We start from the raw sequence: 230,686 nt of genomic DNA, 5'->3' as shown, positions 1-230,686 counted from the left end.
TTGTAGCACAGCGCAGTGCTTTTAGAGAATAAAGTGCTTAGCCATTCATTTTTTCATCTAATAAATCAACGTCTGCGGTATCACCGATAACTAATAAATTGTCGTTTTCTCGAACAATTTCAGAAGCATCTGGCGAAGCAATTACTTCTGTTTTCGAGCGGCGAATCGCTACCACAGTTAAACCAAATCGTTGACGGAAATTTAATTCTGCTAAGGTTTTATTGTAAAATTTAGGATTGGTGACCCGAACCTCAGCTAATGAAAATTCGCTAGATAATTCAATATAATCTAAAATATTGCGTGAAACAAGTTTGTGAGCAATTCGAATACCCATATCCCGCTCTGGGTGAACGACCATGTCTGCCCCAATTTTATCTAAGACACGGGCATGATATTCATTGACTGCTTTGGCCAAGACATTGGGAACCCCCATCTCTTTAACCATTAGTGTCACTAAAATACTCGCTTGAATATCTTCACCAATTGCCACCACTACGTGATCAAAATTCCGAATTCCTAAAGAACGCAACGTCATTTCATCTTGGGCGTTAGCCACCACTGCATGCGTTGCAATATTCATATATTCATTGACACGGTCTTCACTGCTGTCAATGGCCAAAACTTCTTGACCAGCTTCCACCAAAGTTTGGCATATGCTGCCGCCAAAACGTCCTAAACCAATAATTGCAAAATTTTGTTTCATTTCTTCTGACCGCTCCTGTCTGTTCGTTAAAATTAGTATAACAAATCCATAAATAAATTCCTAGAAGGATTTCCTAGAATTTATTTATGGATTTATCTGATATTTATTTGGCTAAACCATGTTGAAAAGCATAAATCGCCGCTTGGGTCCGATCATCCACATCTAGTTTTGCTAAAATGTTTGAAACATGTGTTTTAACTGTTTTCAAAGTGATAAAGAGTTCATCAGCTATTTCTTGATTACTTTTACCTTGTGCAATCAACATTAAAATTTCGTGTTCCCGGTTTGTCAAATCTTCGTGCAACACCGGCTCTTGTTTTTTTGTTAACCGTTCCATCATCTTATGTGTCACTTCAGGTTCCAACACACGCTCTCCGCGATAAGTCGCCCGAATTGCATCAGCAATCTCATGTGCTGTTGATGTTTTTAATAGGTAGCCCGCTGCACCAGCTTCAATCGCCGGATACACTTTTTCATCATCAATAAAACTCGTCACAATAATAATCTTGGCTTCTGGCCAATCTTTCAAGATCGCTTTTGTTGAATCAATGCCGTCCATTTCTTCCATTACCAAATCCATCAAAATAACATCTGGACGTAGTTCCAATGCTTTTTCATAGCCAATCTTACCATTTTCTGCTTCGCCTACGACTTCTATATCCTCTTGAATAGATAAATATGATGAAACGCCTAAACGGACCATTTCATGGTCATCCACTAACATTACTTTGATCACTTGCAGTTTCCTCCTTTATGACAGGAACTTTAATTTCAACGCTGGTTCCCTGCCCTTTAAAACTAATAATTTTAACTGTACCGCCCATGCCGACAACACGTTCTCGAATATTATTTAAGCCATAACTACCGGCTTTATTACTTTGTTCCTTCATATCAAAGCCGACACCATCATCAACAATACGCAATAACACGTTTTTATCGACTTGGTGTAAGTATACCTCTAATTCCTTTGCTTTGGCATGTCTTAAGGTATTTGAAAGTAACTCCTGCACAATTCGGAAAAGATGATCCTCAATGCTGCTATTTAAATGAACATCTTCAACATCCCAAATCAATTCAATTTTAATTTTTGTTTGTAGTTCTTTCAGTAATTGTTCAATACCTTTACGCAAACTTTTTCCTTCTAGACTGATAGGACGCAAGTGCAATAGTAGCGCGCGCATTTCCGATTGGGAGGCATTAATGATTTCTGCCACCATGGCTAGTTGTTTACGATATGGTTCCGGGGTTTCTGTTCGTTGTGCTTGTTCATTTAATGCAGACAACATCATCATGGCTGCAAAAAGTTGTTGACTGACTGAATCATGCAACTCCCGCGCCAAACGATGCCGCTCGTTCTCTAAAATTTCTTCTTTTGTTTGCCCATCCATTAATTGCGGTCGACTGTTTAATAATTGCAATTCTTTAGACATCTCTAATAATTTATTTTTAATCGACCAAATATCTTGTTCGACTTCGGTTAGATAATGGTCTTGATTTTCACTGGTCGTTGGTTTGTTTAAGACTGGACTTTCATAATTACCGTTGGCCAATAACCGAAGTTTTTCTTCAATCCGTCCATATTGCCCTTTTTGAACCAATGAAATCAGTAAAAAGGTCAATAAGCCTATTAGTAAGGATATGAGAACAATGTGCACAATTAGTGGTAAATAAAAGACTTTTCTCTGAAGAAGCTCTAATAACCACCGGTTTTGTTTAATCGAATGAAAATATGAAAACAATGTAATTAAGATAACAATAAAGGTGCTAAGGGACGCATATAATGAAATCATGCGTCTTGAAATCCGATCGGTCATACACGGATCACCTCAACATCTCCTACTAAAGTGTTCGTCATAATTTTCAAACGACGAAGATTGGTATCATAATCATTGCTGTAAATTTTTAATGATTCGTTTTTCAATTGATATTTTTCTTCTTCAAAACGTACCGTTCCGTAAAAAGTTGAATGTTCTAACAAAATAGCTACACCTAACGGTACTAGAATTCGCGTGCGGCCAAAACCTTTACGAATAATAATAATATTGTCTTCTTTCGGTAGTAGCGTATTACCTAAATCAATAATGGTGTCCCCAGAGATTAAATCAATATTGATATCATCCCATTCATAGATATTGTTACCAATGCGTTCATTGGCAAACCAACGGCGTTTAAATCGTTTGCCATTTTTAGGTTCTTTTGCCGCCGTCTCCACCATAATCATTTGTTTTTTACGCCAAGGTGCTCGCTCAGCTATATCCACGCCTGAAATCTCAAAGCCTTTTAAGCCGATAAAGAGTACGCCAAAAATCAACATAAACCAAACAGCCGTGCTGTTCATTGCACCAATGACAATAAAAACAACGCCGAGGACGAATTGAAAGTTGTTAAAATGTGTTTTAGATGCTTTCCTGGAAACGTAGGCCACAAGTAAAACGCCAATTGTTAATAAAACAGCTAATCCAGGATTATGTACAATTTGCCATAACGCCAGAATAAAAAGTAATGCTTCTGCGACGATAAAAAAGCGCCAAGGGTTATTCATAGATTTGCCTCCTCCCTCTGTCATTTATTTTACTCGTTTATTTTATTTAATCATAGTGGTTTGCGCCTCAGGTTACCATAGGACTTTAGCCCTAAATGTCATAGATTGCGAAAGGACAGGCCTTGGAAGCTGCCTGCCCTACTCAATTATTTAGTTTGCTTCAACTTTTGTAATTTTAACTGTCATGTCGCCACCAGGTGTTGCAATAATCACTTGGTCGCCTAATTGTTTACCAATTAAGGCTTGCGCAATCGGTGAATCGTTAGAAATTTTACCAGAAAATGGATCGGCTTCGGCACTTCCTACGATTGTGTATTCCTCTTCTTCTCCATCAGGCAATTCTTGGAAAGTAACTGTTTTACCGATGGAAACTTCGTCTTGGTCCACGCCATCATTATCGATGATTTCTGCAAAACGAATCATATTTTCTAACGTTGTAATACGTCCTTCAACGAAAGCTTGTTCATCTTTAGCTGATTCATACTCTGAGTTCTCTGAAAGATCCCCAAAGCTACGAGCGATTTTAATACGCTCTACGATTTCTTTACGTTTAATTGTTTTTAATTCTTCTAGCTCTTGTTCTAATTTTTCTTTTCCTTCAAGAGTCATTGGATATACTTTTTCTACCATGTTAATTCTCCTTTTTCGCTTAACGATACGTAGTTCTTGGTTGGTTATTGAAAAAAATTCCGCTTTCAATCCACAAAAGAGTACCACGCTTTTTCTAAATTGTAAATATAATTATTGAATTTTTGTGATTTTGCTAAATTTTATTTATATAAATTTCTAGTTGCTACTCTTTCCCTCTGTTAAACAGATTACTTTTTGAGTATCTAAAAGCTTGGTGAATCATACAAAATTGATTCACCAAGCTCTTTTATGTTTTCATTTTATTCACTACTTGAATTATTGACATACTGATCTACTAATACTTGATGTTCTTCATATGTTTTTGAGAAGTAGACTTTTCCTGTAGAAATATCTGCTACAAAGTATAAATAGTCACTTGGTGTCGGATTCAAGACTGCTTTAATTGACTCCTCACTTGGGCTATCTAATGGTCCTGGTCCATAACCAGTATTTTTATACAAGTTATAAGACGAGTCCACTTCCAAGTCAGCATACGTTACAGTTTCTTTGTGTTCTCCTAGAGCATACAAAATAGAAATATCTGATTGGATCGGCATATCAGCAGCCAAGCGGTTAAAGAATACTTGCGCAATTTGTTTGCGGTCTGCTTCTTTGACTCCTTCTTTTTCAACCAGTGAAGCTAACGTTAAGACTTGCTGATTGGTTAAATTCTTTGCATGAATTGTCGGCGTATATTGTTCCATTACTGTGTTCATTTTAGCAATCATTTGTTCGACAAATTCAGGAAGTGTTGCTTTTTTGTAGTAATCATAAGTTGCCGGGAACAAATAGCCTTCTAAGCGATAACGAACACCTTCTGCAGTTGCAGCACTTTCAAGTAAATCAGGATACTTAGCCTTCATTTGATTGAAGAAGTCTTCGTTTTTCATTAATGCAATGAAATCTGCTTTCTTGAAATCTGTATTTTTTTCAATAGCTTCGCCAATTTTATCTATATCGTAGCCTTCAGGAATCGTTACTTTGCCATCTGCGATTTTAGTTGGTTCTGGCGTGCCACCTTCTTTTAGCATTTCACCAATTTCATCGAGTGTCATGCTTGGAGACATTTGATAATAGCCCGCTTGAAAATCTGTTAAGTTTTTAAATTTTACGTAGTAGTTAAAAACCATTCCGCTTTTAATGACGTTGCTTTCTTCTAAAACCGCAGCAATTTGCTTATTAGAAGATCCTTCTGGGATATGCACTTGAACAAGCTTCTTATTGTTCTTGTCTAGTGGTTGTAGCCCAGCATCTACATATTTATAAAAAGTAAACCCAAAGATTGCCATCATTAAAACCAATACAGAAACTACAATTAACACGATACGACCGACTAAACGATCTTCTTTTTTACGTGTTTGTTTTTTTGTATTTGTTGGCTTTTCGTCTGTTTCAATCGGGGTTGGCTCTTCGACTGTCTGTGTCGTCTTGTCTTTCCCACGTCTTCGAGCAACTCTAGAACCTGCACGTGTTTGTGTTGTGCGGCTCGCTGTTTCTTGTGATTCATCAGATGAAGGTTGGGGAGACCTATCATTTTTTTCAGAGGAATCAGGTTGATCGCCATCATTTCTACCTTTTAAAGACCCAGTTACTTGATCTCTAAGCGAAGATTTGGGATCTTGGTTATTTTGGTTATCATTAGCCAAAACTAACCCTCCTTACTATTCTATCGTTTATGACTGAAACTATTATACATGAAACCTCTTTAAAATTAAATGTTTTTAATAAAAAGACCGTCATTCCCCGATAAAAAATTCATCATTGACAACGGTTAAAGCCTATGATGGCGCTTTTCTATTGAAACGATAATAAATCTTAAAATCCTCCTAAATTTATCGAAAATCCATTTTCTATTAAGAATTTTGTAGCAAAATAGCACCTAAGTCTTTAGGCGATTGTACTAGGAATGTTGCTCCCGCCTCTTGTAATTCTGTTTCTTCACCAAATCCATACAAGACACCTATACTATCTAAGCCATTTTGTTGAGCACCAAGAATGTCATGATTACGATCACCAACCATGATAATCGCTTCTTTGGTTGGGTCTAATTGAGCTTCCGTTAATGCATACTGAATCACATCTGCTTTTTTAGAACGATGACCGTCCATACTCGCTCCATAGATGCCTGTAAAATAACGATCTAAATCAAAATGAGTAATAATCTTTTTAGCAAATTCTTCTGGCTTGGAAGTCGCAATGTATAACTTTGCTCCCGCTTCCTTTAACCTTGTTAACACTTCTGGAATCCCTGGATACACATGGTTTTCAAACATACCTTTTCTCTGATAATACGCTCGATAATGACCCACGGCTTGTTGCGCTGCTTCAGCTGAAGGCGCCATGTGCAAAAATGACTCATATAAAGGCGGCCCTATGAAAGAACGTAACGTCTCCTCGCTAGGAGCTGGCCAGCCTAATTGTTCTGTTGCGTACAAAATAGAACGCATAATGCCGCTACCAGAATCCGTAATTGTGCCATCTAAATCAAATAAAATCGTTTGATACATCTTCACTTCACTACTTTCTAGCATTTTTTGTCTAATTGATTCTTCAAAATAAGATACGCAAAAGAAGCACATTTTTCAGCGCTTCTCTGCCTTTTTATTTATTTTGCTGTAAACGTATCTGGTTTTTTATCTGATTGCTGCATTTCATAGGCAATGGCTTCAACGATTCGGCGGCTAGCTTGACCATCCCCATACGGATTTTGTGCATGCGCCATCGCGTGGTAAGCATCAGAATCAGTCAATAATGTTTTCGCCTCTTGATAGACTACTTGTTCGTCTGTACCAACCAATTTCAATGTTCCTGCCGCTACGCCTTCTGGACGTTCCGTTGTATCTCGTAAAACTAAAACTGGCACACCTAAGGAAGGAGCTTCTTCTTGCACACCGCCAGAATCAGTTAAAATTAAAGCACTTTTCGCTGCAAAATTTTGAAAATCTTTGACATCCAATGGTTCAATTAAATGCACACGAGCTAATTCACCTAAGTGTTCCGCTACTATTTCACGGACTTTGGGATTTTTGTGCATAGGGAAAATGACTTCAATTTCTGGATGTTCCATTACAAGTCGACGAACAGCTTTAAACACATTTGCCATTGGCAGGCCTAAATTTTCACGACGATGCATTGTGATTAGTACAATGCGTTGGTCTGTAGGGATTTTTTCCAATAAATCATTTTGATAGTGGGCATCAACGGTGTACGCCATCGCGTCAATCGCTGTATTGCCAGTCACATAAATATGTTCTTTTGGATGATTTTCTTTGATTAAATTGTCCTTACTTTGAGTGGTTGGGGCAAAATAAATATCAGTTAACACGTCTACCAGTTGACGATTCATTTCTTCCGGAAACGGAGAATATTTTTGCCAGGTCCGCAATCCTGCTTCCACATGTCCCACTGGAATCTGTTGATAAAAAGCAGCCAATGCAGCCGCAAATGACGTGGTTGTATCGCCATGAACCAAGACAATATCCGGCTGTTCTGTCACAAGAACCTCAGTTAATAAATTCAAAACACGACTTGTAATATCTGTTAAGGTTTGCCCATCTTTCATGATATTTAAATCATGATTCGGTGTAATTTGAAAATCTTCTAACACTTGATCCAACATTTGGCGATGTTGCGCTGTTACAACTACTACAGAGTCAAACCCTTGACTTTGCTCTTCTAAAACTTTGATTAAAGGGGCCATTTTGATTGCTTCTGGCCGTGTTCCAAAAACTGTCATTACTTTAATTTTCTTCATCATTTTCCTCCTAATTCTATGTTAGTTTCGGGTATTTTTGTTGGCGAAATTCTTCTGCTCGTTGAACATAATGTAAGGCGTTCGTATGATTACTGGCTATTTCTGCTGCCGTTAACGGACGGATAACCTTCGCAGGTCGACCAAATGCTAAAACATTTGGCGGGATAATTTTGCCTTCCGTCACTAAAGAGCCCGCACCAATCAGGCTGTTTTCTCCAATAATAGCATTATTCAGAATCGTTGACCCCATGCCAATCAATGCACCATCACCGATTTTACAACCGTGTAACATGCATTGATGGCCCACCGTTACATACTTGCCTACAATTGTCGGGGCATCTTCATCAACATGAATAATCGTGCCATCTTGAATATTACTACCTTCACCAATGGTAATTGTGTTACTGTCACCTCTTAAGACCGACTGAAACCAAATATTACTATCCTTTGCTAGTTGTACGTTTCCATAGACATCTGCACTAGCAGCAATAAAATATTCTTTTTTCAAACTCTGTCACCTCTTTTCATTAAGTATAGACAAGAATTCCTCACTTTCATAGTAAAAAAGACAAGAAAAGAGCGTGGGACAAAAATCACTTTGGATTTTTGCTCCACGCTCAAAAACTGATAAACGGCGGGAACAAAAGCAACTCCTTCGGAAATAAGCCGGAATTCTCCAAAAATTACAGAACAATTTTCGGAAATTCCTTCTTATTTCTCGGAGTTAAACGCTTCTGTCCCGACCTCTTTTTATTCCTCATAGTCGCCTTCTTCAGCAAATTGACTATTGTATAGTTTTTCATAGAAGCCACCTTGTTCCAGCAACTCATGATGCGTACCTTTTTCAATGATTTCTCCTTGTTTCATAACAAGAATTAAATCAGCTTCACGAATAGTTGATAGGCGGTGGGCAATAACGAAACTCGTTCGTCCTTCCATAACACGATCCATTGCTTTTTGAATTAAGGCTTCCAAGCGTGTATCGACTGAACTAGTCGCCTCATCTAAAATCAAAATTTTCGGATCAGAAATTACCGCTCGGGCAATGGTCAACAATTGTTTTTGACCAAGGGAAACGTTATCTCCCTCAGAATTGATTTCCATTTCATACCCGTCTGGCATTGTCCGAATGAAGTGATCCACATTGGCCGTTTTCGCTGCATCGACAACTTCATAATCCGTGGCATCCAACTTCCCAAAACGAATGTTATCTGCAATGGTACCTTTATACAACCAAGCATCTTGCAATACCATTCCAAATACAGATCGGACATCACTACGGTTCATTTTTTTCGTGTCAATACCATCAATTTTAATGGCGCCTTCTGTTACATCATAAAAACGCATCAGTAAGTTGATTAAGGTTGTTTTCCCAGCGCCAGTTGGTCCCACAATCGCAACCATTTGGCCCGCATCAACTTTAAAGTTCAAATTACGAATTAACGGTTTTTCTGGGTCATAACTAAAGCTGACATTTTCAAATTCAACAGAGCCTAAAATAGGTTCTGGTAAAGGAACATCTTGTTCGTTAAGTTCTTCTTCTGGTTCATCTAGGATTTCAAAAATCCGCATGGTCGAAGCTGAAGCGCTTTGTAAAGCTGCAGACAACTGCGTAATATTCCCCATTGGTTGGCTAATTTGCCAAATATATTGAATAAACGCTTGTAATTGCCCCACTACAATCACACCAGCAACCACATAGTAACTACCAAGGACAGCTACCCCGATATAGGTCCCATAAGCGGTCATTTGAACCAATGGCAACATTAATCCTGAGATAAAGGATGCCTTGAAACCAAAACCATTTAAACGGTGATTGACTTGTTTAAAACCTTCAAGAGTTTCTTTTTCCCGGCCATATAGTTTTAAGACACTGAACCCAGTCATATTTTCTTGAACATAACCATTTAAGTCTCCTAAAGAATTTTGCATTCCTTGGAAATATTTCTGGGAGATTTTAACAATTGTTCTTGAAATAATCAGCGACAACGGAATCATAATGACTGAAAAAATCGCCATCAACGGATTGATCAAGAACATCATCACTACCGCCATCACAATACCTAAGACTGCCGAAACGATATTAATAAAACTTTGTTGCATCGCATTGCTGACAGCGTCCACATCGTTCGTCACCCGTGACAAAATATTTCCTTGTTGGTTCTTATCAAAATAAGAAACTGGCAAACGATTGATTTTTTCTTCAATATCGCGACGTAAATCGCGCATGGATTGTTGAACGACATTCGTCATTAAAAAGCCTGACAAAAATTGTGCCACACAATAACCTGTTCCCACAACTAAAATCCAAATTAAACATTGGATTACATAATCAAAATTAATGGATTCGCCAGCCGCAATATTACGGCTAATTTCTGTCGTTGGTAATCCAGTCAAATAAGGCAACGCTGCATTAAAGGCAACGGTTAATATTGTAAATAAAATAACTAAATAAAACGTCACTCGGTACGGTTTAATATAGCGACCGATTCGTTTCATAGAAGAAAAGGCGTGTTTCATGCTAATTCCTCCTCTGACAATTGAGAAGCCGCAATATCATAGTAAATTGGACAAGTCTCAAGTAATTCACGATGTGTGCCAATTCCGACCACGTCGCCTTCGTTTAAAACAACAATGCGGTCCGCATGCATAATTGTTCCAACACGTTGTGCCACAATTAAAACAGTGGATTCTGTTGTTTCTTTTTTCAGACGCGCTCGTAAATTTGCATCTGTTTGATAATCTAACGCAGAAAAACTATCATCAAATATATAAATTTCCGGATTGCGAATAATCGCCCGTGCGATAGCTAAACGTTGTTTTTGACCACCAGAAAAGTTCGTGCCACCTTCTGAAAGAGGTTCATCATAGCCTTGCGGTTTTTGTGAAACAAATTCTGTTGCTTGAGCAATGTCAATTGCTCGTTCCATTTCTTCTAACGTCGCATCTTCCTTACCGTAGCGAAGATTATCAGCAATTGTACCAGTAAAAAGTAACGCTTTTTGTGGAATATAGCCAATCTTATTGCGTAATGCACTAAGTTGGTAATCTTTTACGTTCACTCCATCGATTAAAATTTCACCTTCTGATACATCATAAAACCGTGGAATCAATTGAATTAATGTTGATTTTCCACTACCTGTGCTCCCAATAAAGGCCACTGTTTCACCAGGTGATGCCTTAAAACTTACATTGCGGATAACTGGGCTTTCCGCATGTCCAGGATAGGCAAAGGTTACATTTTTAAACTCTAGATAGCCTTTAGTAGCTGTTTCTGTTACGCCTTCTTCTTCACGAATAGCTGGTTCCATATCTAAGGCTTCTTGAATCCGTGAAGCCGAAACCGCAGCCCGTGGATACATCATAAAGACACTGGCAAATAACATAAACGAGAACAGCGCATGAAAAATATATTCAATAAAAGCAATTAAATTCCCAACTTCTAAATCCCCATGGCTGATTTGAACAGTCCCGCTCCAAATGATTAAGACCATCACAATATTAAATAAGAAAAAGAACCCTGGTTGGGCTGCTGCCATTAAACGAAACAGACTTTTTGAACTTTTAGTGTAAGTTTCATTGACTTTATTAAAACGAGATTCTTCAAATTTTTCATTAACAAATGCGCGTATTACCCGCAATCCAGAAAGATTTTCTCTTAAAATCCCATTGATTCCATCTAAGTTCTTTTGTTGCTTTTTAGATAACGGTTCTGACAAACGAGCAATTCCGACAACTGCTAGCAGCAGAAAAGGCAAGGCACCTAAAACGTACATTCCTAACGACGGACTCGTTCGCATCACCATGTAAAGACTGGCAATAAACATCACTGGCGTCATAAAGCCAAGACGTAAAATATTTCCCATGAAGAGCATAATTTGGTATGCATCATTGGTAGTTCGCGTAATTAAGGAAGAAACCCCAATACTTTCATATTCACTGTGTGAGAAAGTTTGAATCTTTTCAAATAAATCATCACGAATATCACGAACAATGTTTGTTGTAATTCTGGCACCAAAGTACCCCAGCAAAATATTCATTGCGACACCAATAATCGTAATTACAACCATCCAAATCCCTTGCTGATAAATATAGTCCATATCTTTAGGAATAATTCCTTTGTCAATCATTCGTGCTAAAATGGTCGGCAAGCCTAATTCAATTAAAATAAAACCAAACACACAAATAAAATCAGCGAAAAGTAATTTCTTATAACGCATTGTGTAACGCCACATTAACTTCAATTAATCATCTCCTTCTTATCTTACTTTAAATTTTCTAGTACTCCCACTGTATCAAAAAGAAATCGGTAATACAAGCTGTCTGGCTAGAAAAAACAGCCTTTCTCTTTCTATCCTTTCTCTTTTAGATTTTCTAAAAAATAGATAATTTTAATGATTTACTTATACGATTAAAATTGCTACTTCCTTTTGATTGTGCCATAATTGGGAAAAACTGAAAGGACCCTTTGAATGAAAAAATTATTCTTCATTTTTCTCGGTTCCTGTACGTTTGCTTTAGGCACGTTAGGAATCTTTTTGCCGCTTTTACCCACCACTGGTTTTTATTTATTAACGGCCTTTTTTTGGATGCGTAGTTCAGATAAACTTTATAACAAATTTTTAGCTTCTTCTTATTATCAAAAATACATCCAAGAAGCCTTCTTTGAGAAAAAAATTACTCGTAAAGGCAAATGGAAACTATTTATTTCCATGTTTCTTTTATTTGCCATTCCGTGTTTAATTGTCCGAAATACGTTGATGACTACGACTTTAGCGATTGTTTATTTAGCTCACGTGATTGGCTTAAGTTGGTATTGGCGTCCTAAAAAAAAGGCACTCGAACTTGATCAAGAATAAGGCGAAACAAGAAGTTTGTTTTTTTTAAAAGTCCAGTGAGTGTTTCTATACTTCCTTATCATTCTATGATAAAATAAGCTTAATTGTTGTTATTCACAACACACGGGACGGTTGAAAAAGAACACATAAAATCAAATACCCAGAATGAAGCAAAGTCGAGGCTTCATTTCATCATTAACAGATGTTTTTGATGAGCATTCTTTTTTAGGTGATCAGCACCTCGTTTTGTTGTGTTTAATTTTCTGTCTTAAAATGAAAAAAACTATAAATTGCTACTATTAGTAGCTGAAGGAGAAATGAATCGATGATTTACAAAGTATACTATCAAGAAACAAAAATCAGAAACCCAAAAAGAGAAGACACAAAATCTCTTTACATGGAAGCCGATAGCGATGTAATCGTGCGCCAATTAGTTGAAGAAAATACCCCATACAATATTGAATACGTTCAATTATTAGACGAAAAACATCTTGCTTACGAGCAAGAACATGCGGACTTCACTCTAACGGAGTTTTAACATGAAAGTAAACATAAAAAATAACGAAACTGGCGTTTTTGCAATCGGTGGTTTAGGCGAAATTGGAAAAAACACATATGGGGTACAATTCCAAGATGAAATTATCATTATTGATGCTGGGATCAAATTCCCAGAAGATGATTTACTTGGGATTGACTATGTGATTCCAGATTATAGCTACATCGTTCAAAATTTGCATAAAGTCAAAGCACTCGTTATTACCCACGGTCACGAAGACCATATTGGTGGCGTTCCTTATCTTTTACGTCAAGCGAATATCCCAATCTATGCGGGACCACTAGCCTTGGCTTTAATTACCAACAAACTAGATGAACATGGTTTATTGCGAGAAGCGGAATTACACGAAATTAATGAAGATACGGTGATTCGTTTTAGAAAAACAGCGATTAGCTTTTTCCGGACGACTCACAGTATTCCTGATGCCTTGGGCGTTGTGGTTAAAACGCCTTCTGGTAACATTGTCGCAACAGGTGACTTTAAGTTTGACTTTACACCCGTTGGCGAGCCAGCCAACTTACACAGAATGGCGAAATTAGGTGAAGAAGGCGTCCTTTGTCTTCTTTCAGACAGTACCAATGCTGAAATACCCACCTTTACAAAATCCGAAAAAACAATTGGGACCTCTATTTTAAAAATCTTTGAAAAAATTGATGGTCGGATTATCTTTGCCAGTTTTGCTTCAAACATTTTCCGTTTACAACAAGCTGCTGATGCAGCCGTGAAAACCGGTCGCAAAATTGCTGTTTTTGGTCGTAGCATGGAAAATGCCATTGTCAATGGCGAACGCTTAGGCTACATCAAAGTGCCCAAAGGAACGTTTGTCGATGCGGCGGAACTGAATCAATTGCCAGCAAATGAAACAATGATTTTATGTACTGGCTCTCAAGGAGAACCTATGGCCGCGCTTAGTCGGATTGCTAACGGTACACATCGCCAAATTAGTATTCAACCAGGCGATACGGTTGTTTTCTCAAGTTCACCAATTCCTGGGAATACGACAAGCGTTAACCGTTTAATCAACTTATTATCTGAAGCCGGTGCGGAAGTTATCCACGGAAAAATCAATAATATCCATACTTCTGGTCACGGTGGACAAGAAGAGCAAAAATTAATGCTTCGCTTGATGAAGCCTAAATATTTCATGCCTGTTCATGGTGAATTTAGAATGTTAAAAATCCATGCTTCGCTCGCTCAAGATACAGGGGTTCCTGAAGAAAATTGCTTTATCATGGGCAACGGCGATGTCTTAGCTTTAACGGCTGATAGCGCACGTCCTGCTGGTCACTTCAATGCTAATGACGTGTACGTTGATGGAAATGGTGTCGGTGATATCGGGAATGTTGTTTTACGGGATCGTCGTATCTTATCTGAAGAAGGTTTAGTTTTAGCGGTAGCAACAGTTGATATTAAAAATAAAGAAATTATGGCTGGTCCAGACATTCTTTCCCGTGGTTTTGTCTACATGCGTGAGTCTGGTGATATGATTCATGAAGGCCAACGTCTTTTATTCAATGCTCTACGTGAAGCAATGAAAGATAAAAACTGTACCGAAGCAAAATTAGGCGAAGCCATGACGACCGCTTTACAGCCTTTCTTGTTTGAACAAACAGAACGTCATCCAATGATTCTGCCAATGATTATGACTGCCACAGTTAGTGATCAATAAAGCTCTCATTTAATAGAGAAGAAAAATGCTTGTCCATTTTTCTTCTCTATTTTTTCTAACAAAAAAACACCTAACATGCGTTAGGTGTTTTTGGATTATTTTTTATTAGTTTTTTTCTACGTTAACTGCTTGAGGGCCACGGTCTGAATCTTCAACATCGAAAGTCACTGCTTGACCTTCTTCTAAAGTTTTGAAACCATCACCTTGGATAGCTGAGAAGTGTACGAATACGTCGCTTCCGTCTTCGCGTGAGATAAACCCAAAACCTTTTTCTGCGTTAAACCATTTTACTGTTCCTTGTTCCATTCTTTTGTTCCTCCTCGTGCATTTGCACATAAATAGTCGTAACTTTGCTCGCTTCCAATAGAATATTTAAAAAAATTTAAAAAGTCTACATAATTCCAAACAAGATTACCCTTTCATTTTACACGTGATAAAATATTTTTGCAAGAATTGTCCTCATTCTGAAGCAAAAAAATTCTCTTCTCTCAAACTAATGTATCCGCTATCACCAACAATAATATGATCCAACAATTGAATCCCCATCATTTCGCCACATTCTTCCATTCGTTTGGTAAATTGAATATCTTGTGGAGACGGTGTCGGATTGCCAGATGGATGATTATGAGCTAATAGTATGCGAGCAGAAGAATATTTAACCGCTTCCCGAAAAATTTCGCGTGGATGAGCAATACTTTGATTCAGTGAACCTTTGAAAATCGTTTTCTGTTGGATAATGTCATTCTTGGTATTCAAGTAAATACAAATTAAATGTTCTTGTTGCAGCCCCTTCATCTCTTGGAGTAATCGTTGAGCGACTTGTTGACTGGACGTAACTTTGCCAAATTTGATTTGACTACTTTGATAAATTCGACACCCCAATTCAATGGCCGCACGTAATTCAATGGCTTTCACTTGTCCAATACCTTTAATAGCCATTAACTCGTTCAACGTGGCTTGCTGCAAATAAGAAAGTTGCTTAAACTGTTTTAATAGCGTTGCGGCAACAGTCATCACGTCTGCTTCTTTTGAGCCAGTTCGTAACAGAATCGCCAACAACTCTTGATTCGATAATGCTTTTTCTCCTATCGCTAAGAGCCGTTCTCGTGGTAAACAATCACTCGGCATCTCGCGAATAAACAGATCCGATACTTGCATAAAAAAAACCTCCTTTGCTAGTCATTAATAAACTACGCAAAGGAGTGTTGTTTTTATTATTTTAAATAATGTGGCGCTTGATGTAAACTCTCCAAGACATGTAATGTTTTCTCTTGGATAACTTCAGTTGGTTGCAATAAATCAGGTACCATGATCACTGGAATGCCCGCACTATGAGCCGCACTTACCCCATGAAATGAGTCTTCGAAAATCAAGGTTTTCGGGGCTTCTGTTCCTAAAAGTTGACGAGCTTTTTGAAAAATTTCTGGGTCCGGTTTTGCTCGTTTAACATCCTCTGCTGAAACGATCCCTACAAAACGATCCTGAATCCCAGCATGGCTTAATAACATTTCAATTGCTGGACGGACGTTACTTGAAGCAACTAATCGAGGAATTTTTTGATCATCTAAAAAGTCAAGGAATTCCACCACCCCTGGTTTTAAAGGGACGTTACCAGATCGAAACTCTTGCAGGGTATCCTCATAAGAACGGCGGATAAATTCTTCCACTGTGTCGTGACCATAGGACGTATAAATACGTCGGTAATTCTCTTGTACTTCTTCATCGGAAATCCCAACATAGTCTAAATAGACTTCTTTACTATATGGTAACCCCATTGCATCTGCTACTTTTTGAGTAGATGTATAGTAAATCAACTCCGTATCAAAAAGCAACCCATCCATATCAAAAATTACGCCATCAAATTTCTTCATCATTTCCTCCTATAGTTAAAAGTAATTCTCTTACTTGAGAAACAAAATATAATGAACCTGTTACTAATAATAAATCATCTGTCGACATTTTTTCTAAAATTTCGCCTAAGCCAAATTGCCATAAAGACACAATTTCTGTTAAATCGTCTTCATATTTTTCCATTTCTGTAAGTGCAATAGCTTTAGGATAATCGAAGCTAGTTAAGTAAAGATGCGCATTCGATACTTGCTTTAAGTCCTGAATCATCTCATCCACATCTTTAGTTGCTAAAGCTGAAAATAAAATATGAATCGTGTGTTGTGGAAACTCTTTGCGCAAGTTTTCAACTAAGCGTTTTACTGCGTGATCATTGTGGGCACCATCTAAAACAATCAACGGTTCATCACTAAGACGTTCCATTCGAGCTGGCCATTGCGCTTTAGCTAACCCTTGAGTAATGTCTCGTTCTTTAAACGGCAAATGTTGTAGTTGGCAATACTTGTCAAATAATTGAATAGCTACCGCCGCGTTTTCTACTTGGTGACGCCCCAACAAGGGAACTTTAATCTTTGTCAGTTTGCCCATTTCTCCATAGAAATTAAATATTTCCCCCCATTGTGTGTCAGGATGTAGATATTCCACTTGATACTCTTTGCCAAAACGAAAAATTGGACTCTGTTTTTCTTGTGCGACTTTTTCAATGACTGCTAGCGCATCAGCACAAATATTGCCTGTTACTACTGGGACTTTTTCTTTAATAATACCCGCTTTTTGATAGGCAATTTCAGCAATTGTTTCACCTAAAATTTCTGTGTGATCCTTCCCAATTGTCGTAATTCCCGTCAATATTGGCTTCACGACATTGGTGCTATCAAGTAATCCACCTAAGCCAACTTCAACAACTGCGATATCCACTTGTTCATTCACGAAATAGTCCAAGGCCATTCCTGTCAATGTTTCGAATTCTGTAATTCCAGCCACTTCAGTGATTTGGTCTAATTCTTTAATGATTGGTTGATACTTTTCCACATAGGTAATCAATTGTTCGTCTGAAATTGGTTGACCATTTATCGCAATTCTTTCATTAAATGATTCAATATAAGGAGAGGTAAAGGTTCCGACTTTCAAGCCCATTTCTTCTAATAGACAGCGTAAATATGTCACGGTTGAGCCTTTACCATTGGTTCCTGCGATATGAATCGTTGGCACTTTGTTTTCTGGATGATCAATTTTTTCTAATAACGCATTAATCCGATCCAAACCAGGTCTTGAGCCAAAGGGTAACCGGCTATGAATCCATTCAATGGCTTCTTCTATTGTTAATTGCATCTTGTCCAACTCCTTGTCTTCTTCTACATTATAACCAAGTTAGGTGACTTTTTCACTAATAACCAATTGAAACTTTTTCTTGAAAATTTTTTGCATTTTTCATAATTTTGCGTTATTAGCGGATACATTAATGAACTTATGGTAAACTAACATTCTGGATGGTTCGTTCCAGCCAGCCAATTAAAAACTATTTTTAGAGCGTTCAACACGCTTATTCATGATTTTTTTATAAAGGTGGACTTATTTTGATGAAAAACAAATCGAAGCTTTTATGGTTAGGAAGTTTTTTCTTGCCGTTTTTACTTCTATTGCTTGTATGGATGACATTACAACTTGCGCCTTTTGGTGACAACAACTTATTAGTTAGTGATTTAGGCACACAATACATGCCTTTCTTGAGTTTTTTAAAACGCTCTTTTCACGAGGGAATAACTACATTCTACTCTTTTTCCAATGAGATTGGTGAATCGATTGTTCCTTTGGCAGCCTATTACTTACTGAGCCCTTTTAATGTGTTGGCTTTCTTTTTTCCTTATGAACAATTACCTATAGCAATTTTATGGATTATTACCTTAAAACTTGCCTTGATGGGCACGACGATGTTTAGCTATTTAAAATACACCTATCAAAAAGTTGATGGCACCACGTTACTTTTTTCAACGTCCTATAGTTTCTGTGGCTTTGTCACCGTCTATAGCCAAAACTTTATGTGGTTGGATGCACTGATTCTATTCCCGCTTATCTTATTGGGACTCCAACGTTTATGGGATCAACGCAAATGGGGCTTATACAGTATCACCCTATTTTTAGCGATTGTGACGAATTACTACATGGGTTATATGATTTGTCTCTTTGCTGTTTTGTACAGTATCTATTGGTTCTTTAAAAAGAATACCCAAGCCCATGCTATTCGGCAATTTTTTAAACAAAGTCCGTTATTCATCCTCGTTTCTTTTTTAACAGGAACCGCAACTAGTTTTTTATTATTACCTGCAGCAGAAGGGATGCTCTATACAAAAAAAGCAGATTTTGATGTCTCGACGTTCTTTTTAACGCCTAAGTTCAACACTTCGTTCTTCTCGCAATTAGGCTTAGGTTCTATTAATTATGAGTTGCGTTTAGACCATTTACCAACCGTTTTTGCTGGATTATTTGTGACACTCCTCTGTGTTGCCTATTTTCAAACGAAACAAATTGCGTTAAAAGAAAGAATAGCTTCAGCAATTCTTTTATTCATTCTCTTTTTAAGCTTTTGGTTAGAAGCCTTTAACACTGTCTGGCACATGTTTCAAAGCCCAGCTGGGTTCCCTTACCGAAATGTCTTTATCTTTAGCTTTTTATTGATTGTCTTTGCCTATGAAGTTTGGCTTAAAAAAGTGACCATTCCTTGGTCCGCACCTATTATTTTTAGTCTGCTGTTAGTCATTGGCTACGGATCTTTGTATTATGGTCCACAAAAGAATCTCTTAATTTCGATCAATTATTTATGGCTAAGTTTACTTTTTATTTGGTTGATTTTCTTTTGCTTGCGTTTAGCACACAAAAAGGCCTTAAGAAACTATGTAGTCGTGGCTTTATTCTTACTGGTCAGCACAGAATTAACAACGAATTTCTGGATTTCTTTTAAACACATGCCCTTTGGTAGCCAAGCAACATTTGCCCAAGATTACCGAAAACACAGCCAATTAATCGATGAAAAAATGGCCTCAGCACCAGAACTTTATCGCATGAAACAAGTCATTCCTTCCAAAGAAACAGGGTTCCGTGAAATCAATAACGGCTACAACAATCCTTTACTTTATGGCTATGCTGGCGTTTCTAGCTATACTTCGACTTTAACTGCCACTACCCAAGACACATTAAGTGCGCTAGGTTTATATCGAAAAAATGATCGCCGGATTGCTTATGTGGATAATTCACAACTAACCAATTTACTTTTAAATGTGAAATATGACTTTTTACCAATTGAAAAACCTACGAGTGAAAAATTGCTAAAAACAGTTGGTTCCACGAAAATCATGGAAAATGATGAAGCAATCGGTATGGGCTTTTTGGCGCCAACCGCATTAACCAAGTTAAAATTAGCAAAAAATAATCCTTTAGATGCCCAAGAAGAACTCCTGCAAATGCTCGTGCCGACGGATAAACCTTACTTTAAAACAGCTTCGTTGATAAATGAACCTCATCATACCAACGAAACAATTGAAGCAACCTTTAAAGTGAATAGCACTGGCGACTTGCATCTTTATATTCCGAATTTAAAATGGAAAAAGGTTACACAATTGAAGGTAAACCAACAAGTTATCTCGACGCCAATTTATATTGCAACCAATCAGCTGTTCAATTTAGGGCATTTTGAAAAAGGAACTACCGTGACCCTGTCACTAACTGCTGAACAAGTGGTTGATTTAACTAATTGGCAGCTTCAAACTTTAGACCAAACAGCCTTTAATCTTGCGGTTGACAAATTACGCCAACAAGCTCTTCACGTGAATGCAACTAAAAAAGGCCATTTAAATGGCGCACTGAATGTACCTGGAAATGACACTCAGTTACTGTATACGTCCATTCCTTATGACCAAGATTGGCAAGTCAAATCGTCGCTACAAAAAGAACCATTAAAAACACAACGCATTCTAGGTGGCTTTTTAGCTGTTGAAGTCCCAGCTGGCAAACAGCAGTTAACCTTTGCCTATCATCCAAGAATGATTTATCTCGGCACTGCCGTCAGCGGAACGATTTTACTGGGAACGGCTGGTTATCTTGGGTTTAAAAAATACCGTCGAAAACGTCAGGAGGCCACTCATGACTAATCAGAAAAAATTTTTAAATGGACTCATTCGGTGGTTACCCCTAGTTGGACTGGTGCTTTTCTTCGGCTTAATTTTATGGGGATATTCCAGAGGAATTTTTCATTCTGTTGCTTCCTTGCAAGCTTTTATTAAACAGTTTGGTAACTATGCGGTTCTGTGTTTCATTCTTTTACAAATCGTCCAAGTGATTATTCCTATTCTACCTGGAGGAATCTCTTCTGTTGCAGGAATGTTGATGTTTGGCAATTTGCAAGGCCTTTTGTATAGCTATCTTGGGTTGATTATTGGTGAGTTTATTGGCTTTTTACTGGTTCGTTACTATGGACGTAGCTTTGTAAAAATAATCCTTTCACCCAATAAATACAAAAAATTTGAAGAGATTTTAGACAAAAATGAACACAATGTCAAAAAGCTCTTAATCTTTACTATGTTAGTCCCCTTCGCTCCAGATGATATTGTTTGTTTAGTGGCGGGAATTACAGATATATCTTTAAAGGAATTCATGAAAATTGTTCTTTTATTGAAATTCTGGTCTGTGGCTACTTACAGCTATTTAATGTTGTATTTGTTTCAATTATTTGGCAAATTATAACAAAAAGACAACAAAACCAAACGTTGGTTGTAGTGACCCCAAAAAGTTAGACTTTTTATAGAGTGGATTTTTCCACTCTATTTTTATGCAGTTTTTTGATTGAATTGTCGAAATTCTACTGGGCTTTTCCAGTTAAGTTTTTCCTTGATTCGGTGATGATTGTAATAATAAATGTAGTTCTCAATTGCTTCTCTCAATTCATTTTGACTTTGATAGATTTTTCCATAGTACACTTCTTGTTTTAGGATACTGAAGAAATTCTCCATAGGAGAATTATCTAAACAGGTTCCTTTTCGAGACATACTTTGAAAGATATTGTTGTCCTTTAATGCTTGTATATAGACATTCATTTGATAAGCCCAGCCTTGATCAGAGTGAAAGGTGCGCCGATAGGGACAATCATTTGTTTGAGAAATTGCTTCTTTCAGACCTCCCATAACTGTTTTACCATTTGGTTGAGTAGAAAGGCTATAGCTTAGAATTTCACTATTATACATATCCATAAATGGATCTAAGTATAGTTTTTTCTGACGAAAGATGCCTGCGTTATCTGCTTCAAAGTACTTAAATTCAGTTGTATCAGTTGTAATTTTTTGATGAGGAACAGAGGTTTTAAATCGGCGACGAATCAAATTTTTAGCGATTTTACCAACGGTTCCTTTATAGGAATTATATTTTCTTGATTTCTTAGTAAAAGCTTTGACTTGTAACTTTAACTTTTGTATTAATCGCTGGACTTTCTTTTTATTCACTTGAAATCCACGTCGTTTCAATTCTTGGGTCATCCTTCTATAGCCATAATGTTGATGCTTTTTACGAATCGCTTGAATTTCTTCTTCAATGATTTGTGTTGAAGCTGTTCTGTCGAGGCGTTTTTGCCAGTACATGTAAGTAGATTTTGGAAACCTTAGGGTTTCCAAAATATCTTTTAATCGAAAGTGTCTTCGGAGACTGTGAATGATTCGTGCGATTCGTTCATTTTTTGTTCGTCCTCTAAACGCAGTCTCCTCAATTCTTTTAAATAGGCATTCTCAATTTTTAACATTCTATTTTCTTTTTCTAGTTTCTCTACTTGAGATCGTTCACTTGGTAATGGTTGGGTTTCCTTTTGTTTCTTCTTAGGCATGGTAGGTGGACGTCCTTTCTGTTTAGAGAGTCCCTCTATACCAAACTTCTGATACGTTCTAAGCCAATTCGCAATCAATGATGGATTGTTCATTTTTAGAAGATTAGCTACTTCTTGATAGGACAACTCTGTTGTTAAATATAACTCTATCGCATCTAGCTTAAATTGAACAGAGTAATTCTTATTTTTTCGACTGCGAAGTAGGCCTTCTTCACCAAGTTCTTTATAGGCATTTATCCATTTGCTTATTTGAGAACTATCTTTAAACCCATACTTCTTTGCGAGAAACCTTAGACCTCCTTGACCAGATAAGTAGTCATGAACAAGTTTAAGTTTAAATTCAAAACTGTATTTTGCCATACAAAAAAACCTCCAAAAGTTAGATTTCTAGGTCTAACTTTTGGGGGTCGGCTCAGGTTTTGTTGTCTTTTCTTTTTTAGATTGAACGTAATTGGGCAATCCGTTCTTTGACAGCCTCTTGTTTTTCAAGGTAGTCTTTTTCTTTTGCACGTTCTGCTTCTACGACCTCATCTGGTGCATTTGACACAAAACGTTCATTTGAAAGTTTGCCTTGCACACGTTTGACTTCTTTTGTCCATTTGTCTAATTCTTTTTCTAAGCGAGCAATTTCTTCCTCGATATTAATCAACCCAGCTAATGGTAGGAATAGTTCTGCGCCTGTTAAAACAGCGGACATGGCTAATTCTGGCGCTTCTATTTCACGACTGATGACTAATTCCTCTGGGTTACAGAAGCGTTCCAAGTAGCTAGTATTAGCTGTTAAAAATTCTTCTACTTCTGTATCGTTTGTTTTAATTAACAAAGTAATTGGTTTAGAAAGTGGTGTATTCACTTCTGCTCGAATATTCCGAACCGAACGAATAACTTCCTTCAGAACTTCCATTCCTCGAGCTGCTGCTTCATCGTTAAATTCTTCATGAACAACTGGGTACTCTGCCACAACCAATGACTCACCTTGATGCGGAATTTTTTCCCAAATTTCTTCTGTTACAAATGGCATAATTGGATGCAATAAGCGTAAGATTTGATCCAATGTGTACACCAAGATGCTCCGTGTTGTTTGTTTAGCTGCTTCATTTTCTCCGTAAAGAATTTCTTTACTCATTTCAATATACCAATCACAGAAATCATCCCAGATGAAGTTGTATAATTGGCGACCTGCTTCACCGAATTCAAAGCGATCAAATAATTCTGTCACACGGGCGACTGTTTCGTTTAAGCGCGTTAAAATCCAACGATCAGCGACAGTCTTTTCACCACTAAAGTCAATATCTGCAGCAGTCATACCTTCTACATTCATAATAACGAAACGACTTGCATTCCAAATCTTATTGATAAAGTTCCAAGAAGCATCCATTTTTTCATAACTAAAACGAACATCTTGACCAGGTGCTGAACCATTTGATAAGAACCAACGTAACGCATCTGCGCCATATTTTTCGATGACATCCATTGGATCAATCCCATTCCCCAATGATTTACTCATTTTGCGTCCTTGCTCATCACGAATTAAGCCGTGAATTAAGACATTTTGGAAGGGACGTTCGCCTGTAAACTCTAAGCTTTGGAAAATCATACGACTTACCCAAAAGGCAATAATATCATAGCCAGTAACTAATGTGCTTGTTGGGAAGTAACGTTGATAATCTTCGCTTGCTTCGTCCGGCCAACCCATCGTTGAAAATGGCCATAATGCAGAACTAAACCATGTATCTAAGACATCACTATCTTGAACCCAGTTTTCACTGTCGGCTGGTGCTTCCATCCCAACATACATCTCGCCCGTTTCTTTGTGATACCAAGCAGGAATTTGATGGCCCCACCATAATTGTCGCGAAATAACCCAGTCATGAATATTTTCCATCCAACGTAAAAATGTTTGATTGAAGCGTGGTGGATAAAATTCAACAGCGTCTTCTGTTTTTTGATTTTCTATTGCTTTTTCAGCTAATGGTCCCATTTTTACAAACCATTGGGTCGATAAACGAGGTTCCACGACAACGCCTGTTCGTTCTGAATGGCCCACGCTGTGATTCATTGTTTCGATCTTAATTAAGCGACCTAATTCTTTCAAGTCAGAGACAATCGCTTTACGTGCAGCAAAACGATCCATTCCTTCATATTTTCCAGCCAGTTCATTCATCGTGCCGTCTTCGTTCATAACATTTACTCGAGGTAAGTCATGACGATTACCGACTTCAAAGTCATTTGGATCATGAGCAGGTGTGATTTTTACAACCCCTGTTCCAAATTCCATATCTACATAGTCATCTGCAATAATTGGAATTTCTTTATCGACTAATGGCAAGACAACTGTCTTACCAATAAGTTCTTGATACCGTTCATCTTCTGGATGGACCGCAATCGCCGTATCTCCCAACATTGTTTCAGGACGCGTTGTCGCAATTTCAACAACGCCAGAACCATCTGATAATGGGTAGCTCATGTGGTAAAAAGCTCCTTCAATATCTTTATGGATTACTTCGATATCAGACAATGCTGTTTTCGCTTTTGGATCCCAGTTAATGATATATTCACCACGGTAAATCAAATCTTTCTCGTAAAGAGAGACAAACACTTTACGAACGGCCTCAGATAGCCCTTCATCTAAAGTAAAACGTTCACGGCTGTAATCTAAAGAAAGGCCCATTTTTGCCCACTGTTCACGAATGTGAGAAGCATATTCTTCTTTCCATTCCCACACTTGATCAACAAATTTTTCACGACCTAAGTCGTAACGTGAAATTCCTTGTTGTGCTAGTTTCTCTTCTACTTTTGCTTGCGTGGCAATTCCGGCATGGTCCATTCCTGGTAGCCATAACGTATCAAAGCCTTGCATTCTTTTTTGGCGGATAATCATATCTTGTAATGTTGTATCCCAAGCATGCCCTAAGTGTAGTTTTCCTGTTACATTGGGTGGTGGAATAACAATTGAATAGGGCTTCGCTTTTTTGTCGCCACTTGGTTTAAATAAATCTTGATCTAGCCATTTTTGATAACGGCCAGCTTCGATTTCTGTCGGTTGATATTTCGTTGGTAAGTTTTTTTCTTCTGACATTTTTTCCCCTTCTTTCTTAAAATACGCGATTTGGAGCGGTAATTATTTTACAAATGAGTTTTTTTGGGCTAAACACTAAAATACGCCCTAAAATACTTTCGTATTTTAGGGCGTAGATTCATCTTATTTACGCGGTACCACCTAAATTGCATTTGAATTGAATTCATTCAAATGCCACTCATTCGTGAGATAACGTTCACGAAACGAATCGTTCTACTAACGTACTGTGTTCAAACCATTGACTCACAAGCTACCTTCTCACTGGTTGTGTAAAAGTCTTGCACCTGAACGACTTTTTCTCTAAAACGACGCCAATGATACTCCTCTTGTTCGCTGTCTTTGCTTCATTCTACAATGAAGCGCAAGCAAAGTCAATTTGTAATCTAGAGGGATTACACTTTTTTTGCAGCTTCTAACGCTTGTTGATAATCGGGTTCCGACGAAACTTCTGAGACGATTTCTTCATAAACTAACGTTCCTTCTGGGTCAATCACAAAAATAGCACGTGCTAAACGGCCCATTTCTGGAATATACAAACCATAAGCTGCACCAAATGAGTCTTCAGTATCATGAAGCATTTCCATTTCGACACCTTCAGCGGCACACCAATTTGCTTGTTCTTCAACTGTGTTATTGGAAATAGTGATAATCTGAACACCGTCTAATTTCGCCGCTTCTTGATTGAAACGTTTCGTTTGCAGTGAACAAACACGTGTGTCGATATCAGGAACCACACTAATTAAAACCGTTTTACCTTTATAATCTGCCAAGTTGATTTCTTGGTTGTTTAAATTTTTCAAAGAAAAGACGGGAGCTTTTGTGCCAACTTTAGGCTGCTCACCTGTCAATTCTAATACGTGCCCTTTTCTTGTAACATTCATTCTGAAATCCTCCTTTTCCACTTTCAATAATAAGTATAGTAGAGGATTTTTATGAAGACAATTTTATTGCTTTGGGCTATTTGCTAGTGAAAAAGTTTCATTAAAATAAATCAGTGTTTGCAGTTCCGTAGTTAAATCAATATACTGCACACTAACGTTGGCTGGCACACTGACACGGTCTGGCGCAAAATTTAAAATCGCAGTCACACCCGCTTGTACAATTTTGTCGATGGCTTTTTGGGCATGGTGACTTGGTACTGTAGAAATGGCTACCGTGACCCCTTCTTGTCGAACGAATGCTTCTAACTCAGACATATCATGAACTAATAATCCATTAATCGTGGTGCCAACTAAAGCTGAATCATTATCAAAAGCACAGACAATATTCAAATTCTCGTTGCGTCTAAAATTATTTTTTAATAATGCCTTGCCTAAATTGCCACAACCAATCAGAGCAATTCTTTTTTCTTCTTGCGTATTTAAAATATTACTAAATACCTCAATTAAATACGGCACATCGTAACCATAACCGCTTCGGCCCAGTTCACCAACGTGGGAAAAATCACGCCGAATCGTTGCAGAAGGAATCTGGATCATTTCACTAAACTCTCGTGATTTAATGCGTTTAACACCAGAATCCCCTAACATTTTTAAATAACGTAAATAAACCGGCAAACGTTTTGCCGTTGCTTTAGGCATTTTTTTCTCCATCCTCTGTCCTCCTTGTTACCTACTTCACATATTCAGTTTATCACGGTTCCCCTCTCCGAGCAACTTGTTTGTGAAATAAGTACAAAATAAATACAGTGACGGTCGCTTAGACGTCACTGTATTTATTGCTTATAGGAAATCTGCAAATTCGTCTTCTTGTTTATCTTTCGCTGTTTCTGCTGAAATCTCTGTAATTTTGAGTCCTTCTAAGGCCCGAGCCATTAAACCTTCCAAGTCTAAGCGCGCTTCATAATCTTGCGCTTTATCCAAACGAGGTCGTGTTTTCGGTTGCGGTGGCGCAAAAATTGTACAACAATCTTCGAAGGGTTGGATGGCTAATTCAAACGTGTCAATTTTTTCGGCAATTTCGATAATTTCTGTCTTATCCATTGAAACAACGGGTCGAATTATCGGTGTTGAGGTAACCTCATTAATTGCTACCATACTTTGAAGTGTTTGCGAAGCTACTTGTCCTAACGATTCACCATTAATAATGACTAAACCTTTCCGCATTTCACGAATTGCATCTGTTAAGCGTAACATTAAACGTCGTGTAATGGTCATTAAGTAGCCTTGGGGAACAACTCGTTTTATTTCTTCTTGAATTTCTGTAAAGGGCACTTCAATAAATTGAATAGTTCCTACATAAGGGACTAATTTTTCAGCTAAATCTTTAGCCTTTTGTAACGCTTGTTCACTTGTATAAGGCGGACTAGCAAAATGGACAGCTTCCACTTCCACGCCACGTTTCATAGCTAAATAACCAGCAACTGGTGAATCAATGCCTCCTGACAACATCAACATACCACGACCACTGGTGCCCACTGGCAATCCACCCGCACCGCGAATCGTTTCATAAGATAAATACGCCGCATCTTTACGAATTTCAATTCTTAAGTTAATATCAGGCTTTTTCATTTGTACTTGAATTTCCGGAATGGCTTCAATAACAGCCCCACCTAATTCTTGATTCAAGCCATTTGAATCAAGTTCAAATGAATGGTCCGAGCGTTTAGCAGTAATTTTAAACGTCTTACCTGGCGTATAAACTTCCCGAACAACCTCTTGAACCATTGCACGAATCGCTGGCATTTCTTTTTCAATACGAATACTTGGCGAAAAATTTTGAATCCCAAACACTTTACTTAGTTTCGGAATCACTTCTTCACTATCTTCCCCATTTAATAAAATATGCATTCTATCTCTATCTGCATGGATTTTCAATGCTGGAAAATCAGCTAACGCACGTTTCACATTTTGTGCTAACTGCATGATAAACGTTTTACGATTTTTTCCTTTAGTTGATAATTCGCCATAGCGAACCATAATTTCTGTATATTTCACTTTCTATTAATCCCTTTCTAAATCGCTTTAAAACAAAGCTTACAATTAGTTTTCATTATATTTGCTAACAATAAAGCTAACAATTACTATTCTAAATTTTTAAATCAGTTAATTTCTTAGAAACATCATTCATTCTTCCATTATAAAGGTGCCCATATTTTTCTAAAGTGGTTGTTATACGACTATGACCCAATCTTTCCTTAATAACCAGTGAATCTTCCTTAAGGGCAATTAACATAGAAGCATGAGAATGTCTTAAAGCGTGTATCTTAATCACTGGCACATCTGCTAAGTCACAAAGTTTTTTAAGCCAGCCATGCGTTGTAGACTTAGCCAATGTTCCACCATCTATAGAAAATATAAGGTTTATTTTTAAAGGAGATTGCTGTTCTCTCCATATTTCAAAAAGCCGTAGCGTTTCATCGTCAAGAGATACCGTTCTAATACTACTTTTTGTTTTTGGCGTTGTAGTTCTAAACTCTCTTTTATTTTTAACAAGCATCGTCTTATTAATATAAACAACTTTACTGTCAAAATCAACATCTTCCCAATTCAAAGCTAAGGCTTCACCTAGCCGAAGACCTGTCATGAATAAAAATCTAAAAAACATTTTTTTAAAGAACAATAAACTATCGCTTTCATCACTAAGCAGCATTACTTTTTGCATATCATCTATAGTCCAAATGTTAACTTCTTTCTCTTCAACTCGAACTCTACTTACTTTTTTTGATATATCTTCATCAATAAATCCAAAAATAAAAGCTCGCTCGAATACGGATTGAATATTACAAATGATTAAATTAATATACTCTGGAGATAAACTTTCACCTGTTTTAGTTTTATACTCACCAGATAAATAATTAATCAATTTTTGTAAATCAACCGTTTCAATAGCATTTATCTGTACCTCATTAAAGATAGATAAATGATTTTCAATTATACCTGTATTGGTCTTAAAAGTACCTTCCTTAACATGATTTTTGTACCAGCATTTATAATATTCTTCGTAAAAATTACCAAATGTAATCTTTTCACGTTTTTCTTGATAATCAATCATAAACTGATTATAAGCTTTTTTTGCCTCCTTTGCTGTCTTAAATCCACGCTTAAATTTTTGTATTCTTTTCCCTTTTAAATCAAAACCCAAACTTGCAACAAAATAATACTTACCTGTCTTTTTGTCTTTATAAACATTTGATGTCTTTGCCACCTTTATTAACCTCTATTCCTAAAATTTCTTCAACTACACTCACAGGAACACAAGAGATTTTCTTACCACTATAGAAGTGGCAACCTCTTTCTACTAGTAAAGCTTTGGCTTCACGAATAACACGTTGTGATTGGTATGGAGAAAATCCAAGGCTAATAATGTCTTTTTTTGTCACAGTACTTAACATTAATAATACCATCTCCTTCTATTTAATTACATAAAAAAAAGCAGTACTTAATTAGCACTACCCTATGTCAAATGTTCATTAAAATTGAATTTCTATTTAAATTTACCCGACTTGTAGATAACTTCATAGTTACCACTAGCTTTCATATCATCAAAAGTTACTTTGCTTTTTGTACTATCTAACTGCTTATCTTCATCATAATAATAAAAATACTCCAATGCACTAGGCTCATCTTTAACAGGAACCCAAATATCAGCCAAATAACGATTAGTGTCTTTATCTTTATACATCAAAAAACTAAAACTATCTTCTGAATACTCATCACCATATGCAGAATCTTTAATTATAGAGTCTTTAAATTCTTCACCTGTTTTATCTAATTTAGAACCACAGGCAGATATCATAAAAATTGCAACAACCATCAACACAATTGAAGCTGCCTTTTTCATTTTATCATCTCCTAACTTATATAAACGTAATACTATTAAATAAAGCAAAAAATTGTATATCAAAATTAATACTCTTGTTTCACTGAGTTATAGGTAATTTCTGCTATCTTATTCCCTTTCACTTTTGCCAGTAAAAGTACCCTTGTTTTTGTTCCGTTTTGTTCACAATCAAGCACGACTGCGTATTCCTTTTTATCATTTTGATATATTGAACTTACTTCACCTTTACTTTCCAATTTTGCACCAGTTTTCACATCAATACCATTTTTCTTTATACATTCAGCAGTCATTAATTTCTTCAATTTTTCGTTACGATCATTGATACTAGAAAAATTAGCATAAGCATTTCCAAAGTCCTCTACCAACTGGTAAGTGTTAGATACCTTTTCTTCCGTTGATTTATCCTTACTCTGTATAGACTTGGTACTACTTTTTTCAGTTACTTCACTTCTTTTCGTAGTATTTATATTATCAACTGGTTTCATAGTCACCAATTCAGTTGTTGACAAAGCCGCCGTTTCATGACCTTTGGTGTTTCCTCCACAAGCAGAAAATATTAATCCAACACCTAATACTAAAACTACTAAACTTAACTTTTTCATTTTCTACCTACTTTCTTTGAAATGCGTTGCACTTCTTTAATATACATAATCTTTGAAAAAATCCCCTCAGAAAATTTAACACGATACTCTTTATTATTCACAGCTAATAAAAAACTATCTTGGTACTTTTGAACTGCAAATTCATTTTTTCTACAGTTAAATTTCGAACAGATTTCTTTTATCTGACGATTAGTTAAACCACTTTTCTTACTCAAAGTCATTCATAATTCCTCCTATTTCCTTACTATGCTGGTCACATGTGGAAAATCTAATCCCCAAGTCCGAGAATACTTAGCAACAATTTGACCTTGTTCAGCGTTTTGCTCATAAGTAGTAAACTTGTTTTTACCTTCAACACTTGCCACTACACCAGTATGCCCATAAATACTAGTAGCCACACCACCTTGACCAAAATTAATGACATCTCCTGCTTTAATATCTGAATAATTTGGATTCTTTATGACTGTCCAACCAATTGAACTCCAAGGATAATCATTACCAATTTCACTCGCAAACATATGCCCCGTACCCATCATTTGTAGACCTCCTTGTTTTTCAACAAAAAAAGCAGATAAGCCATAACATTGACCACCATTAATAGTTTGTCCTAGTACTTTTTCTAAAATATCAATTTCTCCTCCACCAATATTGGCTGAACCCCCGCCCATGGAACCTGTAGAAAGTCGCTTATACCAATTATTAGCACTAGTTTTTCTTTTTGCTTGTTCTACAGGATCATCTTTTGTTCCAGCTCGTTCCCACAGCTTCAAAATATCTACCGCAAGTGTATTCACATCTTCTGATTTAGACATTCTTTTAAGTAAGTCACTATCAGAACCATCCTTATTCCACGCAAAATCCATTTGTAAAGCTACTGATTCCCATTCCTTTTTTTGACTTTTTGCAAAATTTAATAAATTAACTCTTCGTCCTGAATCCCATTGTCCTAATCCAATTCCATAACCGCCTAAACTAGCGTTATAAGCAATAGAAGGATTAAAAGCCAAATCACTTTGAATTCTAGCAGGATTTAATCCACTTTCATGTTCCATATTGCCAATCCAAGCGGAAGCAAACTGCAACGTTCCACCGTGTGACGTCACGTAGTTAGAAACTTCTAATGCTACTTTTTCCTGTGGTGTAGCAGGCTGAAACTGGGAAGAATCTCCGCTTTCACTAGAAGAAAATACACCTAAAAATAATAAAAAAGGAAGAATAAAGACAAAGCAACTAGCAATTAAAACCTTATTTGATTTCTTCATGGTCTCTCCTTTCAATAAAAAAGAAGACTGATAAACATTTCATCAGCCCTCTACAACCTCAACATTATATTCTTCCGTGTCCACACTTCCAAAAAATTGTTCCTCTGTTTGTTCTAAATTATTGAAGTTTTCTTCTGTTTGGTAAAATGAATAAACGTTATTTAATGAATCATTGTTGTTTGTGATTAATTCGCTATCCTCTCCACCATCAAAAAATGCACGTTCTTCACGAGCAAATGCCAGCTCATCGAAATTATCGACCCTAACATTCAAATTGTCTGCTATTTCTTGCTTATCAAGTTCTTGATTTAATACCTCTCTATCATTTTCACTTGATTCTACACTTGAATCTAAACTATCAAGTTCATTTTCAATAATTGGCTCTAACTCAATATTACTTTCATCAGCTAAAGAAGTATCAGAATCAGATACAGTTTCATCTAAGACCGGAACATCAATTTCTTCTAAAGAATTATCTGCTTCATCATCTGTTAAATCTTCAAAATTATCCACTTCATCAGTTAAAGCTTTATCTTCTATTTCTTCTAATTCCTCGTTATCAACATTAGTTGGCTCTTCTACTTCCACAATTTCTTCTTCGGTCAATAAATCATCTTTTAATGGTTGTTGTTCTTCTTGAGTATAACGATTCAACAATGAATTCAATCCTGTTTTAACACCAGCAAATTGCCCATTATCGTCAATAAAATGGTCTTGAGCTAAATTCAATGCCTTGTCATGCTTTGGCATTAAATGACTAGCACCATCAGCAGCCAACGCTAAATTTCCAGTGGAAGCACCTATTCCTGCTTTTACTGCTCCAACACCAATTTCACCTGTACGCTCAACCGTTTCTTTTGTTTTTTCATTCATTTTTGATTCAAAAGAAGGTTGTTGAACTTGACCATCAGAAAAGAATGATAATATTTTATACCTGCTTTTCCAAATTTTCCGATACAAAATAATTTTCACCAATGCAGTAACAATTAATGTGCCTAAAAGAAAAACACCACCAGACATCACCATTAATAAACTACTACTTACTTTATCCATCAATCCTAAAAACGCTTGGTCAATTAACTTATTGATCCAAAATAACACAGACAAAAATATACCGAAAACTACAGGTAAAAATAAAATGCCAATTAATGATTTAAAAAATTTAAACATCATCATTTGACACCGAGGGAAGAAAGACACCAACGCAATAATCGGAAAAACAAGAATGAGTAAATTAACAATGATTTGAATTACATTTAGCATAATATTAATATACGTGACAGGCACTGCTAAGACTGCTAAATTGACTAAACCCACACCAACGCCAAAAGCTTTTTCCATTGTTTTTGCTCCGTCCTGTGAGAAGTATGGATTATCTTTCTCATTATTTTTTATATAGGTACTTCTTTCATCCTCAAACTTTGCTTTTTCTTTTTTAGACAATTTAGGCTTTTCTAGTAGTTTACCTTCATCTAATTTCTTACCATTCTCCATTTTTCCATCTAGCGAACCACTATTCACAAAATTAAATGTTTGTTTTACTGTGGCATCAAAAATTGGACTTTGATATACTTCTCCATCTTTAAATCCTTCTGTTCCTAAATTAGCACTTGAAGTAAATGTACTTTGTACTCCTTTAGCAATTGCGTTAGTTGATTGAATCAAGAACATTGAGCCACTTGTTGTGCCCGTTGACGTTGATACAGAGCCAAACCAAAAACCAAACAAAACAACAACTGCTAAATAATGAAGGAATACTTTTGAAAAGCTTCTACGACTGGAAAAGAAATGATAAAGCAGATAATATGCACTAATAAGAATCGCTAATGCTAGTAAAGAACCACCTCTAAATCCCTTGCCACCAATGCCACTTAGAACATTTTTTGACATATTCAATACTGTTTCTCGTTTTCCTTCAAAGAAACTAGATTGGTTTAAGACGTTCTCACAAAAAAGGAAAAAAGAAACAAACATTCGTAAGATAAAGAATGGTATATCTACAAAGAACCAATTCACTACTTGCCATCCTTTATCCAACAAACCACCATCAACCGTATACGCACTATAACTGTCAATTAGATACTGCATATTCTCACTTCCTTCCTATGCAACAAAGCGGTTCTCCATTTTAGAAGCTTCTGTATCATCAACGGTTTTGAACAGTTCCAACCATTCTTCAAAAATAACATGAACAACAATTCGATTAGTCTGACCAAACATATCTTTCATTAAACACTGACCTTGAACCATATTTGAGACCCATTTCATGTTAATTTCGTTCACTGGTAAATTGAGATATTTCAAAACACCTTCTCGATTTTGAACTTCATCAAAACAAATCACTGTACCAAAACCAGTACCATCTTCACTATCATCCAAATCATTTGTTGATTGTGTAATCAATACTAAGAAATTATTAAACGAACGACCAATACGTTTCATTGATTTTAAAATCGCTTTACCTTCTAGCGAAGATTGAAAAATCCAAGATTCATCAAAGAACGTCACTGTTTCTTCTTTTGGATTTCTTGAACCAAACTTCGAACAAAACGTTCCTAAAGCAAACATCAATGTAACAGAAAGACGTTTATTTTCATCTAAATTTTCATTTTTATCAGTTGGTAAGTCTAAGTCCTCAATTTCTAAAATTGTTACTTTCTTATCGAATGATAGACCCTCAACATCACCATGAGAAAAAGCTAATTCTAAAACTGAACCTTTAACAGTCGACAAAATAAATCTACCCATATCTTTCACGTCAGAAATTTCACTTTCCACTAATCGCTCAATTACATGCCAAAACCCAACCTTTTTGCCTTCTTTCCGTTCCAAAACAACTTTCGCAATCGCTTCATTAATTTCTGTTTTTTGCTTTAAATTCCATGTTCCTTCGTATATATTGGTTAACATTGCTTTAGTTGTTGCAATCGCTTCTGTTTCATCAAATAAAACAATCGGGTCAAGCACGCCATGGTTTTTCGTATCACGTACATCTAAAGTGACGAAATTAAAGGACTTCACAAAATCAACATCTAAAGGATATTTCTTTTGATATTCAAGGGCATTGATTGTATACATAAATTGCTTTCGCATTTCTTTTTTTGGATCAATGTATAACACTCTGTCTTTTAAAAGTGCCATTTGCATAAATAAGGTTTTAGCCGTCACTGATTTTCCATTCCCAGTATCACCTGTAAGCGCCCAATGTGGGTTGTTTGTTTTCTTTCCATCAACCCCTTCTTTATTTGCTAATAGCATGTTCATAAAAATTAGATTTTTTGAACTAGAAATAATAGATTTTCTATCTTCTTTTTCTTCCAAAGTTGTATCCACTCGTCCAAGGTAAAAGCCTAACTTCGTACCTGCATGAAGTGAAGTAAAGAAATTCAACTCGGCAAACGATTCAATCGTTGACGTGTGTTGCCAACGAGAAGTCTGCATGCGGATAAAATTACCAAACAAAGTGGATTGAAATAAATAAGGATTATCAAACGTTGCTTTAATAAGTGGAATATCTAAACTATCAAAACGATTGATTAAATATTTTTTTCTTGCACGCATTTGTTTTTTCGTGCTACCACTAACAACAATCACTGCTTTCCAGTCAATAATATCCACACCATCATCAATTTTTTGGTCTAAATCGTCTAGTGATAATTGCCCTTCAACAATCTTTCGTTTTTGTTTAGAACCAGCTAAGTGTGCTTCCTGCATGATATTCTTAGTGCGGCTTCTTGCACGTGACGAACGCCCAGACAGTGCTAATTGCCCTTTACTTTCTGCAAAAGTCGCTTGAATCTTCACTTCGACTGGGAAAGGCATTTTTTGAACGACCTCTAAAAAATGATTACCATCAAGAAAAACACCTACATCTCCCATTGGAAGATAGGATATATAGCTTTCGCCATAATCACAATTCAAATGCAATCCCCCGCCAAATAATGGTTTAATTTTTGTTGCCATTAAATTATCTAAATTTTGACTAGAAAGAACATCTTGTCGCTCATGAGGAATATTTTTCAAGAATTGGTACGCTTGGTAATAATACAATTCATCTTCTGTTAATCGTTCAATTAACAATTCAGATAGATTTTGGTAAACCTCTAATTCTTGCTCTCGATAATCTTTTTCCCAATCTTCTGCTAGTTCTACATCAAAACCTAAGCCTTTGACAAACTTTTCCGATACGTTACTAATTGAGTTAGTAACGGTTTCTTTTAAATCAACAGCCAAGTCTTTTTTGATTAAAGGTACACCAATTACCCATGTATATTCGTAAACCATGCCCATTTCTTGTTCTAAAACCATTGCCGTTTTCATCAATTTATCTACGCCTACTTCATAATTATTAGAATCAATTAAAGAACGCATAGCACCCATTTTTCCTCGAATGTCGGCATTAACTGGCAAAAGGTTAATTTCAAATCCATCATTTGCTTTTAAACGATTTAACGCACGAGTAACTTTTCTTTTCGTTTTTAATTTCTTTTCAACATCAGTCAACATGACGGTTTCAGAGCGAACACGATAGTAAGCTATCGCTGTTTTTTCTTGTGTTAAAACAATATTTCCTTTCATATGATTCGTTAATGGATATTCTAGTTGCATATTCACACTCCTTTTTATTTTTTATCGTTTAAACGAAAACTCTTCTATTTCTTTTACTCGTTCGAAAGCTACAATTGGTCTACTATCTAACACATAATTTTTCACATAGACACAACCATCTTTTAAAAAACCAAAGCCTGTTTTTCCTTCGAATTCCTTTTCGGAATACCAACGAGCAACTTTATTCGGCACCAACACCATGATTAACAAATTTAAGTTAATTCCTAAAATTTGTGGTAATGGTACTTCTTTCCAAAACAAACCAGTTAACACAATCCCTAAAAATAGAATTAGGAGATAGGATAGGCTAACAGGTTGTGCAAATACCCACACCACTTGACCCTTAGGCGACTTAATAACTTGCATTGAATAAGGGGCTTTTAAGCCCCTTGAATAATCGTAATATTTCATATACTCACCTACATCTTAATTCCAACTAAACTTAATACCCATTTGACAACTGCAAAAATATTTTTTCCTTGATTCGTCGCAAAATCCTGTAAGATTAAGGCAATGACAATTACTGAACCAATTTTTGCCCATTCAGCACCTTTCCAGTGTTTTAGAATCAAAATAATTACACCAGCCGCCATAATTGTAATAAAACTTGTACTTAAAAAATTACTCAAATTTCCTGTATTCATTAGTCATTTCCTTCTTTCTCTGTAAAGTAATGTCTCATCGTATTAACAAAATAAGAATTCTCCGTTTTAGATAACCAAAGCGAAAAATCCTCTGTATGCGTTAATTTTGTTGTTTTATTTGAAAAAGTAACCGATACTTGAACCCCTGTTACGTCTTTCTGCTTTGTATCAAAAAATTTCATATCACCAGAATCTATTGAAACAAATGAGTCTTGACCTGCTGTCGTTGTTGGATTTTTCATTAACAACATTAATTCTTGTTTGTTCCCAACTGAATATTTTGTAAAAAACATCTTTAAAAATTTCTCTATAGATTGTTTTTCTTTCCCATCAACATCTATTGAATTTTCTGTCTGTTTTAGAGGTACTGTTTTTCCTTGTGGTAAACTACTTGCTACAAAATAAGGACGTCCTACAATTGAAAACAAATTGTCTTTTACTTGAATTGGTAAAACCATATTCTGTGTCACATTTTCAGTCTTTTTATCTTTCTCCCATTCATAACTCACATTTAGATAAACCAAATAACAATCTTCCATTTTCTCTATACGTGATAGAGACGTATTTTTAAACGTACGCAAGACATTCCCTTGTAGGTTTTCTGTTTCATCAACATCTTTTACATCTAGTGATAAATATTTAGATAATCGATCAATACGAGCCTTTTTCGCTTCATCACTTGCTTTCGAATTATAGTTCAAATACTCTTTCGCAAAATTTTCGGTATAAAAAGAGAGGGCTGAATAATCAAGCTCCTCTCTATCAACTTTATTCTTTTTTGATTGTTCGCTTAACGTATCCACTTTTGAATACAAATTGTCTACATTACTTGCCATCACATTGGCCCGAATCGCACCAACTCCTGACATCACCAGTAAAACACTAGCGCCAATTAACACAACCTGATTCGCTTTCTTTTGAGAAAAAGTTTTAACCTTTGGTATTTTTTCTTTCTTCTCTTTCTTTTTAATTTTCTTTAAATTCATATTCCCCTCCTATTCTTAATAAGCCCAAACAACTTTCAAACGTTTTTAAAAAAGTAGATTTAATCGCCTTTTCAACATAAACTCTCTCTCTAACATGCCCCTTATGTGTTTGAAAGCCTTCTTTATACAAATAAAAATAATACGAATTGTACATTTTATCCCCGTTAGGCTTTCTCAAATATTGACCTTCTGCCATCAAACTAGTTATACCGCCATGAAAAACGTATTGCGCAACAAATTCCTTCTTAAAAGGTACTTCATCAATAATAATCCCCATTTTAAGTAAAGAATTTTTATATTCTTCCATATAAACAATATCTGCTTCATCAATTGGCATTTCATCAACTATGAATCCATGCAAGCGAAGCATTTCAGGAACTGGTACATTTGAATACCTTTGGTAAAATTTACTATGCTCTCTAAAAATTGGCATAATATGTTGATTCATAAAATACAACTCCTTTCCATTTTTCTGTAATATTTATGGTATCTTTCCATAAATTCTCCCCTTAACTCTTCCAAGCCTTGGGTAACTGCTTGTTTAGAACGACTTATCATTAGTTCTTCATAACCCATAGGAAAATCATCATGTGCGATAAAATAATTAATAGCTATCTTCTTTTCTCGTCCTAAAATATAAGATAAATCATCGGATCGATACTTTTCTAATGGCATTTGCTGTTTGACCATTTGTACGTGTAGACCACAAAATTTTTCTTCACTAATCACATCATATTCCACTCGAAATAACTTTAAACGGTCAAGGAAATTTCTTTGAACAATCCTACCCAGTTCTTTTTCATCAGGCGGATACCCCTTCATTCGTTTATATGTTTCATAAAATAATACAGCGATTTTCTTTTCACATTCCAAGAGTTTTTCTTGTTTAGCTGTTATTTTTTCAGGATTATTGGATTTGAAAATTAATGACTTAAAATCAAACATGTACTGATTGACAAATTCTTCTTTTGACAATTCCCTTATTTTTTCAACCAACTTTTTCCCTCCTCTAAACTAATTCCGCAATCACAATAATTCTTCCTGTTGTTTTTGTGGCTTGGTCACAAGTTATTAAAGTTAATGTTGGCTTTCTTGTTAGATTCAACATAGTTGTATCAGTCATATCAACATGCTTTTGCTCTTTTACCTTATATGTGAACGAATGTCCTTCACGATCATTAAGTTTGACCAAATCTCCTACAGAAACTTTATTTAACGAGGTAAAAAGTAATCCTTCATATCCAGCATTGTGAGAAGCTAAAGCATAATTTCCTTTTCCCATCATTTGTTTTGATAAAACAGTACACGCTCCATAAAGCATATTGTCAAAACTATCACCCATTAAAATAGGCAATTTTAATTGAATAGAATCAATTTCAATAGACCCCAAAACAGAATCCGACACTTCATTAAAATTTACTTGGGCACTTTGAATCGTTTTAACAGACGGACGTTCGCCTTCGGTTAAAGAAATCACTGTTGGAATAGGTGTTTCTTCTTGTACTTCCGTACCAGTAATAACATCTACTTGATTACTTTGAACAGTTTCACTAGATTTTGTCTCTACATGTTTTTTTGGCTTTTCTGCTTCCTCTAAACCACTTGATACCATTGTATTTATAGCTTCTTTCACTTCTTCTTTTTGTTGGTTTTGAAAAAGAAGGAATGAAAAAAGAGCAATGAGAATAACTCCAATTGCTCCAACAAAATATTTGTTTTTTTCAATCCATTTTTTCATTAATTAGCCCTCTTTGCTATCTTTTTGTCGTTTCACTGCTACGACCACACCAATTAATGAAATTGCAATCACTGTAGCTACACCTGCACTTGTTCCAAAATCCATATTAGTATTTGGCAATACTTTTGGTTTTTCTTGTGGAGTTGTAACATTCACTTTGTTAGAATCTGTCGGTTCATCATTAATCACCAATTGTGCCAAGTTTGGAATCATAATATTCCCTTTATCATCAACATATTGCGAAAAGTCTGCGTCTTTCAATTTCCCTTTAATGTACACAAATAATTGTTTTTCTTTTAATTTGTTTGGTTCATTGGCAGTCCAAGAAACTTTTTGTGTTTTTTCATCAACACTAATTTTCCCCTGATCCGTAATATCTGTCCCATCTGAAAGAGTGACTTTCACTTCTTTATTCGCTTCCAATACATCTTCTAAATCATCTTGAATCACTAAAGATGTCATATCTTTGGTGTTTGGCACTTGTACATCTAATTTGAATGTCACTTCATCACCCACTTTGGTACTGGTCAAATCCACTTCTTTATCGCCTTCAAGGATTTTCTTAGCGATAGACGGGTCTTTTGGTGTGACAGTTGTATGCGTTTCATCAGTTGGCACTTCTTTGTTGTTTTGGATAATTTTTGCTTTATTTGGAATTTGTAGTTTGCCATCGACAAGGTACTTATCTAAGCTAACACCTTCACGGATTTTTGTTTGAAAATTGAACTTGTATTCATGATTGTAGAAATCCGCTGTTTTTAATACGTCTGCTTTTGCGACCATACGTACTAAATTACTTTCATGCTTCGCTTCAAATTTATTGGTAACGTCCTTTCCTGCTTCGTCCGTGACTTTCACATCAGACACACGTTCTAATTCAGGAACCAGCTCGTCTTGCATTTCGTAATTACTGTAGTAGAATTCTTTCATTTCATCAGGAACTTTATGTGTAATCGTATAGCTATATACTTCGCCTAACCCTTCTAAGGTATTCTTATCAACATTTGTTTCATCACTATCTGTCACTGTTTTAGTAGGAATCATTGGCGCTGTTCGAACTGGTTTTTTAGCACTATAACCAAAATAACTATACTGGTTATTATTTTTTGGCGGTAAAGGATACCCTAAATTCTTTTCACGTGTCGCGAAATCTTCACTGTACGTGAAATCAAATCGAGAACGATTAGAATACAAAAACGTAAAATCACCACGGTTATCGCCATCATCTAAGGGAATGTCATCAGAATCATAAAAAGTTTTTCCACCGTCTTTTTCTTCTTTATATTTAACAATTGTATCTTTCGTTGGTACGTACAATTTATCGATTGCTTTGTACGAATCTTTGTCAATCGTCATTCCTTGTAAATTATCAATATCAATCCATGAATAGTAGCCTGAAACTGGCTTTTCTTTGTCTGTGCCACGTTCTAGGTACGTCCATGTTTGTTTCACCCATGAGAAACCACCTTGGTAGGTTGCAATTGCGGATACATTGTTAAAAGCAACAATATTATTTGACACCATATTTTGTGCATTTTTATATTGTTCCCAATCTTGAATGGTAATTTTTAAATCAATTGGTGTCCCATCATCAGCTGTACCTACGTTGTTGTAACGAATCCACGATTGCCCTTTCTTCGTTTTCGTTACATCAAGACCGATTTTCCCGTCCCATTTTTGTGGAGGCATATTAACGTAAACATCATTCGTCCACCCACCACCACCTGTTTCAACCGTAGTGACACCTTTAATAAACTTTGCAATAAAACTATACTTTGAACCAGCTTCATCATCTGGTGTTACCACAGAAGCATTCGGCGCATTAATGATTGAGTTAGAGCTTACATTTGCACGTTGAAAAAAATCTGCTCTCACTGTTTGTGGAACTTGTCCGCCTTCTTGCCCTTGAACCATCATTGGTATTGCCATGCCTGCTAAAATGATTGTTGTTGCTAATCCTTGAATAATCGTTGTTTTCTTCAAAATATTTCCTCTTTTCATTATTATTTTTTTGTATAAAAAATAGCCACAGAATAATTTCTATCGCTTCATCACAGATTCATTCAATTAAATATATTAAGGTGCACGTTCTGTTTTCAACAAAACACCTAGCATTTGAAAAATTTAAAGCATCTCTTTTACTTTACCTTCCACAATTTCTCCTTCAAACCATTCTGCAAAGTCTTGTTTAAATCCATCTACACTATACACTTCTTGTAAACCAACTTCTTCTCCATCCGTTGGATCTAAATAAGTTGGTTTATCCTTTGGTCTAGCGTAAACCCCAATCCATCTTTCAAAATCACCTTCAAATGGACTGTCAACAATATACCCTTTCTTTTCTAACAATACTCGAGCTTGTTGTTTTAATTCTTCACTGTTTTTAGGTTCAAAATATTTATATTTCTCTTTAAAACTAGAAAATTCTGAAAGCTCTTTATCATATATTTTTTTTACACTAAAAAATTCTTCCCAAATTGCTTTCTCTTTAACCGTCATTAATTCTTCATAAGCTACATAAGTATAACTATATCTTGAAATTTCTTTTAAAAGTTCTTCATTAGATTCTAAAAGCTTTTCAAAGACTGTTTTTAAATAAGGAATAATCAATTCTCCTTGTTTATCTAATTGAATTATTTTTTCTTTTGTTTTTTGTATGTCATTTCTAGTTTGTTTCATTTTCCCAGTAATAGTAATTGCTACTTTAGTGTTTTGTTTAATACATTCTCTGCCCATATACATAAACTCCTTTCAACTACAATATTATCTATTAATAAAGAATCAGCATCAGAACGTTTTCTAAATTCTTCATCAACATTATTTAGCTTTTTTCTCTTTCTCATCGAATAGAGTGAAAAAATAAATATCTCAAAATTAAGTACTACTAAAACAAAAGTAATTAGCAATAAATCAATTGTATCCATATATCCCCCCTTAATCTTTAAAATGGATATGCTTCTTCTAAATCAAATTCTTGTTCCATATAAGACCGAACACTATTATTTTGATTAGTATTAAACAATAAATCTTTCGCATCAACACACACCATTTCAATAATTTCCTCGTGTTTCTCCTTTAGTTCTGCTAAATCGATACGTTCCATCAGCTCATTTGTTCCTAACAGATTATCAATCTCTTTAATCATCTTTAATGAAGGGGCTAAATAATTTGATAACCACCGAAGTGTTTTTTCAATAGACGGTTTTTCACCTTGAATAGATAATTTTAAACCTTCCAATTTATCAACAACATCATACCAAGATTTACAATAGACCTTCATATCATCTTCAATGTCATATACAGTCAAAGATTGATTAATAATTTCTTTCACTAACCAGTCTAACGACTCACCGCTTGATAGAAAATATTCTACAAACAAAAACGCCTTTTCATCTGAAAGGCGAATTTCATATCGATTTTTAATTTCATATTTTTCTCTTGCTTCCTCAACACTTACACTTTCTTTTCTTGCTAACTCGTAATCTTTTTGGTAAAAGTTAAAATATAATGGCGATTGACGACTGCCAAAATAAAGAGACAAACCTTTATTTACCATTTTTTTATTTTCATAAGCAAAGCCCCCACTAAAATCAAAATTCTTAAATGTAGTATCTACAAGCCCTTGCTCCATTTTTTCTTTCAAAACATATAAATCAAAATTTTCTTGTCCTTTCACAATCAATTCATCAAGAGCAATATCAATTCGTGTAATTTTTGTATCTACCAAAATACCTTGACCGAAAATATCGTCATCATAAAGAGAGCGAAAAAATTCTGTCCACGATCTATTGTTATCCTCTTCAAAAATTTCTTCTAGTTGTCGACAACCTTCACCAGACAAGTCCAACATAATTCCCATATTAACGTTTTCTGGATTCCGAAAAATCCGAATAGAGCTATATGAAAATGTTTCTGTATAATGATAAAACCCTCTAGGTTCATAAGTAAACCAGTTCATATCCATGTGCAACAACTTCTCAATAACTGTCCGAACATCTAATGTTTTAAATCGTATTCTTAAAAAGTCAATTTTTGCTTCTACCGAAGCGTGCCCACCATCTAAGTTCAACACATCAATAATCTTTTGTTCTAACTCTTTAGAAATAACACGTTTTCCAGATTCTATTTTTGAAATTAACGAACGCTCAATTCCTAATTTACTTGCCAATTCTTGCTGTTTTAATTTTAGCTCTTTTCTATACCGCTTTAAATCAACACCTCTCACTGCTTTAAACCTACTTCCAAAAAATGTGACAACTTTAGTCGAAAAATGTGACAAAATTATAATCGCTCAATCCCTTGTGGGACATAGCGTTTAAGTAACTTTTTTATATGGTATATTAAATTCTACCCCCATGTTATAAAACGGGGGTAGAAACTTTCGAGGTGGGACAAGCCCACCTCACGACTAGAAGTATTTGGGATATACATTGCTACTTTTGTTAACGATAGAATAGTGGCGGGCGCCTTAAGGCGCCGCCCCTATTCTATCTACAAAGTACGCAACAATCCCTAGCAACTTCTAGCCTAATTTTATGTCGTGCATTTTACTATTAGCTAACATATACAATAAATAAGTCGCTATTTGAAGAAAAAAAAGAATCTTACTAAACAAGTATTTCTCAAAATTCTTCAAAGTCTGTAATCAACTAGTCAGTTACTTCATTAACTTTCTCAAGATAAAAGATAATCCAAACCATAAAAAAATACTTATTACTATTGTAATTATCCATCCAGAAGCATTATGTTCCAATGGTAAAGGCATATTCATACCAAAAAAACCCGTAATAATAGTGGGTATTGTTAATAAAACTGAAAGAACAGTTAAGACTCGCATAGTATCATTTAAATTATTATTAAGAACATTATTGTACGTCCCCGACAATTGACGTAATATTTCAGATGATATTTGTGTCATCTCCACTACTTGCTTAGCCTCAATTAAAACATCTTCTAACTCTTCTTTCTCGCTTTCAGTAAATTTATTACGAAAAGAGTGTGTTGTAATTTGTTCAAGTAATAATACATTCTGTTTTGAAGCTGAAACGAAAAAAACTATACCTGTTTCTAAATCAGATAATAAAAGTAAATTTTTTTTGCTTGTTTTTTCTCTTAGCTTTGTATTTACATTTTTACGTTGTGTATTCATTTCTTCAATGTAAGGGAAAAATTTATCTGTGATAACAAATAAAGTATTGAATAAAAATTCAAAAATAGAACTATCTTCATTTTGTTCTAAATACTTTTCCATCTCCAAAGTAATATATTCATTTTGTTCTTTTGTAATAGTAATAAAAGTATTGTTTTTAACAATAAAAGTTATGGGTGTAGTTTCATAATGATTATCCGTTTTTGATTTATTTGGAACATTATAAATTAATACTAATAAATCTGAATGTTTGTCATATTCTAACCGTGCCCTTTCGTTTACATCAAGAGTATAATTAATGACCTCTAGATTGATATCATAGTCAGAATATATTTTTTCTAATTCATCATTATCATTAGAATTTAAATGTATCCAAACATTCTCCTTGAATTTGATGTTTCTCATTCTTTACATCTCCTAATAGTGTATAATTGATTTCTTAATATATTCTACTATATAAAATATATTTTAATACACTAAAATGATAAACGTATTCAAACTATTCGTTTAACATCTCCATTCTTAGTTCTAAAATCTTCAATCGTTTCTTAATTTCAGCATTTTCCTTCAAAACTTCTTTAACATATTCAACCAATTCTTTTACTGTCGCTTGATTTTCATTGAACTCTTCTTTGGTCAATGAAATAGTTTCTTTTCTCTTTTTCCCTTCTTCTGACATAAATATTTCTGTAATTGCTACATCTAATGGAACATTATTATTTCTTAACTCAATAAGTTTAGAAAAAGATTCCACCTCATTAGAATTGAAAACTTTAAACGAATAGATATGACCTTTAGAATTTTTCGCATATTTCCTTTCAAATTTTTTATCTGTTAATCTCTCTATTTTATTCGCCCAGTTTTTTAATGTTTTTAGTGCAATTTTATTTTCAAGTTGTAAAATCACTTCCTCAAACGAAAACATACCTAACACCTACTTACCAAGCATTTCTTTCCAAGCAGAATCCATATGCTCCTTAAATCTTGTTTCTAAATACTTATCAACTTCTTGTGATGTTGAGAATTTCTTTTCCTCAACTGGTCTATCTTCATCATAAAAAGCTTCTGCATCTAAAATAGAAGTCACTAAAGACTTATAATCAAGCAATCTATTATCATCTGAAATTCCTTCTTTTTCTGCTCTTCGCTCAACTTCTTTAATTATTTTTTGTTCCTTCTCTTTTAAATAACTTAGCATTTGTCCTTGCGATTTAAATTTCACTTTCTTTTTCCTCCTTTTTATTCAAAGCAAAGGTTACTTCTTCAACAATCTTAATTCCCTTATTTTCCATAAATTTTTCAAACTCAACAGGATCAGTTAATTTTTTTATTCGTTTTCCATTAGAAAATCGAACTAATTTTGCATAGCTTTCTGATCGTTCATAGAGAATATCACGAATACGTGTATCTAAATCAGGCTTTTTATATCTTTTCTTGACTTCAACATATACTCGTTCTCTAACGCGTTTGATTATTTCGCTAGAATCCAATAAAAAGCTCCTTTCTTACTATTCAAATTTTCCACTTAACTTTTCTAGCTTTGCCTGTTTTGCTTCAAGTTCCTCATCAATTTCTGCAAGAGCTTCTATGTCCACATGTTTAGATATTTTTTGTGATACTTCTTCTTGCACTTCTTTTGGCACATCTTCATATCCTATTTCTTTAGAAATCTTGATAAATTCCTCAATGAAGTCAAAATCTTGTGGTACTTGTGGACTATAAAATTCTCTTGCTACTGAGCCACCTTGGGCAACATACCCGCGACCATAGACTTTTTGACCGTCGATTTTTTCAACATATTTAAAGTTTTTGTTTTTGTTTTCATCGCCGAAAATCATCAAAATACCTGTTTCTGATAAACGGCCAACCGACATTCGAAACATAAATTGGTCTCTTAATGCCGTTTTGATAAATTCACCATCTGGACGTTGCATTGCAACAATAAAGAAAATCCCTGCTTGACGAGCTTTTAAAATAAGTTGGGTTAAATATTCATCTACATCACCATCAGTCGCATAGTCATTCGCTAATTCTGCTTTAAATGCAGCAAATTCATCTACGACAATAAATTTTGGTTTCAATCCATAATAGGCATAATTTTTACCCATTTTAAATTTTGGACTCTCGTTGATAGTTTTGAATCGATCTTCCATTTCCTGTACTGAGCTTTTAATACAATTGACAATATCCGTCTTTCCTGTAAAAACTTTTCCTTCAAATAAAGGCAATCTACCTAGTGCCATTAAATCCGAATTTTTTGGGTCGCAAATTTCTATTTCACCAACACGACACAAAGCATAGATTAAAGAAAGAATGGTAAAAGTTTTACCACCACCTGTCCCTCCTCCAATCAACATATGTGGGTCTTTGTCGAAATACCAATACAAACCTTTCATCAACTGGACTTTACCTTTATCTGCCTGCATATCTCTAATGGAAATACGTTTACTATACACATTAGTTGCTAACTCATACATTACAAATCCTTTTTCACTAGTCTGACTTAAATTATCTGCATGAAAAGCTGTTTCTAAAAAACCACCAATGGTTTCAAATTTTTCCTGAAATTTATTACCTGCCGTTTCAAAAGAAATCAAGACACTATTTTTTCCAGGCTTATAGTAAATTTTTGGAAACTTAATTTTTTCTTTTGTTTTACCATCACTACTTTTCACTTGCTTCTTCGTATAATACCCATTGTCGATAATCATACGCGCTAATACTTGCCGTTGTTCTACTTTAGAAAAATATCCTGAATTGATAATCGAAACTTTAACAAATAATGTAATAATCACGATTGAACCTACAGAAAAACCTACAATGATTAGTACTGGTAAAGTGTATACTTTCCAATCAGATGGGTTTGAAAAATATAAAGGATACATCCATTTATAACCTACAAAATAGCTTAAACAAGCAAAAATTGGCATAAAAAAGAACACTCGGTAGAGTGCCAACAAATTTCTTGAAGAATAACGAATTCTTTTACCTCTATATCTAAATATTTTTTTTATCATAAATTTTCTTCCTAACAATCATTACGAAATTTTATATTTGATTTTTAAGTTTATCCGATATTTTTTATGTTATCATATCAACTGTATAAAAAAGTTTCATCCTTTAACTATATAAAAATTTTTTAATAAATAAAAAAGAACTACTTCTTAATAAATAGTAACTACAATCACACGATGAACTATTAATGTGCAAACCAAATCCTAGTTAAATTTATTTCAAAGTAATTCTCTAATTAAAGTATGCTTTTTTACTAATTGTTATGATAAATATTTTTTTATTTTAACCTATTATTTTTTTCTCAAAATTAATACAGAAAAAGTAATTAACAATATACCTGTAAAAAAATAGTATAAATCATTATCATCTTGTCCCGTACTAGGAAGTTTTAATTTATCCTTTGAAGTATCATTAGATGCTGACCCATTACTATTATTGCTCAAAAACTTATGGTCGCTGATGCTTTCTTCAGTTTCACTTGGCACTGTTTCACTTGGTACTGTTTCACTTGGCGCTGTTTCACTTGGTGCTGTTTCACTTGGTGCTGTTTCATTTGGTGCTGTTTCACTTGGTACTGTTTCACTTGGTACTGTTTCACTTGGTACTGTTTCACTTGGCACTGTTTCACTTGGCACTGTTTCACTTGGCACTGTTTCACTTGGCACTGTTTCACTTGGTACTGTTTCACTTGGCACTGTTTCACTTGGTGCTGTTTCACTTGGTGCTGTTTCACTTGGCACTGTTTCACTTGGTGCTGTTTCACTTGGTGCTGTTTCACTTGGTGCTGTTTCACTTGGCACTGTTTCACTTGGCGCTGTTTCACTTGGTGCTGTTTCATTTGGTGCTGTTTCACTTGGTACTGTTTCACTTGGTACTGTTTCACTTGGTACTGTTTCACTTGGCACTGTTTCACTTGGCACTGTTTCACTTGGTACTGTTTCACTTGGTACTGTTTCACTTGGTACTGTTTCACTTGGTACTGTTTCACTTGGTACTGTTTCACTTGGTACTGTTTCACTTGGTACTGTTTCACTTGGTACTGTTTCACTTGGTACTGTTTCACTTGGTACTGTTTCACTTGGTACTGTTTCACTTGGTACTGTTTCACTTGGTACTGTTTCACTTGGTACTGTTTCACTTGGTACTGTTTCACTTGGTATTTTTGAATACACATAAGTAACTATTTGATCATTAGGAGTAAACTTACCATCAGTAGTCCCTTCTATTTGTTTTAGAACATAACCATTTATATCTTTTTCCTTCGTAGAAAAATCTATCCCTATATCATTTTGAAATAAGATTTCCTCTGACAATGGAACACCTAACTCATCTACATATTTAGCAATTACTCTTCCCTGAGCTATAGTATAGGTAAAAACAATATTCTTAAGTTGTTGTAAATTTGTAAAGTAGCCAGTAGAAGCCACTATAGCAAAAGACATATATGATTCATCTCCTAAAAAAGAAGAGATATCCATACTCCAGTTAACATTGTCATAACTAATATTCATTGTTTTTGTAGCTCCAATATATTCTATAGAAAAAGGCAAGAATTCATTGTTCTGGGGATTTTTTATGATTTTGGATCCATCTTCAACTGTAGTAGCAACTCCATTTCTACCATCAACAAAAGCTCCAAAAGATTTATTGTTATATTTTGATGGATCCTTAGAATATTCAGATGTACTTTCAGAATTATAATAAGTGTCTAGCTTAAAGCCAAAAGCACCTTCTACATTTCCAATACCCATACCGTTACCAGGTGCTCCAACCACATTTGTATCTCCAGGATGAAACATAAACCCTATACCATCGGCTCCACCTTTAGACATTGACTTATTACCTAGATTCACATAACCTTCAAATTTAAAATTCTGTGACATATCTACTTTGGTTTTTAAAGTTACATTACCACTCTGACTACGATTATCAGGAGTTAATGTCTGAATCCAACTATTTTCATCATATTCAAAATTAGCAGCTGATCCATTTCTTTGAAAATAAGTTAAAAAATCCTTTGGCTCCACAGTAACAGTTCTTTCAGCACTATTTCCAGCATAGACAATCACACTAAATACATTTAATGACAGTAACAACAACATTACAATAGAAACGCTCTTCCTAAAAATTTTAACTTTTTTCATTTTTAATCCCCCAAATACTATATATTTTATAAATAATTTAATTAAATATATAGTATGGAGGATACTGTAGCAATAGTTCAAATTATATAAAAAGGTCTTTTTAGACAAAAGATACATTTTGTCTAGACCAAAATTATTAATTTGTACTATTTATATTACAAAATGTATAGATTTTCTGAAATACCCGTTTTAAAATACTATGGTTTAATTTCCAGAATATGAAATCCAACATGTCTTAGTATAGTATATACATTCTTTCTTTTAAAATACTTCACTCTTTACATCTAGTTAATTTTTTTCAGAAATTTCTAGTTCAATGGTAAAATATTAACAAAAGGAGGTGTCCTATAATAATGCTAAAAACAATTGAAAAAGCATGTGAAATAGACATGCAATCCGTAACAATTATTCTTACCAACAATCAAAAACTCAAAATTGAAAAATTCCAATCAATTATTGATGATAAAATTTTAGAGTTTATCAGTTCTAATATTCAATACTACATTCCTGAAAAAAGTATTCTCTATTTTACAACGTCTTAAGAGACACCATTGTTCGTTGCATTTCATGATCTAATTTAATCGAAAGATAATTTAGCGTTACTTTTGCTTGTTCAAAGGTAACGTTGTTTTGTGCCAAAACTTTATACAATTCATCACCTATTTTTTTTAATTCTTCCCTTTTACTCATTAAATCTACCTCAATCTAATATTTATTTTTGATCCTTTACTTGATTCTTATTTTCTTTTTGTAGTGTAGGTTGCACTGGTTTAACAGCTCCTACTTTTTTTATACCCGCTGCACGAACTTTAAATGCTTGTTCTGTTTGTACATTGTCATTAAAACCTTTGTAAGCATTAAGCCATCCACGAGCTGTTACATTTCCAGTCAACTCGATTTCATCATCATAATTGATACCACTAACGTCATAGTCTGAATCAATCGCAATTTCTACTTGGTCATTTAATCTGCTAGAATAAACTGTTACTCGTTGTTCACGAACTTCGTCAGTCACATTTCCTTCACCATCACGTTCATTAATTGCAACTACTTCTAAGAAATTTATCGTACCGAATGTTCCTACTACATCAAAATTTTCAATCGTGTTATTTTCAAATGTTAATCCCATTATTTATTACCTCCTACAACTTCCAAACGTTTTGCATAAACCACCATGTCAATTGAGCGACTATTTCCAATATTATTCCGTTTTACGTTGATTCGAGCCACTGGTTCAATTAATTTTACTTCTTCACGGCCATTCAGCATCTGTGAATTTCGTAAATGAGGAACAAAAATTTCAAAATCACGTTGCTTTTCGCTTGAAGCGGTGAACACACGACCACGAACAGGTGCCCCATTTACATAAATATCACGTTCTGTTTTATAAACAGCTTTAATTTTACTTCCTAAATTTTTATCACTTAATGCAATTTCTTGAATTCTATTTGCCAAAATAATTTCCTTCTTTCACTAATTTTTGTACAAAAATAAACAGTCAACCATTGACTGCCTTTCTCTCTTTATGCAATTCTTCTTACTAACTAAAAAACACAACTTGACAAGGTTTATGATAACCAGTCATTTTATATGTTCGTTGTAAAATCTGATTTTTTAATAATCGACTTTCAATTGTTAAGCGTTCCATGTTTGTTAACTTAACCGCACTCTTACCTAACTTCTTACGTTCTAAGTTATAGCTCTTTTCTATATCCGAAATAGAAAAAGCTTTTTTCTGTCGTTTCATACGTTCAATAAACTTCTCAACAAAAAGTAATAACTCTTCTTTCATTTTTATCCTCCTTATTCACTTAATAACAAATTCTGTTCTTTCATTTAAAATAAAAAAGTACAACTAAAATAATACAGTTGTGCTTACTAAAGTTAAGATTGAATATTCTTTTAGAAAAAATTTTTTCCACATTTTAAAATAACAACTTTAATTGTATTTCAATTTTAGATTCTTACGTTCATCACAATACATAGAATCATCTTCAACGGCTAGTGACTCTTACATCACATCACGGCACATTAGATAGTACTGTAATATACGGTATACAGCTCTCCTCCTTTTATTGAGCTTGCATAGATTTTTTTATTCAATCTAGTTCAGCAACTATTTCCAACGTGTCTCACGACATGGTTATTGAAAATAATCTGACAGCTCTGCATTAATCTGTCATCAATATGGCTCTAGTTAAAGATACTACTGCCACCTTGCGTCCCATTCAACGGCTGGTACACATCACCTCAACAAGACTTACAACCTCGAACAAAAATTTCATTCTTGTATTATTTCGTCAAATCGCTTAAAATAAATGTGTCTAGTATTTATATAAGTGTTTGCGAAACAGAAATTCATTTTCTCCTCGTGAACGCTTTTTGTTTATCTAATTTACAGAACCAACAGTTCTATATCAGAACTATAACACAACGAAACAGAACCGTCAATATCAAAACGGAACTTTATTTATTATTTTTAATTTTATATGATAAACTATACTAAAATAGACTCAGGAGTTCTAAAATGGAAACTTACAAAAAAATTAAATCACTAAGAGAAAACAAAAATGTTACTCAACAAGAAATAGCCGATGCAATCAATATGAATATAAGTGTCTATAAAAAAATTGAATTAGGATCTCGCCCGATAAGAGAAAATGAACTTTCAAAAATCGCAGACTTCTTCAACGTATCTTCAGACTTTCTTTTAAATAGAACTTCAAATCCTTTACTACCTAAAGATGAAGATAGCATCGGACAAAATATTATTTCTCATTTTCGTTTAAATACTTCTGATATGGACATAGAAGATATAGAAGAATTAGAAGAAGAATTAATCGACTTTCAAGATTTTCTTATAAAAAAAGCAAAAGAAAAAAAGGAACGTAACAAAAAAGATTGATTGGACTGTTGTTGGTGGATTTTGTTAGTAAAGAACTCTATTTTGAAGCATTTAATTTTTCAAACGAATTAATAAAAGAAGTATCTTACTATTCTTCCAAAAATATTGAACAAGTTAAATGCTTTGATATTGAAAAATATGTAAAAGAAGTTGAAGATGTTGAATTTGTTGAATACACGTTTCAAAAACAGCTTAAAAGACGGATGCTTGGTTCAATCTCTAAAGTAGACGATGAAGTCATTATAACAACAAATAAAGAATTAATATTAGAACGAAAAAATTTCACTAAAATGCATGAGGTTATGCATTACTACATAGATATACCTAAAATTAATAATGCAACTCATACTTTTTCTGATATTTTTTTGAAAAATGGTTACTTAGTGGAAGATTTCCCAAAAGAATATCGTGCTAATGTCGGTGCTAGCATGTTAATGGCAAATGATCAAGCATTGTTTTACGCATTAAAAAAATTTTATTCATTCGAAGAAATTGCACAATACTTTTTTATGAGCAAATCTGCATTAAGAAATAGACTCATCGAGCATCTTATGTATGTAAATAATTGTACTTTTGCACACGCTAATACACTTTTTAACAATTATTACTTTCATAAAGAAACTGATATCTACAGATTTATTTTCAATTAGTTTTTATTTTTAATGAATCATAAAAGGAGTGTTATATAATGGATAAAAACGTGGAAAAAAAATGCCCTGTAGAGGCTTTATCTAATATACTTGGAAAAAAGTGGGTTCCCCAAATAATAGAATCCCTAAACGGAGGATCTATGCGCTTTGGAGAAGTTTGCCGATTGCTTCCGAATAGTTCTCCAAAAATGATCAAACAACAACTAAAACTTTTGGAAGACAATGAGATTGTTAAGAATGAAAAAGAAGTTTTCAATAATACTACTTCGTCTACTTATTATTTGTCTGAAAAGGGAAAAGATTTAGCAACTATTGTTTTACAAATGAAACTATGGGGTCAAAGAGAATTAGATTGTACAAATCTAAAAAATTGAAGTTCATTTCTATGGTTATGAAATGAACTTCAATTTTTTATTTTAGTAAATCATTTAAAGATTCCGACATAGTAGGATGGGTATACACTCTATCACGTAATACTTTATAGTCCATATTAAAATCCATTGCCAACGAAATAAGATTTATTAATTCATGAGATTCTGCACCATATAAAGAAGCTCCCAAAATCTTTTCAGTTTCTGCATCTATTATTACTTTAAAAATTCCTACTGTCTGATCAATAATATGGGCTTTAGGTATAGCTTTTACAGGTAAACTAAAAACTTTATAGTTTACTTTGCTTTTTTCTAGCTCTTTTTCTTTTATTCCAACACTTGAAAAAGGTGGTGTTATAAATACACTGTACGGTATATTACCTCTATTCATAGTATTTCTCTTTTTGTCACCATAAAGATAATCCACTATTATTCTATAATCATCTAAAGAAATATAGGTAAATTGTAGGCCCCCTTTTACATCGCCTATTGCCCAAATATTTTCCACAGATGTTTTTAAAAATTCATCTACAACAATAGCCCCATGACTATCCGTTTTTATATTTGTGTTTTCTAATCCTAAGGCATCTGTATTAGGTTTTCTACCTGTAGCTACAAGCAATTTAGACACTTCTACTTTCTTTATTTTACCAGCTTGAGTATATATTACTTCAGTATAATTATCCTTATCTATGATATGGTTTATAGATACGCCTAACTGAATATCAATTCCCTTATCTAAAAAATCTTTATATATTAATGTTGAGATATCTTCATCTTCTCTAGGTAAAAATTCAGAGCTAGCATCTAAAATACTAACTTTGCTTCCATAAGAATTAAACATTGATGCAAATTCTAACCCAATGTAACCAGCACCTATAATAACTATTTTTTCTGGTGCTATTACTTGTTCCATAGCAGTTGTAGAATCTAAAACATTCTTACTTTTATTTAACCCATCTATAGGTAATTTGATAGCTTTTGAGCCCGTATTAATAAAAATACGTTCACCTTTAACTTGTATTTTCGTATTATCTGTCTTAGTGATTTGTATGATTTTATCTGATAAAAATTTAGCTTTTCCATTTAAAATAGTTATATTCTCTTCCTCAAAAAGGTTATTGTAATTTTTTTCTCTCAGCTTACTTGTCAAACTATTTTTTATTGAATGTGCCGTTGACATATCTACATGTTTTTCTCCATTAATTATTAAAGATTTTGATGGTATACATCCTACATTAATGCATGTCCCTCCATACATTAGTTCAGATTCTTCAATCATCAATACCTCTTCACCACGCATAGCAATTTCTTTTGCTAGTGTTTTCCCTCCCTTTCCAAAACCGATAATTATATTTTTATATTTGTTCATAACAATCACTTCCTTTCTAAAATAATTTTATAAGGTTTTATTAAAGCTAGCAATTAGTTACTTTAAAGTAACCATATGGACCTATCTTTTTAACTCCTTTAATCCACATTAATTTCAGTGTCTAGCATTCTATTCATAAACCATTCCACTTGCTGTGGTGCGTCATGATCAAAGAAAGCAGATTCTTTCATGTCTAAATTCGCTATCTTTTCAATGTCTCCTTTTGAAAGCTCAAAATCAAAAATATCAATGTTTTCAGCCATTCGTTCAGGATGGACTGATTTTGCTAAAGCTACAATCCCTCTTTGCATTAGCCAGCGAAGCACAACTTGACCAATTGACTTGCCATATTGCTCACCGATTTCTTCTAATACTGGATTTTTGAATAGTTCATGGCGGCCTTCTGCAAATGGTGCCCAAGCTTCTATTTGTACTTCATATTTTTCGTGCCATTCCTGATCTTCAATTCGCTGATTCCATGGATTCACTTCAATTTGATTAATTTGAGGTTTTACTTCATTCAATCCAACAAACTCAATCATTTTAGCTGACTTGAAATTTGAAATTCCTATTGCACGCAATTTCCCTGCTTTTTGAGTAGCAACCATTGACCGCCATGCACCATAAATATCTCCATATGGTTGATGAATAAGATAAAGATCAAGATAATCCAATCCCATTACTTTAAGAGAATGTTCAATCGTTTCCTTAGCTTTGCCCTCTGATGCTTGAAGAATAAACAATTTAGAGGTAATAAAAAGTTCATCTCTAGTGACCAGATCTTCATTGATGGCACGTTTGATTCCCTCACCTGTTTCTTTTTCATTTCCGTAAATAGAAGCTGTATCGATCAAACGGTATCCTGCTTTAATGGCTTGATAGACTGCTTCAGCTGTTTCTTCTAATGGAATTTGATACACACCAAATCCCAATTGAGGCATTTCTACACCATTATTCAAAGTAATTGTTTGCATATTGTTTTCCTCCTCTAATTTCTTTACATGTTCTATCCTAAATCTTAGAGTTAAATACATAAAAAGAAAAAAATTTATTTTTTTCGTTCCCATAGTTTTTCGACTTTATCAGGATCCAATTCACCAGCTTTAAATTTTGCAATATGATCCTCATATGTTTCTATCTTGTACACAAGTAATTCTCTTGTTTGTTGCATTTCCTCTAGCTTTTTATCTAATTCTACTAACTGTTCTTTTAAAATATGCTTCTGCGCATCTTCTACATTTTGTTTATCTCTAAGTTGTGCTAAAGTTGAAAATTCAATCAAAGATTCTATAGATAAGCCTGCATTACGAAGATTTTTTACTAAATAAACCCAATTTAAATCTTTAGTTTTATAGTCTCTATATCCACTACTGTTTCTTGATACAGGAGGTATTATTCCCACTCGTTCATAATATCTTAACGTATCTACTGTTAAATTAAACATTTCTGCTGCCTGTTTTATATTCATTATTGTCTTTACCTCCTTACTCTAAATGTGAAAAATCATGATTAATAATCTCTTCTAAGTAAAACTGATCATTCTCAAAACAAAATTTCATAATACTACAGTTACCAATAGGAGCTTGCGGTGTAATATCACTTAAATGCGCCCACTCTCTTATAAATTGCCTACAAGCTGCTCCATGTGAGACTACTAAAATAGTTTTACCTTGTTCTTTCTGCATAATATTTACTAAGCATTTTGTTACTCTTTTTCTAAACTCTATTTCTTCTTCACCACCATATTGTACAAAAAAATCTCTATAAGGTAATGGTGGATTTAAATATTCATGCTCCGCTTCTAATCTGCCAAAATTCCATTCTTTTAAGCCTTTATGCCTCTCATAGTTTATTTCTGTAATTAATTCTAATGTATCTGAAGCTCGTTCAAGAGTAGAAGTGTGTGCACCATCAAATACAATACCGTTTTTTTCAAAAAATTCTTTAGCTATCTTAGCTTGTTCAATTCCTTGTTTTGTTAAAGGAGAATCGCACCATCCTTGAATTTTTTTTTGTTGATTGAACAATGTTTGACCATGTCTCATTAAATAAAGTGTCTTTTTCATCTATCTAACTCCCTACTATCTATTTTTCATCATTATAAACCTTGAAGTTAACTTCAAGGCAACTGATTATGTTTTAAAATATATATCTATAATTTTTCACACAATATTAGCTAAAATAGAAAGTCTATTAATAAAATTTTATTAGATATTTCCGTTGAAATTATCTATAAATTTAATTTATACTATAGATAAATTAAAAATTCTATTCGGAGAACAAAATTATGAAAAAAAATCCACAATTACCTATTTGTGATGTAGAAACAACAGTTAAACTAGTTAATAGTAAATGGAAGGTCTTGATTATCCGGGATTTAATGACTGGTTCCAAAAGAAATAGTGAGTTAAAAAGATCATTGAGTGGAATTTCACAAAAAGTTTTGACAGCTAGTTTAAAGTCAATGATTAAAGATGGCCTTGTTGAACGTATTGATTTTAAAAAAAATCCACCCCATGTCGAATATAAATTAACTAAACTAGGAAATACATTATTACCTGTAATTGAATCTATGAGAGAGTGGGGAGAATTTTACAAAACACAAGTTAACATATAGTTACATTTTTGTACCTACTTCTCATTCTAAAAAAAATAAGCTATCCTTATATTATAGAAAATTAGGGAGCGTGAAAACATGGATATAGAAATGTTTGATTTTGAGCAAGTAAATGTAAATGCCCAACTTACTACTTTAAAAAAAGATATTGTTTTAAGAGTTGTAAAATCAAATAAAATAATGGAGTTTGATGAAAATACCTACGCTAAAGTAACTAATTTTTCTTTTCATAATGGTATAATTGAAGTAAAAATGTTAAGTAGGTTATTGTCGAATGCTCCAAACTTTGCTCGAGGTTTTATCGGTATTGCATTCAGGATAAATGATGATGATTCTAAATTTGAATCTTTTTATATACGCCCTACCAATGGTCATAGCGAAGATCCTATAAGAAAGAATAGAGCAGTACAATATTTTTCATACCCCAACTATACCTTTGAATATTTTAGAAATCTTAATATAGCGGATTATGAAGGTTCAGCTGATATTAAGCTTAATGAATGGATTACTTTAAAAGCCATAATTCAAGAATCTAGAGGTGAATTTTATATAAACAATAATGAAACTCCTTCTTTGGTTGTAGAGAAAATGAAACTTGGGGAGGCTGCTTCTGGTAGTATAGGATTGTTCGTTGATATCGGTACAGAAGCGTTTTTTAAAGATTTAAAAATTATAAAATTCGATTAAATAATAACAATTGCATGCAATAAAAAAGTCTGAAAAGCATTAACAATAATGTTCTCAGACTTTTTTTATAAACAGTTCAAAATATTCATTACATTGATTATTAACATTTAAATTACTTTAATGTTCTTACATTTTATGCTCTCTTTCAGGATTTTTTACTAAGTTAGCTCCTAATAATCCAAATAGGGAAGTAATAATTAAGCCAACGACCATTGCAACAAATCCCCAAATAGATGCTTTAGCTGTCGTGTTTGACGCATCCTCTGCCGCTTGTCTTGCTTCATCGATTGATTCTTTCAAATCATCTTTAGCTTTATCTAAATTAGTACGCGCAGTGTCAATTTGTTTTTGCGCTTCATCACTAGCTGTTTTTAATTCATTGTAAATATTATCTGTTGCTTGTTGAGCTTCTTCTTGAGATAAGTCGCTATTTTTCGCTACAGCATTCGCAATCGCGTTTTTATCTACGGAATCGCCAATTTTTTTCGCTTGGTCTTGTAAAGAATCCGCTGTAGAATCAAAAACCTTATCTGCATTTTCAGGATTTTTTATAATTTCTTTACCAGCATCTTTGATTTTATCAGTCGCTTCACTCATTTGATCTTTTAAATAATCTGGTTGAAGTTCTGGAACATCCGTATCTTTTAAATATTTATTTACATTATTTTGTAGTTCTTGTGTATTGACCGTGCCAATTTCATCAGTTACTTTATCAAAACCTTTTGAGATCGCATCGCCAGTAGTAGAAGCAACTGCCCCAACACTATCCCCTACACCAGAAGCAACATTTCCTAAAAGGGAACCGATTGCTGAAAATGTACTAACTGCTGTATAACTCACTAAAAGCATTACTACAATCATACTTGTTGCCCATGTTAAGAAACCGTGCAATAAACCAATTCTTTTAGCCGCTACACCAGATACAAATCCTGCAGCCATCAGAGATAACACAATAGTAATAATCGTCCAAATAATGAGTCCAGTCCCAACACCATCTAAAGGGTTACTTGATGTCGGTTTTAAAGTACCGAACCCAATCGCTGATCCAATAAGTCCAAGAGTCATAAAAATAGATAGAAATGTAATTACTCCAGCAAAAACTGATCCCCAAGAAATGTTTGTCCCCGCTTCATCGTCTGTAAAATAAGCTCTGAATCTTGTATTGCTTTTTTTCATTTTATATATCCTCCTAATTTTTATTTACAAATAAAATTCTATAGGATGTTATTTATTTATACAAATATTTTGATTTTCTATAATTATAAGACGTTATTTAAAACACTCTATAAAGAAATCTTTACAATTATTCAGTAAAAAAGATTAATAAATTAAAAGATGTGGCTCTATATAAATTTTTCTATAGCAACTTTTTAATTTTACTTAAAAATGTTAAATGTATAATTAATTTGAACACTGTATAATAATATTGTGTATATTTTTTATCCTTACTTTAATATTTATTTAGAACTCGTACTAACAATGATATTGCTGGAACTATCATTGCTAATTTAACAATATATAAAAAATTCACTAAACTATTTTCCCAGCTAATTGGAATGACAATACCTAGAATATTCAAAAAAATGATTACTAAAAAATTACCTGCTAACGCAATAAAAATTTCAATCACATCTGATGTTCCTTTATAATCAAAAATTCTTTTCCAATAGTTAAGATATAGTTTAAACATATCATCATCTCCAATTTTAATTCCATAATAATTAGTACAAAGAAAAGTATGAACTTTTATTCCTATTTATTGTGTATATAAATTATGCTAGAATAATCTCAAGCTTATCTTCTTCACTAAATATACAATTGTGAACTCGCTTTTTTAATTATATAGATAGATGTAATTCTCAGATAAATTTATTTATATAAGAATCATTTTTTTGTAAAATTAGAATAGGTACTCAAATACTATGCATAGTTGCTTAATGCATCTTCTTTAATGAAAGTATTGTAGAAGGTACAATCAATATTATAGGTATAAGGATTTCAATCATAGAACTATCTTGTTTGACCAAAGAAATATTGCTTGTAAAAACTTGAGAAAATGAGCCAAAAAAATTGAAGCTAGCGTGTAATAATATAATTGTAAAAATGTTTTTTTCCTTAGAATAAATTGTTCCTAAAATCATACCTAAACAAAACGTATAAAAAACTTGAGTTAGCGTTCCTTTAATTAACCATGGTTGATCTACCAAATTTAATAGATGTACTATACCAAAAAAAATAGACGATATTGTTACACTTACTCTAAGAGAATAAATACTAGATAGACGTGTTAAAACAATTCCTCTAAATAGTAGTTCTTCAAAAACACCTGTAAAAAAGCATGTTAAAAGAAAAAAGAAAACATTTCTAATTTGAAAACCATCTAATTTATCACTAGAAATAGAACCTAAATTTATTAGAAAAAAAATTACCATTATCAAAATTAAATAGCGTCCATCCCTAAAAAAAGATTTTAGAGTATTTTTTAAATTTTTATAACCAATTTTTACACTCAAAATACGAATACTAAAAAAAATAATAATTAATGGTAACGTATAAGTTAGTGCACCTTTAATTGTTAGTTCATTATTTTTTCCAAATAAAAAAGCACTTAATTGCAAACTTAATAAGTTGATAACTATAACAGTCAATAACTCTATATTTAATTTAATTTTTTTATACTTATACACATAATACACCTTCTTATTAAAGTTTAATTTTCTCCATCTACACTTATACGTAAATTTCTTTATCGAACTTTAAGATATATATAATTGATATCGCTAATTAAGAATCCCAACTATTTACTTTTACCTTCAGATTTTAATATAAGGGACGGTATTTATATTGTATTAAATCTCACAAATCTTCTAAAATTAAATCACTAAATAGAGAAATGTAAAACTATGCTAATTTAACACATACATCTTTCACTATACTTCTGTCTAGAAATTAGCTATTTGTCAAACACTATTTTTAACTTATAATTTTATATCGATGCCTAATATATAATAATTAGGAACTTCTTCAATTTAAGAATTATAAAAATGTTATTCTCTTTGTGTAAATGTTATTTTACCAGCATTATTGTTCTGAGAGCCCCGTTTATTTACCATATCTTTTATATAAAAATTTCTCCCTAATATTTATAAAATAAAAATTATTGATTTTTTTAGCTAAGGCGTATCTACGTCTATATGAATTTATTCATATTTTAAATTAATCAAACCTCCCTATTTCAAGAAAGGTTTGATTAACTTTGAATATAAATTAATATTTATCTATTCTAACTATTCACTTCTAAAAACTAACTGTTAAACCCATTAAAAATCCTATTAATTTCATGTTTTTGTACAACACTAATATTTTTTTATTAGTAATTAAAATTTTTTTGTTGATCCACCATTTCTAACAACTCATTAGCAGCAAGAATTCCCAAATTATTAGCAGCAAGTGGACTATCTCCTGTTAATAGATTACGATCTTTATGAACTTGTCCTGTAATATCTTCATTAAGAACTTTTACTCCATTTTCTTCCAGTGTTTCTTGTAAACGCCATTTCAATAGTCCTGGCATATATCCAATTTCTTGATTAGCACCTTCATCCAAACTATCTGGAAAGACAGTCATTTCGTAACCATCAAAAAGAAAATCTCCGTCATTAAGAGTTGCAGCTAGCAGTGCAGCAGGTCCATGACAAAGAGTCACTACTTTCTTATCATTGGTCATAGCCCAATTGAGAATTTCTTTGACTTCTTCACTTTCAGGAAGATTTAGCAATGCTCCATGACCACCAGGGAAGAAAACTGCCACATAAGGAGAATTATCGGCCATTACTTGAGGTAAAATTTCACTTAGCTTCAAAGGGTTCTCAAACTTAGGAAGGTAATCATGGTAAAAGTCCATCACAGCCTCGTCTTCTTCTGGCATAGCCCACATTTCTAACTTGATGGAGTTACCAGAAAGAGTAGCAACATCAATGTCGAACCCCGCTGCAGCTATGTGCATCATAGGTAGCAAAGTCTCTACAGGATGATTACCTGTAGAAAACAATTTCCCGTTTTGCACTTGGACATAGCGCTCATCTGAGCCAATCATTAAAATCTTTAATTCTCCTCCAGAATAAGCCTTATTAAACTTATAGCCATCAAAAGGTGTAACTGGACTTGTATAAACACTCAATGAGTACTCTGATGGGAAATAAGCATTATGTTCTGCATAATCACGTACGGGCTTTTTACTTAATTCTGTCATTATTTTTCCTCTTTCCTATAAATAATCTAGCGAAAGTTTTATTTTTGTTAACTTAAAAATTTCTATAATTTTTTAATATACTCAGCATCTTACAAAAACGACTTTCACCATATACTATATTCCCAAAATCTCTTATTCGATTTTAGGTGGAAATATTTTACCATCTATTTTTTATCTATGACAACCATAATGCTCAATATGGTTTTAAAATAGAAAATCTAGAAATCAGCTTAAAATTAGTGTAATATTTAAAACTATTTTTATTGTTCAATTCACTATTTTAAAAATTTTATAAAATTCCATAGTTTATTTTTTATAAATATAAACTACTAGCACACTCATATTTAACGAATTCATGGCGTTAAAATCTTTAACTATTTTAACCATCAGGAGAAACAGATATTGAAGTTATGATTTTTTTACTTGATTTATGGTTATTTATTTACTGGGTTGTTGATAATAAATAGAATATATTTATTATTCCTTAAAATAAACTAAAAAAAGTGTACAAAAAACAGTTCTTCTGTACACTTTCAAATACATTCGATAAAAAAATTTCTTTTATTTCTATAATTTGATAAGTAATAGATCTTAATAAATCGCAACCGCAAAGTTTCTTTCATTATATACACTTTCAAATGTATTCTTATCGATCCAATATTTACCAGAAATCGGATCCGATACGTGAAGTTTTCCTTTTTTTGAATCATAACCATCTAAAGTTACTGCATGATTATTATTTACTGCTCTACCAAAATTCCATATTCCCCATCGTGCCGGTTGAAACTTTATCGTTACCCAAGCAACAATTGGATTATTATTTTTCACTTCATTTAGTAATTCATCTAAAGAATGACCTGACATATCTTTTACATCACCATATGCTTGCCCCCATTTTACTAAAGGAATAGGATAGATAGCGGAATAAGTCCATGAGTTTTCAACAAAAGGACTACCTACAAATCCATCATAAGGATTTCCACTAGAAGAGATAGGGATTGTCTTCAAAAACTTGATTAAGTCCCAATCTGGAATTTTCCCTTTATACTGTAATCCTTGTAATAGTGAAGCTCCCTCACACCCACTAGGTGCTCCTAATGCATACTGATCATAATTTTTTACTCCAAGTAAATTATAATCTTCAGAAGCAAAAGCATTGGTACTCAGCATAAAGAATACTACAACAACAGGCAAAATAAATGTTTTTTTCAGTATATTGACTATATCTTTATTTATACTCATTCACCTCTTTAAAATTTATTAAATGCGTAATCGTGCTGTTATTTTTTAAATTTAAAATGGATTAGACTGTGAAATACCAATTTGCAAGCGATCTAACGGTTCTCCAAAAATTCCTGCATAACTATCTAATCCAGGAATAGAACCATTATCTGCACTTACTTTTAACCATCCTGATCGTTTCGTGGTTTGTGAGCGATAGTATGCTTGTGATAATTTTTCTCCCTTAGGAGTTATATAGTTTAACTGAACACCATCAATTGCTTGTCCTTGAATACCTGCTACACCATTCACTGTATCATTTTTATTTCCTTTATTTACCCAAGCTAACCAGCCACTTTGAGCTGTATGAACACGATACTTCAATTCCCCTTTATCTACCTTAATATAAAGCATATCATGTTGCCGATTAGGATAACCTGCAAAACCATCATTAGTATTGTTAAAGTTTGTTACTTCCCCCAACCAAGATCCCCCAAGGACGTGTAAACCATAATGTACATTTGTTGTGAAATTTGTTGGTCCTGGATTTGGAGGTGTAGGCGTAGACCCTCCTTGAAGTATAGGAATTGGGTTAAACCAAGTGCCATCATCTTTATTCCAAGAAGAATGAGCAGCGCGCCATTCTTTCTTTGTCATTCCTAAATGTAAATGACTAGAAGTAAAGTTCCCTATAAGCTGTCCTTTTTTAACAGTTTGTCCCGTGCTAACTTTAATGTCCCCAACATTTCGGCTAAATTCTTGATAGATCACATTTGTATCTCCTGCTTGTAATACAATAAATGCGCCTAATGAACCTCCACCTACAGGATCCCAACCAGCATATAAAATTTTACCATCATGCACAGCATACACACTACCATTTCCATAGATAGCAGAGCCGAAGTCAAACCCATCATGGAAATAAGTGCCTCCTCGATCAAATGCGGTATTCCCAAATTGTTGTCCTTCTTCATATCTTCCTGCATATGGTTTACCTAGTGGCCAAGACCAATTATTAGAAGCTGCATTGACAGAATAAGAAGAAAATGCCATAGAAACAACGATAGATAAAACCCCTAGAACAGAAATTAAAATTTTTTTCATAGAAAACCCTCCTAATTAATATTAGTTACAAAACTAATGTACTGCTAGGTACGCTATATTTCAAATAATTATACTAACACGATAACATTTTACAGAGCTCTAGAAGATATATCTAAAACCAATATGCTGTTATTTATAAAAAAAGAAAAATATTTAAAATTCAAAAAGCATACATAAAAAGTAAACAGGTCAAAAGTTTTTTTAACTTCCGATCTGTTTACTTTTTTAAACTAAATTAGAAAAATCATGATTTATCGCTTATAGAAATACAAAACTATTATTTTTATACCTAAACTCTAAAATACAACAATTTGAAAAGTTTATCTTTGAAACTTTTTCATACGCTAACCATTTTTGTATAAATAGATACATAGCCCCCATGACTAACTGCCAAAACATTCTGGTTATTTTCTTAACTTAATGATATTGGAGTATCCCCTATTGGCTATTAGAAGATGAGAAAATCAGCAGTTGCATAAAATTATTTTTTTAAAGCTAAACTAGGCGATATATTGACCAATCGGCGATTAACAAAACCAGTTATTCCAAAAACTAAACCAATATTTACCAATAATAAAATCATAACTAGTTGGAAATTTAAATCTACATTGTAGCCAATTTTATAGTTATAGACAGTAGAAAAAATGAAAAGCCAGGCCATACTGAATACAATTGACAGGATACAAAATATACCCGTCTCTCTTATCAATATCTTAGAAATATTTTTAGTGCTATAACCTAAACAGCTTAGTATACCAATTTCAGAATATCTAGTGATAGAAATACGATAGATTATAATGAAACTAACAGAAATAAAAATAGTCAACAATAAGTTGGACAATACTGTGAATAAGTTTATAGTGTCAGAAAAACTATTTTTGAAGGCCCGAATATCTTTTTCCTTAGTATATATGTCATAACCTTCATTTTTCAGCTGACGATGAACTTTGGGAATATCCTCAAAATTCTTTACACTAAATGCTATAGCGGATGGCTCACCTTTGTTTACTTCTCTATAAATCTTCTTTTCCATCCGTGTGCTCATTGTAAAGTTATCCAGCGTGTCGTTTGAGATACCACTAACTTTCATTTTTATTCTGTTTTTCTCCCCATCTTTAGCAAAATACTCAAAGTCAACAGACTTCCCAACTAAATCATTAATATTTTTACTTAAAGAGGAGGCGACACTGAGAGATAAGCAGATCTCATTACTATTATCTTTAGGCATATCCCCATGAATCATCGAAAGACTTGAAGAAATCAATGTTGGTGATTTAATATCTAAATGTTTATTCTTGTTTTTATATTTAATATTAACATTTTTAAGATTATACTGATAATACGCATCTTTAACATTGGACAATGATCGCAAGTAAGTAATCCCATCAGATAATGGCTTTTCTGAAAAAGCAATGGAACCTTTACTATAGTAATTATTTTTTTCTTTGAATGACTGTATTTCATTGTTTATTGTATTTTTTATTCCTAATGTTGAAACAAAACAAACTGAACCCAATGAAATCAATAAGATAGCAAGTAAATTTTTATAGAAATGTATTTTAAAATTTTTTATCGCTAGCCAAAAAATTAACTTTGAGTCGAGCTTTGGGTCAATATCTTTAGTTTTTATAGCTTTGAAAGACTTATTTTCATTACTATGACCTAATTCTTGACTATCTTTTTCCTTCACTAATTCTATCGTATGATTTTTTAAACAAACTATTTCATCGGCATATTTTGAAACTGTTTCGCTATGTGTAATAACAATTACTGTCCTATTTTTGGCCAGCCTTTTTAGTATTTTCATTACACCATCACTATTTGATTCATCTAAAGCAGCGGTTGGTTCATCCGCAAGAATTATTTTAGGATTATTCATCAATGCCCTTGCTATAGAAGCTCTTTGCTTTTGCCCACCGCTTAATTCGTTTACCATTTGATTTGCCTTATTTTCTAATCCTAATTCTGTTAACAAATTCAATGCCTTCTCTGTCTTCTTTTCTTTAGTTAATCCAGAATTAAGGTGCACGCACATTATGACATTTTCAAGTACTGTATACCCATCTAATAGATGATAATCTTGAAAAATGAACCCTACATTGTTGAATCTATAGTTAGACAAGTTTTTATTTGATAAACATGTCTCCCTAAAACATAAATTTTCAATTGTTCCATCATACTCTATATCTAAACCTGCTATTAAATTTAATAGTGTTGATTTCCCCGATCCACTATCACCTAAAACACAAGTTAATGTACAATCTTTAAATCTATAATTTGTATGAAGTAATACATTCAAATTTTTGTATTTTTTACTAACATTATTTAAATGAATCATTAGAATCACCTTGTTTCATTTTATTAGCAGAACTAATTCTAAGAAATAATAAGTATGACAATACACTGATTAGTATTGATTGAACAAATGGTAGCAATAAAGCTAAAACTAAATTATTTGTGGAGACTATATATATATTAAATATTTTTTGACTTAAAAGACTAAGCAACGGAAAACTAAGAAGAAATAGAATAGAAGACATTATTCCGAGTATAAAATATTCTGAAATTGTTAAACTCAAAATATTTTTATTGCTGAAACCATTGAATTTGAAAAACACAAATTCACTTTTCTTTATATAAAAATTGAACAAAGCCAGAACAATACTAATTGTTAATGACAATATAAAGAAAATTAAACTGATAGTAGCACCTTGTTCTTCGTTTTTCTTTCTCAATTGGAGCATGTCCTCAATCATACTGAAATCCCCAGCAGGTTGTAAACCTGATTCTTGTAATGTATTTACAATAGGAAGAACATCTTCTAAGGTTTTTGCTCGTATATTATAACTCATAGATTTCTCAACGCCTGTTTGTTGGCGCATTTTTTTGATAGCTTCTACACTAAATAGCAACGGACCATCTGTCAATTTCCCGTCACGTCTTCCTAAAGTACTGGTAATCGCTCCACCTTTAGGATTATTTTCAATAACTCCTACTACTTTTACATCATCAAGTGAAACTTTTGATCCTGTGATTTCATTACTTCCAATCTTTGGATTTACATCTATAAGCCCTGTCATATTCAAATTTTTCCCGATAACGTCGGAGGGTTTTAGATCTAGTAAATCAAGTAATCGTTTAGGAACAGCAACCTCCGTTTTACCGATTGAGGGATATCTTCCAGCTATCAATTTCGTAATTGCAGGCAAATTAAAGCTGTCCTGAACTTCATAATTTTTAACTACATCCCCTATGCTTATTTTTAAATTCCCTACTATTTCTTGGGCTGTCATAAACTCTACTCTTGGGTCATCTTTTAATAAATCAACTACTCCTGAAGTATCTTGTTTTAGAGAACCAGAAGAACCACCACCTGTCGATTCTTTTGCTATAGAAATATCCTTTATTGTCTCTCCTCTTTCTTCAACAAGACGATTAAAATTATTATCTTGTTTTTCTTCTATCTCTCCACTCAAATTAATTAGCATAAAAAAGGACGAAAGTATCAGTAGTATAATCGTTAATATAGAGTATATAGCTGCCCCTTTTAGAATGTTAAAAGATTGATAAATACAATTTTTTAAAGATAAGTGCGGTGGTTTAACCAATGTATTCTTTTTCTTGGCATTTTTTGAGCTTTGTTTACTTTGCTCTTCTAATTTTAGTTGTCCTTGTTCTATTCTATAGACATTTGAATTTTCTCCAATTAAACCTTTATCATGAGTGACTATTATTACTACTCTTTCCTTAGCTATCTTTTTTAGTTCCGTCATTATCTTTTTAGCTGCTAAAGGATCTAATGCCTTTGTTGGTTCATCCGCTATTATTATTTCTGGATCTTTCACCAATGCTCTAGCTATCGCTACTCGCTGCTTTTGCCCTCCAGATAATTTTGCCACTTTCATTTTAGCTAATCCAGATATTCCTAGTTCATCTAGTACCTTTGTTACTTTCATTTTTCTTTCTACCTTATTTAAATTCGATAAACTTAGAACTAAATCAATATTGCATTCTACACTTAAATATTCTATTAATCGGTAATCCTGCCAGATAAATCCTATTGAATTGTAATAATAGTTGGATAGTTCTTTTTCTGTAAAATTTTTAATTGACTGATGATTAAAATAGACCTCTCCTTCAAAATTTTGATCCATACCACTAATTATATTTAATAGTGTTGTCTTTCCACTACCAGATGGTCCGTAAATAAAATTAAGGCCCTGTTGAAAATTACCTGATAAATTATTTAATACTACTTCGTTTCCAAATACTTTTTTTATATTTATTAAACTTAGCATAAAAATCTCCTTCCTTAACTCTATTAAGTTATTATTTCGTTATAATAAGCTGTAACGTAACGTTACATTCAAGGAGGTAACTATGAATAATTATTTAACAATTAGTGAATTCGCAAAATACGTGAATTTAAGTAGAAGAACCTTAATTTATTATGATCAAATTGATTTATTTAAACCTAAAAAAATATCTAACCATGGATTTAGATATTACACCTGTGACCAGTGCTTTGAATTAGATGTCATACTGACCTTGAAATTCCTTGATATACCTTTAGAGCAAATTAAATATTTTCTCAATAACCGAAACATGGACGACACACTAGCAGAATTTAAAAATCGTAAAAAAATTTTAGATAAAAAAATCAACAACTTAAAATATATGCAGACATTTTTAGAAAATTATATAGATCGATATACAATATTAAAAAATATCGAATTTAATACTATTACTCACTCTTATAGAGATGAAGAATCATTTATTTGTTCTGATTTAATGCATTCTCATTACTACGACTCAATAGATTCCTTATCTAGTTATAGTGACTTTTATTTATCTTTAGATAAAAAAGATTTATTCAATGGTTATCCGATAAATTTTTTGGTAGAAGAGTCTGTTTTGTCTGACATTCAAAATACACCCTTTAGGTCACTAATTAAAATAAACAAGGATCAGAGTAGTCTTTACGACACAAAAAAAATTGTGACTAGGCCAAATGGAATTTACGTCTCTTTTTTTATAGAAGATTCAAATTATAATAAGGAAGAAATCAATAAAAAACTAATGAACTATTTTCTAGAAAATAGATTTATCCCTCAAAAATCTTTTTGGAAAATACTATGGCAAGATGAGATTACTACCAATATTCCTGAAAAACGTGTATTTGAAATTTTAATACCTGTTAAATATAATCAACAATTTGATCCTAATAAGTAACGATAGTATTTATCCCTTGTAACACTTAAAACACCTAAAGTTTGTTAACCTTAGGTGTTTTAAATATTACTTTCAATTATTATTTAATCGATAGTCTACTGACTTATCCCCTGTAGACATCTAACAAATTAGATAATAACCTTCCAGCATCCTTCAATACAGAAGCAATTAATAGAAAGCTCATCTAATACGTACTAATTGCTTTTTTTATTATGCAAAGCTTTCAGTAATTCGAGCCAACTTCTTATTAATTTTTTCATTGTGTAGAGCGAATAAGATCGTTTATTTTTTATTCGTCTTTCCTTTTTTTATAACAGACCATTTCTTTTTGTTTCCTTTTATTTCTTTTTATTATATTTATTTAAAAAGACAATACTTATTGAAAAAATAATAAATGATAAACCTATCCAAAATAGAATAATTTTTTGAGTACTACCCATTTTAGGTAAAAACTTTCTATAAGTTGGATTTTCATTCCATACTTTCTTACCACTTATTTCTGTTGTTTCTTTATTTACATACGTATTGGTGATAGTTGTACCTTCAACCTTACTTTCATAGCCTTTGACAGGTTCTTCCTTCACTGTATATTTATAGGCTTCTCCTTGTTCATTGTATTTCGGTAAGTTAGTAAATGCATACGTCCAATCTCCCAATTTGTCTGCTTGAATCTCTTTTGTGGCATACTCTTTATCATTTTGATACAAGCGTACTGTAATGTTTGTCGGACGTGTTTTGAATTTATTATTGTAGTCATTCCATACTTTCTTACCACTTATTTCTGTTGTTTCTTTATTTACATACGTATTGGTGATAGTTGTACCTTCAACCTTACTTTCATAGCCTTTGACAGGTTCTTCCTTCACTGTATATTTATAGGCTTCTCCTTGTTCATTGTATTTCGGTAAGTTAGTAAATGCATACGTCCAATCTCCCGATTTGTCTGCTTGAATCTCTTTTGTGGCATACTCTTTATCATTTTGATACAAGCGTACTGTAATGTTTGTCGGACGTGTTTTGAATTTATTATTGTAGTCATTCCATACTTTCTTACCACTTATTTCTGTTGTTTCTTTATTTACATACGTATTGGTGATAGTTGTACCTTCAACCTTACTTTCATAGCCTTTGACAGGTTCTTCCTTCACTGTATATTTATAGGCTTCTCCTTGTTCATTGTATTTCGGTAAGTTAGTAAATGCATACGTCCAATCTCCCGATTTGTCTGCTTGAATCTCTTTTGTGGCATACTCTTTATCATTTTGATACAAACGTACTGTAATGTTTGTCGGACGTGTTTTGAATTTATTATTGTAGTCATTCCATACTTTCTTACCACTTATTTCTGTTGTTTCTTTATTTACATACGTATTGGTGATAGTTGTACCTTCAACCTTACTTTCATAGCCTTTGACAGGTTCTTCCTTCACTGTATATTTATAGGCTTCTCCTTGTTCATTGTATTTCGGTAAGTTAGTAAATGCATACGTCCAATCTCCCGATTTGTCTGCTTGAATCTCTTTTGTGGCATACTCTTTATCATTTTGATACAAGCGTACTGTAATGTTTGTCGGACGTGTTTTGAATTTATTATTGTAGTCATTCCATACTTTCTTACCACTTATTTCTGTTGTTTCTTTATTTACATACGTATTGGTGATAGTTGTACCTTCAACCTTACTTTCATAGCCTTTGACAGGTTCTTCCTTCACTGTATATTTATAGGCTTCTCCTTGTTCATTGTATTTCGGTAAGTTAGTAAATGCATACGTCCAATCTCCCGATTTGTCTGCTTGAATCTCTTTTGTGGCATACTCTTTATCATTTTGATACAAGCGTACTGTAATGTTTGTCGGACGTGTTTTGAATTTATTATTGTAGTCATTCCATACTTTCTTACCACTTATTTCTGTTGTTTCTTTATTTACATACGTATTGGTGATAGTTGTACCTTCAACCTTACTTTCATAGCCTTTGACAGGTTCTTCCTTCACTGTATATTTATAGGCTTCTCCTTGTTCATTGTATTTCGGTAAGTTAGTAAATGCATACGTCCAATCTCCCGATTTGTCTGCTTGAATCTCTTTTGTGGCATACTCTTTATCATTTTGATACAAGCGTACTGTAATGTTTGTCGGACGTGTTTTGAATTTATTATTGTAGTCATTCCATACTTTCTTACCACTTATTTCTGTTGTTTCTTTATTTACATACGTATTGGTGATAGTTGTACCTTCAACCTTACTTTCATAGCCTTTGACAGGTTCTTCCTTCACTGTATATTTATAGGCTTCTCCTTGTTCATTGTATTTCGGTAAGTTAGTAAATGCATACGTCCAATCTCCCAATTTGTCTGCTTGAATCTCTTTTGTGGCATACTCTTTATCATTTTGATACAAGCGTACTGTAATGTTTGTCGGACGTGTTTTGAATTTATTATTGTAGTCATTCCATACTTTCTTACCACTTATTTCTGTTGTTTCTTTATTTACATACGTATTGGTGATAGTTGTACCTTCAACCTTACTTTCATAGCCTTTGACAGGTTCTTCCTTCACTGTATATTTATAGGCTTCTCCTTGTTCATTGTATTTCGGTAAGTTAGTAAATGCATACGTCCAATCTCCCGATTTGTCTGCTTGAATCTCTTTTGTGGCATACTCTTTATCATTTTGATACAAGCGTACTGTAATGTTTGTCGGACGTGTTTTGAATTTATTATTGTAGTCATTCCATACTTTCTTACCACTTATTTCTGTTGTTTCTTTATTTACATACGTATTGGTGATAGTTGTACCTTCAACCTTACTTTCATAGCCTTTGACAGGTTCTTCCTTCACTGTATATTTATAGGCTTCTCCTTGTTCATTGTATTTCGGTAAGTTAGTAAATGCATACGTCCAATCTCCCAATTTGTCTGCTTGAATCTCTTTTGTGGCATACTCTTTATCATTTTGATACAAGCGTACTGTAATGTTTGTCGGACGTGTTTTGAATTTATTATTGTAGTCATTCCATACTTTCTTACCACTTATTTCTGTTGTTTCTTTATTTACATACGTATTGGTGATAGTTGTACCTTCAACCTTACTTTCATAGCCTTTGACAGGTTCTTCCTTCACTGTATATTTATAGGCTTCTCCTTGTTCATTGTATTTCGGTAAGTTAGTAAATGCATACGTCCAATCTCCCGATTTGTCTGCTTGAATCTCTTTTGTGGCATACTCTTTATCATTTTGATACAAGCGTACTGTAATGTTTGTCGGACGTGTTTTGAATTTATTATTGTAGTCATTCCATACTTTCTTACCACTTATTTCTGTTGTTTCTTTATTTACATACGTATTGGTGATAGTTGTACCTTCAACCTTACTTTCATAGCCTTTGACAGGTTCTTCCTTCACTGTATATTTATAGGCTTCTCCTTGTTCATTGTATTTCGGTAAGTTAGTAAATGCATACGTCCAATCTCCCAATTTGTCTGCTTGAATCTCTTTTGTGGCATACTCTTTATCATTTTGATACAAGCGTACTGTAATGTTTGTCGGACGTGTTTTGAATTTATTATTGTAGTCATTCCATACTTTCTTACCACTTATTTCTGTTGTTTCTTTATTTACATACGTATTGGTGATAGTTGTACCTTCAACCTTACTTTCATAGCCTTTGACAGGTTCTTCCTTCACTGTATATTTATAGGCTTCTCCTTGTTCATTGTATTTCGGTAAGTTAGTAAATGCATACGTCCAATCTCCCGATTTGTCTGCTTGAATCTCTTTTGTGGCATACTCTTTATCATTTTGATACAAGCGTACTGTAATGTTTGTCGGACGTGTTTTGAATTTATTATTGTAGTCATTCCATACTTTCTTACCACTTATTTCTGTTGTTTCTTTATTTACATACGTATTGGTGATAGTTGTACCTTCAACCTTACTTTCATAGCCTTTGACAGGTTCTTCCTTCACTGTATATTTATAGGCTTCTCCTTGTTCATTGTATTTCGGTAAGTTAGTAAATGCATACGTCCAATCTCCCGATTTGTCTGCTTGAATCTCTTTTGTGGCATACTCTTTATCATTTTGATACAAGCGTACTGTAATGTTTGTCGGACGTGTTTTGAATTTATTATTGTAGTCATTCCATACTTTCTTACCACTTATTTCTGTTGTTTCTTTATTTACATACGTATTGGTGATAGTTGTACCTTCAACCTTACTTTCATAGCCTTTGACAGGTTCTTCCTTCACTGTATATTTATAGGCTTCTCCTTGTTCATTGTATTTCGGTAAGTTAGTAAATGCATACGTCCAATCTCCCGATTTGTCTGCTTGAATCTCTTTTGTGGCATACTCTTTATCATTTTGATACAAGCGTACTGTAATGTTTGTCGGACGTGTTTTGAATTTATTATTGTAGTCATTCCATACTTTCTTACCACTTATTTCTGTTGTTTCTTTATTTACATACGTATTGGTGATAGTTGTACCTTCAACCTTACTTTCATAGCCTTTGACAGGTTCTTCCTTCACTGTATATTTATAGGCTTCTCCTTGTTCATTGTATTTCGGTAAGTTAGTAAATGCATACGTCCAATCTCCCGATTTGTCTGCTTGAATCTCTTTTGTGGCATACTCTTTATCATTTTGATACAAGCGTACTGTAATGTTTGTCGGACGTGTTTTGAATTTATTATTGTAGTCATTCCATACTTTCTTACCACTTATTTCTGTTGTTTCTTTATTTACATACGTATTGGTGATAGTTGTACCTTCAACCTTACTTTCATAGCCTTTGACAGGTTCTTCCTTCACTGTATATTTATAGGCTTCTCCTTGTTCATTGTATTTCGGTAAGTTAGTAAATGCATACGTCCAATCTCCCGATTTGTCTGCTTGAATCTCTTTTGTGGCATACTCTTTATCATTTTGATACAAGCGTACTGTAATGTTTGTCGGACGTGTTTTGAATTTATTATTGTAGTCATTCCATACTTTCTTACCACTTATTTCTGTTGTTTCTTTATTTACATACGTATTGGTGATAGTTGTACCTTCAACCTTACTTTCATAGCCTTTGACAGGTTCTTCCTTCACTGTATATTTATAGGCTTCTCCTTGTTCATTGTATTTCGGTAAGTTAGTAAATGCATACGTCCAATCTCCCAATTTGTCTGCTTGAATCTCTTTTGTGGCATACTCTTTATCATTTTGATACAAGCGTACTGTAATGTTTGTCGGACGTGTTTTGAATTTATTATTGTAGTCATTCCATACTTTCTTACCACTTATTTCTGTTGTTTCTTTATTTACATACGTATTGGTGATAGTTGTACCTTCAACCTTACTTTCATAGCCTTTGACAGGTTCTTCCTTCACTGTATATTTATAGGCTTCTCCTTGTTCATTGTATTTCGGTAAGTTAGTAAATGCATACGTCCAATCTCCCGATTTGTCTGCTTGAATCTCTTTTGTGGCATACTCTTTATCATTTTGATACAAACGTACTGTAATGTTTGTCGGACGTGTTTTGAATTTATTATTGTAGTCATTCCATACTTTCTTACCACTTATTTCTGTTGTTTCTTTATTTACATACGTATTGGTGATAGTTGTACCTTCAACCTTACTTTCATAGCCTTTGACAGGTTCTTCCTTCACTGTATATTTATAGGCTTCTCCTTGTTCATTGTATTTCGGTAAGTTAGTAAATGCATACGTCCAATCTCCCGATTTGTCTGCTTGAATCTCTTTTGTGGCATACTCTTTATCATTTTGATACAAGCGTACTGTAATGTTTGTCGGACGTGTTTTGAATTTATTATTGTAGTCATTCCATACTTTCTTACCACTTATTTCTGTTGTTTCTTTATTTACATACGTATTGGTGATAGTTGTACCTTCAACCTTACTTTCATAGCCTTTGACAGGTTCTTCCTTCACTGTATATTTATAGGCTTCTCCTTGTTCATTGTATTTCGGTAAGTTAGTAAATGCATACGTCCAATCTCCCGATTTGTCTGCTTGAATCTCTTTTGTGGCATACTCTTTATCATTTTGATACAAGCGTACTGTAATGTTTGTCGGACGTGTTTTGAATTTATTATTGTAGTCATTCCATACTTTCTTACCACTTATTTCTGTTGTTTCTTTATTTACATACGTATTGGTGATAGTTGTACCTTCAACCTTACTTTCATAGCCTTTGACAGGTTCTTCCTTCACTGTATATTTATAGGCTTCTCCTTGTTCATTGTATTTCGGTAAGTTAGTAAATGCATACGTCCAATCTCCCAATTTGTCTGCTTGAATCTCTTTTGTGGCATACTCTTTATCATTTTGATACAAGCGTACTGTAATGTTTGTCGGACGTGTTTTGAATTTATTATTGTAGTCATTCCATACTTTCTTACCACTTATTTCTGTTGTTTCTTTATTTTCCTTCTGTTTATAATTTTCTGCTAAATAAGTCTGAATATTATTTTCTTTATTACCTGTTACCTCAATTATAACTCCTTTAGATAATTCTGGACTAATTACATATCCATCCGGTGCTTTCTCTTCCACTAATAAATATTTACCTTTAGTTAAATCTGAAAAAATGGCCGTTCCATAGTCACCATTAGTGACTATTCGTTCGACAACTTTCTCTTTATCTATCTTCTCTCCCCTATATAAAGTAAAAACTGCACCGGTTAATGGATTTTGCGTTCCCTTTTCTACTTTAAATACATGTAGTTGTTCTGTAGTACCCCTAATAATCCCCATGCTATTAGGAACAATCGTTTTAATTAAATGTGTCACTGGTCTATCATCCACAATCATATCACTTCCTGAGATACGTACTGCATTACTGATTGTAATTTCCTTACCTGGAACATGATTTTTACTATAAATTATATCTGCATCATAGGTTAATTCTATTGATTCGGTTAAATCTTTTATTAGCTTTATATGAAAACTACGTTCAGTATAGTCTAATGTATAGTCCTTACCCAATATCAATTGCTTTCCTTTATTTTCACCTGAAGTATAAACTAATTTAATTGTATTTATTTTTGCTCGATTATTTCCCCATGAATCATCGTCTATTGCTACATTTTTAAGATGAAATCTACGTTCATTAATCGAAATATTCCAATGGATAATATTGGGGTCATTATCACTTACTACTCCTTTTTTTGTTGCTAACGCTTCTTGATTATTATTAACTTCTACCATACCTTCTACTGGTGTTTTTGGTGTCAATTCGTCTTGATAATAAGCAATATTTTTTATTTTTTTTCTGATAATATCTTCTTTATTTTTTAATTTTGTACGAAATACTAGTTGAAATGCTGCTTCAGTTCCTTCTTGAAAATTCGCTTTAACTTTATTATTCCCAGAATCATAATTAGTTTTCCCTTTATCCGTAGGATGAAAAGGAGTGTTGTCAAAATTTTGTTCTAAAACTTTGGCTGATCCATTAACATATACTTGATCCTCGGGAACACTGTCTTCTAATACACTTTCCTTATTTAAACGATAGCGATTTCTATTGATTGTGACAAACCATTCAATTTCGCCTGTATCTGGGTGATATTTTCCATACTTATCTGCACTTATTTTATTTTTTTGAGAAAAAAAATTTTTAGTTGCAGTTCCTTGGCCCCATTTACCTTGTTGTAAATAACGGTACCACATTCTATTTGCTTGTTCCACATTACTTTCAAAATGTGTTTTATACATTATAGTAAATTGATGGTCTGTTAATTTTTCAGATAAATAATTTATTTTAAATCCTTTTATTTTGCCTTCACTTCTGTTTAATTCTATAGAATAATCTATACCTTCAATCAATTGTTTATCTTCTGTTGTATCTTTTAAAGAAATTGAATTGTCTAAAATATAGCCACTACTTAATTCATCACTAACATTCCATTGATTAATCTGAGTTCGGTTTTTATTAACTTCAATTATCCAATCCAATTCATTACTCTGATGATCCCAATAATAATCTTTTGAATATTCTGAATGTTTATGACCATCTTTTAAACCTGGCACAAATACTTCAGCAGTTTTGTGTCCCCCTCTATGATAAACAGTATTATAAAGATGTAAGTCATCACCTTCACGATGAATTACCTTTGTTTTGTATTTAATAACAACCGGCTGTGTAACATCCTTTTTAAATTGAAATTTGAACCCTCTTTCTTGTTGGCTAATTTCATATTGCATATCAGGTGTAACACTTAAGCTAGATGGAATAAACTCTTGAAAATCATCATACTCATCTATAAAAGAAGCATGCTCCGCAGGGATATGACGGCCGTGAGGATTAAATGTTACTTCCCAATTTATTTCACCTGTACTCTCATCAAAAACCCCTTCTTTTTTATCAATATTCATAGATTCATTCAGAGTTGTACTTGCTCTAGCTTCTTCTTCTTGCCAATTACTACCACTCAATTTTGCTTTATTTATAATTGAACCTTGACCATTATAATCAATTGGCGTAGAGATATACATAACATAGGGATCTACAATACTAGATGGAAAGTAAGCATTTCCTGATGGATCAAAGTTAATTAATCCTGTAACATCTTCAGTTTCCGTTACATTTCCATGAAAATCAACATTAGCTTTTGCTAATCGAGTAATTTGATAATTTTTTGCTACCTTTTCGCCTGACTCATTAATTGTTTCTTCAGTCAATTTTGGTTGTTGAATAAGATTACGATTAGGATTTATTAATACCTTCCAGTCAATAATTACTGATCCATCATCTTCATAACGCGTATTAAGATACTCTTTTTGAATAAATGAATCTATTCCTGATTTAACATAGATTGGAATTCCTTCAATTGTTTTTGACCAAGGAACTTGAATAATATTTTTACCCGGTGTTAGGACTTTATTTTCTGATAAAGAAACTGAAAAAATTAGTTTTCCTTCAACATTATCATGCTTTTGAACTTCAGAATTAAAGTTCATAGTTACATTCCCCATGGAATCAGAATAATATTTACCATAAACTATATTAGTACCAGGATCTTTTAAATCACCACTTTGCTCTCCTAAAAGAGCTAACTCTTGTGGTAATTTAAATCTAAAAAAATCACCGTCCTGCATTTCTTTACCTAAGCTATCTGGAATTACAAAATCATAAGTAGCTTGAAAATTATCTCCAATTCTAATAGGATTTTTTTCATCAATTTCTTCTCCATTTGATGTAAAACCAATATTTGTAAATATAGTTCTATTACCAGCGCTATCTACTGGTAATTCATTTGCTGAAGGTAAACTGACTATTTCTCTTCCTATTGTTTCTGCATAAACAGGATTAATAAATAATACTCCCATTATGTTGAATAAATTACTAAAAATTATTAATAACGTCAAAATTATGTTTCTATTTCTTTTTGTTTTCATGATTATTCCTTTCAATAAAGTAAATTTTTTAATTCTGTTTTTAATATTAAATATAATCAGAAAAAAATATATTCATAATTTCCTATTACGCTATAAAAAAAAAGAATTATCTTTACAAAAAAATATAAAGTCATGATTTATCGGCATACTTATAAGTAAATACTAACAATATATTTTATCTATAGAAAACAAATGTGATCTATGATAATATTCAAGTAATTTCATTTTTTTATTTTAAATTTTATTAGCGGAGGTTGTATATGGAATTACAACATTTAGAATACTTTTTAGTCTTAACTAGGTTTAACAATTTTACAAAAGCTAGTAAATATTTAGGTATAACACAAGCTGCTCTTAGTCAGCAAATTAAAAATTTAGAAGAAGAATTAGGAGCTCCTTTATTCATCAGAAAAAAAAATAAGAATATATTAACTCCTGCTGGTAAAGTTTTAGAATCGTATTGTTGGAAAATAAAACAGCAAATTTACTATATGAAAGATGAATTAGCTGATAATTCTGACAATTCAGAAACACTTCCTTCTGTAAAAATATCTTTATCATTAAACGATTTAGAATTCCATCTAGTTGATACTTTAATTTCTATATTTACTGATATAAAAGTTACTCCTATAATATCTGATAATGTTATTGATGATATATTGACATTGAAAAGTGATATTGGTATTACCCCAACTATTGATACAAGAAAAATACCTGCATGCATTAATGCGATACATCAATATAGTCATGATTACGTAATTATTGTGAGAAAAAACCATCCTATATTAAATAAAAAATTTGATATCAACAGCTTAATCTTGTATCCCTTTGTATTTTTCAGTCCACATTGTAAGGAATCTCCAAAAATTTATGAATGGATAGAAACTAATTTAAAAACTATAAAGAATATCATTAACGTTGATTCTATTGAACTGGTATTACGATTAGTGTATGGTAGTGATAGCTTTTCAATCGTTCCAGATTATCTAATTCCTCAGTTAATTCGTCTTAATATAAAATATATAAAATATAATGACTTACCAAGGAGAGAAATATCTGTATACCTATTAAAAGAAAAATATTTAAATAGAAATATCAGGAAAATATTTAATACACTCTTATAATAAATATATTGAGTAAGTAGATTAACCTTATTATCTTAGTAGATATATTCTCAGTATTGTCTAATGCACCAAATAGAAGCAGACTTTATTTATCAATGTTTACTAAAAATTATTTTGATGGATAAAACCTAATTTTCTACGATAATTATATATATCTTTACCAAAAAATAGTACTTTAAGAATGCCTATTATTCCTACATCAATTAAAGTAATGAGCTAAGACAATTACAATATTTCAACAAATTTAGTGATTGTTTGTCCGTCCGATTCCGATAACCCAATTAAGTAAAGAACATCCTTTTTTTATCTATAGCGAAAAACTTTATACTACAGATAATTGCAGTAAGTAAAGCGAACACGCTTAAAGTATATTCCACCTTACTATACAAAAAAGGCCCAATATAAGGTAAAGTATGTAGATACGTTGGACGAAGAAATATTTTATGAGATTGCTCAAAAGTTTTCACAAAATTTTTTTGTTATTTAAAAAACTTCAATTGAAGTTCACTCTTTACAGAAGCAAAGAACTAAAGATTTTTCTATATACAGTCACAGTCGTTCGCTATATGAATAAATTCCAACCAGCTGTTACACAACTGTCCTTTATTGAAAAGGCTTTTCCTTAATAATTTAAAAGATTTGTGTTTATTGTTATCTTTTCAATATCTTACAAATTGAAGATCCTAAAATATTTTATATTGCATTAAATTCTTCCAAGTTTATTTTTTATATTAACGTGATACTCATTCATTCTTAATATTAATGAAATCTCAATTTTTTTACATAAAATAGTTAACAGCTTTATCGTCTGATCCTTATACGATTTTTCACTAATATTAGTATTCCTTATATAATTTTTTTGTTTTAACATTTAAAATAAATTTAGACATAGCGGTTTATCGTTTGGTATTTTATAACATTTCAAGTAAGCGTAACTATACTTTTGTGCGTATATCAAATTAGATTAATAGATAAAATAAAGCATACTCTCTATAAAAAAACAGAGAATATGCTTTACGACTTTTCAGTATTAAGACAACATAGAATACTTTTAATCAAAAATTAGTTTATATTCAGTTTTAATTCTTCCAAATTCAATTGTTTATACCTTTTTTATTTCATCATGCCATTTTAAAATGCTTATTACATTTATACGATTTCGATTAATAACATCCATATTCATAATTATAAGTAATTCATCTAAAGATATTCCTTCTGGATAGCACAACAAAATCTCTTTTATTTCATCAAAATTTAGTTTCATACTATACATCTTAATAAGTATTAGAACAGCCTGTATACTATCAAGTAATATAAACTGTTCTAACTATACTAAAAATTAACTATTCGATTCGTCTTTTTTTAAGAATATAATATACTACGAGGATTATTAAAATACCTGTCCCTACAACGAGTAATATATTACTTAGCATTTGATTTTCTCCAGTATGTGGGAAAATACCTTTTGAAGAAGTAAGATTATCTTTATCATTTTTATTGTTTGGAGTACTAGGTTTTTCTGGAGACATCCCTTTTGGTGGAACTATTGTAGGTATTTCTGAATGCTTTTTATCTCCTTTATTACCAAAGTTTAAATTTGCTTGGTTAGGTATTCCACCATCTTTGATGTATGGAACCAACTCTTCATCCGTTACACTGTCTTTGATTTTTGTGGTAATTGTCATGGTATACGTATGACCTGCTAAATAAGTATAGCTATCATCTTTTTTATTAATTTCAAAAATAACTTTGTTGTTTTCTGTACTTAGTGCACCGTTCCCAGTCACATCTTTACCATTTTCATCTACTACTGTAACTTTCACAATGTCTAATACATTATTTACTGCGTCTGTAACGGAAGCTTGTTTCCAATTCATAGTATTGGTTCCAAAATAAACAGCAATATTCCAATTAAATTGTTGTTTATTATTCTTTAGTACTGACTTCTGTACACCTTCTATATTCTTGTGAATAGTAGGTTCTATAGGTACTTTTGTTTCTGCTGGTGGAGTTGGTGGTACGTTTGGATCATCTGTCTCTGCCACATTCGCAATCGTTTGCCCCCTTCTGCTCCTTTAATTGTTTTTACTTTAAACGTAATTGTGACACTTTCTCCAGCTTTAATTGTTTGTTTTACATTTAATACATTGTCTTTCCAAACTTCATTATCTTCTACTTTTTCACCATTTACGACTGTCGTTCCACTTATCAAGTTCACATATTCCGTCGGAATTTTATCGGTGATCGTGCCATTTTCCCAATCGCCATTCCCACTATTTTTCGCTGTGATTGTATAGGTGATTTCTTCGCCTACTTTAGCGTTAGCTTTGTCGGCAGTTTTTGTTAACTCTACTTTTGGTACTTTTGTTTCCGCTGGTGGAGTTGGTGGTACATTTACTAAATAAAAAAGGAACAGTTATCTATTAACAATGTAGTGCGCCCCCAAAGTTAGACTAAAAAATCTAACTTTTGGGGCGCACTATACAATGACTGTTCCTTTTTTTATTATTTTTATTCAACTCCAATATAGAAATTAAAATTAAGATTCCTATTATTTTAATAGAGACTTGACCTCCACAGTTTGCTTGCTTTAATAAAAAGCAAGCATCACTAACGCAAAAGCTAGAAATCATTACTTTTTGAACTTAATTACTTTGCAAAAAAAAACATTGCAAATCAACCAGTATTATCTATACTTTCCAAAAAACTACTATACAAAAACATAATTATTTTATATTTACTATAATTTAAACTACGGTCTGAGCTTATTATAATTCATTCTTTTATCGTACAACATTAAATATTCTAAAATGATGATACTACTTCTTACAGTTATATTTCAAAAACCTTGCTAACTGATTTTAATACTACTTCATCTTCTTCATGAGTAGTTAAGATAATACCCTTATCTTCTGATATCTTAATATCTATAATCTTATATAACATTTTTTTTCTTTTCTTATCTACAAAAGCAAACGGTTCATCTAGAATATACCATTCTCTTTCTAAAGACATCAAAATAAGAGCATAAAGGAACTTTTTTTCCCCTCCTGAAAGCATTCCCCATTGTTTTTTAAGCAACTTATCAATATCTTCACGCTTAAGAATTTTATCGCTTAATTGATAAAAAGATTGAATACTTTTTTTTCCGTCCAAACCATAACTAAATTTCAGAAAGTCCATTCCTGATAAACGATCAGAAAAATATATGTTTTGATTAATATATATGATACTTTCATTCCCCTTAATTACAGTTCTTTTTGCCTTTTTTACTCCTGAAATGTAATCTAATAATAAGGTTTTTCCGTTACCATTATCACCAGTAAATAAATTATACTCTTTTAAAATATTCATACTTATTTTTTTATCTACATAAGGAATATTTAAATCCTTTATTTCAATCATAGCTTTACCTTCTTTCATTTGAAATCGGTTCAAATTTAACTATAGAATACATACTAATAAAAACTAAAAATATTGAAAAAGTAACATATTTGAAGACATCCATATTTTTATGTTCAATTAAAACATTAGATAAAATTGACAGAGGGTTATATTTATTTAACTCTATATTCGTATTTAACAATATAAATAAACCAAAAATTAGCATTGTAAATATTGAATTTATAGTATTAGCATGCACTTTTTTTATTAAAGTTAAATTGTAACTAAAAAATGCAACTGGTAAACACGCTATAATAGTAATAAAGCTATATAAAAAAAGACGGAGAAACGATAATGGTAGTAAAATAACCACAATTAAATTAAGTAAGTTTACACTGATAAAGCTAAACATAATTTGCGTCAATAGATTGCCTAAAAAAAATGCCCAAGGTGAATTATTTATTGAAAAAATTGTTTTTAAGCTTCCATATTCCTTTAATTGTAATGCGTAAACTCCTACTCCATAAACATAGGAACAAACAACAATATATACCCACCAATATGCCAATTCCCATTCATTTGTTACACTTCTATAATTCATAAAAAAAGTAATTACAGGTAAGGCTATTGACCACAATAAAGGGATTTTATCTTTCAGTAACATTTTAATATTAAACAATGCATATGATTTAACTGAGATAAACATTTTCACTCCTCCTTACGGAAATGGTAACAGTTCTGAAAAATTTTTTCTTTTTAATTTTAATATATTCTCTACATTTAATATTATTTCTTTCGAAAAATTTCTTGGTGCCATGTTGGGAAACCACTTTGGGTCAAATACCTTAACTACTTTCACATTCTTAGCATGATTATTTTCAAACATTGTAATATACGGAGACATATTAAGAGAATTGCTTATATTTTTGATAGTAAATGTATGACTAACTTTTTCTATTTTTTCTTCATTATTCAGAATAATAAATTCACTACCTTCAAGATATGCATATAAATCTTTAACTTCTTTCGAGCTCAATCTATCAAAATAGTCATGATAAATGTCCTTATTATCAATTACTAATCCAGAGCCTTCACTAACTTTTTCTTCTTTATATTTTGAATGCGATGTAGCAAAATATTGTAATATTTCTTTTTGTGATTTTATTACTGCTTTTCTTGCTGATTGACTAGTTCCCAAGCCCACTGCTTTGTATTTTTCACCATACCCAACGGCAAGTACTACGTAAAGGTTCTTACTTAAAGATATATTATAATATTTGACATTGTCTAAATAATTAGTCAAATATCTGTCTATTTTTTTTATTTCTTCTATCTTATCTATATTTAATTGCTGAGCCTTAGTATGAAACAAGAAGTTAGTAATATAGCTCTGTCTTTCAAAGAATTCTTTATACGCTGTCCATATTAATGGCTTTGATTTTTTATGCGATGCCATACCAGAAGAATCAACAAAACTATTCTTAAACAAAACCATATCAAGATTAACTTGTTTAATGCTTCCATCAATTAAATTCGTAGCAATAACCGTATGCTCTTTTGGTGAATTTTCATTGATGAGTGTTTCTCGCTCCAAATACTCTCCTAAAGTTGAAAGAATATGCTGCCTTTTATTCTTTAAATCAACCTCATAGGCTTTGATAGGTCTTTTAGAATATTTTTCTATATATACGTTATAGTGATGTGACATAAATAAATCCTCATTTAAAACAAAATTCACCTTATTTCTTAAAAAACCTTTCAAAAGTATTCTCCTTTCTATCATTGGATAGGACAATCAATAGAATAATCAATTAAATATCTCTTAATAATCTCTTTATCTTTTTGTCTTTCAATGTTTATCTTAATTGGTACAGAATTTAGTAACTGTTTGGATATACATTTTATTGTTTTAACTCCTCTATTTATATCATCTCCAATTACGGATACTTCAACATGGTTAATCCAATCAGCAGTTTCAATATATTTCGTAGCTTGTATAGAATCTTTTGTAATAACTTTGTATGTTTCATCCATAAACTTTACTTTTTTTAAAATTTGTTTATGCAATTTATCAGAAAATTTATTTGCTTTTGCTAAGGGATTATTAAAAGTTTGCCACTCTATTCCCTTGGCTTCTTTCAAGGCCAAAATTAGAGATTGTTCCATAGTAATACTACAACATACACCTGAGGTTAGTAATTTACCTTCTAAAAACCCCATCACGATCACTGTTGAATAATTACTAAGTTCACGAACTACATAAATTTTAAACATATTTGAAATAAAATTATAATCATTAATTAAGTTATGAATTTCTTTATCTTGTTTTAACTTTTCCCCTTTCAAACCATACCAAAAACAAAAAACTTCATTTTTTTCAATCAATTCTGTGAGTGCCTTTTGGATTATTACTTCTGAAAGTTTTCCAGATGAAGTTCCTGTCGTATCATTAAATCCGAACTCATGATTTCCATATCCAAATTCTGAATATTTTCTGCTACTTACAATATTTTTTTCTAAATTTACAGAAGAAATAGTTTTATTTGTACTTAATGGTATCCCTAAGAAAAGTCTTTCTAAATATTCATTATAACTTTTAATAAGTGATAACTGTTTATTTTCGTCAACTGAGAAAGCACTACCTGCTGTCGTTCCTTGCTTAATCTTGACACGCGAAAAATTCACATATCCAATATTTATATTTGATAAAAACATATCACTTTTCACACCGTAGGAACTTTTATTCGTGAATATCATTAGTTAACACCTCTAAAATTAAAGCTTCCATTAACAAACATTTTCTCAAGTTTATACCTAATCCATTTGTCAGTTGTTGCTCTGGTACTAGCATTTCGTTTATTATTATATTTTTTTCTTTACTAATCGCTAATTGATTGCTTTTAGAAACATAACCAATTTCTTTTATACCATTTGTATACGCCTTTTTTTTATATAAACAAATTGCATCCTCTATATTTAAAAAAAAAGCTAACACTAGTTTATCATTTACTATTTCTCTAATCTTAGTTACATCAGTTTCATATAGAATCAAAAAATTATTTTTAAAATCGAAAGAATAACAACCAGCATTTACATTCCCTATTTTTTTTGTTATGGCTAGTATTGGCATACTAACTTTATATTTAAAGGAAGCATAATTCTTTTGTAAATCACTAACTAGCGTTTTTACAAAAGCAGGCAACTCATCAAAAGGATATACCGCTAGCCTAATATCCGAGTATTTCACATTATAGAGACCTAGAACTTCACTCAATTCATCTAAATTATTTTCTTCTACTTGTTTATTCATTACCCTTTGTTGATATTTTAACGTCTCAATTAAATATGCTTCATCTAAAAGTACATTCTTATATTCATTCCAATAATAATCACTCATAGCAATCACAATACCCCCAATGATAAGCAATATCTTTTGTAACTAAATGATTATTTAAATCAATAGATAAAACTTCATCTAAGTCACATTTCATTAAATCGCTATCCAAATTCCTCATTATGGTATAAACTATTGTAAAATAATCATCCTTTTGCAACGGGTATTCTATAGCAAAATTTTGTGATTTTGTATAAAGTAAATCTATAATTGTCTGAAAATTAGCTGTATCAGAAGTTATTTCTCCTCTTAATTGGCTTTCTAGTTCAGAAAAAAAACATATTGGACATGGATTGTACCATTCCCTTTTATAGAAATTCGAAAAATAAATATGATGATTATAGCTAAAAATTATTTTAATGACTACATTCTTTTCCTTGGCTATATTTACAATATTTTCATATTCTTTAAAATTGAAAGCCTTTAAAAATACTATAAGCAATTTACCATCCATATTTTTAGATTCTAAGTGGGAAATACTGCTCTGATGACTAATTGTAAATTTTTCGGAAAACACGTAATCGAATAATTCAGAAAATTCAGAATCATCGGTATATACCAAAACCTCATTAACCTTATTATTTTCTATATCTAGCTTTTTAATTAATTTATTTTCTTCTAAAAAGACCAGTACATTATTAATCATGTTGCTCCTAAAATAATTGGATAATAGAGATTCCTCAAAATTTATTACTTCATTTTTTTCTAAATCTTTTAACATTCTAACTAAATTTTTATTAGTAATAATTATCGAAGATAGTTTTGTTTGAAAGAATGTTTCTTTTTCACTAAGATCATGCCATATAAAAGGGTTTACTTTATACATTTTTTCACTCCTTTTTACTTGATTATGTAAAGAGGTAAGTGCGTCCACTTACCTTATGAAGTTTCTATTCTTCTAATCCTGTGGCACCCCCACAACAACAGCAGCAACAACAACAGCAGCCACCGCCACCGCCTCCACCACCGCCGCCTCCTTTAGAGACAGTAATGTTCTCAACGACAGAACCATACCCAAACCCATATAATTCAGTCTCTTCATTAATTGCATTTGGGGTTTTTTGCGACACTAAAACTTCTTCAACATTCATTTTAATACACCTCCGTTATAATTTTATCAATATTGATGAAATTATTTTACCACTATCCAATCATTTTTCAAGCAAAAACTCATCTTATTCTAATTAAAAAACGTATATTTATACTGAAAAATCTAAAAATCTTTAATTAGACAACAAAAACAAAAAAAATAATAACAAAACAACTATCATTAATTTTTCTATTTTTATATCAATGAAAATTCTAACAAAATAATTTTTAAAATATTTATTTTATCACATTAAAATTATAATATACAATGCATATTCGCATATTTTTGGATTTTACCTCTTTAATAACAAAACATATTTAAGTATTTAAAAAGCAACAACCGCTAACACAAGAGCTAACAATCATTGCTTTTTGAACTTATTTACTGTACGAAAAAAGACATTAAAAACCAGTATTCTCAATACATTTCAACAGAAACTACTACCTGAAATCATAATTTCTGTATACTTCACTCAATTAATTCCTCTCTGTTCCTGTATCTTCACAGGTCAATGTCTTTGCAAATTATACATCAAATAAGGGGCGTTTTTCTAGTGCTTAGTCGAAAAAAATAGTTGATTCATAAGTTCATTGTCTTATGAATCAACTATTTGATAACTTTCTCTCTTGCTTATTGCGCATTCAGGATCCACATGAATCCGACAAAAACAAAGAACAAGCCATACATAATTGGCGAAACTTCTTTCCCGCGTTTTGCCGCAATCATTGTAATTGGATAGAAGATAAAGCCTAAGGCAATCCCATCTGAAATGCTGTATGTCAATGGCATTCCTAACAAGATTAAGAAGGAAGGAATCGCAATTTCCATCTCATTCCATTTAATTTTGCTTAAGGATTGTGCCATCAAAACACCAACAATAATCAACGCTGGTGCTGTAACTTGCGAAGTGACAACTGCTAACAAAGGAGAAAATAGCAAACTGAAAATAAATAAAATCCCGGTTGTAATAGCTGTGATTCCTGAACGACCACCCACAGCAATCCCCGCAGATGATTCAACATACGCGCCAACTGGCGATGTCCCTAGTAGAGAACCAGCTAACATCGCTGTTGAATCAGCGGCTAAAGCTTTCCCCACACGCGGCATTTTATTGTCCTTCATAAAACCTGCTTGATTGGCTAAGCCCACCAACGTACCAGCGGTATCAAAGAATGTTACTAATAGGAACGTTAAAACCACGACCCACATTTGAATCGTATTGATATCTTTCACATGTCCTAACGCCACTAAAAATGTTGGTTCTAAACTTGGCGCGCTTGAAATAATCTTATCAGGCATTGGAATAACGCCTGTCGCTAAACCAACAATCGTTGAAATCACCATCCCAATAAAAATACCACCAGGCACTCGACGAACTAACAAAATTGCAGTTACGACTAAGCCGACAATGGTGACCCACGTTGAGCCAACGTTCAAAGGTCCTAAGCCAACAAGTGTCGCATCATTAGCCACAATTAAGCCACCTTGGCTTAAACCAAGAAAAGCAATAAACAACCCGATCCCACCTGAAATGGCAAATTTCAAGTCTGCAGGAATTGCATCAATAATTAGCTCGCGTAATTTAAAAATTGTAATTAAAATAAATATCAATGAAGCCACAAAAACGCCTGCTAATGTCGTTTGCCAAGGAATCCCCATACCAACAGAGACTGAATAAGCAAAGAATGCATTAATTCCTAAAGCTGGTGCTGTCGCAATCGGATATTTCGCCAACACACCCATTAAAATACAACCTAAAGCACTCGCTAAAGCGGTGGCAGTAAAAACAGCGCCTTCGTCCATGCCAGAAGCACCAAGTACGGTTGGATTAACGAACAAAATATACGCCATTGAGATAAATGTGGTGAAACCAGCTAACATTTCTCGTTTCATATTCGTATTCAATTGTTCAAGTTCAAAATATGAACTTATTTTTTCTTTCATGTTCCGTCCTCCTAAAATCTAAATATTTTACAATGTTCGTAAAATATTCAATTTATTAATGAAACAACGTGTTTAATCATATAATAAACCAACAAATAAGTAAATATCAAATTCTAAATTCTGTAAAAAACGAACAATCACGATTAAAAAAAGTATTCCTTTCTAGGAATACTTTTTAAATTAAATCGTTTGTGTGGTCGGGCGAACAACCATTTCACTGATTGACATACGATCTGGCGTGTCTATGGCAAAGACCACTGCTTGCGCAATGTCTTCCGCCTTTAAGCCCCAACTTAACTGTTCTAGATGTAACGTTTCAGCTACTACTCGATTAGAAATTGTTTGATAAAGTTCTGTTTGTACAGCACCTGGTGAAATAATCGTTGATTTAATGTTATTCTCTCTTTGTTCTTGTCGCAATCCTTCCATAATTGCTCGAACAGCAAACTTTGTTCCACAGTAGACAGCCGAATCTGGATAAACGACATGTCCTGCCACAGAATCAGTAGCAATAATCTGCCCTGATTTTTGTTCAACCATAATTGGAAGAACTGCCGCAATGCCATTTAAAACACCCATAATATTAATATCTAGCATTTGACGCCATTCTCCTTTTGGTGCTTCAATAAGAGGCGCCGTTGGCATAACTCCTGCATTGTTAAAAAGAACATCAATTCGTCCATATTTTTCCATTGTAAGCTTGATTACACGCTGAACTTCCTCTTCTTTCGTTACATCTGCTTGTTGCACGAGAATCGTTGCTTCAGGAAGTTCTTTTTTTATAGCAATTAAACGTTCTTGTCGACGTGCTGCAATGACTAACTTCGCTCCTTTTCTGGCAAGTAAACGGGCTGTTGCCTCACCGATGCCACTGGAAGCGCCCATGATAACAATAACTTTTTCTGATAATGATTTCATTATATTTCCTCCTTATCTTCCTGAATCCAACGAATAATTTTAGCTGGTGTTCCTGCAACAATAGCGTTAGCTGGCACATCTTTAGTTACAGTCGCATTAGCTGCTACGATAGCATTTTCACCAATCGTAATACCTGGTAAAACAGTGACACCCGCGCCTAACCACGCAAATTTTTTAATGGTAATTGGTGCTAGCAATACGCCTCGCCGTTTCATTGGCAGTTCCGGATGATTGACACTTAAGAGATTAACGCGCGGACCAATTAAAACATTGTCTTCAATTATAATGCCCCCTAAATCAACAAACATAGCTGCCCGATTAATAAAAATATTTTTACCAAAATGTATATTGCGTCCAAAATCTGTATAAAAAGGCAATAAAATCGTAACGGTTTCGTCAATTTTGTCTTGGATAATCGTGGCAAGAAGATTCCTTACTTCATTATGTGTATAGGCTTGTTGATTTAATTCTATTAAATAGCGACTATTTTCCTCTTGAATCTGATGAATAAGTTGAAATAGTGGTTCATCTTTATCAATGCTACCTGTTGCAATTAGTTCTTGGAGATTTTTTGTAAGCATTCCTAATCGCCTCCTTTTGCTAAATTTATCGTAATACGTGACAACTCCTCTGTCTAATACTTATAATAAATAGATAAGTATGCGTTTTAGTTATAGGAGGGAAAGTAATGGAATTACGAGTGATTCACTATTTCTTAGCAGTGGTCCAAGAAAAAACGATTAGTGGCGCAGCCAAACAATTGCATGTATCACAACCAACATTATCTAAGCAATTAAAAGAATTAGAGGAAGAATTAGGCGTGACATTATTTATACGAGGAAATCGACAAATACAATTAACACCTGAAGGAGAATATTTAGCTAAACAAGGGCAAGATATTTTAAGCTTAGCGAATAAAACAGTCACCAACTTGTCGCAAAATGAATTCATTAATGGCGAAATCACGATTGGTGGCGGCGAAACAAAAGCTATGTCTTTTTTAGCGAATGCACTACAACAAATAACAAGCCAGCACTCAGCTGATATTCACCTTCATTTATACAGTGGGAATGCAGATGATGTAATAGAACGGCTAGACAAAGGATTATTAGATTTTGGTTTAATTATTGAGCCTGCACCTAAACAAAAATATAGCTATTTAACATTACCAATTGTAGATACATGGGGCTTAATTACTGTAAAGGACCATCCCTTAGCCACTAAAAATGTTATTACTGCAGCCGATTTAAAAGAAGAACCTTTATTTATTTCTCGACAAGCACAAGTTCCGAGCCAACTCTCTGATTGGCTCGAAGCAAGTCTAGATCAGTTCCGAATCGTTGGGACCTACAACTTACTTTACAACGCTTCACTGATGGTAGAAGCTGGGCTAGGTAGCGCCCTAAGCATTGATGGTATTCTAGAAACAAAGCAAACAAATTTACGTTTTATCCCGCTATATCCTGCTTTAACAGCCAAAATTAGTTTAATTTGGCGCAAAAATACGGTTCTTTCCACAGCTGCTGCATTATTTTTAGAACAAATAAAAAAAAGTATTCAACGCCCTGAATAATAGGTCGTTGAATACTTTTTTAAATCATCACTGTGATCGTAGCTGCTGCCAAAATCAAAACTAAGCCGATAATCGTTACGGTCATTTCCTTGGCTGTTTTCTTTTGACCTAAGAACCAAATACCTGTCAACGTTGCAAGCACAACTGATGTTTGGGATAGAATAAAGCCAGTTGCCAAGCCGTTCATATCTGGCTGCGCTGAAATTAAATAAGTTAACGCTGCAAAGGCGAAGAAAAAGCCTGAAAAAATTTGTTTGTAAGAAACAGCTTCTATAAATGGGGATGTTTCCCCACCCTTAATAGTGACAACTGCTGAATAAATAACTGCCACAATTACCATGCCTATTGCTTGTGGTAAAAAGGCATGCATGCCATCAATTGCTGTCGCTTGGGGTGCTGCAGAGTACGCCCAATAGCCGATTTCACCAACGGCTAATAGAAGAACTGCTTTTTTCATAATCCCAGCACTCTCAGCGGATTCCGTTTCCGACCAGACCGTCATTTTGGCACCAATCATGATTAACACTAAGGCAAATGCGCCTAACAATTTGGCTGTCGCACCTGGCCAGTTCCCTAAGAAAAAGACACCCCAGAGAGAAGCCCCTAAAAGTTGGAACGCGGTCGTTACTGGCATAGCACGTGATGACCCAATCATCGTGAAGCATTTAAATGTAATGATTTGCGCACAGGCCCAACCGACACCAGATAAAATTGAAAAGAATAAATCCATGCCCGCTGGAAAAGTCAAACCATTAATCATTGAAAATACAGCGGCAAAAATCAATGTTCCTAAACTGGTACCGAGAATTTGATTTACTGGACGACCACCAATTTTGGAAGCGATTGTTGGGAAAAGCCCCCAACCTAGAAGCGGTCCTAAACCGATTAATAATGCAGTCGCATTCATCTCTATTTCCCCTCTCTCGTTTAAAAGACAACGTTACTTTCTAATAAAATATTTGCGTATGGGGTCATTTCCCCTGTCCGAATAAATGCATGGCAGTTGTTTAATTCTTGTTTCATTTCTGCATGAGGAATAAAACTGATGGGAGTTTCTGGTAAACGAGTTTTAATTGCTGTCAACATGTCAGGATTTTCTGTTTTAATTTCTTCTGCTAAATAAATTCGTTGAACTGCCAATTCCTCAAGGACATTGTTTAAAACTTCCATAAAACTAGGGACGCCATTGGTAACTGCTAAATCAATTTTTTCTGTAGTCCGAGGCACTGGCATGCCTGCATCACCAATACTTAATTTATCAAAATGACCCATTTGTGCGATAACGCGGGAAATATCTGAATTAATAACTTTTGTTTTTTTCATGTCGCTCGCTCCTTTTTATTTGTCTGCCAATTCGTGTTGATAAGGAATCGAAGGTTGGGCTCCAAAACGTTGAACAGTCAACGAGGACGCCTTGTTTCCATAACGAATAGCTTCTTCCAAATTGCTAAAATCTTTCTCTAATATACTACTTAATGCGCCAATAAAAGTATCGCCAGCAGCCGTTGTATCAACCGCTTTCACTTTAAAAGCAGGCACAATACCACTTCGTCCATTGACGTCATAAAAGGCGCCTTTACTACCTACTGTAATAATTACTGCTTCAATCCCTAATTGGTGAAGTGCTTCTGCGGCTTTACGCATACTCGCTTCATCTGTGATTTTAATGCCTGTTAAAATTTCAGTTTCTGTTTCATTTGGTACAATCATATCTGTAACGTTTAGTAATTCTTCAGGAACTTGTTCTAACGCAGGTGCGGGATTTAAAATCGTTTTGACGCCTGCTTTTTTAGCAATTTTAAACGCTGCAATCGTACTATCAATCGCACTTTCAAATTGGGCAATCACAAAATCACTTTTTTCAATAATTTCTTGATGTTCCTGTACTTGTTTTGGCGTAAAGGCGTTATTGGCTCCCGCGTAAATCATAATGCTATTTTCACCAGCGTTATCTACCATAATAAAAGCTTGGCCAGTAGCTGTTTTTTCTAAAGTGGTGACCCCAGTTAAATTAATTTCATCTTGACTCATTAAATCAGTCATCATAGCTCCAGCGCCATCATTTCCCACAGCACCAATAAAATATGTTTCTGCGCCTGAACGTTTCGCTGCAACTGCTTGGTTTGCTCCTTTACCACCACCTGCTGTAAAATGTTCAATGGCGTGAATTGTTTCGCCTGGTTTTGGCATTTCTTTGACTCTTAATGTTGTGTCTAAATTGATACTTCCGATAATTGTAACCGTGTTCATTTTCATCCACCTCAATAAAATTTATTTTTTCATTCTAATTAAAACGTTTTAGTAAAACGTTTTAATTCCACAACAAAAATATAGCACACCTTGAAAGCTATTTCAAGGGTGCTGTCGAAAATCGTTCAATCAGTTGGACAGGCAAGGTTTGCTCCTCCCAATCTTTTGCAGGCTGATGGATTCTTTCCAATAATAAAGTCGCCGTAGTTTGCCCCAATTGAAAAACAGGTTGAGCAATTGTTGTTAGCGGCGGCGAAACATACTCGCACATATCAACATTGTCATAACCAATAATACTATAATCCTCAGGAATTTTTTTGCCCGCTTCTGCTAATCCTCGATATAAACCAAAAGCAATTTCATCATTAATAGCAAAAATTCCGGTGCTCTCTGTTTTTAAAATTTCGGGGACAGCTTGGTAGCCGCCGGTTTTTGATAATTCTGTTTCGATTAACTGGACCTTTTCCGTATAAACAGAACAAAAACCTTTTAAACGTTGCTGAATATTGACTGGCGCATGTGGCGGCATTACCACGACGACCTGTTCATGTCGTTGCTCTTGTAAATGCTTTGCTGCTAGTTGCCCACCTCTATAATCGTCTGTCAAAACAGCGTCGCTAAAGCCTTCTGCTTTTTTTTGGTCAAGTACAATAAATGGAATCTTTTTCGCACGTAGCGTTTCATTAATCGTTTGATTGGAAATTTCAGAACTTGCAATCACAAAACCATCGACACTGCGACGAATCAACTCTGTTAAATATTCATGTTCTCTTGTAACATCTTGGTCCGCATTGCATAACATCAGTATAAAATTTTCTTTGTATAAAACACTTTCAATTCCTCGAATCAATTGCGCGAAAAATGGATTGGTAATATCAGGTACGATTACGCCAATCGTCTTACTTTTTTTCATCACCATACGTTGCGCAAAATAGTCGGGCTGATAGTTTAATCGCTCTTTTGCAGCCAATACTTTTTCGACCGTTTTCCCACTAAACCGTGCCCCATTCCCGTTTAAAATTTGTGAAACGGTAGTAATGGAGACCCCTGAATCATTGGCAACATCTTTAATTGTAACCTTTTTATTTGTCATCCTACTTCTCTCCTTGCCGTGAACGCGCCCATTCACCGGACCTCTTAATCTCATTTAATTTACTACAATCATTTACTTTACGCAACCACAAATAAATACGTACATTCGTTTAAACCGTCCTTTCATCCCTTCAACAAATTTCGTTGTTCTACTTTTAAAATGTTATACTGTAGAAAAAATGATTTACTTTTTGCTGAATGGAGGGCCTTAATTGAAAAAGAAATCGATTGGTTTGTTGTTAGCTAGCGCATATTTGTTCCACGCACGTTCTCGTCAAAAATCCTTAAAAGCCTGTCTTTTTGAAGATTCTTTACGTCTTTCCCAAATTGCTCGACTTGAACGAAATCCGAAAGTCACCAAGGCTTTTTATCATTGGCAACGATCATTAAATGAACAAGTAACTTTGCCAAAACATTTACGTCATCTTTTTCCTCTTCAAGAAATGACTCAATTTCCTACGATGTATCGCATGTCAAACTCCGTTATTGCGCCTACCAAAAAAGCTGTACTGTACCTGCATGGTGGGGGCTTTACATTGAATCTTGCCTATAGCCAATTAGACTTTAGTTATAAACTAATTGAAGATCTCCCTTTTGCAACAGATTATTTTATCCCTGTATATCCATTAGCACCAAATAAGTCTTTTGCTGATATTTATAATCATTGCTATGCTGCTTACCAAGAAATTTTACAGCATTATGATCCCGAAGATGTTATTTTATTAGGTGATTCTGCTGGTGGCACATTGGTTTTAAACGTATTGCAGAATTTAGCCATCGATTTCCCTGAACGATTACCCAAAGCTGCTGTTTTAGTTTCTCCTTGGCTAGATGGACATTTAGACATTCCCGTTGCCAAAAGTTATCAAAAAAAGGACAAAATGATTGGCATGAACTATTTACAATTAATTGCCCAAGAGATTGACGACACGGCTAATCACTCCACGCTTTCTTTAAATTGCTTGTCCTTTGATTATCAAAAATTTCCGCCACTTTTTTTCGTGGGCGGCACACATGAAGTTTTTTGCCCTTCCTATCACCAATTTTTAAAACAATTAGGGCCACGACCACAAGATACTTGCCGATTGGTGCCTGGCATGCAACACGTTTTCGCAATGAAACAATACTTGCCAGAAGGACGACAAGCGCGGAAACAAATTGCACAGTTTATCCAAGAACAATGGTAAAAGGCAAATGGGACAGAAGTCGTTTTGACTTCTGTCCCATTTGCCTTTTTAGAACAAAACACTTAGTTTTCTTCGGCGACTTTTTTCTCCCGCATAGTCAAAACAGCGCTAGCCAAAAGAACAACCACTACAAAAGCAATGATTCCTCCTACTAAAAGACTCGGACCTGCCTCACCTAATTTGCCTAAAAATAGGCCTGGGATTAAATAATCCGTATCCGCAAACGTTGAGGATGCTAACTGTAGATCACCCAAGACTGGTAAAATGAATAACGGTAACCAACTAATTAATAAGCCATTAAACGCAGCCCCTAAAATCGCTCCCCGACGTCCCCCTGTGGAATTTCCAAAAACACCTGCCGCGGCACCACAGAAAAAGTGCCCGACAACGCCTGGTATAATCACGGTGGTATTCAGACCAACCATCGCTAACATTGAAATAGTTCCCACAATAAAGCTCACAAAGAACCCAATCAAGACAGCATTTGGCGCATAAGGAAAGATAATGGGAACATCAAGTGCTGGTTTAGAATTAGGCACTAATTTTTTAGCAATTCCTTGGAAAGCTGGCACAATTTCTCCTAAAACCATCCGCACACCCTGTAAAACCACTACGAAACCAGCCGTAAAGGTTCCTGCTTGAATTAATGAAAAGATAATCGCATTTTCGCCATTGCTTAACTCATGCTCGACATAGCCTGTCCCAGCCAGCAAAGCCAAAATCACATAGACAATCGACATCAAAATCATAATTGAGATGGTTGAGTCTCTTAAAAAACCAAAACTTTTAGGAATTTTAATATCTTCCGTTGACTTTTCTTTATTCCCAAAGACTTTTCCAATAAAGCCACTTGCCGCATAACCAATATTCCCTGTATGCCCCATTGCTACTTTATCATTTCCAGTAATTTGTTTCATAAAGGGCTGACAAAGAGCAGGTGTCACTGTTAATAAAGTTCCTTCAAATAAACCACCTAAAAGAATCATTGGTAAACTAACGCTAAAACCGGCCCCCACTAAAATAACGGCTGTCAAACACGAAACGTACATCATCGCTTGACCTGTCAAAAAGATATATTTAAAACGTGTAAAACGCGCCAACAGAATATTAACAACCATGCCCACCAACATAATCAGAGCAGTTGGTGTCCCATATTGTTGCAAGGCAATCGCTACAACTGCTTCATTACTAGGCACCACGCCTTGTGTATTTAATGCGGTTTGGAACATCTCCGCAAAGGGCGTTAATGAGTTCGCCAATAGCCCTGCGCCACCAATTAAAACTAAGAAGCCGACGAATGTTTTCAACGTTCCTTGAACAACATCAGAAAATTTCTTTTTCTGTAAAACTAATCCCAACAAAGCAATTAATGAAACCAGAATCGCTGGCTGGCTAACAATTGAAACAAATAAATTCAATAAAGTTTCCATGTTTTTCCTCCTTCTTATTGATGTGCAATGCCATTGTCATCTAAAACTTTCAAGACTTTCTCCTTCGTTTCATCGTAATCAATAATCGCATTTAAAGGAATGATTTTTTCAGCAGGAATTGACCCTAAAGCATCTTGCAATGTTTTTTCGACAAAGAAGTAATCAGCCATATCGCCACTGGCACTCCCGACATCTGTGTGATCAATTTGAAAATTATCTGTATCAACACCGACTTCCTCTAAAATTTGTTGGATATTCATTTGCACCATAAAACTTGTTCCTAAACCACTTTGACAAACTGTAAAAATCTTCATCTTATTTCTCTCCTTCTTGGATAATTGATAGTATTTCTGGGACGGTTTCAGCCGCCACTAAGCGATGTAATGATTCTTTTTTTGATAGAATTTTTGTCAGACTAGATAAGGCCCGTAAGTGTGTTTCGTTATCTGAAGCAGCTAAACAAATAAAAAGGTGAATTTCATGCTTAGGGTCTTCTAATAAATCGACACTTTTTTGGATTTTTAGTAATGACATGCCTAACTGATTAACGCCATCTTCTGGTCGCGCATGAGGCAATGCTACGTCTGGACAGATATGGATAAATGGCCCAAAAGATTCGACTTTTTGAATCATTGCATCAATGTACTTTTCCGTAATACTGCCATTTTTTAATAACGGTTTGGCAGCTTCTGTAATTCCCGCTCGCCAGTCTGCAACTTCAGGCAGGACTTGGACTGTTTCTGTTGTTAATAATTCCGATAACATTGGACGCAGATCCTCCTCTTTTTCTAAAATTTTGTTCATTTTACGATGCAAGACACGATATAACTGCGCTTCTGTGACTCCTTTTTTTAAGGAAATATAAGGTTTTAACGCATCTAAAATATCTTTGACATCTGGCATGGAAATACCTGGCAATAGCCAATCTGATTGGACTTGGTGTATCAATTGATTTTTCTCCAAAGAGCTCATAATGGGCTTGGTAAGATAAACCTTTTTGGCTGTTTCAATAGGGACCGTTGAGAAAATGATGTCATAGCTTTTTTCAGATACATTCTCTATTTCCCTCACCGCATTTGTTTCTTTAAATTCAATCATTGGAAATAGCCGACGCAATTCCGATTGCAAAATCAACGAAGAACTAATGCCACTGGGACAAACAATTAGCGCTTTTAGCTTTTCTTGCCGCTGTTCATTTTTTTGCCCGAAAATTTCTCCACCAAATAATATGGTAAAAAAACCGATTTCCTCTGACGGGATTGACCGTTTCGTTAATTTTTCTAAAGGAGCTAACGCTTGTTCACAAAGATGATAAAGCGACCGATACGATTGTCGAATATCCTTGATTAAAACATTCGGCAAGTAAAAGCCATAGTTAATCCGAAAATAGGCAGGAACCAGATGATAATACACATTCATGAGCAATTCACGAGGCTGTTCAAATTGAACAACGGCCAACAATTCCATTTTCCGAATAATTTCACCAGAAATATCTAATAAAAACTCTAACTTCGTATCTCGCAATTCTCCTTGCAAGGCTGTCATTAAACAGATCGTGAAAAAAAGACTCTCAGTTTCTACATTCGCCACTGGCCCAACTAAATCACTTAAAATACGACGACTGACGGGATAAGCGCGTAAGGACTGAATTAACTGGTTCTCAGGCCAGACGACTGTTCCATATTTGCCTAATCTTTTTTGAGAAAAAGCAAGAAAGTAACTAATTTCATCCAATCTGCTGGGTACTAGTTGAAGCTGCGCTTCCTGGACGGCTAATTGAATGCCGTCACGCATTTTTGCATATTGGCTCATTTGATGCTGACTGAGCCAGCAAAATAAAGCGAAGGTGCCCGACTTTTGTTGTAAGAGGCGGGCAAGCCAATTTTTTCCGAAACGACGAATTCGAAATTCATCTCCTTCTAGGTAAAACCCTCGTTTTCGTTCGTAGGATAAAGCAATGTTTTCAGTTGCTAGTTGGTGTCGGACTTTTTTGATGTCCGCTAAAATAGTACCTTTCGAAACATCTAAAAAATTTTGGTAATGATACACCGATAGTTCTTCGATTTCTGAATAAGTGAGTAAAAAAATGAGTGCTTGTCTTTCTGTTTCGCTATAAATCACTTGACGTTGTTGAAAAAGTTGTTTTCCCCATTCATTTGCGGAAAGGTTTGGAATGCTGACGGTATTCTGTTGAACTGCTCCGCCTATTGTCGAAAGTTGTGTCACTAATTCTCGTTGCGAAAGATCGGTTATTTGTTGAGCCAAAGAGAGCGCAATTTTTTGCCCTGCATACTCGTCAAGGAGATAACTTATTTTATAATTCACAGCTGTGTCCTCCTGTAATCATCATATAATGATAGCGCTTTAATTTCTATCTAAGTTGGGTACAAATGTCTACTGTACTTTTTTGATAAATTGTACCGTTCTTTATTTTAAAGTTAACAAAAACCCGTTGCAAGTTTCTTAAAAACTTACAACGGGTTTTCTTTATGTTAATTGTGTTTGTAATGCGATATTCAGCAAAATAGCCACCGCCACCCAGCCGCCACACATCACCAGAAGCAGCCAACTAAACATTGATTGTTTTACTAAAGACTGCTTAGGCTTTGCCAGATGTACAAAATTCATGCTATTTACTAAGAACAGTAAAAATAAAGCAAAACAAAGGACGGCCAAGCCAGCACAAATCCAAATCCACATCGTAATCTCCATCTATATTCCTCCTTCTACAATTGACTCTGTTTATAAAAACAGCACATTATTTTTCCTTTTTCCTTTTTTTATTCAAATAATAGAAACTTGTTAGCACTACGAGTAAACAGGCAATACCAAGGCTGTAAAGCCACGTGCTATTTCGTTCACCTGTCCTTGGTAATGACGTCTGTGCATTAGTCGGATTCGTTTTAGCAGTGGTTTTTCTGCTCACTTTGTCTTGTTGTTGTGACGTTTTTTTATCTTTATTAGTGACTGGTTGTTCTGTTGACTTAGTGCCACCTTTCGTTTTTAGGGGTGCCTTCCCTCCATAAAACGTCACACCGATATTCGTTTGTCCCGCTTCTTCTGCAAAGCTCTCAGAAGAAGCGGTCAGAATCGCAATGCTGACGGTTAAAAGTATTCCCAATGTCACCAGAAGTGATCCTTTACTTTTCGCTGTCATCATCGCGCACTCCTTGTCTATTTTTCAAGGCTACCTGTTTTTCTTGTTGTAAATAGGCTTGTTGTTTCAGTGTTGCTTTCTGTTGCGTAAAACGCCAAATAGCTAGAATTAGACTCACAATTGTTGCAGCTAACAAGCCATAAAAAGCTTGATTCCACCAAGTCGGTAGGACCAATTTCACTACTGCTTCTTTATTTAATTTTTTGGCTTCTTGACTACTGATAGTAAATTCTTGCTTAAACGGCCACACTTGTTGTTCATCTTCTTTCAAGACCGCTTTTCCTTCAAAAATATAGGTTCCTGGACGAACATCTTCTTTCCCGAAATCTAAATGGAAGTTCATCGTCGAATTTGGTGCAAAACGAACACTTGGTAAAATCCGTTTGGCATATTCTTTCGTTTCGCCTTTTTTCGTTACTTTTCCTTCTAAACGTACTTCAGGAAAAATAGCGGATGTCGGATTCTGAATAACCGCTTGGACCGATTTATTTCCTAAAGCAATGGTCGGAACTAATTTAACTAATTGAAGAGTCTCTGCTAGATACATCGGTGTATCTTCTGACATTCGTAAAGCAATTGCTACATTAAATCCATATCGACTGGTTAAACCCGTTGATTTTCCTTTTTCTTCCTTTTCATCTTCTGCAAGCGAAGCATAAACACCACCCAAAACTAATCCTTGGAAACCATTCGCTGGAATTTCGACAGTCATTTTGGCTGTTACGGTTTTCTTAGCGGGAACTTTTACATGTTCCTCAGGTAATTTAATTAATGTTGTCAAGGGTACTTTTAAACTTGAATCTGGTTTTTTCTCGAAATCATTGTACACAATTAAACCATTGTCATTCGTCACAGCATTCGCCAAATTTAAATCAATCGTCAATTCTTCATCTGTTTTATTAATTAATGATAATTCGACTTCTTGTTTCTGTCCTGGTTTTACAATGAGATCGTAGTAGGATTGCGTATTTTTCGCTTGATTCTCAGGAATATTGGGTTTAACTGTAAATTTTGTATTCATGTTGTCATCCGCTTCTTCTGCTTGTACAGCAGAAGGGATGCTTAATGCCATCACACAAATAAAAACTGTGACGATTAGCCAGCGCATTGTCTTCATTATTTGTTCCTCCTATGTATCGAAAAGGAGCCGTGCACCACTGCGCAGCTCCTTTTCTAGTAATGCAGTATTCTCGTTAGTAACTTTTTATGGCGCAGCCACTAATGTCCAAGTTACGTTACCTGTATACGCACCATTTGTAATTTGTGAACTAGGTGTTGTAATGTTTAATTTTACATTTGATAATTCAGAATCCCATGTACCTTGACCTTTACCAACTGCTGCTGTAGCAATTGATACAGCTGCTCCACCTACTGGAATAGTTGTTCCAGCAAATTCAGGACTTCCTGGATCTGCTGCAAAGGCAGCTACATCACGTGAGTATGTTTTTGCTGTTTCATCGTATTTCGCTACTGCTCCTGTTTGTGCAAAGGTAATTGAACCTTCTAACGTAGCAGTCCCGTTTTTCATTTCAGCAACGCCTGCAGTAACTGACCAACCCGCTTGTGTTCCACGAACATCCCCGACACCATAACGTTTTGTTTGGGTACCTGTCGCATCTAACGAAATCGCTGATAAATCAGAACTAACTTCTGTCGAAGCAAATTTGAATTCTGTTGGAACATATAACAAATCAAAGTTAGTATTCGTACCTGGTCCTGGCTCTTGTGTGCTTCCGTCATCTCCATCACCCGTACCGCCTGGTAATGAACCACTTGTCATCTCTACGTTTGCTGGTGTTGTACCAGTCGTTGTTGCATGTGCTGCTGCAGGAGCGATGCTTGCCCCTAAAATTGCCGTTCCTGCAAATAAAGTTACCAATGTTTTTTTCTTCATTTTACTCTCTCCTTTATATCTTGGTTAATTAATGAATAAAAAAGTGAAAAACTTTTCTATCTCAGTAGAACGTAAACTAAGTATAGCGAAAAAAAGACTGCTTGTGATTTCAAATTTTAAACACCTCATGCAAAAAAAATGAATTTACTATAACAGCAAGGTTCCAACGACTTTTTGTGTCTTTGAAAACGTAATTTTCAAAAAATATATTGTTTTTTTTCATATATAAAGTGGTAATTTTATAAAAAAACAGCGAGAAAACGTCAAAATATTAGTAACAAACACTAACATTTTGACGTTTTCTCGCATTTATTAAATCAAAATTTCCTCAATATTTTAAAAAAAAATAGTGAAAACTAAAATTATATCGTTTTCATAGACAAAACGTACATTTTTTCTTACGAAAATTGATAATCACTCGCTGACTATTCTCTAATCAAAGCTTGCGTTGTACAACGGAAAGAACCACCTAACATTCTAGAAACATGGTAATCAATTGCCTCAACTTTGATACCTTTTGCTTCTATTTGAGGAATTAAGGTTGTAAACGATTGGTCCGTTATATACGTTTCTTCGTTAAGCGGTAGACCATTTGTCACTAAATACGCTGCTTCTTGCAAAGTAACGTGAATTTTTTCCCAGTTGGCTAATTGCGCAGGAAGTCCATCCAAAAAGGCCTCTTCACAAACAATCATCAAGCCTTCTCTCAACAAGCTTAACGCACAATCTAAGTGGAGAATATGCGGATGTAACCGAACCGGCACCACTTCATAACCAAAATGACCAATCATATTGGCTAACCACTGAATTCCTGCTAGGTTACTTGCCAAGCCAGAGTAGCCCACAAAAATTGTTTTTCCTAGAACTAAAACATCGCCGCCTTCAATAAAGGGACCTGCTTCACTTAAAGCCCCTTCAGAAATGTCAGGTTGTGGCGCAGCAAAATAATAGCCTTCTGCTTCTTGTGTCCACTGCTGAATAATCGGACGAATTGGTAAAATTTCTTGTCGACGGTGTTGAAATCTTAAGTTTCCTTCTATTAAGAGATTGCCAATTGTAAAAAAAGGGTCTCGTGAAAAGAAGTTACTATATCCTACGCCCAATTCCTTGCCATGTTCTTTTTCATAGGTTGTCAATAAACGTGGACGAAATACTTCTACGCCATAAGATTCTAATACTCCTTGCATGACTTCTTTTTCTTTTTCCCAACGCACTTGTTGTTCTGGTGCAAAGTCTGCTAAATCACGCCCTTCATTATTCTGTGTTAAACGGGCATTTTCCTCTGTTAAAAAAGTCGTATCCGCTTCATCAAATTTATCTGGTAAACAAAATTGCGATTGTGCTAAAACAACTGAACGCAACGGTGCAAATTCACTTTCAACATGCATTTTTTTCATTATTTGACCTCACTTTTATCTGGTTACCTTCATTATAACAGAGATAAATTTTTTATGCCTTCAATGAAGAAAAAGCAGAACGTATAGAAGTTCTGCTTTTTCTTTATTTTGTTATTTGCCAATACCTTTATCTTTAATCTCAGCTTTTTGCCCGGTGCCATCTACTAAGCCAAAAATAATCTTCGCTTGGTCTGTATTATCAATTTGTCCTGAAAAAGCTTCTGCTTGTGGGCCATAAGCATAGACATTTACATCTTCTCCTGTGTGTCCGCCAGTAGTCCAACCAGTATTCGAACGTTCATCAAAAATCTTTCTTAATGCCTGAGCGATTTTTTCAACATCTTTTGACTCCGCCGCTGTTTTCACTGCTTTCAATTCAGCCTCACTTAATTGAAAATCAATATACTCAGTCACTGTTTTTTCCACATTACCATTTTTAATAATTTCTTCTGCCATAAAATCAGGCGTGCGTTTTGCCGCATGTAAAGGCTCCGTCAACCAGTTGTATTGATCTCCTTTGCCTAAAGACAAGCCCCCTGTTGAATGATCTGCAGTTGTAACCACCAATGTTCCACCATCTTTTTTGGCAAAATCGATGGCCTTTTCAAACGCCGCTTCGAAGTCTTGCATTTCGCTCATCGCGCCAACAATATCATTGCTATGCCCGGCCCAATCAATTTGACTACCTTCAACCATTAAAAAGAAACCTTTTTCATTTTTATCTAACCGTTGAAGAGCCGCTTCTGTCATATCAGCTAATGAAGGGACCTCTTCCGTTCGGTCAATCATTTTAGGTAGCCCGCCTGGTGCAAACAAGCCTAAAATTTTGTCGTCTTGGTTTTCATTTAACGACTTTTTGTCTGTGACATGACCATAACCCGCTTGGGAAAATTCTTTGACTAAATCACGATCTTTCCGGGCAAATAATTCGGAGCCGCCGCCAAGTAACACATCGACTTTGTGTTGTCCATCGATTTGATCATCAAAATAGTCATCGGCGATTTCTGCCATATTTTTGCGTGAAACATTATGTGCGCCATATGCAGCAGGGGTTGCATGTGTTATTTCAGATGTTGCTACAAGCCCCGTTGATTTCCCCACTTTTTTCGCACGTTCCAGCACTGTTTCTGTTTTGGACTTGTCATTATCGAGCGCAATAGCATTATTGTAGGTTTTCACTCCAGCAGCCATCGCTGTCGCTGCGGACGCTGAATCGGTGACATTCTCTTCTTCATCTTCTGGATAAGTGGCTTGTTGCCCAACTAAATAGGTATCAAAAGCTGTTTGGGGAACACGCTTGTCTGAGTGATTGGCTTTGAAATAGCGATAGCCCGTTGTATACGGATTCCCCATGCCATCTCCAATCATAAAAATAACATTTTTTACTGGTGCTTTTTCAGATTCAGTTGCCTTCGCTTCAGCAACCTCTGTTTGTTTTTCGCCGCTTTTTTGTTCAGATAAATTTGTACAACCCGCTAATGTTGTGAATGTTAATAAGGTAACCCCTAGCAAAGCTCTTTTCTTCATTTCCTTGTTTCCTCCTTCATATCTGTCCATACATTGACTATAACAAGTCTTAGTTGATTTCTGATAAATAACAAGTAAACAAAGTGTTAAGTTGTTGTGTTGCTTCTGTTAAGTACCTTATTTGTCGCGTCTTGCTGCTCTTTTTTCGGCCTCTTTGCGTAATTGTTTCTGCGCTTTTTTTGAGCCGCGTTCAATATCTTTGAGTTTCTTTCGTTCATGGAAATCTGTAAATAAACTTTCTAAATCATAGTCTTGCGGATATAGATCTTGTGCTTTCGCTTGTAATTTCAACCGTCTTCGTGGTACATTTTCAATTTTATCATTCACAAATACTTGAATTTCTTGTTCACCCTCATCTGTAAAAACCAACCCAATTTGTTGTGTTTCTGTCAATAGGACACGATCACCTTTTTGATAACGGTCTGTTTCTTCTACAAACGTGGCAAAGGTCGTTTCTTTTGCTTTCAGGGGTTTAAATAGACTTCGATTAGTAGGGTATTCTTTCCGCTGAATATAATGAGCCGCCTTTTCAATGAGCTGTGGCTCCATCTTCATTTTACGTGCAATCCAAAGCGCCTGACTATCGCCAACTTCACCAATTTTCAATTGATATTTGGGCGTTAATGTTTCACGATCGAAGGCCATTGCGGCGGGCACAAAATCGTCATGCTCTTGGGCAAAACGTTTAATTTCACCATAATGGGTCGTTGCAACTACCAAGGCTCCCTTTTGATACATCGTTTCCATGATCGCAATCGCTAAGCCAGCTCCTTCGTTCGGCTCGGTACCACTGCCAATTTCATCTAATAAAACAAGCGTGTGTCGCTTAACATTACGCAACATTTCCGCAATATTTTTCATGTGCCCAGAAAAAGTGCTTAACGCATTTTCCAGATTTTGCTGATCACCAATATCGACAAAAATTTCATCTAATACTGGAATCTCTGTGCCCGCTTGTGCTGGAATTTGCAACCCAAATTGTGTCATGACAGTCAATAAGCCAACTGTTTTCAAGACAACCGTTTTACCACCAGCATTGGCACCTGTAATGACAAGTCCTCGATACTCTGCTCCTAAAGAAAACGTCAATGGTACTGCGTGTTCTAATAAAAGAGGGTGTTTTCCTTGAACAATGCGCAAGCGTTCTTCTTTGTTTACTTTTGGCGTAATCCCACCAATTTCGCGACTATACTTTCCTCGTGCAAAAATAATATCTAAGGTGGTCATTGTATCGACGGCTTGATCGACTAGTCGTTCTTGCTCATTGATTAACCCTGTTAGTTCTGCCAAAATTTGATATTCTTCCGCTGTTTCTTCCGCTTTTAAGAGTGTCAATTGTTCATTTAATTTACTAATTGCTACAGGTTCAATAAAGACCGTTTGTCCTTTATTGGATTGCTCAATGATTGTGCCTGAAACCTTATTTTTATAGCTAGCTTTGATTGGTACCGTGTAATGTTCCCCTTTTTTCACCATCATATTTTCTTGAATATACAGTTGATTATTTTTATTACGTAAAAATTTGGTAACTTTTGTTTCAATTTCTTGTTGGCATTCATTGATTTGACGCCGGATTTTCCGAAGTTGTCGAGAAGCATCGGTGGCAACTTTTTGGTTATGGATTTTCGTATAAATTTGTTCTTCAATTGCTCTGAAATCAGCTAAGTGCTGACTGTAACTAAATAGGCGTGGTGTTTGGTATTGATTTTTTTCAAAAAACTTCTGGATTCGCTGACTACTTCTTAAAAAGTCAGCGACCTCAATCAATTCGTTTGGTGTAAGGATTAAGCCTTTTTTCACTTGTTGAAGCAAGCGGGTAATTTGGCTCAAGCCCATGAAGGGGACGTGTTGTCCGCTATCAATAATTAAGCGGGCCTCGGTTGTTTCCGTTAAGCGGGACTGCACTGTTTCTAAACGTGTTGCAGGGACCATTTTCGCCAACCGTTCTTTACTATACTCGCCAATCGCACGTGTTTGAACTTCTTTAAGAATTGTTGTAAATTGTAATTTTTGAATGGTTTCATGATTCATTTGTTTTTTCTTCCTTTCTATCACGAAAAGAATACCTGGCGCCTTTAAATAAAAACCAGTTTCTACAGAAAAAAGAGGACAGCGTTCTACCGCTGTCCTCTTTATCATTGGATAAAGGTTACTAAAGAAACCTCTTTTAAAGGAGGTATTTAGTAAATGAGATGACTGACAGGTATCACTTTCTAAGCACACCAAATAAACCTTGCTTGGTTCACTGGTTATTCAACTTATCAATTAGATACCTACGACACTCACCAAAATACCCCACATTCATTTGTTGGTTTTTATTTATTCTCCACTTGAGAGTAGCAAATCTGGCGAAGAAAGTCAAATAAAGATTGGCCCTTTACTTATTCAATGTGTTTTTCATCATGGTTAGTAACGTTTTCACGTCTTCTGTTCTAGTGTCCCCTGTTTCTTGATCGATAATTGAGCTGTAGACATGAGGAATGATTTTTTTAACGCCGGCATCCACCGCAATTTGAACAATTTCTTCAAAGTTTTCTAAATCAATGCCCCCTGTTGGTTCTAAATAAAAGTCATACTTGGCACAAGCTGCTGCTACTGCTTGGTATTCTTCTTTGTGAGCCAAGCCTTTCATCGGGAAATATTTAATGGAACTGCCCCCCATGTCTTTCAACAATTTGATGGCGGTTTCGATAGGCACTTCCGCCGCTGGCGCACCCGAGCTTAACGGACCTGTCGCAATGTTGACATAGCCAACTTTGCCTGTGGGTGAAACCAAGCCATTAATCACTGTTTCGTCTTGACGAAGTAAGGCCCGCGAAGCGCCGACACCTGTGAAGACTTGGTTCACGTGTTGCGGTTGTAGAACTTCTGATAAGCGAGCCACCATTTGACTTTGATTAGGATCGCCAGCCCCTAAGCCGACAGATAAAGCGTTGTTGGTTGCTGCTTGGTATTTTTTCATATCGTCAATGGCTGCTTCATCGGTTTCATAGTTTTTTGAAAGGACGCCTAACACAACATGCCCTTCTGCTGCTTCATAACAGGCTTGGGCATTTTCTACTGAATTGGCTAAAACGTTTAAACAAATGCGTTCTTCTAAATAATTAGGTTTTAATGACATGGCTTATTTCTCCTTTGTGTCCATAATTTCTTGTAATCGTTGCACGATTTTGTTCATTTCTTCTTGATTGACAGAACGAATGTCAAATTCAATGATGCCATTGTTGGCTTGATATTCTCGCGTATAAATAGCTGGACTTTCTGCTTTTAATGCTTGGATGACTTCCTTGGCAGTTTTTCTGCCGTCCACTTTGACACTGGCGCGATAAATGTCTCGGCCAGCGCCATCTTGGACGATTTTGGCGGTTAAATCTGATAAGTTGTTGATGGCTTCAACAAACGGTTTTAAGCGCTCTTGCATCGAAGCCCCTGATTCACTGCCATGTGCCAAGTATTCTTCCACTGCTTGCGTAAAGCCCAAGATATTGTCTTTGCCAATTTTCATTGCTCGACCAATGCCTTTGCCTTGTAGGCGCACCCAGTCAATGTATTCTTTTTTCCCGACCACTAAACCGGCACTTGGCCCTTCAATTGCTTTGGCGCCGCTGTAAATCACCAAATCAGCGCCTGCTTCAGTGTATTTGAAAAGATCTTCTTCTGCTGCCGCGTCAACAATTAGCGGCACCTTGTGGCGTTGCGCCACTTTGGCCGCTTCGGCCACCGTCAGCATACTTTTTTGCACGGTATGGTGGCTTTTGATGTATAGAATGGCCGCTGTTTTTTCAGAAATCATCATTTCCACGTGTTCTGGACTGCACATGTTGGCGTAGCCAGCTTCCACCACTTGGCCGCCACCTTGCGCTACCATGACTTCTACAGGCGTGCCGTAGTCCACGTTGTGCCCTTTAGGTAAAACAATCTCCCGCTGTTCGATTTTTTCTGTATAGGGATGATACGCGTGGTACAAGCTGCCTTTTCCAATCAAGGCAGCCACCGCTTGGGCAATCCCCGCCGAAGCTGAGGAAACGATTTGGGCATCTTCTGCCTTCAACAAGTTGGCTAAAAAGGCCCCTGTTTGCACACTAAGTTCACTCATTTCAAAGAAATGTTCGCCGCCGAATCGTTGCGCTGCTAGGACTGCCTCCGAAACTTTGGAGACACCTAGAATGGTCATTTTGCCAGAAGCATTAATGACTTCTTTTAAGTGGAATTTTTCGTAACTATTCATTATTTTCTCCTTTATAACAAACCAAAGAATGAAGTGACCAAACTAACTAAGACAATCGTGCCGATAATGATACCGTAACGTGGGCCTTTTTTTACCATGAAGAAATAAATAGCCATGACTGCTGCTAAAGGAAGTAACCCTTTCATAATTTGATCTAGAATATCTTGTAAAACAATCGTGGCACCGCCAGTAACTTTAAACGTCATCGGGCTAGCAATTTTAACATAACTCGCACTTAAAGCGCCCATCATCATCATTCCTAAAACATTTGCTGAATAAATGACTTGTTTAATTTTACCGTCTTTTAACAAACTTAAGATTGAATTACGCCCTAATGTATAGGACTTATTTACTAACGTCCAACTGATGTATAACGTAATGGCTGTGTACAGAACCAACGGACCGATACTTCCAATCACGTTACCTCCTTTAGCCATTGGAATAAAAATGGAAATGATTAACGGCATTAATGCTGCCCAAATAATCGAATCGCCAATCCCAGCCAGCGGACCCATCAGCCCAGTTTTAATCGATGTGATCGCCGTATCAGAGATCGCTGCGCCATTGGATTTTTCTTCCTCCATAGCAATTGCAATCCCTTGAATTGAAGCCCCTACTGTTCCTTCAGTATTAAAAAAATTCAAATGACGTTTCAGAGCTTCTCTTTGTTGTTCTTCATCGTCTGCGTAAAGTTTTTTAATTGCAGGAATCATCGATGCACAAAAAACTAAACTTTGAAGACGTTCATAAGAATTTGATAATTCACAGCCTAGTTGATAAATCCAAAAGGCTTTGGATAATTCTTTTTTAGTAATTTTTTTCTGTTCCAATTGTTGTTCATTTGCTTGTGTCATTTGTTCCATTATGCTGCCTCCTCACTCAATGCCTTGTTTCTAACTAAAAAGGCAATACAGATTCCTAAAATAGCGACGGCCATAACTTCTGCGCCAAAATATACTACTGCAACAAAACCAATTAAAAAATAAGGAATCAAATTTTTCTTGCCAATTACCATAATTGTTAAGGCGAAGCCTAACGCTGGTAAAATACCACCCATTACTTCAAAGCCGTGCATCAACCATGCTGGGATAACTTCTAAGACTTTATTCACCACAGATTGACCAAAAAAGTTCGCCGCAAAAACCAACGGAAAGCGAATTAAAAATCCCGCTAAAGCTGGATAAACAAACGCAGCTCGGTAAATCCCCCCATAATTTAACTCTTCCGCATATTTATCAGCCATATGCACCCAAGTCGCATTGATGGTCCGCCGTAATTGATCCATAAAGACGCCTAACACACCAAAAGGAACAGCTAGTGCAACAGCCGCCTCGGCATTCATTCCCACACCTAAAGCAATCGGAATCGCGATTGCTGAAGCTAAAGCCGGATCACTAGGCACATTGCCGCCCGGTGTGGAGGTGACTCCGAGATAAACAAGTTGAATCCCCGCACCCACAACCATTGCTTCACTAAGTTTTCCTGTTACTAAACCAGCCACCAACGCTGCACCTAATGGCTGAGACAGCATGCCTGAAAATGTGTACCCAAAACGCAAACGTGCAAACCAATAATAAAGTCCCATAATAATTGAAACACCTAAAACGCCCATATGATTCTCTCCTTTTTCTCTGATTATAGTGATTGATATTTTTCAATTAATTTTTGAATTGGTAGGGGATTTTCTTCGGGAATCGCTTGGAAGAAAACATGGATGCCCTTCGTTAAAAGTTCAGTCAAAATTGCAACATCTTCTTCAGATAAATTGATATTTTTTAAAACATTTTTCCGATTTGGTCCGCCACCTAAGCCACCAACTTGAATCTCCTCTTTAATAATTTCTTGGTCCACCATCGCTTTTAAGGTCGTTAAATCTGGCACTAAAAATAACACCTTTTTCTCTTCCTTTTCTTGCGATTCCCAATATTCTTTGGCACTTTCAATCCCTTTAATTACTACAGAAACCCCTGGAGGCGCCGCCATTAAATAAATACTTTGTAAAAATTCATCTTGCTCTAGTTCATCACTCACTACCAAAATTTCATTTGCACCTGATTGTTGTAACCATTTAGTCACTACTTGTCCATGGATTAAACGGCTATCGACTCTTGTTAATACGATTTTTGACATTCTGTTCACCTGTACTTTCTTATTTTGGAATTTCTAAAATTTGACAACTGTCTACTGCTGCTTGTTGAATCATTTCTGCATCTTGTAAACGAAATCCAGGACCACTTTGTTTCATGACGGATTCTAATAATAACGATGTACATAATCCGGACACAATCAGGAGGTCATAATCTTTTGATAAACGCAATGCAACATTACTAGGTGTGCCGCCTTTAACATCTGTTAAAATTAGCAACTGGTTGTGCCACGTTAATTGGTCAATTTTTTCTGTGACTCGTTCTAAATAATCCCCCAGTGAATCCTCTGCTTGTAATGCTACTTCATGTACATTTGTGACTTCTCCAACGATCATCTGGACGCTTTTGACTAATTCCAAGCCCCAACCATTGTGTGTTAAAAGTAAAATAGGTTCATTTTCCATAAACAAACTCCTTTGCTAATTAATCATTTTATTAAAAGCAATAAGTGTGCCAACTTTCATTTCCGTTTGAATTAAGCCTTTTCAAAGAGCAATTCATAAATATAGCGCACTTCCAAAGGTGGAATCAACAAATTATAGGACACTTCAAGCGGTCGAAACGCCATTTTTATGACAGATACAGCTTCTGGCAACTCTCGATATGACACTTCATAAGCTGTCGGGTCATATTCTGGATTCAACAATTGCCGTTCTAACATACAAGCACAATGAATGATAAAACGAAGTAAAACCTTTTCGTCACTTTTTATTTTAGTTTGCAAGCAAATGTCTGAATAAATCTTAGCTAATTCGATTGAAATGGTTGTAGGATTCAAAACCGTTAGTAAGTCTGTAATAGCTTCGATTGATAATCCTTGAATATATTTAGCTGAAACTTTTTTTAGTAACTCTTGGTTTTGTTTTTCTTCTAAATGATGGCCTAATAATTCGAAAACTAGCTGAATGCCCCGCTTCGATAGTAAATCTTGTAAAGAAATAAACGGAATATCTGGCACTTCTGTCTTTACGGTGCCAATGATACCAACGATTTTCTCTTCTTTCCGAACAAAAGAATGCAAACGATCAATGTCTTCCACTTCTCTTTTCTCTAAAGTAATGATGCGTACATTCGTTAGTAATTCATTAGGAAAAGTTTTTAGTAACAACTGTTCAATTTTAATAGCAGTCCCCATGCCAGTTAGACAGGAAATAATGAGAACTTTTGCCTCGTTGAAGCGACCTTTACTGCAAATCAAGGCGCGATGATTTTTTTCTTTTAAGACTGGTAATAGATACTCAAACGCCGTCGATTCATAAATGACTTCTCGCGCCACTTCTAGCAATGTTAAGAGATTGATATTGCTAATTAGCAGCACTTCCATTTGAAACGTTTGACTGATAGCATTACCAAAGTAAACCAGGGAACCGATGTCCACCATCAAAATAATTTTTTTATACTGATTTTGCTTTACAATTGTACGGACTTTTTCTAATGTTTCTTCCACTGATTGATTAATCGGCATATCAACTGCACGCATGACCGTTGTTGAGAACAGAAGGTTGGTGTACTCAACCATGCTGCTAGCCGTCGCGGCACCATGTGCAACGACGATAACGCCACAGTTTTCTTCAACTGAGTGCGCTCTTTTTTTAGCTGTGACTTTGCGAATAAATAGATCAAAAAAGAGGATTTCCGTATCAGCAAAAGAAATCCCAAACAACGTTTGTAGAAAGTCCACCATGGCCTTAGCAGCTTGATACTGGGTTACTTTGCCAGAATAGATATTTTTGGTATCTGAATAAAATGTTTCATTCATTTGTGCAGAATAAAAAACAGCAGAATAAAGGTGGACAATTAAAATATTCTGGAAATCCTCTGTCAATTTTTCTTGGATTAATTGTTCAAAAAAGACAATGGCTTCTTGAATTTTTGGCTGCAATGTTTCGTCAATGGCCTCTATGGCTAGCGGTTCTTGAGCAAAAATATCCATATCATAAAGTTGCTCTACTTTGTTTTGCATGATTGCTAGCGCATCCTCTGTCGAAAGAGTTAATTTTTTCAAATCCGCATATTCTTTCAATAGAAAATTATAAAAACGATCATTTTTCAGACTTTCTGATTTAAGTAACTCTTGACTGCTTAAATAAAAATGGTTGTATTGAATCGTGAGGCCATCGTTAGGTATCCACTCATTAAAAGCCAGCAGACTTTCTACATCAGGTTGCTCTTTGACTGTCCCCTCGTTTGCTTCAATGCAAATAGTTTCCGTTAATTGGTCGAACACTTCTAAATAGGCTTGTGCGCTCATAAATTGAATCGCCGCTTTCAATTCACCAACGTTGGCTTCAAAATGAGTAAACGTTAATTGTTTCAACGCCTCATAACGAATGTGGATATTCTTTTGAATCCGTTGACTTTCTTCTAAGAAAAAGGACAAAATCAATTGAATTTTTTCTTTCAAAGAGCGCTCGGCTAAAGCTGGAATGGCTAATGTCACAGGGATCCTTCTTAAAAACGTTTTCAAAAAATGTTGATTGACTGCTTCGGTTGTTGCAAAAATAAATTTTATCGATACATTTCTTTGTTTTTCGGCTTCGCCCATCCGTGTAAAATACCCTTTATCCAAAACTGTAAACAATTTTTCTTGGCCTTCGCTCGTTAATCGATGGACTTCATCTAAAAATAAAAAACCGCCATCTGCCAACTCCACTAAACCTTTTTGGTCATTGACGGCGCCAGTGAAACTGCCTTTTTTATAGCCAAACAGATGAGAAGTTAATAATTCTGGATTGTTGAAATATTCTGCACAATTAAAATAAATAAACGGAACTTCTTGGTTCATTTTAACTTGATAAAATTGGTGTAATTGTTCTGCAATTAAGGTTTTCCCCACCCCAGATTCTCCAGTAAGTAAAATATTCAAGCCATTAGGCGGATATAAAATAGCGGCTTTCAACTTCTTGATGGCGTCTGCTAAGCTCCCATCAAAACCAATTACGTTCGCAAATGGATTCATTTTCAGTAGCTGCTTTTTCTTATGTATCTGTTCTGTCTGTTGATAGATGTCCTCTTGCAGCGAAGCGAGGGAATCGTAGCACGTGCTACTTTTAAAAAAAGGAAACTGTTCCTCTAAGTAGTCTTTATCAAAAAACAACACCGGTCTTGATTTAACTTTAACGACTTGGTCTTTTCTCACTAATTCTGAAAGCTCTTCACTAACAGCAGTTCGGGTATAGCCAGAGGCCTGACTTAATTGCGAAGCCGTTGCGGGCAACAAGGTTTCTTTGCTACTTGGATTTTGTACGTGAAACTGTTTTAACGCTTGATGAATATTATCAATTCTCATAGTCTTTTCCCCATTTCTTTTTTGATCCAAAAGTTAATTTATTATACATTAAAACGGAAGCGGTTTCTTATTTACCATAAAAAAATCAAGTCTTTAACCAAAAGATTAAAGACTTGATTTTTATTCTCCGTATTGTACAAGTTGTGTATTTTCACAATGAAAGTCCAAGAAATCTTGGATTTTTTTACCATTGAAGTAGTTATCAATGACTCGCATAACCGCATTGTGGCAAACAAATAAGTAAGTTTCCTCTGAAGCCAAGGCTTCCTCAATCAAGGGATAAATTCGACCCGCGACATCTAGGACTGATTCCCCTTCTGGAAACGGCAAGGAAATCTCAGAACGATTTTCTTGGAAAGCCGTTGTTTCAATCGGTTCACCATCATAAATGCCAAAATTCATCTCAATTAAACGAGGTTCTGTTTCAATCGTCAATTGATTTCGTTCCGCAATTTTACGTGCTGTTTCTTGCGCCCGTTTTAAAGGGGACGCCAGTAAACGGTCGATTTGAATTCCTTGTTTGGCAATTTTTTCAGCTACCAATTCCGCTTGTTGATAGCCTTTTTCGGTCAATTGCGCTTCCGCATGACCACAAATTCTACGGGCCACATTATAATCTGTTTCACCATGTCTCACTACGTACAGCATTTTTCCACCTCAGTTTTTTGTCTTGTGTCTATTTTATCTGAAATTTGGTCACAATAACACCCTATTTAGCGGTAACTTTCTGGTAATTTAAATTTGCCTTCTTGCTCAAACTGTTCGCCTACTTGGAATAAGAGATCTTCACGTCCACGAGCAGCCAGCAATTGAATACCTAAGGGTAACCCCGTTGCCGTAACATGTGTGGGCAAGCTGATGGCTGGTTGTCCTGTCAAGTTCGCTAGTTGAGTATACGGTGTTAGCTGTAAACTTTTATCAAAATAATCATAGATTAATTCAGCTAGCTCTGCTTCTGTTAATTCTGCTGCTTGCTCCATTCGTTGACGAATGTGCTCACTTTGCAAATCTTCGTTAATTTTTGGTGCTGAAAAAGCCGTTGTTGGTGATAAAAACAGATCAAATTTTTGAAAAAGTTCTTCCATCGTTACTGCTGCTTGATCCCACAACTGCAATGAATGAACATAGGTGGCTGCTGGAATCTTTTGGCCAAATTGATGCATGGTCCATGAAAAAGGCTCGATTTCTTCTTTACGAATTGGGCGCCCGAGCCCCTGTTGAATGCTGTTCATCATCGCTGTAGTTTCTGCGCCGTTCATTTGATAATAGGAGCGAATCAGCGCTGCACCATCGACTGGATAAGGAATTTCAATGATTTCATGGCCAGCGGCTGCCAGAAAATCAGCCGCTTGTTTCGCCGCTAGTGTTGCTTCTGGCGAAATCAGTGAGCCGATAGGCGAAGCGGTACACAGAGCAATTTTTAGCCGTTGTTTTTTAGGGTGTGTTTGCCATTCTGCCAAGGGCGCTTGGTAGGGGGCGCCACTGTGGCTACCACGTAGGCCATAGAATAACGCTTTGGTGTCTCTCATAGAAATAGTCAACGCAAAGTCAATCGAGGCACCTTGCCAGCCTCGCCAGCCTTCAGGGCCGACAGGCATGGAGCCACGGCTAGGTTTTAAGCCAATTAAGCCACTAAAAGAGGCGGGAATTCGGATGGAGCCACCGCCATCGCTAGCGCCGGCTATAGGAACAATCCCGCTAGCGACAACTGCGGCAGCGCCGCCACTGGAACCGCCTGGCGAATGTTCCAGGTTCCAAGGATTGCGGGCTGGCCCGTAAAGCGCAGGGTCCGTAATATTTTTAAAGCCAAACTCTGGGGCGTTGGTTTGTCCTAAGGGCATCAAACCAATCGTTTCAGCTTTTTTGACAAAGTTAGAGGTCGTTGTTGCAGTACTATTTTTAAAAAGTTGCGAGCCGGCCGTTGCTGACCACCCCGCTTTTTCTTGGCCTAACATTTTCAAAGGAAATGGCAAACCAGCAAATAGTGTGTCCTGCTGTTTATTTTTTTGATAAGTTGCTTCTGCTTCTTGGCTGTCAAAGGTTACAAAGCCATTGATCTTTGGATTTAACTTTTGGACTTTTTTCTCAATATCCTTTAAGAGTTCTGTGTGACTTACTTTCTGTTCTTTTAATTGTTGTACCCAATATAGTCCGTCTTTCATACAGACCCACCTCCTATACTATTCCTTATTAGTATAGCATGGTTTTTAAAGGGCATCCTGTGATGGTGATTTTCATTCGTCAAGTGCTTCTCTATTTTAAGTAAATAATTCGCCAATATAAGGAAGCAACTGCGGATGCAGTTTGTAGCCTTTATAACGTGTATTTTGGATACCTTGTTTTTTAAAGCCCCCTACTTGAATTTTTTTATTTAATATTGTCAGCTGTTTGGTCATTTTTTTTCGATTATTGGCTGTTTCTTCTGTGTCATATATTAATTTACAAAGGCGCTCCATTGGTAAGTGTTCTTTTGGCGTACTATACAAGACAGCCAGTAGTGCACGTTCTGCGGCTGTTAGCTTTATTCCCTCTACATCTAACTTTTCATCTTCTCGTTGGATGGGTTTATTTAATTCTGCCAAAAGGAGATTTTCTCTTAACGTATCCAAAGTCGCATCCAATCGTAACCAATTGAGAATGCCATATTGATAGCTAATGCTCAATTCTTCCGAGGTAGGAATATCTTCCGAGCGAAGAAACAACGGCGTTTTAACTCTGGCTAATTCCTTTAGATATAAATATTGTTCTTTGCGAGGAATCGTTTCGCTGAGAATGATGGCATCAAATTTTCGATAAAACAAATGACTTTCCTTAATTTCACCAATCAAACACGTCGTACAAAAAACTTGGTGATCTAAATGCTGTAAGCGGTTTTGAAAAGCAGTTTCTGATAAAATATTTTTTGTGATGACCATTATTTTCATTCTTGATTCCTCCTTAATTCTTTTTTAGTTCAAAATTTTCTCAATTTTCGTGTTTTGTTTTGATATATTTAGTATACTGGAATTTTTTCGAATTAAAATTTAGAAATTTACAAGCAAATCAGTCATTAACAATCATTCCCGTAATCCCAGATTTATAAAGGATTTCCAATAGTCTTATTTAAAAAATGTTTGTTATTTAATCCTCAACATGCTATTTTTTTAATTTTTTCTTTTTTTATTTAGCTAACAAACGTCAAAAGGTTGGTAGCTAATATCAACCTTTTGACGTTTGTTAGCTACTTTCTCTTGAAATCTTTGGATTTTTTTCTACTTTCACTAAAAAAAACAGCCAAAAATGGCTGTTTCTTTGCTATTTATATTTATTTCATAATATCGATTAAGTCTTTTTTTGAAGCTGCCGAGGCAGGGAAATAGCTAAATACAACCCCGATAAAGACAGAAATCCCGATGGCTAATGAAACCGTCATTAAATCTGGACGAACAGAAAACGGTAGTGCCATTGATGCTAAGTAGGCAATAATCATTCCTAAAAGATAACCAGTAATTCCGCCGATTAAGGTCAAGGCAATCCCTTCTGTTAAGAATTGCTTTTTAATATCACTGGCTGTCCCGCCCAATGCACGTCGGATACCAATTTCCTTAATCCGTTCTGAGACCGAAATGTACATCATATTCATAACGCCGACCCCAGCAATTACCAGTGAAATGGCCGCAATTGCGGAAATAAACAAGGTTAAATTATTTAATAAAGAGCCCATTTCTTTGATGGTATCTTTAACATTATATTCTTGATACGTCCCACTGTTTTTCATGGTTCCTTGTTGAGAGAGAGTTTTTATTGTTTCTTTCAATACTTGATCTGGTTGATAGCCAGGTGCTACTGTTAGTTTCAACGTAGATGTATCTTTTAGCTTGCCGAAATAATGTTCATATGTCTTTTTGGGAAAATAAAGCAATGAGTCATCATTACCTGGACCAATGGCACCGCTGGTATTGGTTGTCACGCCAACAATGGTAAAAAGTTGCTCTTTATATGGAAAAGTTCGATTAACTGCTGCAGTTGGGTCTTGGTAGAGTTCTTTGGCAACCAGTTCATCCACCACCACTGTTTTATCCAGTTTTGCATTGTCTCCATCATTCAGTTGGCGTCCCGCCAACAATTCTTTGGTGGTTTTGTCGGCAAGTTCATAGGTTACAGAAAGATTTTTCGGTCCTGCTTGAAAATTCAGTGTACCTTTTTGGGCGCCATCAACTTCTCTTTGATCAAAATCAATTTTTTCTACGCCAGGAACCATGCGCACGACCCCTAAATCATTGTCGGTAAACATCGCTTGGTCACTAAACATATCCGAAGTGTTGTAGGCCGAAAAAGAAATCTTTTTCACATTTTCTTTTTGTTTTTCAGCGGATAATTTATCGACCATGTCTTCTTTAAAGCCGTTACCGATAGCCACGATGGTAATCACCGAAGCGATCCCGATGACAATCCCTAGCATCGTTAACAAGCTGCGTCGCTTATTTTTCAAAATGGAACGGAAGGCGGTTTTCCAAATAATTGAACGTTTCATGTCAGCACCTCCTCTAAAATCTTTCCATCACGAACTTTAATCAAACGATTGCAGTATTCAATTGTTTCTTCATCATGTGTCACTAAAATAATGGTGACACCTTCATTGTTTAATTGCTGAAAGAGCGTTAAAATTTCTTCCGATGTTTTACTATCTAAAGCCCCAGTTGGTTCATCTGCAATAATAAAACTTGGCCGATTGACAATCGCACGCGCAATGGCCACACGTTGTTGTTGTCCGCCCGAAAGTTGTTTTGGATGCTTCTTGCCTTTATCTGGCAAGCCGACTTTTGTCAGAACTTCGTGGACACGATCTTTGGCTTCTTTTGGGGTTAACCCACTATATAAAAGAGGTAATTCAATGTTTTCTTCAACTGTTAGTGTTTCAATTAAACTAAAATTCTGAAAGACAAAGCCGACTGCTTCATTTCTAATTCGGGATAGTTCCTTATCAGAAAAGTCGCCAATTTCACGGTCTTCAAATAAATACGTTCCTTCAAACTTTTTATCAATAAAGCCTAGCAAATTAATCAAAGTCGATTTCCCAGAACCAGAAGGACCCATAATCGCTAAAAATTCTCCAGCGTCTACTTGGAGGTTAATATCATCTAACACATGCAGTGTTTCTTCTTCGGAATAATAATATTTATGAATATGGGCTAGCTTAATCATTGGCAGCTACCTGAACATCTTGATTATCTTTTAATTCTTTATTGGGATTGGCAATCACTTGGTCTTTCCAATTCAAGCCACTTTTGACAACTTTACGACCTAAATTTGTTTCTGTTTCAATCGGTGTTTTTTTCGCTTTGCCCGCTTTGTAAACATAGACAAATTCTTTTTGGCCTTCTTTTTGGATTGCTGCTGTCGGTATAATCATTTGCTTTTGTGGCACAGCGATACTAGTAGACAAGCCTTCTGCCCAAGGAAAATCACCTTCTACTGTAAATTGATAACTCACTACTGGATTGCCTTCATTTTTAGCTATTGGGGTTTGCGCAATGGAAACAATTTTGCCTGGCGCTGATTTGCCTGAACCAACGGTCGTCACTGTTACTTCTTCCCCTGTCTGTAATTTATCGTAATCATATTCGGTTACTTTTCCTTGAATATTTTTCTTTTGTGTTGCAATTTTAATGACTGGTTTGTCGGTACTACTCATGGCACTAGCATCGACAGTGACTTGGCCATCAATTGGTGCTGTAACGACTGTGTTGACTTTGCCACGTGTTTGTTCAAGCGTGTTTGCTGCTCCGACGGCATCACTGTTGGCTAATTGAAGGGCTTGGTTAGCTTGGGCGACTTCACTATTCGCAGCACTAACGGCTTCATTCAATTGCTGAATTTCCGCATTTAGTGTTTCTTTCTCTTCAGCCTCTTTTGCGGTGTTTAATTTTTGCTTGGCTGCAGCAACTTTGTTTAACGCTTCATTGTATTTTTGAGTGGCTAAGTTAACGTTCTCTTGTGCTTGTTGAACTTGAAGATTGTTCCGATTAACGGCATTCGCTTGTTCTGTTTCTGTGGCTTGGATGTCTGAGTTATTGTACGTTAACAATGGACTATCTTTCTTGACTTCTTTACCATTTTCAACATTTATTTCGGCAATTTTTCCTAAAGAAGGATCAAAGAAAATATCCCGAGTATCTAGAAAACTCACTTGACCATCTAATTTTAATGAGGCCATTTCTGTAATGGTATACGTTGTGTATTCAGGTTCAACTTCTTTTGAAGAAAAAACTGTTTTTGCTCCGATAAATCCGACGACGACCACTGCGGCACCAATACCGAACCACACTTTTTTATTTCGCTTCTTCTGGCCTGACTTTTTCATTTATTTGTTCCTCCTTGATTTCTGTTGACGAGTTTGTCATTTTATTTAGTATATAATGAATAAAAAAACTGGTCCCTTCATCTTCCTATCATTCCTCTTACAGTTTTGACACATCTTTATCTAACAAAAAAACGTTTATCCTGTGTAAAAGGATAAACGTTTTTTGTTATTTTATTGTTCTAATTGACCCAACCAGCCAGATGTACCACCTAGAACATTGGTTACTTGATACCCTTGTTGACTGAGAAACGCACACGCTTGTGCGGAGCGCGATCCCATTTGACAAATCAGATAATAGGGTTGTTTTTTATCTAATTGCTGATAATTTTCGGTTAAAGTACTTAAAGGTAAGTTGATGGCCTGAGGGACATGCCCCAGTTGGTATTCCATTTCTTCTCGTACATCAATAATCGGTAATTTTTTTCGTTTTGCTTCCTGATAAAATTCAGGCATGCCAATCGTGTTATACATTTTCTAGTTCCTCCGATTTTACCATTTGATATAGCGCAAAAGCACCATCTAAATTTTTGGCTGAGATGCCTGCTTGTTTTAGCATCCGTTCTGCAATATAACTACGCAAACCGCTGTGACAACTAACAATGTACTTCGTTGACTTGTCTAATTCCTCCAAACGTTCTCTTAACTCATTTAAAGGAATAGACACAGCATTTTTAAATTGACCATTGGCTCGTTCGGCGGGATTACGGACATCTAATAAAACAGCTCCATTAGCTAATTCGTTGGATAACTCATACCATTGAACGTTTTCACTCAATCCTTCTACAAGGTTCATCGCTGCATAGCCTAACATGTTCACAGGATCTTTCGCTGAACCAAACGGCGGCGCATAGGTAAACTCTAATTCAGGCAAATCAAAAATAGTTAACTGTCCTTTAATAGCGGTCGCAAGAATATCAATCCGCTTATCTACGCCCTTTGCCCCAATTCCTTGTGCGCCATAAATTTCCCCTGTCGTAGGATGGAAAACTAATTTTAACTGAAGATCTGTTGCGCCAGGATAATACCCCGCATGGTCTTTTCCACTGATATGCACAACAGCTGTTGTTAGTCCAGCAGCTTTAGCAGCCCGTTCGCTTAAACCAGTTGAAGCAGCGGTTAAATCAAAGACTCGCACAATGGCGGTCCCAATGCTTCCTTGATTTTTTCTCTCTAACCCAGCAATCACATCCGCTACTTGACGTCCTTGGCGATTGGCGGGAGAAGCTAAAGAAATCAGCGCATCTTCTTGAGTGATTTGTTGTTTCACTACAATAGCATCCCCAACCGCATAAATATCGGGTTGATTCGTTTGATAGTGTTCATCAACAACAATACCGCCACGTAAACCAGTTGCTACACCTGCTTCAACTGCTAAGGTATTTTCTGGTTGGACCCCCACCGACAAAATGGTTAAATCAGAAGCTAATGTTTGACCGTCTTCTAAGCGAATCACTTGCCCTTCTTCTTCAAAAGCAACCGCAGATTGTCCCGTAATTACTTGAACATTGTTTTTGCTTAATTCAGCTTTGACAAAAGCGGCCATTTCTTCGTCTAATGGCGGTAAAACATGAGGCGCTTTTTCCACGAGAGTGACTTCTAATCCGCGTTTTTGCAAGTTTTCTGCCATTTCCAAGCCAATGAAGCCTGCGCCAATCACGACGGCTCGTTTTGTTTCTGGTGTCAAGGCTGTCATAATTTGATCTAAATCAGGAACATTTCTTAATGAAAAAACATTTTTGGCTTCTGCCAATCCTGTAATTGGTGGCACAAAAGGTTTCGCCCCTGGTGATAAAATTAATTTGTCATAGTGTTCTGTTAAAATTTCTGTTTCATGTTTCACTGTGATCACTTTTTCTATTGGATCAATCGCCACGACTTCATGGTGAGGACGAACATCTAAATTAAACCGTGCCTTTAACGCTTCGGGTGTTTGAACAAGCAGTTGCTCTCTTTCTGCGATTTCGCCAGAAACGTAGTAAGGCAAACCACAGTTTGCAAATGAAACAAAAGGGCCTTTTTCCATGACAACAATTTCAGCATCTTCCATTAAGCGACGTAAACGTGTCGCTGCTGACATGCCACCAGCCACGCCTCCGATAATTACAATTTTCATTTATTTTCCTCCTTTAATTTGACCAAACCATTGGGACATCCCGCCACGAACGTTAATCACGTGATAGTTTTTTCTCGCTAAAATTTTGGCCGCATTTTTACTGCGCATGCCGGACTGGCAAATCACATAGACCTCGTTAGCGGATTTGTTGTAGGCGGGAATTTTGTTAAGTGGGACATTAATCGCTTGTGGAATATGCCCTGCGCGGTATTCGCTAGGTGTTCGGACATCTAATAACGTTATCTCTTTAGATAAACGTGACTGCAATTCCTTTGTTGAAATACTTGGCGTTTTTTTAAACAATTGAAATAACATTTTGTTCTCCTTCTCTTATATACCTTATGGGGTATATTTAACATGAAAAAGTTAGACTTGTCAACTGAAGAGATTTCTGCCATTTTTAGATTCAAAGAAAAGATAGTTGACAAAAATACCTCGTGTAGGTATATTTTAAACCAATCACTACTCTTAAGGAGGGGCAAAATGACTGAAGAAAAAAAGAAAGTGCTGAATCGTTTACGCCGCACAGAAGGTCAAATTCGCGGGATTCAAAAAATGATTGATGAAGAAAAAGAATGTATCGATGTTATCACTCAGTTGAGTGCGGTCCGTTCTAGTATTGATCGCGTAATGGGAATGATAGTTGCGGAGAATTTAAAGCATTGCTTTGAAAATCCTGAAAAAGATCCTAAAGAACAAGAAGAGCGATTAGCACAAGCGATTAATATGATTGTCAAAAAGTAAAACAACGCAAACTTATTCAATGAAAGATAAGTTTGCGTTGTTTTTTTATTTATTAGACGAATCTGCCCTGCGTTTTTTTAAATTGACAAGCATAAAAAGAATCGTGCCAATTAGTAAAATCACGACGGCAATATAAAAGCCCATGACTTTCGAACCCGTTGTGTCTGAAATTTTCCCAGTTAAAGCTGGGGCAATCACAGATGACATCATACCGAAAAAGTTAAACACGCCCAAAGTAGTGCCAATTCCAATTTTTGGTGCATTTTCACCTAGCCAAGAAATAATAATCGGTTCTACAGCTAATTTTCCTAAGAACCCATACATAATTAAAGCAATTAATAACAACGTTGCATTACTTACTTGTACAGTTAACAAGAGCATAGCTGTTGCTAAAAATTCTAAAACAACGATGAATTGAACTTTTTTATGCATGTACTTATCCGCCAACCGACTAAAAAATAACGCTCCTGGAATAGAGGCAAATGCGACCAGCGAAGAGGACAATCCAATTGCCGCTCCTTGGAAACCGCGTTCGGTACTTAAAAAATTAGGTAACCAAGTCACAATCATATAATATGCATAACAAGTGCCAAAATATAAAATATACGCAAATAGCATATGTGGCGCAAACAGTTTTTTAAAGGGCACTTTTTCTTTTACCGCTCCGTTATCTTTTTCATCAACAACGGTTGGCTGAATCAAGGCCATGTCTTCTTTATGATTGCGAATAATCACTTGAAAAGCCACTAACATACAAATAATCATAAAGGCGGAAATGTACATCATCACTTGCCAAGGTAATCCTTTTTGGGCAACTAAATAACTAGATAAAATCATCCCTAAACCTGAACCAACTGCTGAACCACTGTTGACAATAGCTGTTGCAAAACTTTTTTTGGCTTGAGGAATGTTTTGCGACGTCAACGAGTAAGCCGAGCCATAGAAAGAACCACATCCTAAACCTGCCAATAAGCTACCTAAGTAAATTGTTCCAATCGTTTGGGCTTGGGCAATCAGTAATGCTGCCAGCGCAAACAAGATAAAGCCTGGAATTAATACACGTTTTTTCCCAATTTTGTCTACCAAGAAGCCTGCAGGAATCTGCATGACTACGTAACCGAGAAAATAAAAGCTAGAAATGGACCCTAGAGCCGTATCGGAAGCGTTACCATTTAGAGACGCGCGAATTTGTGGATAAACGGGAGAAAGCGCGGAACGATAAATCCAGATTGTTACCCAGCCCATACATAGTAAAATAACGATTTTTTTCCAATAAGCCAACGAACTTTTTGTCTTGTCTGTCATTTTCTTTTCCTCCACCAATCATTTTTTTGGTTAACGTTTCACAAGGAACAAAAGCACTACGCTTTTTTACGTAGTGACCTTTGTCCTACCTTCTTTTTTAGTTTAAATACTCAGCCAATGCATGAGTACTACCGCTACCGCCTTCAAATTGATAGCCTTGGTGTTTCAATACAGTCTCAAAGGCACTTAAAAAATGCAACACATTGTCTTCGCGACTGCTGTAACCCATATTACCGACCCGCCAAATTTTTCCTTTTAAATCACCGAAGGAAGAGGCAATTTCAACTTTAAAATGATCCAGTAATAAGCTCCGCACCTTTTCACCATCAATTCCTTCTGGAATGACCACAGGAATGACTGTTGGTGTTTTTGTGTCTAACTTCCCGAAAATTTCTAAGCCCATTTTTTGTAGACTTTCAACTAAAATACGATCGTTTTTCCGATGGCGTGCGTAGACATTTTCCATGCCTTCTTGAAGTAACAAACGCAGCCCTTCATGTAGCCCATAAATCATTGTAGTCGCTTCTGTATGGTGATTTAAGCGCTCTGGTCCCCAATATTTTTCTAATTGCGATAAATCCAAGTAGTTACTTTGAATGAACCGTTCATTCCGCGCATCCGCGCCAAGCCCTAACTCTTTTTGGTAACGGCCCGCCAGATAATCGGCTACACGTTGGTTGTAGGTAATTAAAGAAAGGCCTGAAGGTACGCTGACACATTTTTGAGTGCCTGCTACCGCAATATCAATTTTCCAATCATCGACCTTTGTTTCGACACCGCCGTAAGTCGCCACCATATCTACTACGAAGAAAATTTCATTTTCCCGACAAAAGGCGCCAATTTGATCCAGCGGTTGCATTTGTGCATTCGCCGTTTCGCCGTGGACCATCGCAACAATTTTTGGTTGATGTTCTTTAATCGCTTCAATCACCGTTGTTTGTTCAAACGGTGCGAGCCAGTCCTTTTCTAAATAAATGACTTCGGCCCGGGCGCGTTCGCAAATTTCACCTAATAAATAAGCAAACCGGCCATACGCAGGCACAAGCACTTTGTCACCTGGCTCAATCAATGCAAATAACCCCGCTTCTAAGCCTGAACGTGACGTGCCATCAATGGCAAAGGCTTGTTGATTCTTTGTGGCAAAAGGTACTTTAATCATTTCCCGAACTTCGTCCATAATCTGTAGAAATTCTGGATCAAATTGCCCTAAAATTGGTTGACCCATTTGACGAAGTACCGATGGATGGGCTTCGACTGGTCCCGGCGTCATGATTGTTCGCCGTACAAAATTTGGTTGTTGATACATAGTAATCCCTCACTTCATTTTTAATTCTTCTCTTTTATTATCTTTGGAAAAACCCAGAAATTCATTGTTCAATTTGCACTATTTTGACTTTGTTTTTTAGACATATTCAATAACTATCTTTTGTACTCCTTTTTATTCTTCGCTATACTATAAAAAAAGGAGGTTGTTGTGATGAAAATATTAGCTGAGGTCTTGGCTTTACCAAGATTTTCTGACTTACAATTATTATCGTCTCACTCAAACTTAACACAGCCCTTGGAAAGTGTAGAAATCACGGAAACACCTGATGTGGCTGATTTTATCCCTAAAAATGTCATGATTTTAACAACGGCAATGATTTATAAAGATGATCAAGAAAAATTGAAACCTTTTATTGACTCGCTAAAACAAGCAGAATGTACGGCTTTAGGAATCAAAGTTGGGCGGTTCCTTGACGAAATTTCACCAGAAATTGTTGCCTATGCCAGTGCCGTTGATTTGCCCCTGATTAAAATTCCTAGCACACAGCCACTAGGCGGGTTGTTGCATGAAATTGTAGGCTATCTTCGTGATAGCAAAACCGAACAGATGTCTGTAGCATTTGACATCCAAAAGCGTTTTTCAACATTATTAATGCAAGATGTTGATGCTACGCGTTTCATCGCTGAATTTGCGAAAATTTTAAATGCGCCAATTATTTTATTAAGTCCTTGGCAACAGGTGATTGCCCACTCGAATTATTTTTATGGCAATCAAAAATCGGCGGAGTTTTTCATCGAACAATTATCAAAAGACCACTTTCAACAATTGGCACAAGAAAAGAAAATCTTTCGTTTACAGGATGAGCGACAAGAAAACATTCAAGTAGCTGGCTTTCCAATTCGTGTGAACGATTATTTTCCCTATTATTTATTGGTCTTATCTCCTGAACAGATTCCTTACCCTATTTCTGAATTTGCCATTGATCAGGCCATTTTAGTTTTGACTTTTATGTTATTTAAAAACCAGAAAATTGCTGAATCTTTTGAACATCTCAAAACAGACTTTTTGGACCGCTTGCTTGATACACATCAAGAAGCGCTGAGTAAACATCAAAATTGGTTGGAACTTTGGAAAAATTATCGTTTAATCAACAGTGATTATTATCAATTAGCGATTGTCTACGGCGTGACTAAACCAGAAAATGAAACCCATATTCGTTATCAGCAAGCGGAAGGGCAACTAATTTTCCAATGGCTCAAAGAACAATTGCCGGAAATCCTGCCAGATGTCGCCTTGTTTAAATTAAAAAATCAAAATAAAAGTATCTTGATTTTTCAATCTAAGAAAAATGACCATTTGATGATTTTGCAAAACCTCGCTGAACGTTTGCAACAGGCTTTGCCTATTACCATTCGCTTTGCTTTAGGCAATGCTTATGAAAACCTAGAAGAATTGCCTAATTCTTATATTGAAGCTTCCTCGACATTAGAGGCTTCTTTACACGCTCAAAAACCAGCGACTGTGCAATTGTTCCATCCCAAAGGCCTAGCTGGACTTTTTGAAAAGATTGGCACTGAAGATGTTGAATACTTTTGCCAGCAACAATTGAAAGAGTTGGCCTATCCGACGGAACCGACGTTACAAGAATTACGAAAAACCTTGAAAGTTTTTTTAGATTTCAATTGTGAAATTACTAAAACGGCCAACGCTCTTTACCTTCACAGAAACACCATTAAATATCGCATGAATCAATGTGAAAAATTATTAGGCACCTCTATTCAAGAGCCTGAGACGAGTTTACTCTTACGGGTAGCGCTAGAACTTTCAGAAAAATAATTAACAGGAAAATAGCCGAATAAAAGTAACGTCTACCAAGAAAAAGGACTCTACCGTTCACCACTGCGTGTTCAAATCCTATTGTTCCGAGGTCATTACTTTACATTCGGCTTTTCTTTATAATTCTGGTTCACGATTGGCATCTTTGGAATAAACGTACATTAGCGGTTCTTCACGGCCAACCGCATAGGCTGCTTGTGGCACATAGGCACTCATGAAAATATAGTCCCCTTTTTCCACTGGATACCATTCATTGTCCAAATTGTACATCCCTTGGCCACTAATTAAATACGCACCATGCTCTTGGACATGCGTTTCAATATAGGCATGACTAGCACCTGGTTCAAAAGATAAGATATGCATATTCATATCAAAGTCAAACTCTTTCGGCAATAAACTCCAAAGTAACACGTCTGTCATTCCTTCATATTCTTCTGGTTGTTGGTCATGAATTGACCCAACCACTTTATAAGGTTGATGGCCTGCCAACGGCTGATAGCGTTTTTTATATAAGAAAACTTCTGTATCCGCTTCCTGTGCATTTGCTAAATACATTTTCATTTCAGGCGTAAAGTAGGCGTAGCCCCCTGCTTCAAGTTCATGAGTTTCTTGACCATCTGAAACGCGCAAACGACCGTCAATGACATAAGCCAACGTTTGAATCCCGTCGCCACCAAAACCAGTTGTTTGTTGACCATTTTTATGAAACGTAGCAATGTAATCCACAAATGTCGCACCTAATTTAGGCGATCCCAAAATGGAAATATCGACATTTTCAAAACCAGGTACTGCATTTTGCACCAAACCATCATGGGGAATAATGGCGTAATTGTCTTTTTTTATCACAGCTCTTGATGTTAACAATTCTTTTTGGTAACCAACTCGATTATTTTTATAACCCATCACAATTCTTCCTTTTCTATCTTATTTATACGCTAATTCATATAAGGTATCTGCTAAAAGCTTGACGCCTTCAACCAAATCTGGAAATGCCGTTGCTTCTGCAGGATTATGACTAATCCCACCAATACTTGGCACAAATATCATCGCTGTCGGGTAATGAGGCGCAATAATTTGCGAATCATGCCCAGCACCACTATGCATCATACGATACTGATACTTGCCTTCTTTGGCTTTTTGTTCAATAACTTCTACAATTGCTTGATTCATCGGTACAGGGGCTTCATCCATCCAGCGATCAATCGCAATCGTCAAGCCTAATTCTTGAGCAATTGTCTTCATCCGTTCTTCTAATTCACCTGTAAAATGTCGTAAAAAAGCAGCGTCGGTATGACGGCAGTCAATTGTAAATTCCACTTCTCCAGGCACCACGTTGACTGTATTGGGTTTCGGAATGACTTTGCCGAATGTTAAAACTAACGGATCCCCAATTTCGTTCGCACGATCAATGGCTTCTGCACAAATTTTAGCAAAGCCGTACACCGCATCATGACGGTAACTCATTGGCGTAGTGCCTGCATGATTGGCTTGCCCTTTTAAGTTAACCGTATAGCGACGTTGCCCTACAATACTATGAACAACACCGACTTGGAGCTTTTCGTTCTCTAAAATATTGCCTTGTTCAATATGAATTTCGACAAATGCTTCAATGTCCTCACGTCTAGTTTGCTCCTGCCGAAAATCAAAGCCTTGGCGATGCATCTCATCAACAAACTTTTTGCCTTCGTTGTCAGAGATATCGACTACTTCTTCACGTTTGGCTTCACCAACGACATTTTTGCTTCCCCAGAAAACCGTTGGAAAACGACTCCCTTCTTCTTCAGCCATGGAAAGCACTTCTAAAGAACGCCGTGGTTTCCCATATTTGTCTAATAAATATTGAACAGCTGTCATGGAAGCAATGACACCATATTGACCATCTAAGGTCCCACCATTAACTACTGTGTCGATATGTGACCCAGTTAAAATCGTTTCCTGAGGAAATTCCGTTCCTGCCACTCGACAAAACAGATTCCCGACTTCGTCAAATTGCGTTTCCAGTCCAAACGCCTCAGTTTGACTTTGCACATACTTTTGTGCTGCCAACCACGAATCTGTATAAAGTAAGCGTGTCATCCCTCCTGCAGGATCACTCCCAATTGCTGACAACTCTTCGATTCTTTGTTTTAAAACTTTTTCCAAGTCCATCACAAAACCTCCTGACTGATTACACTCTGATTGTAAACGTTTCCCTAGCTATCTTCATTGTACTTATCAAACAAAATTAAGCCTTTTTTTGTGCAAAACAACCAATAAACATCCTCTAACTCATGGACAGAGGCGCTAATTCAATCACACTTCTGTCCCTTTTCATTTCTAAAATAGGTGTTTAATTTTTGATAAATACGCCGTTAAACGCCTCAGTTACTCCTGTTTCTTGTGCGTAAATTGTTTCGCCTCTTAAAATTGTTTGAATCACTTGGGCCCCAATTTCACGACCAATGTAAGGACTAATTTTATTTCGATATTCTAAATCTTCTGCTTTTAAGATATACGGCGCATTAGGTTTAATTAGTACAAAATCGGCATCCTTACCAATGCTGATGCGGCCCTTTTGTGCTAAGTGATAACGGTCAGCTGGGTTTGCTGCAATCATATCCGCGAATTGTTTCAAGGATAAACCACGTTTTTGGACGGCTTCATCGAATAACACATCGACGTTATTTTGAACACCAGAAATGCCGCCCCAAGCTTCAAAAGCATTGGTTGTATCTTTTAAGTCTGGCGTACAAGGAGAATGGTCAGAGGTTACAAACGCGATGCCGCCTGTTTGCACGTGGTTCCATAATGCGGCTTGTTGGTCCGCGTCACGAATCGGCGGTGAACATTTGACAACTGGACCAATGGCATCAAGTTCATCCGTGGTAAAATATAAATAATGCGTACATGTTTCACAAGTCACATCTACCCCTTCTGCTTGGGCTTTTAAAACTTCTTCCACGCCTTCTTGACAAGCCACATGACAAATATGAATCCGACAACCTGTTTCTTTGGCAAATAAAATAGATTTTTGAATCGCTTCAACTTCGGTAAACACAGGACGTGTAGCTACATATGCCGCTAAAGTCGTTTCGCCATTTTGATAAGCTAACGCGCCTAATTTATCCGTAATTGGCGCATTTTCTGCATGGATTGCTAGCACTTTGCCAGTCTTGGCAACTTGTTTCATTCCTTCATATAGTGAATAATCGTCGACATTTTGAAAATCTCCTTCAATTGAACGATCGCCGCACGTTCCCAAAAAGCATTTATAGCCAGAAACGCCTCCTTCATCAAGTTCCTGAATCCCACCAGCCAAGTTGGTCGGGACCACGCCCCCAAATGACCCTACATCTACTTTTAGTTTATTTTCTCCTGCCTTGTATTTGATCTCAAGAGAGGTCTTATCCACAGTTGCTGGAATCTGATTTAAAGGCATTTCCATAAAGGTCGTCACGCCCCCTTTGGCACAAGCGGCCGTTCCTGTGACATACCCTTCCCATTCATCGCGGTAACCACCACCAGGATCGGTAATATGAACATGAGCATCCACCATCCCAGGACTAACGACTAAACCCGTCGCATCAATCACACGTTCTCCTGACAAGTCTTGCCCAATCGCTACGATTTTTCCTCCTTGAACGGCGACATCCGTAATGACTTCTCCAGTTTCTAAAATAACTAACCCGTTTTTAATCACTAACTCTGCTTGCATTTATTTTCCCTCCTGATAAGCTGTTTCTTTCACTTTTTTTGAATCCCAAGTCCATTTTTTTAACACTAAGTACAGCACAAAACCTGTGGTAAAGCCCACAAACCACGAAATATCAGCAATGATTTTAACCTGTGGAATAAATTGACCACTTAAGGAAAGAACCAACGCCAGAATAGTAGCGACATATGCCGGCTTGTTTAATCCGTAAAAAGGATTGACTTCCTCTTTTTTGTGTTTATCTACGTATAAAGCATTTAAATCAATTTGTTGCTTTTGAACAAAATAATAATTCGCAATCATCACACCAGCGACTGGTCCTAAAACAGCCCCAATTGCGTTCAGAAAAATAAAAATACTATCGGCGTTTTCCATCAGTTTCCAAGGCATAATAAGAAAGCTAATAACACTGGCAATCATGACGCCTTTTTTATACGTCATTTTTTTAGGAAACAGCGCCGCCAATTGATAACCTGCCGGAATGATGTTTCCTGTTGCATTCGTTGAAATAGTCGTTAATAAGAAAACCGACATGGCTAAGACCACCACCGCCACATTATCTAAACGATCAATAATGTTTAAAATATTCCATTCCTGAATCCCAAAATACAGCGAACCACCTAACAGAATAACCACACTGGAAAAAGCGAAAATCCCATAACCAACAACTAAACCTGCTGTTTGCCCCACAACCTGAGCACGTGTCGAGCGCGCATTCTTAGTAAAATCCGCCACACTCGCACCAGGCGCTGACCAAACGGCCACAACCGAGTTAAAAATAATCAGATACGCCACCAGTGGATTGACTGAACGAATCGCACCAGAAACTTGATAGGACAAAATTGGTGTTAAACCGCCCCCAGCTCGAATGGCCCAAATCGTTAATCCAATAATAACGACATAAATCAACGGACTTAAAATGGCGGTAAAACGGTTCAAAATTTTGCTACCACCGAAACCTATTGCCACATTTAAGAGCCAGAAAAGAGTAAACGCCATTAATTCAGGTAGCCTGAGACCAAAAAACTGGAATGATCCACCAATTTGTAAAAAGTTCGGCCAAAATTTCCCGAGAATAATTAATAAAGCCAGCGATCCTGTAAATGTTTGCAGACCAAACCAAGCAATCGCGGCCACACAACCTCTTAAGAACCCTGGCAGTTTTGCCCCGAGACTACCGTAAGTAGACTGTAAGTGCATCGCAAAAGGAATGCCATATTTAGAGCCAGCCACGCCATTCAAATTCATGAAAGTTGCTACAATGAATGAGCTTAACACAACTGCCAGCATAACTTGCAGCGGCGATAAACCTAAGAAAATAAAGCCGCCCACTGCTGCATAATTCGGGATATTATGAATCGAACCCATCCATAATGTAAAAAAATTGCGCGCGCTCATTGTCCGTTGTTTCGGGCTACTTGGCAACAAATCCTCATTGTAGCCACGTGCTTTCAGCGCTGTTTCTTCTTGAGCTGTTACTTGAGACACATTTTTCTCCACGACAAACTCTCCTTTTTATTAAAAAATTTTTTTCTATTAAAACACCCTGCCTTCTCTTTTTTGTCACTTTTGCACAAACATGCGTACTACTCTCATCACACAAATTGTAAGCGCTTTTTATAACAACAATCATTAGTTACCCCAACTAAATAACAAACGATTCTTTGTTCACTTTGAACGAAAAAATAGCAACCTTTTTTATATCGTCCTCTCACTCTAGAAAGTAAGAAACAAATCTTTTTATTCACATATTATGTACAACTTCTCTTTTCAAATGCTAAAATACGCTTATTATTAAAAATGACATAAATAAATTATACAGTTAAATGAAATCCAACACAACATTTTTTAATCAAACACACACAAAACAGATAAACTGAAGTGGATTTTCAGGAAGAGACCCATCCTGAAAAAAGACACTGACAAAAGAGTTTTCTCACAAGATCGACAACTTTTCACAGATTCAAAATCTTATTTTTCAATTTTTACGTTTTAAAAAATAACATTTTGAAAATAAAAAATTGCTTAATTTTAGTCAAAAAAATAAACAAAGATTTCTGATTTTATCAGAAATCTTTGTTTATAAATTTTCTTGCTACAATTCCTTTAACAAAATAAAATCCGTCTGTTCATCGTCTCCCATAAAAAACGAATGTTGACTATAATAACGGTAGCCAATCGTTTTATAAAATGCCCGCGCCGCATCATTGTGTTCCCAGACACCTAGCCACAGTGCGTTTTTACCAAATTCACGAGCTTTTTCTTCCGCCAGTTCTAACAATTGTGTTCCCAGCTTCTTTCCTTTAAACGCAGGCAAAATATACAATCGCTCAACCTCGAGCTTTTCTGGCCCCATCGGTTCCGTTTGTGCCTTCTCACGATTTAATTTCATGTAGCCAGCTAATTGATTATCGACAAAGATAAAATAAAAGTCAGAGTGGGGATTAGCCAATTCCTTTTGTAATTTTTCTAAATTGTAGGCTTCTACTAAATAGGCTTGCATATTTTCTGGGGTATTATATGGTCCGAAAGTATCTGTATAAGTTTCAATGCTGATTTCTTGTAACGCTGGTGCATCTTCTATTGTTAATTTTTTTATTTCTCCCATCAATCAGTCGTCCTTTCCTTAATAATTTCGAGTGTTCCCTTTTTTGACAAATTCCCAATCTTCGCTGACATTTTTACGCATCCGGACTAAGTACTCTGCCAATTGTGAAATTTCCACTTCTGACAAGCCTTGCAAAGCAACTTGATTCGAGTGTTGATTTTCGCGCACAATGATTGGATAAACGTTTTTCCCTTTTTCTGTGGCATAAATCCGCTTAATTTTTTTGTTGCTTGCATCTTCTTGACGATAAATGAAGCCTTGTTCTTCCAAACGCTTAATCGCCCGCGCCGCTGTGGTTCGATCAACTTTAATCAGTTCGGCGATCTTTTCTTGGATAATCCCAGGATTTTCACAGATCCTGACCAAATAAAGATATTGTCCTCGTGTTAAAGATAATTCCTTAAATTCGATATTACTGATTGAATCTAAGGCGCGCGCAATCATGCCAATTTCTCTTAAAATATCTATCACTAGGACACTTCCTTTCGCTAATATTTTATGATTGTCATTACTTTAACTTATTTTTGTTGCAAATGCAACAAAAATAAGTATAAAAACTACAGATTTAAACAATTTGAGCATTCGTGAAAATAAAATAATTATTTCTTTTGTTATATTAACAAGTAAGATAAAATTAGTTATAGCGTCTATAGGAGGAATAGTATGAAAAAATTATTTTGTGTTATTTTAGTTATTTTTTTAACAGGTTGTAGTTCTCAAAAAGCGAATGAACCTAAAAAACAAGAAAATTCTACCAATCATACAACATCAATGAAAAGCAGTGCTAATCATTACAGTTCTAGCACAGAAACAAGCTCTAATAATAAACTAAAAGAAACTTCAGAAAGTGCCAGTACCACTCAAGCTTCGGCAAAGTCTAAAAATGAAGTATCCACAAATGTCGAAGAAGCAAATTCTTTAGAAGCAACACCTTATGCTGTCGATCTTAGTAGTTTAAACAATCCACTCGTATTTAATTTTAAAGGAATGAATGTGCCAACTTCAATTACGTTAGAGAACTTAAATTCAACACCAACTGCTACCTTCCGAACTAAATTGTTTGGGGCTGAAAATGGTCAAGTGAAAGAAGCCATTAATAAATATGAGCTATCTATAAATACAATTCCTACAAAAGAGATTAGAATATTTTCAGCGGCCGATAACAGTATTCGCACCGTTAAAGTAAATACAGAATTAATTTTAGGAACTAATATTTCTTCAAACGATGAACAAAATAGATCGGGCACTTTATACTTATTCAACAATAAAAATGGTTCGATATCTTTAATCACTCCTAACTACGCAGGCAATGTTACGGATGATCAAAAAGACGTTATGCTAGAAGTAATTCAATAAATAACAAAAAAAATAATAAAGAGAAAACTTCATACTTAGAAGTTTTCTCTTTATTATTTTTTTAGGAACTCCTCTAGAAACTCGTTTTAGTCCCCACTTATTTTTCTTATTTCTTCACCCATTAAGCCCGCGATAGAAAATAGAACATTTTATTTGAAAATGAATTATTGTTCTGCAATATGCACCGTTTGTAAAAATTCTGCGACTGAGAAATGGTATTCTTTCTCTTGATTTCCTTGAATGGTTCGAATCATTTTTTCAACTTCTGGTTGCAGAGCGGCAAATTGAACTTGTTGTCCACGACCTTCTGCTGCAAGACAAAATTCTGCTAAAATATCTAACGCCGTACTATCAATGCTAGGAACTCCTCGCATTGAAAATACTACACCACTTTTTGTTTCCAATTGCAGTAACGTTTGTTTCAATCGTTCAGAAGACATGAAAAATAACGGGCCACTCAAATAAACCACCACCCAATTTTCCGTACAATCGGTCGGTACTAGCCCCATTCTTGACCAATCAACTTCCTCGACATTAATCGTAATCACGGCACTTTTCGCAATGAAAAACAGGCAACCCGCTAAGACCCCTAAAACAATCGCTAAACTCAAGTCAAAAATAACGGTCGCTACCATCGTTAAAAAGAATAAACATAAGGCTGTGTGGAAACGTTTCTGGAAGAATTCTTTAATCACCGACCATTCATTCATTCGCCACGCTGTCACCACTAAAACACCAGCTAACGCAGGCATGGGAATTTTAGACATGACTGGCGATAAAAGCAACATCGATAACAATAAAAAGACTGCATGAAAAATACCCGCTAAACGTGTTTGCGCACCCGATTTAATCACTACGCTCGTGCGGGCAATCGCTGCTGTCGCAGGAACGCCACCGAAAAATGGCAAAATTAAGTTGCCAATTCCTTGTGCCACTAGTTCCTGATTACTGTCTAATGGTTTCCCTGTCATGCGACCAGCCGAAGCGCCACAAAGCAAACTTTCAATCATACCTAACATAGCAATGCTAATCGAAGGCACCAAAATATCCTGAAACGCACTTAATTGAAGCGAACCAAGTTCCAAACGTGTATCACTAAAAATACTTGTCGGAATTTTCCCTACAGTGGCCACTGGCAGTTGAAAAACCACTGTTGCTAACGTAGCTAAAATAATCATCACCAATGAAGCTGGTATCATCGCATTCCACTTTTTCGGAAAGAACACTAATCCAAGCACCACTAAAATCGACATAACCGTCGTTGGTATACTTAAATCAAAGCCCAATGAACGATAACTGCTGATTTTCTCAATTAAATTGTGGCCTTCTGAACGAACCCCAAAGAAATTATCAAGCTGCCCCAACGCAATAATAATAGCAATTCCTGAAGTAAACCCGGTAATGACCGGTGACGGAATAAAAGAAGTCAAGCTCCCTAAACGCAAAATCCCTGCTAAAAGCAAGAAAATTCCCGCCAAAAAGGTGGCCAACAAAATCCCTTGCATGCCATGCACTGCCGCAATTGACATTAAAATAGCTGCCATCGCACCTGTTGGTCCTGAAATTTGATAAAACCCACCTGAAAGGCTCCCAATCACAATTCCAGCGATAATCGCCGTGATCATGCCAGCTGCCGCAGTGGCGCCGCTGGAGACCCCAAACGCTAACGCTAACGGCAACGCGACGGCTGCGACAGTCAAACCTGCCAAGAAATCTTTTTTCAATTTTTTTTGATTATACCCTTTAAATTCATCCCTTATCATTTGTGTGTACTTTTTAAACATTCGCATCCTCTTTTCATGAAATTTCCATTCTAAAGATATCATATTTTCGGAAAGATAATAAGGTGTTTTGTGAAGGAAATCGCTAAAAAATTTTTTTCACCTCATTTAGACAAAATTGTCTAATATTTTAAGAATTTAGCCACCGCTGTTTCCTAGAGTATGATATGCTTAACTAGTAAACAGGCTTCACAAACTTACATTAATTGGGGGAAACTATTATGTGTACAGGCATCAAGATTATTTCCAAAACAAATGATATTTTTTATGGACGTACGATGGATTTTACGTTTGACTTTTTTGGCAACGAAGATCCAATTGCACCAAAAATCCCTACTCTAATTGCTCAATTTCCAAAAGGTACAGTTCTAAATAGCCAACTAAATCCTTGGACGGCAAAATATTCCTTTATGGGACTAGCAATGTCAGGCACAGATCAACCAGCGAACGATGGTAAAACCGTCAGCCTTGCTATCACAGATGGTATCAATGAAGCCGGCTTATCTGGTGATATTCAATATTTAATGGAATCTTCAACAGCACCTGCTGAAAGTTTAGCAGATCGTGGTTTAACACCTCATATTGCAGAAGAAGTTCTCGCTTATATTTTGAGTAATTTTGAAAGCGTTGACGAAGTAAAAGTAGCTTTTGAAAAAATCGGCCTGTTAGATCAAAAATTCCAACTTGATTCATTGGGGGAAGTTCATTTTACCTTACACTGGACCATTAATGATAAAAATAATAATAGTATTGTTTTGCAACCAACAGATAACGGAGCGTTCGTCATTTATGATTCGATTGGCGTAGTCACAAACAGCCCAGAATACAATTATCATTTAACCAATGCACGAAACTATATCGGGATGCGCAACTATGCTATTAAGGAACCTTACACTTTAAAATCAGGCGCAACACTTGACCCAATTGAAGGTGGGACTTCTTACGGACTATTAGGAATCCCAGGAGACTTCACTTCGCCGTCACGCTTCCTTCGTGCGTTATACTATTCTGACAATCTCCAAGAATTTGATAGCTCTGAAGGGATTATGCAACTCTATCGCGCCTTCCAAACAGTGATGATTCCTCGGGGGATTGGCCATTTAGGTCAAAGTAATTCTCTGTCTGATTTCACACATTATTGGTCAGGATATGATGTGACTAATCTAACCATGTATGTCCAACCAGAAAGTACTACCTCATTTACAAAATACACTTTGGATCCAGCTTTAACAGAAGTTACTACTTTTGCTGTTTCTAACGAGCTACTACTAACAGATTTAAATCAATAAAAACACAAACAACGTCTCTGACCAGGTAATTGGTCAGAGACGTTGTTTCGTTCATTTTTCAGATAATGCGTTATACAACGGCGCTAATTCTTGAAGCGCCTGACAACTTTTTTCTTCAATCGTTTCAAGCTTTTCCGTCGCAAACCACAACTTACCGATCTGAAATGAGCGATTGCCTATCCGCTCTTCTAGAATTTTCCGTTGTTTTTCATCTGCTAAATAATCTTTTAAAGGCAAATGATCCACTAGTTCATGCTCCTCCTGCGGCCAAATATAATAGCCTTCGCAGTCGATGGTTTGACTCCAAGCTTCTAAACGATTAAGCAATTGATTGTAAGCGACGACTGAGCCTGCCCGCTCCTCACTTTTGTAATGTTGAAATATCAAATATACTTGAAATTGCTTTTTATTTAATAACAACGCCAGACAAGCATTTTCCGCTTGGCGTTGCTCACTGCGATATGCAGCCCAGAAATGACTGCGTAAATTCCAGCCGTTGGTCCAGCTTTCGATTTTCGGCTTAGTGATGCCGAGTTCAGCTGGTAAACCTTGAGCGATTGCGAGGTTTAAGGCTTTCCACTTTTCCCAATGTTGCTTGTAGGTTTGCTTTAAGGCATCGATTTCTGCTGATGTTTGTTGCTCTTTGAGTTGTTTAAATGTGAAGATTTCTCGGTTGAATAGATTGAAGTCTTGATGGGTTAGGTTCATTTTATTCCCTCTTTTTAGTATCTTCTAGTTACTCTTAATGATTTTATTTTTCAATAGCCATTGTAAAAATAACACAAGGACTACAATTGGCCAAAGCGTGATTGGGAAAAAGAGCCCCACAAAAATGCCTGGTACAAGAATCGTCCCTAAAATCTGGGTTGTTAAACTCGTAGCAAAAATTGCGACAACAAAAAGCGAGTCAATTGTTGGGAAAAATTGTGCGACCGCAAACCCGATTAAAATAGCTGAAAAAACGACGGGAAAAATATCGCCACCTATCCAACCTGTCTGTAAACAAACTTGTAAAAATACTAGTTTCATTATCGCAGCGATTACCAAGATATACCAGGCTTGTTGACTACCAAAACTAGGAACTAAATGCATAAAAGATTGTCCTGAAAATAGTAATCTTGGCATTAAAATAACAAAAAGAAAAATACAGGCTGCACCAAAGCTTACCAGTATGCTTTGCTTTCCTTCAAACGGTTGGCATATTTTAGCCAGAGCAGCTTTCAACCATCGATAGGCGTTACCAATCACAAAAGCAGTTAATAAAGCGGGTAAAATCAGCCATAACGAAGCCATTTCAATTTTTCCAGTTCCTAACTTCGTAATAAACGATGGGTGTCCCACCAATTTCATTAAAAAGGTAAACACCACCAACCCGTTCACAATAAATAACCCGTTCATCACTTGTTTCAGTTTCTTTTTATCCACAGGAGCGAGCCTCGTATCGTAGCGCTGAACAAACTGTTGCGGATGCAGCAAGCGCTGAATTTTTATCCAAAATGCTTGCTGTTCTTGCTCGTCATAATGAAAATAAAGGTACCGTAACTTATCAGATTGCCAGACTGACAACGAAATAATTGCTCCCAACAATGCGGCTTCAGGACCAACACCAGCCCCGAAAATTAAAATTACCAAGGCGGCCAATAAATTTCTAAACACACCTGAATAATCGACCGATTGTTTCGCCTTCAATTCTGTCAGCGCCTCGTGCGCCGTTTGTGGTACTTGCCCGAAGCGTTTCTTCAGATAACTCAATACCAACGCTCCTAGCACACACAAGACAAAATAATAGAGGATTGGCCATTTCATTTGCGCTGGCAACACCTCCCAGAGCAGAGTCGTTATCTCTCCTTCAATGATTAAAAACGCTCCTGAAATTCCCGCGATGATACTACTTAAAAATAACCCACTGACGATAATTGTCCACATTTTTCTGTTACGCATACTTCCTCCAAATGGTAGTTGTTTCTTTTATAGTAGCAGATAGTTAGTGGTTTGTGTTGGAAGATTCTGGGAAGGATTTATTTTTTTGAAAAATTAAGGTTATGAAAAGATTCCATTTTTTATTGATCAAATTATCCTTCTTGTATAATCGTTTCTTTTAGCTATATATATTCCATTAAATTAAAAACCGCCACTTATATTGCTTCTTAAGTTCCCACAAACAACGCCACTTCCAGCGCCAACAAGTCCACTTCCTTATCAAAATCCAACAGCACTAGCTGTTCAATTTTCTCCAATCGCTGTAATAAAGTATTACGATGAATAAAGAGTTTTTTGGCTGTTTGAGACAAGTTTCGTTTTGATTGAAAATAGACATTCAGTGTATGGACAAAGTCGGTATGTTGCTGTTGATCACTTTTCTGCAATGGTTGAAGATATTTTTTTCTGAGGGTTGCTTGTCCTTCTTCTAAAAAATAACGTTGCAATGTCTGTCTAAAATGAAAATTCGCGTAGGAAGCAATCCTCATTTCAGGTTTTTCTGCAACGAATTGGCGTTGAAAGGCTAAAACGTCAATCGCTTGTTGATAAGATTCATGAATCTGGGTCAGACCTTGAATCTTAGGTCCTATTGTTAGGAAAAGTTCCACATCTTCTTGTACTTACATTAACTGATTTATGCTACTTTTTGCTAGGCGTTGCATCATTTTCAGATAATCGCCTTCTTTTTCAGGTGGATCTTCAACTAATAAGACAAAGGAACTGTCAATTTCAATACAAACAATTTTTTGTTTGTCCCCTAAGATAACTTGGTTTAACTGGTTACCTAAAATAGACATTCTTTCTTGCCTTTGGCGTTCATTTAAGGTTAATGAAATTAGCAAAATCGCATAGGGCTTATCTATTGCCAAGCGATAATACTGTTGAAATTGTTGGAAAACAGCTTGATCCCTCTTTTCATGCGCAATCAGCTTAAAAAATAATTCGTTTCGTTGTTGGTATTCTTCAAATTTCCGTGAGTATTCCAATTGCAATTGTAAAAGTAAGTAATGAGCTGTGATTTTAAAATGAGCCACATCGACTGGCCGTAATGGGGCCAAGGTGTTCCAGACGAGTAAATAATATAAAATAACATTTTTCTTTTTAATTGGATAAATTTCAATTGGCACCACTTGGTTCTGGAGTTTCAACTGTAAATGAATCGGTTCTTGATAAAAGCGTAATAATGGATGACTTTGTTCCAGCAATTGTTTTTGGAACTCTGAGGTTTCTTGTCTATCTTCTAAAATGCTAGAAATACGAATTGGATTTTTAGGCAAGTCAAAAAAATTAACTCCTTCAAAGTGGTCATTCAATAACAAGACAGGATTTTGAATGGTTTCTGCTAGATCCTGCAGCAAATGAAAACTGCTACTTCCCGTTTCTAAGATTTGGTAAATTTTATTATGCAATGCGGTTTCTTGCGCATTCATGTCAAATTGTTCTAACGTGACACGACTTTTCAACACGTCAGCAATTTGCGAAAAGGTGTAATTGTAAGGAATTGCTAAAATAGGAACGTTCATTTCATCTGCTAATTTGATTAGGTCTGGTGGAACTTCTTCAAAATAACGTTGGGTTTTAAATCCTAAGGCAGCACAATGGTGTTTAGCTAGTTCTTTCAAAAAATTTTTCTGTAATTTCCGATCATCTTTAAATATGTACCCTGTCGTTAACAGCAGCTCACCTGCTGTTAGCCAATCTAAAATATCAGGATTTTCTAAAATATTGACTTTTAAAATCGGTTGGTCCTGATTTTTATGTCCTGCCACTAAGGTAATGCCAGGTAATTCTTCTAACGTTAATAAATCACTCACTTTTAACATCATTTATCCTCCCAATGTACAAATTGTCCATTCAAACTTGTAAATCAATGTCATTTTTAGCAATTGTTTAGCGTGCTGGATTCTTTTATTATGAAGTCGTGAAAGCGCTATTAAAAAGGAGGTCGTTGGAATGACAAAAATTTTAGCTTATGACCAAACGATTTTATCGAAACTCCCTCATCAAACATTGACTAGTTTGCAATGTTTTACGCACGCTATTAATTATGGTCATGTAGACACCCAAGAAATTCTCTTGACCATTTCAACGCATCCCGAACATATAGCACCTAACACGATTATACTCGATGAAAAAAAACTTAGCCATTTCGCTGATTTACCTGTCCAAATTGAGCCCCTGTTTATCCGGTTAGGCCGACGACAATTAACCCTAGCCGATGCCCAAATTTGGCAACCAACGCCACTTTATTTAACACCCAGTAAAACAAAGATAGCTATTTTTTTAACGTATATTCAGCAAACTCGTTTCAATCCTTGGCAAGCGCTTTTTCCTGCTTCGCCGTCAACCTTTCTTTTTGATTCTTATAGTCGGACCCAGATTCAAAAAGAAATGATTCATTTTCAACAGGTTTGGGAGCAAAAATCTTTTAAAATAGCTCTTGATTGTTTAACGAAGATTTTGGGATTGGGGATTGGTTTAACCCCCACTGGCGATGATTCTATCACAGGATTACTTGCTAGTTTTTCTGCTTTACAGCAGCTTCCCTCGAATTTCCAACAGCTGGCTGTGCTAGCCAAGGAACGAACGAATGCGGTCAGTTATGCGGAAATCCATGAAGCAGTGAACGAACGGTTTTCTCAGCTAGTTCAGCGTGTTTTTTTATCAATTGAAAGTGGAAATACAAACGAAATGGCTCAAGCGGTTTCAGCTTTAGAGGAGGTGGGCTCAACTTCAGGAAGCGACATACTTTGCGGCATTATTTTTGGTTTAAAACTATTTTGTGAGGAGAATAATCATGACAATTCAAACAGTAATTAAAGAGAACGCCTATTTTGATTCAGTTACTTTAATGACCATTTCAACACGAGCCAATGAACTGGCTGGAGTTAAAACCGCATGATTGGGATGGGAACCGACATGAATCTTGAAGTGATTCGGAATGTTGGTTTATATACACCCGCCTTGGATCATGTTACAACGGGCGATTTATTAATTGTTTTAGATCTTGATGACCAAGCGAACTCAGAAGAAATTTTACAGCAAGTCGACGAGTTATTTACGAAGAAAAAGAAAACCGCTTCTTCTGAAGTAACCTATAAGACGTTAGATTCAGCCCTTCATGAAGAGCCTGATGCCAACTTAGTTGTAATTTCTGTCAATGGAAAATTTGCTGCACGAGAAGCGCATAAAGCTTTAGATCAGCAAAAACACGTCATGCTCTTTAGTGATAACGTGACGGTTGACGAGGAATTAGCGTTAAAACAAAAAGCACACGAAAAAGAACTGTTTGTGATGGGCCCTGATTGTGGAACAGCGATTATTAATGGCGTCGGGTTATGTTTTGCTAACGAGGTACGTTCAGGAGATATTGGAATTGTCGGCGCTTCTGGTACAGGCAGCCAAGAAGTTAGTGTTCAAATCCATAAATATGGTTATGGGATTTCACAATTAATTGGTACTGGTGGCCGTGATTTGTCTGCTGAAATTGGTGGGCTGATGATGCTTGACGGGCTGGATGCTTTAATGGCTGACGAACAAACTAAGGCAATTTTGCTTATTTCTAAACCGCCTGCTCCAGAAGTAACAGAAAAAATTTTAAAAAAATTAGCTGTTTCAACTAAACCAGTTGTTATTTATTTTATCGGCAGTGAACAAACGGAACGAAAAATAGACAACGTCACTTTTGCTACTTCTTCTCTGGATGCAGTTCAAAAAGTGATTCAATTTAGTCAAACACAGGAAGCGGAAACCAGCCTCTATCAAAATCCGACAGGCGCAACGTTAACAGCCATCCAACAGCAACAAGCCCCTTCTCAAAAATTTGTTCGTGGGTTGTTCTGTGGTGGCACTCTTTGTGATGAACTTTTATATGCTTTAACAGAAGTCTCTGATGATGTTTATAGTAATATTCATAAAATTCCTGAACGACAATTAGCAAATCCTGACCACAGCCAAGCACATACATTGATTGATTTCGGTGATGATCGTTTCACAGAAGGCCGCCCACATCCAATGATCGATCCGACTTCTCGGATTACTCGCATTCTTCAAGAAGCCAAAGATCCTGAAGTGGCAGTTTTAGCGTTAGATTTTGAATTAGGTTATGGTTCTCACGAAAATCCTGTTGGCGTGTTAGCGGAGGCGTTAAAGGAAGCCAAAGCAATAGCAAAAGCAGATGGGCGTGAGTTAGCCATTATTGGCTATGTTTTAGGGACCGAAGAAGATCCACAAGATATTCATGAACAGCGGAAAATTTTAGAAGATTTAGAGGTTCTCGTTGTCGACAGCAGTCATCAACTTTGCGAAGCCACCAAAACTTTTGTAAAAGGAGCGAACGAACATGAGCAGAAATGATCTTTTTAACCAGCCTTTAGATACGATCAATGTAGGCATTGACTTTATTCATGAAGATATGAAAAAACAAGGGATTCCTTCACATCAAGTAAATTGGGCACCGCCAGCCAATGGTGACCCAGAGCTATTAAAATTATTGGATCAATTAAAAAATCCAACACTTTATGAAAAAATCCAACAAGCCAACGAAGAAGCGGTTACCCGCATTATTCAATCAAAACCTATTTTAGTAGGATTTGATAAAGCAATTAATGTCATGCCCGATATGACTGAAACGACCATCTTACATGCTGGGCCACCCATTACTTATGAAAATATGTGCGGACCGATGAAAGGTGCCGTTCAAGGAGCGCTTGTTTTTGAAGGATTAGCAAAAGATCTAGCTGATGCCGATCGGGTTGCTCGTTCTGGCGCGATTACGTTTTCTCCTTGTCATGAACATGATGCCGTTGGTTCTATGGCTGGCGTGACTTCTCCGAATATGTACGTTCATATTATCAAAAATGAAACGTACGGCAACACGGCTTTTACTAATTTAAGTGAACAATTGGCGAAAGTTTTACGATTTGGTGCAAATGATCAATCCGTCGTGGATCGCCTGATTTGGATGCGCGATGTTTTAGGTCCATTACTTCATGATGCCATGACTTTTTGTCCAGAAGGCATTGATTTACGCTTAATGCTTTCGCAAGCCTTGCATATGGGCGATGAGTGTCATAATCGCAATGTAGCTGGAAGTACGTTGTTAGTCCAAGCATTAACACCTTACATGGTTCAAACTGATTTTTCTCGTGAACAATTAAAAGAAGTATTTGAATTTCTTGGCAGTTCTGACTATTTTTCTGGTCCAACTTGGATGGGTGCCGCTAAATGTGCGTTAGATGCTGGTCATAATGTGGAGAATAGTACAATTGTCACCACCATGTGTCGCAACGGGGTCGAATTTGGGATTCGTGTCAGTGGGATTGGTGGAAATCACTGGTTTACGGGGCCTGCCCAACGGGTGATTGGTCCGATGTTTGCTGGTTACACACAAGAAGATGCTGGTTTGGATATGGGCGATAGTGCTATTACAGAAACGTATGGTGTTGGCGGATTTGCCATGGCAGCTGCACCAGCAATTGTCCCATTAGTTGGCGGAACAGTGGCAGAAGCATTGAATTATTCAAAAGAAATGCTGGAAATTACTACGAAAGAAAATCCCAATGTCACGATTCCTGTTTTAGATTTTATGGGGATTCCTTCAGGCATCGATGTCTTAAAAGTCTTAGAAACAGGGATGCTGCCTGTCATTAATACTGCTATTGCTCATAAAGAACCGGGGATTGGTATGATTGGCGCTGGATTGACTAATCCGCCAGCAAATGTCTTTAACGAGGCACTAAAAGCTTTAGTAGCTAAAATAAACTAATTTCAAAAACTTAGTAAAATGTCATTTTTTTGGAGCGATCATATGAAAAATAAATCGATCAATTACGAAGCCGTTTTAGCTCTTGTTGTAAAAATTTTTTTGGGAATGTTCCTGTATTGGATCATGAATGGCTTTCGACATGTGTCTAACTTTTTTCCTTACAATGACGTAGTTACCAAAGTGAATCAGCAGGGATTTTACAAATTTATCTATTTTGTTATGAACTTCACGGAAGGGGAATTTTACGGTGGACTTTTTACAACGCTTTTCTTACTAATCGGCGGTCTGATTGCTTGGCAACTTTATCGGAAAAATTCAAAATGGCAGGGATTTGCAATTGCTGGTGGCTCTGGTGCTTGGCCTTGGGTACTTGCTTCTCAGCTACTTTCCCTCTTTTTAACTATTTATGTTTTTGATTTTACACGCTTTTTTACAAAAGAAGTGTTGTGGTTACCAACGTTTATTGTGGTTGTCGGCACGCCGCCAGCTTTAACGCTCGTTTATGGTCCTGGCTGGAAAAAATTAGGAACGATTTCTCTGTTGAGTGCGCTTTTCACCTTTCCGTTTGCCAATTGGCTGAATGCGCAATTGATGCCCCTTTTAAATGTACCTGGGACAGTTTCCAACGTTACCACAATGGCTTTTGTTGGCTGGATTGTTTCAGCCATCTGTCATCAACTTCCTTGGATGGTTCCTTCTGTTGCACCAATCGCTCAGAAGCGGCAAAAACAACCTAAAATTGAAAATACGCAAACCTTTCAATGGTCAATACGACGCACTTTTGCTGACTTCTCCGAAGCTTGGTTTTATGGAAATGAGTTAGTTGGAGGTTTGGTAATTCTAGGCGTTTTAACAGATTGGTTTGTCAATATTAATCATATTACAAATGGTTCTGGCTTGGTTCCTGACATTTTAATGGGACAAATGATTGCTTCGGCTGTTGGTGTTTTTCTTTATCGAAAACATTTCGCTGAAGAAGGTTGGTATCCAACGTTTATGCCACTGGTCAGCATTGTTCCTGGTGTGATTTTAATGATGGGTGGTGGCTTTTGGCTTTCTCTGGCCATCGCCGTTTTAGCAGGAATCAGTGCGGCCCCTGTCGGTAGCTATATTGCTAAACGATTACCTCCGTTTGTTCCTGGTGCTGTCGGCTTTGTATCAGGAATGGCTGTTGTAACCATTTTATTGTCAGCCGTTTTGCATACATTTGATATTTTTGTATAGTGAATAAAAAGAAGCGAATGACGATTCGCTTCTTTTTTTAATTGACCAATCCCCTTTTTATCCGTATTCTTAAGCAAAAGGAGGTTTTGCCATGTACTCCATGTTAAAACGTGTGATAACGGAAAAAGATTTGCTTCGGCAAATTCGTTTGTTGGAACAGTTGTTAAATGTTCCCCAGCTGACAGCCAAGCGTTTAGCCACGCAAATCCAAACGACAGAGCGAACCGTTTTTTCGGATTTACAGTATATTCGCAGTCAATTACCCGCCGACTGGTCCATTGAAACCGATAGCAGTGGTATTCGGTTACGCAATCAGGGGAATGCGCAAACCAATGAGCTTTGGTCATTATTTTTACCTCAATCCATTAGTATTCAACTATTAAAAGAGCTACTATTTACGAAAGAGTTAGTGACAACTTCTTTTTTGAGCACTAGTGGTGTTTCTTATGAAACTTTGAAGCGACATATCAAAAAAATGAATCAGGCCTTACGTGATTTTCATTTAACGATTCAATTAACCACAACGACCATTCAGCTAATCGGGGCAGAAAGCAATATTCGGATTTTTTATCACCGTTTGTTGGTGCCTTTTACTCATAATAATTATTTTTTTGACGATTATTCGATTCATGAGGAGCATTATTTTCAATTTTTGAAACAAGTTTACAGTAGTGAGTTGACGGTGGAAACGGAAGAAATTTTTGGTGCTTGTTGGTTTTTCATTAACACGATTCGCAACAAAGCCAATTGCCGAGTGAGTCAATTTTCTTTTGACTCCAAAGATGTCTTGTTTCAACTTTATCAACCGTCCTTGGCAAAACTTTATGCTTCTGAAGGCATCTATTTGCAAGGAGAAGAAAGTTTTTTCGCCTTCTTTTGTTTCTTAGAAAGCTGGAATTACGATAATGTCTATGGCGAAACGTTGGCTTCTGCGCTCCACACTCATTACAGTCAGCTGCGAAAGTCGTTACAACAGTTTGTCACTAATTTGTCCACTGAAGAAGCCCGGCCTGATTTAATCCAAACAAATTTATTGGATAATCTGTTATTGTTATTCATTAAATATACCGAGTCCCCAACACTTTCTGAGCAATTTCAATTGGAATATCAAGAATTAATGACCGAACAAGCCGCAGAGGACCTTGCGTTATCAAAGAGCAACCAAGAACTTTTGGAGATTTTATCTCGCTACACCACGATTGAAGAACCGACTTATTTTCTTAGTTTGGCTTCTTTGTTAGAAAAACAAGCCAGTTATTCCATTCAGGCGCAAACGATGACTGCCTATTTCCTCTTTCAAGGGGAACCTGCTTGGAAAGCTTTTTTGCAACAAGAATTAGCTGCTTATTTAGGTACTCGTGTGAAATTACAAGCTATTGAATATGTGGAACTAAGCCAGTTGACGTTAAATGAAGCCGACATAATTATTTCCAATTTTCCCTTGGATCATCTTGATCTTCCTGTCTTTTATCTCTCTTTAATTCCAACAAAAAATGAACTCCGCCGACTAGCAGAGCTCACTCTTCATTCTTATTTTTAAAGGAACTAGCGAGGACATTCGCTAGTTTTTTGGCTTTCTTTCGTCATGAATCGTTTGGTTATATATTTTTCCCCTTCAACAAGGAAGAACAGACTCATAACATGGACGAAAATCATTGCTAATTGAAGGCCATTTAAAGAAGTTGTGCCAATTAATTGCTGCGCTACTGGCCAGTAAACTACTAGCGCTTGTAGTAAAAAGAGGATTCCTAATGAAGCAAACAACACTTTATTTTGGAAAAAGCCTGTGCTTAACGACGGATCAACCAACTTACGACAGTTGATCATATACGCTGCTTGCGCTAAGACGATACTTTGTAAGAGGAACGTTTGCTGTAAGGCTTGGCCCTCAAATTGTAACGCCATGAGGTAACCTGGCACCATAATGAGTACCGACACATAGACGATTCTAAAAATACTGTACTTTGTTAAAATGCCTTCGTTGACATCTCTTGGTGGTCGTTTCATGGTATCAGCACTCGCTTTTTCAAAACCTAATGCATAAGACAAAGTAATCGTAGTTACCATGTTTACCCATAATATCTGGACAGGTGTCAACGGTAGAGGATGATTCATTAAAAGCGCCCAGACAACAATTAAACCTTGTGCTAAAGAGGTTGGCAAGAAGAAGGTAATCGTCTTTTTCAAGTTATCAAAAATGCGGCGTCCTTCTTTCACGGCTTTAGCAATCGTATGGAAATTATCATCTGCCAAAACCATATCTGCGGCTTGTTTGGTTACTTCACTTCCTTTAATTCCCATGGCAATTCCGACATCGGCTTTCTTTAGTGCTGGCGCATCGTTCACTCCATCGCCGGTCATCCCGACAATTTCACCATTGTTTTGTAAAGCCGTGACAATTCGTAATTTATGTTCTGGCGTCGTTCGTGCAAATACATCGACTTTTTGAACGTGCTGAGCTAATTCTTCATCTGACATAGCATCAATTTCTAATCCTTCAAGGACTTTTTTCGTATGCTTTAAACCAACCTGCTCGCCAATGGCTTGCGCTGTATCTTTATGGTCTCCGGTAATCATTTTGACGGAAATACCTGCTTCTTGAGATTCTTTGACGGCTTGAATGGCACTTTCTTTTGGCGGATCGATGATGCCTGCCAGTCCAGCAAACGTCAATCCTGACAATGTTTCATGTGTCAGTTCCTGTTGTGACGTAACTGTCTTATAAGCGAAACCTAATACCCGTTGTCCTTTTTGCGCTAATTGCGCAGCTTGTGCTTGCCAAGCACCTTTTTGATTATCAGATAACATAGAAAGTTGTAACAATACTTCTGGCGCACCTTTGACATAAATAATTGAACCTTCTGCTTGCGGATGGCGAGTGGCCATGTATTTATAACTTGAACTAAACGGAATTTTCTTTTCTACAGGGCGTAAAGACAGTTGATCCTGATCGACATATTGTAGTAAAGCTAACTCGGTAGGATTCCCCTGCAAGTCGGCGATTTTTTGTTGCTCTTGTAATTTCAATTCTTGACAGTTGGCCATAATCTCTTTGACAATGGTCATTTCTTCAGTCACTACATCCATTACCGTCATTTCATTTTTAGTTAGCGTTCCTGTTTTGTCTGAACAGATAACTGTCATTGAACCTAATGTTTCAACGGAAGGCATGCCTTTAATAATCGCATTTTCTCTAGCCATCTCATGAACACCCATCGATAAAATCATCGTTAACACAGCAGGTAAGCCTTCTGGAATCATTGCTACAATTAATGCAATCATCGCAGAAAATAAGAGGCTCCATTCCATGCCATGACGAAAAGTGGTAAAGAAAATCAGAAACACGATCAAGACCATAATCCCTTGGAAAATTTGCTTGTTTAATTGGTGCATTTTCCGTACGAGCGGCGTTGTTTTTTGATCTACTGACTGCAACGCGTGATTAATTTTTCCAACTTCAGTGGAATCTCCTGTTTCTACTACAACGCCTAAGGCTGAGCCCGCTTGGACAAGTGTTCCTGAAAAAGCCAAATTCTTTTGATCGCCTGTTGGCAATTCTTCATTCAAGGAACCGGTAATTTTCTCCACGGCTTCTGATTCGCCTGTCAAAATTGATTCTTCAATCATCAGATTATGAACATCAAATAAGCGCAAATCTGCTGGAACTACATCGCCAGCTTGTAACGTGACTACATCTCCCAGAACCAATGTTTCAGAAGAAACGGTTGTTTTTTGTCCATCAATTAGAACGACTGCTTCTTGGCCCATCATCTGTTTCAGGCCGTCTAATGATTCTTCTGCTTTACGCTCTTGCCAATAACCGACAAAGCCATTGACAAGTACCACTAGAAAAATGATACTTCCTTCGACCACTTCGCCTGTGGCAAATTTTAGAATTGCGGCAGCGAGTAAGACCACCATTAGTAAATCTGTAAAATGTTTGGCTAGCTTTTGCCACGTTTTCAGTTGTTGTTTTTCTTCAATTTTATTTGGACCATTCGTTTGTAAACGTTGCTGACGTTCTTCGCTAGAAAGACCCGTTTGCTTCGTCTTAGTCTGCTCGATTACTTTTGTTGAGGAAAGTTGATACCATTTCATTTCGTGTACCTCCTATTTACTTGATACCTTTATTATAGAGAGGATTTTCTTCACAAAATGGTCGATAATTTCAGTGGCCCCTGAAAAAAATGGGGCCGAGATTATTAAAGAAAGGAACAACCCGCATTTTAGCGGGTTGTTCCTTTCTTTTAAATATTTTCTTGTTCGACCACCAATTGACTTTTGCCAATTAACGCTTTGACATCAATACTTTCACCATTTTTACGTCGGTCTGCTAACTCAACTGAGGTGGTAAACAACAAGTCACTAGAAGAGTTCAACGCTGTTTCAATGGAATCTTGGACTACGCCGACGATAAAGCCAACGCCGACGACTTGCATGGCAATGTCATTGGAAATGCCAAACAAACTACATGCAAGCGGAATTAACAACAAGGAACCACCAGCAATTCCTGAAGCCCCACAAGCAGAAACAGCGGCGATGATACTCAACAATAATGCTAAATAGATTGGCACGGACATGCCTAATGTGTGGACTGCCGCCAATGTCATAATGGTAATCGTAATGGCTGCGCCGCCCATATTAATCGTTGCGCCTAGCGGAATAGAGACCGCATAAGATTCTTCATTTAAATCCATTGCTTTCGCCAATTCCATATTAATGGGAATATTGGCCGCAGAACTGCGTGTAAAGAATGCGGGAATCGCACTTTCCTTTAATACAAAAAAGACTAACGGATACGGATTTTGCCGAATATTCCAAAAAACAATCGCTGGATAAACGACTAAAGCAACCACGGCCATCGTACCAATTAACAATAATAATAACTGACCATACTTGGCTAACCCTGCAATGCCTGTGGTTGCCACCGAATGAAACACCAAACCTAGAATTCCAATTGGCGCAATGCCGATAATCATTTGAACGACCGTGGTAATCCCTGTTGAAAGATTGGCAATCACATCCTTGGTAGCGACCGAACTTTGACGTAACCCAATACCGATTAATGAGGACCAAAATAAAACAGATAAATAATTGCCTTCAATCATCGCTTGAATCGGATTTTGGACAACGCTTGTTAACACATTGCTTAAAACATCACTAAGTTGCGTTGGGGCTGCTTGCGCTTCCTGCGCCGCCTCCAAGACAATCTTAACGGGAAACAGATAGCTTGCCGTCACGGCAACAACAGCTGCCAAAAATGTCGCTAACAGATACACAACTAAAATTGATCCAACATATGTTTTCGCCCCAGCCTTTTGTTGGGCTAGCGACGCAATAATTAAGACAAAAACTAAAATCGGCGCAATTGCTTTTAAGGCGCCCACAAACAATTCACCAAGAACGCTGATGAAGGTCCATTCTGGCACCAAGAAACCCAAGGTGGTTCCAATCACAATCCCTATCATGATTTTTTGAATTAACGATAATTTCCGAATCGCTTTGACCATTCACTTCACGCTCCTTTAAAATAAAATACAGTTTGGGACATACTACCATAATTATTAAGATAAAAAAAGAGTGTTTCTCAAAAAACTTTCATTTTTCGAGAAACACTTGGTCAACTCATCAATTTCGTCTATTTTTCTGAAGACTTTTCCGCTGAATGTTCTTTGTTTTTATGGTGATGGTGGTGATGACTTTGTTTAGAATACAAGTAGGATTTTGCTACGACCGAAATAAACATAGCCATAATCCCCAAGCCTACTGTAGCATAAATCATGGTGAAAATTTTTCCCAAGTCAGTAACTGGATGCACATCTCCATAACCAATCGTGGTTAACGTCATGAAACTTAAATATAACGAATCTAATGGCGACAATTTTTCCACTGTTGAATAAAAAATAGTCCCACTCAACAACGTGGTTGCCAGTAAAAAGAACAAGGCACGAGTGTCTTCTTTTTTTAAGATACCTAAAAAAGATGAAAATAATTTTTTGACAGAAATAAGTAAAGATAGCAAAAAAATGACCTCTTTCTATTGTTAATCTCTTCTTAACGTTAGCACTTTTTAGATGAAGTTCAACTTTTTAATTGGTGTGGTTAAAGAAAATTTATTTTTTTGTTATTTATAATACACTTCATCTAAAAACAATCCTTGTGCAGGAGCCGTTTCACCTGCACCTTCTCGGACTTTTGTTGCGAATAATTCGTCAATTATCGCTAATTCTTTGGTGCCTGCACCAATTTCTAAAAGTGTCCCAACGAGGATGCGGACCATTTTATGCAAGAAACCATTGCCCACAAAAGTGAACTGTAACATTTCGCCGTTTCTTTCAATCGTAATCTTTTCAATCATTCGAGTAGTCGATTTTTTGGTTTTTTTCAATGCTGAAAAGCCAATAAAATCATGGGTTCCTATTAATTTTTGGCAAGCTTGTTCCATTTTTTCTTGATCCAACGCTTTGGGAAAGTGAAAACTATGATACCGTTCAAAGGCATTAGGAATTGGGCTATTCCAAACATAGTAGCTGTATTGTTTGCCTGTGGCGTTATACCGTGCATGAAAACGTTCAGGCATTTCTGTAACTTCTTTAACAACAATATCGCCAGGTAAATATCGATTTAAAAAGGATAACATTTCGGTTGTTGTTAGTGAACTAGTCGTTTTAAAATTCGCTACTTGACCACGTGCATGTGTGCCGGCATCCGTTCTGCCTGAGCCAATAATTTCAATCGGTTCACCTGTCATTTGTGTTAAAATACTTTCAATTTTCCCTTGAATCGTTTTCTCTGAATTGCCTAGTCGTTGCCAACCTGAGTATCTTTTACCATCATATTCAATGGTTAATTTTATGTTGCGCATGGGCGAAGCTCCTTCGTATTCTTTTTCTCTCTTATCATAGCAGAAGTAGGTGGATTTTTCTTCTTTTCCAAGAATAAAACACCTCTTTTCTATAGAAAAGAGGTGTTTTATTTAGTTTAATCCTGCAATTTTCAATTCTTCAACATTCGCTGCTTTAGCATTTTCAGTCACTACGGCTTTAAATGTCACTTGGTCGCCCTCTTTTAAGAATAGCGCCAGCGGACTGTTATTAGTCGTTACGCTAAAAATGGTTTTTTCATCTTCTAGTAAAAATGAAACTACCGTTTGCGCTTCCCCAGCTACTACTGAGACACGAGCTACTTTACCTTGCATCGTTTTCAAGTTGGCTTTGTCTGTATTTTCATTGTTACTTCCTTTGGTTACTAACTCAATTCGATAAGCGTCTAATGCGCCTTGTGCCGTGTCTGCATCAATCACAATATCATTATCTACGGCGTTTATATAGACATATTTTTTGAAAATCCCTTTACTGTCCATTAACGAAACAATCCACGTTGGCACGCCATCAATGTTATAAAGGACTGGCATACTAGCTTTCCATTTCTTTTCTGGATAAATTTTTGAAGCGATAGAAATGGCGCCATCACTATCCATAATGCCGACTTTAGTATCACGATAATACGTAACTTGGCCTGTTCGGGCATTGATTAAGGAATAACCTAAAGCGGAATCTTGGTCTTTTTCACTACTTGTAAAGTCCGTAAAATAAAGCAACTGGTTCCCTTCCTTGTTCATCATCGGCGTAATTTGTCCTGATGCATAAATACCATTTTCAGTTGGAATTTTAACATCTTTTTTGGCACCAAACATTGTCTGGTTCCACCAGCCTTGACTGTAACGACCAAAGAATTCATTTAAGCTATTCGCCGCTGAGCTAGTAATCGGCGCATCAACGAAACTTGGGGCTTTTTGACTGTCATAAACGTTAACTTCTCCTGTTGTAGCATTTAATACCGCCGTTTTAAATTCATTATAGTGCATGCGACCAGAAACCCCATACTCTTTATAAAGCGCTTGAATATAGTAAGGATTCCCTTGGTCGTCCAGCTCTAAATTAATTGTGCCAGTTGCTGCATAACCTGGATAAGCGGAATAAATTTTTCGTGCGGCATCTTTGCCAAAGTAAGCTGAAGGAGTATAAACAATTGGTTTTTCTACAAATTCTGGCTGTGCGTTGATATCTGTCGCACTAATGATGAAATAGCCAGGTACTTCCCCCAGTTTTAGCCATTTAAAGAAGCCATTAAATTCGACTGTTGCTACATAAACATACTCACCATTGACAACTTGTGCCGTTATACCATCCAAAGTAAACATATTGGAATTGGGAATGACAGAAAATTTCTGTAACATTTTTCGTTTCGCCGTTTGTGGTGCAATCGCAATGGGTGTTTCTTTCGCCGAAGTTAAAACTTCAGCTTTTTCTTCCGTTTTTAAAGGAATCGTTTGATAAATTTCATCAATAGAAGAGATTCTGGTAATACTACTGACAATAGTCAACAAAATCATTGCCAAAACGGCAACACCCAAAATTTTGCCAGACCAGTCTTTGTTAGCCGTTTTGTTGGTATTCTTCCCTACTTCTTTGCGGCCCTTTTGGATACCAGGAACTTCGACTTTACTAGCCAAGTGTGTACTTAATAACACCCCACTAGCAATCACTGCGCCAATCAGATTAATCCATAACACGGTTGAAAGATTTTTACTTGGCAAAGTCACAAATAAAAAGATACCTAACAAGAGCAATTCCATCACCATTAATAGAATGGTCCCCTTACTCTTTTTCCCTTTATTCGCTACAATTTTGGCGCCATTCGCAACTAAGATCCCGATACCAAAAAATAACGTTAACCCAATAAAATTAAAAAACATTCACTCGCCCTCCTCATAGATAAGTAAAAAAAGTGCTCCCACGCATTGTAGAAGCACTTCCTGTGATCCATTCTATTATAACGTTTTCTATTTTTACTGACAATATCGTTGAAGCAAAATCAGTCGGAAGGCTTAGAGTTCTGAAGAACGTTTATTTCTCTGGCTGAATATAAGGAACGATAGGTGTCGTCACGCCAATTGAAGCGCCACGAACAAAAGGTTCATTTTGTAAGGCTTTGAAATTTTTAGTTTGTCCGGTGAGCATGACTCCCCAAATAGGTAATTTTTCGACTTTTTTATTTTTATTTTGTTGGATAAACTTTTGGCCTTCTTGGTTGTCAGCAAACATGGGGGATTTTTCTAAGGTTTCAAAAAAGTGTTGCTTGTCGTTTTCAGGATCAAATATTTCGTTGTGATCGTCCATGCTTAATTGAAAACCATAAGGCAGCGTACCAGAAGGACCTTCTGCTTCATTAACCGTTTCGGAGTAAACATAGAGCCAAACTAAGTTGATATTGCTCGGTAACATTTTGCGGACTTCTTCATATGGATAAGGTTTATCAAAAGAAATCGCCACTTCCGCTACTTGGTTTTCCATTTTATCTAATTCACTTAATTCGTTTTTGATACCACCATAGTAATTGGTAATCGCTGGGTTATAAAAAGATGCTACTTTCTGCTTGGTTTGTCGGTTGTATTCATAAAAATTCTTAGAAGAATAATAGCTACCAGGATAGACTTCATTCCAGTCAATCGAATTTCTGAAAAAGCTATATCTGCTACGTAAATTACTCCACTCCACCGTGTAACCATCAATATTTTTTGAACGATTAGTTACAACTTCGCCCCCAAAAGGCGAACTATTAGCAATTACTTGGGAATCTAATTGAGTGTTTGGTGAAGCAATCATTTCTTGATCATTAATTACTTCTAGTAGGGTATGATAGTTTTTCGTCGAAAGTTTATCCATTCCCACAAAAAAACCGACAAACAATACGGCAAAACTAACAACGGTTATGGCACCAATCACGATAAATTGTTTTCTTTTCGCTTTACGAATACTTTTTTTTAAATCCACTTCTATTCCTCCAGTTCTTTTTTTAATTTTTGACGTGTGCGATACAATTTTTTGCGAACATTTTCAACAGATAATTCTAAAATCAACGCAATCTCGGCATACGATAATTGATAATAATATTTCAAAAGCAATAGTTCTTGTTCCTCATCTTTTAAGGAATCAATCAATAATAATAACTCTTGCCCTTCCATTTTTTCTATTGATTGCACAGGATGGCTGTTTGCCACAAAAGTGCGTTCTCGTTTCTTTTTTCGATACATCGTAATGTAGTAATTAAATGTTACTCGGAAAAACCACGGGCGTAGATTTTCTGATGTAATTTCAGGTAATATTGAAAAAATCGTTGTATACGTTTGCGACACTGCATCTTGTGCATCTTCAAGACTTGCTCCTCGGCGAATCAAGACTTGGATGACTTCTTGCCCCAAAGAAAATAGTACTTCGTCAAAATTTGCCTCCTTTTTCATCTGATTTCTCCTTTCACTTATACAACGTTTCAACTAGGGAAAAAGTGGACAGTCCTTCGTTCATTATTTTTATGTATTTTTTCTCTCAATAAAAAATACTCCTGCTTAGGCAGAAGCATTTTTTGTTTTTGCTTATTTATCATTTTCCAATGACTAATCTTCGTGTATAAACGGCTTGCCCAGAATGCATCACTGCATCATCAATCGCTGAAACTAAACGCACTTGTCTAGTCACCGGCGGGGTCCAATTTTTATCAATCACGTCTGACAATTGTTCTTCTTTGACTTGGTCTAAATAGCTTTTGGTAAGTGCCACACTGGCAGCCAAATAGTCACTAAGCAATTGCTTTTCTGCCACCACGACTTTCGCCGCTTCTTCTGGTGTGTGATGCCAGTCTTCTGTTTCATCTGGCAAATCCAAGGCAAATTTTTCTGTCCAGTGTTGGCTAAGCCATAACGGTTCACTATGATTAAGTGCGGAAATTTGTAGGTCTAATTCTCTGGCTGTGTGCCACATCAGCCAAGTAACAGACTTGATTAATGGTGCGGGCATCGTGTTTGCTTCGGCAACGGTCATTTGCGCAAGTGTTTCTTCAAAACGTTCGTGCGCTCGGTCAAGGGTTTCACTAGAAAGTTGAGTGACTTTCATAAAAATACCTCCTTTGTGTTGGTGCCTGTTCTTTCGTTTCTATTTTCTATTATACTGCAAAAGAATCCGTTGTAGTTCTTTTTTGGCTGCGGTATCTGCGGAAAGGGTAAATGTTTGAATAGGCCTTCCATTTTCTTGCCGATTGCCTCTATCATCCATCTCATAAAAACCATCTGTAAAAGAACCACTACTGTGATATTCATAAATTTCACCATCATCACCAAGTAAATATTTTATAATTGGTTTTCCTAAATCAGCAACTTCATTATAGCCTGCTGCTAAAGCCGAAGTCATTACTTTATCAGACTGGCCCAAGGTGCCATCTTTCGAAGTATAAAATGTTACCCCACCCAAGGCTTGAATAGAGTAGCTATTTTGTCTAGATGAATCTTGCCGCTGAACTAAAATAGCTTGCCAATCTGGTGTTAATGCATACCAATCACCTTTACCACTAGCTCCATGATCAAAAAATCTAGTGGTAACAGCCATTCCACCAATTTCTGCTCGTTTACTAGCCCAGAGCAGAAATTCATTAGTTATTGCTCGCTTCTCTGACTCCGTATAATTCATTTCGTTTAATCTTGTTGAACTATTTTGCTGTGAACTCATTGTTTGAGGTATGGTTTTCAAACTCTCTTTACTAATTTTTGTTGTTTGGGTTGTTTTGCTGGAACTTTTTGTTTGTTTTTCAGAATTTTTCCCACCAGTAACAATAATAAAAATAAGTAACCCAATAATGACTAGTAGCAGTATAATCACAACAAAGAAGTATTTATTTTTTTGGTGACGATGATTAAACATACGCTTTAACTCCTTTTCTAAATCAGTGCTCTATTACTTTATGACAATCTGATCCGCCACTCGATTCATACTACTTAAATCACCCACATCAAAAAAATTTTTCCAAATTTTATTCATATTAGCTTGTCCCAAGTTTATCGCTGTTGGTTGAGCGGATGAATTATCCAGTTTCGTTTTAACAACATAATAGTAAATCATTTCACCATCACGTCCGAACGCATAGATTTGCGAGGGAACACCGCCAACACCTTGTATATTTTTCCCAGTTGCAAAAAACATTTGATCATTTTCACTAGTGTTATCACTTAACTTACTACTTACTTTGGTTAACGTTATAGTATTCATATTGGATAAAGCAATCTCTTGAACTGATTGATTCGAATTTTCTTGAGCTGGATAGCCATTAAACCGCCATCCTGAAGGCGCACCCAAAATAACTAACGCCGCACGTTGGCTAGTGGAGAGTTTTTTTACTGCTTCTGCAGCCACATTTTCTTCATCTGAAATAGTAGTAACTGCTGAACTACTTTCACTTTCTTTCACCACTGAGGTACTTGAATAACTGCTAACGGTCTTTGTAGAGGAAGATGGTGTTGCATCTACTTCTTCTACCGTCTTTCTTTTTAAATTTGTTTGCCCATTCACTAAGATGAATACTAATAATCCAATAATAACAATTAATAATCCAATCACTATTCCTAAATACTTGTTATTATGATGTCGATCACTTCTCATTAAAAATACTCTCCTATCATATAGAAAGGTAATATTTCCTTTCACTTATTCTACTAATGATTATTTTAACACAATCATTAAACAAAAAATGAAAAACGTCTGTTTCTTTCCTTTCATTTCTTCAAAAATAACACCCCCCTAAGTAAAAAAGAATTGACAATTCTCTTAGTTTCCCTTAGTATGTGGAAAAGTACCTTTAAGATAGTCCGAGAGGCTAACAAGGCAAAGTTCTGTAAAATTCTGTATTTTTGTATAGTGAATGATACGAGATGTCTTGCCCTTTTTTTGTGTGCAAGGCTTTTTTTGCGCGGTGCTTAATCAATTTATTTGGGAGGCAACAAAGTGGAAAAGAAAAAACGTGAAGTGAAAGGTATCTCATTTACCAAAAAAATGGTGATTTCATTGGTGGGAGGTTTAATCGTTGGGCTCGGCTTTTTATTTTTAAGAGAGCACCTTATTCGCAGCAATCAAGGCGCTGTGTGGCAGACAATCAATCAGATTCTTTTCCAAGATATTTCAGATCCTGAAAAAGGACAATCTGCGATTGGGCTTTTCTATATTATTGGTCAACTATTTATCAACGGCCTACAATTAGTGATTGTGCCGATGGTCTTTACTTCAATTACTTTAGCCATTTGTCATATTACCGATACGCAAAAATTAGGACGAATTTCTTATAAAACAATTTTTGGCTTTTTATCGATGTCACTGATTGCACTATTAACGGCTGGAATTGTGGGCTATAGCGTATATTTAACTGGCGCTTTTAATGTGACGTTATCTGAAACGCTAGCTCCTGTCGAAGTAAGTACGAGCGGCAACCCATTAATGGTGATTGTCAATGCTGTCACGAAAAATATCGGTTCTGCATTTAGCGACAATGGTGCGATTTTAGCTGTTGTTGTGTTGGCAGTGATTACTGGTTTATGTATTAATGCATTAGGGGATAAAATTCGTGTTTTCAAAAAATTAATTGAAGAAGTCAATGCGATGGTCACGTTATTTTTAACCTTTGTAATTACTAAATTTGCTCCTATCGCCGTCTTTATGTTGTTAGTTCGGACGTTTGCTTCTTACGGGATTGATTATTTAAAACCAGCGTTAGTCTACGTCGTAACAACGACAGCGACGCTCTTAGCCTTTTTGATGATCGGTTACCCATTATTTATCTTATTTGCGACAAAATTAAATCCTGTTCCTTTTATTAAAAAGATTATGAAAGTTGTGGTCTTTGGATTTTCTACTTCTTCTTCGGCAGCCACTTTACCGTTAAATACAAAAACAACGGTTGAAGAGTTAGGTGTCGACAGCGATGTTGCCGCCTTTGTCTTGCCGTTAGGAATGACTATTAATATGAACGGCACAGCGATTATGCAAGTAATTGCGGCTATTTTTGTGGCGGGCGTAGCTGGTTATGAAGTGACACCAGCTAATATTGCCTTGATTGCCATTTTAGCTTTAATGTCATCTATTGGTACACCGGCGGCACCTGGCGCTGGCGGAATTATCCTTTTCACTATTTTAACTGGTTTAAACTATAACAATGAGATTGCGATTGCGACGTATTCATTGATTTTAGCCATTAATCGTCCAATCGAAATGCTCGTTACTAGCCTAAACGTGGTTGGTGATAGCGCCACTGCGATTTATGTCGCACATTCGGAAGATTTGTTGGATGAAGCCACTTATCTGACTGATGTCGCTGACTTGCAAAATGCGGAAGCGGAGTAATTAATGAAAAAGCAGACTTCTTGTATGGAAGTCTGCTTTTTTATTATGTTTTTAGTGAATCCGTAATTTTTTACTTCTTCGATTTACTTTTACGAAAAACTAAAAGACACCCACTGGCGATAGCTAGAAGACCAATAATCACAAGCGCGATCGATTTCTTTTCTCCTGTGCTCGGTAAAAATTGGCTAGCTTTTCTGAAACCACCTTGCCTTGATGGCTTAACTTGTTTCGTACCAGTTTGATCAACTCCTGTACTAGTATTTAAGTGTCCATTATTCCCCCCATTTTTTTGTTCCTTTTTATTTTCCCCACTATTTTTCAATGTTAATTGCTTCACTGCCAAGCGTAGCTCTGCTTCTGCTTGGTCTACTTCTGCTTGTGTCGCTGTTGTTTGATCTGCCACAGTTTGCGCTTGTTTCAGTGCTTCGCTGTAGGCTTTCCAGCTACTTGCGGTGTAGTCTTTTTCTTGGTTTTTCTCGTTTTCTTTGATGATTTTCAACAAGTTGGTTTTATCTACTTCTTTAGTTGGCACTTTTGCCAATTGCTTCACCGCCGAACGTAGCTCTGCTTCTGCTTGGTCTACTTCTGCTTGTGTTGCTGTTGTTTGATCTGCCACAGTTTGTGCTTGTTTCAATGCTTCGCTGTAGACTTTCCAGCTGCTTGCGGTGTAGTCTTTTTCTTGGTGTTTCTCGTTTTCTTTGATGATTTTCAACAAGTTGGTTTTATCTACTTCTTTAGTTGGCACTTTTACCAATTGCTTCACTGCCGAACGTAACTCTGTTTCTGCTTGGTCTACTTCTGCTTGTGTCGCTGTTGTTTGATCTGCCACAGTTTGCGCTTGTTTCAGTGCTTCGCTGTAGGCTTTCCAGCTACTTGCGGTGTAGTCTTTTTCTTGGTGTTTCTCGTTTTCTTTGATGATTTTCAACAAGTTGGTTTTATCTACTTCTTTGGTTGGTACTTTTACCAATTGCTTCACTGCCGAGCGTAGTTTTGCTTCTGCTTGGTCTACTTCTGCTTGCGTTGCTGTTGCTTGATCTACCACAGTTTGTGCTTGTTTCAATGCTTCGCTGTAGACTTTCCAGCTGCTTGCGGTGTAATCTTTTTCTTGGTGTTCTTTTTGTTCCTGAATTAATTTTTCTAACGCTTCTTTCGTTACTTCAGGAGTTGTTTTAACTGTGATTGAACGCGAGCTGCCATTTAACCCCGCACTATTTAAAGTGATAATATTTTGGTCAACAGAAATTTCTGGGTCCGCTGCGACTACTTCAAGAATGCCCTTATCAAATTCAATAGAAACGGATGCATTATTTTGTAAAGGATTCGCAAGAGTTAAGCGATAAACACCGTTATCAATTTTTTCTGAAATAACCGACATTGGATCATACGCATACAGTCTTGCAATTTCTTGGTCATTATTCCATGTATTCATCATGACATAATTACCTGCTTCAATGGCTTGTAAGTTTGCTGTATTTTCTAGAACAGTATAGCCTTTGTTTTTAGAAAGAGCTGCGATTTCTTCATTCGTTTTCCCAACCACTGTTAAATATTCGTAAGTACCATTTTCAACAGTCTTGCCATAATTTTTACTAATTTTAGCAAATGTATTTGTATAGGTTTTATCATTAACAAAGTATTCGTTAATATCTCCGTAGCGACCAGAGCGTTCTTCTATTTGAACATCAAGCGTATTCATTGAATTAGGAAAAACATAGCCAATGTTATTCAATGGATTCGCTGCGCTTAAACTAATCCAAGAATTATCTTTGTCTGAACCTTGGTTAAGCTTCACTTCCTGTGGATGAATCATCCGATTATCGAGGATTGTTTCAATCGAAGCATCTGTCGTACCAGTAATGCCACTTCCCAAATTAATGATTTGACCATCTAATAGGAACCAAGATTTTTTAGCAACTAAGTTCATTCCTTCATTACTTTTATCTAAAAACATTCCTATAGAGGCAACCTGTCCATTATTTGAGCCACCTACCCATGACTGGGGACTGCGTTTCCCTGTATAAGCACCATTTGCCAATTCTCTTGTGTCAACTGTCGTTCCTGGTAATCGATATGGATCGATCGTTGCCCAGTATCCTTCATCAAACTGAGCAAAGTCTTGATTGTATAAATAAAGCATGCCGTCTGCTGTATGCCAGCCTTTTTTATTTTCCGTATTCCCAAATTCATAGTTTCCGACACGTTGTGAATACATACTAATACCCACCGCATATTCGTTATTTTTCTGTAGGACTCGATCCATCGAACCATATACATTTAAAGATTGCATTGGTGTCGCTTGGGCTGGTAACGCACTATTCACCACATTTTTCAAGTCAATTAACGCTTCAAAATCTCTTGGTTTTTTAAAGAAATGATAGTATGACCCACTTTGTTGAAGCCACGTTTGGATAGATGTATAAATGTCATTTCTTAAATTTTCTGGTGCAAATTTTGCAATTAAGGTTAAATTAGCTATTGTTTCTTTACCCGATTCAAACTCTGTAGTAAAAGGATTCGTTTCTGGCGCTCTGGAAATACTTCTACCAGAAACCATCGATGGCATTTTTCCATTTACCATCAATTGTAAGTAACCTTTATCAACAACATTAAATAAATTACTAATGTTAGGGTCATTCATCTCCCAGTCGGAACCTTGTAAAATAGTCTGAATTCGTCCAAACCCTTTTAGCAACTCATTCCCGTAACTGCCGTTGTACGGAAAATAACCATGTTGAATCAAGGAACCATCAGGATATAAGCCATCACCAGAGGAAACACTTTTTAAAACGGACGGAACAGCTTCTTGTACTTGTACTAGGCGTTGATTATCTTCTAACAAAAGTCCAGTACCTAAAACGGTGATTGAAATATCTGTTAAGTTAGCTCCTGTTGCACGATAAATTGGCCATTGTATGTTTGGATCTTTTGCATACAGCATCAGCGGAGCAGTAAATTTATTTAATTTTTCTGCATCTGTATTCAATAGGTCATCATGTAATAAAATCAATGTATCTGTTAGCGGCTGCGCGGAACCAATTTGCCAATCCCACCAGTTACCTGTGTAATACGTTCCATTGTATTTTTTTGTATCAATCATAAATTCAATGCCTTTAACAATCGCATCATAAACTTCTGGTTTTTCAAAAAGCTCACTTGATGGTTCATAGTAGCCTAACGCTAATTTTTTAATATTGGTAAATTGAGTCGTGTAATCAGCAGACACTGTATCCGATGGTTTTCGTTCCCACAGATACTCACGATCTGCTGCTTGATTAAGCGTTTGCCATAATGCTAAACTCTCCGTAGCAATCTGGGCACGATACTGTTGCACATCTGCATCGTTATCATACTGCGTTGTACCTAACAATCGCATTTTCCATTTTGCTCGCATTTCCGCATATTGTTTATTTTCTGCTACAACAGTCACAGGAATTGTATCACTAATTTCTGTTCCTTTAATTTTGACTGTTACCTTCGCTTCACCACTCTTAACTGCTGTTAAATTACCCGTTTGGTCAACCGTCACAATGGTAGGATCACTACTCGACCACTCAATCTGATCCTCTGTGATATCTACTCCAGCTGGTGACACTTCAAAGGCTAGCTGTTGCTTTCTTTTTTCACTAATAGTCAGGTTCTCTGTTAAAAGTTTAATCGCTTCTGGCAATCGTTTTTTTTCATATGCTTCAAACGAAATAATACTTGAACTGTAAAATTGCTTATTTGTGTGTTGCCACATTTTCATCTGCTGATATTTTACAAAACGTGCTTGTACATTATTGCCATCAATATATTTTTTAGTAGGTTGGCCACCTTGCCCATTCTCTTCTTTAAAGATAGATTGATAGCTTTCACCATCTGTTGAAACTAAGATTTCATACACAGGACTTTCTGCATGCAACTGTAAAACGAGTTCGCCAATGTTTTTTACTTCACCCAAATCAACAATTAACCATTGTTCATCTTGCTTATCAGCGGACCAGCGTGTTGTTTCATCGCCATCAACAGCTTTTTCGCCAACAAATTGAGGGTATTTCCAATTCTCTCCAATTTTTCCTCCTTCTACACCAGAATATGTCACTTCTTTTTGTAAAAATAAATCAGTTATTTCTTCTGCAGATGCACTCATCGCAGTTAGCGAGAAGCCTGTAAGCATGAAAGCAACAACGACTATTATTTTTTTAATCATATTTCTCCCCATATCTTTCTATTTTTAAGCAACCAATCCGACTTTTCCAAACACTTTTTTCTGATAATTTAATCAACTTCCTCCTCTACTAAGTATTCTATATAAAAATTAGGCATGAAAAGACAACCTAAAGTAATTACTTCAGACAGACTTTTCATGCCTAGTTTTCCCTAGTCACATGAAATATTATACATGTTTACGCTTTCACTTTAAGGTAATTTTTAATTACTGTCAATAGCGTTTTCTTCATTGAAGAGCTTATTCAACTTTTCTCGTTAAAAATATTGATTTTTATGATAATCCCTTAATTTTTTCTCATTTTAAAATAATAATCATGGATGCTGAACCTGTTTCTGAGGCACAACAATTGGACAATTTTTTTGAAAAAACGAGAGGAATGACCATTGTTTTTTGCCATTCCTCTCATTTTTATTTATTGTTTGAACGGTAACGTTTCTCTCAAACCAGTTTGATTGAATTTTTTTATTTTCTATCAGACAAACAGACTAAAGATATTTTACTTCATATATTTTTCAAGCAATGACTTGATTCATAGAACTTACTGAGCAACCAGCCTACTTCCTATTTATGATACGGTTCCCCTTTCATAATCCGAAAACCACGATAAATTTGTTCCACTAATACCAAACGCATTAACTGATGTGGATAAGTTAAGCGGCCAAAAGAAATTTGTTGGTTACTTCGCCGAAGGACTGAATCACTGAGACCTAAGGAGCCACCAATGACAAAGGTTAGATTACTTTTGCCACTAATCCCTAATTGTTCAATTTCTTTTGAAAATTCTTCACTAGATAATTGTTTGCCATTAATGGCTAAAACAAAGACGTATTCGTTGTCATTAATTTTCCCCAAAATACGTTGGCCTTCTTTTTCTTTGACTTGAAGCATTTCAGCGTCACTGAGTTTTTCTGGGGCTTTTTCATCTGGTACTTCAATGATTTCCATCTTGGCATAGCTATTTAAACGTTTCAGATATTCATTAATGCCTTGAATCAGGTATTTTTCTTTCAGTTTTCCGACTGTTACTAGTTTAATTTTCACCTATTCCACTACTTTCTCGTTTTCTCTTCTTTCTTATTTTAGCACGAAGTTTGGCTACTTTCCACAACGTTTCCACATACTTATACACATATACACAGAGTTATCCACAGAACAAACTAAAAAATTACTTTATTTAACAGCTTTTTCAATACAAACACATATTCGCCACTGATTTGTCCACATTATCCACATTCTGTGGATAACTTTCTTAAAAACTATACACAGAGTTATTCCCGATTTGTTCACATTTTTCTGTGTATAACTTTTTCATTCGTATTTTTTCTGTAATTTTTCCCTAAGTTGTTCATAAAAAATTCAAAGCTATTCGATAGACTAAAGGAGTAGGAAACAGATATACTTAATATAGAAAATTCAGATGCACTTATTGGGAGGTTATTTTATGCAACGAAAAGATGTTACACCTAATTCAGATAAAAAAAGTTTATTGCAAAAATTTGGGATTGGTTTAGCTGGCGGCTTACTTGGTGGCGCCCTTATTCTAGGAGGCGCTTATTCTGGGATTATTCCCACACCCAACGGCGGAAATAATGCGGCGACGACGACATCCACTAATCACGGCGACACAAAAGTCAGCAATGTAAGTTACAATGTGTCTAGCGATGTCACAAAAGCCGTGAAAAAAGTTCAAAATTCTGTGGTTTCTGTCATTAATATGCAAAGTGCTAGCAACAATTCTTCGGCAGATGATCCTTTTGGGGGATTGTTCGGTGGGAATGAAGGTACTCAAGACTCTTCCGGCAACAATGGTAACGATTTAGAAGCAGCCAGTGAAGGTAGTGGGGTTATTTATAAGAAAGATGGTAAAACGGCTTATGTCGTGACAAATAACCACGTCGTAGATAAAGCGCAAGGATTGGAAGTTGTTTTATCTGATGGTACCAAAGTGAAAGGCGAATTAGTCGGAACCGATGCTTACACGGATTTAGCCGTGATTAAAATTTCTTCCGACAAAGTTGATCAAGTCGCTGAGTTTGGGAATTCTAGTAAAATCACAGTCGGTGAGCCTGCTATTGCGATTGGTTCCCCTCTAGGCTCTGATTATGCTAACTCTGTCACACAAGGAATCATCTCTTCTGTGAATAGAAATATTACCAATAAAAACGAGTCTGGTGAAACCATCAATATTAATGCCATTCAAACCGATGCTGCCATCAATCCAGGAAACTCTGGTGGTCCACTAATCAATATTGAAGGACAAGTCATTGGCATTAACTCAGTAAAAATTGTGCAATCAACTAGTCAAGTGAGCGTTGAAGGGATGGGCTTTGCCATTCCAAGTAATGACGTAGTCAACATTATCAACCAATTAGAAAAAGATGGTAAAGTGACGCGGCCAGCTCTCGGGATTACGATGTCTGATTTAACAGGTATCTCTTCACAACAACAAGAACAAATTTTAAAAATTCCAGCTTCTGTAAAAACTGGCGTAGTGGTTCGTGGTGTTGAAGCAGCGACCCCTGCTGAAAAGGCTGGATTGGAAAAATACGATGTTATCACGAAAGTTGACGGCCAAGACGTAAGCTCTACTACAGATTTACAAAGCGCGCTTTACAAGAAAAAAGTTGGCGACAAAATGGAAGTGACTTATTATCGTGGTTCTAAAGAAATGAAAGCAACCATCGATTTAACCATTGATAAATCAGCTTTAACACAACAAAATAATCGCAGCAATCAATAAAAGAAAGAAACGACCTGTTATTCAAACAACAGGTCGTTTCTTTCTTTTATTCTCCTACCGCAAATGCAGAACCAACTTCTGCATCAAAAGGCAATTCTAAGATTCCTTTTTTAGCAGGTGCATTTGGTAAACGTAATTCTTTTGCTGAACAAATCATTCCAAAACTTTCTTCCCCACGTAAAACCCCTGGCCAAATCATTAAACCATCAGGCATCATTGCGCCTGGCTTGGCAACAACTACTTTTTGTCCTGCTTTGATGTTCGGTGCGCCACAAACAATTTGTAAGATTTCGCCGTTGTCTACTTCTGTTTGTGTGATAGATAAATGATCTGAATCTGGGTGTTTTTTACATGATTTGACAAAGCCAACCACAATTTTAGGGGTGTCGTCTTTTTCAAGGGTTTCTGAAAATCCCGCATCTTTAATCGCTGTATTGACTTTTTCGATTTGCTCGTCTGTTAAAGTTACTTGGCCGGTGCCATTAATGTCGCCTAGAAGCGCTGAAGCATTGAAAATATTCCAAGCTACCACTGTTTCTGGCGCCTCAACTAAACTTACACGTGCCACATCGCCGACACGTTTTACTTGGTTTTCCGCACCTTGATCGTCCGCAACGATGACAAGTAAGACATCGCCAACGTGTTCTTTATTATATGCAAAAATCATTTCTGTTCCTCCTCTGTCGTTTTCCTGTCTTATCTTATCAAAAATTAACCCATTGTGCATACTTTTTTGTCGAAAAACTAAAAGACTTGGAAAATATGTCGCTATGACTTATTCTCCAAGTCCTCAATTTTGAGTGACAAGCCGCTGATCCTTTGAAAAAACAAAAGAAACGTTAGGTCAACTCTCTATTCAATCAATAACTTTTTTTGCTTATTTTTCTTCAGAGTGAACAATTAAGACATCGCAAGGAGCTTGACGAATAATGTAGCTACTGACGCTTCCCATGACCACACGTTCGACTGCGTTTAATCCTGATTGTCCCACCATAATTAAATCAACATTGTATTTTTCAGGTAATTCATGACTCATGACTTCTTTGGGTGAACCAAACATGGTAACTGTTTCAACATTATGAAAATCAACGCTTTCAGCATACTTTTTACAATCGGCCATTAATTCTTCCGCAGCGGCTGTTTCTTGATCAATTAATTGATCATTTAACGTCGAATACCCCATCATTGTATACACTTGATTTTCTAAAATATTTGCAACAATGACTCGGCTTCCGTTTCGACGAGCAACCTCAATTGCACGTTCATAAGCTAAATTGGCTTGATCACTACCGTCTACGCCGACAAGAATATTTTTATACATTTGTTCTTCCATTTTCGTCACCTTCCCGATGGAGGCTGATCTAAAAGGCTTCTTTGGCTAAGAAACTAGAGTCAAAAATGAATTTAGGACCCTTACGCAGAACGCCCTTTTGTCCAGCTGATTCTCTCTTAATTTAATGGTTCCTCTGGTTCATGAAAATTAGCCTAAGCTAGTTAAAAATGCACTGATTTCTTCTTTTGTTTTTCGGTCTTTGTTTACTAAGCGTCCTAACTCTTGACCGTTTTCAATTACGACAAAACTCGGAATACCAAAAATATTCCACTCGGCAGCCACGTCAATAAACTGATCACGGTCGACTTCGATAAATTGAAACGCTGGAAATGCTTCTTCAATTTCAGGCATGACTGGTTTAATGAAACGACAGTCTCCGCACCAATCAGCAGTAAAGAAGAAAACATTTTTACCTTTTTCAACATAAGTTGCTAGTTCTTCTAATGAATTGGGATAAATCATTTAAACATCCTCTACTTTCCGTAAACAATTGTATTAACTGTTGATTTATCCAAGCCACGTAATGCTTGTAACAACATTTCCCGCGCTGCTTCATAATCCGCAATACTAAACATTGTTTGATGCGTATGGATGTAACGACCACAAACGCCGATGACTGTACTTGGTACACCATTATTAGTTGTGTGCGCTGCCCCAGCATCCGTTCCGCCTTTAGAAACAAAATATTGATACGGAATATTGTGTGTCGCAGCTGTATCTAATAAATATTCACGTAAGCGAGGCAATGTGATCAAACCTGGGTCGAAAATCCGTAATAACGTTCCTTCACCTAAATGACCATACGTCCCTTTTTTCGTATGAATATCATCTGCCGCTGAACAATCCACCGCAAAGAAAATATCTGGATTAAATTTATGAACAGATGGTTTAGAACCACGTAAACCAACTTCTTCTTGTACGTTTGCCCCAGCAATTAATGTGTGGCCTAATTCTTCATTTTGTAACGTTTCCAATGCATCTAATACCAACGTACAACCATAGCGGTTATCCCATGATTTACTGATAATATTTTTGCCATTAGCTGTTTTAATCGTTTCTGTTTGTGGAACAATGGAATCCCCTGGACGAACGCCAAAGCTTTCAGCTTCTTCTTTTGAAGAGAATCCTGCATCAAATAACACATCAGAGACTTCTAATTGTTTTTGACCACTCGTACCACGCAACAAGTGTGGCGGAATAGATGAAGAAATACATGGATAGTTCCCTTTACTTGTTTTTAACGTAAAACGTTGTGCTGAAACAACATAGGGATTCCAGCCACCTAAAGGAACTACTTGGAATAAACCATTATCGTTAATTTGAGTTAACATGAAGCCAACTTCGTCCATGTGGGCTGCTACCATTACGCGTGGCGCTGCTTCCACTTTTGAACGTTTAATCCCAAAAATACCACCTAAACCATCATATTGGACATCGTCCACTAATGGGGTGATATGTTCTTTCATGTACGCGCGAATGTCGTCTTCAAATCCGCTGGTTCCTTGTAATTCAGTTAATTCCTTGATTCGTTGAAATGTTTTTTCTTCCATAGATGTATGTCCTATTGCTTTTGATTTGTTGGAAATTACGCCAACCAAGCGTCACTTTTTCTCTAAAAAGTCACTTTATCCTGTCGATAAAAATAGGTACTCCTTTCATATGATTTCACTCTTATTATAACGCAAATACTAGAAAATGCACATCGCTTTCTCTTTTTAAACGTGACAATGAGAATGCCCTAAAAGAATGATTGAAAAACTTTTTTTATTTCTCAGCGGCCCCTTCTCTATGGTAAAATAAGAGTGATACTGACAAAAGTAATAGTAAGCAGAAACCGACCAAGGGAGGTCATACAAATGAACGAAGAAAATGAGTTGACATACTTTAAAGGCGGCTTAGCGCTAGGCGTTGGTCTTGGTTTAGTAGGCGGCATTGCCTCAACCTTGTTCTACCATAAGAAAAAAACAATCTCCGCTGATCTCGTCTTAGAAAATGTAAAAGCTGCTTTTTTAAAAGAAGGACCGATTGAAGGTTCGTGGATTGAGTTTGAGAAAAAGCCCTTGCGGAAATTCGCCATCCACTCCAAAACATATACTGGAGGAATTTGCCGCATTGAAGACGACGGCATTGTTCAATACGAATTCACTGCAGATGCCTACACAGGAACTGTCATTGACATTCAACGATTAAAAGATTAAAAAGATTGTTACAAAAGCACTTATTTGCTTTTGTAACAATCTTTTTTTCTTCTCATTTGTTTTTTGTAAAAGGGATGTTTATTTTATGTCAAAAAAATCAAATCAATGATGAATAAATACTCAAAGATCGAATGTTTTCTGCATGGAAATCAGCTTAAATCTTTACTTATCAACGTTTGTCCACTTTTTTCATAAAAAAGATTAGACATTTTTTAAAAATTGATAAAAGAATAATCATTTCTAACGATTTTTTAATTTCTCCTTTTCATTTTTACATTATACTGAGAGTATTGCTAAAAATGAAAAGGAGCGTGTCAAATGAAGAAATCTGTTTTATTTACTTCATTACTTGTATTATCAAGCTTAGCTTTAGCGGCCTGCGGCGGTGGCAGTGACGATAAAGGAGCTAGCAACGGCGGCAGCGACAACCAAGTATACACAATGGTTGAATCCCAAGAAATGCCTAGTGCCGATCCGTCCCTTGCGACAGATGAAGTGAGTTTTACCACTTTAAATAATGTCTACGAAGGAATCTATCGTTTAGATAAAGACAACAAACCCGCGCCTGCTGGTGCAGCCGAAAAAGCGACTGTTTCAGAAGACGGTTTAGTTTACAAAGTTAAATTACGTGAAGAATCAAAATGGTCTGATGGCAAACCAGTTACTGCTGCAGATTACGTTTACGGTTGGCAACGAACAGTGGACCCTGCCACTGCTTCAGAATATGCCTACATGTTTGAACCAGTAAAAAATGCTGAAAAAATTTCTAAAGGGGAACTACCTAAAGAAGAATTGGGCATTAAAGCAATCAATGATCATGAATTGGAAATCACTTTAGAAACAGCAACACCATATTTTGACGATTTATTGGCTTTCCCTTCTTTCTTGCCGCAACGTCAAGATATCGTTGAACGTTTTGGTAAAGATTATACAAAGAGTAGCGATAAAGCAGTCTACAATGGTCCCTTTACGCTAACTGAGTTTGATGGTCCCGGAACAGATACTAAATGGTCTCTAACTAAAAATGAAGAATATTGGGACAAAGAGACTGTCAAGTTAGATAAAGTCGCTATCAACGTGGTGAAAGAAGCCCCAACTGCCTTAAATCTTTATGAAACCGGTGAAGTGGATGATACGTATTTATCTGGCGAACTGGCCCAACAAATGCAAAACTCGCCTGACTTGGTCCAATTAAAAGCCGCTTCTTCTTTCTATTTAGAAATGAATCAAGCAGATGAAAAATCACCATTGACCAACGCAAACTTACGTCGTGCTATGTCTTATGCCATCGATCGCGATTCATTAGCTAAAAACATTTTAGCCAATGGCTCTCTTCCTTCACAAGGCTTCGTTCCTGTGGATGTCGCGAAATCACCAAAAACGGGTGAAGACTTTGTTAAAGAAGCCGGCAGCGACAAATTAGTCAAATACGACAAGAAAAAAGCTGTGGAATACTGGAACAAAGCGAAACAAGAACTTGGTGTTTCCAACTTAACGGTTGATTTAATGGTAGACGACTCTGAAGGCGCTAAAAAAATGGGCGAATATCTTCAAGGATCACTGTCTGATACTTTGGAAGGCTTAAAAGTAACTGTGACGCCTGTCCCTATGGCTGTTCGCTTAGATCGTACCTTAAAAGGGGATTTCCAAATCGCTGTTCGTGGTTGGAGTGCCGACTATTCAGACCCAATTAACTTCTTAGATTTATTAGAAAGCTCAACTTCTAATAACCGTGGACGTTACAGCAATCCTGAATACGATAAATTCATTGCTGCGTCCAAAACTACAGATGTTAACGATCCTGAAAAACGCTGGGAAGATCTAATCAACGCTGAAAAAACAGTAATTGCTGATATGGGTGTTGTGCCAATTTACCAAAAAGCAGAATCACACTTACGTGCACCAAACGTGAAAGAAATTATTTATCATCCAACAGGTGCTAAATACGACTTCAAGTGGGCGTATAAAGAATAATCACTCGATTAAATTTAGAAAAAGATTTGGAACAATAGCGATTTTGGCTATCATTCCAAATCTTTTTTATATAATTCCGACTAAAGAACCTAACAACCCAAAAATCACAGTAAAAATAATTAAAGCAATCGGCGTGCGTCCTTTTTTCAACATAATAAAACAAAACAGCGTAAACACTAACGGTAATAAATTGGGCATGATTGTATCAAACAACTGTGTTTGAAGGTCTAACTTAGTATCTTTCAAGCGAAAAACAAAAGTTGTCGTTAATTGTACACTCTTCGGAATCAACGCACCCACCACGGAAATTCCTACAATTGTTGCTGAACGAGATAATTTTTTAGTACTTTCGCTTAAAACTGAAATTGCTTTGACACCCATTTTATAACCTAGATTAATTAACCCAATTTTGGCAGCCATATACGGAATATTAAATAACAACAAGAAAACAATTGGTCCTAAGATATTGCCTTCTAATGATAGTTGTGAACCAATCGCTGCTGCAATCGGCAAAACGGTTAAATAAAATAACGCATCCCCAATTCCGCCTAACGGGCCCATCAACGCTGTTTTAATCGCTTGAATGGATTTTGGTGATTCTTTTGACTCTTCCATTGCAATAATCACACCATGCATGAATGTCACCAATTGTGGATTCGTGTTCATAAATTGTAAATGATTTTACAAAGAAAGAGCTAAGTCTTCTTTATCACGATGAATCTTTTTCAGTCCTGGAATTAATGAGTAGGTCCAGCCGCCTGCTTGCATTCTTTCATAATTAAATGAAGATTGTAGCAGATACGAACGGAACATTATTTTTTTTAACTCTTTTTTTGTTATTACTTTTTCGGATATCGTATCATTATATGTTTCTTCAGATGCCATCTTCTTCAAACCCTCCATTATTATTTGATGCAGTGACTGTATTATTTCTTTGTGCGTAAAATTCATATAAAGCAATTGCGACAGCTAAACCTGCAACCGCTAATGTATCTAACCCTAAATAGGCAGCCATAACAAAACCAAAAATAAAGAACGGCACGTAGGATGTTTCCCACATCGTTTTTAATAACATGGCGAAACCTACTGCTGGCATCATACCACCTGCAACGCTCAAGCCATGAATACTCCATTCGGGTAGAATAGAAATGAAACTAGATGCTTTATCAGCACCAAAGAAAATACATAAAAACACTACAAAAAAATAACAAATGAATAAAACGATTGGGACAAAACTAGACAATCTTTCGATCCCTCTTGTATCTGCTTTTTTTGCATAAGCATCAAATTTATGCATAATTGGTGACATCGCTGTATATAACAAGGTAATTAACGCTTGCGCTGCAACTGCGAAAGGAACAGCCAACCCTACGGTTACTTGCGGGTCAGATTTTGTGATAATTGCTAACGCTGTTCCAATAACTCCCCCAATTACTACGTTGGGTGGTTGCGCACCGCCGATTGCTACTGCACCAATCCAAACTAACTCTAGCGTTGCTCCAGTGATTAACCCTGTGTTGACATCTCCCAATATTAAACCAACAATCAGCCCTGTAACAATCGGACGATGAATATGTGTCTGTAAGACAAGCTTATCAACCCCTGCTATCCCAGCCCAAATTCCTACCAAAATTGCCTGTACTAACATTTTTTTCCTCCTATTAGACTTCGTCTACTTTTTATAAACTGTTTCACCATTTACTAAGGTTTCTAGCACTTCGTATTTCTCATCAATAATTGTAAAATTACCTAAAAGCCCTAGTTTGATTTCTCCCATAGATTCGTTCACATTCAACAAACGAGCTGGATTTTTCGTGACTGAATTAATAGCAATCACTTCTGGAAGTAATGCTTTTTCAACAAGGTTGCGAACCATATTATTTAAATGGTTCGTACTTCCAGCTAACTTACCATTGGCTAAACGAACCACATTTTGTTCATCAATAACCATTTCGATCCCTTTTTCTGGTTTTGGATAAACGCCTGGTTGACATCCTTTGGCCCAGATAGAATCTGTCACAGCAATTAAATAGTCCTTGCCTTTTAGTTTGGCTAACACACGTACTAATGAATAATCAACATGTACCCCATCAGCAATAATTTCAGCAAACGTTTCTTCACTATCCAAAGCAGCAACTACTGCGGTTGGTTTCCGGTGACTGATATCTTCCATTCCATTAAACGTATGGGTAAAACTTTTTGCACCTGCTTCGACAGCTGCCATTGCTTGTTCATAGGTTGCAGCCGTATGGCCAATTGAAATGACTACATCATGTTCATGACAATATGTAGTCAAGGCATTCTCTACATCATTTTCTGGTGCCAACGTCATTAATTTTATGTGCCCTTTTGCTAACTCTTGCCATTTTTTAAATGTCTCAACGGATGGTTTTACTAATAACTCTGGATTATGAGAGCCACGAAATTCTTCAGAAATCATTGGTCCTTCCGCATGAATCCCTAAGATTTGTGCCCCGTTGGTTCCTTGGTCTTCCTCAATAAATGAACCAATCACTTCAAATGAATGTTCCAAGTCTTTTGGAAATGTGGTTGACGTTGTTGGTAAAAAGGCTGTAATCCCTTCTTCTGGAAGGTAAGCTTGCCACTCTTTGATAAATTCATGATTGGCATGATTGGCATCCCCACCATGCCAACCATGATCATGAATATCAATAAATCCTGGAAGAATGCGCTTTTCTCCGTATTCTTTGTCGACAGCTTTTTCATTGTACGGTAGAATTGCAACAATTCGTTGTTCTGACACTTCAACTTGAGCTGGTTGAAATTGTTCGTTAATCCATACGTTTTTACTTTGAATAATCATTCTTCCCACTTCTTCTCTTCAAAATTATTGTCCAACATTACTTTTTTTATGAAAATAATGCATCTAAACTTTCTTCTGGCGTTGACGGTACACGTTGAATCGAAAGTTTAACACCTAATTCTTGTAGCTTTTTAAAGGCGTCTACATCTGTTTTATTAACGGCAACAGCGGTAGCTACTTGTTTTTTGCCTTCTTCCATATGCATATTACCAATGTTTAATTTTTCAATTGGCACACCACCCTCTACCAAGCGCAATGCATCAACAGGATTATCAACTAACAGAAAAATCTTTTGTCTTTCTGAGGCTTTATGAATGACCTCAATCGTTTTCTTAATGGAGAAAAAACGGGTTTGTACTTCTGCAGGAGCCGCCATGTTTAACAATTGTTGGCGCATTGTATCCTCAGAAATTGCATCATTTGCGACTAAAATTAAGTTGGCGCCTAAAGAACCGTTCCATTGTGTTGCGACTTGACCATGAATCAAGCGATTATCAATTCTTGTTAATAAAATATTCGGCATAGTGCTTCCTCCTCTTTTCTAATTGGTTAGATTCCGTCTGCTTCTTCTTGAGTATTTGCTTGTGGTTGTTCTAGTTTTTTATGAACAATCCCGTCTCTGGCTGAATCTGTGACCATTGAAACAAAATCTTCTACGTTCGTGCTGATTGTGCGTAATGCAAGTCCTTCAAGAACCATCGGTAAATTTGTTCCTGCTAACACTTCGACATTTGGATAATTACTTGCGACAGTCATTGAAATTCTAAACGGTGTGCCACCTAAAAGGTCAGTTAAAATGACCACTGCTGGACACGTCTCCAGCATAGAGTCAACGGCTTTACGAATGTTTGACTCTAATACATCAAGCCCTGTATCATTGAAAAAAGGGACTGCCTGAACATTTGCTTGCTCTCCTGCAATCATACTAACTGATTGATGCATTCCAGTTGAAAATACCCCATGTCCCGTTAAAATAAGACCTATCATTTATTCTTTCTCCCCTAACTATTTACTGAGCTTACTATTTAATTGGATAAGCAGAACTTATTCCTCAAAGAGTGTAACAATTCTTGTAACAATTGAGTATGCTTTCCCATGATTTTGGACGATGATTTCTATTTAAGAACATGTCCCTATACAGATACAAGGCGTCCCAACTTAAATATGCTTTTGAAAAAATGCTCGATTACAACCGTTAACCCAAATGAGCCAACAAATGTACCCATATACAACACAAGAATAACCAAGCTGACTGGTTGATTGGTTAAAAACGGGTGGACCAGTTTCAAGACCACTTGAAAAATAAAAACATTCGCTAAATAACTGCGATACGCATAAGTGGCTATCCATTTAACCATTGGTAAAAGACGAATCTTTTTGGCTATTCCTTGCGTTCCCAAATAAAAAACCAACCCGATAATCAGTAAACAATAGGCACTTTGAAGAGGATCCAAATAAGGTAGATCGTTCGGTGTCATCTGTGTTCCATCAAATAAATTCCCTTGGACTGCCTGCCAAAAAATAAAAAGAAACAACAGAAATAGCACCACTCTCGTCTTTTTCAAGAAAGTAAAAATTTCCCCCTGATACTTCGCTGCGATGACCCCGAAAATACCATAAATGAGATAACTAAGCCCTGAACGATCTATTAAGTACCAAAGAGAAGTTTCTGCATATGGAAAAATCATTTTCTGGTACCAGAAGCATCAAAGGATATGCGCACCGATTGTAAAAAAAATAATTGGTAAAATCACTTTTTTGTTTTTTGTAATTCTTGTTGCCAACCAAATAAAATACGGCATAAATAATTGGAATTGCAACATCATTACGGCATACCATAGATGTGCCGCGCTATCACCACTGAGAACTTTTCCTAGAAATCCTAGGAGCGTTTCATAGGGCATTCGTTGTTGTAAACTAGGAAAAGCATATAGATAGAGACTGGACCAGACCACATAAGGAAGCACCAATTCATAAAATTTTTCCTTTAAAAATTCAAGATACGATTCAGCTTGACTCTTTAACACCATGTTGTAAATAATTGCAAAAATAAACATGGGTGCCGAATATTTAGACATTCGGTAAAAACTACCGATTGAATTCATTGCTTCCGTTTGCGGAGAATGTGTCAACACGTATGATAAAACCGTTTGTAAAATAACTGATGCTACAGCGAAAACTTTTAAAAAATCACTGATATTCAGATTTATTGGTTGTTCTTTACTCATGTACGTCCTCTTTCTTTCAATAATTTAGCGTGTAAGTAAGCGCTCGGATTAAGAACTTACTCACACGCTATTCACGCTTCTTTGATTTACATTGCTAGCGATTCATAATTGGCTAACAAGATGCCGCGTTCTTCAATCGCTTCTTTGACTTCTTGGGACGTTAATATTTCCACTTCACGAATGCGAGGCATACAATACCCTGATTGATTTTGTAAAATAGTATCGATAAACGCAGGATGACAATTGATTTCAAAGACCTCTCCTTCACTACAAACAACCATATCAAGCAATTGCAAGATGGTTTCAGTTGAAATCGCTTTGTCATAAAATTGGTACAACATTTCATCTGGCGTGCGAACATCCTGATATAACTCTAAATAGTCTTTTGTTTCAATACTTCTTGAGGCGTTACGTAAAGGTAATTGATATTTGCGAGCAAGTGCCAAAGCCACACCTAATAACTTTTCATTTTTTCCATGAACGTTATGATGAGAATCAATATGATCAGGGCGTCTGCCACTTTTCATAAATGAAATAATTTGAGCATCCCATTCGTTATAAACCTCTTCTAAATTGACTTTTTCTTCAAAAATCGATTGATGCCAAAAATAACCAGCTTCATCTACTAAGGAAGGGACCATTTCTCGAGGTAAAATAGGTTTTGCTTGGTTCAATGTCAATGTTAAATGGACACCGATAGCTAAAGTCGGTGCACTGATTCGAGCACTCTCCATGGCCTCTAAAAAATAAGGAGAAGTTGGTAATGCGGTTGTTGAAGTAACCACGCCACGTTTGTGTGCTTCAATGATTCCTTGCGTTACCGCTGGCGTGTAACCAAAATCATCAGCGTTGATAATTAATTTTTTATTGCTCATTTTTCCTCACTCTCTCTTCTGTTTCATGAATTTTTAGTTGTTTCTCTAATTGATTGTAGCTAAGTAGCGCCGTTTTTTATAGCTAGTTTTCTGATTGAGTGCTATAATCTACAAATAAGACCATGTCCCTAAAAAAGGACATTACGTTCACAAACGACAGGAGGGATCAGCATGCTGTTTTTAACCTACGATCCACAATTAAATCCAACAGAATTAGAGATTTACAAGTATATTAGCCACAATATTGAAAAAGTTCCTTATATGACAATTCGAGAATTAGCAGACGAAATTCATTTCAGTAAAACGGCAATCTGGCGTTTTTGTCAAAAATTCGAGTGTGAAGGCTATACAGATTTTAAATTTAAATTGAAGAATTATCTAAGCGAACGAAAAAAAACAGCCCAACCAAAATCTTTAGATGAAACAATGCTGATTCATTTTTTGCAACGCTCATCAGAAGAATTATTAGAAGGACGGATTGTTCAAGCTGCGGAATTACTGGCAAAAAAAGAATTTGTTCTTTTTATTGGCGAAGGAACGTCCAAAGTCCTAGCTGAATTTGGTGAAATTTATTTTTCCAGTATCTACAATTTATCTGCTTCTGTATCCCACCTTTTTTCCCATCCCGTTAGCAAATTATCCGAAGAAACGGCTAAAAAAGTGGGCGTTATCGCCTTATCAGTTTCGGGTGAAACACAAAAAGTTCGGCAAAATATTGATTATTTTATCGAAATGGGGATTGATGTAATTGCCATTACAAATAGCGAAAAAAGCACGATTGCTCAACTTTCAACAGTCACGATCCCCTACTATATAACAACCGAGAAAAGTTCCATTGCAGACGTAACGTCCCAACTACCTGCACTATTCTTAATAGAAAAGTTGGCGAAAACTGTTTCAACGATGTTAAATGAGTGTCCATAATCACTGCAAAAAAAGGAAGGAACTAGCAATTCATTTTGCTAGTTCCTTCCTTTTTAATTCTTCTATACTTATTTATACTGACACGTTTCTAAATGATCATTCACCAAACCCGCCGCCTGTAAAAAGGAATAGACTGTCGTGGCACCTAAAAATTTAAATCCTCGTTTTTTTAACGCTCGACTAATCTGTTGCGATAATTCCGTGGAGGCTGGAACCTCTTCTGGGTGCTGCCAGTGATTAACGATTGGTTGCTGATCGACAAAGTTCCAGAGGTAGCGATCAAAGGAGCCAAATTCTGCCTGAATTTCTTGAAAAACTTGCGCATTCGTAATGGTCGCTTGAATTTTTAAACGATGACGAATCACACCAGGATTTGCTAGTAAAGCTAAAATTTTTTCCTCATCATATCGTGCAATTTCCCGATAATCAAACGCATCATAAGCTGCTCTAAGCGTTTCTCGTTTATTCAAAATAATCGCCCAGCTTAAGCCTGCTTGCATACTTTCCAAGGTCAATAACTCAAATAACTGTTGCTCTTCATGAACTGGACGTCCCCATTCATCATCATGATAGGCTTGCATCTCTTCAGTTGTATTCGTTGCCCAAGTACATCGCTCCATTGCCCTGCCTCCTTTTATTTGCTAAAAAAGATGCGAACAAAGGGTACTGCCTGTTGTTCCACACCTTTTCTTATTCCTAATAAAATGCCCAGAAGTTTAACGCTTCATTCATCACTTCTTCGGCTGTAAATGTCCGTTTTGAATGGCCCTTTTCTTCTGAATCGTTTGGATCATTAATCCAGAAATCGCCTTTTTCATCCACACCACTCATCACCATAATGTGACCAGTTGTAGTGAAATAGCCCGGTTTTACAGAAATAATGACTGGATGACCTTCCTTCAAGAAAGCTGCCACTGTTTCAATATCCCCAATTTCTTGACAGTTATAGCCTTTCATTTCAGCATATGCACTAAAAATAGACCACGCCGTCCCTTGTCCTTCCATAAAGAAGTCATTTTTTGCCCAAGCTAACACATCCAGAGGGGTAACTTCTTGGTGATCCATGTATGAACCAACCATTGCAAGCGACACAATCGCACAGCCATTAATTTCGATTGTATTTGGCTTATCCACATTGCCAAATCCGTATGCGGTGTCTTTCCATTTAGCATCTGTCTGCAATTCTAACGGCAAATCCAGATGTCCATTATATTGCTTCTTTTCAATTTCTTGATTGACCTGTTGTCCATAGCTTAAAGGTTTGACTTTTTTCTCAATTTTAACTGGTGCTGGTTCTTTTGTTTTACTTGATTCAGCACTAGCTTTGACATATGAATCATCAAACCAACTTGAAAACCCACCTGATTTCATCGGCGAAAACTGCGCTAACAACCCGCCAAAGCCAAACGATACCAACAACACCGCGAGAACTTTTTTTTGGTAACCTGATGGTTTTTTTGACATACTATTCATCCTTTTCTATCTATTGACTACATCCGATAATCTTATGTATTTCTTATATGCTCACACATTATACTACTTTCTTTTTCGAAAAACAGAAACGTTGGTAAATTCTCATAATTATTGAAGGCGAACATATTTTCTTGAATTTTATCACAAAATTAGGTAAAATACAGGTAATTAGTCATTTGAGTTTTATTCTATTTTATTCGTAAAGGAGGCAGAAGAATGGATCAACATAAAGCTACCATCAAGAGCATTTCTAAACTGATTACGCTCTCTTCCCAACATTTCTTTTCGGCATTTTTAGAAGATTCTCAAGATCAAAAGAATAAAGAAAAGGAACGCAGTGCGCTTTTACAAGAGCTCCAAGTCGCTGCCGCCCAAAAATCCTTAGTGGTCTTACAATTGAAAGAAGTCCCTACAGCGCATAAATTCGAAACGGTGATCGGCTGGATTGTCTCAAAAAATATTTCGGACAATATCGTCGTTCGTTTACAAACGGATGAACAACAGTTGCGCATGATTCCTGTTGCTTCTGTCATGAAAGTCAGCACGTTAGCCAATCGTCACCAACGTCAAATTCACTAGAATATTGAAGTCTTTATAAAATAAATGGAAACCACCAACCCTGGCGATTGCAGGTTGGTGGTTTCTTTTATTTATGACTTTAGTCAAAATCCCATGAAACTCCTGACTTAGGACTCAACTTATTTCTTAGGAACAAATAATTGCGGTGCTACTTTTGCCAATAAGCCTAGAACTAGACTTACATATAAACAATTGACGACGGTACTTGTACCGTTTAGAACAAAGGAATAGAGATATGGGCTCATTCCTTCTGGTGCATACATGCCCCAAACCAATACACCCGCCCAAAAATGCCAAAACCAGCGGGCGAAGACTGCGACAACACTTCCTAAAATAATCGTACGAATGGCTGATTTTAAACGATTCGCTTGAAAATACAGTTGAATTTTTCTAGCGAATACGCCACCCATTCCTCCAAACGCAAAAGCAAAGGGATATTCAAAAATAATCTGTGGAACGGACAAGAAATTTTTCATGGCTGTACCGAGAATAATATTTAACATGCCCCAAACAAAGCCTGCTGCAACTCCAGGAAGCAACCCACGACGAAACGAATAAAGAACTAATGGGACCATTCCCAACGATAGGTCCAAGCCACTATTGGCAAATTCAATCGGTAAAAAAGAGAGGGCCATTGCCATTGCTGCGACGACTGTTCCTTCTACCCAAATACGTAAATCCATTTTTCTAGCCAAACAAATTTCCTCCTATGTTCTGACGCTCTCAACCACTAATACATCGTTATTTTACCATAGGGACTTTAGAAAAACACGTTTGTCGAACAAGCAAAAAAATAGCTGATCAGCATTTAAGGGAATCAACTCCTACTCAAACGCATGCCAGCTACTTTTTATCCATTAATCGTCCCGCTCAGTTGTCAAAATTTTACCAGAATGAGCATCGATTTTTACCTCTATTTTTTGTTGGCCCTCTTTCACTTTCACTTCCCAATAGGTGATTCCTAATTCTTTCTCTAACTTCCAATCTGTTGCCTGGCCGACTTTCGCTTCTTTTTCAGCCAAGGTTGTGGCTTGTTCTCTGGAAATGATATTTGTTAAATCAAGTGCCTCTTCTTGCATTTTAACGCCATTTTGTTCATCGGCATCCAAGGTTTCGACTTTTTCTTTTGTGAATTCGCCTGTTTCTGCGTTCACTTCAACTTGATATTCTTTTTGCTGATCCACGCCTTCTATTTCATAAAAATAACGTCCAAAATCTGTATCTAACTGCAGACTTGTTATTTTAGCTTCTGGATATTTTTTCTCAAATGCTGTCGTTACTTTTTCTAAAGAGACAGCTACCGCACTTGTCTTCTCTGATGTCGTCGTTGCTTCTTGTTGTACGGATGAACTTGTTTCAATAGTTGATATTACTGTTTCTTTTTGTTCATTTGTTGATGAAACAGCTGTGGGTGTTTTGGATGTACAGCCAGCTACCAAAAAGAGTGCCAAGCCAGTCATAGAGCCATAGAGTATTTTTTTCATTAAACAACCTTCTTTCCTTTTTATCATTTTATTATACTTGATTTCTCATCCAAATCATAGCTACAAAAAAAAGCCCTACTTTAGTTGATAAAGTTAGAGCTCTCTCAGCCTTCATGGGCCAACATAAAAATTTCACCGAAATCATTCTCTTGTTCAATGTGCCAAATGCGTTTTTCACTATTATAGACAAGCGTTGCCAAAATTTCTTCTTTTTGGTAAGAGGTATTTTTCATCTTGCTAAGTGAATCTTCCACCAAGTAAATAGGAATCCGATATTCTTCTTTATCCACTTCCGTTTGTTGGAAGCAAAAAATAACACCTTCTTGCAAGATACCTTTCATATTTTTAAGTAATTCAGGACTTAATTTTTCGACAGGCGTATTTCGTTTAAAGAAGGCCTTTTTCTGGTTGACTTTCTCTAAAACAACACGTGTAATTTTATCAGCAAAGATTCGATAAAATTCATCAATATAACGATAATAGACACGCGTCATCTGATCTGCAAATTCAAAAAAGACAAAATCATTTTGTAGCTTATAAAAGAAAGGCGAATGCAAACTATTCTTCATGTGTCCAAAATAAAGAAGTTCCGAAATTTCTAATGGCGTTAGCTCTTTTAGCATCGTCACATCGGAAAAGTCAATCCATTTAATCTCTTCAGTCATCCAACGACGTTGTAGCGATTGAAAATAGCGATTGACGCTTTCTTCTCCGCGAATAATTTTCAAGCCTGAATGCATATCGTATTCGCCAGCTTCGGCAGAAGGATCTAATAATAGTAAGTTCTGTGGATGATGCACAATTGAACGAACAAAATCGGAATGGGTAATTCCTTTAGATAAAACCGCGTTGCTGGTTACATCTATATGTACATAAATTAAATCAAGCAAATTCCCATCTCCCCTCTACTAGCCTCCTTACCATTTTACAATATTTTCAAAAGAAAAGCTTGTTTCTTTTACTTTAAAATTCCATTACAAAATGAGGATTTTTTTGAAAAATCAATCGGCTCAGTTGTTTTTTATTAAATTAAGGTCCGGCCAGCTTACCTATTCCCCAAAGAAAATAAATAGGTTTTTCAAATAAATTGTGGTAAACTTGATACATTAAAAGGAGGGAGAATATGCGCCCAAAAGAGAAAAAAAGAGGAAAAAATTGGTTAATCAACAGTTTATTAGTTTTACTATTTATCATTGGCTTGGCCTTAATTTTTAACAATCAGATACGCAGTTGGGTGGTTCAACAAAATAGCCGCTCGTACGCCGTTAGCAAGTTGAAACCAGCCGATGTGAAGAAAAATATGGCTCGTGAAACAACGTTTGACTTTGATTCAGTTGAGTCCTTGAGCACAGAAGCGGTGATGAAAGCCCAATTTGAAAACAAAAACTTACCTGTGATTGGTGCCATTGCGATACCAAGTGTCGAAATTAATTTGCCCATTTTTAAAGGATTGTCAAATGTCGCTTTATTAACTGGTGCCGGGACCATGAAAGAAGATCAAGTCATGGGGAAAAACAATTATGCCTTGGCTAGTCATCGAACGGAAGATGGCGTTTCCTTATTTTCACCTTTAGAAAGAACCAAAAAAGACGAACTCATTTATATCACTGATTTATCTACTGTTTATACATACAAAATAACTTCTGTAGAAAAAATCGAACCAACCCGTGTTGAGTTAATTGATGACGTTCCTGGTCAAAATATGATTACCTTAATTACCTGTGGCGATTTACAAGCAACGACGCGAATTGCTGTTCAAGGAACATTAGCAGCAACGACGCCTATTAAAGACGCCAACGACGATATGTTGAAGGCTTTCCAATTGGAGCAAAAAACCTTAGCCGATTGGGTGGCTTAATAAAAAAATCCTTGAAAAGTTTTGACACTTTTCAAGGATTTTTTGCTTTATTTCATCGCTTGGCGTTCTTGCTGTTTCAAACGAGCAAAACCATAACGAATACCTGCAAATAATAAAACTAACGGAGATAAGAAAACAGAGATCATTAACCATTCACTTGTATACATACTACTAAAAGATAAATGATACGTGACAGCATACACTAGCGGCAGACTCATTATCAACAATAAATAATACAAACTCAATTCAAAAACATAGGATAAATAACTACTGTTCATCTTACTTCCCTCCTGTCTCTTTTTCCCTGAACAATTTGTTAACACTATTGTACCAAGGGGAAACAGAAAGTACTATCGGACTATAGTCCTAATCTTTCAGCTGTGCTTTTATTTTTTTCAACCATTCAGAGGTACCTGCTTCCACTAAGCGGTAAGTTTCCTCAAAATCACCAGTATAATAAGGATCAGGTACGTCCATGGTTTCTTTACCAGCCACAACTTCCATAAATAAATGAATCCGCCGTTGCTCTTCTTGAGGAGCTAATGCTTTTAAATCTGCCACATTATTCGCATCCATCCCAATGATATAATCATATTTTTTAAAATCACTTGGCTGGATTTGTGTCGCCCGCATTCCTTGATAGGAAATTCCTTGTTGCTCCAAAATTTTTCTGGTTCCCTTATGTGGCTGACTGCCAACTTCCCAGTGACTAGTAGCTGCTGAAAATACTTGAATAGTCGATTCTAAACCAGCTTGTTGGACTTTCTGACGAAAAATCGCTTCTGCCATTGGCGAACGACAAATATTGCCTAAACAAACAAATAACACAGTTACCACAACGTTTCACTCCTTCATAAAACTTTTTATCCTTCACACATTACTCATTGGCTTCTTGTTCATACAAATGATAAGCCATAAATTCTGTATCTTTCGCTAAACGGAATAATTGCGTCGCCATTTCCAAAGGAGTCTGAGGATATTCCTCAAGAATCCATTTCGTTAAGACGCCGCTACATCCATAAGAAAAGAAATTCGCATAAAATTGTTTGTCTTTATCTGTTAAATGGTTCTCAACATCGACTTGTTCAAATAATGAAATAAATAAGCGATTGGTCGAAGCGGAAAAAACATTAAGAAGAACTTCTGAATCTGAGGTCACCGTTGTATAGTAAAAATGACTCTTCTCTTTAATCGCTTTTAATAACTTCAGGGCTTGTTCCTCCCAGTTTTCCAAACAAATATCTGTTTCTAAGTAAATCAATGCATCGTGACGATAAATCCAACGTAATAAATCATATTTATCTGTAAAGTGATAATAAAATGTTTGGCGATTCAAGCCCACTTTTTTGGTAATATCTTGGACACTTATTTTACGAAAATCCTTTTGTTCACATAATTCTATTAAAGCTGAAGCGATTGCTTGTTTTGTATCGTGCGTTCCGCTCATGCTGATTCCTCCGCTCCTAATATGTATATACCTCTATAATTGCAAAAAAACGGCCAGATTACAATATTTTCAGATACATTTTATGCATATATTTAAAATTAAATGAATAAAAAAAGCGGCAACTAACGATTTTTGTTAGTTACCACTCCTTGTTATCAATTATTAATAGATGACTATTTAGCCTGGAAAACGCCATACAACAGCGCGGAATCCTGCTGGTGGTGCTGGTGACCAGTTAGAGTTAGAAGAAACATAACCAGAACCTCCTGGGTTGTTCGCTTCAACGATTTGGACACTTCCACCACTTACACCTGTAACTAAGACAGTATGCACGCCACCAATCCAGCTATCTGGACTATAGGCACTTTCATATTGAACAACATCGCCTGGTTGCACGTTACTCCAGCTAACTTGTGTTGCGCCAGAAGCAACATAGCCACTGTTTGGACCACCATAACCGAAGTTAATACCGCCTGCCGCTAGCCAGCGACGAACAGATACTAAACATTCGCCTGGTTGATTCCAACCTGTTGCATAAGAATTACCAACATCTGCTAAAGCTGCATTAATTGCGGCTTGTTTTCCTGAAGTCACGCCACCATTCCCTGGTTTTGCTTCATTGCCTTTTTCAGGAGTCGTTGGGTTAGTTACAGGAACTTCTTTTTCTTTTTCAGGTGCTGCTGCAGGTGTTGTTACAACACTTTCTGTTTCAGTACTTGAAGTTGTTGTTTCTTGCGTTGTGGTACTTTCAGTAGTTGTTGATGATTCTACTGCTGGTGTTGCGGCTTTTTCTTCAGCGGCTGATGCTGCTGCCTCATTGGCTGCTTTTGTTGCTTTCGCTTGCTCTGCTGCCGCTTTTTGTGCTGCGGCTTGTGCTTGCGCTGCCGCTTGTTCTTCTGCTTTTTTAGCAGCTGCACGTTGGCGTGCTTGTTCTTCTGCTAAACGTTTTTCCGCTTCTTTTTTCTGTTTAATGAAGCCGTCTTTTTTCCCTTGTTCTTCAGAACGTTGTGCTTCTAAATCATTTTTAGCCACTTCTTGTTGAATCTTCAATGTTTTTAATGATTCTGTTTTGTCATTTAATTCTTTTGTTGCGGCTTCTAATTCAGCAATTTGTTTTTCAACATTCTTTGTTTTCTTTTCAACAGTCGCTTTGTCTTCTTTTTGTTGTTCTAGTAATTCATTATTGGCGCTCATCATTGTTGAGACCGCTTGAACGCGACCAATTGCATCTGCTACTGAATCTGCATCTAAGACAGCATCAATAATTGAATCACTTTGACCATTCACTTGGACATCGCGTGCTTGTTTTGTCATTTGTACTTCACGTTTTTGAATACGGACATTCAAATCAGAAATTTCACTATATAATTTAGATACTTCTGATGATAGCTTGTTCTTTTTAGCTGTTAATGTATCGATTTGTTTGGCCGTTTCAACCATATCATTTTCAATCGCGGCAACTTTTGCTTCTGCATCTGACATTTGGCTAGTTAACGCATTAATTTTTTGATCTTGTTGTTGAATCTTTGTATCGTATTCATCTGCAAATGCTGCGGATGGCAACGCTACGCTTGTTAATGTAATGGAACATACCATTAGAGCCGATAATACACTTTTCTTCAATCTGTTGTCCTCCGAAAATCCTTTTTTGTTAAGCTTTTTTATTATTTATTAAAATTTGAATAAATTTCTCTTTTTCAACGATAGAGCAATTGTAGCATAGCTGTATGTCACTGAGATAATATGGATGTTACAGTAATATTTCAATTTTCTTCTTGTAAATGACAAAAAAAAGCTTCACTTTTTTCACAACTTTCTTCAAGTCTCCAGGATAAGCTTCTCATCGTTTTGTTATTTAAAGAAAATAAAAAAAGCGAAAAATGCTAACAAATGAGCATTTTTCGCAAACGAACAAAATTTTCAATTTTTATTTTACGGAAAACAGTTTTTTCAGTGGATAAGATAAAATAACATACCACACCATGTTCAATAGCAATGTAGGGCCCAACACACGCGTAATAAATAAAATCGGGCTGACATCTGCTAAATGAAAGGCCACTTGAATCAGTACCGCAATCAGTTCATACAACGTGGTAAAAATAACGATCCCAAAAAAACCAGTTAGTAAATTTGTTTGAATTACTTCTTTAAATGTATACATCAACATAACCGAAAGCGTCAGTGCGACTGTATAAATCCCGATAATGCCAATGTAGTAGCTATCGCAAATGAAGCCTAAAATTAACGAAGTAATTAATAAATAACGTTTAGAAAAATTAGGAACGGCAAACATAAACGCAAGTAATAACAGATGAGAACTGGCAAAGTAAACATTACTTGTCCACGTTTCAAAAGACTTTGTTAAATGAGCATCAATTAACATTAAGAAAAACAAGAGAATAGGTGTGACGTATTTTAAATACTCTTTCCGAATCATTCGCTTTCCCCTGCCGATCTTTTCACGACCGTCACAACAGAGATACCATAGACATCCGCATAAGGTTTCACATACACTTCACGATCTAAACCAAAACTATCTGGTTTCACTTTAATAACTGTTCCTACCGCTAAATCGGCTGGGGAATTACCACCTAAGCCAGAAGTCTGAACGACATCGCCTTCTTTCAGAGTGGCATCGCCAGTTAATTGTGACACAATTAATGCATTTGTCTTATTGTCGTAATTTTTAAGTAAACCAAACGATTCGCCATTTGCGGAAGTTACTCGCACAGGGAAATGGTTCGAGTTGACATTTTTAGACGTTAGTAGTTCCACTTTTGCAGTCGTTGCATTGACTTCAATGACACGCCCCACTAACCCTTTTTGCGCCATGACCGCCATGCCCGCTTCAATGCCGTCATTGGTTCCTTTATCGATAATTAATAAGTCTTGCCAAGTATCCGGCGAACGCGTAATGACATTCGCAGTTACTTTTTCATAGTTGGCCAACGTTTCGTTCAGATTCAATTCTTGTTTTAAACTATCAATTTCACGTTTATAGTTATTGTTTTGGACAGCTAATTCATTATAGCTATCAATTTTTTCTTTTAGACGTTCGTTTTCTTTAAACGTGTTAATTAAATTGCCCATTGAAGACAAGCCATTTTCCACCACACGAGCTGGAAAAGAAATCACACGGTCCACCATACTAACGCTATTATTGACGCCACCTTGAACGACATTGGTTTTGCCTTTTTCAGAACGTTGCGCAGCAGTTAAACTAATAATGGTTACTAAAATAATGACTAAAATTAAGGTAATGATTATATTTTTATTTGGATTAAATTTTTTCACAAAGACACCCCAGATATTCTTCAGACTGATAGTATTAATTTTACCACTAATTGACTATAAACAAAAGAGTTGGCGATCGTCTTTAGCTTTTTTTATCATTTCTTTTTTAGGGCTTGTTTTCAACGAAAAAACCAACGAAAAGAAAGGAAGCTTCCTTGGTTTTCGTTGGTTTAAAAAGAAATTATTTTTCTTTGTTTTCTTCGTTTAATAATGCTTTTCTTGACACGTTGACACGGCCTTGTTTGTCAATTTCAGTTACTTTGACAAGGACTTCGTCGCCTAATTTCACGACATCTTCAACGTTGTTCACACGTTCGTTTGCTAATTGAGAAATATGGATCAAGCCATCTTTGCCTTTAATTAGGTTAACAAACGCACCAAATTTTTCAATGCGGACAACTTTTGCTAAGTAAACTTGACCGACTTCGACTTCTTTGGTTAATTCTTCAATAATCTTGATGGCTTTTTTAATCATTTCAGCATCTGATGAAGCAATACTTACGTTACCGTCTTGATCGATATCAATCTTAACGCCAGTTTCATCAATGATGCTGTTGATTGTTTCGCCACCTTTACCAATGACATCTTTAATTTTCGCTGGTTTAATTTGAATCATTTCAATTTTCGGTGCATATTGACTTAATTCTTCACGAGGAGCAGCAATCGTTGTTGTTAATTCTTCTAGAATTTCCATCCGTGCTTTCTTCGCTTGGTCTAATGCTTCCGTTAAAATTTGTTCTGTAATTCCTTGGATTTTGATGTCCATTTGTAAAGCAGTGATTCCGTCTTTCGTTCCCGCTACTTTAAAGTCCATATCGCCAAGGTGATCTTCTAAACCTTGAATATCTGTTAAGATTGTATAGTTTTCGCCATCACTAACAAGACCCATTGCAATACCTGCAACTGGCGCTTTAATTGGCACACCCGCATCCATTAATGCTAATGTTCCCGCGCAAATACTTGCTTGTGAAGAAGAACCATTTGATTCTAACACTTCTGCCACTAAGCGGATTGTGTAAGGGAAGTCTTCTTCTGATGGAATAATTTGTGCTAAGGCACGTTCACCTAACGCACCGTGACCGATTTCACGACGACCTGGTGAGCCCGCGCGTCCTGTTGAACCAACAGAGAATTGTGGGAAGTTATAATGATGGATGAAACGTTTGCTATCTTGGACACCCAACCCATCGATAATTTGATGTTCCCCTAAAGGCGCTAATGTACAAACGGATAAAGCTTGTGTTTGACCCCGAGTAAATAAGCCAGAACCATGCACACGTGGTAAAATACTTACTTCTGATGATAAATGACGAATTTCGTCTAATTTACGGCCATCCGGGCGAATCTTATCGATCGTGATTAACTCACGTACGACATCTTTTTCAAGATCTTCCGCAATTTGTTTCACTTCTTTTAGTAATTGCGCTTCTTCTTCGTGTTCCGCAAATTTTTCAGCGTAAACTTCTTTGACTGTATCTTTTACTTTGTCAATTTCAACTTCACGTGCTAATTTTTCTTCCGTCATTACGGCTGTTTTCATTGTATTGTAGTACGCATCAAAAATTTCTTTTTTAAGATCAGCGTCCACTTGTAATAAGTCCACGTCCATTTTTGGTTTACCTACAGCGGCAACGATTTCTTCTTGGAACGCCACTAGTTCTTTAATGGCATCAAAACCGAAAAGTAAGGCACCTAACATATCTTCTTCTGATACTTCTTTGGCACCACTTTCAACCATATTGATGGCTTCTTTTGTTCCAGCAACAGTTAATTCAATATCTGTTTGTTCTGCTTGTTCTACCGTTGGGTTTAAGACATATTCGCCATTAATACGGCCAACGTCAACACCAGCAATTGGTCCATCAAACGGAATATCTGAAATTGCTAACGCTAAGGAAGACCCAAACATTGCAGCCATTTCTGGTGTACAATCTTGATCAACACTCATAACGATGTTCGTAATTTGGACTTCGTTACGGAAGCCTTCTGAGAACATTGGACGAATAGGACGGTCGATTAAACGAGCGGTTAATGTCGCACGTTCACTTGGACGACCTTCACGTTTAATGAAGCCGCCAGGAATTTTTCCTACCGCATACATTTTTTCTTCATAGTTTACAGTTAATGGGAAAAAGTCTACATCTTTTGCTTCTTTAGAGGCAACAGCAGCACTTAAAACGACCGTATCGCCGTAACGTACTAAGACAGCTCCATTGGCTTGTTTGGCTAATTGGCCGATTTCTACTTCTAGTGGGCGGCCGCCCCAAGTTGTTTTAAAGACTTGTTTTTCTGTCATAATTCTTCTCCTTTACTCTTGCTCTTTGGAAAAGTCAGACGGCTACTAAACAAATGAAAAAGTAACAAGTCGTTGCTGCTCTTTCATTTGGTTAGTAGTTCCTAAAAACTTTCCAAAGAGGACCTTCAATAGTGACAATAAGATAAAAAGCGAGATTCTGATTGAACCTCGCTTTATACGTAATGATTAACGACGTAATCCTAAACGTTGGATCAATTCGCGGTAACGTTGGATGTCAGTTTTACGTAAGTAAGCTAACAAGTTACGACGGTGACCGATTTTTTTCATTAAACCACGGTAAGAATGGTGATCTTTTTTGTGTGTACGCGCATGTTCGTTCAATTGGTTAATGTCTTCAGTTAAGACAGCAATTTGTACTTCTGGAGAACCAGTATCTCCTTCATGACGTGCGTATTCTTTAATGATTTCGTTTTTTCTTTCTTGTGAAATTGCCATTTGTTCCACCTCTTTCTCTATTATTCGTCATTCGTCTGATCACTGAGTGAAGCGTTGGTGACTCGCTAAACCAAGTGATAGATGGTGTGTTTCCACACAAGCTTACTTTACAGGAAACACCGCTAAAATGCAAGCTTAATCTCTATTATTCGATAGTTTTTTTAAACAATCTAGCCCCTTTTTTAGTGATTTTGTGATACACTAAATGGTGGTAAACAACTGATTATTTCAGCGCATGAATAAATAAAAGAAGAATTTTTTTATGTTTCAAAGGAGGAACCATTGAATGATTACAATGAAAGATATTATTCGTGAAGGGAATCCCACACTTCGTGCTGTGGCAGAAGAAGTGCCTGTCCCTATCACTGAGGAAGACCGACAATTAGGCGAAGACATGTTGACTTTCTTAAAAAATAGTCAAGATCCAGTCAAAGCCGAAGAATTACAATTACGTGGTGGCGTTGGTTTAGCTGCACCACAATTAGATATTTCTAAACGAATTATTGCTGTCCATGTTCCTAGTAACGACCCAGAAAACGAAACGCCTTCATTAAGTACGGTAATGTACAACCCTAAAATTTTGAGCCATTCTGTGCAAGATGTATGTTTAGGTGAAGGGGAAGGCTGTTTATCTGTCGATCGAGATGTACCTGGGTATGTCGTTCGCCATAACAAAATTACCGTCAGTTATTTTGACATGGCTGGCGAAAAACACAAAGTTCGTTTAAAAAACTACGAAGCGATTGTGGTTCAACATGAAATTGATCATATTAATGGCATCATGTTCTACGATCATATTAACAAAGAAAATCCATTTGCTTTAAAAGAGGGCGTTTTAGTCATCGAATAAAGAAAAAAACTGCGCCGTTTGTTTTCAGACAAACGGCGCAGTTTTTTTAAATGGCCTTCATTTCTTTTAAGGCTTTCCAAATCCCATCATTATCATTTGTATCTGTGACCATCGTAGCCACTTTTTGAATGGAAGGACTCGCATTGCCCATTGCAACGCCAATTCCTGCATGACTTAACATTTCTCGGTCATTTTCGCCATCCCCAAAGGCAATGATATTTTTTGCATCAATGCCCACACGTTTAGCTAAATACGTTAACGTAGCTGATTTTGAGCCATCTTTAGGCACAACATCTACGCTATGTTGATGCCAGCGAATAAAGCGAAATTCTGGGTATTCTTCTTCAAACGTACACTGATCTTCTGCGTCATAAAAAGCCAGCGCTTGGTAAATATCATTTTGACGATAAAAGTGTTCATCATAAGCAGGTGAATGAAAATGAAAAGAGTTCATCGCAATTTCCATTTTTTCAGCACGGTGCTGGTTGCTCTTCTTAATATCATCTAAGCCCACACAAGCAAATCCTAAGCCGCGTTGATCACTGTCTTGTGCCAAACGTTCCAACGCTTCAGCGTGCAATAAATTTTGATAATATTGCTCATGATCCACAAAAGCCGCGGCGCCATTACATAACACGTAATTGGTAAAATCTAAATCCCAAATCACCTCTTGCGCCATATAACGACTTCTGCCAGTTGCCAGCGTAACTAAGTGTCCTTGCTCCCGCAATTTTGCTAGCGCTTCTCTCGTGCTATCCAATGCTTTCTTCTCCGAATTTAACAACGTCCCATCAATATCAAATGCAAAAAGTTTTCTTTCCATCATTTCTCCTTATTCGCTCGCTTTCGCTAAATATTTACTGCCTTCTCGTTGTGCTAAAGGACTCAACACTAATTCTTTCATCAATTCCTCGACCCATTGCGGATTCGTTTTACTATATTGGCGTAATGACCAGCCAATCGCTTTTTGAATGAAGAACTCCTCTGTAGTTCTATCATAAATAATCGCCTTTTTCAACAGGTCCTGATTGGTCTTTTCTTTCAACATCAACTGTAAATTCAGCGCAACACGCCGATTCCAGAAATTTTCAGCGCCATAAAAAAGGGCAAAAATCGTTGGCAATTCAGTCAGATGCAACGCCACCCACGACCCAAAAAATTTTCGCCAAGCATCCACACTATCCCACCACGCTTTTTGTGGAACATAGGCTTTAAACGCTACGACCTCTTCTAATGAAAATCTCCGAACATTTTGAAGGGCTAAATCAATAGCGACATACTGATATTCTCGTTCTGTTTTTTGATAATAAGCCTCAATCTCTTGGCATAATTTTTCCTTTGGCCACGTATGACTTTCTTTTAAAAGTTGTTTACTTAACGCTTGACGTTCTGGGGCGGGGATGCCTGCAAAAACAAATTGATGTTTCATATAAGCAGACATTTTTGCTGCTGTTTCTGGGTTCTTCTGAAATTGAAGTGTGTCCATTCCTTCGCTCCTTATAATAAAAAAACTATACTAAAACAGTGTACCATGTTTTAGTATAGTTGGTTGGTCAATTAATCAAAATACGTTAAGTTTTTGTTGTCTTTATCTAACCAGGCATAGCCGAGACCCATAATTAAGCCACCACCGATAAAGTTACCGATAAAGGCCCAGAACAGATTATGAACAACATTACCAGCTGTGAAAGCTTCAATTGCGCCGTTCGAAGCAAAGTAAGCTAAACTGAAGGCTGGGAAGTTGGCAATCACGTGTTCAAAACCAAGGAACGCAAAGATAAAGATAATGAAAATAATGGCCGCGACTTTGCCGGCGTCATCTTTCATTCGCATACTCACTAATACGGCTGTATTAACTACAATATTGGCGAACATAGCTTCAACTAAAATCTGTAGGGTGGTTTTTTCTAATTTTCCAGCAATCGATGTAAAGAAGAAACTATCTTTTGGCAAATCTTGGAACGGCACCGTAAGTGATACCAAGAAACCAAACAAGACGCCACCAATTAAATTGAATAAGATACAGGTAAATAAAATTTTTGCAGCTAAGGAAAAGTTGACTTTTTTACGATAGACCCCAACAGTCATGTACAACATATTCGAGGTACCAAGTTCGGCATTCATATATAAAATCATTACAAGTGACCAACTGAACATGAAGGCGTAAAGCATTTTCCCTAAACCATGAGAAATTCCTTCTCCTTTAATTGCGATTGCAAAAGCAACGGCTGTTCCCAACGTTAAAAATAGACAAGCAAGCATTGCACGAACAGCGTAGCGGGAAAAGCTGTTTGAGAATAAATTCACTTTCTTGTCGATGGATTTATCAATTTGTTCAAACAATGGTGAACCAGACTTCATTGTAAACTCCCTTTCATTCCGTTTTCAACTTATATTTTCAAAACATCTCCCCTTATTCTAATGAGGAAAAGTGTTTTTGTCTACCTTTTTTTCATATTTCACTTTAAAACCTTGACGTTTCCTATCCTATTAAGTATACTAGATTTTGTGTAAAATAATTGCAGCAGAAGAATAATAACTCGTCAACAGTTCATTGCCAAACTTGGTTCAACTGCGTAACCGCGGCTGCAAAGGCGAAGGTTGAAGAATGAACTGAACGAATATGAATTTTTCATCTAATTATTTTACTCCAAAAAAACATTTATTTATTGGAGGAATTTTTAATGTCTCGTTATACTGGACCATCATGGAAAGTATCTCGTCGTCTAGGTATCTCTTTATCAGGTACTGGTAAAGAACTAGCTCGTCGCCCTTACAAACCAGGACAACACGGACCTAACAGCCGTGGTAAAGTTTCTGAATACGGAATGCAATTAACTGAAAAACAAAAATTACGTCATATGTATGGCATGAACGAACGTCAATTCCGTACGTTGTTCATTAAAGCAAGCAAAATCAAAGAAGGTAAACACGGTGTTAACTTCATGGTTTTACTAGAACAACGCTTAGATAACGTTGTTTACCGTTTAGGTCTTGCAACTACTCGTCGTCAAGCACGTCAATTAGTTAACCATGGCCACATCACTGTAGACGGCAAACGTGTTGATATTCCATCATACCACGTTGAAGTTGGTCAAGTGATTGGTGTTCGTGAAAAATCTCAAAACATCTCAACAATTAAAGAAGCGGTTGAAGCAACTGTTGGACGTCCAGCATTCGTAAGCTTTGACACTGAAAAATTAGAAGGTAGCTTCACTCGTTTACCAGAACGTGATGAACTTTACCCAGAAATCGACGAAGCACTTGTCGTTGAATACTACAACCAAAAACTTTAAGATTTCAAAAGGTCGAACTACGGTTCTTACCTTCTTTCAAAACCTTGCCTTTCTTGGCAAGGTTTTTTTCTTTGCCCTCTTTACAAAATTGTTTACTTCCGCTAAACTATTGTTAACCAAATAAAAATAATTGGTTAACAATAGAAAGTGAGGCTTCTTATGAATAAAGCATCGTTACGCTCTTTAATTTTAGCAGCAGAATTCGCTGTGATTATTGCTGTACTTTCACAATTTACAATTCCATTGGGGATTGTCCCATTAACCGGACAAACATTTGCCATCGGCTTAACCGCTACCGTTTTGGGCAAACGAACAGGGACCTACGCTATTTTAATTTACTTCTTATTAGGATTAATTGGTTTACCCGTTTACGCTGGGATGTCTAGCGGGTTCGGTGTACTCTTTGGACCAACTGGCGGCTATTTAATCGGCTTTATCTTCAACGGCTTATTAACTGGTTATATTTTAGAAAAAACAACCTTTAACTATACTTGGGCCATTATCGCAAATATTGCCGGCGCCTTAGTTACCTTAGTTTTCGGTATGATTTGGTTGAAATATTCCGCAAATCTGCCGTGGCCAAACGCTTTCGCTGGCGGGTTTGCTCCGTTTATTATTCCTGGTATCATCAAGGCTGTCGCAGCTGCTTATGTTGGTATTTTAATTCGCCAACGCTTTATGAAACGTTTTTTAGCACACCTTTCTTAAGGGGAAAACTTTTTTCTTTTCCTTGTCTGTAGTACACTAAAAGGACAAAGGAGTGAAGTCCATGTCCTCATTATTAAAACGATTGGTTCAGTTGGTTTTGTTAGTCGTCGCTGTCTTGCTAATTCGACACTATGTTTTCTCCCCTGCTGCGGTGAACGGCTCTTCAATGGAACCAACACTTCATAACAACGACCGTTTATGGGTGACCTCGATTAAAAAACCACAGCGCTTTGATATTATCGCTTTTCCCAGTCCTCGCAACGGCCAACGAGTAGCCAAACGTTTAATTGGTTTACCTGGCGAAACAGTCGAGTATCGCGATGATACCCTCTATATTAATGGTGTATCACTCAGTGAAGATTACTTAGCAAGTGCTAAACGAAATGTCTCTAAAAATGAAAATTATACCCAAGATTTTACGCTAGAGACCTTAGAAGCCACCCAATCCCTGACCGTTCCAGAAGGCATGTATTTTGTCTTGGGGGATAATCGCCCGCGCTCAGATGACAGTCGTTACTTTGGCTTTGTTAAACAAGCGAGTGTGGAAGGTGTTTTGACTTTTCGTTATTATCCGTTAGATAAAATTGGCTTTCCATAAAAATAATAAACCGCCCTCAAAAAGTCTAACTTTTTGGGGGCGGTTTAGCTTTTATTCACGTATTCTTGTTAAGGTCCAGTCACAAGATTCCACGTAACCGCGGCCTTGTATTGTTGCCCTTTAACACCTTGATTGGCTGGCACTTCAAGTTTGACATTATTGAAGGTGAAGTCCAACTGGTAAACATTACTACCTGTGAATTGCTTGTTGGCAATAATACTCGTCGCCGTGTTGTTGGCTGTCAAGCTAATGGCACTCGTAGTACCGACCGCATTTTTCAACTCGGTTGGTAAATTGTAATTGGCGAAGCTAGAGACAGGCGCCGCCCCGAGTAATAAGCGGGTCGCTGTAGGCAAGCTGTCGGTCGCTGATTTCGGTTGCGACAGTTGCGCTGTTAAGCTCCAATTTGGTTGAGTTTTCTTAATTCGGACATACGGATTCCGTGTGCCGTTACCGTAGTAATCCGCGGCTTGTTTCAAGTTGTGTTGTTGCTTACTTCCTGCAACGCCCACTTGGCCGAAGTCGAAGGTTGGCACACTGATGAAGCCTTCGGTCGTTGGTGTAACTACTTCTTGATCATTTGGACGAATTCTCACGAAGTTATCCACTGCACTATCTTTAATACCACCAAATACTACAACTTCTGCTTTCAAAACAGTGTTTGGTTTCCCTGTTGCGCGAGTTGTGAAAGCAACTGAAACTTTTTTGCCGATAGGAACGGCATTTGGTAAAGAAACCCCATCTGTCCAAAGTGTACTATTTACTGGGATTGATTTTGTCGTTTCTCCTTCTGGTGTCACTTCCATGAAGGTTGGGATCGTCAGACCAGCTGACCAATTGGGCCCTTTTTTCAAGGTGAGATTTTGCAAGGGTGCTTTGCTAGTATTCGTGATCGTTGTTGTCCAAATTACATTGGTATTTGTATCGATCACTTCTTTTGGTCGAGTTAATGTGACACTAGCCATCGGTATTTCTTCCTTATACATGGCGGTCATATCATCATTGCCATCAAAAGTCGCATTGAACGTTGGTGTTGTGGTTTTGTTCAACGTACTTGGCTTGGTTTTCCCTTTATACCACCCTTGGAACGTATAAGTCTTGCCACCTGCAGTATACGTCGCTGGTAAAGCTTGTGCCGCTGTGTACTTGAAGGTGTTACTGTTCATTGGTACTTGGTTACCTTGGGTGAAGCCTGTTGGTGCGGTAATTTTGGCACCGTTGACATCTACGAAGTTTTCGGTGACTTGTTTCCGTGTGACTTTGTAATTCATGGTTTGTTTGAAGTCTTGTGTCCCATCAAAACCAGCCAAAACGATCTTATTCTCTGGATTTCCTGTCGCACGAGCTATAAATAATAATCTTGGAATAGTGTTTATTGAGCTACCAACACCAAATGTTGATTTTATTGAAAATTTATTATCTACTCCTTTTTTAAAGGATTTATCTAACTCATTTAATTGACTAGGAGCACTATTGTTAAACACTGGGTCAGTCCCGACAAAGCCCACTGGATACACAGAAACAGGTAATGTGGTATTCATTGTTTCAATTTTGTCCACATATTTTAGTTCCGTTGTAATATTCCAGTCGTTGATTGCATAACTACGAATATCATAAATATCGCTAGGAACTTCATCAAAGTTTGCTGGAATATTAACTCTTGATTGGGTCGTAATAGTATAGACATTGGCTTCATTCGTATTTTTAATACTTACCAGTGGATTCATGGCGCCCGTTGTCACATATGTCTGGTCTACCGCTTTTCTTAGTGTCTGTGTGTAGTTTCCAGAAAACGTTAACGGTTCATTGAAAGCTTGTCCTTTTTCATCGACAAATTCTGCATGGAAACCTGGGTAAACCCACGTATCTTTGGGAATTAGTTCCTCATACACCACATTCAAGTCATCATTATCATCATACGTTACTGCATAGCTTGGCGCTTTCGTAGTTGTCAAGGCACTTGGTTTGGTTTTGCCTTTGTACCAGCCTTTGAACTTGTAAGTTTTTGTGCCGACTTTGTAGGTGTCAGGTAAGGTGCCAGCTTGTTTGAACGTATAATCATCACTTGTGATCACCGTTTGTTTTCCTTGGGTGAAACCTGTGGGCGGTGTGATTTTGGCACCGCTTGTGGCTACGAAGTTTTCGGTAACACGGCGGTTTTCTAAATAATAATAAACAGTTTTATCTGGGGTTGCTAAATTGTAAGTCGCTCCTACGTTACCAGAGTAAACACCCATTGCATAAAGTGTCTCAGTCGTATCCCAGTTCCAATAATATTGTTTGGTGTTATATGATGTATTACTGGTTTTACCTAATTCATATGCATTTGTACCAGGACTTGAACTAACAACCGTACTTGGATTTACAATATCTTTTCTGACCTCATTCGCAAGTGGATATTTCGTTTTATCCCCTGTATAAGTTGCCGTTGGTGAGATTGAAATGGTGCGATAGTATTTCGGAATTTCATGTGTAACACTTCGTGTACCATATGTGGTACCTTCCACAGACTCTGGTAAGGTATAGACTTTTTGTGGAATCGTTAATTTTTTAAGATTCGTTGTCGTTACATTGGTTCCTGTAATCGTTGAAAAAGGTGTTGTTGTACCACTTTTCGTTGTTTCAGACATCGTTGCTTTCAATGTGAAATTAGCAGGATTGATTAAATTACCTTTTTCGTCTACATAGCCAAAAGTAATTTCTTTGCTAGGTAATGTATAGGTTTTGGTGACTACTTCCTCATACACCACATTCAAGTCATCATTCCCATCATACGTCACCGCATAGCTTGGTGCTTTGGTAGTTGTCAAGGTACTTGGCTTTGTTTTACCTTTGTACCAACCTTTGAACTTGTAGGTTTTACCACCTGTTGTGTAGGTGTCTGGTAAGGTGCCTGCTTGTTTGAAAGTGTACGCTTCACTATTTATAACTGTTTTCTTACCCTGAGTGAATCCCGGGGGTGGTGCGATTTTTTGTCCACTACTATTAACAAAATTCTCATAAAGTTTTTTGTAATAAATATAGTAGGTAATCGTTGCACTATTATTTCCTGCATTAAATTGTCCTGTTGTTCCCACAAGATTGTCACTAAACATAATATTAGTACTTACTCCGCTATGAGGATTAAGATTAGTTATGCGCCACGTCTTACCAGTCGCTTTAGTAAAGTTATATGCTGAAATATCATAGTTGCTTCTCGTATAAGTTGTTGATGTATATGCTCTGGAAGTCATCACACCTGTTCGGCTATCTGGAAATGTTGTTTTAGGCGGCGTTAACACAATTTTATCAATTCTATTGGTGGTAGCTGTAGCAAAATTAATCGCAATGTCGTTACTAAAGAAAAGCCACGAACCCCCATTACTAGTGCCTACAGTTTTTAGTCCTGTATTAAAACTATAAAGTCCATTGCCAGCGTTTGTCATAGTTAAAGGATATCTTAACAGTGTTCCTTCAACTTTAGAGTTGGTTGATTTAAATAGTACTGGATTCATGGAAAGGCTCATTTGTTCCTTACTAGACTGTCCATCCTCATCGTAAAATTTTAAACTCCCTTTTAAACCTAAGTTACCAGCAAATTTATCCACATATGTCATTTCATTTCGTCTATTGACTGCACCAAAACCATTAAATCGAATCGTGGAATCGATATATTTTTTTTCATTGTGTATACCAGAAGTAATTCTTGTCTGAAAATACAACGTTTTGATATACCCAGTATTTCCAGAAGTTCTCCCGTGTAGACGATTAATAAATGCAGTGACCGTCCTAGTGGACTCTGTCCAAACAAAATATTCGCCACCACTATTGGCATTATGAGAGCCTTCCCCTAGAACTACATTTTGTTCCTCGGGGCCAACTTTAATAATAACTGAAGTGGGTCTAGTCATTCCTGCTGCCAATTTTGATTCAATTCGAATCGGACCAACAATATCTGAATTTGTGTCATCTGTTGTAATATTTTCAAATTTCAACCGATAATCAACTACATCATTGAGACGAACCGTAGTTTTATTCGTTGCCCCTGTAGCTGCCCAGACAAATGCCCTAGGCATAATTTTCGCTTGAACACTGGATGGTTCAAGTATATTTTCTTCTTGAACGATTTCCGTTTTTTCTTTTTGTTCCGCTTCTTTCGTTTCTTCTTCCTGACTCGTGTCAGTCGTTACTTGACTATTTTCCGTACTGGCTTTCGTTGTTTCTTCCTTCACGCTACTTGCTTGCGTCTCTTCCTTGGCACTACTTTCGGCGGTTGGACTACTTTCAATCGTCACGGTTTCCGCAACTGCCGTCACACCAGAAAAGGCGTTAATTACTAAAGAACTACACAAGCCAATGGTTGCTAATCGTTGCCACTTAGTTTGCTTCATGTCGTCCCTTCTTTCTATGTACGATTCCCGCCAAGCCAATTAAGACTAAGCCGAGAATGCTCAAATTTGCCTGACTCTTGCTCCCTGTACGAGGGAGCGTTGAGCCAGTTGTGGTGGTCTGTGTCGAACCACCACTTCGTTGATCTCCTTGCAGAGGACCAGCTGGTTCCTTGGGATCAGCAGCTGGCGCATCTGTTTTCGGTGGGGGATCTTTAGGAGCGGGTGTTCTCGGATTTTGGTAAAATTCAATCCCCACCGAACTAGAACCACCATCAGACGCTTCAACATTTATAAAAAAACTAGGAGAAGATAGTAGACACACAATCATTAAATAACGCTTTTTTTTCATTGAAAAACCTCCTTTTGAATTTAAGTATCTCTCACAACCTTTTATATACCACTATGATAGCAAAGAAAAGGCTCTTCAAAACAACAGTTTTTTCCAGTTGATACCCCTTATTTCAACAAGTTCCTTATATATCGTGTCTTTTAAGCTACGTTATTTAAAGGAAACAAGGGAAAACAGTAAAGACTATCCCCTTTTTCAAAAAAATCATCTTTAATTTCTTAAATTTCCATTACCTAAACTAAAGAAAAGCTCACAATGTTAGTAGTTAAAACTAACATTGTGAGCTTTTCTCATTTTTGACGATTGGATAATTCGATAAAATAACACTAAAACATAAAATAACTGTCTGTTTCTCTTATTGGGCAATAGCCAATTGGTACAATGGCAGGAGTTGTTGATAGGTTGCCAACATATAAGCTCGTGCTTTTTCAGGATTTTGCCACAAATCGCTATCTTTGGGAATGATGCGCCCAATTTCAAACTCACCTTTTTTTACATCTCTAAAACGAGTTAAGGCTTTTTCTAAATCCGTTTCTGGCAGTGGAGTAATTTGAGAAACCGTATGATCCAAGGAAACATACGTATCTTCTGGTAATGCTTGGAATAATTGCTGATTCTCTAAAAAGGCTTGCGCAATCTGCTTTTCATTTTTAGGATTATCAATGAATGACAACCACATAAACACATAGTCGCCCCAAATGCCTAATTGAAAATGCGGCTGCATTTTATACCCGCGCTTATTCGGACTAAGTGCTGACCAAGTATTTTCTGGTGGATACACGGTGCGACGGCGATGTTGCGCAATATGGACAAACAACTCCGTTCCTAGTTCAGGCGCTAGTTGTTCGGCAAAATACGTGTCTAATTCTTGAAAAATCGGTTGAATTTGCGCACGGATAACCGCCATTCGTTCATCTAATCCAGCAACTTCAAAGGCTGCGAATTCTTTTTCTGTAAACATCAACATTTCTCTAATTCCTCTCTCAACTTGTCTTCCGCTTCTATTTTTGTCGATTTTGCCATGTTTCCAGTGTCATCCCACGATAAACATCTGTGACAATTTTCCCTTTACTAATTCGGGCATTGGGCAGTGTTCCTTCGTAGGTAAAACCAATTTTCTCCATGACACGACCAGAAGCTGGATTGTCTTGATCATGTAAAGCAAAGATTCTCATGAGTTTCATTTTTGCAAAACCCAGTTCAACTAACTCCGTCGCGGCTTCAGGCATGTAGCCATTGCCCCAAAAGGCACGGTTCAAGACATAGCCTAATTCTCCAACATTATTGGTTTCATTGACCCGCAAATCAATCGTGCCAATCATTTTGCCCGTTTCTTTCACTTCAATCCCATATTTTCCTAAAGGTTCCCCCATAAAATATTTAGCAATGTTTTGTCGTGTTTCAGCGATTGTTTGGTTTTTCAAGAACACATAGCGGACCGTTTCCTCATCTGAAGCATATTCGTACATATCTTCTGCATCGGCTAATGTGACAGGTCTTAAAATCAAGCGTTCGGTTTCAATTCGTTGGTTTTCTGCAAAAATCAATGGATAATTCATGAGCAAAACTCCCTACTTTTCTACATACTTTACCGAAAAATAGCGAAACACGCAAGGAAAATCGGCATTTTCCTCGCGTGTTTCTTTAATTAGCGTTTAAGCGAATGATGGCAATGATCGTTTGAACAGCTTTGGCCATTGATTCAACGGTAATGAATTCATATTGCCCGTGAAAATTTTCGCCTCCTGTAAATAGATTAGGCGTGGGAATGCCCATGAAAGAAATCTTAGAACCATCTGTCCCGCCACGAAAAGGTGTGATAATTGGTTCAATGTCACAACTTTCCATTGCTTGGACGGCTAATTCCACAGGGGTCCAATCTTTTTCGATGATTTCCTTCATATTATAGTATTGGTCTTGGAAAGTAATTGTTAGTCTGGGTTTATCCGCCAGCGCATTTAAACGTTGGATTTGTTTTTCCAAAAATTGCTTTCTCGCTTGAAAGTTTTCTCGATCATGATCCCGAATGATATAGACAAGTTCTGCTTTTTCAATACTTCCTGTAAATTTATTGAGTAAATAAAATCCTTCATTTCCACGTGTTTGTTCTGGTACTTCCTTTTGCGGTAGTGATTGATCAAGTTGTTCGCCTAATTTAATGGCATTTACTAACGAACCATAGGCCGTTCCCGGATGGACACTGGTTCCCTCAATTGTTATCACAGCTTGAGCAGCGTTAAACGTTTCATACTCAAAATGCCCCACACGGCCACTGTCGATCGTATACGCAAAAGCGACTGGGAAGTTCGGTGCATCAAATTGATCGGCCCCGCGTCCAATTTCTTCATCTGGACCGAAGGCGAGCCAAACATCGCCCCGCGCTACTTCTGGATGTGCCAAAAAATACTCAACAGCAGCTAAAATCTCGACAATTCCCGCTTTGTCATCTGCTCCTAAAAGTGTGGTTCCGTCTGTAGTAATCAACGTTTCCCCTTGATATTCTTTTAAATTGGGAAATTCAGCAACTGATAAAACGATGCCTTGTTCTTGATTCAAGAGGACATCTTGACCATCATAATTAGTGATGACTTGGGGACGGATGTTTTCTGCTGAAAAATCCGCCGTATCCAGATGTGCAATCAAGCCGATACTCTTCGCTGCAGGTTGGTTACCCGGCAACCGTGCCGTTAAAAAGCCGTTTTGTTCGTTATAATGCACATCGGCCAAGCCTAATTCATGAAGTTCTGTTTCAATCATTTTGGCTAAAACCACTTGACCGACCGTCGTCGGTGTGGTTTGACTGTTGGCATCTGAACGGGTGTTAACTTTCACGTAAGTTAAAAATCGTTCGACTAATTTTTCCATTTTTTACTCCTTCTTCCTGAATCATTCTGTTAAATAAGCATTGCGCAAGTGGAAATAATCCCCATACAAGTGATAACTAATGCCTTTCAATTTAGGATTGATTAGATAATTTGAGGCACTTTGATACAGCGGTACTTGGGCAGCATCTTGGTTCAACAAGATGTCTTCCGCTTCTTTGTATTCTGCAAACTGTTTCTCTGGATTATTGGCATTAATCGTTCGTGCATCTTCTACCAGTTGATCGTATTTGGCATTATGATAATTGCCATAATTGTAACTTGATTCTCCTGAATATAAGTTAAAGTAAGAGTCTAATTCACTACTGCCGGCAATCCATCCTGAAAGAGACAACTCATAATTTTTTTCACGTCGCGATTGGTTCACATTATTACTTGGTTGCGATGAAATGGTAATTTCTAAACCTGGCAGATTTTCTTGCAACTGACTTTGAACATATTCAGCAATTCGTTTTCCTTGATCTGTATCTGCCGCCAGCAAGGAAAGTTTCACTTTTTTACCGACATCTGCTTGGGCTTTCGTCCATTCAGCTTGGGCTTTTTTGACGTCATTTTTCAAATATTCGCCACTGTAAGCTCGGAAATCTTCATCTGTTTCTGGATTCGCATAAAGTTTACTTGGAATCAATCCGTTGAGGGGTTTTGACCCATCGTTTAAGACACTTTGTGTTAAGGCTTCTTTATCAATTGCTTGGCCAATCGCTTTTCGTAAATGAACATTCGCTAATGGCGTTCCTTCTTTTTTGTTGAAATCTAAGAAGTAGTTGGCCACATCTGGATGACTGACATAGCCTGGATCATCTTGATATTGTTGAACATATTGTCCGTTAATGCGAACTAAGTCTAGTTCATTCGCTTGATATAAGTTAATCCCAGTATTATCTTCTTTGATTGTACTAACCGCAACTTCTTCCAGTTTCACTTGATCCGCATCATAGTATTCTGGATTTTTTTTCAATGTCCAAGTATCTGAAGTCGCATCCCAATTGGCTAGCGTAAATGGCCCACTATAAAGTAAATGTTCACTATCCAAGGCGTAATCTTTGCCTTGCGCTTCGACAAATTTTTGATTTTGTGGCGCTAACCAAGCAATCGAAACGACTGCTAAGAAGGAAGGTTGGGCCTGTTTTAATTCAACAATGAATTCTTTGTCATTAGGGGCTGAAATCCCTAATTCATCGACTGACTTTTCACCGTTGCGTATTTCAAAACTATTTTTAACACTGTCTAGTAAATAGGCATTCGGTCCAATCGTCGCTGGTGTCACCAGTTTTTTCCAAGAATAAACAAAATCTTGGGCCGTAATTGGCTCGCCGTTGCTCCACTTAATCCCCTCCCGCAAGGTAAAGTGGTACTTGCGCCCATCGTCACTAATCTTGACATCTTTAGCTAGAGCTGGCACCGTGGCACTATCATCATCAAACCGATAAAGGCCTTCAAATAAATGTTGTGCCATTGTAAAGGTATTTTTATCTGTTGTTTGTGTTGTATCCAATGTTGAGATTGGTGCAGGTGAACTAATACTGATTTTTTGTTCAGCTGCTAAATTTCCCGAATCTACTTTCTCTGCCGCTTCTTTGGTTCCGCCACATGCGGCTAAAAGAAACCCTGTTGCAATCAAACCTACTACTTTTTTCCCCAATTTCATGTTGTTGCCCCCTCATATTTTTTAAACAAATAAAAAAAGCATTCGTCCTAAAAAGGACGAATGCTTATGCAATCGCGGTACCACCTTTGTTGATCTCTTCGCTAAAAAAGATCCGCTCGTTTCCAGTACAATCATACTGTAGCGCTATAACAGGCGCACCTGAATTGGTTTAAGCAAACGGCTTCAACCAACCTGTTCAAAGGCCATTTTCCCCTTTAACGTCACTACCTCTTCTCACCAAACGAGGCTCTCTGCAAGCTATTTTAAAAAGTACTTTCCTTCTCATCACATTTTGTTCTTTTATTTGTTTCATCAATCATACTGATTTACGGATAGTTTAGCAAACATTTTCGAGGCCGTCAACCACATTTTTAATTTAAAACTTTTTTGTTTTTCATCAAGAAGGTCGGGACAGAAGTGTTTAGCTCCGAGAAATAAGAAGAAATTTCCGAAAATTGTTCTTTAATTTTTGGAGAATTTCAGCTTATTTCCGAAGGAGTTGCTTTTGTTCCCGCCGTTTATCAGCTTTTAAGCCTAGGACAAAAATCCAAAGTGATTTTTGTCCTAGGCTTTTTTTTACTCTAATCCTTTTTTAACATCTTCTATCATCAAATGCATTGATTCTAATCCACCACCGCTTAGATACCAAACATCTGGTTGAAGCATAATGACTTTATCATTTTTACCAGCATCGGTTTTTTGAATCAATTCGTTTGCAGCGACGTTATCTTTTGAATCGTCGCCACCAATTGCTTTGGTGCGATCTACCACAAAGAGAATCCCAGGATTTTTTTCTAAAACATATTCGTAAGAAACACTTTGCCCATGAGTGGAAGCTTCAATCTTATCGTCTGCTGCTTTGAAGCCAAATGTATCATGAATTAAACCGAAACGAGAGCCTTTTCCATAAGCGGAAAGTTGTCCTTCGTTAACTAACACAACAAGCGCATCATTCGCGCTAGCTTCTGCTTGTTTTTTCACGTCAGCGATTTCTTTTTCTAAGCCAGTTATTTTTTCTTTAGCTACCTCTTCTTTATCAAAAATAGTGCCTAACGTTTCGATATTTTGTTTCGTTGATGCCCAAGGATTTTTGGCATCTACAGCTAAGTAAATGGTTGGTGCAATGGCTTTTAATTGTTCTTGATAATCTTGTTGACGACCAGAAATAATAATTAAGTCTGGTTTTAGTTGATTGATTTTTTCTAAATCTGGTTCTTTAATGCCGCCTGCTGATTCAACTTTTTGGTATTTTTCTAAATACGCAGGGATATTTTTGGTTGGCGCACCTACCACGCGGTCACCGACACCTAGTGCGTCCATTGTATCCAAGGAACCATTATCAAAAACAACGACTTTCTGAGGATTTTTGGGAACGGTTAATTGACCATTGGTGTCTTTGACTGTGACTTCCGTTTTAGCTGTTGTTTCTTTTGTTGCAGAATCTGCTGTTTTTTTATTTGTTTGACAAGCACTTAACATTAACAGTCCCATCATTGAAACTGCCATCATTGCTAAAAATTTCTTTTTCATTCTTTTCCTCCAAAAACGTTATTTTTAAATTGCCCGATTTAGTGATAAAGACAAAAGCGTTTTCCTTCAATTTCACAAATCCGGATATTCATTTCATAAAGATCATTTAAAATACTTGTTTGAATAACTTCTTCTGTTGCGCCATGCGCATAGAGCTTTCCGCCTTTCATGGCGACAATTTCATCTGCATAGCTTGCGGCAAAATTAATATCATGTAGAACAATCAGAATCGTTTTTCCTAGTTCATCCACTAAGCGTTTAAGAATCTGCATCATTTGAACCGCATAATTCATGTCGAGGTTATTTAAGGGCTCATCCAATAAAATATAATCGGTATCTTGGGCTAAAATCATGGCAATATACGCCCGTTGTAATTGGCCCCCAGAAAGGGTATCAATGTATTCTTCCGCCATTTCAGTTAAGCCCAATTGTTCCAGTGCTTCTGTTACTTTTTCATGGTCAGCGCTTTTTAAGCGACCTTTGGAATAAGGAAAGCGGCCAAAATTGACTAGTTCTCGCACAGTTAATTTAAGTTGTACACCGTTGGCTTGTTTTAAAAGGGCAATTTTTTGTGAAAAAGCTGATTGCTTCCAGGTTTTTACTTCTTGCTTGTCCAGATAAATTTCCCCGGTATCTTTGGGAATTAAACGACTCATCATGGCTAGCAGCGTGCTTTTCCCAGCGCCATTTGGCCCAATAAAGGCCGTTAATTTGCCTTCAGAAATAGGTAAATCAATGTCTGAAACGACAAATTTATCGCCATATTTTTTTGATACATCACTCATCTGGATCATGTGCGTTGCTTCCTTTCTGCAATAATTTTCCATATAAAATAAACGCCCCCAACAAATTGAATCACGACACTGAGCGGGGTATTCAAATGAAAGACCTGTTCAACCATCAATTGGCCGAACACCAGTAAAAAGACTGCTATTAAACTCCCTGCCACAAACAGTTCTCGGTGGCGATAGGTTTTCATGAATTGATAACTCATATTGGCCACGATAAAACCTAAAAATGTAATCGGTCCCACTAATGCTGTTGATAAGCCGACCAGACTACTGATCAAACACAACAACACTAATTGAAACTGATTCACAGCAATCCCCAAATTTTGTGCTTGATGGTTTCCTAAATGTAAAACGTCTAAACGGTAACTTTCCCGCCAAAGTATCCCACAAATCATGAGTACCGCCACACCAACGAAAACGAGATACTGACTATTGACGTTACCAAAACTGGCAAACAACTTTCCTTGGAGTAAGTCGTATTCGTTAGGATCCATAATCACTTGTAAAAACGTACTAATACTACTGAAAAAAGCACCTAAAATCATGCCAATCATCAATAATAAAAATAAGTCGGATTGATTTTTGCGTAATAGAAAATACGATAAACTAGTACTTAAAAACACCATTAAAAAGACGTTCATCAAAAACGAGCCAAGACTTACTTGACCTAACGCTTGTGCGCCTCCTAAAAGAAAAAATAACACCGTCTGCACAAAGACGTACAAGGAATCCATTCCTAAAATGTTTGGCGTTAGGAAATGATTTTGCGTGACTGTTTGAAAACTAATAGTTGAAAAAGCCGCAGCGATTCCGACAAAAATAAAAGCCAATAACTTTTTGCCTCGTAACGCCAAAGCAAAGGACCAATTGCCATACGTGTTATAAGTTAAATAACAAAGGCTCACAATTACTACGGCAGCTAAAAGCAAAAGTAATGAAAGCCATTTTTTTAAAGGCCGTTTCATCGTTTGCGCCCCCTTAGTAATAATAAAATGAACAAAATGCTCCCTAATGTTCCGACAACCACGCTGACAGGAATTTCATAAGGGGCAATCAATACTCGTGCTAAAATATCACAGATTAACAAGAACAAACTCCCGCAAATCCCAGTTAACCACAAGGTATTTTTCATATGATCGCCGTAACGTAAAGACACGAGATTGGGAATCACAACCCCTAAAAACGGAATATTCCCCACCATCAATAAAACAATGGCACTTGCTAAAGCAACCAGCGTCAAACCTAAAAACTGAATTCGCTGGTAATGGACGCCAAGACTATTTGCAAATGCTTCACCCATACCAACGACAGTGAAATGATAAGCAAATAAATAAATAACAAACCACAAAGGAATCATTAAGAATAACCATTCATAATTCCCTTTCATAACTGTGGAAAAATTTCCTTGTAACCAAGCAGACATATTTTGAACCAATTGGTATTGATAGGCAAAAAATGTGGCAATTGAACCTAGAATGTTACCAAACATCACGCCCACCAAAGGGACCATCACTTGATTCTTACTTGGTAATAATCGAATGAGCGCTAAGAATAACAAGGTCCCGCTTAGCGCAAAAATAAAAGCAATTGCCGTTCGATAGAGAAACGGAGCTGTTGGGAAAAATAACATTGCGACTAAAATACCCAACCTTGCACTATCGGTTGTTCCAGCGACACTAGGAGCGACAAATTTATTTTGTGTGAGTTGCTGCATAATCAATCCAGAAATACTCATCGTACTACCAGCAATGATTAAACTCAACGTGCGGGGAACACGGGTGGTAAATAAAACAAATTGTTGCTGCGCATCTAATTGAAACAACTGAGAAAGTGCAATGTCCTTCACCCCTATCACTAATGACAATAAGCTGAAAAGTAATAGTAGAACAAACAAACCAATCTTTTTCATGAGAAAACTCCATTTTTATTTAATTGAGAATGATTCTCATTCTTAGTTACAGTGTATGAGAAAACCATCACAAATGCAACCACTTTTTTTCCTTTATTAAAAACTTCTTCTCAAGCCGACTGACCAACGACTTATCTAAGATATGCTATAATGGAGGGAAACGTTAGGAAAGGAGTGTTACTGAATGGCGAATGATGACTTACAACAACGTCTGGATAAAGGAATGTACGGTACGCCCCTCGTTAATCCTGAAGAACAACACAAATACATGGGCACATTTCGTGAACGCTGCCGTCTCTCCATGACCGTCGCTGAAATGAAAGATGCACAGAACCAAAAACATTTATTAGAAGAATTAGCGAAGCATCCTGAAGTTACAGTACTTTTAAATGGCGAAATCTCTTCTGACCTGCAAAGTACCTATATTAAATTATTAAATCAGCATGGCGCAACCTTTAAGATTGTTAACAATTTTGTGGAGAACAACCCTGACTCTCTCGGCTTACTGTTAGCTGAAAAACATGCAGTCGATGAACCTGTGATTGACGTTACAGAAAAATATCCTCAAGCAACAGAAACGCCAAAAGAAGAGCCAACAGCTAAAAAAGGCTTTTGGCAAAAACTATTTCACTCATAAAAAGCTCAAGGAAAGTTATGAGCGCTTCCATTTATAATAGAATTATGCTATTATGAAAATGAAAAAGAGAGGTATGCGGGTACATACCTCTCCTTTTATACCAATGCCAGTTATAAGAACTGGTGGCTTACTGAGTTAAGTTTTTATTAATGTTTAACCGTTCGGCCTGTCAAGCTTATGAACGGTTATTTTTTATTGTTTTTCGTTGCTTCAAGGATACCGAAAATCAGTAGTGCAACAAACGCTAATCAGCTGAACAAAAGCAACTCCTTCGGAAATAAGCCGAAATTCTCCAAAAATTGAAGAACTATTTTCGGAAATTCCTTCTTATTTCTCGGAGCTAAACGCTTTCGCCTTAGCCTCAGAGCAAAACTAATCATCAATTCCAATGCCGCTTCGATTGACAAAAAATGCTCCTTTCGTTAAAGTGCATCGGATACACATAGGCATCACCTGCCTCTCTAACTCAGAGCCACCGTCATACAACTTTCATTGGTAATAGTTTTAGTATAACCTATTGGGTTCACCAAGAAAACGTTTTTATAAAGAATACCGCCAAAAAATCTATTATGAATTTTTTGGCGGTATTCTTTTTTATTGAACCACTTCTGGGTATAAAAGTTTTAAAACGTCCATTGTTAAACGGCGTCCTTTTCCAGCGTAAGGATACACATGCATGTGCATGGCTGGATTAAAGTTTGCTTCGATAATCCCGTACGTTAAGCTATCACGTGTGCCTTTTACGTCTTTGTCAGGAATGATTAAATCAATGCCACAAATTTTGGCTCCTAAAGCAGCTACGGCCTCAATGGCGATTTGTTTATAACTATTATCAATGACATCAGTCATATCAATCGAATCCCCGCCCGTGCTAACATTAGAATTTTCTCGCAAGTACACGATTTGCTCTTTTTCTGGCACAGAATAGATAGTTAAACCTTGTTCTTTCAACATTAGTTTTTCTAAATCATTTAACTGGATTAACTCTAGTGGTGCACGGTGATTGGTCCCCCGCAATGGATCACTATTTTTAGCGGCCACCAATTCTTCTACAGTGTGTTTGCCATCTCCGGTAACATTGGCTGGTACGCGCAACATGATGGCTTTTACATCATTATCTAACACAAAGAACCGATATTCTGTTCCAGGTAAAAATTCTTCAATTAAAACCGCTGTGTCCTCTTTAAAAGCAATCCGTAACGCTTCCGTAAAGTCTTCCAACGAAGCGCCTTCTTTAAAAATGGTAATTCCTAAACCGTAATTCGTTGATTTTGGTTTCACGACAAACGCTTTATTGGCGTAGCGTAAATGTGCTTCTTGTGCCTCAATAAAAGATGAAAATTCTTCACCGCCAGGCACATGGAACCCTGCTGCAGACAAAATTTTCTTTGTCACGGTTTTGTTTTCCATAATCAATGGTACCACGTAGTTATCTTTGCTAGTCATGTTGGCATTTTTGACGTATTCAATGTGCTCACCATGTTGCAGTTTCAAAAATTGCTCTTGTTCATCTAAAATTTCGATTTCCAAACCTTTTTGAATCGCATCAAATAAGAAAATTTGTGTGGATAATTCCATCTCACGGAAACCAGCTAATTGATAAGGGCGTTCAAAGGCCATACTTTGATATTGGTTTCCAAAAATATTTCCCAGTTCACTGTTGGAGTTTTCTTGAATAATCGTCCACATTTTGCCAGAAACGGTGTCTTGTGGATTCCGCAGTTGTTGATAATACTTACCGACAACTTCTTTGCCTTTGCGAATGCCTAGAGCATCTAACATATCAATCATTTCTGAAAAAATCCGATCGCCTTCTGCAATTAACTTAATCGTTTCATGAGGATGACCAAGAGCCACTTGTTCATTAAAAATATCGCCAGTTTTTACCCATTCATCCGCTTCTTCTTTTTCATCTGTCCACAATAAATACAACATGAAATAATGTAAGAAATCCACGGTATCTTCCACAATGCCTAAACGCGAAAAAGGATTTAAGTCTAAATTACGCAACTCGATATAGCGAATACCTGTTTTAGGCAGATCAGACATTTGTTTCCCGCCACGTAAGCGCACAGACGCATAAAATTCTTTTTCTTCAGAAAGTAAACCATTTTCCACCATGCGATGAATATCTTCTAAATAGCGTTCCAATGAGGCATACGATACTTTCACATTGTCATGATTTCTGTAGCCATACGTACTATTCCGAATACTGCGAATAGGTTCTTGCGGTTGGTCGTCATAGACCCTAAAGTAGCCGTCTTCACTAACTGGCGAAGCCCCAAAAAGATACGTAATTAACCAACGATAACGTAAAAAGTTACGGGCAACTTTCATGTACACTTTCGTTTTAAATTGTTTGCAATCTGTCACTTCGGATTGTTCATCATATAATTGCTGAATCAGGGCTTGGTCATATTCAAAATTAAAATGAATTCCGCTGACCATTTGTTTTCGTTTGCCATACTCTTTTGCCAAATAACGACGATATAACACCGCATCATATTGATCTAATTTAGCGATTTTAATCTCTTCATCTTTTGTTGGTAATTGTGGCGGCATACTTAATGGCCACAGCATTTCATCTTCTGGAATCGAACGACGAGCCACATCGTGAATGGCATCTAAAAAACGAAGCATTTCTGTGCCGCTATTTGCTACAGGCGTGATTAGTTCTAATTGTGTTTCACTAAAATCTGTTTGAATATATGGATGATAAGAACGGTTACCAAAAACCGTGGGATGATCAGTTGTCGCTAAAAGCCCTTCTCGTGTACTACGTTGGTTTTCTTTTTCTAAACCAAAACGAGCCATCAATACGTAAGGACGAACATTTTTCTTTTGCATTAATTCTCTATAATTCATCTTGTCGCCTTTCTTTCTACAAACTATCTGTTTCTCTTACTATTATATAGGAAAACGAGTAAATATGCTGTTTTTTTGAACGTTCACTTGGGAATTTTCGAGACACTTTTAGAGAGCGCCTTTTTCCGTTATACTCAAAACAACTAGTTTATAGAAAGTGGGGATTGCTCATGAAAAATCGTGCATTACTTTTAATTGACTTTCAAAAAGGCATCGAAAGTCCGTCGCAGCAATTGTACCGTCTGCTAGCAGTGTTGGAAAAGGTCAATCAGCGTATTGCTATCTACCGCCAACACCATGCGCCCATTATTTTTGTTCAACATGAAGAAACCGAATTACCTTTTGGCTCAGACTCTTGGCAACTTTTTGAAAAACTGGATGCACAACCCACAGATTTTTTCATCCGCAAAACACATGTGAATGCCTTTTACCAAACAAATTTAAATGATTTACTGACGGAACACGACATTCAAACGTTAGAAATCGCTGGTGTCCAAACCGAGTTTTGTGTGGACACTACAATTCGGATGGCTCATGGTTTAGGCTATACGTGTTTGATGACACCGAAAACCACTTCCACCTTGGATAATGGACATTTAACCGCGGCACAAATTATCCAACATCATGAAGCTATTTGGGCTGGCCGCTTTTTGACTTTTTTGAGCCTGTGAAAAAAATCACTTTGGATTTTTGTTCCGGGCTCAAAATCTGATAAACGGCGGGAACAGAACCAACTCCTTCGGAAATAAACCGAAATTGTTGAGAATCACGAAGAACGTAGTGATTCGATGATGAACAATACCTACTTGGTCTCCAAAAATTAAAGAACACCGGGTAGGTATCATGCAACATCAACTCGTACCTCGTTGTGTTTTATGACAATTTTCGGAAATTTCTTCTTATTGCTGAGAAACACTATTTGCAAAGCAAATAGATGTTAATCAGTACCTACTTGGTTCTCGGAGCTAAACGGTTCTGTCCCGACCTCTTTTCCAAAAAATTGTTTGTTCACTATGTTTTCTTGTCGTATTTCATGTTAGTATAAGGAAAAAGTGTTCAGTTGATTAGTTGAAGATTTAGAGTGTGGGACATAAGTCGATTAGGCTTGTCTCTCATGTTCTGTCTTTTTTTATGTCATCATTCACTAAACTAATAAATAATTGGAGGTATTTTATGAACAAATTTTTTACAGCCCAACGTTTAAAAGACACCGCCTATGTAACAGTCGGTGCATTCATTTTGGCCATTTCAATCAATGCGGTCTTATTGCCAAATAAACTTGTCGCAGGCGGAGCCAATGGCATTAGTATTGTTATTAATTATGTTTTCGGGATTAGTCCCGCCATTGTTCTTTACGCCATCAATATTCCTCTTTTAGTGCTTTGTTTCTTACTTCTTGGGAAAGAGGTCGGTGTCAAAACCATTTATGGCAGTCTTATTTATCCATTTTTTGTAGGAATTACTTCGGGGATGCCTGTTTTAACACATAATATTTTTCTAGCAGCATTATTTGGCGGTATTATTACAGGTGCTGGCCTAGGCTTGGTTTTCCGTGGCAATGCTTCAACTGGTGGGACAGCAATCATTTCACAAATTGTCAATAAATACTTCAAAGTTTCCTTAGGTATTGCTATTTTATTCGTCGATGGTTTAGTCATTTTATCAGCAATGTATGCTTTTAATGCAGATATTGTGTTATTCTCTTTAATTTGTTTATTTACAATTGGTCGTGTCGTTGACATGATTCAAGTTGGTCTGGTTCGCTCGAAGAATGTGATGATTATTTCACCAAAATATGTCGCTATTCAAGAACGCTTATTACGTGAACTAGATAAAGGTGTGACCTTGGTGCCAATCGAAGGCGGTTATCGAAGCGCGAAAGGCATGCTCTTAATGACTGTCATTCGTGAAAAAGATTTTCCCCGCTTAAAAGAAGCCATTCTTGATATTGATGAAGAAGCTTTTTTGATTTCAATGAGTGCGAGTGAAGTCTACGGAAAAGGATTTAGCTTGAAAAAAGTAGCTGATTCTTATGGCGTTGAAGCTACTAATGCCAATAATTTACAATAGTTTTTTGTAGGAAAAGAGCCGCAAAATCTGTAGAGATTTTGCGGCTCTTTTTACATCTTCATCCAGACAGGTTCTAAGCTATTGCCATCCAAATCTTGCACCTCTAAGCCATACATTTGCTCTTCTGGTATTCCCATATCAACTCGGTAACAGTTGCCTCCGTTAGCTTTGGCGGTTTCGCCAAACTGTTTTACGGCTTCGGCACTCTCTAAACTAAAGGAAATTAATGCTCCACTGGTTGTTTGCGCATCAATAATTTGCTTTTCTTGGATAAATTTTCCATAAAAGTCATGGTTCAACAACATAATCCAAAATTGATCATCCCACATCATCGAACTAGCTTCCTCTGTTGAAAATTCCTCGTTCTTTTTGAATCCAAGTTTTTCATAAAAGGCTGTAGAACGTTGGACATCCGCTACTGGGAAGTTAACAAAAACCATTGTGCCCATGTGATTCATCCCTTTCTTTTAATCATCTACGACAGCTAAGTGTGCGTTGCGACAAAATCAACAAGCTTGTTTGATTTATACTAGCATATTCATAAAAGAAATGTTACTAAAACGTTTTCTTAAGGTAATTCTCGATAAGCCAAGTGCTGAATGATTTCACTATGTTGTGGATAATCGTTTAACAATTCCGCTTGAGTAAATAACTCGAAGTCTTCAAACTCAAAGCCTGGTGTAACCACACAACTGACTAACGCAAATCCTGTCGCTACTGTAGAGCCAAAGATTGTGCCGGCAGGAACTGAGAACGAAAGCTGTTGTCCTTGAACTAAGTCTTTCCCTAACTGAACAGCTTGATACGTTCCATCAGGAAAAATACAGTGAACGGTTAACGGCTGACCATCGTGAAAAAACCATAATTCATCCGCTTTTAAACGATGAAAATGTGACGGACTTTCTGTATTTAATAGAAACAAAATCGCTGTATGCAACGCCCGTTCGCCTCGTTTGGTTGGAATCAATTGTTCACTTTTATTGGTTTGTTTAAAATAACCGCCCTCAGGATGCGCTTCTAATCCTAACTTCTCAATCCACATTTGTTCTGTCATCTTCTCCCTCACTCCTTCATTTTTTCAGAAACGATTTAGGAAGAACTTAGAACATCCGTCCCAATCCTAAAATAAACGGCGGGACAGGAGTAGCTTCTTCATTCTTGAAGCTAAATACTCCTGTCCCACGTTCTTCCCAAACCTGTTATTTTCTACAACTAAACATCTTTTAATAAGCCTTTAAATAAGCCCATTGCGAAATCGTTGGCATTAAATGGTTCTAAATCGTTAATGCCTTCACCTAGACCAACTAATTTCACTGGCAAGTGTAATTCATTCCGAATAGCAATGACAATACCACCTTTGGCTGTTCCGTCTAGTTTGGTTAAAACTAAGCCAGTGACATCGGTTGTTTCTTTGAACTGTTTGGCTTGTGTCATCGCATTTTGCCCAGTAGTTGCGTCCACAACTAAGAGAACTTCGTGAGGCGCATCTGGAATTTCTCGTTGAATGACTCGTTTAATTTTTTCTAATTCCTTCATTAAGTTGACTTTATTTTGTAAACGACCTGCTGTATCCACTAGCAAAACATCGGCCTGTTCTGCTTTGGCACGTTCCACTGCATCGAAAACGACCGCTGCTGGATCGCCGCCAGCATTCCCACGCACAACTTCAACGCCAGCCCGTTCACCCCAAACAACTAATTGATCAATGGCACCCGCTCGGAACGTATCGGCAGCGGCCATTAAAACTTTCTTTCCTTCCAACTTGTATTGATGGGCTAATTTACCAATGCTGGTTGTTTTACCAACTCCATTAACACCAACAAATAAAATCACGGTTAAGCCATTTGGCTGTAAGTTGATTGCATTATTTTCATTAATTCCTGCTTCTTCATACAAATCAACCATTTTTTCAATGATGGTATTTTGAACTTGAGCTGGTTTTTTCACGTTTCGCAGTTTCACTTCTTGTCGCAAGGCTTCTGTAATTTTTAAGGATGTATCAAAGCCTACGTCTGCACCAATCAACGTTTCTTCTAATTCTTCAAAGAAATCTTCATCGACGCTCCGGAAATTAGCAAACAATTCATTTAACCGTTGACCAAATGTCTTACGCGTTTTTTCCAAACCTTTTTCATATTTTTCTTGGACTTGCTCTTCTTTTGACTCTTCAATTTCTTCTGAAACCTGCGTGTCTGTTGGTTCTGCCAACGGAGTCACGACACTACTTTCTTCCTCAGGCGCTTCCACAACAACTTCTTGTGTTTCCTCTGTCAGGATTTCTTCTGGCTCTTCTTCTAACGCTTCTTCTACGCCAGCTAATTTTTCCATTTCAGCGTTATCTGTTAAATCGGCTGTTTCTGTGACTTCTTCCGCTGTCGTTTCTGGCGTTGTTTGCGCCTCTTCTACTGCGGTTTCTTTTGATTCAGTAGGCGCTGATTCATCACTAGGTGTTTCGTCTACTGTTTCTTCAATTATCTCTTGTTTTTCTTCTTCCTTTTTTTCAGCGGAAAAAGCTTTTTTAATTTTATCAAAAAATCCCATTCTTATTGGCCTCCTTCCAACGGCGTTAAAATATATTTTTCGACCGCTTTGGCAACGCCATCTTGGTCATTCGTGTCTGTGACGACATCTGCGGCTTCTTTAACTAATGGAATCGCATTTGCCATGGCGACACCTAAGCCAGCGTATTCGATCATCGGTAAATCATTTTCTTCGTCCCCTAGCGTCATGATTTCTTCTGCACGGATTCCTAAATCTTTGGCTAACAAGGAAATACCATAGGCTTTCGTAATCCCTTTTGGCATAAATTCTAATAAGTTATTTCGCGTTTTAATAATTTCAAAGCGCTCATAAAAAGAGGCCGGAATTTCCTTGATGCGTTCATTTAAATACGCTTCATCAATCGCAACAACAACTTTGTTATAAATTCGATTCGGGGTTAACTCTTCTAATTTGTAGGACTCAAAGGTTAATAATTTGTTTAGAGAACTATAAATTGAAGGATAATTAGGTGCAGAAGGCAGTTGCATCACGACCTCATCGGATAAGACATCAAACGGCATGTTGAGTGTGGTTGCTAATTGGTACAGCTCATGAATCGCTTCCAAGGGCATCAATGTTTTCTCAATAATGGCTCCTGTATCATTTTTTTGAACCAACCCGCCGTTAAAAGTAATGCTATAATCGCCTTCATCTTGTAAACCTAATTCTTCTAAGTAAGGACCAATGGCTGCCAAAGGTCGACCTGTGCAGATAACAACTTTCACGCCTGCTTGTTTCGCAGCCATCAGTGCTTGTTTATTCCGTAAAGAAATCTCTTTTTGGCTATTTAATAATGTTCCATCTAAATCAATAGCAACCAATTTTATCAAACGTTCGCTCCTCCTTGCTTCTGGCTAATTGCTTTTTTCAATTGCGCCACCTTCTTTGACCTCTTCCAAGCGAACTGAAACGATTTTTGAAACCCCAGATTCTTGCATAGTCACGCCATATAAAACATCTGCGGCTTCCATTGTCCCTTTACGATGCGTCACCACAATAAACTGTGTGCCATCTTCAAATTCGCTTAAATAATGGCCAAAACGAGCAACGTTGGCTTCATCTAAAGCTGCTTCTACTTCATCTAAAATACAGAACGGAACTGGTCGAACACGAATAATTGAAAAGAGTAACGCAATCGCCGTTAATGCCCGTTCGCCTCCAGACAACAAGCTTAAATGTTGTAATTTTTTCCCTGGTGGTTGCGCCTCAATCTCAATCCCTGTATTCAAGAGATCCTCTGGGTTGGTTAGCACCAGTTCTGCCCGTCCGCCTCCAAACATATTAGGAAATACCACTTTGAACTGGCCACGAATTGCTTCAAAGACTTCTTTAAACCGTTCTTTCACTTCTTGGTCCATTTCATCCATGGTTTCAAATAATTGTTCTTTCGCATTTAATAAATCATCACGTTGACTGACTAGAAATTGATGGCGTTCATCGACTTGTTCAAATTGCTCGATGGCGCTTAAGTTAACAGGTCCTAACCGCTCAATTTCTTGTTTTAGGCGTTTCACTGTTTGCTGTGCTTGCGCTAAATCATCGATTGGGAAATACGCTTCATAGGCAGCTTCAAAGGTTAAGCTGTATTCTTCCTGTAAGTAACTTAACGAGCTATCTAATTGCATTTCTGCACGATTTTTTAGGACTTCAATTTGTGTTTTATCTGCTAAATACTGTTGTTGGCGTTTGTTTTCTTCCGCTAATTTTGTATCTAACTCGTCTACTTCTTCTTGCAACGCTTGTCGTTGACTACGTGCCGTTTGTAAAGAGGTTTGCAACGCTGTTTGTTTCTCCGCTAATTGAGCGACTTGTGCCGCTAAGCCTTCTTCGGTTAACTGGTGATCGCTAGAATGGCTACTTAATTGTTGTAGCTGTTGACGGATGGCCGTTTCTCGAATCAACAATTCGTCCAATTGTTCTTGTTTGTCTTGCTTTTGACGAGCAAAATGGGCACATTGTTCCGCCGCTACTGCTTGTTCTGCTTGAACTGTCGTCAAGCGTTCTTGCGCTTGGGCTTTAAAGGTTTCCATTTGGCTAGCTTCTTGTTCCACTTGTTTCATTTCAGCATCTAAACGTTCTTTCGTTGCCGTTAAGCTTGCTTGTTGCTCTGTCAATGTGGCTTTTTTCGCTTGATATTCGGTTAAGAATTGATGCAATTCCCGTGATTCATATTCAAACAGACGTTTTTCTTTTGTTAAACGAGTAATCGTTTCTGTTTGATTGGCTAATTTATTATCAATTTCTTGTTGTTTTAAACGATTTTGTTCACCAGCAGAGCGCAACATTTCTGCACGTTCCGTGGCTGTTTTCACTTCTTGCGAGAGCGCTTGGACTTCTTGTTCTACACTTCTTAGTTGTGTTTCTAATTGAGTCATTTGTTCAGTGATTGTTTGAAGTTCTTGCGCTTGTGAAAATAGGCTTCCTTGGTTGCCACGTTTATTGGCTCCCCCAGTCATCGAACCGCCAGGATTCATCACATCGCCTTCCAATGAGACAACGCGATATTGGTAATTGACTAATTTTGCTAACTGGTTGGCACTCGTTAAATCTGCCGCTAAAATCGTGACGCCTAAGAGATTTTGAATAACGGCTTGTACTTGTTCTGGATAACGAACTAATTCACTGGCAATCCCCACGAAGCCCGGTGCACCAGCCAAACGATTCTGAACCATCGACGATACAGAGCGCGGCTTAATGGTAGTCAATGGTAAAAAGGTTGCTCGGCCACTGTGTTGTTGTTTTAAGAAGGTAATGCCTGCACGACCATCTTTCTCATTTTCCACAACAATATGTTGCGCCGCACCACCTAAGGCCGTTTCAATCGCCAACGTATATTCTTTAGGCACTTCAATTAACTCAGCCACTGCGCCAACAATCCCAGTTAATTGGTTTTTGTGACGCAATACAGCTTTCACGCCTTGATAGAAGCCAGCGTAATTTTCTTGAATTTCTTGCAAACTTTTTTGGCGTGCCTTCGCTTGTTGCACTTGATTCATCGCTTGGTACATATCATTTTGACGCTGTGCTAATCGTTCACGTTTGGCTTCAAGCGTTGCTTTCAACGCAGTGTATTCTTCCAACTGTTCTTGTAAGCCTTGTTTTGCAACTTTTTGCTCTTTTTCTAGCGTTTCTTTCATTGCAAGAGCTTCAACCATCTGTTCTTCTAGCGCTTCGTGTTTTGCTAGCGATTGTTGATTTTTAGCTGTTTCTTGTTGATATTGTCGTTCTAAATATTTTAAGTCATTGGCTGTATTGGCTTGTTCTTGCATGACTTCCACATACTGACTGCGCAATTCTTCCATTAATTCTTTAGAAGACTTACTATATTTTTCCACATCTTTCGTTGCCAAAGCCAATGCTTCTTTTAACGTCTGACGTTGTGCCGTTTTTTCTGCGATTGCTGTTTCCAGCGTCTGCAATTCTTCTCGATAACGAACAATTTTTTCGGCCGTTTCTGCCAACGTCTCTTCGTATTCGCTTGCCGTTTGGGAGGTGTGTTTGGAACGTTCAATTAAAACATTTTTTTGTCCTTCTGCTTGTTTCAACGCTTCTGTCACTTGTAATAATTGTTGTTGTTCCGTTTCAATTTGTTCATCTAAACGATTGCGCTTGCTTCGTAAACGTACCAATTTGCCTTCTAGGTCATGGACTTGCTTACTTGCGCCAGCTAACTTTTCTTCAATGGCTGTTAATTCTTGCGTTTTCGTTTCCCAAATAGCTTTTGCTTCTTGAATTTCGGTCACAGTTAAATTGACATCAATTTCGGTAAGTTCTTCTTTCAAAGCTAAATACTTTTTGGCCGCATCTGCTTGGGCGGCTAGAGGAACTAATTGGTCTTCCAACTCGTAAATGATATCTTGGACACGGCTTAAGTTGTCCTCGGTTTCGAAAAGCTTTTGTTCAGCTTTTTTCTTTCGTTGTTTGTATTTTAAAACGCCCGCTGCTTCTTCAAAAATCCCTCGACGGTCTTCAGGTTTACTATTAAAAATCGCTTCAACTTTCCCTTGCGAAATAATTGAAAAAGATTCTTTGCCTAACCCTGAATCCATAAATAAATCTTGAATGTCTTTTAAACGGCACGCTTGTTTATTAATAAAAAAGTCACTTTCGCCCGTTCGTTTTAAACGACGGGTGACACTAATCTCACTATAATCCAATGCTAAATAATGGTCGCTGTTGTCTAACGTCACGGTAACTTCCGCAATATTTAGCGGTTTACGACCTTCCGAACCGGCAAAGATAATGTCGTTCATTTTGCCACCGCGAAGGTTTTTCGCAGATTGTTCACCTAATACCCAGCGAACGGCTTCCGTGATATTACTTTTCCCACTTCCATTCGGACCAACCACTGCTGTCACATCATCTTCAAATTCAATAATGGTTTTATCTGCAAATGATTTAAATCCTGTAATTTCAATTCGTTTTAAATACACGAATATTGCTCCTTCCAGCCTTACTGAGGAATACTTTTCAGTGCCCGCTCAGCGGCATCCTGTTCAGCTAACTTCTTCGATTTTCCTTGGCCTAACCCAATGAGTTCACCATTCATGTAAACTTCAGTGAAAAAGGTGCGGTCATGAGCAGGGCCTTCTTCTTTAATTAAGCGATATTCAATTGAAACATCGCCTTTGCGTTGTAAAACTTCTTGTAATTGTGTTTTGTGATCCATCTCATGTGAAAAAGCACCGGCATCAATTTTCGGAAAAATAACGTCTTCAATAAATTTCTTGGCTGCGCCAACTTTTTGGTCTAAGTAGAGGGCACCTAAAAAGGCTTCAAATAAGTCACATAATAATGATGCACGTGTTCGTCCGCCCGATGCTTCTTCTCCTTTACCTAATAAAATGTAGTTGTCGAAGTGACATTCTTTCGCAAATTTGGCTAAACTATCTTCCCGAACGATGGCTGCGCGCATCTTCGTTAATTTTCCTTCTGGAAGTTCTGGGAATTTTAAATACAAATATTGTGAAACAATTAATTCTAAAACTGCATCTCCTAAAAATTCAAGACGTTCATTATCGGATAATTTTAAATAGCGATGCTCATTCACATAGGATGAATGAGTAAAAGCTTGCTCTAATAGATTGACATCATGGAAAACAATGCCGTAACGTTCTTTTAACTCTGTTGTTAACTGATTGTCCATTCTCCACATTCCTTTACATTTATTTACACCTTGTTTCATTATACTTTTTTTTTCACTTTTTTTAAATGGTTCTATTCAGAAAAAGCCTGTTATTCACTGTGTTCTCATTATTTTTTAGAAAAAATAAATAAATCACCTCTCCAGCTATCAAATCAGCCACTGCTACCCCATAAAAAAAGAGAAAACGTAGCAACGTTTTCTCGGAATTTTTTGAATAAACGTACCAGCAAGAGACAATAAAAAAAGCATTCAGTTATTCACTTTCACTAAATATTAACATCTCATTTAAAGATTGGGATAATTCTTCTTTTTGTCGTCTTTTTAATTTTGTTTTAGTCGCATCATGATTCTTTACTGTGCCTATATGAACCTGCACCTCTTTCTTATTATTTATAGCAACAATAAAAGGTACAGAAAGCGACTCATCCCCAGTATATTTTTGATAAAATTTTTGTAATAATTCATCATCATTTTCTGTATAGTCATCACCACGAGTATTTACAGCATAAGCATTCATACTTTCCTTCTCTAATTCTTTATCTAGTATTGGTAATAATTCTAGACACCAAGGACAAGTCGGAAAGCCAAAATAATAAATTCCTTGTTGTCTGTTCACCAGATTTCCCATTATTTTTGAAGTATCAGTATGTACAAACTGTTTTGTCTCGTCATTATATGATACATACTTATTTTGATTAAACGCTAAGTAATAACCAAAAACAAATATAATCAAACTAACAAGAAAAATAATGAACACTTTTCTTTTTTTCATTTATTTCTCCTCCTAAAAATTTGAAAAATTGAAAGCAAAATTATTTCTCCATCTGCAGTAAACGGTAAGAGATTAAAAATATTACTAATACAAGATACTTTTAAAATCACAGTATAATAATTTAATGGCAAAATTATTCCTACTATAACCAAGAAAAGCGGAGATATCGCTGAAATCAATAAATTATCTAGAGGATTATTTCTGTTCGTATACACCACTTTAAATGGGTATAGACCAACTCTCTTTATATAAGCATTGTATTTGAAGAATTTGGCTAAAATAAAATGTAACCACTCATGTACAAGTAACACGACATATATTGACAACACATACAATATTGATAACTTAATAATCATATTTTCTTTTTTCCAAATAACCCAGTCAAAATATAGACAACTAACAATAACAACAAATAGAGTACTAATACCTTAATTGTCAAACCAAAAGTAGTTGAAATTTCATGTTTACTTATACGATTATCAATCGTAATTCCTAATAAGGTAGTGACTTTCGTTGATTCTGTGCGACTGGTATGGAATAGCTCCCATAATGTTTCGATCACAAGAACTAACAAATAGATAACTGTTATACTTCCTAAATATTTACTATTCTTTTTCATTTCTCACCTTCTTAATTACTAACAAATGCAAGAGTACTAAAACAATTAGAATCAACCAACCAAAAGAGCGATTTGTCAATAAACTAACTAGAACAAATACAATAAATAATAACAATAATGAAGTCGTTTCA

General features: G+C 36.3%; 207 protein-coding genes, 5 pseudogenes and 2 other annotated features (1 of these 214 running past the window's edge). Of the genes and pseudogenes, 38 read left to right on the top strand and 174 right to left on the bottom strand.

Going from position 1 to position 230,686, the window contains the following annotated elements; translation table 11 throughout:
* Positions 1 to 37 precede the first annotated feature (37 nt).
* From IGI97_RS02940 to efrA, 11 genes are all read right to left on the bottom strand, one after another.
* A complete protein-coding gene (locus IGI97_RS02940) occupies positions 38 to 703 on the bottom strand; it encodes a potassium channel family protein (RefSeq protein WP_002355139.1) in 666 nt (221 codons plus the stop codon).
* Between the two features lie 103 nt (positions 704 to 806).
* Complete coding sequence (locus IGI97_RS02935) at positions 807 to 1,439, bottom strand: response regulator (RefSeq protein WP_002355137.1); 633 nt, start codon at positions 1,437 to 1,439, stop codon at positions 807 to 809.
* Positions 1,414 to 2,517 carry a sensor histidine kinase gene (locus tag IGI97_RS02930; RefSeq protein WP_002365182.1) on the bottom strand — a complete coding sequence of 368 codons (1,104 nt, stop codon included), beginning with the start codon at positions 2,515 to 2,517 and terminating at the stop codon, positions 1,414 to 1,416. Before IGI97_RS02930 ends, IGI97_RS02935 begins: the two co-directional genes overlap by 26 nt.
* Positions 2,514 to 3,245 (bottom strand): cell wall-active antibiotics response protein LiaF, encoded by a 732-nt coding sequence (liaF, locus tag IGI97_RS02925; protein WP_002381168.1) that lies wholly within the window; start codon positions 3,243 to 3,245, stop codon positions 2,514 to 2,516. The genes IGI97_RS02930 and liaF overlap by 4 nt, the downstream gene beginning before the upstream one ends.
* Before the next feature lie 150 nt (positions 3,246 to 3,395).
* On the bottom strand, positions 3,396 to 3,875 hold the full coding sequence (gene greA, locus IGI97_RS02920; protein WP_002355133.1) for a transcription elongation factor GreA: 480 nt from the start codon (positions 3,873 to 3,875) through the stop codon (positions 3,396 to 3,398).
* 260 nt (positions 3,876 to 4,135) lie between these two features.
* Positions 4,136 to 5,521 (bottom strand): endolytic transglycosylase MltG, encoded by a 1,386-nt coding sequence (gene mltG / locus IGI97_RS02915; protein ID WP_002402062.1) that lies wholly within the window; start codon positions 5,519 to 5,521, stop codon positions 4,136 to 4,138.
* 207 nt (positions 5,522 to 5,728) lie between these two features.
* Complete coding sequence (locus tag IGI97_RS02910; RefSeq protein WP_002386325.1) at positions 5,729 to 6,406, bottom strand: HAD family hydrolase; 678 nt, start codon at positions 6,404 to 6,406, stop codon at positions 5,729 to 5,731.
* Between the two features lie 74 nt (positions 6,407 to 6,480).
* Positions 6,481 to 7,632 carry a non-hydrolyzing UDP-N-acetylglucosamine 2-epimerase gene (gene wecB, locus IGI97_RS02905; RefSeq protein ID WP_173961953.1) on the bottom strand — a complete coding sequence of 384 codons (1,152 nt, stop codon included), beginning with the start codon at positions 7,630 to 7,632 and terminating at the stop codon, positions 6,481 to 6,483.
* 13 nt (positions 7,633 to 7,645) lie between these two features.
* Positions 7,646 to 8,137, bottom strand: a complete 492-nt coding sequence (locus IGI97_RS02900; protein ID WP_002367316.1) for a gamma carbonic anhydrase family protein — start codon at positions 8,135 to 8,137, stop codon at positions 7,646 to 7,648.
* 242 nt (positions 8,138 to 8,379) lie between these two features.
* Positions 8,380 to 10,149, bottom strand: coding sequence for a multidrug efflux ABC transporter subunit EfrB (gene efrB / locus IGI97_RS02895; RefSeq protein WP_002365186.1), 1,770 nt, complete (start codon positions 10,147 to 10,149; stop codon positions 8,380 to 8,382).
* The gene (gene efrA, locus IGI97_RS02890; RefSeq protein WP_010707113.1) at positions 10,146 to 11,873 is read right to left on the bottom strand and encodes a multidrug efflux ABC transporter subunit EfrA; all 1,728 of its coding nucleotides are present in this window, start codon (positions 11,871 to 11,873) and stop codon (positions 10,146 to 10,148) included. Before efrA ends, efrB begins: the two co-directional genes overlap by 4 nt.
* A gap of 228 nt (positions 11,874 to 12,101) precedes the next feature.
* On the opposite strand from efrA, the gene IGI97_RS02885 reads away from it, so the two are divergent.
* From IGI97_RS02885 to rnjA, 3 genes are all read left to right on the top strand, one after another.
* Entirely contained in the window at positions 12,102 to 12,488 is a 387-nt protein-coding gene (locus IGI97_RS02885; protein ID WP_002355126.1) for a YbaN family protein, read from the top strand.
* Between the two features lie 304 nt (positions 12,489 to 12,792).
* On the top strand, positions 12,793 to 13,005 hold the full coding sequence (locus tag IGI97_RS02880; RefSeq protein WP_002355123.1) for a DNA-directed RNA polymerase subunit epsilon: 213 nt from the start codon (positions 12,793 to 12,795) through the stop codon (positions 13,003 to 13,005).
* Position 13,006: 1 nt separating this feature from the next.
* Positions 13,007 to 14,692, top strand: a complete 1,686-nt coding sequence (rnjA, locus tag IGI97_RS02875; RefSeq protein WP_002355122.1) for a ribonuclease J1 — start codon at positions 13,007 to 13,009, stop codon at positions 14,690 to 14,692.
* 105 nt (positions 14,693 to 14,797) lie between these two features.
* Here rnjA and IGI97_RS02870 read toward each other — a convergent pair whose 3' ends face one another.
* From IGI97_RS02870 to IGI97_RS02855, 4 genes are all read right to left on the bottom strand, one after another.
* Positions 14,798 to 14,998: a cold-shock protein gene (locus tag IGI97_RS02870; protein WP_002355121.1), complete on the bottom strand. Its 201-nt coding sequence runs from the start codon at positions 14,996 to 14,998 to the stop codon at positions 14,798 to 14,800.
* 153 nt (positions 14,999 to 15,151) lie between these two features.
* Positions 15,152 to 15,850, bottom strand: a complete 699-nt coding sequence (radC, locus tag IGI97_RS02865; protein WP_002365188.1) for a RadC family protein — start codon at positions 15,848 to 15,850, stop codon at positions 15,152 to 15,154.
* Positions 15,851 to 15,906: 56 nt separating this feature from the next.
* Positions 15,907 to 16,566, bottom strand: a complete 660-nt coding sequence (locus IGI97_RS02860; protein WP_438737953.1) for an HAD family hydrolase — start codon at positions 16,564 to 16,566, stop codon at positions 15,907 to 15,909.
* Positions 16,550 to 17,872 carry a bifunctional folylpolyglutamate synthase/dihydrofolate synthase gene (locus tag IGI97_RS02855; protein WP_202573673.1) on the bottom strand — a complete coding sequence of 441 codons (1,323 nt, stop codon included), beginning with the start codon at positions 17,870 to 17,872 and terminating at the stop codon, positions 16,550 to 16,552. The genes IGI97_RS02860 and IGI97_RS02855 overlap by 17 nt, the downstream gene beginning before the upstream one ends.
* A 248-nt stretch (positions 17,873 to 18,120) precedes the next feature.
* Between IGI97_RS02855 and IGI97_RS02850 the strand changes: the two genes are divergently transcribed.
* Together IGI97_RS02850 and IGI97_RS02845 are read left to right on the top strand one after the other, a co-directional pair.
* The gene (locus tag IGI97_RS02850) at positions 18,121 to 20,685 is read left to right on the top strand and encodes a YfhO family protein (protein ID WP_202573674.1); all 2,565 of its coding nucleotides are present in this window, start codon (positions 18,121 to 18,123) and stop codon (positions 20,683 to 20,685) included.
* Complete coding sequence (locus tag IGI97_RS02845) at positions 20,678 to 21,277, top strand: TVP38/TMEM64 family protein (protein ID WP_002355114.1); 600 nt, start codon at positions 20,678 to 20,680, stop codon at positions 21,275 to 21,277. Before IGI97_RS02850 ends, IGI97_RS02845 begins: the two co-directional genes overlap by 8 nt.
* Positions 21,278 to 21,360: 83 nt before the next feature.
* Here the strand turns inward: IGI97_RS02845 and IGI97_RS02840 are convergent.
* The 29 genes and pseudogenes from IGI97_RS02840 to IGI97_RS02700 all read right to left on the bottom strand — a co-directional run bounded on the left by IGI97_RS02840 (position 21,361) and on the right by IGI97_RS02700 (position 50,412).
* Positions 21,361 to 22,763, bottom strand: a pseudogene (locus tag IGI97_RS02840) (IS3 family transposase).
* A 76-nt stretch (positions 22,764 to 22,839) separates the two neighbouring features.
* On the bottom strand, positions 22,840 to 25,482 hold the full coding sequence (locus tag IGI97_RS02835; protein WP_002375712.1) for a valine--tRNA ligase: 2,643 nt from the start codon (positions 25,480 to 25,482) through the stop codon (positions 22,840 to 22,842).
* Between the two features lie 103 nt (positions 25,483 to 25,585).
* Positions 25,586 to 25,825, bottom strand: a binding site (T-box leader).
* Positions 25,826 to 25,874: 49 nt separating this feature from the next.
* Positions 25,875 to 26,363: a thiol peroxidase gene (tpx, locus tag IGI97_RS02830; RefSeq protein WP_002355111.1), complete on the bottom strand. Its 489-nt coding sequence runs from the start codon at positions 26,361 to 26,363 to the stop codon at positions 25,875 to 25,877.
* 63 nt (positions 26,364 to 26,426) lie between these two features.
* The gene (locus IGI97_RS02825; RefSeq protein WP_002365189.1) at positions 26,427 to 27,074 is read right to left on the bottom strand and encodes a redox-sensing transcriptional repressor Rex; all 648 of its coding nucleotides are present in this window, start codon (positions 27,072 to 27,074) and stop codon (positions 26,427 to 26,429) included.
* 129 nt (positions 27,075 to 27,203) lie between these two features.
* On the bottom strand, positions 27,204 to 28,418 hold the full coding sequence (gene thiI / locus IGI97_RS02820; protein WP_002359156.1) for a tRNA uracil 4-sulfurtransferase ThiI: 1,215 nt from the start codon (positions 28,416 to 28,418) through the stop codon (positions 27,204 to 27,206).
* Between the two features lie 91 nt (positions 28,419 to 28,509).
* Complete coding sequence (locus IGI97_RS02815; protein WP_002365190.1) at positions 28,510 to 29,628, bottom strand: site-specific integrase; 1,119 nt, start codon at positions 29,626 to 29,628, stop codon at positions 28,510 to 28,512.
* Positions 29,603 to 29,815 (bottom strand): DUF3173 domain-containing protein, encoded by a 213-nt coding sequence (locus IGI97_RS02810; RefSeq protein WP_002399131.1) that lies wholly within the window; start codon positions 29,813 to 29,815, stop codon positions 29,603 to 29,605. Before IGI97_RS02810 ends, IGI97_RS02815 begins: the two co-directional genes overlap by 26 nt.
* A gap of 92 nt (positions 29,816 to 29,907) precedes the next feature.
* Positions 29,908 to 30,264: an LptM family lipoprotein gene (locus IGI97_RS02805; protein WP_010823197.1), complete on the bottom strand. Its 357-nt coding sequence runs from the start codon at positions 30,262 to 30,264 to the stop codon at positions 29,908 to 29,910.
* A gap of 65 nt (positions 30,265 to 30,329) precedes the next feature.
* Entirely contained in the window at positions 30,330 to 30,866 is a 537-nt protein-coding gene (locus tag IGI97_RS02800; RefSeq protein ID WP_010829066.1) for an EF0163 family protein, read from the bottom strand.
* Positions 30,863 to 31,087 (bottom strand): hypothetical protein, encoded by a 225-nt coding sequence (locus IGI97_RS02795; protein ID WP_002365195.1) that lies wholly within the window; start codon positions 31,085 to 31,087, stop codon positions 30,863 to 30,865. The genes IGI97_RS02800 and IGI97_RS02795 overlap by 4 nt, the downstream gene beginning before the upstream one ends.
* Before the next feature lie 12 nt (positions 31,088 to 31,099).
* The gene (locus IGI97_RS02790; RefSeq protein ID WP_010777924.1) at positions 31,100 to 32,128 is read right to left on the bottom strand and encodes a phage tail tip lysozyme; all 1,029 of its coding nucleotides are present in this window, start codon (positions 32,126 to 32,128) and stop codon (positions 31,100 to 31,102) included.
* Positions 32,129 to 32,170: 42 nt separating this feature from the next.
* Positions 32,171 to 34,216: a hypothetical protein gene (locus IGI97_RS02785; protein WP_438737949.1), complete on the bottom strand. Its 2,046-nt coding sequence runs from the start codon at positions 34,214 to 34,216 to the stop codon at positions 32,171 to 32,173.
* A gap of 15 nt (positions 34,217 to 34,231) precedes the next feature.
* Positions 34,232 to 36,736: an ATP-binding protein gene (locus IGI97_RS02780; RefSeq protein WP_438737947.1), complete on the bottom strand. Its 2,505-nt coding sequence runs from the start codon at positions 36,734 to 36,736 to the stop codon at positions 34,232 to 34,234.
* Between the two features lie 21 nt (positions 36,737 to 36,757).
* Complete coding sequence (locus IGI97_RS02775) at positions 36,758 to 37,147, bottom strand: conjugal transfer protein (protein WP_081115961.1); 390 nt, start codon at positions 37,145 to 37,147, stop codon at positions 36,758 to 36,760.
* Positions 37,148 to 37,155: 8 nt separating this feature from the next.
* On the bottom strand, positions 37,156 to 37,380 hold the full coding sequence (locus tag IGI97_RS02770; protein WP_081115960.1) for a hypothetical protein: 225 nt from the start codon (positions 37,378 to 37,380) through the stop codon (positions 37,156 to 37,158).
* On the bottom strand, positions 37,380 to 38,366 hold the full coding sequence (locus IGI97_RS02765) for a conjugal transfer protein (protein ID WP_081115959.1): 987 nt from the start codon (positions 38,364 to 38,366) through the stop codon (positions 37,380 to 37,382). Before IGI97_RS02765 ends, IGI97_RS02770 begins: the two co-directional genes overlap by 1 nt.
* Complete coding sequence (locus tag IGI97_RS02760) at positions 38,347 to 38,814, bottom strand: hypothetical protein (RefSeq protein WP_438737943.1); 468 nt, start codon at positions 38,812 to 38,814, stop codon at positions 38,347 to 38,349. The genes IGI97_RS02765 and IGI97_RS02760 overlap by 20 nt, the downstream gene beginning before the upstream one ends.
* Positions 38,811 to 39,362 carry a hypothetical protein gene (locus IGI97_RS02755; RefSeq protein WP_002394257.1) on the bottom strand — a complete coding sequence of 184 codons (552 nt, stop codon included), beginning with the start codon at positions 39,360 to 39,362 and terminating at the stop codon, positions 38,811 to 38,813. Before IGI97_RS02755 ends, IGI97_RS02760 begins: the two co-directional genes overlap by 4 nt.
* A 13-nt stretch (positions 39,363 to 39,375) precedes the next feature.
* Positions 39,376 to 40,104 (bottom strand): class A sortase, encoded by a 729-nt coding sequence (locus IGI97_RS02750; RefSeq protein WP_002399518.1) that lies wholly within the window; start codon positions 40,102 to 40,104, stop codon positions 39,376 to 39,378.
* A 3-nt stretch (positions 40,105 to 40,107) separates the two neighbouring features.
* Positions 40,108 to 42,105: an isopeptide-forming domain-containing fimbrial protein gene (locus IGI97_RS02745; protein WP_179133758.1), complete on the bottom strand. Its 1,998-nt coding sequence runs from the start codon at positions 42,103 to 42,105 to the stop codon at positions 40,108 to 40,110.
* Between the two features lie 123 nt (positions 42,106 to 42,228).
* Positions 42,229 to 42,840, bottom strand: a complete 612-nt coding sequence (locus tag IGI97_RS02740) for a hypothetical protein (protein WP_002394260.1) — start codon at positions 42,838 to 42,840, stop codon at positions 42,229 to 42,231.
* Entirely contained in the window at positions 42,804 to 43,028 is a 225-nt protein-coding gene (locus IGI97_RS02735) for a hypothetical protein (RefSeq protein ID WP_002394261.1), read from the bottom strand. Before IGI97_RS02735 ends, IGI97_RS02740 begins: the two co-directional genes overlap by 37 nt.
* A 17-nt stretch (positions 43,029 to 43,045) precedes the next feature.
* Positions 43,046 to 44,329: a replication initiation factor domain-containing protein gene (locus IGI97_RS02730; protein WP_002399520.1), complete on the bottom strand. Its 1,284-nt coding sequence runs from the start codon at positions 44,327 to 44,329 to the stop codon at positions 43,046 to 43,048.
* Between the two features lie 432 nt (positions 44,330 to 44,761).
* Positions 44,762 to 45,658, bottom strand: a complete 897-nt coding sequence (locus IGI97_RS02725; protein WP_438737940.1) for a magnesium transporter CorA family protein — start codon at positions 45,656 to 45,658, stop codon at positions 44,762 to 44,764.
* 94 nt (positions 45,659 to 45,752) lie between these two features.
* Entirely contained in the window at positions 45,753 to 46,178 is a 426-nt protein-coding gene (locus IGI97_RS02720; RefSeq protein WP_438737938.1) for a hypothetical protein, read from the bottom strand.
* Positions 46,179 to 46,187: 9 nt separating this feature from the next.
* Positions 46,188 to 46,475 carry a hypothetical protein gene (locus IGI97_RS02715; protein WP_010826734.1) on the bottom strand — a complete coding sequence of 96 codons (288 nt, stop codon included), beginning with the start codon at positions 46,473 to 46,475 and terminating at the stop codon, positions 46,188 to 46,190.
* Positions 46,465 to 46,743, bottom strand: coding sequence for a hypothetical protein (locus tag IGI97_RS02710; RefSeq protein ID WP_438737935.1), 279 nt, complete (start codon positions 46,741 to 46,743; stop codon positions 46,465 to 46,467). The genes IGI97_RS02715 and IGI97_RS02710 overlap by 11 nt, the downstream gene beginning before the upstream one ends.
* 18 nt (positions 46,744 to 46,761) lie before the next feature.
* Entirely contained in the window at positions 46,762 to 48,270 is a 1,509-nt protein-coding gene (locus IGI97_RS02705; protein WP_425279627.1) for a cell division protein FtsK, read from the bottom strand.
* 288 nt (positions 48,271 to 48,558) lie between these two features.
* Entirely contained in the window at positions 48,559 to 50,412 is a 1,854-nt protein-coding gene (locus tag IGI97_RS02700; protein ID WP_438737933.1) for a lectin-like domain-containing protein, read from the bottom strand.
* A 353-nt stretch (positions 50,413 to 50,765) separates the two neighbouring features.
* On the opposite strand from IGI97_RS02700, the gene IGI97_RS02695 reads away from it, so the two are divergent.
* Entirely contained in the window at positions 50,766 to 50,954 is a 189-nt protein-coding gene (locus tag IGI97_RS02695; RefSeq protein ID WP_002394271.1) for a hypothetical protein, read from the top strand.
* On the opposite strand, the gene IGI97_RS02690 is transcribed toward IGI97_RS02695, so the two are convergent.
* The 4 genes from IGI97_RS02690 to IGI97_RS02675 form a co-directional block, all read right to left on the bottom strand.
* Positions 50,941 to 51,102 (bottom strand): hypothetical protein, encoded by a 162-nt coding sequence (locus IGI97_RS02690; RefSeq protein WP_002380875.1) that lies wholly within the window; start codon positions 51,100 to 51,102, stop codon positions 50,941 to 50,943. The genes IGI97_RS02695 and IGI97_RS02690 overlap by 14 nt on opposite strands.
* Before the next feature lie 22 nt (positions 51,103 to 51,124).
* Complete coding sequence (locus IGI97_RS02685; protein ID WP_438737930.1) at positions 51,125 to 51,541, bottom strand: DUF961 family protein; 417 nt, start codon at positions 51,539 to 51,541, stop codon at positions 51,125 to 51,127.
* Entirely contained in the window at positions 51,541 to 51,867 is a 327-nt protein-coding gene (locus tag IGI97_RS02680) for a hypothetical protein (protein ID WP_010826740.1), read from the bottom strand. The genes IGI97_RS02685 and IGI97_RS02680 overlap by 1 nt, the downstream gene beginning before the upstream one ends.
* An 85-nt stretch (positions 51,868 to 51,952) precedes the next feature.
* On the bottom strand, positions 51,953 to 52,204 hold the full coding sequence (locus tag IGI97_RS02675; RefSeq protein ID WP_010826741.1) for a hypothetical protein: 252 nt from the start codon (positions 52,202 to 52,204) through the stop codon (positions 51,953 to 51,955).
* Between the two features lie 735 nt (positions 52,205 to 52,939).
* On the opposite strand from IGI97_RS02675, the gene IGI97_RS02670 reads away from it, so the two are divergent.
* From IGI97_RS02670 to IGI97_RS02660, 3 genes are read left to right on the top strand one after another with little or no spacing between them, the layout of a single operon-like run.
* Positions 52,940 to 53,317 carry a helix-turn-helix domain-containing protein gene (locus IGI97_RS02670; RefSeq protein WP_010816769.1) on the top strand — a complete coding sequence of 126 codons (378 nt, stop codon included), beginning with the start codon at positions 52,940 to 52,942 and terminating at the stop codon, positions 53,315 to 53,317.
* Entirely contained in the window at positions 53,314 to 53,967 is a 654-nt protein-coding gene (locus IGI97_RS02665) for an ImmA/IrrE family metallo-endopeptidase (protein WP_438737928.1), read from the top strand. Before IGI97_RS02670 ends, IGI97_RS02665 begins: the two co-directional genes overlap by 4 nt.
* A 38-nt stretch (positions 53,968 to 54,005) precedes the next feature.
* The gene (locus tag IGI97_RS02660; protein WP_002365231.1) at positions 54,006 to 54,341 is read left to right on the top strand and encodes a winged helix-turn-helix transcriptional regulator; all 336 of its coding nucleotides are present in this window, start codon (positions 54,006 to 54,008) and stop codon (positions 54,339 to 54,341) included.
* 37 nt (positions 54,342 to 54,378) lie between these two features.
* Here the strand turns inward: IGI97_RS02660 and IGI97_RS02655 are convergent, their stop codons facing one another.
* The 4 genes from IGI97_RS02655 to IGI97_RS02640 all read right to left on the bottom strand — a co-directional run bounded on the left by IGI97_RS02655 (position 54,379) and on the right by IGI97_RS02640 (position 57,776).
* Positions 54,379 to 55,710 carry an FAD-dependent oxidoreductase gene (locus IGI97_RS02655; protein ID WP_002365232.1) on the bottom strand — a complete coding sequence of 444 codons (1,332 nt, stop codon included), beginning with the start codon at positions 55,708 to 55,710 and terminating at the stop codon, positions 54,379 to 54,381.
* 98 nt (positions 55,711 to 55,808) lie between these two features.
* Positions 55,809 to 56,744, bottom strand: a complete 936-nt coding sequence (locus tag IGI97_RS02650) for an aldo/keto reductase (protein ID WP_171803825.1) — start codon at positions 56,742 to 56,744, stop codon at positions 55,809 to 55,811.
* A gap of 14 nt (positions 56,745 to 56,758) precedes the next feature.
* Positions 56,759 to 57,178: a MerR family transcriptional regulator gene (locus IGI97_RS02645; RefSeq protein WP_002365234.1), complete on the bottom strand. Its 420-nt coding sequence runs from the start codon at positions 57,176 to 57,178 to the stop codon at positions 56,759 to 56,761.
* A 16-nt stretch (positions 57,179 to 57,194) separates the two neighbouring features.
* Positions 57,195 to 57,776, bottom strand: coding sequence for a histidine phosphatase family protein (locus IGI97_RS02640; RefSeq protein WP_002380883.1), 582 nt, complete (start codon positions 57,774 to 57,776; stop codon positions 57,195 to 57,197).
* 221 nt (positions 57,777 to 57,997) lie between these two features.
* Here IGI97_RS02640 and IGI97_RS02635 point away from each other — a divergent pair, with 221 nt between their 5' ends.
* Together IGI97_RS02635 and IGI97_RS02630 are read left to right on the top strand one after the other, a co-directional pair.
* Positions 57,998 to 58,327, top strand: coding sequence for a winged helix-turn-helix transcriptional regulator (locus IGI97_RS02635; protein ID WP_002365236.1), 330 nt, complete (start codon positions 57,998 to 58,000; stop codon positions 58,325 to 58,327).
* A gap of 78 nt (positions 58,328 to 58,405) precedes the next feature.
* Positions 58,406 to 59,014 (top strand): hypothetical protein, encoded by a 609-nt coding sequence (locus tag IGI97_RS02630; RefSeq protein WP_438737926.1) that lies wholly within the window; start codon positions 58,406 to 58,408, stop codon positions 59,012 to 59,014.
* A 126-nt stretch (positions 59,015 to 59,140) separates the two neighbouring features.
* Here IGI97_RS02630 and IGI97_RS02625 read toward each other — a convergent pair whose 3' ends face one another.
* The 8 genes from IGI97_RS02625 to IGI97_RS02590 all read right to left on the bottom strand — a co-directional run bounded on the left by IGI97_RS02625 (position 59,141) and on the right by IGI97_RS02590 (position 69,889).
* On the bottom strand, positions 59,141 to 60,190 hold the full coding sequence (locus IGI97_RS02625) for a hypothetical protein (RefSeq protein ID WP_438737924.1): 1,050 nt from the start codon (positions 60,188 to 60,190) through the stop codon (positions 59,141 to 59,143).
* A 274-nt stretch (positions 60,191 to 60,464) separates the two neighbouring features.
* Positions 60,465 to 60,704, bottom strand: coding sequence for a hypothetical protein (locus tag IGI97_RS02620; protein WP_202236000.1), 240 nt, complete (start codon positions 60,702 to 60,704; stop codon positions 60,465 to 60,467).
* A gap of 244 nt (positions 60,705 to 60,948) precedes the next feature.
* Positions 60,949 to 61,701: a CPBP family intramembrane glutamic endopeptidase gene (locus IGI97_RS02615; RefSeq protein WP_010826748.1), complete on the bottom strand. Its 753-nt coding sequence runs from the start codon at positions 61,699 to 61,701 to the stop codon at positions 60,949 to 60,951.
* Positions 61,702 to 62,384: 683 nt separating this feature from the next.
* The gene (gene hchA, locus IGI97_RS02610) at positions 62,385 to 63,266 is read right to left on the bottom strand and encodes a glyoxalase III HchA (protein ID WP_438737921.1); all 882 of its coding nucleotides are present in this window, start codon (positions 63,264 to 63,266) and stop codon (positions 62,385 to 62,387) included.
* A gap of 591 nt (positions 63,267 to 63,857) precedes the next feature.
* Entirely contained in the window at positions 63,858 to 64,508 is a 651-nt protein-coding gene (locus IGI97_RS02605) for a C39 family peptidase (RefSeq protein ID WP_438737919.1), read from the bottom strand.
* A 51-nt stretch (positions 64,509 to 64,559) separates the two neighbouring features.
* A complete protein-coding gene (locus tag IGI97_RS02600) occupies positions 64,560 to 65,591 on the bottom strand; it encodes a M23 family metallopeptidase (protein WP_174115846.1) in 1,032 nt (343 codons plus the stop codon).
* A 481-nt stretch (positions 65,592 to 66,072) separates the two neighbouring features.
* Positions 66,073 to 67,929 (bottom strand): ABC transporter ATP-binding protein/permease, encoded by a 1,857-nt coding sequence (locus tag IGI97_RS02595; RefSeq protein WP_438738779.1) that lies wholly within the window; start codon positions 67,927 to 67,929, stop codon positions 66,073 to 66,075.
* Positions 67,913 to 69,889, bottom strand: coding sequence for an ATP-binding cassette domain-containing protein (locus tag IGI97_RS02590; protein ID WP_174115847.1), 1,977 nt, complete (start codon positions 69,887 to 69,889; stop codon positions 67,913 to 67,915). The genes IGI97_RS02595 and IGI97_RS02590 overlap by 17 nt, the downstream gene beginning before the upstream one ends.
* 82 nt (positions 69,890 to 69,971) lie before the next feature.
* Between IGI97_RS02590 and IGI97_RS02585 the strand changes: the two genes are divergently transcribed.
* On the top strand, positions 69,972 to 70,823 hold the full coding sequence (locus tag IGI97_RS02585) for a MerR family transcriptional regulator (RefSeq protein ID WP_010715442.1): 852 nt from the start codon (positions 69,972 to 69,974) through the stop codon (positions 70,821 to 70,823).
* A gap of 338 nt (positions 70,824 to 71,161) precedes the next feature.
* On the opposite strand, the gene IGI97_RS02580 is transcribed toward IGI97_RS02585, so the two are convergent.
* Entirely contained in the window at positions 71,162 to 80,233 is a 9,072-nt protein-coding gene (locus tag IGI97_RS02580) for a Cna B-type domain-containing protein (RefSeq protein ID WP_438791806.1), read from the bottom strand.
* Positions 80,234 to 80,493: 260 nt separating this feature from the next.
* Between IGI97_RS02580 and IGI97_RS02575 the strand changes: the two genes are divergently transcribed.
* The gene (locus tag IGI97_RS02575; protein WP_010715444.1) at positions 80,494 to 81,357 is read left to right on the top strand and encodes a LysR family transcriptional regulator; all 864 of its coding nucleotides are present in this window, start codon (positions 80,494 to 80,496) and stop codon (positions 81,355 to 81,357) included.
* A 1,343-nt stretch (positions 81,358 to 82,700) separates the two neighbouring features.
* Here the strand turns inward: IGI97_RS02575 and IGI97_RS02570 are convergent.
* The 12 genes from IGI97_RS02570 to IGI97_RS02515 all read right to left on the bottom strand — a co-directional run bounded on the left by IGI97_RS02570 (position 82,701) and on the right by IGI97_RS02515 (position 92,668).
* Positions 82,701 to 83,402, bottom strand: coding sequence for an isopeptide-forming domain-containing fimbrial protein (locus IGI97_RS02570; RefSeq protein ID WP_438737913.1), 702 nt, complete (start codon positions 83,400 to 83,402; stop codon positions 82,701 to 82,703).
* Complete coding sequence (locus IGI97_RS02565) at positions 83,339 to 83,773, bottom strand: isopeptide-forming domain-containing fimbrial protein (protein WP_080114293.1); 435 nt, start codon at positions 83,771 to 83,773, stop codon at positions 83,339 to 83,341. The genes IGI97_RS02570 and IGI97_RS02565 overlap by 64 nt, the downstream gene beginning before the upstream one ends.
* Positions 83,774 to 84,189: 416 nt before the next feature.
* On the bottom strand, positions 84,190 to 84,780 hold the full coding sequence (locus tag IGI97_RS02560) for an ATP-binding cassette domain-containing protein (protein ID WP_002394296.1): 591 nt from the start codon (positions 84,778 to 84,780) through the stop codon (positions 84,190 to 84,192).
* Entirely contained in the window at positions 84,767 to 85,447 is a 681-nt protein-coding gene (locus IGI97_RS02555; RefSeq protein ID WP_002365261.1) for a hypothetical protein, read from the bottom strand. Before IGI97_RS02555 ends, IGI97_RS02560 begins: the two co-directional genes overlap by 14 nt.
* Before the next feature lie 12 nt (positions 85,448 to 85,459).
* Complete coding sequence (locus IGI97_RS02550; RefSeq protein WP_010816786.1) at positions 85,460 to 86,503, bottom strand: YcaO-like family protein; 1,044 nt, start codon at positions 86,501 to 86,503, stop codon at positions 85,460 to 85,462.
* Between the two features lie 17 nt (positions 86,504 to 86,520).
* Complete coding sequence (locus tag IGI97_RS02545; RefSeq protein ID WP_002365263.1) at positions 86,521 to 87,498, bottom strand: hypothetical protein; 978 nt, start codon at positions 87,496 to 87,498, stop codon at positions 86,521 to 86,523.
* Complete coding sequence (locus IGI97_RS02540) at positions 87,482 to 88,138, bottom strand: hypothetical protein (protein WP_438738776.1); 657 nt, start codon at positions 88,136 to 88,138, stop codon at positions 87,482 to 87,484. Before IGI97_RS02540 ends, IGI97_RS02545 begins: the two co-directional genes overlap by 17 nt.
* On the bottom strand, positions 88,131 to 88,961 hold the full coding sequence (locus IGI97_RS02535) for an McbB family protein (RefSeq protein ID WP_002365265.1): 831 nt from the start codon (positions 88,959 to 88,961) through the stop codon (positions 88,131 to 88,133). Before IGI97_RS02535 ends, IGI97_RS02540 begins: the two co-directional genes overlap by 8 nt.
* A gap of 64 nt (positions 88,962 to 89,025) precedes the next feature.
* Positions 89,026 to 89,226, bottom strand: a complete 201-nt coding sequence (locus IGI97_RS02530) for a hypothetical protein (protein WP_002365266.1) — start codon at positions 89,224 to 89,226, stop codon at positions 89,026 to 89,028.
* A gap of 629 nt (positions 89,227 to 89,855) precedes the next feature.
* Positions 89,856 to 91,169, bottom strand: a complete 1,314-nt coding sequence (locus IGI97_RS02525) for an NCS2 family permease (protein WP_430602995.1) — start codon at positions 91,167 to 91,169, stop codon at positions 89,856 to 89,858.
* A 180-nt stretch (positions 91,170 to 91,349) separates the two neighbouring features.
* Positions 91,350 to 92,087, bottom strand: a complete 738-nt coding sequence (locus tag IGI97_RS02520; protein ID WP_002359155.1) for an SDR family oxidoreductase — start codon at positions 92,085 to 92,087, stop codon at positions 91,350 to 91,352.
* The gene (locus tag IGI97_RS02515; protein WP_002355105.1) at positions 92,087 to 92,668 is read right to left on the bottom strand and encodes a DapH/DapD/GlmU-related protein; all 582 of its coding nucleotides are present in this window, start codon (positions 92,666 to 92,668) and stop codon (positions 92,087 to 92,089) included. Before IGI97_RS02515 ends, IGI97_RS02520 begins: the two co-directional genes overlap by 1 nt.
* A gap of 107 nt (positions 92,669 to 92,775) precedes the next feature.
* Between IGI97_RS02515 and IGI97_RS02510 the strand changes: the two genes are divergently transcribed.
* Positions 92,776 to 93,660: a LysR family transcriptional regulator gene (locus IGI97_RS02510; protein ID WP_002365269.1), complete on the top strand. Its 885-nt coding sequence runs from the start codon at positions 92,776 to 92,778 to the stop codon at positions 93,658 to 93,660.
* Positions 93,661 to 93,679: 19 nt separating this feature from the next.
* Here the strand turns inward: IGI97_RS02510 and rbsU are convergent, their stop codons facing one another.
* From rbsU to rbsR, 4 genes are all read right to left on the bottom strand, one after another.
* Entirely contained in the window at positions 93,680 to 94,567 is an 888-nt protein-coding gene (rbsU, locus tag IGI97_RS02505; protein WP_142957661.1) for a ribose/proton symporter RbsU, read from the bottom strand.
* A gap of 20 nt (positions 94,568 to 94,587) precedes the next feature.
* The gene (rbsD, locus tag IGI97_RS02500; RefSeq protein ID WP_142957662.1) at positions 94,588 to 94,983 is read right to left on the bottom strand and encodes a D-ribose pyranase; all 396 of its coding nucleotides are present in this window, start codon (positions 94,981 to 94,983) and stop codon (positions 94,588 to 94,590) included.
* Between the two features lie 15 nt (positions 94,984 to 94,998).
* On the bottom strand, positions 94,999 to 95,916 hold the full coding sequence (rbsK, locus tag IGI97_RS02495) for a ribokinase (protein ID WP_174078543.1): 918 nt from the start codon (positions 95,914 to 95,916) through the stop codon (positions 94,999 to 95,001).
* 91 nt (positions 95,917 to 96,007) lie between these two features.
* Positions 96,008 to 97,003 (bottom strand): ribose utilization transcriptional repressor RbsR, encoded by a 996-nt coding sequence (rbsR, locus tag IGI97_RS02490; RefSeq protein WP_002359151.1) that lies wholly within the window; start codon positions 97,001 to 97,003, stop codon positions 96,008 to 96,010.
* A 211-nt stretch (positions 97,004 to 97,214) separates the two neighbouring features.
* On the opposite strand from rbsR, the gene IGI97_RS02485 reads away from it, so the two are divergent.
* On the top strand, positions 97,215 to 98,189 hold the full coding sequence (locus IGI97_RS02485) for an alpha/beta hydrolase (RefSeq protein ID WP_016632818.1): 975 nt from the start codon (positions 97,215 to 97,217) through the stop codon (positions 98,187 to 98,189).
* A gap of 62 nt (positions 98,190 to 98,251) precedes the next feature.
* Here IGI97_RS02485 and IGI97_RS02480 read toward each other — a convergent pair whose 3' ends face one another.
* From IGI97_RS02480 to IGI97_RS02355, 26 genes are all read right to left on the bottom strand, one after another.
* Positions 98,252 to 99,619 (bottom strand): PTS ascorbate transporter subunit IIC, encoded by a 1,368-nt coding sequence (locus IGI97_RS02480; protein ID WP_002355097.1) that lies wholly within the window; start codon positions 99,617 to 99,619, stop codon positions 98,252 to 98,254.
* 14 nt (positions 99,620 to 99,633) lie between these two features.
* Complete coding sequence (locus IGI97_RS02475) at positions 99,634 to 99,933, bottom strand: PTS sugar transporter subunit IIB (RefSeq protein ID WP_002367331.1); 300 nt, start codon at positions 99,931 to 99,933, stop codon at positions 99,634 to 99,636.
* 1 nt (position 99,934) lies between these two features.
* Positions 99,935 to 101,944: a BglG family transcription antiterminator gene (locus IGI97_RS02470; protein WP_438737909.1), complete on the bottom strand. Its 2,010-nt coding sequence runs from the start codon at positions 101,942 to 101,944 to the stop codon at positions 99,935 to 99,937.
* A gap of 162 nt (positions 101,945 to 102,106) precedes the next feature.
* Positions 102,107 to 102,331, bottom strand: coding sequence for a hypothetical protein (locus tag IGI97_RS02465; protein WP_002355093.1), 225 nt, complete (start codon positions 102,329 to 102,331; stop codon positions 102,107 to 102,109).
* A gap of 46 nt (positions 102,332 to 102,377) precedes the next feature.
* A complete protein-coding gene (locus IGI97_RS02460) occupies positions 102,378 to 102,779 on the bottom strand; it encodes an LPXTG cell wall anchor domain-containing protein (RefSeq protein WP_016615314.1) in 402 nt (133 codons plus the stop codon).
* A complete protein-coding gene (locus IGI97_RS02455) occupies positions 102,760 to 103,893 on the bottom strand; it encodes a DUF916 and DUF3324 domain-containing protein (RefSeq protein ID WP_010825515.1) in 1,134 nt (377 codons plus the stop codon). The genes IGI97_RS02460 and IGI97_RS02455 overlap by 20 nt, the downstream gene beginning before the upstream one ends.
* Positions 103,894 to 103,980: 87 nt before the next feature.
* Positions 103,981 to 104,670, bottom strand: coding sequence for a WxL domain-containing protein (locus IGI97_RS02450; protein ID WP_002425427.1), 690 nt, complete (start codon positions 104,668 to 104,670; stop codon positions 103,981 to 103,983).
* A 425-nt stretch (positions 104,671 to 105,095) separates the two neighbouring features.
* On the bottom strand, positions 105,096 to 106,067 hold the full coding sequence (locus IGI97_RS02445; RefSeq protein ID WP_002359145.1) for a dimethylarginine dimethylaminohydrolase family protein: 972 nt from the start codon (positions 106,065 to 106,067) through the stop codon (positions 105,096 to 105,098).
* A gap of 111 nt (positions 106,068 to 106,178) precedes the next feature.
* Positions 106,179 to 107,624: an alkaline phosphatase gene (locus tag IGI97_RS02440; protein WP_016615313.1), complete on the bottom strand. Its 1,446-nt coding sequence runs from the start codon at positions 107,622 to 107,624 to the stop codon at positions 106,179 to 106,181.
* A gap of 87 nt (positions 107,625 to 107,711) precedes the next feature.
* Complete coding sequence (locus IGI97_RS02435) at positions 107,712 to 109,625, bottom strand: endonuclease MutS2 (RefSeq protein ID WP_002361095.1); 1,914 nt, start codon at positions 109,623 to 109,625, stop codon at positions 107,712 to 107,714.
* A 346-nt stretch (positions 109,626 to 109,971) separates the two neighbouring features.
* Positions 109,972 to 110,715, bottom strand: coding sequence for a 2-dehydro-3-deoxy-phosphogluconate aldolase (gene dagF, locus IGI97_RS02430; RefSeq protein WP_002361094.1), 744 nt, complete (start codon positions 110,713 to 110,715; stop codon positions 109,972 to 109,974).
* Between the two features lie 3 nt (positions 110,716 to 110,718).
* A complete protein-coding gene (locus tag IGI97_RS02425) occupies positions 110,719 to 111,822 on the bottom strand; it encodes a DgaE family pyridoxal phosphate-dependent ammonia lyase (RefSeq protein WP_438737906.1) in 1,104 nt (367 codons plus the stop codon).
* An 11-nt stretch (positions 111,823 to 111,833) separates the two neighbouring features.
* A complete protein-coding gene (locus IGI97_RS02420) occupies positions 111,834 to 112,685 on the bottom strand; it encodes a PTS system mannose/fructose/sorbose family transporter subunit IID (protein WP_002359140.1) in 852 nt (283 codons plus the stop codon).
* Complete coding sequence (locus IGI97_RS02415; RefSeq protein ID WP_048949426.1) at positions 112,685 to 113,434, bottom strand: PTS mannose/fructose/sorbose/N-acetylgalactosamine transporter subunit IIC; 750 nt, start codon at positions 113,432 to 113,434, stop codon at positions 112,685 to 112,687. The genes IGI97_RS02420 and IGI97_RS02415 overlap by 1 nt, the downstream gene beginning before the upstream one ends.
* A gap of 23 nt (positions 113,435 to 113,457) precedes the next feature.
* Positions 113,458 to 113,952 carry a PTS system mannose/fructose/N-acetylgalactosamine-transporter subunit IIB gene (locus IGI97_RS02410; RefSeq protein ID WP_002355078.1) on the bottom strand — a complete coding sequence of 165 codons (495 nt, stop codon included), beginning with the start codon at positions 113,950 to 113,952 and terminating at the stop codon, positions 113,458 to 113,460.
* A 19-nt stretch (positions 113,953 to 113,971) separates the two neighbouring features.
* Positions 113,972 to 114,373 carry a PTS sugar transporter subunit IIA gene (locus tag IGI97_RS02405; RefSeq protein WP_002365282.1) on the bottom strand — a complete coding sequence of 134 codons (402 nt, stop codon included), beginning with the start codon at positions 114,371 to 114,373 and terminating at the stop codon, positions 113,972 to 113,974.
* Between the two features lie 71 nt (positions 114,374 to 114,444).
* Entirely contained in the window at positions 114,445 to 117,258 is a 2,814-nt protein-coding gene (locus IGI97_RS02400; protein WP_438737903.1) for a sigma 54-interacting transcriptional regulator, read from the bottom strand.
* Positions 117,259 to 117,378: 120 nt separating this feature from the next.
* Complete coding sequence (locus IGI97_RS02395) at positions 117,379 to 117,906, bottom strand: histidine phosphatase family protein (RefSeq protein WP_002359138.1); 528 nt, start codon at positions 117,904 to 117,906, stop codon at positions 117,379 to 117,381.
* A 65-nt stretch (positions 117,907 to 117,971) separates the two neighbouring features.
* The gene (locus tag IGI97_RS02390) at positions 117,972 to 119,420 is read right to left on the bottom strand and encodes an amidase (RefSeq protein WP_002378913.1); all 1,449 of its coding nucleotides are present in this window, start codon (positions 119,418 to 119,420) and stop codon (positions 117,972 to 117,974) included.
* 96 nt (positions 119,421 to 119,516) lie between these two features.
* The gene (locus tag IGI97_RS02385) at positions 119,517 to 120,182 is read right to left on the bottom strand and encodes a helix-turn-helix domain-containing protein (RefSeq protein WP_002378914.1); all 666 of its coding nucleotides are present in this window, start codon (positions 120,180 to 120,182) and stop codon (positions 119,517 to 119,519) included.
* A 380-nt stretch (positions 120,183 to 120,562) separates the two neighbouring features.
* Positions 120,563 to 121,771, bottom strand: a complete 1,209-nt coding sequence (locus tag IGI97_RS02380) for an ABC transporter permease (protein WP_002359134.1) — start codon at positions 121,769 to 121,771, stop codon at positions 120,563 to 120,565.
* On the bottom strand, positions 121,768 to 122,442 hold the full coding sequence (locus tag IGI97_RS02375; protein ID WP_002365285.1) for an ABC transporter ATP-binding protein: 675 nt from the start codon (positions 122,440 to 122,442) through the stop codon (positions 121,768 to 121,770). Before IGI97_RS02375 ends, IGI97_RS02380 begins: the two co-directional genes overlap by 4 nt.
* A complete protein-coding gene (locus IGI97_RS02370; protein WP_002359132.1) occupies positions 122,435 to 123,601 on the bottom strand; it encodes an efflux RND transporter periplasmic adaptor subunit in 1,167 nt (388 codons plus the stop codon). The genes IGI97_RS02375 and IGI97_RS02370 overlap by 8 nt, the downstream gene beginning before the upstream one ends.
* Before the next feature lie 171 nt (positions 123,602 to 123,772).
* Positions 123,773 to 124,072, bottom strand: a complete 300-nt coding sequence (locus IGI97_RS02365; RefSeq protein ID WP_010712853.1) for a rhodanese-like domain-containing protein — start codon at positions 124,070 to 124,072, stop codon at positions 123,773 to 123,775.
* Positions 124,065 to 125,714 carry an FAD-dependent oxidoreductase gene (locus IGI97_RS02360; protein ID WP_033592980.1) on the bottom strand — a complete coding sequence of 550 codons (1,650 nt, stop codon included), beginning with the start codon at positions 125,712 to 125,714 and terminating at the stop codon, positions 124,065 to 124,067. The genes IGI97_RS02365 and IGI97_RS02360 overlap by 8 nt, the downstream gene beginning before the upstream one ends.
* Positions 125,715 to 126,029: a rhodanese-like domain-containing protein gene (locus IGI97_RS02355; RefSeq protein WP_002370047.1), complete on the bottom strand. Its 315-nt coding sequence runs from the start codon at positions 126,027 to 126,029 to the stop codon at positions 125,715 to 125,717.
* A 168-nt stretch (positions 126,030 to 126,197) separates the two neighbouring features.
* Here IGI97_RS02355 and IGI97_RS02350 point away from each other — a divergent pair, with 168 nt between their 5' ends.
* Positions 126,198 to 126,458 carry a metal-sensitive transcriptional regulator gene (locus IGI97_RS02350; protein WP_002355063.1) on the top strand — a complete coding sequence of 87 codons (261 nt, stop codon included), beginning with the start codon at positions 126,198 to 126,200 and terminating at the stop codon, positions 126,456 to 126,458.
* A 45-nt stretch (positions 126,459 to 126,503) separates the two neighbouring features.
* Here the strand turns inward: IGI97_RS02350 and IGI97_RS02345 are convergent, their stop codons facing one another.
* Both IGI97_RS02345 and IGI97_RS02340 read right to left on the bottom strand, forming a co-directional pair.
* Positions 126,504 to 127,763: an MFS transporter gene (locus IGI97_RS02345; protein WP_002378762.1), complete on the bottom strand. Its 1,260-nt coding sequence runs from the start codon at positions 127,761 to 127,763 to the stop codon at positions 126,504 to 126,506.
* A gap of 97 nt (positions 127,764 to 127,860) precedes the next feature.
* Entirely contained in the window at positions 127,861 to 129,069 is a 1,209-nt protein-coding gene (locus IGI97_RS02340) for a pyridoxal-phosphate-dependent aminotransferase family protein (RefSeq protein WP_002355061.1), read from the bottom strand.
* A 171-nt stretch (positions 129,070 to 129,240) separates the two neighbouring features.
* On the opposite strand from IGI97_RS02340, the gene IGI97_RS02335 reads away from it, so the two are divergent.
* The gene (locus IGI97_RS02335; RefSeq protein WP_002378917.1) at positions 129,241 to 130,866 is read left to right on the top strand and encodes a PucR family transcriptional regulator; all 1,626 of its coding nucleotides are present in this window, start codon (positions 129,241 to 129,243) and stop codon (positions 130,864 to 130,866) included.
* Positions 130,867 to 130,983: 117 nt separating this feature from the next.
* Here the strand turns inward: IGI97_RS02335 and allE are convergent, their stop codons facing one another.
* The 6 genes from allE to sylA all read right to left on the bottom strand — a co-directional run bounded on the left by allE (position 130,984) and on the right by sylA (position 137,636).
* Complete coding sequence (gene allE, locus IGI97_RS02330) at positions 130,984 to 131,769, bottom strand: (S)-ureidoglycine aminohydrolase (protein ID WP_438737900.1); 786 nt, start codon at positions 131,767 to 131,769, stop codon at positions 130,984 to 130,986.
* 21 nt (positions 131,770 to 131,790) lie between these two features.
* Positions 131,791 to 133,014 (bottom strand): allantoate deiminase, encoded by a 1,224-nt coding sequence (gene allC, locus IGI97_RS02325; protein ID WP_002383320.1) that lies wholly within the window; start codon positions 133,012 to 133,014, stop codon positions 131,791 to 131,793.
* A 181-nt stretch (positions 133,015 to 133,195) separates the two neighbouring features.
* On the bottom strand, positions 133,196 to 134,560 hold the full coding sequence (gene allB, locus IGI97_RS02320) for an allantoinase AllB (RefSeq protein ID WP_033594874.1): 1,365 nt from the start codon (positions 134,558 to 134,560) through the stop codon (positions 133,196 to 133,198).
* On the bottom strand, positions 134,561 to 136,057 hold the full coding sequence (gene allW / locus IGI97_RS02315) for an allantoin permease (protein WP_438737898.1): 1,497 nt from the start codon (positions 136,055 to 136,057) through the stop codon (positions 134,561 to 134,563).
* Between the two features lie 595 nt (positions 136,058 to 136,652).
* Positions 136,653 to 137,165 carry a GNAT family N-acetyltransferase gene (locus tag IGI97_RS02310; protein WP_002391365.1) on the bottom strand — a complete coding sequence of 171 codons (513 nt, stop codon included), beginning with the start codon at positions 137,163 to 137,165 and terminating at the stop codon, positions 136,653 to 136,655.
* Positions 137,166 to 137,183: 18 nt separating this feature from the next.
* Positions 137,184 to 137,636: a transcriptional regulator SylA gene (sylA, locus tag IGI97_RS02305; RefSeq protein WP_002371694.1), complete on the bottom strand. Its 453-nt coding sequence runs from the start codon at positions 137,634 to 137,636 to the stop codon at positions 137,184 to 137,186.
* Positions 137,637 to 137,828: 192 nt separating this feature from the next.
* On the opposite strand from sylA, the gene IGI97_RS02300 reads away from it, so the two are divergent.
* The gene (locus IGI97_RS02300) at positions 137,829 to 138,521 is read left to right on the top strand and encodes a hypothetical protein (RefSeq protein ID WP_002370054.1); all 693 of its coding nucleotides are present in this window, start codon (positions 137,829 to 137,831) and stop codon (positions 138,519 to 138,521) included.
* Between the two features lie 164 nt (positions 138,522 to 138,685).
* Here IGI97_RS02300 and IGI97_RS02295 read toward each other — a convergent pair whose 3' ends face one another.
* The gene (locus IGI97_RS02295; RefSeq protein WP_438737896.1) at positions 138,686 to 140,347 is read right to left on the bottom strand and encodes a SulP family inorganic anion transporter; all 1,662 of its coding nucleotides are present in this window, start codon (positions 140,345 to 140,347) and stop codon (positions 138,686 to 138,688) included.
* A 176-nt stretch (positions 140,348 to 140,523) separates the two neighbouring features.
* Between IGI97_RS02295 and IGI97_RS02290 the strand changes: the two genes are divergently transcribed.
* Positions 140,524 to 141,591 carry a choloylglycine hydrolase family protein gene (locus IGI97_RS02290; protein WP_016626312.1) on the top strand — a complete coding sequence of 356 codons (1,068 nt, stop codon included), beginning with the start codon at positions 140,524 to 140,526 and terminating at the stop codon, positions 141,589 to 141,591.
* A gap of 51 nt (positions 141,592 to 141,642) precedes the next feature.
* Here IGI97_RS02290 and IGI97_RS02285 read toward each other — a convergent pair whose 3' ends face one another.
* From IGI97_RS02285 to IGI97_RS02275, 3 genes and pseudogenes are all read right to left on the bottom strand, one after another.
* Complete coding sequence (locus IGI97_RS02285; RefSeq protein WP_173951734.1) at positions 141,643 to 142,299, bottom strand: glucose-6-phosphate 1-dehydrogenase family protein; 657 nt, start codon at positions 142,297 to 142,299, stop codon at positions 141,643 to 141,645.
* Positions 142,300 to 142,323: 24 nt separating this feature from the next.
* Entirely contained in the window at positions 142,324 to 143,532 is a 1,209-nt protein-coding gene (locus IGI97_RS02280) for a chloride ion channel protein (RefSeq protein WP_438737893.1), read from the bottom strand.
* Between the two features lie 206 nt (positions 143,533 to 143,738).
* Positions 143,739 to 145,397: pseudogene (locus IGI97_RS02275) on the bottom strand (PucR family transcriptional regulator).
* A 127-nt stretch (positions 145,398 to 145,524) separates the two neighbouring features.
* Here IGI97_RS02275 and IGI97_RS02270 point away from each other — a divergent pair.
* The 5 genes and pseudogenes from IGI97_RS02270 (at position 145,525) to IGI97_RS02250 (ending at position 152,102) form a co-directional block, all read left to right on the top strand.
* Positions 145,525 to 146,391 carry a DUF2877 domain-containing protein gene (locus IGI97_RS02270; protein ID WP_438737891.1) on the top strand — a complete coding sequence of 289 codons (867 nt, stop codon included), beginning with the start codon at positions 145,525 to 145,527 and terminating at the stop codon, positions 146,389 to 146,391.
* Positions 146,369 to 147,927, top strand: a pseudogene (fdrA, locus tag IGI97_RS02265) (acyl-CoA synthetase FdrA). Before IGI97_RS02270 ends, fdrA begins: the two are co-directional and overlap by 23 nt.
* A complete protein-coding gene (locus IGI97_RS02260) occupies positions 147,914 to 149,338 on the top strand; it encodes a DUF1116 domain-containing protein (protein ID WP_010777969.1) in 1,425 nt (474 codons plus the stop codon). The pseudogene fdrA and the gene IGI97_RS02260 overlap by 14 nt, the downstream one beginning before the upstream one ends.
* A gap of 42 nt (positions 149,339 to 149,380) precedes the next feature.
* Entirely contained in the window at positions 149,381 to 150,562 is a 1,182-nt protein-coding gene (locus IGI97_RS02255) for a hypothetical protein (RefSeq protein WP_173959035.1), read from the top strand.
* Positions 150,563 to 150,662: 100 nt separating this feature from the next.
* The gene (locus tag IGI97_RS02250; protein WP_002396642.1) at positions 150,663 to 152,102 is read left to right on the top strand and encodes a helix-turn-helix domain-containing protein; all 1,440 of its coding nucleotides are present in this window, start codon (positions 150,663 to 150,665) and stop codon (positions 152,100 to 152,102) included.
* Positions 152,103 to 152,107: 5 nt separating this feature from the next.
* Here the strand turns inward: IGI97_RS02250 and IGI97_RS02245 are convergent, their stop codons facing one another.
* The 10 genes from IGI97_RS02245 to IGI97_RS02200 all read right to left on the bottom strand — a co-directional run bounded on the left by IGI97_RS02245 (position 152,108) and on the right by IGI97_RS02200 (position 163,050).
* On the bottom strand, positions 152,108 to 154,660 hold the full coding sequence (locus IGI97_RS02245) for a cation-transporting P-type ATPase (RefSeq protein ID WP_438737889.1): 2,553 nt from the start codon (positions 154,658 to 154,660) through the stop codon (positions 152,108 to 152,110).
* A gap of 149 nt (positions 154,661 to 154,809) precedes the next feature.
* Positions 154,810 to 156,072 carry a serine/threonine transporter SstT gene (sstT, locus tag IGI97_RS02240; RefSeq protein WP_002359106.1) on the bottom strand — a complete coding sequence of 421 codons (1,263 nt, stop codon included), beginning with the start codon at positions 156,070 to 156,072 and terminating at the stop codon, positions 154,810 to 154,812.
* 128 nt (positions 156,073 to 156,200) lie between these two features.
* Positions 156,201 to 156,584 carry a potassium channel family protein gene (locus tag IGI97_RS02235; RefSeq protein WP_002367385.1) on the bottom strand — a complete coding sequence of 128 codons (384 nt, stop codon included), beginning with the start codon at positions 156,582 to 156,584 and terminating at the stop codon, positions 156,201 to 156,203.
* 102 nt (positions 156,585 to 156,686) lie between these two features.
* A complete protein-coding gene (gene truA, locus IGI97_RS02230) occupies positions 156,687 to 157,427 on the bottom strand; it encodes a tRNA pseudouridine(38-40) synthase TruA (protein ID WP_438737887.1) in 741 nt (246 codons plus the stop codon).
* A 111-nt stretch (positions 157,428 to 157,538) separates the two neighbouring features.
* Positions 157,539 to 159,320: a DNA-binding protein gene (locus IGI97_RS02225; RefSeq protein ID WP_129193978.1), complete on the bottom strand. Its 1,782-nt coding sequence runs from the start codon at positions 159,318 to 159,320 to the stop codon at positions 157,539 to 157,541.
* A 151-nt stretch (positions 159,321 to 159,471) separates the two neighbouring features.
* Entirely contained in the window at positions 159,472 to 160,398 is a 927-nt protein-coding gene (locus IGI97_RS02220) for an anti-sigma factor (RefSeq protein WP_438737885.1), read from the bottom strand.
* A 2-nt stretch (positions 160,399 to 160,400) separates the two neighbouring features.
* Positions 160,401 to 160,865 carry an RNA polymerase sigma factor gene (locus IGI97_RS02215; RefSeq protein ID WP_002383292.1) on the bottom strand — a complete coding sequence of 155 codons (465 nt, stop codon included), beginning with the start codon at positions 160,863 to 160,865 and terminating at the stop codon, positions 160,401 to 160,403.
* A gap of 139 nt (positions 160,866 to 161,004) precedes the next feature.
* Positions 161,005 to 161,514, bottom strand: a complete 510-nt coding sequence (gst, locus tag IGI97_RS02210; protein WP_002409189.1) for a DinB family glutathione transferase — start codon at positions 161,512 to 161,514, stop codon at positions 161,005 to 161,007.
* Positions 161,515 to 161,553: 39 nt separating this feature from the next.
* Positions 161,554 to 162,315, bottom strand: coding sequence for a hypothetical protein (locus IGI97_RS02205; protein ID WP_438737883.1), 762 nt, complete (start codon positions 162,313 to 162,315; stop codon positions 161,554 to 161,556).
* Between the two features lie 33 nt (positions 162,316 to 162,348).
* Positions 162,349 to 163,050 carry a hypothetical protein gene (locus tag IGI97_RS02200; RefSeq protein ID WP_002407861.1) on the bottom strand — a complete coding sequence of 234 codons (702 nt, stop codon included), beginning with the start codon at positions 163,048 to 163,050 and terminating at the stop codon, positions 162,349 to 162,351.
* Positions 163,051 to 163,377: 327 nt separating this feature from the next.
* On the opposite strand from IGI97_RS02200, the gene IGI97_RS02195 reads away from it, so the two are divergent.
* Positions 163,378 to 164,781 carry a dicarboxylate/amino acid:cation symporter gene (locus IGI97_RS02195; RefSeq protein ID WP_438737881.1) on the top strand — a complete coding sequence of 468 codons (1,404 nt, stop codon included), beginning with the start codon at positions 163,378 to 163,380 and terminating at the stop codon, positions 164,779 to 164,781.
* 70 nt (positions 164,782 to 164,851) lie between these two features.
* Here the strand turns inward: IGI97_RS02195 and IGI97_RS02190 are convergent, their stop codons facing one another.
* Together IGI97_RS02190 and rlmH are read right to left on the bottom strand one after the other, a co-directional pair.
* A complete protein-coding gene (locus IGI97_RS02190; RefSeq protein ID WP_438737879.1) occupies positions 164,852 to 168,970 on the bottom strand; it encodes an EF3023 family LPXTG-anchored polysaccharide lyase in 4,119 nt (1,372 codons plus the stop codon).
* A gap of 582 nt (positions 168,971 to 169,552) precedes the next feature.
* Positions 169,553 to 170,032 (bottom strand): 23S rRNA (pseudouridine(1915)-N(3))-methyltransferase RlmH, encoded by a 480-nt coding sequence (gene rlmH / locus IGI97_RS02185; protein WP_002380931.1) that lies wholly within the window; start codon positions 170,030 to 170,032, stop codon positions 169,553 to 169,555.
* A 400-nt stretch (positions 170,033 to 170,432) separates the two neighbouring features.
* Here rlmH and IGI97_RS02180 point away from each other — a divergent pair, with 400 nt between their 5' ends.
* Positions 170,433 to 171,731 (top strand): S1C family serine protease, encoded by a 1,299-nt coding sequence (locus IGI97_RS02180; protein ID WP_002368406.1) that lies wholly within the window; start codon positions 170,433 to 170,435, stop codon positions 171,729 to 171,731.
* A gap of 46 nt (positions 171,732 to 171,777) precedes the next feature.
* On the opposite strand, the gene ytpR is transcribed toward IGI97_RS02180, so the two are convergent.
* From ytpR to pepA, 4 genes are all read right to left on the bottom strand, one after another.
* Positions 171,778 to 172,398, bottom strand: coding sequence for a YtpR family tRNA-binding protein (gene ytpR / locus IGI97_RS02175; RefSeq protein WP_002361057.1), 621 nt, complete (start codon positions 172,396 to 172,398; stop codon positions 171,778 to 171,780).
* Between the two features lie 210 nt (positions 172,399 to 172,608).
* Complete coding sequence (locus IGI97_RS02170) at positions 172,609 to 173,064, bottom strand: universal stress protein (protein WP_002385249.1); 456 nt, start codon at positions 173,062 to 173,064, stop codon at positions 172,609 to 172,611.
* Positions 173,065 to 173,211: 147 nt separating this feature from the next.
* A complete protein-coding gene (locus tag IGI97_RS02165; protein ID WP_002355015.1) occupies positions 173,212 to 173,526 on the bottom strand; it encodes a thioredoxin family protein in 315 nt (104 codons plus the stop codon).
* A gap of 11 nt (positions 173,527 to 173,537) precedes the next feature.
* Positions 173,538 to 174,614, bottom strand: coding sequence for a glutamyl aminopeptidase (pepA, locus tag IGI97_RS02160; RefSeq protein ID WP_002355013.1), 1,077 nt, complete (start codon positions 174,612 to 174,614; stop codon positions 173,538 to 173,540).
* Between the two features lie 306 nt (positions 174,615 to 174,920).
* Between pepA and IGI97_RS02155 the strand changes: the two genes are divergently transcribed.
* Both IGI97_RS02155 and IGI97_RS02150 read left to right on the top strand, forming a co-directional pair.
* Positions 174,921 to 175,262 (top strand): PepSY domain-containing protein, encoded by a 342-nt coding sequence (locus IGI97_RS02155; protein WP_002355012.1) that lies wholly within the window; start codon positions 174,921 to 174,923, stop codon positions 175,260 to 175,262.
* A 318-nt stretch (positions 175,263 to 175,580) separates the two neighbouring features.
* A complete protein-coding gene (locus IGI97_RS02150; protein ID WP_002355011.1) occupies positions 175,581 to 177,236 on the top strand; it encodes a peptide ABC transporter substrate-binding protein in 1,656 nt (551 codons plus the stop codon).
* 66 nt (positions 177,237 to 177,302) lie between these two features.
* On the opposite strand, the pseudogene IGI97_RS02145 reads toward IGI97_RS02150, so the two are convergent.
* The 7 genes and pseudogenes from IGI97_RS02145 to IGI97_RS02115 form a co-directional block, all read right to left on the bottom strand.
* Positions 177,303 to 178,139: pseudogene (locus IGI97_RS02145) on the bottom strand (PTS system mannose/fructose/sorbose family transporter subunit IID).
* On the bottom strand, positions 178,111 to 178,884 hold the full coding sequence (agaW, locus tag IGI97_RS02140) for a PTS N-acetylgalactosamine transporter subunit IIC (protein ID WP_002355009.1): 774 nt from the start codon (positions 178,882 to 178,884) through the stop codon (positions 178,111 to 178,113). The pseudogene IGI97_RS02145 and the gene agaW overlap by 29 nt, the downstream one beginning before the upstream one ends.
* Positions 178,885 to 178,908: 24 nt before the next feature.
* Positions 178,909 to 180,060 (bottom strand): N-acetylglucosamine-6-phosphate deacetylase, encoded by a 1,152-nt coding sequence (gene nagA / locus IGI97_RS02135; protein ID WP_002386286.1) that lies wholly within the window; start codon positions 180,058 to 180,060, stop codon positions 178,909 to 178,911.
* A gap of 46 nt (positions 180,061 to 180,106) precedes the next feature.
* Positions 180,107 to 180,583: a PTS N-acetylgalactosamine transporter subunit IIB gene (agaV, locus tag IGI97_RS02130; RefSeq protein ID WP_002355007.1), complete on the bottom strand. Its 477-nt coding sequence runs from the start codon at positions 180,581 to 180,583 to the stop codon at positions 180,107 to 180,109.
* A 26-nt stretch (positions 180,584 to 180,609) separates the two neighbouring features.
* The gene (locus tag IGI97_RS02125; protein WP_002361048.1) at positions 180,610 to 181,047 is read right to left on the bottom strand and encodes a PTS sugar transporter subunit IIA; all 438 of its coding nucleotides are present in this window, start codon (positions 181,045 to 181,047) and stop codon (positions 180,610 to 180,612) included.
* Positions 181,048 to 181,193: 146 nt separating this feature from the next.
* A pseudogene (locus tag IGI97_RS02120) lies at positions 181,194 to 182,288 on the bottom strand (acyltransferase family protein).
* Positions 182,289 to 182,374: 86 nt separating this feature from the next.
* Complete coding sequence (locus IGI97_RS02115; RefSeq protein ID WP_002355003.1) at positions 182,375 to 183,163, bottom strand: carbohydrate deacetylase; 789 nt, start codon at positions 183,161 to 183,163, stop codon at positions 182,375 to 182,377.
* Positions 183,164 to 183,334: 171 nt separating this feature from the next.
* On the opposite strand from IGI97_RS02115, the gene IGI97_RS02110 reads away from it, so the two are divergent.
* On the top strand, positions 183,335 to 184,087 hold the full coding sequence (locus IGI97_RS02110) for a MurR/RpiR family transcriptional regulator (protein ID WP_002365331.1): 753 nt from the start codon (positions 183,335 to 183,337) through the stop codon (positions 184,085 to 184,087).
* Positions 184,088 to 184,155: 68 nt separating this feature from the next.
* On the opposite strand, the gene IGI97_RS02105 is transcribed toward IGI97_RS02110, so the two are convergent.
* Together IGI97_RS02105 and IGI97_RS02100 are read right to left on the bottom strand one after the other, a co-directional pair.
* Positions 184,156 to 184,707 (bottom strand): DNA-3-methyladenine glycosylase I, encoded by a 552-nt coding sequence (locus IGI97_RS02105; RefSeq protein ID WP_284955217.1) that lies wholly within the window; start codon positions 184,705 to 184,707, stop codon positions 184,156 to 184,158.
* 76 nt (positions 184,708 to 184,783) lie between these two features.
* Positions 184,784 to 185,560, bottom strand: a complete 777-nt coding sequence (locus IGI97_RS02100) for a peptidase C39 family protein (RefSeq protein ID WP_016626371.1) — start codon at positions 185,558 to 185,560, stop codon at positions 184,784 to 184,786.
* 216 nt (positions 185,561 to 185,776) lie between these two features.
* On the opposite strand from IGI97_RS02100, the gene IGI97_RS02095 reads away from it, so the two are divergent.
* Positions 185,777 to 186,139: a hypothetical protein gene (locus tag IGI97_RS02095; protein WP_002354999.1), complete on the top strand. Its 363-nt coding sequence runs from the start codon at positions 185,777 to 185,779 to the stop codon at positions 186,137 to 186,139.
* Between the two features lie 119 nt (positions 186,140 to 186,258).
* Here the strand turns inward: IGI97_RS02095 and thiT are convergent, their stop codons facing one another.
* From thiT to IGI97_RS02080, 3 genes are all read right to left on the bottom strand, one after another.
* Complete coding sequence (gene thiT / locus IGI97_RS02090) at positions 186,259 to 186,834, bottom strand: energy-coupled thiamine transporter ThiT (protein WP_002354998.1); 576 nt, start codon at positions 186,832 to 186,834, stop codon at positions 186,259 to 186,261.
* 162 nt (positions 186,835 to 186,996) lie between these two features.
* Positions 186,997 to 187,650, bottom strand: coding sequence for a PepSY domain-containing protein (locus IGI97_RS02085; protein ID WP_002392676.1), 654 nt, complete (start codon positions 187,648 to 187,650; stop codon positions 186,997 to 186,999).
* 77 nt (positions 187,651 to 187,727) lie between these two features.
* Positions 187,728 to 188,513 (bottom strand): hypothetical protein, encoded by a 786-nt coding sequence (locus IGI97_RS02080; RefSeq protein ID WP_002354996.1) that lies wholly within the window; start codon positions 188,511 to 188,513, stop codon positions 187,728 to 187,730.
* Between the two features lie 233 nt (positions 188,514 to 188,746).
* Here IGI97_RS02080 and IGI97_RS02075 point away from each other — a divergent pair, with 233 nt between their 5' ends.
* Positions 188,747 to 189,481: a class A sortase gene (locus tag IGI97_RS02075; RefSeq protein WP_002354994.1), complete on the top strand. Its 735-nt coding sequence runs from the start codon at positions 188,747 to 188,749 to the stop codon at positions 189,479 to 189,481.
* A 47-nt stretch (positions 189,482 to 189,528) separates the two neighbouring features.
* On the opposite strand, the gene IGI97_RS02070 is transcribed toward IGI97_RS02075, so the two are convergent.
* The 8 genes from IGI97_RS02070 to rpsO all read right to left on the bottom strand — a co-directional run bounded on the left by IGI97_RS02070 (position 189,529) and on the right by rpsO (position 196,974).
* A complete protein-coding gene (locus IGI97_RS02070; RefSeq protein WP_002383277.1) occupies positions 189,529 to 189,759 on the bottom strand; it encodes a hypothetical protein in 231 nt (76 codons plus the stop codon).
* An 88-nt stretch (positions 189,760 to 189,847) separates the two neighbouring features.
* A complete protein-coding gene (locus IGI97_RS02065) occupies positions 189,848 to 190,318 on the bottom strand; it encodes a low molecular weight protein-tyrosine-phosphatase (protein WP_002378799.1) in 471 nt (156 codons plus the stop codon).
* A gap of 40 nt (positions 190,319 to 190,358) precedes the next feature.
* Positions 190,359 to 190,928 carry a TetR/AcrR family transcriptional regulator gene (locus IGI97_RS02060; RefSeq protein WP_002354991.1) on the bottom strand — a complete coding sequence of 190 codons (570 nt, stop codon included), beginning with the start codon at positions 190,926 to 190,928 and terminating at the stop codon, positions 190,359 to 190,361.
* 177 nt (positions 190,929 to 191,105) lie between these two features.
* Positions 191,106 to 192,524 (bottom strand): CHAP domain-containing protein, encoded by a 1,419-nt coding sequence (locus tag IGI97_RS02055; RefSeq protein WP_002390314.1) that lies wholly within the window; start codon positions 192,522 to 192,524, stop codon positions 191,106 to 191,108.
* 331 nt (positions 192,525 to 192,855) lie between these two features.
* Positions 192,856 to 193,365, bottom strand: coding sequence for a rod shape-determining protein MreD (mreD, locus tag IGI97_RS02050; RefSeq protein WP_002354987.1), 510 nt, complete (start codon positions 193,363 to 193,365; stop codon positions 192,856 to 192,858).
* Positions 193,362 to 194,222, bottom strand: coding sequence for a rod shape-determining protein MreC (mreC, locus tag IGI97_RS02045; RefSeq protein ID WP_002383273.1), 861 nt, complete (start codon positions 194,220 to 194,222; stop codon positions 193,362 to 193,364). The genes mreD and mreC overlap by 4 nt, the downstream gene beginning before the upstream one ends.
* A 181-nt stretch (positions 194,223 to 194,403) precedes the next feature.
* Positions 194,404 to 196,518, bottom strand: a complete 2,115-nt coding sequence (gene pnp / locus IGI97_RS02040) for a polyribonucleotide nucleotidyltransferase (protein WP_002367402.1) — start codon at positions 196,516 to 196,518, stop codon at positions 194,404 to 194,406.
* Between the two features lie 186 nt (positions 196,519 to 196,704).
* The gene (rpsO, locus tag IGI97_RS02035; protein WP_002354983.1) at positions 196,705 to 196,974 is read right to left on the bottom strand and encodes a 30S ribosomal protein S15; all 270 of its coding nucleotides are present in this window, start codon (positions 196,972 to 196,974) and stop codon (positions 196,705 to 196,707) included.
* 286 nt (positions 196,975 to 197,260) lie between these two features.
* Here rpsO and def point away from each other — a divergent pair, with 286 nt between their 5' ends.
* Entirely contained in the window at positions 197,261 to 197,824 is a 564-nt protein-coding gene (gene def / locus IGI97_RS02030; RefSeq protein WP_002354981.1) for a peptide deformylase, read from the top strand.
* Positions 197,825 to 197,870: 46 nt separating this feature from the next.
* Here the strand turns inward: def and IGI97_RS02025 are convergent, their stop codons facing one another.
* From IGI97_RS02025 to IGI97_RS02015, 3 genes are all read right to left on the bottom strand, one after another.
* Entirely contained in the window at positions 197,871 to 198,647 is a 777-nt protein-coding gene (locus IGI97_RS02025; protein ID WP_002361040.1) for an HAD family hydrolase, read from the bottom strand.
* 9 nt (positions 198,648 to 198,656) lie between these two features.
* On the bottom strand, positions 198,657 to 199,310 hold the full coding sequence (locus tag IGI97_RS02020; RefSeq protein ID WP_002354978.1) for a DNA alkylation repair protein: 654 nt from the start codon (positions 199,308 to 199,310) through the stop codon (positions 198,657 to 198,659).
* 71 nt (positions 199,311 to 199,381) lie between these two features.
* Positions 199,382 to 200,185, bottom strand: a complete 804-nt coding sequence (locus IGI97_RS02015; RefSeq protein ID WP_002365340.1) for a formate/nitrite transporter family protein — start codon at positions 200,183 to 200,185, stop codon at positions 199,382 to 199,384.
* A 323-nt stretch (positions 200,186 to 200,508) separates the two neighbouring features.
* On the opposite strand from IGI97_RS02015, the gene rpsD reads away from it, so the two are divergent.
* From rpsD to lepB, 3 genes are all read left to right on the top strand, one after another.
* The gene (gene rpsD, locus IGI97_RS02010; protein ID WP_002365342.1) at positions 200,509 to 201,120 is read left to right on the top strand and encodes a 30S ribosomal protein S4; all 612 of its coding nucleotides are present in this window, start codon (positions 200,509 to 200,511) and stop codon (positions 201,118 to 201,120) included.
* Positions 201,121 to 201,279: 159 nt separating this feature from the next.
* Positions 201,280 to 201,828 (top strand): biotin transporter BioY, encoded by a 549-nt coding sequence (locus IGI97_RS02005; protein WP_002354975.1) that lies wholly within the window; start codon positions 201,280 to 201,282, stop codon positions 201,826 to 201,828.
* Between the two features lie 61 nt (positions 201,829 to 201,889).
* Entirely contained in the window at positions 201,890 to 202,426 is a 537-nt protein-coding gene (gene lepB, locus IGI97_RS02000) for a signal peptidase I (RefSeq protein WP_002385230.1), read from the top strand.
* A 68-nt stretch (positions 202,427 to 202,494) separates the two neighbouring features.
* Here lepB and IGI97_RS01995 read toward each other — a convergent pair whose 3' ends face one another.
* The 10 genes from IGI97_RS01995 to IGI97_RS01950 form a co-directional block, all read right to left on the bottom strand.
* On the bottom strand, positions 202,495 to 206,796 hold the full coding sequence (locus IGI97_RS01995) for a WxL domain-containing protein (RefSeq protein WP_438737876.1): 4,302 nt from the start codon (positions 206,794 to 206,796) through the stop codon (positions 202,495 to 202,497).
* A complete protein-coding gene (locus IGI97_RS01990; protein ID WP_085443609.1) occupies positions 206,783 to 207,145 on the bottom strand; it encodes an LPXTG cell wall anchor domain-containing protein in 363 nt (120 codons plus the stop codon). The genes IGI97_RS01995 and IGI97_RS01990 overlap by 14 nt, the downstream gene beginning before the upstream one ends.
* 355 nt (positions 207,146 to 207,500) lie before the next feature.
* Positions 207,501 to 208,112, bottom strand: a complete 612-nt coding sequence (locus tag IGI97_RS01985) for a YktB family protein (protein WP_002375582.1) — start codon at positions 208,110 to 208,112, stop codon at positions 207,501 to 207,503.
* Between the two features lie 34 nt (positions 208,113 to 208,146).
* On the bottom strand, positions 208,147 to 208,704 hold the full coding sequence (locus IGI97_RS01980; protein WP_438737874.1) for a GNAT family N-acetyltransferase: 558 nt from the start codon (positions 208,702 to 208,704) through the stop codon (positions 208,147 to 208,149).
* Between the two features lie 85 nt (positions 208,705 to 208,789).
* Complete coding sequence (pepT, locus tag IGI97_RS01975) at positions 208,790 to 210,010, bottom strand: peptidase T (protein ID WP_048737633.1); 1,221 nt, start codon at positions 210,008 to 210,010, stop codon at positions 208,790 to 208,792.
* 21 nt (positions 210,011 to 210,031) lie between these two features.
* The gene (locus IGI97_RS01970; RefSeq protein ID WP_438737872.1) at positions 210,032 to 211,675 is read right to left on the bottom strand and encodes a peptide ABC transporter substrate-binding protein; all 1,644 of its coding nucleotides are present in this window, start codon (positions 211,673 to 211,675) and stop codon (positions 210,032 to 210,034) included.
* A gap of 49 nt (positions 211,676 to 211,724) precedes the next feature.
* Positions 211,725 to 211,970: a binding site (T-box leader), on the bottom strand.
* Between the two features lie 281 nt (positions 211,971 to 212,251).
* Positions 212,252 to 213,205, bottom strand: a complete 954-nt coding sequence (locus tag IGI97_RS01965; protein WP_438737870.1) for a siderophore ABC transporter substrate-binding protein — start codon at positions 213,203 to 213,205, stop codon at positions 212,252 to 212,254.
* A gap of 38 nt (positions 213,206 to 213,243) precedes the next feature.
* Positions 213,244 to 213,999 carry an iron ABC transporter ATP-binding protein gene (locus tag IGI97_RS01960; protein WP_002354962.1) on the bottom strand — a complete coding sequence of 252 codons (756 nt, stop codon included), beginning with the start codon at positions 213,997 to 213,999 and terminating at the stop codon, positions 213,244 to 213,246.
* Positions 213,996 to 214,961: an iron chelate uptake ABC transporter family permease subunit gene (locus IGI97_RS01955; RefSeq protein WP_208778263.1), complete on the bottom strand. Its 966-nt coding sequence runs from the start codon at positions 214,959 to 214,961 to the stop codon at positions 213,996 to 213,998. The genes IGI97_RS01960 and IGI97_RS01955 overlap by 4 nt, the downstream gene beginning before the upstream one ends.
* Positions 214,958 to 215,905 carry an ABC transporter permease gene (locus IGI97_RS01950; protein WP_002394759.1) on the bottom strand — a complete coding sequence of 316 codons (948 nt, stop codon included), beginning with the start codon at positions 215,903 to 215,905 and terminating at the stop codon, positions 214,958 to 214,960. Before IGI97_RS01950 ends, IGI97_RS01955 begins: the two co-directional genes overlap by 4 nt.
* Before the next feature lie 184 nt (positions 215,906 to 216,089).
* On the opposite strand from IGI97_RS01950, the gene IGI97_RS01945 reads away from it, so the two are divergent.
* Positions 216,090 to 216,542, top strand: coding sequence for a YueI family protein (locus IGI97_RS01945; protein ID WP_002359057.1), 453 nt, complete (start codon positions 216,090 to 216,092; stop codon positions 216,540 to 216,542).
* Between the two features lie 594 nt (positions 216,543 to 217,136).
* On the opposite strand, the gene gshAB is transcribed toward IGI97_RS01945, so the two are convergent.
* Positions 217,137 to 219,407, bottom strand: a complete 2,271-nt coding sequence (gshAB, locus tag IGI97_RS01940) for a bifunctional glutamate--cysteine ligase/glutathione synthetase (protein ID WP_438737867.1) — start codon at positions 219,405 to 219,407, stop codon at positions 217,137 to 217,139.
* A 170-nt stretch (positions 219,408 to 219,577) separates the two neighbouring features.
* Here gshAB and IGI97_RS01935 point away from each other — a divergent pair, with 170 nt between their 5' ends.
* Together IGI97_RS01935 and IGI97_RS01930 are read left to right on the top strand one after the other, a co-directional pair.
* The gene (locus tag IGI97_RS01935; protein ID WP_016634996.1) at positions 219,578 to 220,078 is read left to right on the top strand and encodes a cysteine hydrolase family protein; all 501 of its coding nucleotides are present in this window, start codon (positions 219,578 to 219,580) and stop codon (positions 220,076 to 220,078) included.
* A 502-nt stretch (positions 220,079 to 220,580) separates the two neighbouring features.
* The gene (locus IGI97_RS01930) at positions 220,581 to 221,477 is read left to right on the top strand and encodes a YitT family protein (RefSeq protein ID WP_002368434.1); all 897 of its coding nucleotides are present in this window, start codon (positions 220,581 to 220,583) and stop codon (positions 221,475 to 221,477) included.
* A 50-nt stretch (positions 221,478 to 221,527) separates the two neighbouring features.
* On the opposite strand, the gene IGI97_RS01925 is transcribed toward IGI97_RS01930, so the two are convergent.
* The 9 genes from IGI97_RS01925 to IGI97_RS01885 all read right to left on the bottom strand — a co-directional run.
* Complete coding sequence (locus IGI97_RS01925) at positions 221,528 to 221,926, bottom strand: VOC family protein (protein ID WP_002354951.1); 399 nt, start codon at positions 221,924 to 221,926, stop codon at positions 221,528 to 221,530.
* 119 nt (positions 221,927 to 222,045) lie between these two features.
* Positions 222,046 to 222,531, bottom strand: a complete 486-nt coding sequence (locus IGI97_RS01920; protein ID WP_002381091.1) for a cupin domain-containing protein — start codon at positions 222,529 to 222,531, stop codon at positions 222,046 to 222,048.
* 158 nt (positions 222,532 to 222,689) lie between these two features.
* On the bottom strand, positions 222,690 to 224,018 hold the full coding sequence (gene ftsY / locus IGI97_RS01915; RefSeq protein WP_438737232.1) for a signal recognition particle-docking protein FtsY: 1,329 nt from the start codon (positions 224,016 to 224,018) through the stop codon (positions 222,690 to 222,692).
* A gap of 2 nt (positions 224,019 to 224,020) precedes the next feature.
* Positions 224,021 to 224,848 (bottom strand): Cof-type HAD-IIB family hydrolase, encoded by an 828-nt coding sequence (locus tag IGI97_RS01910; protein ID WP_002359053.1) that lies wholly within the window; start codon positions 224,846 to 224,848, stop codon positions 224,021 to 224,023.
* A 24-nt stretch (positions 224,849 to 224,872) separates the two neighbouring features.
* The gene (gene smc / locus IGI97_RS01905) at positions 224,873 to 228,451 is read right to left on the bottom strand and encodes a chromosome segregation protein SMC (RefSeq protein ID WP_438737865.1); all 3,579 of its coding nucleotides are present in this window, start codon (positions 228,449 to 228,451) and stop codon (positions 224,873 to 224,875) included.
* A 20-nt stretch (positions 228,452 to 228,471) separates the two neighbouring features.
* Positions 228,472 to 229,164: a ribonuclease III gene (gene rnc / locus IGI97_RS01900; RefSeq protein ID WP_002354946.1), complete on the bottom strand. Its 693-nt coding sequence runs from the start codon at positions 229,162 to 229,164 to the stop codon at positions 228,472 to 228,474.
* A gap of 253 nt (positions 229,165 to 229,417) precedes the next feature.
* Complete coding sequence (locus tag IGI97_RS01895) at positions 229,418 to 229,936, bottom strand: transporter (RefSeq protein ID WP_375343748.1); 519 nt, start codon at positions 229,934 to 229,936, stop codon at positions 229,418 to 229,420.
* 352 nt (positions 229,937 to 230,288) lie between these two features.
* On the bottom strand, positions 230,289 to 230,555 hold the full coding sequence (locus IGI97_RS01890) for a hypothetical protein (RefSeq protein WP_002368441.1): 267 nt from the start codon (positions 230,553 to 230,555) through the stop codon (positions 230,289 to 230,291).
* Positions 230,542 to 230,686: the end of a hypothetical protein gene (locus IGI97_RS01885; RefSeq protein WP_002378962.1), read on the bottom strand. Its footprint extends 1,214 nt past the window's final position; the window shows 145 of its 1,359 coding nt (coding positions 1,215-1,359); its start codon lies off the right edge, out of view — the gene reads right to left on this strand; it ends in the stop codon at positions 230,542 to 230,544. The genes IGI97_RS01890 and IGI97_RS01885 overlap by 14 nt, the downstream gene beginning before the upstream one ends.

Source organism: Enterococcus sp. DIV2419 (genome assembly GCF_051711865.1).
Taxonomy (GTDB): domain Bacteria; phylum Bacillota; class Bacilli; order Lactobacillales; family Enterococcaceae; genus Enterococcus; species Enterococcus faecalis.
Note: the sequence above shows the minus strand (reverse complement) of the source record. Positions and strands in the feature narration are given on the sequence as shown.

Coding starts and splice junctions, on each gene's coding strand:
- IGI97_RS01890 (WP_002368441.1), bottom strand. CDS start 230,555: ATGAAAAAGAATAGTAAATATTTAGGAAGTATAACAGTTATCTATTTG.
- hchA (WP_438737921.1), bottom strand. CDS start 63,266: ATGACAGAATTAAGTAAAAAGCCCGTACGTGATTATGCAGAACATAAT.
- IGI97_RS02625 (WP_438737924.1), bottom strand. CDS start 60,190: ATGAAAAAAAGCAATACAAGATTCAGAGCTTATTTTACAGACGATGAA.
- IGI97_RS02250 (WP_002396642.1), top strand. CDS start 150,663: ATGTTAAAACGTGTGATAACGGAAAAAGATTTGCTTCGGCAAATTCGT.
- IGI97_RS02585 (WP_010715442.1), top strand. CDS start 69,972: ATGAATAATTATTTAACAATTAGTGAATTCGCAAAATACGTGAATTTA.
- rbsU (WP_142957661.1), bottom strand. CDS start 94,567: ATGAATGCGACTGCATTATTAATCGGTTTAGGACCGCTTCTAGGTTGG.
- IGI97_RS02745 (WP_179133758.1), bottom strand. CDS start 42,105: ATGAAAAGAGGAAATATTTTGAAGAAAACAACGATTATTCAAGGATTA.
- IGI97_RS02075 (WP_002354994.1), top strand. CDS start 188,747: ATGCGCCCAAAAGAGAAAAAAAGAGGAAAAAATTGGTTAATCAACAGT.
- IGI97_RS02460 (WP_016615314.1), bottom strand. CDS start 102,779: ATGATGACAGCGAAAAGTAAAGGATCACTTCTGGTGACATTGGGAATA.
- IGI97_RS02780 (WP_438737947.1), bottom strand. CDS start 36,736: ATGCAACTAGAATATCCATTAACGAATCATATGAAAGGAAATATTGTT.
- IGI97_RS02805 (WP_010823197.1), bottom strand. CDS start 30,264: ATGAAAAAGGCAGCTTCAATTGTGTTGATGGTTGTTGCAATTTTTATG.
- IGI97_RS02370 (WP_002359132.1), bottom strand. CDS start 123,601: ATGAAAAAGTCAGGCCAGAAGAAGCGAAATAAAAAAGTGTGGTTCGGT.
- IGI97_RS02525 (WP_430602995.1), bottom strand. CDS start 91,169: ATGAAAGAAAAAATAAGTTCATATTTTGAACTTGAACAATTGAATACG.
- IGI97_RS02400 (WP_438737903.1), bottom strand. CDS start 117,258: ATGAGAATTGATAATATTCATCAAGCGTTAAAACAGTTTCACGTACAA.
- IGI97_RS02005 (WP_002354975.1), top strand. CDS start 201,280: ATGAATAAAGCATCGTTACGCTCTTTAATTTTAGCAGCAGAATTCGCT.
- IGI97_RS02455 (WP_010825515.1), bottom strand. CDS start 103,893: ATGAAGACAATGCGCTGGCTAATCGTCACAGTTTTTATTTGTGTGATG.
- IGI97_RS01955 (WP_208778263.1), bottom strand. CDS start 214,961: ATGAAACGGCCTTTAAAAAAATGGCTTTCATTACTTTTGCTTTTAGCT.
- IGI97_RS02155 (WP_002355012.1), top strand. CDS start 174,921: ATGAACGAAGAAAATGAGTTGACATACTTTAAAGGCGGCTTAGCGCTA.
- rpsD (WP_002365342.1), top strand. CDS start 200,509: ATGTCTCGTTATACTGGACCATCATGGAAAGTATCTCGTCGTCTAGGT.
- IGI97_RS02335 (WP_002378917.1), top strand. CDS start 129,241: ATGAAAATATTAGCTGAGGTCTTGGCTTTACCAAGATTTTCTGACTTA.
- gshAB (WP_438737867.1), bottom strand. CDS start 219,407: ATGAATTATAGAGAATTAATGCAAAAGAAAAATGTTCGTCCTTACGTA.
- IGI97_RS02190 (WP_438737879.1), bottom strand. CDS start 168,970: ATGATTAAAAAAATAATAGTCGTTGTTGCTTTCATGCTTACAGGCTTC.
- IGI97_RS02630 (WP_438737926.1), top strand. CDS start 58,406: ATGGATATAGAAATGTTTGATTTTGAGCAAGTAAATGTAAATGCCCAA.
- IGI97_RS01995 (WP_438737876.1), bottom strand. CDS start 206,796: ATGAAGCAAACTAAGTGGCAACGATTAGCAACCATTGGCTTGTGTAGT.
- IGI97_RS02720 (WP_438737938.1), bottom strand. CDS start 46,178: ATGTTTTCGTTTGAGGAAGTGATTTTACAACTTGAAAATAAAATTGCA.
- IGI97_RS02685 (WP_438737930.1), bottom strand. CDS start 51,541: ATGGGATTAACATTTGAAAATAACACGATTGAAAATTTTGATGTAGTA.
- efrB (WP_002365186.1), bottom strand. CDS start 10,149: ATGAAACACGCCTTTTCTTCTATGAAACGAATCGGTCGCTATATTAAA.
- IGI97_RS02600 (WP_174115846.1), bottom strand. CDS start 65,591: ATGAAAAAAATTTTAATTTCTGTTCTAGGGGTTTTATCTATCGTTGTT.
- IGI97_RS01985 (WP_002375582.1), bottom strand. CDS start 208,112: ATGTTGATGTTTACAGAAAAAGAATTCGCAGCCTTTGAAGTTGCTGGA.
- IGI97_RS02280 (WP_438737893.1), bottom strand. CDS start 143,532: ATGCGTAACAGAAAAATGTGGACAATTATCGTCAGTGGGTTATTTTTA.
- IGI97_RS02670 (WP_010816769.1), top strand. CDS start 52,940: ATGGAAACTTACAAAAAAATTAAATCACTAAGAGAAAACAAAAATGTT.
- IGI97_RS02200 (WP_002407861.1), bottom strand. CDS start 163,050: ATGAGAAGTGATCGACATCATAATAACAAGTATTTAGGAATAGTGATT.
- IGI97_RS02300 (WP_002370054.1), top strand. CDS start 137,829: ATGAAAAAATTATTTTGTGTTATTTTAGTTATTTTTTTAACAGGTTGT.
- IGI97_RS01930 (WP_002368434.1), top strand. CDS start 220,581: ATGAACAAATTTTTTACAGCCCAACGTTTAAAAGACACCGCCTATGTA.
- IGI97_RS02870 (WP_002355121.1), bottom strand. CDS start 14,998: ATGGAACAAGGAACAGTAAAATGGTTTAACGCAGAAAAAGGTTTTGGG.
- IGI97_RS02695 (WP_002394271.1), top strand. CDS start 50,766: ATGCTAAAAACAATTGAAAAAGCATGTGAAATAGACATGCAATCCGTA.
- IGI97_RS02750 (WP_002399518.1), bottom strand. CDS start 40,104: ATGAAAAAATGGATTGAAAAAAACAAATATTTTGTTGGAGCAATTGGA.
- agaV (WP_002355007.1), bottom strand. CDS start 180,583: ATGCCGAATATTTTATTAACAAGAATTGATAATCGCTTGATTCATGGT.
- IGI97_RS02445 (WP_002359145.1), bottom strand. CDS start 106,067: ATGAAAAAAATGCATGTTGAAAGTGAATTTGCACCGTTGCGTTCAGTT.
- allE (WP_438737900.1), bottom strand. CDS start 131,769: ATGGGTTATAAAAATAATCGAGTTGGTTACCAAAAAGAATTGTTAACA.
- IGI97_RS01970 (WP_438737872.1), bottom strand. CDS start 211,675: ATGAAATTGGGGAAAAAAGTAGTAGGTTTGATTGCAACAGGGTTTCTT.
- rbsK (WP_174078543.1), bottom strand. CDS start 95,916: ATGAAAATGAACACGGTTACAATTATCGGAAGTATCAATTTAGACACA.
- IGI97_RS02170 (WP_002385249.1), bottom strand. CDS start 173,064: ATGGAAGAACAAATGTATAAAAATATTCTTGTCGGCGTAGACGGTAGT.
- IGI97_RS02555 (WP_002365261.1), bottom strand. CDS start 85,447: ATGTTTATCTCAGTTAAATCATATGCATTGTTTAATATTAAAATGTTA.
- IGI97_RS02740 (WP_002394260.1), bottom strand. CDS start 42,840: ATGGGCAGAGAATGTATTAAACAAAACACTAAAGTAGCAATTACTATT.
- IGI97_RS02395 (WP_002359138.1), bottom strand. CDS start 117,906: ATGCTGTACGTAGTGAGACATGGTGAAACAGATTATAATGTGGCCCGT.
- IGI97_RS02635 (WP_002365236.1), top strand. CDS start 57,998: ATGAAAAAAAATCCACAATTACCTATTTGTGATGTAGAAACAACAGTT.
- IGI97_RS01965 (WP_438737870.1), bottom strand. CDS start 213,205: ATGAAAAAGAAATTTTTAGCAATGATGGCAGTTTCAATGATGGGACTG.
- IGI97_RS02435 (WP_002361095.1), bottom strand. CDS start 109,625: ATGAATCATGAAACCATTCAAAAATTACAATTTACAACAATTCTTAAA.
- IGI97_RS02465 (WP_002355093.1), bottom strand. CDS start 102,331: ATGGAGATTACGATGTGGATTTGGATTTGTGCTGGCTTGGCCGTCCTT.
- rbsD (WP_142957662.1), bottom strand. CDS start 94,983: ATGAAAAAAACAAAAGTTATTAATTCAGATATTTCCCGCGTTATCGCA.
- IGI97_RS02580 (WP_438791806.1), bottom strand. CDS start 80,233: ATGAAAACAAAAAGAAATAGAAACATAATTTTGACGTTATTAATAATT.
- IGI97_RS02700 (WP_438737933.1), bottom strand. CDS start 50,412: ATGAAAAAAGTTAAAATTTTTAGGAAGAGCGTTTCTATTGTAATGTTG.
- IGI97_RS02150 (WP_002355011.1), top strand. CDS start 175,581: ATGAAGAAATCTGTTTTATTTACTTCATTACTTGTATTATCAAGCTTA.
- IGI97_RS02425 (WP_438737906.1), bottom strand. CDS start 111,822: ATGAATAGTTACGAAAAATTCCACTTAAAAGAAGTCATTAATGCTTCT.
- IGI97_RS02380 (WP_002359134.1), bottom strand. CDS start 121,771: ATGAAACGTTCAATTATTTGGAAAACCGCCTTCCGTTCCATTTTGAAA.
- IGI97_RS02245 (WP_438737889.1), bottom strand. CDS start 154,660: ATGAAATGGTATCAACTTTCCTCAACAAAAGTAATCGAGCAGACTAAG.
- IGI97_RS02420 (WP_002359140.1), bottom strand. CDS start 112,685: ATGGAACAAATGACACAAGCAAATGAACAACAATTGGAACAGAAAAAA.
- IGI97_RS02800 (WP_010829066.1), bottom strand. CDS start 30,866: ATGAAAAAGTTAAGTTTAGTAGTTTTAGTATTAGGTGTTGGATTAATA.
- IGI97_RS02770 (WP_081115960.1), bottom strand. CDS start 37,380: ATGAATACAGGAAATTTGAGTAATTTTTTAAGTACAAGTTTTATTACA.
- IGI97_RS02940 (WP_002355139.1), bottom strand. CDS start 703: ATGAAACAAAATTTTGCAATTATTGGTTTAGGACGTTTTGGCGGCAGC.
- IGI97_RS02205 (WP_438737883.1), bottom strand. CDS start 162,315: ATGTTTAATCATCGTCACCAAAAAAATAAATACTTCTTTGTTGTGATT.
- IGI97_RS02020 (WP_002354978.1), bottom strand. CDS start 199,310: ATGGACACACTTCAATTTCAGAAGAACCCAGAAACAGCAGCAAAAATG.
- IGI97_RS02845 (WP_002355114.1), top strand. CDS start 20,678: ATGACTAATCAGAAAAAATTTTTAAATGGACTCATTCGGTGGTTACCC.
- IGI97_RS02810 (WP_002399131.1), bottom strand. CDS start 29,815: ATGTTAAGTACTGTGACAAAAAAAGACATTATTAGCCTTGGATTTTCT.
- IGI97_RS02480 (WP_002355097.1), bottom strand. CDS start 99,619: ATGGAAACTTTATTGAATTTATTTGTTTCAATTGTTAGCCAGCCAGCG.
- IGI97_RS02930 (WP_002365182.1), bottom strand. CDS start 2,517: ATGACCGATCGGATTTCAAGACGCATGATTTCATTATATGCGTCCCTT.
- IGI97_RS02295 (WP_438737896.1), bottom strand. CDS start 140,347: ATGATATCTTTAGAATGGAAATTTCATGAAAAGAGGATGCGAATGTTT.
- IGI97_RS02515 (WP_002355105.1), bottom strand. CDS start 92,668: ATGCTTACAAAAAATCTCCAAGAACTAATTGCAACAGGTAGCATTGAT.
- IGI97_RS02785 (WP_438737949.1), bottom strand. CDS start 34,216: ATGCAGTATCTAATTGACAGTTATAGTGCGTATACGGTTGATGGTGGT.
- IGI97_RS02880 (WP_002355123.1), top strand. CDS start 12,793: ATGATTTACAAAGTATACTATCAAGAAACAAAAATCAGAAACCCAAAA.
- greA (WP_002355133.1), bottom strand. CDS start 3,875: ATGGTAGAAAAAGTATATCCAATGACTCTTGAAGGAAAAGAAAAATTA.
- rnjA (WP_002355122.1), top strand. CDS start 13,007: ATGAAAGTAAACATAAAAAATAACGAAACTGGCGTTTTTGCAATCGGT.
- IGI97_RS02180 (WP_002368406.1), top strand. CDS start 170,433: ATGCAACGAAAAGATGTTACACCTAATTCAGATAAAAAAAGTTTATTG.
- wecB (WP_173961953.1), bottom strand. CDS start 7,632: ATGATGAAGAAAATTAAAGTAATGACAGTTTTTGGAACACGGCCAGAA.
- IGI97_RS02650 (WP_171803825.1), bottom strand. CDS start 56,744: ATGTATTTAACTCTAAGATTTAGGATAGAACATGTAAAGAAATTAGAG.
- IGI97_RS02640 (WP_002380883.1), bottom strand. CDS start 57,776: ATGAAAAAGACACTTTATTTAATGAGACATGGTCAAACATTGTTCAAT.
- IGI97_RS02215 (WP_002383292.1), bottom strand. CDS start 160,865: ATGAAAAAGGAGGCAAATTTTGACGAAGTACTATTTTCTTTGGGGCAA.
- gst (WP_002409189.1), bottom strand. CDS start 161,514: ATGAAAGTCACTCAACTTTCTAGTGAAACCCTTGACCGAGCGCACGAA.
- def (WP_002354981.1), top strand. CDS start 197,261: ATGATTACAATGAAAGATATTATTCGTGAAGGGAATCCCACACTTCGT.
- IGI97_RS02110 (WP_002365331.1), top strand. CDS start 183,335: ATGCTGTTTTTAACCTACGATCCACAATTAAATCCAACAGAATTAGAG.
- IGI97_RS02355 (WP_002370047.1), bottom strand. CDS start 126,029: ATGTTATTTCAATTGTTTAAAAAAACGCCAAGTATTTCAACAAAGGAA.
- IGI97_RS02260 (WP_010777969.1), top strand. CDS start 147,914: ATGAGCAGAAATGATCTTTTTAACCAGCCTTTAGATACGATCAATGTA.
- IGI97_RS02620 (WP_202236000.1), bottom strand. CDS start 60,704: ATGTTTAAACTATATCTTAACTATTGGAAAAGAATTTTTGATTATAAA.
- IGI97_RS02510 (WP_002365269.1), top strand. CDS start 92,776: ATGGAATTACGAGTGATTCACTATTTCTTAGCAGTGGTCCAAGAAAAA.
- IGI97_RS02125 (WP_002361048.1), bottom strand. CDS start 181,047: ATGATAGGTCTTATTTTAACGGGACATGGGGTATTTTCAACTGGAATG.
- IGI97_RS02390 (WP_002378913.1), bottom strand. CDS start 119,420: ATGAAAGACGGACTATATTGGGTACAACAATTAAAAGAACAGAAAGTA.
- IGI97_RS02530 (WP_002365266.1), bottom strand. CDS start 89,226: ATGAATGTTGAAGAAGTTTTAGTGTCGCAAAAAACCCCAAATGCAATT.
- radC (WP_002365188.1), bottom strand. CDS start 15,850: ATGCAAGTATCGGATCTGTTTATTCGCGAGATGCCGAGTGATTGTTTA.
- pepA (WP_002355013.1), bottom strand. CDS start 174,614: ATGGAAGAAAAAACATTTCAACGAATCAAGGAATTAACTGAATTACAA.
- IGI97_RS02575 (WP_010715444.1), top strand. CDS start 80,494: ATGGAATTACAACATTTAGAATACTTTTTAGTCTTAACTAGGTTTAAC.
- IGI97_RS02100 (WP_016626371.1), bottom strand. CDS start 185,560: ATGAATAGTATGTCAAAAAAACCATCAGGTTACCAAAAAAAAGTTCTC.
- IGI97_RS02340 (WP_002355061.1), bottom strand. CDS start 129,069: ATGTATCAACAACCAAATTTTGTACGGCGAACAATCATGACGCCGGGA.
- IGI97_RS02450 (WP_002425427.1), bottom strand. CDS start 104,670: ATGAAGAAAAAAACATTGGTAACTTTATTTGCAGGAACGGCAATTTTA.
- IGI97_RS02015 (WP_002365340.1), bottom strand. CDS start 200,185: ATGAAGTCTGGTTCACCATTGTTTGAACAAATTGATAAATCCATCGAC.
- IGI97_RS02885 (WP_002355126.1), top strand. CDS start 12,102: ATGAAAAAATTATTCTTCATTTTTCTCGGTTCCTGTACGTTTGCTTTA.
- IGI97_RS02165 (WP_002355015.1), bottom strand. CDS start 173,526: ATGATTTATCCCAATTCATTAGAAGAACTAGCAACTTATGTTGAAAAA.
- IGI97_RS02660 (WP_002365231.1), top strand. CDS start 54,006: ATGGATAAAAACGTGGAAAAAAAATGCCCTGTAGAGGCTTTATCTAAT.
- IGI97_RS02850 (WP_202573674.1), top strand. CDS start 18,121: ATGAAAAACAAATCGAAGCTTTTATGGTTAGGAAGTTTTTTCTTGCCG.
- rnc (WP_002354946.1), bottom strand. CDS start 229,164: ATGGACAATCAGTTAACAACAGAGTTAAAAGAACGTTACGGCATTGTT.
- dagF (WP_002361094.1), bottom strand. CDS start 110,715: ATGTCATTAAAACCTAATTATTTAGAAGAACGCATTTGTTTAAACGTT.
- IGI97_RS01920 (WP_002381091.1), bottom strand. CDS start 222,531: ATGACAGAACAAATGTGGATTGAGAAGTTAGGATTAGAAGCGCATCCT.
- IGI97_RS02540 (WP_438738776.1), bottom strand. CDS start 88,138: ATGAGTGATTATTATTGGAATGAATATAAGAATGTACTTTTAGATGAA.
- IGI97_RS01980 (WP_438737874.1), bottom strand. CDS start 208,704: ATGAATTATCCATTGATTTTTGCAGAAAACCAACGAATTGAAACCGAA.
- IGI97_RS02560 (WP_002394296.1), bottom strand. CDS start 84,780: ATGAAAGAAGGTAAAGCTATGATTGAAATAAAGGATTTAAATATTCCT.
- IGI97_RS02360 (WP_033592980.1), bottom strand. CDS start 125,714: ATGAAAATTGTAATTATCGGAGGCGTGGCTGGTGGCATGTCAGCAGCG.
- IGI97_RS02025 (WP_002361040.1), bottom strand. CDS start 198,647: ATGGAAAGAAAACTTTTTGCATTTGATATTGATGGGACGTTGTTAAAT.
- IGI97_RS02350 (WP_002355063.1), top strand. CDS start 126,198: ATGACTGAAGAAAAAAAGAAAGTGCTGAATCGTTTACGCCGCACAGAA.
- IGI97_RS01990 (WP_085443609.1), bottom strand. CDS start 207,145: ATGAAAAAAAAGCGTTATTTAATGATTGTGTGTCTACTATCTTCTCCT.
- ytpR (WP_002361057.1), bottom strand. CDS start 172,398: ATGATTTTTGCATATAATAAAGAACACGTTGGCGATGTCTTACTTGTC.
- IGI97_RS01960 (WP_002354962.1), bottom strand. CDS start 213,999: ATGATCCAGATGAGTGATGTATCAAAAAAATATGGCGATAAATTTGTC.
- IGI97_RS02520 (WP_002359155.1), bottom strand. CDS start 92,087: ATGAAATCATTATCAGAAAAAGTTATTGTTATCATGGGCGCTTCCAGT.
- IGI97_RS01950 (WP_002394759.1), bottom strand. CDS start 215,905: ATGAAAAAGATTGGTTTGTTTGTTCTACTATTACTTTTCAGCTTATTG.
- sstT (WP_002359106.1), bottom strand. CDS start 156,072: ATGGTCAAAGCGATTCGGAAATTATCGTTAATTCAAAAAATCATGATA.
- IGI97_RS02060 (WP_002354991.1), bottom strand. CDS start 190,928: ATGAGCGGAACGCACGATACAAAACAAGCAATCGCTTCAGCTTTAATA.
- lepB (WP_002385230.1), top strand. CDS start 201,890: ATGTCCTCATTATTAAAACGATTGGTTCAGTTGGTTTTGTTAGTCGTC.
- IGI97_RS02410 (WP_002355078.1), bottom strand. CDS start 113,952: ATGTCAAAAATCGTATTAACAAGAGTCGATAGCCGTTTAATCCATGGA.
- ftsY (WP_438737232.1), bottom strand. CDS start 224,018: ATGGGATTTTTTGATAAAATTAAAAAAGCTTTTTCCGCTGAAAAAAAG.
- tpx (WP_002355111.1), bottom strand. CDS start 26,363: ATGAATGTTACAAGAAAAGGGCACGTATTAGAATTGACAGGTGAGCAG.
- IGI97_RS02675 (WP_010826741.1), bottom strand. CDS start 52,204: ATGAAAGAAGAGTTATTACTTTTTGTTGAGAAGTTTATTGAACGTATG.
- IGI97_RS02760 (WP_438737943.1), bottom strand. CDS start 38,814: ATGAATCAACATATTATGCCAATTTTTAGAGAGCATAGTAAATTTTAC.
- IGI97_RS02545 (WP_002365263.1), bottom strand. CDS start 87,498: ATGATATTCACGAATAAAAGTTCCTACGGTGTGAAAAGTGATATGTTT.
- IGI97_RS02055 (WP_002390314.1), bottom strand. CDS start 192,524: ATGGTATGTTCCATTACATTAACAAGCGTAGCGTTGCCATCCGCAGCA.
- IGI97_RS02415 (WP_048949426.1), bottom strand. CDS start 113,434: ATGGGCGTTTTAGGTGTTTCAATTATTATGGGACTTTATTATTGGTTT.
- IGI97_RS02375 (WP_002365285.1), bottom strand. CDS start 122,442: ATGATTAAGCTAGCCCATATTCATAAATATTATTATTCCGAAGAAGAA.
- IGI97_RS02590 (WP_174115847.1), bottom strand. CDS start 69,889: ATGCTAAGTTTAATAAATATAAAAAAAGTATTTGGAAACGAAGTAGTA.
- IGI97_RS02775 (WP_081115961.1), bottom strand. CDS start 37,147: ATGAAATATTACGATTATTCAAGGGGCTTAAAAGCCCCTTATTCAATG.
- IGI97_RS02255 (WP_173959035.1), top strand. CDS start 149,381: ATGAAAAATAAATCGATCAATTACGAAGCCGTTTTAGCTCTTGTTGTA.
- IGI97_RS02405 (WP_002365282.1), bottom strand. CDS start 114,373: ATGGAAAATGAACCTATTTTACTTTTAACACACAATGGTTGGGGCTTG.
- truA (WP_438737887.1), bottom strand. CDS start 157,427: ATGCGCAACATAAAATTAACCATTGAATATGATGGTAAAAGATACTCA.
- pnp (WP_002367402.1), bottom strand. CDS start 196,518: ATGACAGAAAAACAAGTCTTTAAAACAACTTGGGGCGGCCGCCCACTA.
- IGI97_RS02385 (WP_002378914.1), bottom strand. CDS start 120,182: ATGAAAATAATGGTCATCACAAAAAATATTTTATCAGAAACTGCTTTT.
- IGI97_RS02690 (WP_002380875.1), bottom strand. CDS start 51,102: ATGAGTAAAAGGGAAGAATTAAAAAAAATAGGTGATGAATTGTATAAA.
- mreD (WP_002354987.1), bottom strand. CDS start 193,365: ATGATTCGGAAAGAGTATTTAAAATACGTCACACCTATTCTCTTGTTT.
- IGI97_RS02290 (WP_016626312.1), top strand. CDS start 140,524: ATGTGTACAGGCATCAAGATTATTTCCAAAACAAATGATATTTTTTAT.
- IGI97_RS02310 (WP_002391365.1), bottom strand. CDS start 137,165: ATGGGAGAAATAAAAAAATTAACAATAGAAGATGCACCAGCGTTACAA.
- rbsR (WP_002359151.1), bottom strand. CDS start 97,003: ATGACAAATAAAAAGGTTACAATTAAAGATGTTGCCAATGATTCAGGG.
- IGI97_RS02835 (WP_002375712.1), bottom strand. CDS start 25,482: ATGTCAGAAGAAAAAAACTTACCAACGAAATATCAACCGACAGAAATC.
- allC (WP_002383320.1), bottom strand. CDS start 133,014: ATGGACTTGGAAAAAGTTTTAAAACAAAGAATCGAAGAGTTGTCAGCA.
- IGI97_RS02825 (WP_002365189.1), bottom strand. CDS start 27,074: ATGGAGAAAAAAATGCCTAAAGCAACGGCAAAACGTTTGCCGGTTTAT.
- liaF (WP_002381168.1), bottom strand. CDS start 3,245: ATGAATAACCCTTGGCGCTTTTTTATCGTCGCAGAAGCATTACTTTTT.
- IGI97_RS02285 (WP_173951734.1), bottom strand. CDS start 142,299: ATGAACCTAACCCATCAAGACTTCAATCTATTCAACCGAGAAATCTTC.
- IGI97_RS02855 (WP_202573673.1), bottom strand. CDS start 17,872: ATGCAATTAACAATAGAAGAAGCCATTGAATGGATTCATAGCCGGTTA.
- nagA (WP_002386286.1), bottom strand. CDS start 180,060: ATGATTATTCAAAGTAAAAACGTATGGATTAACGAACAATTTCAACCA.
- IGI97_RS02655 (WP_002365232.1), bottom strand. CDS start 55,710: ATGAACAAATATAAAAATATAATTATCGGTTTTGGAAAGGGAGGGAAA.
- rpsO (WP_002354983.1), bottom strand. CDS start 196,974: ATGGCAATTTCACAAGAAAGAAAAAACGAAATCATTAAAGAATACGCA.
- allB (WP_033594874.1), bottom strand. CDS start 134,560: ATGCAAGCAGAGTTAGTGATTAAAAACGGGTTAGTTATTTTAGAAACT.
- agaW (WP_002355009.1), bottom strand. CDS start 178,884: ATGTTAGTACAGGCAATTTTGGTAGGAATTTGGGCTGGGATAGCAGGG.
- IGI97_RS01925 (WP_002354951.1), bottom strand. CDS start 221,926: ATGGGCACAATGGTTTTTGTTAACTTCCCAGTAGCGGATGTCCAACGT.
- IGI97_RS02595 (WP_438738779.1), bottom strand. CDS start 67,929: ATGATTCATTTAAATAATGTTAGTAAAAAATACAAAAATTTGAATGTA.
- IGI97_RS02115 (WP_002355003.1), bottom strand. CDS start 183,163: ATGAGCAATAAAAAATTAATTATCAACGCTGATGATTTTGGTTACACG.
- IGI97_RS02070 (WP_002383277.1), bottom strand. CDS start 189,759: ATGAACAGTAGTTATTTATCCTATGTTTTTGAATTGAGTTTGTATTAT.
- IGI97_RS02725 (WP_438737940.1), bottom strand. CDS start 45,658: ATGAGAAACATCAAATTCAAGGAGAATGTTTGGATACATTTAAATTCT.
- IGI97_RS02645 (WP_002365234.1), bottom strand. CDS start 57,178: ATGAATATAAAACAGGCAGCAGAAATGTTTAATTTAACAGTAGATACG.
- IGI97_RS02345 (WP_002378762.1), bottom strand. CDS start 127,763: ATGACAGACAAGACAAAAAGTTCGTTGGCTTATTGGAAAAAAATCGTT.
- pepT (WP_048737633.1), bottom strand. CDS start 210,010: ATGGAAAAATTAGTCGAACGATTTTTAACTTACGTGAAAGTTAACACC.
- IGI97_RS02795 (WP_002365195.1), bottom strand. CDS start 31,087: ATGACTTTGAGTAAGAAAAGTGGTTTAACTAATCGTCAGATAAAAGAA.
- IGI97_RS02735 (WP_002394261.1), bottom strand. CDS start 43,028: ATGGATACAATTGATTTATTGCTAATTACTTTTGTTTTAGTAGTACTT.
- IGI97_RS02605 (WP_438737919.1), bottom strand. CDS start 64,508: ATGAGTATAAATAAAGATATAGTCAATATACTGAAAAAAACATTTATT.
- IGI97_RS01945 (WP_002359057.1), top strand. CDS start 216,090: ATGGCGAATGATGACTTACAACAACGTCTGGATAAAGGAATGTACGGT.
- IGI97_RS02475 (WP_002367331.1), bottom strand. CDS start 99,933: ATGAAGATTTTTACAGTTTGTCAAAGTGGTTTAGGAACAAGTTTTATG.
- IGI97_RS02270 (WP_438737891.1), top strand. CDS start 145,525: ATGACAAAAATTTTAGCTTATGACCAAACGATTTTATCGAAACTCCCT.
- IGI97_RS02105 (WP_284955217.1), bottom strand. CDS start 184,707: ATGGAGCGATGTACTTGGGCAACGAATACAACTGAAGAGATGCAAGCC.
- IGI97_RS02095 (WP_002354999.1), top strand. CDS start 185,777: ATGGATCAACATAAAGCTACCATCAAGAGCATTTCTAAACTGATTACG.
- IGI97_RS02225 (WP_129193978.1), bottom strand. CDS start 159,320: ATGTTTTTTAATTTTATTGGGTTAACGTTATTTTTTGGTATCGGGATC.
- IGI97_RS02765 (WP_081115959.1), bottom strand. CDS start 38,366: ATGAATTTAAAGAAAATTAAAAAGAAAGAGAAGAAAGAAAAAATACCA.
- IGI97_RS01895 (WP_375343748.1), bottom strand. CDS start 229,936: ATGAAAAAAAGAAAAGTGTTCATTATTTTTCTTGTTAGTTTGATTATA.
- IGI97_RS01935 (WP_016634996.1), top strand. CDS start 219,578: ATGAAAAATCGTGCATTACTTTTAATTGACTTTCAAAAAGGCATCGAA.
- IGI97_RS02365 (WP_010712853.1), bottom strand. CDS start 124,072: ATGTATAACACGATTGGCATGCCTGAATTTTATCAGGAAGCAAAACGA.
- IGI97_RS02705 (WP_425279627.1), bottom strand. CDS start 48,270: ATGATAAAAAAAATATTTAGATATAGAGGTAAAAGAATTCGTTATTCT.
- IGI97_RS02910 (WP_002386325.1), bottom strand. CDS start 6,406: ATGCTAGAAAGTAGTGAAGTGAAGATGTATCAAACGATTTTATTTGAT.
- IGI97_RS02790 (WP_010777924.1), bottom strand. CDS start 32,128: ATGAAGAAATCAAATAAGGTTTTAATTGCTAGTTGCTTTGTCTTTATT.
- IGI97_RS02085 (WP_002392676.1), bottom strand. CDS start 187,650: ATGATAAAAAGGAAAGAAGGTTGTTTAATGAAAAAAATACTCTATGGC.
- IGI97_RS02860 (WP_438737953.1), bottom strand. CDS start 16,566: ATGATGAAGAAATTTGATGGCGTAATTTTTGATATGGATGGGTTGCTT.
- IGI97_RS02440 (WP_016615313.1), bottom strand. CDS start 107,624: ATGGACAGATATGAAGGAGGAAACAAGGAAATGAAGAAAAGAGCTTTG.
- IGI97_RS02535 (WP_002365265.1), bottom strand. CDS start 88,961: ATGTATAAAGTAAACCCTTTTATATGGCATGATCTTAGTGAAAAAGAA.